Annotated in this window: 220 protein-coding genes, 12 tRNA genes, 1 other RNA gene and 11 pseudogenes (1 of these 244 running past the window's edge); 97 read left to right on the top strand and 147 right to left on the bottom strand. The window is 71.6% G+C overall.

The window, feature by feature from the left end:
• Positions 1-789 carry the 3' portion of a replicative DNA helicase gene (gene dnaB / locus ABTZ54_RS07455; protein WP_351658583.1) on the top strand. The gene continues 675 nt to the left of window position 1, outside the view, so the window shows 789 of its 1464 coding nt (coding positions 676-1464); the start codon falls outside the window, past its left edge; the stop codon is at positions 787-789.
• Between the two features lie 35 nt (positions 790-824).
• Positions 825-2207, top strand: coding sequence for a serine hydrolase domain-containing protein (locus ABTZ54_RS07450; RefSeq protein WP_351658232.1), 1383 nt, complete (start codon positions 825-827; stop codon positions 2205-2207).
• A 42-nt stretch (positions 2208-2249) separates the two neighbouring features.
• Here ABTZ54_RS07450 and ABTZ54_RS07445 read toward each other — a convergent pair whose 3' ends face one another.
• The 4 genes from ABTZ54_RS07445 to ABTZ54_RS07430 all read right to left on the bottom strand — a co-directional run bounded on the left by ABTZ54_RS07445 (position 2250) and on the right by ABTZ54_RS07430 (position 4699).
• A complete protein-coding gene (locus ABTZ54_RS07445; RefSeq protein WP_351658230.1) occupies positions 2250-2702 on the bottom strand; it encodes a GNAT family N-acetyltransferase in 453 nt (150 codons plus the stop codon).
• Between the two features lie 29 nt (positions 2703-2731).
• Positions 2732-3190 (bottom strand): MarR family winged helix-turn-helix transcriptional regulator, encoded by a 459-nt coding sequence (locus ABTZ54_RS07440; protein WP_351658228.1) that lies wholly within the window; start codon positions 3188-3190, stop codon positions 2732-2734.
• Positions 3191-3302: 112 nt separating this feature from the next.
• Entirely contained in the window at positions 3303-4166 is an 864-nt protein-coding gene (locus ABTZ54_RS07435; RefSeq protein ID WP_351658227.1) for a GNAT family N-acetyltransferase, read from the bottom strand.
• 5 nt (positions 4167-4171) lie between these two features.
• On the bottom strand, positions 4172-4699 hold the full coding sequence (locus tag ABTZ54_RS07430; protein WP_351658225.1) for a DUF2269 domain-containing protein: 528 nt from the start codon (positions 4697-4699) through the stop codon (positions 4172-4174).
• Positions 4700-4776: 77 nt separating this feature from the next.
• Here ABTZ54_RS07430 and ABTZ54_RS07425 point away from each other — a divergent pair, with 77 nt between their 5' ends.
• Both ABTZ54_RS07425 and ABTZ54_RS07420 read left to right on the top strand, forming a co-directional pair.
• Positions 4777-5430, top strand: coding sequence for an HAD family hydrolase (locus tag ABTZ54_RS07425; protein WP_351658223.1), 654 nt, complete (start codon positions 4777-4779; stop codon positions 5428-5430).
• 116 nt (positions 5431-5546) lie between these two features.
• Positions 5547-6719 (top strand): globin domain-containing protein, encoded by a 1173-nt coding sequence (locus tag ABTZ54_RS07420; RefSeq protein WP_351658221.1) that lies wholly within the window; start codon positions 5547-5549, stop codon positions 6717-6719.
• A gap of 14 nt (positions 6720-6733) precedes the next feature.
• Here the strand turns inward: ABTZ54_RS07420 and ABTZ54_RS07415 are convergent, their stop codons facing one another.
• From ABTZ54_RS07415 to ABTZ54_RS07400, 4 genes are read right to left on the bottom strand one after another with little or no spacing between them, the layout of a single operon-like run.
• Positions 6734-7213, bottom strand: coding sequence for an NUDIX domain-containing protein (locus ABTZ54_RS07415; protein WP_351658219.1), 480 nt, complete (start codon positions 7211-7213; stop codon positions 6734-6736).
• Positions 7214-7248: 35 nt separating this feature from the next.
• Positions 7249-8460: a cystathionine gamma-lyase gene (locus ABTZ54_RS07410; RefSeq protein WP_351658581.1), complete on the bottom strand. Its 1212-nt coding sequence runs from the start codon at positions 8458-8460 to the stop codon at positions 7249-7251.
• Positions 8461-8474: 14 nt separating this feature from the next.
• Positions 8475-8966: a low molecular weight protein-tyrosine-phosphatase gene (locus ABTZ54_RS07405; protein WP_351658217.1), complete on the bottom strand. Its 492-nt coding sequence runs from the start codon at positions 8964-8966 to the stop codon at positions 8475-8477.
• Positions 8967-8975: 9 nt separating this feature from the next.
• On the bottom strand, positions 8976-9353 hold the full coding sequence (locus ABTZ54_RS07400) for a phage holin family protein (RefSeq protein ID WP_351658215.1): 378 nt from the start codon (positions 9351-9353) through the stop codon (positions 8976-8978).
• 50 nt (positions 9354-9403) lie between these two features.
• On the opposite strand from ABTZ54_RS07400, the gene ABTZ54_RS07395 reads away from it, so the two are divergent.
• From ABTZ54_RS07395 to ABTZ54_RS07380, 4 genes are all read left to right on the top strand, one after another.
• Entirely contained in the window at positions 9404-9721 is a 318-nt protein-coding gene (locus ABTZ54_RS07395; RefSeq protein WP_351658213.1) for a cupin domain-containing protein, read from the top strand.
• 219 nt (positions 9722-9940) lie between these two features.
• Positions 9941-10153 carry a DUF5326 family protein gene (locus ABTZ54_RS07390; RefSeq protein ID WP_351658580.1) on the top strand — a complete coding sequence of 71 codons (213 nt, stop codon included), beginning with the start codon at positions 9941-9943 and terminating at the stop codon, positions 10151-10153.
• Positions 10154-10428: 275 nt separating this feature from the next.
• Positions 10429-11199, top strand: a complete 771-nt coding sequence (locus ABTZ54_RS07385; protein ID WP_351658212.1) for an IclR family transcriptional regulator — start codon at positions 10429-10431, stop codon at positions 11197-11199.
• A gap of 137 nt (positions 11200-11336) precedes the next feature.
• Entirely contained in the window at positions 11337-11771 is a 435-nt protein-coding gene (locus ABTZ54_RS07380) for an SsgA family sporulation/cell division regulator (RefSeq protein WP_351658578.1), read from the top strand.
• A gap of 46 nt (positions 11772-11817) precedes the next feature.
• Here the strand turns inward: ABTZ54_RS07380 and ABTZ54_RS07375 are convergent, their stop codons facing one another.
• Positions 11818-13236 (bottom strand): YibE/F family protein, encoded by a 1419-nt coding sequence (locus ABTZ54_RS07375; protein ID WP_351658210.1) that lies wholly within the window; start codon positions 13234-13236, stop codon positions 11818-11820.
• A 214-nt stretch (positions 13237-13450) separates the two neighbouring features.
• On the opposite strand from ABTZ54_RS07375, the gene thiC reads away from it, so the two are divergent.
• Positions 13451-15241: a phosphomethylpyrimidine synthase ThiC gene (thiC, locus tag ABTZ54_RS07370; RefSeq protein WP_351658209.1), complete on the top strand. Its 1791-nt coding sequence runs from the start codon at positions 13451-13453 to the stop codon at positions 15239-15241.
• A gap of 111 nt (positions 15242-15352) precedes the next feature.
• Here thiC and ABTZ54_RS07365 read toward each other — a convergent pair.
• Together ABTZ54_RS07365 and ABTZ54_RS07360 are read right to left on the bottom strand one after the other, a co-directional pair.
• A pseudogene (locus ABTZ54_RS07365) lies at positions 15353-15619 on the bottom strand (NUDIX hydrolase); the annotation flags it as partial.
• A gap of 3 nt (positions 15620-15622) precedes the next feature.
• A pseudogene (locus tag ABTZ54_RS07360) lies at positions 15623-16114 on the bottom strand (XRE family transcriptional regulator); the annotation flags it as partial.
• A gap of 52 nt (positions 16115-16166) precedes the next feature.
• Here ABTZ54_RS07360 and ABTZ54_RS07355 point away from each other — a divergent pair.
• Together ABTZ54_RS07355 and ABTZ54_RS07350 are read left to right on the top strand one after the other, a co-directional pair.
• Positions 16167-16445, top strand: a pseudogene (locus ABTZ54_RS07355) (replication initiator); the annotation flags it as partial.
• 391 nt (positions 16446-16836) lie between these two features.
• Positions 16837-17394: a hypothetical protein gene (locus tag ABTZ54_RS07350; RefSeq protein WP_351658207.1), complete on the top strand. Its 558-nt coding sequence runs from the start codon at positions 16837-16839 to the stop codon at positions 17392-17394.
• Between the two features lie 331 nt (positions 17395-17725).
• Here the strand turns inward: ABTZ54_RS07350 and ABTZ54_RS07345 are convergent, their stop codons facing one another.
• The 7 genes from ABTZ54_RS07345 to ABTZ54_RS07315 form a co-directional block, all read right to left on the bottom strand.
• The gene (locus ABTZ54_RS07345; RefSeq protein ID WP_351658205.1) at positions 17726-18694 is read right to left on the bottom strand and encodes a hypothetical protein; all 969 of its coding nucleotides are present in this window, start codon (positions 18692-18694) and stop codon (positions 17726-17728) included.
• A 311-nt stretch (positions 18695-19005) separates the two neighbouring features.
• Entirely contained in the window at positions 19006-19188 is a 183-nt protein-coding gene (locus ABTZ54_RS07340) for a hypothetical protein (protein ID WP_351658203.1), read from the bottom strand.
• Positions 19189-19320: 132 nt separating this feature from the next.
• Entirely contained in the window at positions 19321-20049 is a 729-nt protein-coding gene (locus ABTZ54_RS07335; protein WP_351658201.1) for a hypothetical protein, read from the bottom strand.
• A gap of 158 nt (positions 20050-20207) precedes the next feature.
• Positions 20208-21149 (bottom strand): hypothetical protein, encoded by a 942-nt coding sequence (locus ABTZ54_RS07330; RefSeq protein WP_351658199.1) that lies wholly within the window; start codon positions 21147-21149, stop codon positions 20208-20210.
• A 351-nt stretch (positions 21150-21500) separates the two neighbouring features.
• On the bottom strand, positions 21501-22295 hold the full coding sequence (locus tag ABTZ54_RS07325) for a hypothetical protein (protein WP_351658197.1): 795 nt from the start codon (positions 22293-22295) through the stop codon (positions 21501-21503).
• 160 nt (positions 22296-22455) lie between these two features.
• Entirely contained in the window at positions 22456-23730 is a 1275-nt protein-coding gene (locus ABTZ54_RS07320; protein WP_502997197.1) for a metallophosphoesterase, read from the bottom strand.
• Between the two features lie 279 nt (positions 23731-24009).
• The gene (locus ABTZ54_RS07315; protein WP_351658196.1) at positions 24010-25116 is read right to left on the bottom strand and encodes a LacI family DNA-binding transcriptional regulator; all 1107 of its coding nucleotides are present in this window, start codon (positions 25114-25116) and stop codon (positions 24010-24012) included.
• Positions 25117-25474: 358 nt separating this feature from the next.
• On the opposite strand from ABTZ54_RS07315, the gene hisC reads away from it, so the two are divergent.
• The 5 genes from hisC to ABTZ54_RS07290 all read left to right on the top strand — a co-directional run bounded on the left by hisC (position 25475) and on the right by ABTZ54_RS07290 (position 34734).
• Positions 25475-26572: a histidinol-phosphate transaminase gene (gene hisC / locus ABTZ54_RS07310; protein ID WP_351658194.1), complete on the top strand. Its 1098-nt coding sequence runs from the start codon at positions 25475-25477 to the stop codon at positions 26570-26572.
• 246 nt (positions 26573-26818) lie between these two features.
• Complete coding sequence (locus ABTZ54_RS07305) at positions 26819-28324, top strand: cytochrome ubiquinol oxidase subunit I (RefSeq protein WP_351658192.1); 1506 nt, start codon at positions 26819-26821, stop codon at positions 28322-28324.
• An 18-nt stretch (positions 28325-28342) separates the two neighbouring features.
• On the top strand, positions 28343-29344 hold the full coding sequence (gene cydB / locus ABTZ54_RS07300; RefSeq protein WP_351658190.1) for a cytochrome d ubiquinol oxidase subunit II: 1002 nt from the start codon (positions 28343-28345) through the stop codon (positions 29342-29344).
• A 75-nt stretch (positions 29345-29419) separates the two neighbouring features.
• Complete coding sequence (gene cydD, locus ABTZ54_RS07295) at positions 29420-33001, top strand: thiol reductant ABC exporter subunit CydD (RefSeq protein WP_351658188.1); 3582 nt, start codon at positions 29420-29422, stop codon at positions 32999-33001.
• 20 nt (positions 33002-33021) lie between these two features.
• Entirely contained in the window at positions 33022-34734 is a 1713-nt protein-coding gene (locus tag ABTZ54_RS07290) for a GAF domain-containing sensor histidine kinase (protein ID WP_351658186.1), read from the top strand.
• 16 nt (positions 34735-34750) lie between these two features.
• Here the strand turns inward: ABTZ54_RS07290 and ABTZ54_RS07285 are convergent, their stop codons facing one another.
• The 4 genes from ABTZ54_RS07285 to ABTZ54_RS07270 all read right to left on the bottom strand — a co-directional run bounded on the left by ABTZ54_RS07285 (position 34751) and on the right by ABTZ54_RS07270 (position 37993).
• A complete protein-coding gene (locus tag ABTZ54_RS07285; RefSeq protein WP_351658184.1) occupies positions 34751-35611 on the bottom strand; it encodes a Cof-type HAD-IIB family hydrolase in 861 nt (286 codons plus the stop codon).
• Positions 35612-35850: 239 nt separating this feature from the next.
• The gene (locus ABTZ54_RS07280; RefSeq protein ID WP_351658183.1) at positions 35851-36564 is read right to left on the bottom strand and encodes a hypothetical protein; all 714 of its coding nucleotides are present in this window, start codon (positions 36562-36564) and stop codon (positions 35851-35853) included.
• A gap of 95 nt (positions 36565-36659) precedes the next feature.
• On the bottom strand, positions 36660-37451 hold the full coding sequence (locus ABTZ54_RS07275; RefSeq protein WP_351658181.1) for a hypothetical protein: 792 nt from the start codon (positions 37449-37451) through the stop codon (positions 36660-36662).
• Positions 37448-37993 carry an RNA polymerase sigma factor gene (locus ABTZ54_RS07270; RefSeq protein WP_351658180.1) on the bottom strand — a complete coding sequence of 182 codons (546 nt, stop codon included), beginning with the start codon at positions 37991-37993 and terminating at the stop codon, positions 37448-37450. The genes ABTZ54_RS07275 and ABTZ54_RS07270 overlap by 4 nt, the downstream gene beginning before the upstream one ends.
• Positions 37994-38079: 86 nt before the next feature.
• On the opposite strand from ABTZ54_RS07270, the gene ABTZ54_RS07265 reads away from it, so the two are divergent.
• Together ABTZ54_RS07265 and ABTZ54_RS07260 are read left to right on the top strand one after the other, a co-directional pair.
• Positions 38080-38988 (top strand): serine/threonine-protein kinase, encoded by a 909-nt coding sequence (locus ABTZ54_RS07265; protein WP_351658178.1) that lies wholly within the window; start codon positions 38080-38082, stop codon positions 38986-38988.
• 74 nt (positions 38989-39062) lie between these two features.
• On the top strand, positions 39063-39953 hold the full coding sequence (locus ABTZ54_RS07260) for an LLM class flavin-dependent oxidoreductase (protein WP_351658176.1): 891 nt from the start codon (positions 39063-39065) through the stop codon (positions 39951-39953).
• A gap of 16 nt (positions 39954-39969) precedes the next feature.
• Here ABTZ54_RS07260 and ABTZ54_RS07255 read toward each other — a convergent pair whose 3' ends face one another.
• The 5 genes from ABTZ54_RS07255 to ABTZ54_RS07235 form a co-directional block, all read right to left on the bottom strand.
• Positions 39970-40422, bottom strand: a complete 453-nt coding sequence (locus tag ABTZ54_RS07255; RefSeq protein WP_351658174.1) for a hypothetical protein — start codon at positions 40420-40422, stop codon at positions 39970-39972.
• 59 nt (positions 40423-40481) lie between these two features.
• Entirely contained in the window at positions 40482-41063 is a 582-nt protein-coding gene (locus ABTZ54_RS07250) for an RNA 2'-phosphotransferase (protein ID WP_351658172.1), read from the bottom strand.
• 89 nt (positions 41064-41152) lie between these two features.
• Entirely contained in the window at positions 41153-42106 is a 954-nt protein-coding gene (locus ABTZ54_RS07245; RefSeq protein ID WP_351658574.1) for a MerR family transcriptional regulator, read from the bottom strand.
• Between the two features lie 60 nt (positions 42107-42166).
• Positions 42167-43945, bottom strand: a complete 1779-nt coding sequence (locus ABTZ54_RS07240; RefSeq protein WP_351658170.1) for an SDR family oxidoreductase — start codon at positions 43943-43945, stop codon at positions 42167-42169.
• On the bottom strand, positions 43942-44802 hold the full coding sequence (locus tag ABTZ54_RS07235; RefSeq protein WP_351658168.1) for a M24 family metallopeptidase: 861 nt from the start codon (positions 44800-44802) through the stop codon (positions 43942-43944). The genes ABTZ54_RS07240 and ABTZ54_RS07235 overlap by 4 nt, the downstream gene beginning before the upstream one ends.
• Positions 44803-45042: 240 nt before the next feature.
• Here ABTZ54_RS07235 and ABTZ54_RS07230 point away from each other — a divergent pair, with 240 nt between their 5' ends.
• The 4 genes from ABTZ54_RS07230 to ABTZ54_RS07215 are packed head-to-tail and all read left to right on the top strand — an operon-like array spanning position 45043 to position 48537.
• The gene (locus tag ABTZ54_RS07230) at positions 45043-45999 is read left to right on the top strand and encodes an ABC transporter ATP-binding protein (protein ID WP_351658573.1); all 957 of its coding nucleotides are present in this window, start codon (positions 45043-45045) and stop codon (positions 45997-45999) included.
• Positions 45996-46892, top strand: a complete 897-nt coding sequence (locus ABTZ54_RS07225; RefSeq protein ID WP_351658166.1) for an ABC transporter permease — start codon at positions 45996-45998, stop codon at positions 46890-46892. Before ABTZ54_RS07230 ends, ABTZ54_RS07225 begins: the two co-directional genes overlap by 4 nt.
• Positions 46889-47803, top strand: coding sequence for an ABC transporter ATP-binding protein (locus ABTZ54_RS07220; protein ID WP_351658164.1), 915 nt, complete (start codon positions 46889-46891; stop codon positions 47801-47803). Before ABTZ54_RS07225 ends, ABTZ54_RS07220 begins: the two co-directional genes overlap by 4 nt.
• A gap of 14 nt (positions 47804-47817) precedes the next feature.
• A complete protein-coding gene (locus tag ABTZ54_RS07215) occupies positions 47818-48537 on the top strand; it encodes an ABC transporter permease (protein ID WP_351658162.1) in 720 nt (239 codons plus the stop codon).
• A gap of 52 nt (positions 48538-48589) precedes the next feature.
• Here the strand turns inward: ABTZ54_RS07215 and ABTZ54_RS07210 are convergent, their stop codons facing one another.
• Together ABTZ54_RS07210 and ABTZ54_RS07205 are read right to left on the bottom strand one after the other, a co-directional pair.
• A complete protein-coding gene (locus ABTZ54_RS07210) occupies positions 48590-49849 on the bottom strand; it encodes a CynX/NimT family MFS transporter (RefSeq protein ID WP_502997202.1) in 1260 nt (419 codons plus the stop codon).
• Positions 49850-49920: 71 nt separating this feature from the next.
• Positions 49921-50601: a FadR/GntR family transcriptional regulator gene (locus tag ABTZ54_RS07205; RefSeq protein ID WP_351658161.1), complete on the bottom strand. Its 681-nt coding sequence runs from the start codon at positions 50599-50601 to the stop codon at positions 49921-49923.
• Positions 50602-50745: 144 nt separating this feature from the next.
• Here ABTZ54_RS07205 and lpdA point away from each other — a divergent pair, with 144 nt between their 5' ends.
• Entirely contained in the window at positions 50746-52149 is a 1404-nt protein-coding gene (gene lpdA / locus ABTZ54_RS07200; RefSeq protein WP_351658152.1) for a dihydrolipoyl dehydrogenase, read from the top strand.
• Between the two features lie 109 nt (positions 52150-52258).
• Positions 52259-52873, top strand: a complete 615-nt coding sequence (locus tag ABTZ54_RS07195) for a rhomboid-like protein (protein ID WP_502997196.1) — start codon at positions 52259-52261, stop codon at positions 52871-52873.
• 86 nt (positions 52874-52959) lie between these two features.
• On the opposite strand, the gene ABTZ54_RS07190 is transcribed toward ABTZ54_RS07195, so the two are convergent.
• From ABTZ54_RS07190 to ABTZ54_RS07150, 9 genes are all read right to left on the bottom strand, one after another.
• On the bottom strand, positions 52960-53766 hold the full coding sequence (locus tag ABTZ54_RS07190) for an HAD family hydrolase (RefSeq protein WP_351658146.1): 807 nt from the start codon (positions 53764-53766) through the stop codon (positions 52960-52962).
• Positions 53763-55052 (bottom strand): serine--tRNA ligase, encoded by a 1290-nt coding sequence (gene serS / locus ABTZ54_RS07185; protein WP_351658143.1) that lies wholly within the window; start codon positions 55050-55052, stop codon positions 53763-53765. Before serS ends, ABTZ54_RS07190 begins: the two co-directional genes overlap by 4 nt.
• 351 nt (positions 55053-55403) lie before the next feature.
• Positions 55404-56339 carry a prephenate dehydratase gene (gene pheA, locus ABTZ54_RS07180; protein WP_351658139.1) on the bottom strand — a complete coding sequence of 312 codons (936 nt, stop codon included), beginning with the start codon at positions 56337-56339 and terminating at the stop codon, positions 55404-55406.
• A 50-nt stretch (positions 56340-56389) separates the two neighbouring features.
• The gene (gene efeB / locus ABTZ54_RS07175) at positions 56390-57661 is read right to left on the bottom strand and encodes an iron uptake transporter deferrochelatase/peroxidase subunit (protein WP_502997195.1); all 1272 of its coding nucleotides are present in this window, start codon (positions 57659-57661) and stop codon (positions 56390-56392) included.
• Positions 57662-57666: 5 nt separating this feature from the next.
• Positions 57667-59580 (bottom strand): copper resistance CopC/CopD family protein, encoded by a 1914-nt coding sequence (locus ABTZ54_RS07170; protein ID WP_351658137.1) that lies wholly within the window; start codon positions 59578-59580, stop codon positions 57667-57669.
• A 23-nt stretch (positions 59581-59603) separates the two neighbouring features.
• Positions 59604-60059 carry a copper chaperone PCu(A)C gene (locus ABTZ54_RS07165; RefSeq protein WP_351658134.1) on the bottom strand — a complete coding sequence of 152 codons (456 nt, stop codon included), beginning with the start codon at positions 60057-60059 and terminating at the stop codon, positions 59604-59606.
• Positions 60056-60799 carry an SCO family protein gene (locus ABTZ54_RS07160; RefSeq protein ID WP_351658131.1) on the bottom strand — a complete coding sequence of 248 codons (744 nt, stop codon included), beginning with the start codon at positions 60797-60799 and terminating at the stop codon, positions 60056-60058. Before ABTZ54_RS07160 ends, ABTZ54_RS07165 begins: the two co-directional genes overlap by 4 nt.
• A 30-nt stretch (positions 60800-60829) precedes the next feature.
• Positions 60830-61576: a YcnI family copper-binding membrane protein gene (locus tag ABTZ54_RS07155; protein WP_351658127.1), complete on the bottom strand. Its 747-nt coding sequence runs from the start codon at positions 61574-61576 to the stop codon at positions 60830-60832.
• A gap of 142 nt (positions 61577-61718) precedes the next feature.
• Complete coding sequence (locus tag ABTZ54_RS07150; RefSeq protein WP_351658124.1) at positions 61719-62510, bottom strand: hypothetical protein; 792 nt, start codon at positions 62508-62510, stop codon at positions 61719-61721.
• Between the two features lie 219 nt (positions 62511-62729).
• On the opposite strand from ABTZ54_RS07150, the gene ABTZ54_RS07145 reads away from it, so the two are divergent.
• A complete protein-coding gene (locus tag ABTZ54_RS07145; protein WP_351658120.1) occupies positions 62730-63176 on the top strand; it encodes an ATP-binding protein in 447 nt (148 codons plus the stop codon).
• 79 nt (positions 63177-63255) lie between these two features.
• Here ABTZ54_RS07145 and ABTZ54_RS07140 read toward each other — a convergent pair whose 3' ends face one another.
• Both ABTZ54_RS07140 and ABTZ54_RS07135 read right to left on the bottom strand, forming a co-directional pair.
• Positions 63256-64725, bottom strand: a complete 1470-nt coding sequence (locus tag ABTZ54_RS07140) for an aminopeptidase P family protein (protein WP_351658117.1) — start codon at positions 64723-64725, stop codon at positions 63256-63258.
• A gap of 139 nt (positions 64726-64864) precedes the next feature.
• Positions 64865-66259 (bottom strand): PP2C family protein-serine/threonine phosphatase, encoded by a 1395-nt coding sequence (locus ABTZ54_RS07135; protein WP_351658114.1) that lies wholly within the window; start codon positions 66257-66259, stop codon positions 64865-64867.
• Between the two features lie 575 nt (positions 66260-66834).
• On the opposite strand from ABTZ54_RS07135, the gene ABTZ54_RS07130 reads away from it, so the two are divergent.
• Together ABTZ54_RS07130 and ABTZ54_RS07125 are read left to right on the top strand one after the other, a co-directional pair.
• Positions 66835-67572, top strand: a complete 738-nt coding sequence (locus tag ABTZ54_RS07130; RefSeq protein ID WP_351658111.1) for a bifunctional DNA primase/polymerase — start codon at positions 66835-66837, stop codon at positions 67570-67572.
• A 149-nt stretch (positions 67573-67721) separates the two neighbouring features.
• The gene (locus tag ABTZ54_RS07125) at positions 67722-68375 is read left to right on the top strand and encodes a hypothetical protein (RefSeq protein ID WP_502997194.1); all 654 of its coding nucleotides are present in this window, start codon (positions 67722-67724) and stop codon (positions 68373-68375) included.
• Between the two features lie 200 nt (positions 68376-68575).
• Here ABTZ54_RS07125 and ABTZ54_RS07120 read toward each other — a convergent pair whose 3' ends face one another.
• The 3 genes from ABTZ54_RS07120 to ABTZ54_RS07110 all read right to left on the bottom strand — a co-directional run bounded on the left by ABTZ54_RS07120 (position 68576) and on the right by ABTZ54_RS07110 (position 71333).
• On the bottom strand, positions 68576-69553 hold the full coding sequence (locus ABTZ54_RS07120) for a DUF5926 family protein (RefSeq protein ID WP_351658108.1): 978 nt from the start codon (positions 69551-69553) through the stop codon (positions 68576-68578).
• Between the two features lie 282 nt (positions 69554-69835).
• Positions 69836-70438, bottom strand: a complete 603-nt coding sequence (locus tag ABTZ54_RS07115; RefSeq protein WP_351658106.1) for an ATP-binding protein — start codon at positions 70436-70438, stop codon at positions 69836-69838.
• A 73-nt stretch (positions 70439-70511) separates the two neighbouring features.
• A complete protein-coding gene (locus tag ABTZ54_RS07110) occupies positions 70512-71333 on the bottom strand; it encodes a glycerophosphodiester phosphodiesterase (protein ID WP_351658104.1) in 822 nt (273 codons plus the stop codon).
• Positions 71334-71532: 199 nt separating this feature from the next.
• Between ABTZ54_RS07110 and ABTZ54_RS07105 the strand changes: the two genes are divergently transcribed.
• The 12 genes and pseudogenes from ABTZ54_RS07105 to ABTZ54_RS07050 form a co-directional block, all read left to right on the top strand.
• Positions 71533-73017: a S1C family serine protease gene (locus ABTZ54_RS07105; RefSeq protein ID WP_351658103.1), complete on the top strand. Its 1485-nt coding sequence runs from the start codon at positions 71533-71535 to the stop codon at positions 73015-73017.
• Positions 73018-73072: 55 nt separating this feature from the next.
• Positions 73073-73159 (top strand) — tRNA-Ser (locus ABTZ54_RS07100).
• A 191-nt stretch (positions 73160-73350) separates the two neighbouring features.
• Entirely contained in the window at positions 73351-73527 is a 177-nt protein-coding gene (locus ABTZ54_RS07095; RefSeq protein ID WP_351658101.1) for a hypothetical protein, read from the top strand.
• A 459-nt stretch (positions 73528-73986) separates the two neighbouring features.
• Positions 73987-74298 carry a hypothetical protein gene (locus tag ABTZ54_RS07090; RefSeq protein WP_046911295.1) on the top strand — a complete coding sequence of 104 codons (312 nt, stop codon included), beginning with the start codon at positions 73987-73989 and terminating at the stop codon, positions 74296-74298.
• Positions 74299-74496: 198 nt separating this feature from the next.
• Positions 74497-75669, top strand: coding sequence for an acyl-CoA dehydrogenase family protein (locus ABTZ54_RS07085; protein ID WP_351658099.1), 1173 nt, complete (start codon positions 74497-74499; stop codon positions 75667-75669).
• Positions 75666-76622 (top strand): bifunctional MaoC family dehydratase N-terminal/OB-fold nucleic acid binding domain-containing protein, encoded by a 957-nt coding sequence (locus ABTZ54_RS07080; protein ID WP_351658097.1) that lies wholly within the window; start codon positions 75666-75668, stop codon positions 76620-76622. Before ABTZ54_RS07085 ends, ABTZ54_RS07080 begins: the two co-directional genes overlap by 4 nt.
• Position 76623: 1 nt before the next feature.
• Positions 76624-77715 carry an acyl-CoA dehydrogenase family protein gene (locus tag ABTZ54_RS07075; RefSeq protein WP_351658096.1) on the top strand — a complete coding sequence of 364 codons (1092 nt, stop codon included), beginning with the start codon at positions 76624-76626 and terminating at the stop codon, positions 77713-77715.
• Entirely contained in the window at positions 77712-78116 is a 405-nt protein-coding gene (locus tag ABTZ54_RS07070) for a MaoC family dehydratase (protein WP_351658095.1), read from the top strand. The genes ABTZ54_RS07075 and ABTZ54_RS07070 overlap by 4 nt, the downstream gene beginning before the upstream one ends.
• Positions 78113-79279 (top strand): lipid-transfer protein, encoded by a 1167-nt coding sequence (locus ABTZ54_RS07065; RefSeq protein WP_351658093.1) that lies wholly within the window; start codon positions 78113-78115, stop codon positions 79277-79279. Before ABTZ54_RS07070 ends, ABTZ54_RS07065 begins: the two co-directional genes overlap by 4 nt.
• Positions 79280-79331: 52 nt before the next feature.
• A complete protein-coding gene (locus tag ABTZ54_RS07060; protein WP_351658091.1) occupies positions 79332-80432 on the top strand; it encodes a DUF1906 domain-containing protein in 1101 nt (366 codons plus the stop codon).
• Between the two features lie 218 nt (positions 80433-80650).
• Positions 80651-81232: a SigE family RNA polymerase sigma factor gene (locus tag ABTZ54_RS07055; protein ID WP_351658089.1), complete on the top strand. Its 582-nt coding sequence runs from the start codon at positions 80651-80653 to the stop codon at positions 81230-81232.
• Between the two features lie 130 nt (positions 81233-81362).
• Positions 81363-82061: pseudogene (locus ABTZ54_RS07050) on the top strand (AMP-binding protein); the annotation flags it as partial.
• Between the two features lie 221 nt (positions 82062-82282).
• Here ABTZ54_RS07050 and ABTZ54_RS07045 read toward each other — a convergent pair.
• Both ABTZ54_RS07045 and ABTZ54_RS07040 read right to left on the bottom strand, forming a co-directional pair.
• The gene (locus ABTZ54_RS07045; RefSeq protein ID WP_351658087.1) at positions 82283-82780 is read right to left on the bottom strand and encodes a hypothetical protein; all 498 of its coding nucleotides are present in this window, start codon (positions 82778-82780) and stop codon (positions 82283-82285) included.
• Entirely contained in the window at positions 82777-83211 is a 435-nt protein-coding gene (locus tag ABTZ54_RS07040; protein WP_351658085.1) for an ATP-binding protein, read from the bottom strand. Before ABTZ54_RS07040 ends, ABTZ54_RS07045 begins: the two co-directional genes overlap by 4 nt.
• Before the next feature lie 142 nt (positions 83212-83353).
• On the opposite strand from ABTZ54_RS07040, the gene ABTZ54_RS07035 reads away from it, so the two are divergent.
• Complete coding sequence (locus tag ABTZ54_RS07035) at positions 83354-84703, top strand: NsdA family TPR-like regulatory protein (protein ID WP_351658083.1); 1350 nt, start codon at positions 83354-83356, stop codon at positions 84701-84703.
• A 58-nt stretch (positions 84704-84761) separates the two neighbouring features.
• Here the strand turns inward: ABTZ54_RS07035 and ABTZ54_RS07030 are convergent, their stop codons facing one another.
• The 45 genes from ABTZ54_RS07030 to ABTZ54_RS06810 all read right to left on the bottom strand — a co-directional run bounded on the left by ABTZ54_RS07030 (position 84762) and on the right by ABTZ54_RS06810 (position 118969).
• The gene (locus ABTZ54_RS07030; protein ID WP_351658081.1) at positions 84762-85028 is read right to left on the bottom strand and encodes a hypothetical protein; all 267 of its coding nucleotides are present in this window, start codon (positions 85026-85028) and stop codon (positions 84762-84764) included.
• A complete protein-coding gene (locus tag ABTZ54_RS07025) occupies positions 85025-85282 on the bottom strand; it encodes a hypothetical protein (protein WP_351658079.1) in 258 nt (85 codons plus the stop codon). Before ABTZ54_RS07025 ends, ABTZ54_RS07030 begins: the two co-directional genes overlap by 4 nt.
• Before the next feature lie 62 nt (positions 85283-85344).
• The gene (locus ABTZ54_RS07020; protein ID WP_351658077.1) at positions 85345-86274 is read right to left on the bottom strand and encodes a peptidoglycan-binding protein; all 930 of its coding nucleotides are present in this window, start codon (positions 86272-86274) and stop codon (positions 85345-85347) included.
• Between the two features lie 64 nt (positions 86275-86338).
• On the bottom strand, positions 86339-88027 hold the full coding sequence (locus ABTZ54_RS07015) for a hypothetical protein (protein ID WP_351658076.1): 1689 nt from the start codon (positions 88025-88027) through the stop codon (positions 86339-86341).
• Positions 88024-88854 (bottom strand): hypothetical protein, encoded by an 831-nt coding sequence (locus ABTZ54_RS07010; RefSeq protein WP_351658074.1) that lies wholly within the window; start codon positions 88852-88854, stop codon positions 88024-88026. The genes ABTZ54_RS07015 and ABTZ54_RS07010 overlap by 4 nt, the downstream gene beginning before the upstream one ends.
• Complete coding sequence (locus tag ABTZ54_RS07005; protein ID WP_351658072.1) at positions 88854-89951, bottom strand: hypothetical protein; 1098 nt, start codon at positions 89949-89951, stop codon at positions 88854-88856. Before ABTZ54_RS07005 ends, ABTZ54_RS07010 begins: the two co-directional genes overlap by 1 nt.
• A gap of 20 nt (positions 89952-89971) precedes the next feature.
• Complete coding sequence (locus ABTZ54_RS07000) at positions 89972-90814, bottom strand: hypothetical protein (RefSeq protein ID WP_351658070.1); 843 nt, start codon at positions 90812-90814, stop codon at positions 89972-89974.
• Between the two features lie 169 nt (positions 90815-90983).
• Positions 90984-92315: a phage distal tail protein gene (locus ABTZ54_RS06995; protein WP_351658068.1), complete on the bottom strand. Its 1332-nt coding sequence runs from the start codon at positions 92313-92315 to the stop codon at positions 90984-90986.
• Positions 92316-92317: 2 nt separating this feature from the next.
• Positions 92318-94543 (bottom strand): phage tail protein, encoded by a 2226-nt coding sequence (locus tag ABTZ54_RS06990; protein ID WP_351658066.1) that lies wholly within the window; start codon positions 94541-94543, stop codon positions 92318-92320.
• Between the two features lie 257 nt (positions 94544-94800).
• Complete coding sequence (locus tag ABTZ54_RS06985; RefSeq protein ID WP_351658064.1) at positions 94801-95277, bottom strand: hypothetical protein; 477 nt, start codon at positions 95275-95277, stop codon at positions 94801-94803.
• Positions 95274-95738 (bottom strand): phage tail tube protein, encoded by a 465-nt coding sequence (locus tag ABTZ54_RS06980; RefSeq protein ID WP_351658062.1) that lies wholly within the window; start codon positions 95736-95738, stop codon positions 95274-95276. The genes ABTZ54_RS06985 and ABTZ54_RS06980 overlap by 4 nt, the downstream gene beginning before the upstream one ends.
• Positions 95739-95750: 12 nt before the next feature.
• The gene (locus ABTZ54_RS06975) at positions 95751-96179 is read right to left on the bottom strand and encodes a minor capsid protein (protein WP_351658060.1); all 429 of its coding nucleotides are present in this window, start codon (positions 96177-96179) and stop codon (positions 95751-95753) included.
• Positions 96172-96525: a hypothetical protein gene (locus ABTZ54_RS06970; protein WP_351658058.1), complete on the bottom strand. Its 354-nt coding sequence runs from the start codon at positions 96523-96525 to the stop codon at positions 96172-96174. The genes ABTZ54_RS06975 and ABTZ54_RS06970 overlap by 8 nt, the downstream gene beginning before the upstream one ends.
• Entirely contained in the window at positions 96522-96839 is a 318-nt protein-coding gene (locus tag ABTZ54_RS06965) for a head-tail adaptor protein (RefSeq protein WP_351658056.1), read from the bottom strand. Before ABTZ54_RS06965 ends, ABTZ54_RS06970 begins: the two co-directional genes overlap by 4 nt.
• Entirely contained in the window at positions 96836-97225 is a 390-nt protein-coding gene (locus ABTZ54_RS06960) for a hypothetical protein (RefSeq protein WP_351658054.1), read from the bottom strand. Before ABTZ54_RS06960 ends, ABTZ54_RS06965 begins: the two co-directional genes overlap by 4 nt.
• A 4-nt stretch (positions 97226-97229) precedes the next feature.
• Positions 97230-97415, bottom strand: a complete 186-nt coding sequence (locus ABTZ54_RS06955; RefSeq protein ID WP_351658052.1) for a hypothetical protein — start codon at positions 97413-97415, stop codon at positions 97230-97232.
• Positions 97415-98422: a major capsid protein gene (locus tag ABTZ54_RS06950; RefSeq protein WP_351658050.1), complete on the bottom strand. Its 1008-nt coding sequence runs from the start codon at positions 98420-98422 to the stop codon at positions 97415-97417. The genes ABTZ54_RS06955 and ABTZ54_RS06950 overlap by 1 nt, the downstream gene beginning before the upstream one ends.
• Before the next feature lie 14 nt (positions 98423-98436).
• Positions 98437-99033, bottom strand: coding sequence for a hypothetical protein (locus ABTZ54_RS06945; protein WP_351658048.1), 597 nt, complete (start codon positions 99031-99033; stop codon positions 98437-98439).
• Positions 99034-99110: 77 nt separating this feature from the next.
• Positions 99111-99278, bottom strand: coding sequence for an Rmf/CrpP fold protein (locus ABTZ54_RS06940; RefSeq protein WP_351658046.1), 168 nt, complete (start codon positions 99276-99278; stop codon positions 99111-99113).
• A gap of 22 nt (positions 99279-99300) precedes the next feature.
• Positions 99301-101643: a phage minor capsid protein gene (locus ABTZ54_RS06935; RefSeq protein ID WP_351658044.1), complete on the bottom strand. Its 2343-nt coding sequence runs from the start codon at positions 101641-101643 to the stop codon at positions 99301-99303.
• Positions 101644-101664: 21 nt separating this feature from the next.
• Positions 101665-103143: a phage portal protein gene (locus ABTZ54_RS06930; protein WP_351658041.1), complete on the bottom strand. Its 1479-nt coding sequence runs from the start codon at positions 103141-103143 to the stop codon at positions 101665-101667.
• A gap of 6 nt (positions 103144-103149) precedes the next feature.
• Positions 103150-104403: a PBSX family phage terminase large subunit gene (locus tag ABTZ54_RS06925; protein ID WP_351658038.1), complete on the bottom strand. Its 1254-nt coding sequence runs from the start codon at positions 104401-104403 to the stop codon at positions 103150-103152.
• 3 nt (positions 104404-104406) lie between these two features.
• Positions 104407-104940 (bottom strand): helix-turn-helix domain-containing protein, encoded by a 534-nt coding sequence (locus tag ABTZ54_RS06920; protein WP_351658035.1) that lies wholly within the window; start codon positions 104938-104940, stop codon positions 104407-104409.
• 241 nt (positions 104941-105181) lie between these two features.
• Positions 105182-105616 (bottom strand): hypothetical protein, encoded by a 435-nt coding sequence (locus ABTZ54_RS06915; RefSeq protein WP_351658033.1) that lies wholly within the window; start codon positions 105614-105616, stop codon positions 105182-105184.
• A 117-nt stretch (positions 105617-105733) separates the two neighbouring features.
• Complete coding sequence (locus ABTZ54_RS06910; RefSeq protein WP_351658030.1) at positions 105734-106876, bottom strand: hypothetical protein; 1143 nt, start codon at positions 106874-106876, stop codon at positions 105734-105736.
• A 62-nt stretch (positions 106877-106938) separates the two neighbouring features.
• Positions 106939-108789 (bottom strand): hypothetical protein, encoded by a 1851-nt coding sequence (locus tag ABTZ54_RS06905; RefSeq protein ID WP_351658026.1) that lies wholly within the window; start codon positions 108787-108789, stop codon positions 106939-106941.
• A gap of 216 nt (positions 108790-109005) precedes the next feature.
• The gene (locus ABTZ54_RS06900) at positions 109006-109830 is read right to left on the bottom strand and encodes a hypothetical protein (protein ID WP_351658023.1); all 825 of its coding nucleotides are present in this window, start codon (positions 109828-109830) and stop codon (positions 109006-109008) included.
• A complete protein-coding gene (locus tag ABTZ54_RS06895) occupies positions 109827-110606 on the bottom strand; it encodes a hypothetical protein (RefSeq protein WP_351658021.1) in 780 nt (259 codons plus the stop codon). Before ABTZ54_RS06895 ends, ABTZ54_RS06900 begins: the two co-directional genes overlap by 4 nt.
• A complete protein-coding gene (locus tag ABTZ54_RS06890) occupies positions 110603-111022 on the bottom strand; it encodes a hypothetical protein (RefSeq protein ID WP_351658019.1) in 420 nt (139 codons plus the stop codon). Before ABTZ54_RS06890 ends, ABTZ54_RS06895 begins: the two co-directional genes overlap by 4 nt.
• On the bottom strand, positions 111019-111159 hold the full coding sequence (locus tag ABTZ54_RS06885) for a hypothetical protein (RefSeq protein WP_351658017.1): 141 nt from the start codon (positions 111157-111159) through the stop codon (positions 111019-111021). Before ABTZ54_RS06885 ends, ABTZ54_RS06890 begins: the two co-directional genes overlap by 4 nt.
• Positions 111156-111815, bottom strand: coding sequence for a hypothetical protein (locus ABTZ54_RS06880; RefSeq protein ID WP_351658015.1), 660 nt, complete (start codon positions 111813-111815; stop codon positions 111156-111158). Before ABTZ54_RS06880 ends, ABTZ54_RS06885 begins: the two co-directional genes overlap by 4 nt.
• An 83-nt stretch (positions 111816-111898) precedes the next feature.
• A complete protein-coding gene (locus tag ABTZ54_RS06875; RefSeq protein ID WP_351658013.1) occupies positions 111899-112372 on the bottom strand; it encodes a single-stranded DNA-binding protein in 474 nt (157 codons plus the stop codon).
• Positions 112372-112884 (bottom strand): HNH endonuclease signature motif containing protein, encoded by a 513-nt coding sequence (locus tag ABTZ54_RS06870; RefSeq protein WP_351658011.1) that lies wholly within the window; start codon positions 112882-112884, stop codon positions 112372-112374. The genes ABTZ54_RS06875 and ABTZ54_RS06870 overlap by 1 nt, the downstream gene beginning before the upstream one ends.
• A 131-nt stretch (positions 112885-113015) precedes the next feature.
• Positions 113016-113186 (bottom strand): hypothetical protein, encoded by a 171-nt coding sequence (locus ABTZ54_RS06865; RefSeq protein ID WP_351658009.1) that lies wholly within the window; start codon positions 113184-113186, stop codon positions 113016-113018.
• Positions 113183-113620 carry a hypothetical protein gene (locus ABTZ54_RS06860; RefSeq protein WP_351658007.1) on the bottom strand — a complete coding sequence of 146 codons (438 nt, stop codon included), beginning with the start codon at positions 113618-113620 and terminating at the stop codon, positions 113183-113185. The genes ABTZ54_RS06865 and ABTZ54_RS06860 overlap by 4 nt, the downstream gene beginning before the upstream one ends.
• Positions 113617-114336 carry a zinc finger domain-containing protein gene (locus tag ABTZ54_RS06855; protein WP_351658005.1) on the bottom strand — a complete coding sequence of 240 codons (720 nt, stop codon included), beginning with the start codon at positions 114334-114336 and terminating at the stop codon, positions 113617-113619. The genes ABTZ54_RS06860 and ABTZ54_RS06855 overlap by 4 nt, the downstream gene beginning before the upstream one ends.
• Positions 114333-115229, bottom strand: a complete 897-nt coding sequence (locus tag ABTZ54_RS06850; RefSeq protein ID WP_351658003.1) for a hypothetical protein — start codon at positions 115227-115229, stop codon at positions 114333-114335. The genes ABTZ54_RS06855 and ABTZ54_RS06850 overlap by 4 nt, the downstream gene beginning before the upstream one ends.
• Complete coding sequence (locus ABTZ54_RS06845; RefSeq protein ID WP_351658001.1) at positions 115226-115510, bottom strand: hypothetical protein; 285 nt, start codon at positions 115508-115510, stop codon at positions 115226-115228. Before ABTZ54_RS06845 ends, ABTZ54_RS06850 begins: the two co-directional genes overlap by 4 nt.
• Positions 115511-115574: 64 nt before the next feature.
• Entirely contained in the window at positions 115575-115814 is a 240-nt protein-coding gene (locus tag ABTZ54_RS06840; protein WP_351657999.1) for an aromatic ring-opening dioxygenase LigA, read from the bottom strand.
• Positions 115811-116440, bottom strand: a complete 630-nt coding sequence (locus tag ABTZ54_RS06835; protein WP_351657997.1) for a hypothetical protein — start codon at positions 116438-116440, stop codon at positions 115811-115813. Before ABTZ54_RS06835 ends, ABTZ54_RS06840 begins: the two co-directional genes overlap by 4 nt.
• Entirely contained in the window at positions 116437-117591 is a 1155-nt protein-coding gene (locus ABTZ54_RS06830) for a Rad52/Rad22 family DNA repair protein (protein WP_351657995.1), read from the bottom strand. Before ABTZ54_RS06830 ends, ABTZ54_RS06835 begins: the two co-directional genes overlap by 4 nt.
• Entirely contained in the window at positions 117588-118121 is a 534-nt protein-coding gene (locus ABTZ54_RS06825) for a phiSA1p31-related protein (protein ID WP_351657993.1), read from the bottom strand. Before ABTZ54_RS06825 ends, ABTZ54_RS06830 begins: the two co-directional genes overlap by 4 nt.
• Positions 118118-118501 (bottom strand): hypothetical protein, encoded by a 384-nt coding sequence (locus ABTZ54_RS06820; protein WP_351657991.1) that lies wholly within the window; start codon positions 118499-118501, stop codon positions 118118-118120. The genes ABTZ54_RS06825 and ABTZ54_RS06820 overlap by 4 nt, the downstream gene beginning before the upstream one ends.
• Positions 118502-118565: 64 nt before the next feature.
• Entirely contained in the window at positions 118566-118754 is a 189-nt protein-coding gene (locus ABTZ54_RS06815) for a hypothetical protein (protein WP_351657989.1), read from the bottom strand.
• The gene (locus ABTZ54_RS06810; protein WP_351657987.1) at positions 118751-118969 is read right to left on the bottom strand and encodes an XRE family transcriptional regulator; all 219 of its coding nucleotides are present in this window, start codon (positions 118967-118969) and stop codon (positions 118751-118753) included. Before ABTZ54_RS06810 ends, ABTZ54_RS06815 begins: the two co-directional genes overlap by 4 nt.
• A 225-nt stretch (positions 118970-119194) precedes the next feature.
• Here ABTZ54_RS06810 and ABTZ54_RS06805 point away from each other — a divergent pair, with 225 nt between their 5' ends.
• The 4 genes and pseudogenes from ABTZ54_RS06805 to ABTZ54_RS06790 form a co-directional block, all read left to right on the top strand.
• Positions 119195-119695: an XRE family transcriptional regulator gene (locus tag ABTZ54_RS06805; protein ID WP_351657986.1), complete on the top strand. Its 501-nt coding sequence runs from the start codon at positions 119195-119197 to the stop codon at positions 119693-119695.
• A 25-nt stretch (positions 119696-119720) separates the two neighbouring features.
• Complete coding sequence (locus ABTZ54_RS06800; protein WP_351657984.1) at positions 119721-120116, top strand: hypothetical protein; 396 nt, start codon at positions 119721-119723, stop codon at positions 120114-120116.
• Positions 120113-121912 (top strand): recombinase family protein, encoded by a 1800-nt coding sequence (locus ABTZ54_RS06795; protein WP_351657982.1) that lies wholly within the window; start codon positions 120113-120115, stop codon positions 121910-121912. The genes ABTZ54_RS06800 and ABTZ54_RS06795 overlap by 4 nt, the downstream gene beginning before the upstream one ends.
• Positions 121913-121934: 22 nt before the next feature.
• A pseudogene (locus ABTZ54_RS06790) lies at positions 121935-122900 on the top strand (AMP-binding protein); the annotation flags it as partial.
• A gap of 61 nt (positions 122901-122961) precedes the next feature.
• Here ABTZ54_RS06790 and ABTZ54_RS06785 read toward each other — a convergent pair.
• Positions 122962-126834, bottom strand: a complete 3873-nt coding sequence (locus ABTZ54_RS06785) for a PAS domain-containing protein (protein WP_351657980.1) — start codon at positions 126832-126834, stop codon at positions 122962-122964.
• Between the two features lie 138 nt (positions 126835-126972).
• The gene (locus tag ABTZ54_RS06780) at positions 126973-127410 is read right to left on the bottom strand and encodes an SSI family serine proteinase inhibitor (protein WP_351657978.1); all 438 of its coding nucleotides are present in this window, start codon (positions 127408-127410) and stop codon (positions 126973-126975) included.
• 248 nt (positions 127411-127658) lie between these two features.
• Here ABTZ54_RS06780 and ABTZ54_RS06775 point away from each other — a divergent pair.
• Together ABTZ54_RS06775 and ABTZ54_RS06770 are read left to right on the top strand one after the other, a co-directional pair.
• Positions 127659-127752, top strand: a tRNA-Ser gene (locus ABTZ54_RS06775).
• Between the two features lie 288 nt (positions 127753-128040).
• Positions 128041-128113 (top strand) — tRNA-Arg (locus ABTZ54_RS06770).
• Positions 128114-128202: 89 nt separating this feature from the next.
• On the opposite strand, the pseudogene ABTZ54_RS06765 reads toward ABTZ54_RS06770, so the two are convergent.
• Positions 128203-128458 (bottom strand): annotated as a pseudogene (locus ABTZ54_RS06765) (site-specific integrase); the annotation flags it as partial.
• Here ABTZ54_RS06765 and ABTZ54_RS06760 point away from each other — a divergent pair.
• Positions 128430-128788, top strand: a pseudogene (locus ABTZ54_RS06760) (NUDIX hydrolase). The pseudogenes ABTZ54_RS06765 and ABTZ54_RS06760 sit on opposite strands and share 29 nt — an antisense overlap.
• 59 nt (positions 128789-128847) lie before the next feature.
• A complete protein-coding gene (locus tag ABTZ54_RS06755; protein WP_351657976.1) occupies positions 128848-129015 on the top strand; it encodes an e9imm peptide in 168 nt (55 codons plus the stop codon).
• Positions 129016-129473: 458 nt separating this feature from the next.
• On the opposite strand, the gene ABTZ54_RS06750 is transcribed toward ABTZ54_RS06755, so the two are convergent.
• The gene (locus ABTZ54_RS06750) at positions 129474-132281 is read right to left on the bottom strand and encodes an NACHT domain-containing protein (protein ID WP_351657974.1); all 2808 of its coding nucleotides are present in this window, start codon (positions 132279-132281) and stop codon (positions 129474-129476) included.
• Positions 132282-132549: 268 nt separating this feature from the next.
• Here ABTZ54_RS06750 and ABTZ54_RS06745 point away from each other — a divergent pair.
• A pseudogene (locus ABTZ54_RS06745) lies at positions 132550-133304 on the top strand (GntR family transcriptional regulator).
• Here the strand turns inward: ABTZ54_RS06745 and ABTZ54_RS06740 are convergent.
• Both ABTZ54_RS06740 and ABTZ54_RS06735 read right to left on the bottom strand, forming a co-directional pair.
• Positions 133301-134080, bottom strand: a complete 780-nt coding sequence (locus tag ABTZ54_RS06740) for a hypothetical protein (RefSeq protein ID WP_351657972.1) — start codon at positions 134078-134080, stop codon at positions 133301-133303. The pseudogene ABTZ54_RS06745 and the gene ABTZ54_RS06740 overlap by 4 nt on opposite strands.
• Positions 134081-134336: 256 nt before the next feature.
• Positions 134337-135545: a cytochrome P450 family protein gene (locus tag ABTZ54_RS06735; RefSeq protein ID WP_351657970.1), complete on the bottom strand. Its 1209-nt coding sequence runs from the start codon at positions 135543-135545 to the stop codon at positions 134337-134339.
• Between the two features lie 244 nt (positions 135546-135789).
• Between ABTZ54_RS06735 and ABTZ54_RS06730 the strand changes: the two genes are divergently transcribed.
• From ABTZ54_RS06730 to ABTZ54_RS06685, 10 genes are all read left to right on the top strand, one after another.
• Positions 135790-136557: a BRO family protein gene (locus tag ABTZ54_RS06730; protein WP_351657968.1), complete on the top strand. Its 768-nt coding sequence runs from the start codon at positions 135790-135792 to the stop codon at positions 136555-136557.
• A 51-nt stretch (positions 136558-136608) separates the two neighbouring features.
• Entirely contained in the window at positions 136609-137481 is an 873-nt protein-coding gene (locus ABTZ54_RS06725; protein ID WP_351657966.1) for a DUF2797 domain-containing protein, read from the top strand.
• A gap of 81 nt (positions 137482-137562) precedes the next feature.
• Positions 137563-137898, top strand: coding sequence for an antibiotic biosynthesis monooxygenase family protein (locus ABTZ54_RS06720; RefSeq protein WP_351657964.1), 336 nt, complete (start codon positions 137563-137565; stop codon positions 137896-137898).
• Positions 137885-138838 (top strand): amidohydrolase family protein, encoded by a 954-nt coding sequence (locus ABTZ54_RS06715; protein WP_351657962.1) that lies wholly within the window; start codon positions 137885-137887, stop codon positions 138836-138838. Before ABTZ54_RS06720 ends, ABTZ54_RS06715 begins: the two co-directional genes overlap by 14 nt.
• A 19-nt stretch (positions 138839-138857) precedes the next feature.
• A complete protein-coding gene (locus ABTZ54_RS06710) occupies positions 138858-139595 on the top strand; it encodes a response regulator transcription factor (protein WP_351657960.1) in 738 nt (245 codons plus the stop codon).
• A 72-nt stretch (positions 139596-139667) separates the two neighbouring features.
• Entirely contained in the window at positions 139668-141197 is a 1530-nt protein-coding gene (locus tag ABTZ54_RS06705; RefSeq protein ID WP_351658565.1) for a sensor histidine kinase, read from the top strand.
• Between the two features lie 73 nt (positions 141198-141270).
• A complete protein-coding gene (locus tag ABTZ54_RS06700) occupies positions 141271-142581 on the top strand; it encodes a bifunctional glycosyltransferase family 2/GtrA family protein (protein WP_351657958.1) in 1311 nt (436 codons plus the stop codon).
• Positions 142557-144791: an ArnT family glycosyltransferase gene (locus tag ABTZ54_RS06695; RefSeq protein WP_351657956.1), complete on the top strand. Its 2235-nt coding sequence runs from the start codon at positions 142557-142559 to the stop codon at positions 144789-144791. Before ABTZ54_RS06700 ends, ABTZ54_RS06695 begins: the two co-directional genes overlap by 25 nt.
• 82 nt (positions 144792-144873) lie before the next feature.
• On the top strand, positions 144874-146400 hold the full coding sequence (locus ABTZ54_RS06690; protein ID WP_351657954.1) for an MFS transporter: 1527 nt from the start codon (positions 144874-144876) through the stop codon (positions 146398-146400).
• Between the two features lie 36 nt (positions 146401-146436).
• Entirely contained in the window at positions 146437-147201 is a 765-nt protein-coding gene (locus ABTZ54_RS06685; RefSeq protein ID WP_351657952.1) for a TetR/AcrR family transcriptional regulator, read from the top strand.
• 101 nt (positions 147202-147302) lie between these two features.
• Here ABTZ54_RS06685 and ABTZ54_RS06680 read toward each other — a convergent pair whose 3' ends face one another.
• Both ABTZ54_RS06680 and ABTZ54_RS06675 read right to left on the bottom strand, forming a co-directional pair.
• A complete protein-coding gene (locus ABTZ54_RS06680) occupies positions 147303-148874 on the bottom strand; it encodes an MDR family MFS transporter (RefSeq protein WP_502997201.1) in 1572 nt (523 codons plus the stop codon).
• 157 nt (positions 148875-149031) lie between these two features.
• Entirely contained in the window at positions 149032-149475 is a 444-nt protein-coding gene (locus ABTZ54_RS06675) for a MarR family winged helix-turn-helix transcriptional regulator (RefSeq protein ID WP_351657948.1), read from the bottom strand.
• 167 nt (positions 149476-149642) lie between these two features.
• Here ABTZ54_RS06675 and ABTZ54_RS06670 point away from each other — a divergent pair, with 167 nt between their 5' ends.
• The 5 genes from ABTZ54_RS06670 (at position 149643) to ABTZ54_RS06650 (ending at position 153288) form a co-directional block, all read left to right on the top strand.
• Entirely contained in the window at positions 149643-149891 is a 249-nt protein-coding gene (locus ABTZ54_RS06670; RefSeq protein ID WP_351657946.1) for a hypothetical protein, read from the top strand.
• A 493-nt stretch (positions 149892-150384) separates the two neighbouring features.
• Positions 150385-150687 (top strand): hypothetical protein, encoded by a 303-nt coding sequence (locus tag ABTZ54_RS06665; protein ID WP_351657944.1) that lies wholly within the window; start codon positions 150385-150387, stop codon positions 150685-150687.
• Positions 150688-150715: 28 nt separating this feature from the next.
• Complete coding sequence (locus ABTZ54_RS06660) at positions 150716-151120, top strand: hypothetical protein (protein ID WP_351657943.1); 405 nt, start codon at positions 150716-150718, stop codon at positions 151118-151120.
• A gap of 717 nt (positions 151121-151837) precedes the next feature.
• Positions 151838-152845, top strand: a complete 1008-nt coding sequence (locus tag ABTZ54_RS06655) for a pyridoxal-phosphate dependent enzyme (RefSeq protein WP_351657941.1) — start codon at positions 151838-151840, stop codon at positions 152843-152845.
• A 101-nt stretch (positions 152846-152946) separates the two neighbouring features.
• Entirely contained in the window at positions 152947-153288 is a 342-nt protein-coding gene (locus ABTZ54_RS06650; RefSeq protein WP_351657939.1) for a DoxX family protein, read from the top strand.
• A 4-nt stretch (positions 153289-153292) separates the two neighbouring features.
• Here ABTZ54_RS06650 and ABTZ54_RS06645 read toward each other — a convergent pair whose 3' ends face one another.
• The 5 genes and pseudogenes from ABTZ54_RS06645 to ABTZ54_RS06625 all read right to left on the bottom strand — a co-directional run bounded on the left by ABTZ54_RS06645 (position 153293) and on the right by ABTZ54_RS06625 (position 154931).
• Positions 153293-153481, bottom strand: a complete 189-nt coding sequence (locus ABTZ54_RS06645) for a DUF397 domain-containing protein (protein WP_351657937.1) — start codon at positions 153479-153481, stop codon at positions 153293-153295.
• An 11-nt stretch (positions 153482-153492) separates the two neighbouring features.
• Positions 153493-153687: a DUF397 domain-containing protein gene (locus tag ABTZ54_RS06640; protein ID WP_351657935.1), complete on the bottom strand. Its 195-nt coding sequence runs from the start codon at positions 153685-153687 to the stop codon at positions 153493-153495.
• A gap of 11 nt (positions 153688-153698) precedes the next feature.
• Positions 153699-153893, bottom strand: a complete 195-nt coding sequence (locus ABTZ54_RS06635; RefSeq protein ID WP_351657934.1) for a DUF397 domain-containing protein — start codon at positions 153891-153893, stop codon at positions 153699-153701.
• 11 nt (positions 153894-153904) lie between these two features.
• Positions 153905-154012 (bottom strand): annotated as a pseudogene (locus ABTZ54_RS06630) (DUF397 domain-containing protein); the annotation flags it as partial.
• Positions 153984-154931, bottom strand: a complete 948-nt coding sequence (locus tag ABTZ54_RS06625) for a helix-turn-helix domain-containing protein (protein ID WP_351657932.1) — start codon at positions 154929-154931, stop codon at positions 153984-153986. The pseudogene ABTZ54_RS06630 and the gene ABTZ54_RS06625, both read right to left, overlap by 29 nt.
• A 124-nt stretch (positions 154932-155055) precedes the next feature.
• Here ABTZ54_RS06625 and ABTZ54_RS06620 point away from each other — a divergent pair, with 124 nt between their 5' ends.
• The 4 genes from ABTZ54_RS06620 (at position 155056) to ABTZ54_RS06605 (ending at position 157169) form a co-directional block, all read left to right on the top strand.
• Positions 155056-155427, top strand: coding sequence for a hypothetical protein (locus tag ABTZ54_RS06620; protein WP_351657930.1), 372 nt, complete (start codon positions 155056-155058; stop codon positions 155425-155427).
• A gap of 29 nt (positions 155428-155456) precedes the next feature.
• Entirely contained in the window at positions 155457-155672 is a 216-nt protein-coding gene (locus ABTZ54_RS06615; protein WP_351657929.1) for a hypothetical protein, read from the top strand.
• A gap of 79 nt (positions 155673-155751) precedes the next feature.
• Complete coding sequence (locus ABTZ54_RS06610) at positions 155752-156315, top strand: TetR/AcrR family transcriptional regulator (protein ID WP_351657928.1); 564 nt, start codon at positions 155752-155754, stop codon at positions 156313-156315.
• Positions 156312-157169 (top strand): alpha/beta fold hydrolase, encoded by an 858-nt coding sequence (locus ABTZ54_RS06605; protein WP_351657926.1) that lies wholly within the window; start codon positions 156312-156314, stop codon positions 157167-157169. The genes ABTZ54_RS06610 and ABTZ54_RS06605 overlap by 4 nt, the downstream gene beginning before the upstream one ends.
• Here the strand turns inward: ABTZ54_RS06605 and ABTZ54_RS06600 are convergent.
• The 9 genes from ABTZ54_RS06600 to ABTZ54_RS06560 form a co-directional block, all read right to left on the bottom strand.
• Positions 157150-157869 (bottom strand): hypothetical protein, encoded by a 720-nt coding sequence (locus ABTZ54_RS06600; protein ID WP_351657924.1) that lies wholly within the window; start codon positions 157867-157869, stop codon positions 157150-157152. The two genes, ABTZ54_RS06605 and ABTZ54_RS06600, sit on opposite strands and share 20 nt — an antisense overlap.
• 51 nt (positions 157870-157920) lie before the next feature.
• Entirely contained in the window at positions 157921-158931 is a 1011-nt protein-coding gene (locus ABTZ54_RS06595; protein ID WP_351657922.1) for an RNA polymerase sigma factor SigF, read from the bottom strand.
• 235 nt (positions 158932-159166) lie between these two features.
• Positions 159167-160012 carry an RNA polymerase sigma factor SigF gene (locus ABTZ54_RS06590; protein ID WP_329422433.1) on the bottom strand — a complete coding sequence of 282 codons (846 nt, stop codon included), beginning with the start codon at positions 160010-160012 and terminating at the stop codon, positions 159167-159169.
• A 189-nt stretch (positions 160013-160201) separates the two neighbouring features.
• A complete protein-coding gene (locus tag ABTZ54_RS06585) occupies positions 160202-160501 on the bottom strand; it encodes a Dabb family protein (protein ID WP_351657920.1) in 300 nt (99 codons plus the stop codon).
• Positions 160502-160517: 16 nt separating this feature from the next.
• Positions 160518-160682 (bottom strand): hypothetical protein, encoded by a 165-nt coding sequence (locus tag ABTZ54_RS06580; protein WP_351657918.1) that lies wholly within the window; start codon positions 160680-160682, stop codon positions 160518-160520.
• A 419-nt stretch (positions 160683-161101) separates the two neighbouring features.
• Positions 161102-161189, bottom strand: a tRNA-Ser gene (locus tag ABTZ54_RS06575).
• Between the two features lie 55 nt (positions 161190-161244).
• Positions 161245-161673 carry a tRNA adenosine(34) deaminase TadA gene (gene tadA / locus ABTZ54_RS06570; RefSeq protein WP_351658563.1) on the bottom strand — a complete coding sequence of 143 codons (429 nt, stop codon included), beginning with the start codon at positions 161671-161673 and terminating at the stop codon, positions 161245-161247.
• 68 nt (positions 161674-161741) lie between these two features.
• A complete protein-coding gene (locus ABTZ54_RS06565) occupies positions 161742-162278 on the bottom strand; it encodes a tRNA adenosine deaminase-associated protein (protein ID WP_351657916.1) in 537 nt (178 codons plus the stop codon).
• Positions 162279-162585: 307 nt separating this feature from the next.
• Positions 162586-162786, bottom strand: coding sequence for a hypothetical protein (locus tag ABTZ54_RS06560; protein WP_351657914.1), 201 nt, complete (start codon positions 162784-162786; stop codon positions 162586-162588).
• 125 nt (positions 162787-162911) lie between these two features.
• On the opposite strand from ABTZ54_RS06560, the gene upp reads away from it, so the two are divergent.
• The gene (gene upp / locus ABTZ54_RS06555) at positions 162912-163547 is read left to right on the top strand and encodes a uracil phosphoribosyltransferase (protein WP_351657912.1); all 636 of its coding nucleotides are present in this window, start codon (positions 162912-162914) and stop codon (positions 163545-163547) included.
• Here the strand turns inward: upp and ABTZ54_RS06550 are convergent.
• Together ABTZ54_RS06550 and ABTZ54_RS06545 are read right to left on the bottom strand one after the other, a co-directional pair.
• Positions 163544-164176, bottom strand: coding sequence for a LytR C-terminal domain-containing protein (locus tag ABTZ54_RS06550; RefSeq protein WP_351657910.1), 633 nt, complete (start codon positions 164174-164176; stop codon positions 163544-163546). The genes upp and ABTZ54_RS06550 overlap by 4 nt on opposite strands.
• 155 nt (positions 164177-164331) lie before the next feature.
• On the bottom strand, positions 164332-164628 hold the full coding sequence (locus ABTZ54_RS06545) for a type II toxin-antitoxin system VapB family antitoxin (RefSeq protein ID WP_017240525.1): 297 nt from the start codon (positions 164626-164628) through the stop codon (positions 164332-164334).
• 106 nt (positions 164629-164734) lie between these two features.
• Between ABTZ54_RS06545 and ABTZ54_RS06540 the strand changes: the two genes are divergently transcribed.
• Positions 164735-166342, top strand: coding sequence for a helicase HerA-like domain-containing protein (locus tag ABTZ54_RS06540; RefSeq protein ID WP_351657907.1), 1608 nt, complete (start codon positions 164735-164737; stop codon positions 166340-166342).
• Between the two features lie 9 nt (positions 166343-166351).
• Here ABTZ54_RS06540 and ABTZ54_RS06535 read toward each other — a convergent pair whose 3' ends face one another.
• The 5 genes and pseudogenes from ABTZ54_RS06535 to ABTZ54_RS06515 form a co-directional block, all read right to left on the bottom strand.
• Complete coding sequence (locus ABTZ54_RS06535) at positions 166352-167905, bottom strand: M28 family metallopeptidase (protein ID WP_351657905.1); 1554 nt, start codon at positions 167903-167905, stop codon at positions 166352-166354.
• Positions 167906-168020: 115 nt separating this feature from the next.
• Positions 168021-168671, bottom strand: a pseudogene (locus tag ABTZ54_RS06530) (HhH-GPD-type base excision DNA repair protein); the annotation flags it as partial.
• A gap of 41 nt (positions 168672-168712) precedes the next feature.
• Positions 168713-169697, bottom strand: a pseudogene (gene pip / locus ABTZ54_RS06525) (prolyl aminopeptidase).
• A 10-nt stretch (positions 169698-169707) separates the two neighbouring features.
• Positions 169708-170283 carry an RBBP9/YdeN family alpha/beta hydrolase gene (locus ABTZ54_RS06520; RefSeq protein WP_351657901.1) on the bottom strand — a complete coding sequence of 192 codons (576 nt, stop codon included), beginning with the start codon at positions 170281-170283 and terminating at the stop codon, positions 169708-169710.
• A 66-nt stretch (positions 170284-170349) separates the two neighbouring features.
• A complete protein-coding gene (locus ABTZ54_RS06515; RefSeq protein WP_351657899.1) occupies positions 170350-170997 on the bottom strand; it encodes a TetR/AcrR family transcriptional regulator in 648 nt (215 codons plus the stop codon).
• A gap of 149 nt (positions 170998-171146) precedes the next feature.
• Between ABTZ54_RS06515 and wrbA the strand changes: the two genes are divergently transcribed.
• Positions 171147-171755 (top strand): NAD(P)H:quinone oxidoreductase, encoded by a 609-nt coding sequence (gene wrbA / locus ABTZ54_RS06510; protein ID WP_046911679.1) that lies wholly within the window; start codon positions 171147-171149, stop codon positions 171753-171755.
• A gap of 89 nt (positions 171756-171844) precedes the next feature.
• Here the strand turns inward: wrbA and ABTZ54_RS06505 are convergent, their stop codons facing one another.
• Both ABTZ54_RS06505 and ABTZ54_RS06500 read right to left on the bottom strand, forming a co-directional pair.
• Positions 171845-172132 carry a metal-sensitive transcriptional regulator gene (locus ABTZ54_RS06505; RefSeq protein WP_351657898.1) on the bottom strand — a complete coding sequence of 96 codons (288 nt, stop codon included), beginning with the start codon at positions 172130-172132 and terminating at the stop codon, positions 171845-171847.
• An 84-nt stretch (positions 172133-172216) separates the two neighbouring features.
• A complete protein-coding gene (locus ABTZ54_RS06500; RefSeq protein WP_351657896.1) occupies positions 172217-172858 on the bottom strand; it encodes a TetR/AcrR family transcriptional regulator in 642 nt (213 codons plus the stop codon).
• Positions 172859-172932: 74 nt separating this feature from the next.
• Between ABTZ54_RS06500 and ABTZ54_RS06495 the strand changes: the two genes are divergently transcribed.
• Positions 172933-174474: an MFS transporter gene (locus ABTZ54_RS06495; RefSeq protein WP_351657895.1), complete on the top strand. Its 1542-nt coding sequence runs from the start codon at positions 172933-172935 to the stop codon at positions 174472-174474.
• An 18-nt stretch (positions 174475-174492) separates the two neighbouring features.
• On the opposite strand, the gene ABTZ54_RS06490 is transcribed toward ABTZ54_RS06495, so the two are convergent.
• From ABTZ54_RS06490 to ABTZ54_RS06450, 9 genes are all read right to left on the bottom strand, one after another.
• A complete protein-coding gene (locus ABTZ54_RS06490; RefSeq protein ID WP_351657893.1) occupies positions 174493-175746 on the bottom strand; it encodes an RNA polymerase sigma factor in 1254 nt (417 codons plus the stop codon).
• The gene (locus tag ABTZ54_RS06485; RefSeq protein WP_351657891.1) at positions 175743-176177 is read right to left on the bottom strand and encodes a YciI family protein; all 435 of its coding nucleotides are present in this window, start codon (positions 176175-176177) and stop codon (positions 175743-175745) included. The genes ABTZ54_RS06490 and ABTZ54_RS06485 overlap by 4 nt, the downstream gene beginning before the upstream one ends.
• 132 nt (positions 176178-176309) lie before the next feature.
• The gene (locus ABTZ54_RS06480) at positions 176310-177527 is read right to left on the bottom strand and encodes a winged helix DNA-binding domain-containing protein (RefSeq protein ID WP_351657889.1); all 1218 of its coding nucleotides are present in this window, start codon (positions 177525-177527) and stop codon (positions 176310-176312) included.
• A gap of 42 nt (positions 177528-177569) precedes the next feature.
• Positions 177570-178430, bottom strand: coding sequence for an alpha/beta fold hydrolase (locus ABTZ54_RS06475; RefSeq protein ID WP_351657887.1), 861 nt, complete (start codon positions 178428-178430; stop codon positions 177570-177572).
• A 94-nt stretch (positions 178431-178524) separates the two neighbouring features.
• Complete coding sequence (locus ABTZ54_RS06470) at positions 178525-178737, bottom strand: DUF4287 domain-containing protein (protein WP_351657885.1); 213 nt, start codon at positions 178735-178737, stop codon at positions 178525-178527.
• Positions 178738-178844: 107 nt separating this feature from the next.
• Positions 178845-181124: an FtsX-like permease family protein gene (locus ABTZ54_RS06465; RefSeq protein ID WP_351657883.1), complete on the bottom strand. Its 2280-nt coding sequence runs from the start codon at positions 181122-181124 to the stop codon at positions 178845-178847.
• Complete coding sequence (locus tag ABTZ54_RS06460; RefSeq protein ID WP_351657881.1) at positions 181121-181780, bottom strand: ABC transporter ATP-binding protein; 660 nt, start codon at positions 181778-181780, stop codon at positions 181121-181123. The genes ABTZ54_RS06465 and ABTZ54_RS06460 overlap by 4 nt, the downstream gene beginning before the upstream one ends.
• A 21-nt stretch (positions 181781-181801) precedes the next feature.
• Complete coding sequence (locus ABTZ54_RS06455; RefSeq protein WP_351657879.1) at positions 181802-182218, bottom strand: hypothetical protein; 417 nt, start codon at positions 182216-182218, stop codon at positions 181802-181804.
• 160 nt (positions 182219-182378) lie between these two features.
• Positions 182379-182966, bottom strand: coding sequence for a dienelactone hydrolase family protein (locus tag ABTZ54_RS06450; protein WP_351657877.1), 588 nt, complete (start codon positions 182964-182966; stop codon positions 182379-182381).
• Between the two features lie 170 nt (positions 182967-183136).
• On the opposite strand from ABTZ54_RS06450, the gene ABTZ54_RS06445 reads away from it, so the two are divergent.
• The 4 genes from ABTZ54_RS06445 to ABTZ54_RS06430 all read left to right on the top strand — a co-directional run bounded on the left by ABTZ54_RS06445 (position 183137) and on the right by ABTZ54_RS06430 (position 187036).
• A complete protein-coding gene (locus ABTZ54_RS06445; protein WP_351657875.1) occupies positions 183137-183457 on the top strand; it encodes a hypothetical protein in 321 nt (106 codons plus the stop codon).
• A gap of 87 nt (positions 183458-183544) precedes the next feature.
• Complete coding sequence (locus tag ABTZ54_RS06440) at positions 183545-184432, top strand: GNAT family N-acetyltransferase (protein WP_351657873.1); 888 nt, start codon at positions 183545-183547, stop codon at positions 184430-184432.
• A gap of 169 nt (positions 184433-184601) precedes the next feature.
• A complete protein-coding gene (locus tag ABTZ54_RS06435; RefSeq protein WP_351657871.1) occupies positions 184602-186383 on the top strand; it encodes an RCC1 domain-containing protein in 1782 nt (593 codons plus the stop codon).
• 92 nt (positions 186384-186475) lie between these two features.
• Positions 186476-187036 carry a hypothetical protein gene (locus ABTZ54_RS06430; protein ID WP_351657869.1) on the top strand — a complete coding sequence of 187 codons (561 nt, stop codon included), beginning with the start codon at positions 186476-186478 and terminating at the stop codon, positions 187034-187036.
• Between the two features lie 89 nt (positions 187037-187125).
• Here ABTZ54_RS06430 and ABTZ54_RS06425 read toward each other — a convergent pair whose 3' ends face one another.
• From ABTZ54_RS06425 to ABTZ54_RS06415, 3 genes are all read right to left on the bottom strand, one after another.
• Positions 187126-188226, bottom strand: coding sequence for a hypothetical protein (locus ABTZ54_RS06425; protein WP_351657868.1), 1101 nt, complete (start codon positions 188224-188226; stop codon positions 187126-187128).
• A 128-nt stretch (positions 188227-188354) separates the two neighbouring features.
• Complete coding sequence (locus ABTZ54_RS06420) at positions 188355-189446, bottom strand: DUF4365 domain-containing protein (protein ID WP_351657866.1); 1092 nt, start codon at positions 189444-189446, stop codon at positions 188355-188357.
• A gap of 309 nt (positions 189447-189755) precedes the next feature.
• Positions 189756-189843: transfer RNA gene (locus ABTZ54_RS06415), tRNA-Ser, on the bottom strand.
• Between the two features lie 118 nt (positions 189844-189961).
• On the opposite strand from ABTZ54_RS06415, the gene ffs reads away from it, so the two are divergent.
• The 6 genes from ffs to ABTZ54_RS06385 all read left to right on the top strand — a co-directional run bounded on the left by ffs (position 189962) and on the right by ABTZ54_RS06385 (position 198557).
• An RNA gene (ffs, locus tag ABTZ54_RS06410) (signal recognition particle sRNA small type) lies at positions 189962-190060 on the top strand.
• A gap of 56 nt (positions 190061-190116) precedes the next feature.
• Positions 190117-192261: a DNA polymerase III subunit gamma and tau gene (locus ABTZ54_RS06405; RefSeq protein WP_351657864.1), complete on the top strand. Its 2145-nt coding sequence runs from the start codon at positions 190117-190119 to the stop codon at positions 192259-192261.
• A gap of 61 nt (positions 192262-192322) precedes the next feature.
• On the top strand, positions 192323-193573 hold the full coding sequence (purD, locus tag ABTZ54_RS06400) for a phosphoribosylamine--glycine ligase (RefSeq protein ID WP_351657862.1): 1251 nt from the start codon (positions 192323-192325) through the stop codon (positions 193571-193573).
• 300 nt (positions 193574-193873) lie between these two features.
• Entirely contained in the window at positions 193874-195871 is a 1998-nt protein-coding gene (locus ABTZ54_RS06395; RefSeq protein ID WP_351657860.1) for a M48 family metalloprotease, read from the top strand.
• Positions 195872-196096: 225 nt separating this feature from the next.
• Positions 196097-197557, top strand: a complete 1461-nt coding sequence (locus tag ABTZ54_RS06390) for a N,N-dimethylformamidase beta subunit family domain-containing protein (RefSeq protein ID WP_351657858.1) — start codon at positions 196097-196099, stop codon at positions 197555-197557.
• 88 nt (positions 197558-197645) lie between these two features.
• Complete coding sequence (locus tag ABTZ54_RS06385; protein WP_351657856.1) at positions 197646-198557, top strand: phosphoribosylaminoimidazolesuccinocarboxamide synthase; 912 nt, start codon at positions 197646-197648, stop codon at positions 198555-198557.
• Positions 198558-198600: 43 nt separating this feature from the next.
• Here ABTZ54_RS06385 and ABTZ54_RS06380 read toward each other — a convergent pair.
• The 4 genes from ABTZ54_RS06380 to ABTZ54_RS06365 form a co-directional block, all read right to left on the bottom strand.
• Positions 198601-198676, bottom strand: a tRNA-Gly gene (locus ABTZ54_RS06380).
• Between the two features lie 146 nt (positions 198677-198822).
• A tRNA-Gly gene (locus tag ABTZ54_RS06375) sits at positions 198823-198895 on the bottom strand.
• Positions 198896-198975: 80 nt separating this feature from the next.
• A tRNA-Gly gene (locus ABTZ54_RS06370) sits at positions 198976-199047 on the bottom strand.
• Positions 199048-199160: 113 nt separating this feature from the next.
• The gene (locus tag ABTZ54_RS06365; protein WP_351657854.1) at positions 199161-199505 is read right to left on the bottom strand and encodes a histone-like nucleoid-structuring protein Lsr2; all 345 of its coding nucleotides are present in this window, start codon (positions 199503-199505) and stop codon (positions 199161-199163) included.
• A 330-nt stretch (positions 199506-199835) separates the two neighbouring features.
• Between ABTZ54_RS06365 and purS the strand changes: the two genes are divergently transcribed.
• Genes purS through purL form a run of 3 tightly spaced genes read left to right on the top strand, consistent with a single transcriptional unit; the run spans position 199836 to position 203007 of the window.
• The gene (gene purS, locus ABTZ54_RS06360) at positions 199836-200081 is read left to right on the top strand and encodes a phosphoribosylformylglycinamidine synthase subunit PurS (protein ID WP_046909015.1); all 246 of its coding nucleotides are present in this window, start codon (positions 199836-199838) and stop codon (positions 200079-200081) included.
• On the top strand, positions 200078-200758 hold the full coding sequence (gene purQ, locus ABTZ54_RS06355) for a phosphoribosylformylglycinamidine synthase subunit PurQ (RefSeq protein WP_116159822.1): 681 nt from the start codon (positions 200078-200080) through the stop codon (positions 200756-200758). Before purS ends, purQ begins: the two co-directional genes overlap by 4 nt.
• Positions 200758-203007, top strand: a complete 2250-nt coding sequence (gene purL / locus ABTZ54_RS06350; RefSeq protein ID WP_351657851.1) for a phosphoribosylformylglycinamidine synthase subunit PurL — start codon at positions 200758-200760, stop codon at positions 203005-203007. The genes purQ and purL overlap by 1 nt, the downstream gene beginning before the upstream one ends.
• Before the next feature lie 61 nt (positions 203008-203068).
• Here the strand turns inward: purL and ABTZ54_RS06345 are convergent, their stop codons facing one another.
• Positions 203069-203479: a nuclear transport factor 2 family protein gene (locus tag ABTZ54_RS06345; protein ID WP_351657850.1), complete on the bottom strand. Its 411-nt coding sequence runs from the start codon at positions 203477-203479 to the stop codon at positions 203069-203071.
• Positions 203480-203544: 65 nt separating this feature from the next.
• Between ABTZ54_RS06345 and ABTZ54_RS06340 the strand changes: the two genes are divergently transcribed.
• The gene (locus tag ABTZ54_RS06340) at positions 203545-204333 is read left to right on the top strand and encodes a maleylpyruvate isomerase family mycothiol-dependent enzyme (protein ID WP_351657848.1); all 789 of its coding nucleotides are present in this window, start codon (positions 203545-203547) and stop codon (positions 204331-204333) included.
• Positions 204334-204382: 49 nt separating this feature from the next.
• The gene (locus ABTZ54_RS06335) at positions 204383-205177 is read left to right on the top strand and encodes an META domain-containing protein (RefSeq protein ID WP_351657846.1); all 795 of its coding nucleotides are present in this window, start codon (positions 204383-204385) and stop codon (positions 205175-205177) included.
• A 28-nt stretch (positions 205178-205205) separates the two neighbouring features.
• Here the strand turns inward: ABTZ54_RS06335 and ABTZ54_RS06330 are convergent, their stop codons facing one another.
• Entirely contained in the window at positions 205206-206621 is a 1416-nt protein-coding gene (locus ABTZ54_RS06330; RefSeq protein WP_351657844.1) for a sulfatase family protein, read from the bottom strand.
• Positions 206622-206750: 129 nt separating this feature from the next.
• Positions 206751-206849 (bottom strand): putative leader peptide, encoded by a 99-nt coding sequence (locus tag ABTZ54_RS06325; RefSeq protein ID WP_351657842.1) that lies wholly within the window; start codon positions 206847-206849, stop codon positions 206751-206753.
• Between the two features lie 276 nt (positions 206850-207125).
• Here ABTZ54_RS06325 and purF point away from each other — a divergent pair, with 276 nt between their 5' ends.
• Together purF and purM are read left to right on the top strand one after the other, a co-directional pair.
• Complete coding sequence (purF, locus tag ABTZ54_RS06320) at positions 207126-208652, top strand: amidophosphoribosyltransferase (protein ID WP_329422499.1); 1527 nt, start codon at positions 207126-207128, stop codon at positions 208650-208652.
• Between the two features lie 41 nt (positions 208653-208693).
• Entirely contained in the window at positions 208694-209761 is a 1068-nt protein-coding gene (gene purM, locus ABTZ54_RS06315; protein WP_351657840.1) for a phosphoribosylformylglycinamidine cyclo-ligase, read from the top strand.
• Between the two features lie 155 nt (positions 209762-209916).
• Here the strand turns inward: purM and ABTZ54_RS06310 are convergent, their stop codons facing one another.
• The gene (locus ABTZ54_RS06310; protein WP_351657838.1) at positions 209917-210174 is read right to left on the bottom strand and encodes a DUF3073 domain-containing protein; all 258 of its coding nucleotides are present in this window, start codon (positions 210172-210174) and stop codon (positions 209917-209919) included.
• 301 nt (positions 210175-210475) lie between these two features.
• Entirely contained in the window at positions 210476-211564 is a 1089-nt protein-coding gene (locus ABTZ54_RS06305; RefSeq protein ID WP_351657836.1) for a Leu/Phe/Val dehydrogenase, read from the bottom strand.
• A 153-nt stretch (positions 211565-211717) separates the two neighbouring features.
• Here ABTZ54_RS06305 and ABTZ54_RS06300 point away from each other — a divergent pair, with 153 nt between their 5' ends.
• Both ABTZ54_RS06300 and bldC read left to right on the top strand, forming a co-directional pair.
• Entirely contained in the window at positions 211718-212599 is an 882-nt protein-coding gene (locus ABTZ54_RS06300; RefSeq protein ID WP_351657834.1) for a DUF8083 family protein, read from the top strand.
• 589 nt (positions 212600-213188) lie between these two features.
• Positions 213189-213395 carry a developmental transcriptional regulator BldC gene (gene bldC, locus ABTZ54_RS06295; protein WP_003949541.1) on the top strand — a complete coding sequence of 69 codons (207 nt, stop codon included), beginning with the start codon at positions 213189-213191 and terminating at the stop codon, positions 213393-213395.
• A 423-nt stretch (positions 213396-213818) separates the two neighbouring features.
• On the opposite strand, the gene ABTZ54_RS06290 is transcribed toward bldC, so the two are convergent.
• Together ABTZ54_RS06290 and hrpA are read right to left on the bottom strand one after the other, a co-directional pair.
• Positions 213819-213892, bottom strand: a tRNA-Asp gene (locus ABTZ54_RS06290).
• An 88-nt stretch (positions 213893-213980) separates the two neighbouring features.
• Complete coding sequence (gene hrpA, locus ABTZ54_RS06285) at positions 213981-217964, bottom strand: ATP-dependent RNA helicase HrpA (RefSeq protein ID WP_351657833.1); 3984 nt, start codon at positions 217962-217964, stop codon at positions 213981-213983.
• 130 nt (positions 217965-218094) lie between these two features.
• Here hrpA and ABTZ54_RS06280 point away from each other — a divergent pair, with 130 nt between their 5' ends.
• The 3 genes from ABTZ54_RS06280 to ABTZ54_RS06270 all read left to right on the top strand — a co-directional run bounded on the left by ABTZ54_RS06280 (position 218095) and on the right by ABTZ54_RS06270 (position 220098).
• Positions 218095-218442: a hypothetical protein gene (locus tag ABTZ54_RS06280; protein ID WP_351657832.1), complete on the top strand. Its 348-nt coding sequence runs from the start codon at positions 218095-218097 to the stop codon at positions 218440-218442.
• 61 nt (positions 218443-218503) lie between these two features.
• On the top strand, positions 218504-219268 hold the full coding sequence (locus ABTZ54_RS06275; RefSeq protein ID WP_351657831.1) for a DsbA family protein: 765 nt from the start codon (positions 218504-218506) through the stop codon (positions 219266-219268).
• Positions 219265-220098, top strand: coding sequence for a cytochrome c biogenesis CcdA family protein (locus tag ABTZ54_RS06270; RefSeq protein ID WP_351657829.1), 834 nt, complete (start codon positions 219265-219267; stop codon positions 220096-220098). Before ABTZ54_RS06275 ends, ABTZ54_RS06270 begins: the two co-directional genes overlap by 4 nt.
• A gap of 115 nt (positions 220099-220213) precedes the next feature.
• On the opposite strand, the gene ABTZ54_RS06265 is transcribed toward ABTZ54_RS06270, so the two are convergent.
• The 3 genes from ABTZ54_RS06265 to ABTZ54_RS06255 all read right to left on the bottom strand — a co-directional run bounded on the left by ABTZ54_RS06265 (position 220214) and on the right by ABTZ54_RS06255 (position 220496).
• Positions 220214-220287, bottom strand: a tRNA-Phe gene (locus ABTZ54_RS06265).
• A 22-nt stretch (positions 220288-220309) separates the two neighbouring features.
• Positions 220310-220383 (bottom strand) — tRNA-Asp (locus ABTZ54_RS06260).
• A gap of 40 nt (positions 220384-220423) precedes the next feature.
• A tRNA-Glu gene (locus ABTZ54_RS06255) sits at positions 220424-220496 on the bottom strand.
• A 104-nt stretch (positions 220497-220600) separates the two neighbouring features.
• Here ABTZ54_RS06255 and ABTZ54_RS06250 point away from each other — a divergent pair.
• The 3 genes from ABTZ54_RS06250 to ABTZ54_RS06240 form a co-directional block, all read left to right on the top strand.
• Positions 220601-220951, top strand: coding sequence for a metallopeptidase family protein (locus ABTZ54_RS06250; RefSeq protein ID WP_351657827.1), 351 nt, complete (start codon positions 220601-220603; stop codon positions 220949-220951).
• Positions 220952-221125: 174 nt separating this feature from the next.
• Entirely contained in the window at positions 221126-221734 is a 609-nt protein-coding gene (locus ABTZ54_RS06245; RefSeq protein ID WP_351657825.1) for a hypothetical protein, read from the top strand.
• Between the two features lie 201 nt (positions 221735-221935).
• Positions 221936-223820 (top strand): DEAD/DEAH box helicase (locus tag ABTZ54_RS06240; protein ID WP_351657823.1); only part of this gene is annotated, 1885 nt, incomplete at its 3' end.

Here is a 223820-nt window from a genome sequence, read left to right as displayed (position 1 = left end):
ACCGGTGTGCCCACCGGCTTCACCGACCTGGACGCGCTCACCAACGGTCTGCACCCCGGCCAGATGATCATCATCGCGGCCCGTCCCGCCATGGGTAAGTCGACGCTCGCGCTGGACTTCGCCCGCGCGGCCTCCATCAAGCACAACCTGCCCAGCGTCATCTTCTCCCTCGAAATGGGGCGCAACGAGATCGCGATGCGTCTGCTCTCGGCGGAGGCCCGGGTCGCGCTGCACCACATGCGCTCGGGCACGATGACCGACGAGGACTGGACCCGGCTGGCCCGCCGGATGCCGGACGTCTCGCAGGCCCCGCTCTTCATCGACGACTCCCCGAACCTGTCGATGATGGAGATCCGTGCCAAGTGCCGCCGCCTCAAGCAGCGCAGCGGCATCAAGCTGGTCATCATCGACTACCTCCAGCTGATGCAGGCCGGTGGCTCCAAGCGGTCCGAGAGCCGCCAGCAGGAGGTCTCCGACATGTCGCGAAACCTGAAGCTGCTCGCCAAGGAGCTGGAGCTCCCGGTGATCGCGCTCTCCCAGCTGAACCGTGGCCCCGAACAGCGCACGGACAAGAAGCCGATGGTCTCCGACCTGCGTGAGTCCGGCTCCATCGAGCAGGACGCGGACATGGTCATCCTGCTCCACCGCGAGGACGCCTACGAGAAGGAGTCCCCCCGCGCGGGCGAGGCCGACATCATCGTCGGCAAGCACCGTAACGGTCCGACCGCGACGATCACGGTGGCCTTCCAGGGCCACTACTCGCGCTTCGTGGACATGGCACAAACCTGATCGAGTTCGTCGGGGTCTCGCGGCATGATCACCGTATGACCTCCACCTTCGAAGCCCTGCTTCCCAGCACCGAACGCGCCCTGCTGCACCGTGTCGCCGTCGCTCAGACCGAGGGGCGCTCGCCCTCCTTCGCCGCCGGAGTGGTGCGGGAGGGCGAGACCGTCTGGTTCGGGTCGCGCAGTTGTGTCGACGGGCATGCCCCGGAGGCCGACACGCAGTTCCGGATCGGCTCGATCACCAAGGTGTTCACCGCGGTGCTGGTGATGCGGCTGAGGGACGAGGGGCTGCTCAGCCTTGAGGACCCGCTGGAGAAGCACCTGAAGGACACCGGCGTCGGTGAGGCGACGATTGCTCAACTGCTCGGCCACAGCGCCGGTCTCGCCGCCGAGACCCCGGCGCCGTGGTGGGAGCGGACGCCCGGCACCGTGCGGCCGCAGCTCGCCGACGTCCTGGGGGAGCAGCCGCGCCTGCACCCCGCCGGGCGGCTCTTCCACTACTCCAACCCGGGCTACACCCTGCTCGGTTCGCTCGTGGAGGCCCTGCGCGGGGTGTCCTGGGAGGAGGCGCTGCGCGCCGAGATCCTGGAGCCGCTGGGGCTGCGCCGCACGACGGCCCGGCCGGTCGCCCCGCACGCCGGCGGCTTCGCCGTGCACCCGTGGGCCGATGTGATGCTGCCCGAGCCCGCGCAGGACCTCGGGATCATGGCGCCGGCCGGTCAGCTCTGGTCGTCCGTCGGCGATCTCTGCCGGTTCGCCGCGTTCCTCGCCGAGGGCGACGACCGGGTGCTCGCCAGGTCCTCCGTCGAGGAGATGAGGGTGCCCGCCGTGCCCCCGGCGGCCGGTGACGGGGAGTCGGGTTACGGCCTCGGGCTCCAGCTGCTGCGCAAGGAGGGCCGGACGCTCATCGGCCACACGGGTTCGCTGCCGGGCTTCGTGGCCTGCCTCTGGGTGAGCGTCGAGGACGGGCTCGCGTCGGTGGCGCTCGCGAACGCCACCTCGGGGCCCCTGACGGCCCTTGTGGCCGCCGATCTCGTACGGATCGTGGCCGAGGCCGAGCCGCGGCTGCCGGAGCCGTGGCGCCCCCTTCCCGAGGCGGAGGTCGACCAGGAGCTCCTGGCGCTCACCGGCCCCTGGTACTGGGGGACGTACGCGTACGGGCTGCGGGTCGGCTCCGGGCGCGCGGTGACGCTGGAGCCGCTGCGCGGGGTCGGGCGCCGGGCCACCTTCCGGGCGCTTCCGGAGGGCGGCTGGATCGGCCTGGACGGCTACTACGCGGGGGAGACGCTCCGGGTGGTGCGGCGCCCCGACGGCTCGGTGAGCCATCTCGACCTCGGGTCCTTCGTCTTCACCCGTGAGCCGTACGAGGCGGGGGACGCCGTTCCGGGCGGGGTGGACGAGGCCGGCTGGCGCGGCCTGTGACCGGAAGCGCGCTGTTTCACGTGAAACAGCGCGCCTTCGCGTTCACAGGCTCAGCTTGAACCCGACGTGCGAGGCCTCGAAGCCGAGCCGCTCGTAGAAGCGGTGGGCGTCGGTGCGGGTGACGTCGGAGGTCAGCTGCACCAGTCGGCACTCCTGGGCGCGGGACTCCTCGACGGCCCACTCGATGAGCCGGGTGCCGAGCCCGCTGCCGCGCTCGTCGGCGTGGATGCGGACGCCCTCGATGAGGGAGCGGGTCGTGCCCTTGCGGGAGAGCCCGGGGATGACGGTGAGCTGTAGCGTGCCGACGACCCTGCCCTCGCGCACGGCCACGACCAGGTGCTGGTTCGGATCCTCGGCGAGCCGGGTGAACGCGGTCGTGTACGGGGAGAGGTCGTCGGGCGACTCGCGCTGGGCGCCCAGGGGGTCGTCGGCGAGCATCGCCACGATCGCGGGGAGGTCGTCCTGTCGCGCGGGCCGTATCTCAAGATCGCTCATGGAGGGCAGGCTACGTCCCGCCCGGCGGGTCAGGCGGGAACGCCGAGGCTCTCGACGACCCGGACCAGCGGGGCCAGCTCCGGGTTCTCGGCCGCCGCGTCCAGGGCCTCGCGCAGGGCGCCGTCGTTGGTGGGCCGGGCCTCGTCGAGGAGCGTGCGGCCGGCCTCGGTGACATCGGTGTAGATGCCGCGCCGGTCGGTGGCGCACAGATAGCGGGTGAGCAGCCCGCGGTCCTCCAGCCGGGTGACGAGCCGGGTGGTGGCGCTCTGGCTGAGCACGACGGCGTCGGCGACCTGCTTCATCTGGAGGTGTCCGCCCGGGCCGTCGTGCTGGCGGCTGAGAACGTCGAGGAGCGAGTACTCGCGCACGCTGAGACCGTGCCCGGACTCCAGGGCCCGCTCGATGTGCGACTCGATCCTGCCGTGCAGCAGCGAGAGGGCGCACCAGCCCTGGGACAGGGCCGTCAGCGCGGGGTCCGTCGCGGTCATGGTCTCTCCTCGCTTCCTCGGTCTGCTCGGCCGGAGCGGCTGCGTACCAGGGTAGTGGAGGGAGCGAAAAGATCCGCGTGTGCAAGTAATGGCCCGTGGGGGCTCGGCGGGGCTACCCCGCCGCGACGGTGAGCGGCGCGAAGCGGCGGCGCCAGTCGCCCGGGAGGTCGGGGAGCGAGCGGATCATGACGGTCGTCTCGGCGATCTGCTCCAGGCCGTTCGCCTTCAGCCAGGTCGTCAGCGCGGTGTGCCGGGTGTCGACGTCCGTGCGCAGCCGGCGGTCCGAGGAAGCTGCCAGCGAGGCGACCAGGGCCTGTGCGGTGGCGGCGTCGCGGGCGATCAGCGGGCCGATGACATGGGTGTCCATGTTGGGCCAGAGCGCGGCGAAGCCGGTGATCTCGCCGTCCTGTTCCGCGACCCGCAGCTGGTCGGCGAAGGCCGGCAGGCGGGTGATCATCGCGGTGCGGTCGACGCCGAAGATCTCGTTGTCGAGCCGCAGGACCGCTGGGAGGTCCTCCGCGGTCGCGGGGCGGACCGGCAGGGCGGGGGCCGGTTCGGTGAGGGTGAAGTGCCCGTTCAGCATCTCCGCGCGGCCGACGTCGGCGAAACCCAGCTCCTCGTAGAGCGGCTGCCCGAAAGCGGTGGCGTAGAGGGTCAGCGGGGTGTCCCCCGCCTCGGCGATCACATGGCGCATCAGCCGGCGTCCGACGCCCTGGCGGGCGTAGCGCGAGGAGACCAGGACCATGCCGATGGCGGCGAGACCCGGTCCGTACGAGGTGACCACGCAGACGGTCACCAGCCCCTTCCCGGACGGGTCGTCGATGCCGTACCCGGTGCCCGCGGTGAGCAGCAGACCCCACTTGTGCTCCTCGCGCTGCCATCCCCGGTCTTCGCAGAGGTCGGCACAGGCGAGGACGTCCTCCGGGGTGAGACGCCGGATGGGGAGCTGATCGAGCGCGGGGTGTGAGGAAGACATGGGGTTCAGGCTCTCCGAAGCGGCGCGGGCGCGTCCACCGCTTTACCCGAACGGGCCGCCACCCGCAGGCGGCGCCCGCGTCGGGTCGGACCCCAGGGCTTGAGCACCGAGATCGCGGTCATGAAGAGATAGGCGGCGGTGGAAACCGTGGGCGCCGCGACGAGGCTGAGGTCCGGCACACCGGCCGCCGCCGCGTGGGCGATCTCCGGGCGGAGCGCGAAGATCGTGGCGGTGGCCGTGGCCAGGGTGATCCAGAACTTGATCCAGACCCATCGATGCCGGGCCAGCCCCCAGGGCGTGCCCAGCGAGAGCACCAGGCCGCTGCCCAGCGTCAGCAGCGCGACCGGGGCCAGGAGCCAGTCCGCGAACACCTTCATGGCACGGTAGGCCGCTTCCGTGAGGGACGGGTCCTGGGTCGTGTACGCGGTGATGCCGAGGACCAGCAGGCCCAGGCTGAGGCCGAGCCAGGCCACGGAGACGGAGACATGGACGACGAGGAGCGCCCGCCGTGCGGGCCGACGGAGATGTTTCACGTGAAACACGGTGCCGTCCGGGCGAGGTCTCCCGCGTCTGACCGGGGGAGTAACCGGCCGTACTAGCCTCGGCGTACATGACGACCCTCAGCGGCAGCCGCAGGCTCCATCTCTTCGACCTCGACGGCACGCTCATCCGTGGATCGGCGGCCGCGGTGGAGATCTCGCGCCAGCTCGGGCTGAGCAAGGAGATCGCGGAGCTGGAACAGGGCTTCCTGCTGCACGGCCTCACCCCCGACGAGTTCGCGGTGCGGGCGCGGGCGCTCTGGTCGGAGCTCACTCCGGAGCAGGTGACGGCGGCCTTCGAGGAGGCGCCCTGGCTGGCGGGCATCCAGGAGGTCTGGGCGCGGATCCGTGCCGAGGGCGGCCACTGCGCGGTCATCTCGCTGTCGCCGGACTTCTTCGTCGAGCGGCTGCTGGCCTGGGGAGCGGACGCGGCCCATGGTTCGCGCTGGCCGTCCGTGCCGTTCACGGAGCCGATCCACCGGCCCGGGATCCTCGACGCGTCGGCGAAGGTGCGGATCGCCAAGGAGCTCTGCGCGCGCTTCGGGGTCCCGCTGGACGCGTGCGTGGCGTACGGGGACTCGATGTCCGACGCGGAGCTCTTCGCGGTCGTGCCCGAGACGGTGGCCGTGAACGCGGACCACCATCTCGCGGGTCTCGCCCGGCACAGCTACACGGGAGCGGACCTGCGCGAGGCGTACGCACTGGTGCGAAAGAGCGCAGCCTAGTCGCCGAAGGGGGGTGATCGGCCAGGAATTCCGCTTTCTGCCCGAGCTCTGCGCCGGAGTGTCATCCTGCGACCACGGAAGGCGACCAAGGAGGTCGGCTGCGGGGAGGCGAGGACATGACGGATGCTCTGGCTACGGCCACGGACGCGTCACCGCCCCGAATACCCCCGGACGAGAGCGACGCGCCCTCGCCGGACGCGGTGCTGGTGCGCCGCACCATGGCCGAGATCGCCCCGGTCGCCGACCGGGTGACCTCGTACTTCTACGCGCTGCTCTTCACCCACCAGCCCGACCTGCGGGCGCTGTTCCCGGCCGCCATGGACACCCAGCGCGACCGGCTGCTCAAGGCGCTGCTCACCGCGGCCGAGCACATGGACGACGTGCCCGTCCTCACGGAGTACCTCCGCAACCTCGGCCGGGGGCACCGCAAGTACGGCACCCAGCCCGCCCACTACCCGGCGGTCGGCGAGGCCCTGATCGGCGCCCTGACGCGGTACGCGGACGTCTGGGACGAGGAGACCGAGGCGGCCTGGGTCCGCACGTACACGACGATCTCGCAGATCATGATCGACGCGGCGGCGGAGGACGAGCAGCACGCGCCGGCCTGGTGGCAGGCCGAGGTGGTCTCGCACGACCTGCGGACCCCGGACATCGCCGTGCTCACCCTGCGGCCCGACCAGCCGTACCCGTTCCTCGCCGGGCAGTACACGAGCCTGGAGACGCCCTGGTGGCCGCGGATCTGGCGGCACTACTCCTTCGCCTCGGCGCCCCGCCCGGACGGGCTGCTCACCCTGCACGTCAAGGCGGTGCCGGCCGGCTGGGTGTCCAACGCCCTGGTCCACCGCGCCCGCCCCGGGGACGTCCTGCGCCTCGGACCGCCCGCCGGGTCGATGACCGTCGACCACTCCAGCGACAGCGGGCTGCTCTGTCTGGGCGGGGGCACCGGGATCGCCCCGATCAAGGCCCTGGTCGAGGACGTGGCGGAGCACGGGGACCGGCGGCGTGTGGAGGTCTTCTACGGCGCTCGCAGCGGCCATGACCTCTACGACATCGACACGATGCTGCGGCTCCAGAAGACCTTCCCCTGGCTGGCCGTCCGGCCCGTCACCGAGGACCAGGGAAGGCTCCCGGACGCCGTGCGCCAGTACGGGCCGTGGGCCGAGTACGACGCCTATCTGTCGGGGCCGCTCGGCATGATCCGGAGCGGGGTGGACGCCCTGCGGGGCGTCGGCATCCCCACCGACCGGATCCGCCACGACTTCCTGACGGAGCTGGTCCCGCAGGGCTAGCGGCCTGACGGGCCCTAGCCCAGGTCGGGCGCGTGCATCGCGCGGACGCCCTCGATGTTGCCGTCCAGATAGTGGCGCAGGGAGAGCGGCACCAGGTGCACGGCGGCGATGCCGACCCGGCTGAAGGGCACACGGACGATCTCGTACTCGCCCAACGGCTCCTCGATCTCGGGGCCGTGCCGCAGCGAGGTGTCCATGGACTCCAGCCGGCAGACGAAGAAGTGCTGCACCTTCACGCCGGAGACCCCGCCGTCGACGATGTGCTCGACGGTGTCGACGAAACAGGGCACCACGTCGGTGATCTTCGCGCCGAGCTCCTCGTACACCTCGCGGTGCAGGGCCTGGACGACGGTCGGGTCCGAGGACTCGACCCCGCCGCCGGGCGTCACCCAGTACGGATCCACTCCGGGCTTCGTGCGCTTGATGAGGATCAGGTCGTCCCCGTCGAGCAGGATGGCGCGTGCGGTGCGCTTGACCACGGGTCGTTCGGTCATGGGAAGAAAATGGCCCGTCCCAGGTGTCCTGAAACTCACCAGCCCCCCGCCCCTTCCTCTTGTCCGGCTCCCTTGGCAGCGGTCTCGAGGGCCTGGAGGACGTCGGCGATCAGGTCCTCCGGGTCCTCCGCGCCCACGGAGAAGCGGACGAAGCCCTCGGGCACGGCGTCCCCGCCCCACCGGCCGCGCCGCTCGGCGGTCGACCGGATCCCGCCGAAGCTGGTGGCGTCGTCCACGAGCCGCAGCGCGTCCAGGAAGCGGTCCGCCCACGCGCGGTCCGGCAGGACGAAGGAGACGACGGAGCCGAAGCGCCGCATCTGCCGGGCGGCCACCTCGTGCGAAGGGTCGCCGGGCAGCCCCGGATGACGCAGTCCGGTCACGTCCCGGTGGGCGAGGAGGGCCTCGGCGAGGGTCAGCGCGGTGGCGCACTGCCGGTCGAGGCGCAACTGGAGGGTGGCCAGCGAGCGGTGGGCGAGCCAGGCCTCCATGGGGCCCGGGATGGCTCCCACGATCTTCCGCCAGCGCCGTACCTCGGCGGCCCGGAGCGGATCGCGGCAGCTGACGTGGCCGAGCAGGATGTCGCCGTGCCCGGTCATGCCCTTGGTGTCGCTGGCGACGGAGAAGTCGGCGCCCAGCTCCAGGGGCCGCTGGCCGAGCGGGGTGGCCAGGGTGTTGTCGACCGCGACCAGGGCTCCGGCCTCGTGGGCGGCGCGCACCATGCGGCGCACGTCGCAGACGTCGAGCCCGGGGTTGGACGGCGTTTCGAGCCACAGCAGCTTCGCCCCGTCCAGGACGGTGAGCTGGGCGTCGCCGCGGGTCGGCGCGGTGCGGATCTCGATGCCGTACGCCCGCAGTTGCTCGTGCAGCAGCGGCAGCGCCTGGTAGGCGTCGTCGGGGAAGACCACGGCGTCACCGGCGCGCAGTTGGGAGAGCGCGACGGCGGAGACGGCGGCCATCCCCGAGGCGAAGACCAGGGTCTCGATCCCGGTCTCCCCCGGGGCCTCCAGTTCGCCGATGGCGCGTTCCAGGAGGGTCCAGGTGGGGTTCTCGTCACGGCCGTAGGTGTAGGGGCCGGTGGGGTCGCCGGGCAGGTGGAAGTGGGCGGCGAAGACGGGCCCGGGCAGGGTGGGTTCGTACTTCACCGGCTCCGGCAGCCCGGCCCGCACCACCCGCGTCCCGTCGCCGATCCGGCCGGGCTCCCCGGACTCCCCGGCCCAGGTCCCTGCGCCGTCGCTCGTCCCGCTCATGCCGCTCGTCCCGCTCATCGGGTCCGTTCCTCCACCTCGTCGCGCACCGCGGCGAGCAGTCCCTCGCTCGCGGTCTCCACCATGTCCAGGCACTCCTCGAACCCCTCCCGGCCGCCGTAATAGGGGTCGGGTACGTCGAGCTCGGCGCCCGCGCCGGGGTCGTAGGAGCGCAGCAGCCGTATCTTCGCGGCGTCCTCCGGGGTCGGGGCCAGCCGGCGCAGCTCGCGCAGATGCCCCTCGTCGAGGGCGATCACCAGGTCGAGTGCCGGGAACCAGGAGGCGCGGAACTGGCGGGCGGAGTGCGCGGAACCGTATCCGTGCTCTTCCAGTACAGCGACGGTGCGCGGGTCGGCGCCGTCGCCCTCGTGCCAGCCGCCGGTGCCGGCGCTGTCCACGACGACCGTGTCGGCCAGACCGGCCTCGGCCACCCGGGCGCGGAAGACGTGCTCGGCCATCGGCGAACGGCAGATGTTGCCCGTGCAGACGAAGCAGACGCGGTACGTCATGGCGGGCGCTCAGTCGCCGTCGGGGAGGACGACGTTCAGCGCCCAGGAGACGACGGAGATGATCAGGCCGCCCAGGACGGCGGTCCAGAAGCCCTCCACGTGGAACTCCAGGCCGAACTGGTCGGCCAGCCAGGACGTCAGCAGCAGCATCAGCGCGTTGACGACCAGGGTGATCAGTCCGAGCGTCAGGATGAACAGCGGCAGCGTGAACAGCTTCACGATCGGCTTCACCAGGAAGTTGACCAGGCCGAAGACGAGGGCGACCAGGATCAGGGTCCAGGCCTTCTTCGCGGTGCTGGTGCCGGTCAGGGTGATGTCCTGGAGCAGCCAGATGGCCACGGCCAGGGCCCCCGCGTTCGCGAGCGTCTTGACTACGAAATTCTTCATGTGTCAGATCGTGGCAGACATGATCGAGCCAAGGCAGGGGCGAACGAACCATGAAGGCATTCCGACTGGACGAGCTGGAGGCGGAGCGCGCCGCCAACGACGGCGCGTACCTCCAGTTCCTGCGGGAGCGGAACATGTCCGTCGGGCTGTACGCGCTCGACGCGGGGCAGCTCGACCCGCAGCAGCCGCACGGCCAGGACGAGGTCTACTTCGTGGTGAGCGGGCGGGCCGCGATCACGGTCGGGGAGGAGACGACCCCGGTGGCGCGGGGCAGCGTCGTCTATGTGCCGGCCGGGGTGCCGCACAAGTTCCACCACATCACCGAGGACCTGCGGGTCATGGTGGTCTTCTCGCCGCCGGAGTCCTGACCCGCACCCCCTAGGGGTCGGATCAGGGAAGAGCGGGGGCCACGGGGCCCCCGCTCGCTTGGGTCGCGCGCCTAGCATCGAGAGTGTCGGCGGCGGAGAACGCAGAGCACGCGGAGAACGCGGCTAACGCGGAGGACGCGAGGAACGCCGACAGCCCCCGGGGTCCGGACGGATCCCGCGGGACCGGACTCTTCGGGAGATGAGGTAAGCGCAATGGCGGTGAAGGAGATTCTCGCGGGGATGCCGTGGTGGGTGAAGTGGGTCGCCATACCCGTCCTCGCCCTCGTCGTCTTCGGCGGACTGATCACCAGCGTCCTGACCTTCGTGGTCGGACTGCTCTTCAAGCTGCTCGTGTTCGTGGCGCTCGTCGGTGGCCTGATCTACGTCGTACGGAAGTTCACCTCGTCCTCCGGCTCCCGCGAGGACTGGTAACACGAGTTACTCACGAGTTCAGGCCAACGGTCGGGATTAGCCCGGCCGAGGGAACGCACAGGTGGAAACCAGCCGCGGCCGACGGGCCTGCCATTAGAGTGGAAACCTCTGCCGCCCCAGGAGCAACAGGCGTAGACCTGCGCATCGACCGGCGTGGTCGACCCTGTGTCCGGAGGGTCCGATTTCGGACCCGATGGTCCCAGGTCGCGGTGGGCGCGCGGGGGCGGCCCCCGCGGGCGGATGCGACCCATCCGTCACTCGCCTGGGGGTGACCTTTGGCCACGGCTTCGCAGACCGCTGCTCCTACCCTGATCGGATCGGTACAGCGGGCGCTGAGACTACTGGAGGCCGTGGGCTCCCATGAGGACGGAGCGCCCGCCAAACAGCTCGCCCGCGAAGCGGGGCTCCCGCTTCCCACCGCGTACCACCTGCTCCGCACCCTGACGCATGAGGGCTATCTGCGTCGTGAGAAGGGTGTGTTCGTCTTCGGCGACGCCGCCGGCCGTCTGGTCGGCGGCGGAGTTCTGCAGAATCGTCGCACCAAGATCGAAGACTCTCTCGCGCACTGGCGGGACGCCATCGGCGTGCCCGTCTACTTCGCTATCTACCGCGAAGGCGAGATCGAGCTCGTCGCCGTCGCCGACACCCCCTCGGCCCCCGCGGTCGAGGAGTGGGCCGACTTCCGGGAGACCGGCCACGCGCACGCCATCGGGCAGTGCCTGCTGAGTCAACTCGATCTGAAGAGCCGTCAAGACCACCTGGACCGCCACCCGGTGGATGCCATCACGCCGTATACGGTGCGTAATCGCCATGCCCTTTTGGACCGTTTGGGTGGAATAGGGCGAATGGAACCCCTGGTGGAGCGTCAGGAATATGCGCTCGGCACGGTCTGTGCCGCCATCCCGATCACCGCGGGGTCCACGGCGGCCACGATGGCCATTTCCGTACCCCTTCACCAGGAAGAACGGTTGCTACCTGCGATCGCTCAGCTACAGAATGAGATCGGAGGGCTCTTCAGCTCGCTCGCGTTCTCTATCAGTATCTGAAAAATCACTCCTTGTGATCTGCTAGCGCTTACAGCACGATTGCGTCAAGAGGGCCATGGGGGATCATTCCTGGCCGTTTCGACCACAGCTTTCAGCAGCGTGTTTACACAACTGCTTCGTCTACTGCGGGGTACATGATGCGAGAGACGGTTCAGGCCGAAGTCCTGATGAGCTTCCTCGTCTCCGAGGAGCTGTCCTTCAGGATCCCGGTGGAACTGCGATACGAGGCCCGTGACCCCTATGCGGTGCGGATGACCTTCCACCTTCCCGGAGACGCGCCGGTGACCTGGGCGTTCGGCCGGGAACTGCTGCTCGACGGGATCAACAGGCCCAGCGGGGACGGCGATGTGCACATCGCGCCGACCGACCCGGACGGGCTCTCCGACGTGATCATCCGGCTCCAGGTCGGCGCCGACCGGGCCCTGTTCCGGGCGAGCGCGCCGCCGCTCGTCGCCTTCCTCGACCGTACGGACAAGCTGGTCCCGCTCGGTCAGGAACGGACCCTCGGTGATTTCGAGGTCCACCTGGAAGCGGAACTCGGCCGGATCCTGGCGGAGGAGAACGCCGGCTGAGGGGTACGGAGGCCGGCTCGGGCCCCGTACTCCCCGGGACCGTCGGTCACTTGGCGCGACGGCGGCGTCCGCCCCTGGCCGGACGCCGCGCCGCGGCCCCCGGCCGGTCGGCGGAGACCACGAGCGCCGCGAGGACGGTGGTGACCGGCACCGAGGCCACCAGGCCGATCGAGCCGATCAGCGTGCGGACGATCTCCTCCGCGACCAGCTCGCTGTTGGCCACCGTCCCCACGCTGCTCTGGGCGATCGAGAAGAGCAGCAGCAGCGGCAGGGCGGCGCCGGCGTACGCGAGGACCAGGGTGTTCACGACCGACGCGATGTGGTCGCGGCCGATCCGGATGCCGGCCCGGTAGAGGGCCCGCGGCCCCATCCGCGGATCGGCCTGGTGCAGCTCCCAGACCGCCGAGGTCTGGGTGACCGTCACGTCGTCGAGCACGCCGAGCGAGCCGATGATGACGCTCGCGAGCAGCAGACCGGACATGTCGATGTTCGGGTACAGGCCATGGATGAGGCCCGTGTTGTCGTCGGTGTTGCCGGTGAGCGAGGCCCAGCCGATGAAGAGCGAGCCGAACAGCCCGATCAGCAGCAGCGAGACCAGCGTGCCGAGCACCGCCACCGAGGTCCGGGCGGAAAGACCGTGGCACATGTAGAGCGCGATGAGCATGATCGCGCTCGCTCCGACGATGGCGACCACCAGGGGATTGGAGCCCTGGAGGATCGCCGGGAGGATGAAGAAGGTCAGCACCAGGAAGCTCACGGCGAGCGCGATCAGCGCCATCACGCCGCGCATCCTGCCCACGGCGACCACCACCAGCGCGAAGATGCCGGCCAGCACGGCCAGCGGCAGCTTCCGGTTCACGTCCGTGACCGAGTACTGGAGGTCGTGCGGTGCGTCGGGCGCGTACGAGACGACCACGCCCTGGCCCTCGTGGAGCTGCCGCGGGGCGTCCGGCTGCACGATCTCGGTGAAGGTCCGGCCCTTGTTCGGACCGGAGGTGACCTCGATCGTCGCCTTCTCGCACTGCCCGCGCTGCCCGTTGACCGCCTCGCGCCCCTCGGGGGTGGAGGTGTCGCCGGTCGGCGGGACCTGGGCGGCGTTCACGTCTTTGCAGTCGACGTGGTCGACGGCGACGACCCTGCCCTGCTCGGTCTGCCGGTCGAAGCCGACCCCGGTGCGCTCGTGCGCCGGGGCGCCGCCCGGCCACAGCACCGCGAGACCGATCAGGACGGCGGCGCCGAAGGGGATCAGGACCGCGGCGATGACCTTGCGCAGATGACGCGAGACGGGTGCGGCCGGCCCGTGGCTGTGCGTGTGGCCGTGGCCTCCGCCGTGGTTTCCGCCGTGGCCTCCGCCCCCTCCGTTCCCTCCGTCGTCGTGGCCGTGACCGTCGTGACCGTCGTGGCCGTCGTGTCCTTCATGGCCGCCGGGACCGTGCGGATCGGGGGTCTGTTGCGTGGAAGTCACCGACCGATCATCGCAAGAACGCGAGGGGACCCACTGTTCAGCACGCCAGGGAGGGCGCTAGCGTGGTGACACCTTTGCACACGCGGGAGCTCGGAGCACCGGGCTGAGAGGGCGCTGATCACCGTACGCGCGTACTGGACGTACGTACGGGAGGAGGCTGCGCCGACCGCCGAACCTGTTACCGGGTAATGCCGGCGTAGGGAGATTCGGTCTCATGACCATTCAGGATGCACGCACGCCTGCCTCCGACCAGAACGGCCCGCAGGAGCGCACGCCGGGCTGGCACAAGGGATACGTCGAGGGCTCCCGCCCCGACCTCCGGGTGCCCGTCCGTCAGGTGCACCTCACCAACGGCAAGGACGTGACGCTGTACGACACGTCCGGCCCGTACACCGACCCCACCGTCGAGACCGACGTCCGGCGCGGGCTCGCGCCGCTGCGCGAGAACTGGATCATCGCGCGCGGGGACACAGAGGAGTACGCGGGCCGCCCGGTCCGCCCCGAGGACGACGGCATCAAGCACACCTCGCCGCGCGGCGGCGGCCTCAAGAACCTCGACGCCGTCTTCCCCGGCCGGCCGCGGCTGCCCCGCAGGGGCCGCGAGGGCCAGGCGGTGACGCAGCTCGCGTACGCCCGCCGGGGCGAGATCACCCCGGAGATGGAGTACGTCGCGATCCGCGAGAACGTCTCCCCCGAGGTCGTACGGGAGGAGATCGCGGCGGGCCGCGCGGTGCTGCCGGCGAACGTCAACCACCCGGAGATCGAGCCGATGATCATCGGCAAGCGGTTCCTGGTGAAGGTCAACGCGAACATCGGCAACTCCGCGGTCACCTCCTCCATCGAGGAGGAGGTGGAGAAGATGACGTGGGCGACCAAGTGGGGCGCCGACACGGTCATGGACCTGTCCACCGGCCGCAACATCCACACCACCCGCGAGTGGGTGCTGCGCAACTCCCCCGTGCCGATCGGCACCGTGCCGCTCTACCAGGCCCTGGAGAAGGTCGACGGCCGGGCCGAGGAGCTGACCTGGGAGATCTACAAGGACACGGTCGTCGAGCAGGCCGAGCAGGGCGTCGACTACATGACGGTGCACGCCGGCGTGCTGCTGCCGTACGTGCCGCTGACCGCCCGCCGCAAGACCGGCATCGTCTCGCGCGGCGGCTCGATCATGGCCGCCTGGTGCCTCGCGCACCACAAGGAGAACTTCCTCTACACGAACTTCGAGGAGCTCTGCGAGATCCTCGCGACGTACGACGTCACGTACTCGCTCGGCGACGGGCTGCGGCCCGGCTCGATCGCGGACGCCAACGACGCGGCACAGTTCGCCGAGCTGAAGACGCTCGGCGAGCTCAACACCATCGCCAAGCGGCACAACGTGCAGACCATGATCGAGGGCCCGGGTCATGTCCCGATGCACAAGATCAAGGAGAACATCGACCTCCAGCAGGAGATCTGCGAGGAGGCGCCGTTCTACACGCTCGGCCCGCTCACCACCGATGTGGCGCCCGCCTACGACCACATCACCTCGGGCATCGGCGCGGCGATGATCGCCTGGTGGGGCACGGCGATGCTCTGCTACGTGACGCCCAAGGAGCACCTGGGCCTGCCGAACAAGGACGACGTGAAGACCGGCGTCATCACGTACAAGATCGCCGCCCACGCGGCGGACCTGGCCAAGGGCCACCCGGGCGCGCAGGAGTGGGACGACGCCCTGTCGGACGCGCGCTTCGAGTTCCGCTGGGAGGACCAGTTCAACCTGGCCCTCGACCCGGACACCGCCCGCGAGTTCCACGACGAGACGCTGCCGGCGGAGCCCGCGAAGACGGCCCACTTCTGCTCGATGTGCGGGCCGAAGTTCTGCTCGATGAAGATCAGTAGAAGCATCACAGAGCGGTTCGGCGGCGACGCGGACGCCACCCCGGAGGAGATCGAGGCCGGGATGCTGGAGAAGTCGAAGGAGTTTGCGGCTTCCGGAAACCGCGTCTACCTCCCACTGACTGACTGACTTGGGCAGATGAGGCTGACCGACGGCATTCCGGGGGGCGTCGGTCAGCCTTCGTCGTTCTGCGAACTGATCTTTTGGCATTGGAGCGTCCACCAGCACATGCAGATGGGGTCAGCCGAGATAGGGCTGCTCGCGGTGCTCCATGAAGTGGCGGAGCCTGACTCGCTGCGTGTGGTGCATCGGTAGTTCGTCCAGCTCGTCTGGCCGGACGAGCCGCAGCTCCTCGACTCGGCGGAGATCGCCAGTTCTCCGCCGATGATCCGCGCGCTGAAGCAGACGTTGAACTGCCGGCGTACCTCGCCATCCTTTAGCGATGGTGTGCTTCGGGTCGGTGTACGTCCCGAGAAGTCCCGTGACCTCCACATCGAGGCCGGTCTCGTGCACGCCGATCAGGGGCCAGTAGTGCATGAGTGCTAGTTGACAGAGCGACTCGATGCCGTGGCCGAACTTCTCCTCCTGGCCGCGAGCCCGAACGTTCTCACTCGCGGCGTCGCCCACCGCGATCCGGACCGAATAGCCGTCTGCGGCTCGCTCCCGCGAGAGCTCGTTGAGGCGGGATACGCCTCATGCAAGAAGACGGCGGCGTACACCACACGTCGATGTGCTCGCGGGCCTGCGTCAGCATGTCCACGAAGGCGGACACGGGGATGTCCGCCCGCTGGTCGTAGAGCGCCACGAGCTCCGGGCTCGCGCCGTGCGCGCCTGCCGGAGGGCTGGCCAGAGTGCGTGCACGTCTTCTCCTAGGGTCTCTGCCGCCCGCATGGCTGTGACGCGGCGTGGCGTACGGCCGAGGTTGATCCATCGCTCAACGGACTTGGGGTCCACGTCGACCCTTTCCGCGAGGGTGGCGCACGTCCAGCCTCCGTCCGTCATGACGGCACGAAGCCTCTCGTTCGGCACGAGTCTCCCCCTGATCCTTGGGACGGCCCACATGCTCGGCTTCCGTGGCTACTTCTCCACCAAGTCCCGCGCCTACTCGACCACCCTCGGCGCGCTCCGTGACGTCGCCGTGCCTGGCGCACCGCCCAGGCCGAGGCAGCCCGCGTCCGTGCCGGCCACCCGGCCCCTGACGAGAACACGACCCTCGTCACCGAATCCTCCTGGGCCTACGTCGCCTCCGGCTACCGCCCCGGTGAGGAACTCCTCGCCAAACAGGTCCGCCCATGCCGAACGCCTCAAGACAGAAGGGAAGCCCTGGCAGTGATCACGGTCGCGGAGAAGCTGGTGCGTTCCCTGGCGGGTGAGGTCAGGGAACGTTGGATCCGGAAGTGCGTGGACGAGGCCCCGCCGCTGAGTGACGCCCAGCTCAAGAGTATCGGCACGGTACTGGGCATCCGCCTCACTTGGAAGCCCGCTACGCGGGCGTGAGCATCGTCAGCGTGACAGGCGGCCTTTTTCGGATACCTGGAAAGGATTCGTACACCGCCTGAACCCTGTATGACCCGCACTGCCTGGGCATTTCTTGGCCGCTGACTACCAGCGTCACACCTAGCTGTCGCTGCAGGGATGGAGGCGGGATGGCCTGAACCTCCTGGACGTGCGGATCCCACCACTTAGGATGCTGCCAACAGCAGCCCTGATCGGGGAGGTAGTAGGTGGATCTTTCGACACGCCTGTTCGGCAGTGCAGTCGTATCAGTGGCTCTATCTACATCTGCTCATTTTCTCGCGAGCATTCCATCGGTAGCCTTAATTCTCGCGAATCAAAACTCGCGGGTAGCGAATGCTTTCGCCTATGGAATTTTTGGGGATGTGATTATTCCGTCAGGGATTATTGGTTTGACGTTGGGGGGCATTGCATTTCTGCTCGTCCTGCTTTTTCGCAGACTGTTTCTCTGGCGCCCGAGACCTCTACTCATCCTCCTCTTTGGTCTATTTCTCTGTGGGGCTACCATAGCGACCCTTCGGATGCTATATGCGGTCGCCGGGGGAGGCGGTTTCCCGCCCGCTTCTACACTCGTTGCCGTTCTGGCCTTTTTGACCTGGGTCGCGATACCCGCGCTTGGGGCGGGGGTTGCGATGACCGTACTTCCACTACTTTCCGAGGGTTGGGGGGTGAAAACTGAGAGCGTCTCTGGAGGTAAAGGTGCGGCAGGTGAAATATCCCCGATGGAATCATCGTTCGATCGCGATCGATTTCATGATGGGTGGTGAGAGTGATGAAAGGCGTTGCTTATACTGCTTCGCCGACCTAAGGGAGGCTGCTTTATGTCTGGTAAGAGCGTCAGTTCCCTCGCGATGATCGTAATCGGGCTTGGGTGGCTCGCTATCGCTGGTGTAACGTTGGTGATCTCAATTGCAGTTTCTGATTTTATTTATAATCCCGGTCAAGAGACATGGCTTGCTCCCGCGGGGGCTGGGCTGGGATTCCTGATTGGATTTGAATGGTCAAGGCGGCAGATGCGGAAGGCGCGGAATCGGCAGAGAGAATGATGCGCCGATTCCGTGCCGTCCACGATGTGCTCTAGGGGTGGGCTAGTTCCTGTTAGCCACAGGTAAGGCGCGCTTGCGGCCCCATGATGCCGTGGGTCTCATACCAGACCCCGTTGCTGTTTCTCAGGGATCGCTGAACGATGCGAGTGCGGTAGAGCTGGTTGCCTGTCCCTGCAGCGCATTTCCAGGATGCGGTGACCCAGATGTAGGAGATGTTTTCCTTCTGGTCCGCATTCTTCGCTTTGCTGACCCAGATTCCAAGGCCCCGATACTGCTCAATTGAGCTGTCCAGCTTGATGCGCCCGTTTTGGTTGCAGAGTAGACGGTTACTGACTTCTACGCGTCCGGATTGCGTATACGGTCTGTTGATTGTGAGATAGCACGAGGGGGCGGCTGCAGCCGCCTGAGTCCCGACGAGTGCAGACTGTGCGGCAGCTGGTACGGTTTGCACCTCGACTGCTTCCGGCTGCCTTGAATCTACCTCTTTCGCCCACTGAATGATCCTAGGCAGATCATCTCCAGTCGTCGCATTCAGGGCGTTCCAGACCGTGAGCTGTCCTTTTCGAGACAGCGTGGAGACCATTGCTCCAGTCTCAGGATGAAGTGACGTCATCAGTTGCGATCCGTTTGGCAGCACGGAAAGCGACCTCTGCGCCCCATCGTCCGAGAGAGTGCTTTGCGGGATATCCGTCTTTGCTGTGGTCCGGGTTACCGAAACCTGGTCGCCGAGCTCGGAAACCAGATCAACCACGAGGGTCTGGCCAAGCTCCCCGTAATTTTCTGCAACTGGGATGCTTTCTGCCGACATCCCTGAGACCTCGCTCAGCAGCGAAGTGAACGTGTCAACTCCAGATCCAGCCGCCGGGGAAGCCTCAGTGATTGGATCAATTGTCTTCGGATCCACGTTTCCGTCAGCGAGGTACTGTTCGTCGGATACGATCTCCGGAATTACTTCTGCCCCAGACTCTCCGGCGAATGCATTGGACGCCGGGAGTAGTGCCAGGCAGGTGGCTGCAACCACTATCGGAGTCCTGATTCCTCTTAGCAACTTCCCCCCATGTTTCGTGAGTTGATTTTCGGGGTGATAGTTGCACACGAGACAAGTTCGTGGGGTGTTGGTGCGGCAAGATGGCTGAAAATTTTCTCTATGCAAAGGCGAACCGGAGCGACTTTCGGTGAACGGGTAGTGAGGTACCTCTGCAGGTAGCGAGCGGGTTGCAGGTAGGGGTAGCTGATTTGCGGAACTACTGCAACGATGAATACCGGTCACGGCGTTCGGGGCTGTCGTGAGGTCATGGCCGGCGGCATCCCGCCCTCTTATGGATAGCGTCTTCACTCGGAAGTGCGCCACACAGGCTTGAGTAGCTGGTAGTCGAACACCTTGGTCCCCTTGCCGCCGGGGACGGCCACAACGGCCACGAGCGCATCAATTATGGCCTTGCGCTTCTGCGTCAGAGTCTTGTTCTGGAACGATGCGGCGATGTCGGCCTCGGCGGACTCGACTTCCGCCTTCAACGCCTTGTTCTTCGCCTGGGGCGCGCGTCGCGGCGGCCGGCAACCGGGTGTACCTGCCGCTGGCGGACTGACTCGGCGGATGCGGTCGGCCGACGACCACCGGGGGGCGTCGGTCGGCCGTTGAGCCTGTCATTAGGAGCGCTGAGCGTTCTGTAGCCGTTCCACCTGCCGGCTGATCAGCTCGCTGGGGAACGACAGGCCCTTGCCTACGCTGAGCTCGGAGAACGTGGCGATGGCGTTCCCCGTGCGGACCACGATGAACTGCTCGTTGCGATCTCCCGGCTGTTCCGGCCCCATGGGGATGATCTCCCTGAAGGCCACCGCCTCATCGCCGACCCGTGGGGGTGTCTCCGTCGTCACCGTCGCCTTGAACGGTCCGACGTAGCCCTCGCCCTCGTAGGAACGGCAGGTGGAGAGGGCCTGTTTGAGTTCCGCGAAGCGCTGTTGAGCCTGGTCACTCTCGTAGGAGGCGAGTGTCGAGCCGCCGCCCATGAGGTTCTCCTTCCAGTTGAAGATCTGGAAGACGTGAGCAGATGAACCCTTGCCGGTGCGGACATCGACGAGTGGCTGGCAGGCAGGTACGGATACAGGAGGGAAGGAACGCCCGCTTCCCTCCGGCTGGGGTTCCTGCACCTCGATGGGCTCGTACGCTTGCGGGACCTCTCCGTCCTTGAACGCGAGGCCCTTGAGACTGGCCGTCGTCAGCGGCCTTGCCGGGGCCTTGGCCGAAGGGGTGGCCGACGCTGTTCCTGCGGCGGCCTTCGGATCCTGCGGCGGGGCGCACGCCGAAGCGAGGAACAGCAGTCCGATGACTGCTGCTGATGAGGCCGGTGCCGTCAGCCGTGTCGTGCGCGGTTGCATGAGCCCCCCAGGGACAGATGTGGCTGAGGAGACGAAGCTAGTCGCGTGAGCAGACTGAGACCAAGGGGTATCCGATCACGGATCGGCGCTCCTTGGCGGGTACTGCTGCACACCATGGGGGGAGCTGCTGGCGGATTCCGCCGGCTGACCCTGCCGTTTCAGCGGAGGGGAGCTCGCCAGGTCGCCAGTCCCGACCGGCCCGCCTCCGCGAAACCCACCGCGAACGGCTTGTCACTTTCGTCCGTCACCAGGTGGATGCTGCACTCCGTCACGCTGTCGCCCGGCGGGATCATCCGGGCGACCCAGTCGGACGGACAGCCGGGGATCCCCGTGTCGGGGACGAAGGGGGTCTTCCCCGGTATCTGCCGACCGCCCTCGGTGAGCAGCCGGACGCGGTCGGCCTGATTGGTGTAGAGGTCCTTCGGCCCGGTGTTGGTGTAGGTGACCGACACGTAGTACGGGACGCCGCGCCGCTCGTTCTCGTTGAGGTCGAGGTCCAGGTTCGCGAGGTCGGCAGCCTTGCCTCGGCGTACGGATGTCAGCGTGGCGGGCAGTTCGAGGACGCCGTCCTCGCCGCCGTCCCACCGGACGCGGACGATGTCCCCCGGCTCTGTCAGCCCGGCGGACGCTGCCTTGACGCCGCCCTCGACGGGCCAGGTGGCGACCGCGCCGCCCTCGTCGAGGAAGCCGTCTGCGTTGTGCGTCAGTGACAGGACGCCGACGCCCTTGGGCAGCGCGTAGGTCACGCAGGTTGTGTACGAGTCGCCGGGCGCCAGCGTCTTCGGCGCGGTGTCCGCGCAGGGAAGGTCGCCCCCGCCCGGTTTGCCGCCGCTGACGTAGACCTCCTCCCCGCGCGCCCAGTCGGTGCGGTTCAGGGCGAAGTCGCTGTCCACCATGTAGGCGGCCGGCATCTCTTTCCGGGCGGTGTTGGTGACCTCGAAGGTGAGGTAGTGGGGGACCATGCCCTTCAGCTCCTCGTCCACGCGCGCCCCACGCATGTCCTCCTCCGACCCTCTGACCAGGCTCTTGACCGTGATCCTGGCGTTGTACGACCGGTCGTCGGTGTCCGTGTGGACGATGTCCTGTGCGCCGGTCCGCACTGGCAGGTCCGTCCAGGAAGCGGGTCTCTTCGCGGCTGTTTCCGAGGCAGGCTTCTCCGCGGCGGCTCCGCCCCCGCTCTGTTCCCCCGTGCACCCGGCGAGGAGGGAGATCGATGCCGCGCCCATGGCGGCCTTCCTGACATGGCTGGACAGGCCCATGGAATTCCCTTACCGCACGATGATCCGGATTTGCCGGAGGACTGAGGCATCGTAGGACGTGACGGTGGAGACGGAGTCGGTGGGTGGACCCGGGTGTACCTGCCGCTGGCGGAGTAGCCCGTACGGCGTAGGGGGCCGGCCCGTGACCCATGGGGGGAGTCGCGAGCCGGCTCCTTCGCGTGGGGCCCGTCGCTACTCCGTGCGGTGTTCCGGGGGGCCGAAGTCCGGGCTCGTGAAGTCCGGGCTCGTGAAGGTGGGGCGGGCGGGCGGGGGGCCGTCGGCGGGGCTGGTGAAGTCCGGGCCGCTGTAGCCGACCTTGGGGATACGGCCGGACGGCGGCGTCTGCTTCGGGAGGGGCGCGGGAGCCGGGGCGGCGAGGGCGTCGCGGAGGAAGGGCAGGATGCCGCGGTCCGTGAGGGCGCGGCCCCAGGCCCGTCTCGCCCGGGACAGCTCGTCGTCCGGTGTCCCGGCCGGTACCTGGGTGGCGCTGTTGCGCAGGGCCGTCACGAGCAGGCCGACGGCCGCGCAGAGCAGCCCCGCGGCGGCGACGGCGCCGAACATCAGGCCCGCGGTCAGCAGGGTGTCGGCGAAGGCGGGCGGCGGATCGAGCATCTTCAGGACCGCGCCGACCAGGAGCAGCAGCACGGCGGCGGTGCCCGCGAGGATCGGGGCGAGGACGGTGACGATCGCGACGACACCCGCGCCGCCCGCCTCGCCCAGCGCCTCGCCCGTACCGCCGCCGCCGGTGACGCTCGCCGAGCGGAGCTGTTCGCGGACCTTGACGTAGTGGTCGTACTCGACCGCGGCGGCCGTCGTGATCAGCGCTGTCGCGTTCAGCGCCATCTCGCGCAGCTGTACGGTCGTGAACCGGTCGCCGAGCTCGGCGAGTTCCGGCCGGTCGTGCGCGGTGCGCAGTGCCTCGTCGAGGACGCGCTCGAACTCGGCGCGGTCCTCGGTCAGCAGGTGCGGAGCCACGTTCATGTGCATCCCCCGATGCTCCGTAGGGCCGTAACGGCCCTGGTGGAGCGGCCGGTCGGGCGGAAACGGAGGAGAGCCTGCTACGGATGAGCCGATGGTATTGCGGTTACGGCACGCGGTGACAGGGTGTTTCGGGAAATCGACTTCCCCGGATGCGTACGGTCATGCGTCAGGCGGGCAGCGGGAGTTGCACGACCAGCAGCTTTCCGGCCATGGTCACTCCGCCGTCCATCGCGATGGCCAGACCGTCCGCGTAGACGTGCGGACCCTCGACGGGCGTGCGCTCGCCCTCCTCGCCGTCCTCCGTGCCGACCTGGCCCAGGAGGTACGGGATGGGGCTGTGACCGTGCACGATCCGGCGGCCGCCGTAGGTGCCGAGCAGCTCCTGGACGGCCAGGGGCCCCGCGGCTTCGTCGCGGAAGGCGAAGCGCTTGGTGAACTTCCGGAAGAGGTCCCAGACCTCGTCCGCGTCGCCCCGGTTGAGGATCTCGTGGACGGTGTCGTTGACGTCCTCGATGGTCCCGCCGTACTCCAGATACGCGGTGGTGTCCGAGTGCAGCAGGAGGTGGTCGTCCTCCTCCACCACGGCGTCGAGCCGGGACATCCACTGGAGGTGGACGTCCTGGAGGCGGTCCATGTCGTGTTTCTGCCCGCCGTTGAGCAGCCAGGCGGCCTGGAAGGTGGCGGTGCCGGCGCCCGAGCTGACGGGTGTGTCGCCGAACCGCTTGGCGCCGATGAGCAGCAGCTCGTGGTTGCCCATGAGGGCCTTGCAGTAGCCGCCGGCGGCGGCGGCCTCGGCGGAGAGGCGCATCACGAGGTCGATGACGCCGATGCCGTCGGGGCCCCGGTCGGTGAAGTCGCCGAGGAACCACAGGCGGGCGTTGCCCGCGGCCCAGCCGCCGTTCTCGTCGATGAGGCCCTGGGCGCGCAGGGCTTCGAGGAGCTCGTCCAGATAGCCGTGGACGTCGCCGACGACGAAGAGCGGGCCGGGGCCGTCGCCGGTGGCCGCGAGGGGCTGCGGGACGGGGGCGACATGGACCTGGACGGTGTCGCCGCGGTTGATGACCGGGAGGTCGCGCTCGGTGGGGGTGTAGCCCTCGGGCGGCTCGCCCTCGGGATACGCGTTGCCGGGGTGGCCGGTGGCGACGGCGACGATGGACGAGGCCGACATGTCGCCGTAGGGCTCGCCCTGGTCGGCCACGGGGGCCGGAGGGGCCACCGGGGCCGGAGGCGCGGCGGGCACCGGGGGAGCCGCGAAGGCTCCGCCGACCAGGTGGAGGGTGGCGTCGGCGGGTGCCGGGGGCGCCGCGGGGGCGGCCGGCGCGTCGGCGGGGAACGCCTCGGGCGAGGTGCCCTGGACGGGCACCTGGGCGTACGGAGGTACACGGAAGTCACGCAACGTCGCCGTGCGCACCACGGGTTCCTGCCCGGCCCCCTGTGTCATCGACCCCTCCACCACCGTCGCGATGCTCTGCACATCGCGGACCGGTCTGGTCGGGGTGGTCCGCGGTGTCGTCCGCCCATCATAGGAATGAGGGTCCTCCTGTGTGACGCACCAGGGGTGGTGAATCCGGGTCCACTCCGGGTTCACCGGTTGTTTCGCCCGAATTGGGAAGGTCCAGGCCAGGGATGAGGCCGGGCCGCCCCGAGGTTTTGCCTCGACGCGGCCCTGAAGACACGTGCGGCCCGCTCCACGGGGTGCCGGTCGGCGGGCTTCCCCGGATCAGTCCTTCGAGGGAGACCTCGGGGGGCTGACCGTCGTCCGCGGCGAGCGTCGCTGCGAGGAGGTGCGGACGATGAGTTCGGTCGGTATCACCTGCTCGACCGGTCCGTCGGTGTCGATCCCCTCGATGGCGTCGATGAGGAGCTGGACGACGGCGGTGCCGATCCGGCGGGGTTTGAGCGAGAGCGTCGTGATGGGCGGTTCGGTGTTGGCGTAGACGGTCGACTCGCTGCAGCAGACCAGCAGCAGGTCGTCGGGGACCCGCAGCCCGTAGCGGCGGGCGGCCGCCAGCAGGTCGGTGCCGTTGGGGTCGAAGAGGCCGTACACGGCGTCGGGCCGGTCCGGGCGGGCGAGCAGCCGGTCGGCCGCGACGGCGCCCGCGCACGGGTCGTGCGCCGGATAGGCCTCGTAGACGGGGTCCTGGCCGACCCGCTCGCACCAGTTCAGGTACGCGGTGGTGGACAGGCGGGTGTACGTGTCGGTGGTGGTGCCGGTGAGCAGGCCGATCCTGCGGGCGCCGGCGGCGGCGAGATGGTCGAGCAGATCGAGGACGGCCGCCTCGTGGTCGTTGTCGACCCAGGCGGTGACCGGCAGGGTGCCGGCCGGGCGCCCGTCGGAGACGACGGGCAGTCCTTGGCGGACGAGTTCGGTGACGACGGGGTCGTGGTCGGAGGGGTCGATGACGACGGTTCCGTCGAGGGCGACGTTCGACCAGACGTCGTGACGGGAGGTGGCGGGGAGGATGACCAGGGCATAGCCGCGGGCGAGCGCGGCCGAGGTCGCGGCTCTGGCCATCTCCGCGAAGTACGCGAATTCGGTGAAGGTGAAAGGTTCATCCCCGTATGTGGTCACGGTCAGGCCGATGAGGCCCGACTTGCCGGTACGGAGCGTGCGGGCCGCTGCGGACGGGCGATAGCCCAGCCGGTCTGCGACCTCGCGGACGTGGCGGCGGGTGGCGTCCGGGAGCCGGCCCTTGCCGTTGAGCGCGTCGGAGACAGTCGTGATGGAGACCCCGGCGGCGGCGGCCACGTCCCGGATGCCCGCTCGGCCCTGCCGGCTTCCCCGGGTCTGTGCCCGGCTCACCTGGTGCTTCCCTGCTGCTGTCATGGCGAGCCGATAGTAGGGCGAGGCGGGTGGGTTGGGCCGGTCGCATATTCACGCATTGACAGGCACGTTTCTGCATGATCAAAAATGCCTAACACCCTGGGAAACAGAGGGTGTTCGGGGATTCGTCATGGGACCTTTCGGGCTCGGCGCCCATGCGCCTGGCGAGAGGTCGAGGTCTCGAAGAGGTCTCAACTCACCTCTACGGGGGACGCGCGCCACGGCGCCCGCCACCGGCGCGCGCCACCCCTTGGCGCGCTCCCCCCGTTGCCGCTCCGTTGTCCACAGGCCATTCGCAGGGGAGCCGAATCCTCATAAGGTGAGGAGCATTGGCGGTACGGACGGTCGAGGAGGCCACACTGTGAGCGAGACCAGCGGGACGAGCACCGGCAGCCCCAAGCTGCGCGCCGAGCTGGACGGCATCCCCACCTACAAGCCGGGCAAGCCGGCCGCCGCGGGCGGACCGGTCGCCTTCAAGCTCTCCTCCAACGAGAACCCCTATCCGCCGCTGCCGGGGGTCATGGAGAGCACGCTGGCCGCGGCCGCGAACTTCAACCGCTACCCGGACATGGCGTGCACGGAGCTGATGACCGAGCTCGCCGACCGCTTCGGCGTCCCGGTCTCGCACATCGCCACCGGCACCGGCTCGGTGGGCGTCGCGCAGTCGCTGATCCAGTCGACCGCGGGCCCGGGCGACGAGGTCATGTACGCCTGGCGGTCCTTCGAGGCGTACCCGATCATCACGCAGATCAGCGGGGCGACCTCGGTGCGGGTGCCGCTGACCGAGGGCGATGTGCACGACCTCGACGCGATGGCCGAGGCGATCACCGAGCGGACCCGGCTGATCTTCGTCTGCAACCCCAACAACCCCACGGGCACCGCGGTGCGCCGGGCCGAGCTGGAGCGCTTCCTGGACCGGGTGCCCTCCGACATCCTCGTGGTGCTCGACGAGGCGTACCGCGAGTTCGTCCGCGACACCGAGGTCCCGGACGGCGTGGAGCTCTACCGCGACCGGCCGAACGTGGCGGTGCTGCGGACCTTCTCGAAGGCGTACGGCCTGGCCGGACTGCGGGTCGGTTTCGCCATCGCCCACGAGCCGGTGGCCGCGGCGCTGCGCAAGACGGCGGTGCCGTTCGGCGTCAGCCAGCTCGCGCAGGACGCGGCGGTGGCCTCGCTGCGGGCGGAGGACGAGCTGCTCGGGCGGGTCGGCTCGCTGGTGGCCGAGCGCGAGCGGGTCCGCGCGGGGCTCGTGGCCCAGGGCTGGACGGTGCCGGAGACCCAGGCGAACTTCGTCTGGCTGCGGCTCGGCGAGCGGACCATGGACTTCGCGGCGGAGTGCGAGCGGCACGGTGTGGTGGTGCGCCCGTTCGCGGGCGAGGGCGTCCGCGTCACGATCGGTGAGAACGAGGCGAACGACCTCTTCCTGAAGACGGCCGAGGGCTTCCGCGCCGGCCTCTAGCCGAGGAGTCCGCCCCCCCGGAGAGCCCCCGCGAGCGCCTTGCTCGCGGGGGTTTTTCGATCCGTCCGAGCCCCCGGGGAGGGTGACCGCGGGTAGGGGACCCCGATCGAAGGTACGGATTTCGTATGGTCCATAATGCTTGTGAATGTGAACGCGTTCACAAGCGTGTCCCTGTTCCTCCCGGAATTGGTGGGATTAAAGGGGCAAACTGCCGTTATGACCACGGCGATGTAAGGAGACGACGACGTGGACCTAGCTTTGGCGCCGGAGACGCTGGCGCGCTGGCAGTTCGGCATCACCACCGTCTATCACTTTCTCTTCGTCCCGCTGACGATCTCCCTCGCCGCCCTCACCGCCGGTCTCCAGACGGCCTGGGTGCGCACCGAGAAGGAGAAGTACCTCAAGGCGACGAAGTTCTGGGGCAAGCTCTTCCTGATCAACATCGCGATGGGTGTCGTCACCGGCATCGTGCAGGAGTTCCAGTTCGGCATGAACTGGTCCGACTACTCCCGCTTCGTCGGTGACATCTTCGGCGCGCCCCTCGCCTTCGAAGCGCTGATCGCGTTCTTCTTCGAATCCACCTTCATCGGCCTGTGGATCTTCGGCTGGGACAAGCTGCCGAAGAAGATCCACCTCGCCTGCATCTGGATGGTGTCGATCGGCACGATCCTGTCCGCGTACTTCATCCTCGCGGCCAACTCCTGGATGCAGCACCCGGTCGGGTACCGCATCAACGAGGAGCGCGGGCGGGCGGAGCTCACCGACTTCTGGCGTGTACTCACCCAGGACACGGCCCTCACCCAGTTCTTCCACACCATGACGGCCGCCTTCCTGGTCGGCGGCGCGTTCATGGTCGGCATCTCCGCGTACCACCTGGCGCTCAAGAAGCACATCCCGGTGATGCGGGCCTCGCTGCGGGTCGGCCTGATCACGCTGATCATCGCCGGCCTCGGCACCGCGATCAGTGGTGACGTGCTCGGCAAGGTCATGTTCAAGCAGCAGCCGATGAAGATGGCCGCCGCCGAGGCGCTCTGGGACGGCGAGGCGCCCGCTCCCTTCTCGATCTTCGCCTACGGCGATGTCGAGAAGGGTCACAACACCGTCGCCATAGAGATTCCCGGGCTCCTGTCCTTCCTCGCGAACGGCGACTTCACCTCGTACGTCCCCGGCATCAACGACGTGAACAAGGCCGAGCAGGAGAAGTTCGGGCCCGGCGACTACCGGCCCAACATCCCCGTCGCGTACTGGGGCTTCCGCTGGATGATCGGCTTCGGCATGGCCTCCCTGGCCGTCGGGATGCTCGGTCTCTGGCTGACCCGCAAGAAGTTCATGCTGGCACCGGGGATGCGGACCGGTGAGGACGAAGTGCCGAATCTGGTCCTGTTCAAGCGGAAGGCGCTCAGCCCCCGCTTCACCCAGGTGTACTGGGTCGTCGCCCTCTGGACCATGCTCTTCCCGCTCATCGCCAACTCCTGGGGCTGGATCTTCACCGAGATGGGCCGTCAGCCCTGGGTCGTCTACGGCGTGCTGCGGACCAAGGACGCGGTCTCCCCCGGTGTCTCCCAGGGCGAGGTGCTCACCTCGATGATCATCTTCACCACCCTCTACGCCGTCCTCGCCGTGATCGAGGTCAAGCTCATGGTCAAGTACGTCAAGGCCGGCCCGCCCGAGCTCACCGAGAACGACCTCAACCCGCCCACCAAGATCGGCGGGGACCGCGACCCCGACCGGCCCATGGCCTTCTCGTACTGAGGCTCAGGAGATCGAGGCATGGAACTCCACGACGTCTGGTTCGTACTCATCGCCGTCCTCTGGATCGGCTACTTCTTCCTCGAAGGCTTCGACTTCGGGATCGGAGTCCTGACCAAGCTGCTCGCCCGTGACCGGACCGAGAAGCGGGTCCTCATCAACACCATCGGACCCGTCTGGGACGGCAACGAGGTGTGGCTGCTCACGGCGGGCGGCGCGACCTTCGCCGCCTTCCCCGAGTGGTACGCGACGCTCTTCTCCGGCTTCTACCTGCCGCTGCTGATCATCCTGGTCTGTCTGATCGTCCGGGGTGTCGCCTTCGAGTACCGGGCGAAGCGGCCCGAGGAGAACTGGCAGCGCAACTGGGAGCAGGCCATCTTCTGGACCTCCCTCATCCCCGCGTTCCTGTGGGGCGTGGCCTTCGGCAACATCGTGCGCGGTGTGAAGATCGACGCCCAGATGGAGTACGTCGGCAACTTCTGGGACCTGCTCAACCCGTACGCCCTGCTCGGCGGACTGGTCACGCTCACCCTCTTCACCTTCCACGGGGCCGTCTTCGCCGCGCTCAAGACGCTCGGGGACATCCGCACCCGGGCGCGGGCACTCGCGCTCAAGCTGGGTCTGGTCACGGCGGTGCTCGCGCTCGTCTTCCTGATCTGGACCCAGGTGGACAACGGCGACGGCTGGAGCCTGCTCGCCATGGTGATCGCGGCGGTCTCGCTGGTCGCGGCGATCGGGGCGATCAAGATCGGGCGCGAGGGCTGGTCGTTCGCGTTCTCCGGCATCGCCATCGCCGCCGCCGTGGCGATGCTGTTCCTGACGCTCTTCCCGAACGTCATGCCGTCCTCGCTCGACCCCGCCTGGAGCCTCACGGTGACCAACGCGTCGTCGAGCCCGTACACGCTCAAGATCATGACGTGGTGTGCGGGCATCGCGACCCCGCTGGTGCTGCTCTACCAGAGCTGGACCTACTGGGTGTTCCGGAAGCGGATCGGCACGCAGAACATCGCCCAGGCCCACTAGGGCCGTCCGCCCCAGGCCCGTCCGACACGCCCTAAGCCGGACCCGCACCGGCCTTCTCAGGGGAGCATGTTTCACGTGAAACCGATCGATCCACGGCTGCTGCACCACGCCCGCGCCACCCGCGTCTTCCTCGCGGCGGTGGTCGTGCTCGGCCTCGCCGGGGCGGCGCTGGTCATCGCGCAGGCGATGCTCATCGCCGAGGTCGTGGTGGGGGCCTTCCAGAAGGGCCTGTCGGTTTCCGAGCTCACCACGCCCCTGCTGCTGCTCGCCGGAGTGGCGGCGGGGCGCGGTCTCGTCGCCTGGCTGACCGAGCTCGCCGCCCACCGGGCGAGCGCGGCGGTCAAGTCCGAGCTGCGGGGCCGGCTGCTCCAGCAGGCGGCCCGGCTCGGACCGGGGTGGCTGACCGGGCAGAAGGCCGGTTCGCTGGCCGCGCTCGCGACGCGGGGCGTGGACGCGCTCGACGACTACTTCGCCCGCTATCTGCCCCAGCTGGGGCTCGCGGTCGTGGTGCCGGTGGCGGTCCTCGCCCGGATCGTCACCGAGGACTGGGTCTCGGCCGCGATCATCGTGGTGACCCTGCCGCTCATCCCGATCTTCATGATCCTGATCGGCTGGTACACCCAGGCCCGGATGGACCGTCAGTGGAAGCTGCTCTCCCGGCTCTCGGGACACTTCCTCGACGTGGTGGCCGGGCTCCCCACCCTCAAGGTCTTCGGCCGGGCCAAGGCCCAGGCCGAGAACATCCGGTCGATCACCGCCGACTACCGGCGGGCGACCATGCGGACGCTGCGGATCGCGTTCCTCTCCTCCTTCGCCCTCGAACTGCTCGCGACCCTCTCGGTCGCCCTGGTCGCGGTCACCATCGGCATGCGGCTGGTGCACGGCGACTTCGACCTGTACACCGGCCTGGTCATCCTGGTCCTGGCGCCGGAGGCCTATCTGCCGCTGCGGCAGGTGGGGACGCAGTACCACGCGGCCGCCGAGGGGCTCGCCGCCGCCGAGGAGATCTTCGAGGTCCTGGAGAGCCCGGTGCCGCAGGGCGGTACGGGGCCGGTGCCCGCTTCCGTACGGCTTGAGCTCGACCGGGTGACGGTACGTCACGCGGGACGCGCGGAGCCCTCGCTGGACGCGGCCTCGCTGACCGTGGAGCCCGGCGAGACGGTCGCCCTGGTGGGGCCGAGCGGGGCCGGGAAGTCGACCCTGCTCGATGTGGTCCTCGGCTTCGTGGCGCCCGAGGAGGGCGGCTCGGTCCGGGTCGGCGGGACCGACCTGGCCTCGCTGGACCTGGAGGAGTGGCGGTCGAGGATCGCCTGGGTGCCGCAGCGGCCGTACCTGTTCGCCGGGACGATCGCCGAGAACGTGCGGCTCGCCCGGCCGGACGCCTCCGACGAGGCGGTGCGCCGGGCCCTGCGGGACGCGGGCGCCGAGGAGTTCGTCGCGGAGCTGCCCGAGGGCACCGGCACCGTCCTGGGCGAGGACGGCGCCGGTCTGTCGGCCGGACAGCGCCAGCGCCTCGCCCTCGCCCGGGCCTTCCTGGCCGACCGGCCGCTGCTGCTCCTGGACGAGCCGACGGCCGCGCTGGACGGCGAGACCGAGGCGGCCGTGGTGGACGCCGTCCGCCGCCTCGCCGCCGGCCGGACCGTCCTGCTCGTCGTACACCGCCCGGCGCTGCTCGCGGTCGCGGACCGGGTGGTGCGGATCGAGGGCGCCCCGGCCGCCGACGAGGCCCCCGCCCCGGACGCCCCCGTCGTGGCGGGCCGCCTCACGGACGATCTGGGCGAGCCGCTCCCGTCGAGCGGGAACGACGCCGACGAGCCCGTCCCGAGCGGCGAACCCGCGCGGGCCGGAGCCGGCTCCCCCGCGCGCTCGGTCCTCGGGCGGGTGCGGGCGATGGCCGGGAAGCTGCGGGGCCGGATGGCGCTCGCCCTGCTGCTCGGCAGTCTGGCGCTCGGCTCCGCCGTCGGGCTCATGGGCGTCTCCGGCTGGCTCATCTCCCGGGCCTCCGAACAGCCGCCCGTGCTCTATCTGATGGTCGCCGTCACCGCGACCCGCGCCTTCGGCATCGGGCGGGCCGTCTTCCGCTACGCCGAGCGGATCGTCTCGCACGACGCCGTGCTGCGGATGCTCGCCGACCTGCGGGTGGCCGTCTACCGGCGCCTGGAGCGGATCGCCCCGGCCGGACTGCGCCGCACCCGGCGCGGCGACCTGCTCGCCCGGCTCGTCCACGACGTCGACGCGCTCCAGGACTACTGGCTGCGCTGGCTGCTGCCCGCGGGCGCCGCCGTGGTCGTCGGCGCGGGCTCGGTCGGCTTCACCGCCTGGCTGCTGCCCGAGGGCGGCGCCGTGCTCGCCGGGGGCCTGCTGCTCGCCGGAGTGGGCGTGCCGCTGGTCGGCGGAGCCCTCGCCCGGCGGGCCGAACGACAGCTCGCGCCCGCCCGGGGCACGCTCACCACCGCCGTGGTCGACCTGCTGCGGGGCTGCGCCGAGCTCACCGTCGCCGGAGCGATCGAGGACCGTGTGGAGCGGGCCGGGGCGGCCGACCGCACGCTCACCGGCATCGCGTCCCGCCAGTCCGCCGCCACCGCGCTCAGCGCCGGGCTCTCCGCCCTGGTCTGCGGCCTCACCGTCGCCGGGGCCGCGCTCGTCGGCGTCCAGGCCGTGGGGGACGGGCGCCTGGACGGGGTCGCGCTCGCCGTGCTCGTGCTCATCCCGCTCGCCGCCTTCGAGGCCGTCAACGGGCTGCCGCTGGCCGTCCAGTACCGCCAGCGGGTGCGGCGCAGTGCCGAGCGGGTCTTCGACGTGCTCGACGCGCCCGTGCCCGTACACGAGCCGGAGACGCCCGCGACGCCGCCGGCCGGTCCCTTCCCGCTGGAGCTGGCCGGGCTGACCGCCCGGCACGCCGGGCAGGGCCGGCCCGCGCTCGACGCCTTCGCCCTCACCCTGGAGGCCGGGCGGCGGGTCGCCGTGGTCGGCACGTCCGGCTCCGGCAAGACCACGCTCGCGCAGGTCCTGCTGCGCTTCCTGGACGCGGAGGCCGGTACGTACCGGCTCGGCGGCACCGAGGCGGCGGCCCTGGACGGGGACGAGGTGCGGCGGTTCGTCGGGCTGTGCGCCCAGGACGCCCACATCTTCGACAGCACCATCCGGGAGAACCTGCGGCTCGCCAGGAACGGGGCGTCCGACGACGAGCTGCGCGGCGCGCTGGGCCGGGCCCGGCTCCTGGAGTGGGTGGACGGGCTGCCGGACGGGCTCGACACCCTCGTGGGCGAGCACGGCTCGCGGCTCTCCGGCGGCCAGCGCCAGCGCCTCGCGCTCGCCCGGGCGCTCCTGGCCGACTTCCCGGTCCTCGTCCTCGACGAGCCGGCCGAGCACCTGGACCTGGCCACCGCCGACGCGCTCACCGACGACCTGCTCAGGGAGACCGAGGGCCGTACGACCGTCCTGATCACCCACCGGCTGCACGGCCTCGACGCGGTCGACGAGATCCTCGTCCTGGACCGCGGCCGGACCGTGCAGCGCGGGGCGTACGCGGAGCTGGCGGCGGCCGAGGGGCCGCTGCGGCGGATGCTGGAGCAGGAGCGGGAGAGCGATCTGCTGCTGACTCCCGACCACCTTCCGATGGCTTCCGACCACACCCCGACTTTTCTTGGCAAATAGGACTAACTAGGCTCAAGCCCATGACCGCCGCCGTGCCCGACGCCCCGGACCCGCTCGACGCCGCGACCCAGGCCACGCGCAGCCTGCACGGCCTCTCCACGGAGCTCACCGCCCGCGTGCCCCAGCTCCTGGAGGCCATGCGCTCGGTGGGCACCGGCCTCGAACTGCACACCACGCTCGACCGGATCTGCGAGACCGCCGCCGAGCTGGCCGACGCCCGCTACGCCGCGATCGGCGTGGTCGACGAGGAGGGCGACGGGCTCTCCGACTTCGTCACCTTCGGCGTCGGGGACGACGTGGCCCGCCGGATCGGGCGGCGCCCCGACGGGCACGCCGGGCTGCTCGGCGCGCTCATCCAGGACCCGCAGACGATCCGGCTCGCCGACCTGTCGGCCGACCCGCGCGCGGCCGGATTCCCGCCGGGGCACCCCCCGATGCGCTCCTTCCTCGGCGTCCCGATCCGGGTGCAGGGCGAGATCTTCGGCAATCTCTACCTCGCCGAGAAGAACGGCGGCGGCGAGTTCAACGACTACGACGTCCACATGGTCCGGGTGCTCGCCACCGAGGCCGGGATCGCGATCGGCAACGCGCGCCTGTACGAGGCGGCCCGGCAGCGCGAGCGCTGGATCGACGGCTCGGTCGCCGTCACCACCGCGCTGCTCTCCGGTGGCGACGCGGACGACGCCCTCACCGTCGTCGCCGAGCAGGCCCGCCGGCTCGCCGACGCGGCCGCCGGCATCGTGCTGCTGCCCGCCGAGGAGGGCGGTCTGGAGATCGTCGCCGCCTCCTCGACGCACCCCACCAAGTCGCTCGGGGTGGTGATCCCGCCCGAGAGCCCCGTGGTGGAGCGGCTGATGGAGGGCGAGGCGGTCTTCGTCGCCGACGCCTCCACGGACGTACGGATGGTCCACCGGCTCTCCGACCAGTACGGGCCCGCGATGCTGCTGCCGTTGCAGAGCGGCGGCCGGGTCCTGGGCGCGCTCGCCACCCCGCGGGGGCGCGGTGCCCGGCAGTTCACGGAGGCCGAGCGGACCCTGGCCACCCAGTTCGCCTCGCAGGCGGCGCTCGCCCTGATGATGGCCGAGGCGCAGCGGGACCGGGAGCGGCTCGCGGTCTACGAGGACCGCGACCGGATCGCCCGTGACCTGCACGACCTGGTCATCCAGCGGCTCTTCGCCACCGGGATGATGCTGGAGAGCGCGCAGCGGAAGTCGGTCGTGCCGGCCGTGCAGGAGGGCGTCGGCAAGGCGGTGGACGAGCTGGACGTGACCATCCAGGAGATCCGTACCGCCATCTTCGCGCTCCAGCAGGGGCCCGCCGAGGCTCCCTCGGGGCTGCGCACCCGGGTGCTGCGGGAGATCAACATGGCGGCCGTGCCGCTGGGCTTCAAGCCGTCCCACCGTTTCCTCGGCGCGATCGACGCGACGGTCGGCGAGCTCACCGGCAAGAACCTCATCGCCGCTCTGCGCGAGGCCCTGTCGAACGCCTTCCGGCACTCGGGGGCGAGCCGGATCGAGGTGGTCCTGGACGCCGGCGTCACCCTCCCGGACGGCACCCCCGGGGTCCGGCTCACGGTCGCGGACGACGGGGTCGGCATCCCCGAGGGCGGCCGGCGCAGCGGGCTGCGCAATCTGGCCCGCCGGGCCGAGTCGCTGGGCGGAGCGAGCTGGTGCGGCCCGGGCATCGGGGAGGACGACGGCGGTACGACGGTGGTGTGGGAGGCCCCGCTGTAGGGGCCGGGGGCTGCGTTTAGTGGTTCCGTACGGCCTCGGCGACGAGCTGTTCGATGATCACGGCCACGCCGTCCTCGTTGTTGCCGGTGGTGCGTCCGGAGGCGGCGGTGATCACGTCCGCGTGGGCGTTGCCCATCGCGTAGGAGCGGCCCGCCCAGCTGAGCATCTCGATGTCGTTCGGCATGTCGCCGAAGGCCACGACCTCCTGCGGGGTGATGCCCCGCTCGGCGCAGCACTGCGCGAGGGTGGAGGCCTTGGAGACGCCGAGGCCGCTGATCTCGATGAGCGCGGTGGGGCTGGAGCGGGTGAACGAGGCCAGCTCCCCGCCGGCCTCGCGGGCGAGGGCGAGGAAGACGTCGGGGTCGAGCTCGGGGTGCTGGGCGAGCAGCTTGAGCACGGGCGCGGCGGCCCCGGGGGCCTCCTCGAACAGCAGCTTCTCGGCGGTGGCCACGGTGGCGCCGGGGTCGAGGAAGAACGGCGGGTACGCGGGCTCGTAGTGGATGCCGGTGGTGAGCTCGACCGCGAAGGTGGTGCCGGGCGCGGCGGCGCGCAGCGCCGTGACGACGTCCAGGGCGGCGGGCCGCTCCAGCGGCCTGACCTCCAGGAACGTGCCGCCCGCGTGGAGGTCCACCACGGCGGCGCCGTTGGCGCAGATCGCGAGGCCGTGGCCGTGGACGTGGTCGCTGACGACGTCCATCCAGCGGGCCGGCCGTCCGGTGACGAAGAAGACCTCGATGCCCGCGCGCTCGGCGGCGGCGAGGGCCGCGACGGTGCGCTCGGAGACGGACTTGTCGTCCCGCAGCAGGGTGCCGTCGAGGTCGGTGGCGATCAGCCGGGGGGCCGGGGCTTCGGGGCGCGCGAGATGGGGTGAGGTCACCGGTCCATTGTTCCGCAGAACGTGCACGGGCGTGCGGGGGGTCGCACATCTGAGTGTGTACGGGGTGGTGGCCGATTCCGGCGGAGGGCGGCGCGGGGGCCGGCTCCGCCCGACGGTGCGGGCGGAGCCGGGGCCGCCGTTTCAGGAGGCGGGGCCGCCGCTCAGGAGCCGGGGCCGTCGTTCAGGAGCCGGGGCCCCGCTCGGGAGCCGGGGCCGCTGCTCAGGAGCCGGGGCCCCGTTCAGGAGGCGAGGCGGTTCAGTGCCGCGGTGGTGATGCCCTTGAAGGCGGCCGGGGCGTAGGCGGGCCGGCCGCTGAGCTCGACGACGGCGACCCTGGTGCCGCTGCGCAGGACCGCGACCCCGCCGCTGACGGTGCCGTCGCCGTTGTAGGCCGCGTACCAGCGGGCGGTGCCGCCGGTGGTGTTCAGGGTGTGGGCCGCGCCGTAGCGCCAGTGGCCGGCGGGCTCGTCCTGGCAGTCCTGGACGAGCGCGACGAGCTGCTTCTCCCAGCCGGCGGCCGCGGTCGTGGTGGGGGCGCTCGCGGCCGACTCGGTCAGCAGGCCGTCGGTGGCGAAGGTCCAGGTCACGGACGCGTACGCGGTGGCCTTGCCCTTGGTCAGGCCGCGCATCGTCTCCTCGCCGGAGCACGCGGACAGCGCCTGGCGGCCGGTCAGCGCGACGGTCGCGCCGACCGGGTTCAGGCCCCGCCGGGCGTAGTCCTCGCTCTGGACGAGGTCGGCCGAGCCGACTCCGGGCGCGCCGACCGCGACCGCGACCGCGGCCGGGCGGGCGGCGGAAACCGGGGTGCGGTGCGCGGCGTCGCGCGCGGCCTCGGCGGTGGCCGCCTGGGCGCCGACGGCGCTGACGGTGATCAGCGCGGCGGCGAAGCAGGCCGCGGCGGCGAAGCGGTTGCGGCGAACGGACTTCTGCTGGACGGTCCGGTTCTCGGTCATCTGGTCCCCCTGCTGGTCGGGACGCCTGCTGCGTCCTCGTACAACCGGGGGAGATGCCGCGGGTGAGGGGAAAGTTGGAGCCCCGACCCGCTGTTTCACAGCTGTGACAGAGCGGTCCTGACGACACGGTCCATCGCGGCCGTCCCCAGGCAGGCGGTGACCTCCAGCACCCCGTAGTGGGTGCCGTTGCGCAGCACGGCGATGCCGCCGCAGGGCTCCTCGCCCTCGGGCGCCGTGCCGGTGGTGTTGAGGGATCCCGGGTAGACGCCCATCCAGCTCGCGGTGACGTCCGGGGCGAGCCGTATCGTCGTGGTCTTCCCGTAGACCCAGTGCCCTGGCGTCTCCTCCTGGCAGGGCACCTGCTCCAGCAGCAGGCGCTGGGAGAAGTTCTGCGCCAGGGAAGCGCTCCGGGCCTCGGCGGCGACCTCGCGGGCGACCTGCTCGGCGCCGTCCAGGGCCAGCGTGCGGTCGCTCGGGTCGGTGCGGGTACCGGTCATCAGTCCGCGGAAGTGGGCACCGGGCCCGCCCAGGGTCTCCGTGAGGGTCTTCTCCCCGGTGCAGGCGGCGTTGGCGTAATGCCCGTCGCCGAACCGGTCGGTGACGTGGATCTGCCCGATGCCGGAGTCCGGGCCGAACGCCTCGGGTCCCAGGAGGTCCGCGGGCGTCACCGGCCCGGTCGACCCGGTCGGCGAGGCGGAGCCGGAGGCCGAGGACCCGGGCTTCGGGACGGACTCGCCGGGCGTCGCGCGCGCGGACGCGCCGGGGGGCGCGGGCAGGACGAACCGGCCGGTCGCCAGCCCGAGCGCGGCGGCCGCCACCAGGGCGGCGACGGCGGACCGGAGCCGGACGACGGCGTGGCCGCCGCCCCTCGCGGTACCGCCGTTCACGGACCGGTGACCAGGCGCTCGCGCATGAAGCGGCGGGCCTGGTGGATCCGGTCCTTGACCGTGCCCAGCGGGGCGTCCACCTGCTCGGCCACCTGGACGTAGGTCAGGTCGCCCAGGTCGCGCAGCACGAAGGACTCCACCAGGGCGGGGTGCTGCCGCTCCAGCGCGCCCAACGCCTCCATCAGGTCGAGCCTGCTCCCGGCGATGACGCTGGTGGTGCGCGGGTCGACGGACTCGGGGAGCTCGGCGTGGCTGTCCTCGGCGCGGCGGCGCATCGAGCGGTAGGTGGACCGGGCGGCGTTCGAGGCGATCACCGTCACCCAGCCCAGGAAGGAGCCGTGGCCGCCGTACTCGCCCAGGTGCGTGCTGATGGACAGCAGCGCGTCCTGCGCGGCCTCCTCCGCGTCGGCGTGGTGGGGCAGGAAGCGCGAGCAGCGGCGCAGTACCACCGGCCGCAGCTTGGCCAGCAGGTACTCCAGCGCCCCCGGGTCGCCTGCCTGAGCGGCTGCTACGAGCCGTTCCAGCTCGCCTTCCTCGAACACCCGGATCCCCCGTTTCGTCCCGCCTGCATCCCGCCCGCCGAACGGGAGTTCCCCGCCCCCGCCCGACTCCGGCAGAATGCTGCCACATGCGCAAGCTCGGCCGTTACCTCCTCCTGGAGCGGCTCGGAGCCGGCTCCTTCGCGACGGTCTGGAAGGCCTACGATCCGGAGCTCGACACCGAGGTCGCGGTGAAGGTGCTGGCCGACAACTGGGCCGCCAACGCCGATGTGCGCGAGCGGTTCCTGGCGGAGGCGAGGCTGCTGCGCCGGATCGCCAGCCCGCGGGTGGTCCGCGTGCACGACGTCGGGGTGCAGGACGAGCGGCCCTACTTCGTCATGGACTACGTACGCGGCGGCACCCTGGAGGACCGGGTCGGGCAGTGCGACCCGCAGGAGGCACTGCGGCTGGCCGCGGAGGCGGGCCACGCGGTCCAGGTCCTGCACGAGGCGGGTGTGGTGCACCGCGACGTCAAGCCGTCCAACCTGCTGCTCGCCGCCGGCCCCGCGCCCGCCGCGGTGCTGGTGGCGGATCTGGGCAGCGCGAAGCAACTGGCCGACGCGTCCGGTCTTACGGTGACCACGGGCACGCCCGCGTACATGGCACCGGAACAGGTCTTCCAGACCGGCGGGTTCGACGGGAGGGCCGACGTGTACGCGTTGGCCGTCGTGGCCTACGAGCTGCTGACCGGGAAGAAGCCGTTCGGTCCGGGCGGGCGAGCCACGGCCCTGATGACCGACCAGCCGGCCGCCTCGACGCTGCCGGCGCTCCCGGCCGAGGCGGAGCTCCCTCCGCACGTCGCCCTGCTGCTGCGGGCCGCGATGTCCGTCGAGCCGGCGGACCGGCCGCCGACCGCCCAGGCCTTCGCGGACGCGCTGCTGGCTCCGGTGCCGCTGTCCCCGCCCCCGGCGGGCCCCGGGCTGAGACCGCGCACGGTCTGTCTGGCGTCGGCCGCGGTGTTCACGGCGACGACCCTGCTGAGCTGGCTGCCGCGCTGAATCCGGCCAGGGCCCGGACCCAGGCCGGTCGGCGCCCTGACCGTCGCGCCGACGCTTACCGTAGGGTCGGTGGTATGCGTCTGAGTACCGTGATCCTTCCCTCCCGTCGTTGGCACGAGGGAGGCCGTGACCAGTGGCTGCGCGCTGAGCAGCTCGGCTTCCACACCGCGTACACCTATGACCACCTGTCCTGGCGGACCTTCCGCGACGGTCCCTGGTTCGGGGCGATCCCGACGCTGACGGCGGCCGCCGGGGTCACCGAGCGGATGCGCCTCGGCACGCTCGTCACCTCGCCGAACTTCCGGCACCCGGTCACGCTCGCCAAGGAGCTGATCTCGCTCGACGACATCTCGGGCGGGCGGATCACCCTCGGCATCGGCGCCGGGGGCAACGGCTTCGACGCGACCGCGCTGGGCCAGGAGGCGTGGACGCCCAGGGAGCGGGCGGACCGGTTCGCCGAGTTCGTGCCGCTGCTCGACCGGCTGCTCACCGAGGACGCGGTCTCCGCCTCCGGCACGTTCTACTCGGCGGAGGAGGCCCGGAACATCCCCGGCTGCGTGCAGCGTCCCCGGCTGCCGTTCGCGGTGGCGGCGACCGGCCCGCGCGGGCTGAAGCTGGCCGCGCGGCACGGGCAGGCGTGGGTGACGACGGGCGACCCGAAGCTGTTCGAGGCGGGCACCCCCGAGCAGTCGGTGGAGGCGCTGCGCGGGCAGCTGGCCAAACTGGGCAAGGCCTGCGAGGAGATCGGCCGGGACGCCGCGCCGATGGAGAAGGTGCTGCTCACGGGCTTCACCCCGGACCGCCCGCTGGACTCCTTCGACGCCTTCGTGGACTTCGCGGGCACGCACTTCGCGCTGGGCTTCACCGAGCTGGTCGTCCATATGCCGATCGCGGACTCGATCTTCGCGGCCGACGAGTCGGTCTTCGAGAAGATCGCCACGGAGGCGCTCGACCAGCTGCGCTGAGGCGGGGTGGGCCGGGTCAGCGGATCCGGCCCGCGAGCCACGGCGAGAGCGTGACCCCGGTGACGAGCTCCTTGTAGGTCTCGTCGCCGGGGAGCGGGACGATCAGCCACCAGCCGGGCGGGAAGAAGCGGCCCTTCACATGGGCCAGGCCGCCGTGGGCGGAGCGGAGGAACGCGGGGACCGAGTCCCGGGGCACGTCGGCGAAGTCGATGCCCTCGACCGTGACTTTGGCGTCGTCCTCGGAGTACAGCTGGACGGTGATCGAGGGGGAGCCGCCGAGCTCGACGAAGGCCTCGTGGGGGAGCGAGCCGTCCGGGTCGAGGACGGTGAAGGCACCCGCGGAGGTGCGCCGGGAGGTCTGGTCGGCGCCGATGTCGTCGGTGACGGTCATCTCCAGGCCGAACTCCCGGGCTATCTCGCGGATCGCGGTGACGGCCGACTCGGTGGTGGGCAGGTGCGGGTGTGCCATGGGGACGATCATGCCGCAGGCGTCTTTCGGCCGTGTCCGGGCCGTCTTTCGGCCGTGCCTCAGCCCGGGAAGCGGATGAAGTGCGGTGGGACGGCGTCGGTGAGCCAGACGCCGTTGGCGCTGACGTGGAAGACGTGCCCGGCCCGGTGCATCGCCCCGGCGTCGACGCTCAGTACGACCGGCCGGCCGCGGCGGGCGCCGACCCGGGTGGCGGTCTCGCGGTCCGGCGAGAGGTGCACATGGTGGCGGGCCATGGGGCGCAGGCCCTCCGCCCGGATGGCGGGCAGCACGGCGGCGACCGTACCGTGGTAGAGGTACGCGGGCGGTTCGGCGGCCGGCAGGTCCAGGTCCACCCGCACGGTGTGGCCCTGGCTGGCCCGGATGCGCGTCCCCTCGATCGCGAAGCGTTTCTTGTCGTTGACGGCGACGACGTGGTCGAGCTCGGCGCGGGTGATCGGGAAGCCGTGCGCGGCGGCGGCCCGCAGCAGCGCGTCGATCTCGGTCCAGCCGTGCGGGTCGAGGATCAGCCCGATGCGTCCGGGCTGGTGGCGGAGGTGTTTCGACAGATACTTCGACACCTTCACGGTGCGTTTCTCGTCGTTCATGGAGTCGTTCATGGAGTCGTTCATGGATCGGTCCATGAATTCATTGAAGCCGCAGGTTTGATCCACAGCCAAGTGGGTTTATCCACAGGCTACTTGGCGATTCTGTGGACAACGCATCTTTATCCTCAGGTGGATTGATCGATTTGCCTGATATGTGCGGTATTTGAGGTAAGAGTGTCCAATGTCCTCTTCTGTACCTCTCGTTCGGTCGCCGCCGCGATGAAAGCGGACACGTTCTGCGGGCCAACCAGCCGCTGAACGGCCCGGATCGTCTCCGGCGGGAGCGCCACCGCGCGCGGCTCCTCGCCCCTCGGCAGCGGGGTGTCCGCCGCCAGGTGCTGCTGGAGGTGCCGGGTTGCGAACAGGCGCATCGCCCGCGCGAGTTCGGCGTCGACCGTCTGCTGGGCCAGCGGGCGCAGCCGCCGCACCATGGTCGCCGCCTCCGCCGCGTCGGCGTCCGTCGGCGGGCGGTGCTCCAGATAGCGGGCGAAGACGTGCTCGGTCGTGAACTCCAGGAAACGGGAGGCTATGTGCTCGACCTGGCCGCGAAGTTCCCTCAGATGGCCGGTGATCGCGGCCAGTGGGACGCCCGCCGCGTACAACTCGGCGGCCACCGCCAGCTCTTGCGGGCTGGGGACCAGGTACTCCTCGTCCTCCCGGTCCGGGATGCGCTCCAGGACGCCGAGCTCGATCGCCTCCCGGACCGCCGCCTCGTCCGGCCGGCCGCCGAAGCGCGCGTCGAGCTCGGCCCGCGAGATCCGGTCGGCCTCCTCGTCCGTCCACGGGCCGTCCACCTCGGCGACCAGACCGAGCACCCCGCCGAGACCTCGGCCCGCGTCCCAGGCCTCCAGGAGCTCCTTGATGGAGGCCAGGGTGTAGCCGCGGTCCAGCAGGTCCGCGATCTGCCGCAGCCTGGCCAGATGCGTGTCCCCGTACACGTTCGACCGGCCGCGCCGCTCGGGGCGGGGCAGCAGACCGCGGTCCTGGTAGGCACGGATCGTCCGGACCGTGGCCCCGCTGTGATGGGCCAGATCCTCGATCCGGTACTCCGGATGTGCTGCCCGCTCCGACGAATGCACCGACAAACCCACTCCCACCGACCGCTCCCTACTGCCTGCGAGGGATGGTACGACCCGCCCCTACGCCGGCGGCTGCCAGCGGGCCAGCGCCCGCAGCAGGCCCGGGGAGAACCGGGAGGCCAGATGCGCGCCCCGGGCCTCCGGGGTCACCGGGACCACGGCCTGGTCGCGCAGCACCGCGCGCAGGATCGCGTCCGCGACCTTCTCCGGCGGGTAGTTGCGCAGCCCGTACAGCCGGGAGGCCTTCTTCTGGCGCCGCTTCTCCTCGGCCTCGTCCGTGACGCCGGCGAACCGGGCGGTGGAGGTGATGTTGGTGTTGACGATGCCGGGGCAGATCGCCGAGACCCCGATGCCCTGGTCCGCGAGCTCGGCCCGCAGGCACTCGCTGAGCATCAGCACCGCCGCCTTCGACGTGCTGTACGCGGGCAGGGCGCGGGAGGGCTGGAAGGCCGCCGCGGAGGCCGTGTTGACGATGTGGCCGCCCTGGCCCCGCTCGGCCATCTGCGCGCCGAACACCCGGCAGCCGTGGATGACGCCCCACAGATTGACGTCGAGGACCCGCTTCCACTCCTCGCTCGTCGTCTCGAAGAAGGAGCCCGTCAGGCCGATGCCCGCGTTGTTGACCAGCACGTCGACCACGCCGTACTCGCTCGCCACCTTCGCGGCCAGCTTCTCCATCGCCGCCTCGTCGGCGACGTCGGCGGTCTCGCCCCAGGCCTCGGGCGCGCCGATCAGCCGGGCCATCTCCGCCGTACGGGCGGCCCCGTCGGCGTCCCGGTCCACCGCCACCACCCGGGCGCCGGCCTCCGCGAAGGCGAAGGCGGTGGCCCGGCCGATGCCGCTGGCCGCGCCGGTCACCAGGACCAGCTGGCCGCCGAAGCGCTCCGCGTACTCCGGCCGCACCCCGCTCCTGGCCGCCGTCTTCGGCGCCCTGGTGGCCGGGTCCTCGTTGGCCTCGACGAACTCGGTGATCCAGGCGGCCAGTTGGTCCGGCCGGGTGCGCGGCACCCAGTGCTTGGCGGGCAGGGTGCGCCGGGTCAGGTCCGGCACCCAGTCGGCCAGGTCGTCGTAGAGCCGCTCGGAGAGGAAGGCGTCCCCGGTCGGGGTGATCAGCTGCACCGGCGTGTGCGCGTAGGCGTCGGCGCGCGGCCGGGAGAGCCTGGCCCGCACGTTGTCCCGGTAGAGCCAGGCGCCGTGCGCCGCGTCGCTCGTCAGCGACGGCGTCGGGTAGTCGCCCGCCGGGATGCGTTCGAGCCGCTCCAGGAGGCGCGGCCAGCGCTTGCCGAGCGGCCCGCGCCAGGCGAGCTCCGGCAGCACGGGGGTGTGCAGCATGTACACGTACCAGGACTTGGCGCCCTGGCCGAGGAGCTGGCCGACCCGGCGGGGGGTGGGCCGGGTCATCCGGCTCTTGATCCAGTGCCCGAAGTGGTCGAGGGACGGGCCGGACATCGAGGTGAAGGAGGCGATCCGGCCCTCGGTGCGCGGGACCGTCGCGAACTCCCAGGACTGCACCGAGCCCCAGTCGTGGCCCACCAGATGGACCGGGCGGTCCGGGCTGACGGCGTCGGCGACGGCCAGGAAGTCGTCCGTCAGCTTCTCCAGCGTGAAGCCGCCGCGCAGCGGTGCCGGCGCCGTCGACCTGCCGTGGCCCCGGACGTCGTACAGGACCACGTGGAAGCGCTCGGCGAGCCGGCCGGCCACCTCCGACCAGACCTCCTTGGAGTCCGGATAGCCGTGCACCAGCAGCACGGTCGGCCGGGACGCGTCCCCCAGCTCGGCCACACACAGCTCGATCCCGCCCGTGCGGACCCAGCGCTCCCGCGCTCCGTCGGTCGTCACGCCGCCACCCCCTCCTCGTTCCAGCGCCGCACGTGCGGCAGGTCGTCGTCCAGCCAGAACGCGCTCTGCTCGGGGTCCCGGGAGTCGGTGACGACCAGGATCTCCTCGAACTTCGCGCCCGTACCCCGGAATCCGAGGTGCGGCTCGACCGCCCACAGGCCCGGCGTGGGCGGGTGGTCGGAGAACCGGTACGGCGACCACAGCGGCGACCAGCCGTCCCGGTGGCCGCGCAGGGCGTCGCTCGCCAGGCCCTTGAGGGACTGGGCGCCGAAGCCGAACAGCGTCGGCGACCAGCGGCGCTCCCTCACCCGGTCGATCTTGTGGGCGATCACGCCGAAGGGATAGGCCCGGTGCCTGTTCGCGTACCCCTGGCGGACCATCAGGCGGTCCACGTCCTCGTAGATCTCCCGCAGCGTGCGGCGCTCGCGCACCTCGCGCAGGATCAGCTCGCGGTGCTCCCTGAGGTCCGAGAGCAGCTTGTCCTGGACGGGGTTGAGCCCCATGGAGCCCGAGTAGCCGATGTCCGCCGTGTAGCCCTTGTAGACCGGGGCCATGTCCAGGATGAACGGCATCCCGGCCTCAAGCCGCCGGTCGGTGGGGAAGAACTGCAGCGGGATCCTGAAGTCGACGAAGGCCGTCCGGTCCCCGAACCAGGCGAAGGGCCGGTGGAACCAGTCCCTCACCCCGCGCTCGTACAGCCACTCCCGCTGCATCCGCGCCGCGTCGCGCTCGGTCACGCCCGGCTTGAGCTGCGCCGCGACGGCCTCCGCGCACTCGTACGAGAGGCGCTGCACCTCTCTGAACCCCCGGAGCTCCGCGGTGAGCTCGCGTGTCCCTGCCGTGCCTGCTGAGGCCATGCCACCCGCCCGTCCCGTGTGAGCGCCCGGCGACGCTACGCGTACGTAACTTGACATCGATGAATGTGACAATGCTCGGCGGCTGCGTCAAGAGGTCCGACGCGGCCTGTGGAAAACCCATGGCCAAAACGACTTTCGTCGCGGCTCCCCTACGGGCTTGTACATCTGGAGTCGGAGAGGGATCGAGCCGTTGGGCTGACGACCGGTGTGGCGCAGACCACTACCGTCGAAGGCGTGACTGTGATCGCGACCGAAAGCCTCAGCAAGCGGTTCCCCCGGGTGACCGCTCTCGACCGGCTCTCCCTGGACATCGGGCCCGGTGTGACCGGACTTGTGGGTGCCAACGGAGCCGGCAAGTCGACGATGATCAAGATCCTTCTTGGTCTGTCCCCGGCCACGGAGGGCCGCGCCGAAGTCCTCGGACTCGACGTCGCGACCTCAGGCGCCCAGATCCGTGAGCGCGTTGGCTACATGCCGGAGCACGACTGCCTGCCGCCGGACGTCTCGGCGACCGAGTTCGTCGTCCACATGGCGCGTATGTCCGGCCTGCCCGCGACCGCCGCCCGTGAGCGGACCGCGGACACCCTGCGCCACGTCGGTCTCTACGAGGAGCGCTACCGCCCGATGGGCGGCTACTCGACCGGCATGAAGCAGCGGGTGAAGCTGGCCCAGGCCCTCGTCCACGACCCGAAGCTGGTCCTCCTCGACGAGCCGACCAACGGCCTCGACCCGGTCGGCCGCGACGACATGCTCGGCCTGATCCGGCGGGTGTGGACCGACTTCGGCATCTCGGTGCTGGTCACCTCGCACCTCCTCGGCGAGCTGGAGCGCACCTGCGACCACGTCGTCGTCATCGACGGCGGCAAGCTGCTCCGCTCCAGCTCCACCAGCGACTTCACCCGCACCACCACGACCCTGGCGGTCGAGGTCACCGACTCCGACGCCCACCCCGACGGCACGGAGGCGCTCCGCGCCGCCCTGACCGCCGCCGGAGTGACCCTGCACGGCGGGACGGAGGAGGGCCTGCCCGGCGCCGGGCACATCCTGCTCCTGGAGGCCCCGGGCGAGGAGACCTACGACCTGGTCCGCGACACCGTCGCCGACCTCGGCCTCGGCCTGGTGCGCATGGAGCAGCGCCGGCACCACATCGCCGAGGTCTTCAAGCCGCAGCAGCAGGAGGAGGTGGAGACGCGATGAGCTCCCAGGCCCCCGAGAACACCCGGATCCACAACATCGGCTACCGCGGCTACGACGGCGCGCGGCTCGGCCGCCCGGCCGCGCGCAGAGCGCTGTTCTCCCAGTCGCTGCGCGGCGCGTACGGACTGGGCCGCAGCGCCAAGTCCAAGGTGCTGCCGATGCTGCTCTTCGCCGTGATGTGCGTGCCCGCGCTGATCATCGTCGCGGTCGCGGTCTTCACCAAGTCGTCGAAGCTGGCGATCGAGTACACCCAGTACGCGATCTTCCTCCAGATGGTGATCGCCATCTTCGTGGCCTCCCAGGCCCCGCAGTCGGTCTCCCGCGACCTCAGGTTCCGCACCGTCCCCCTCTACTTCGCCCGCCCGATCGAGCGCGTGGACTACGTGCTCGCCAAGTACGGGGCGATGGCCTCCGCGATGTTCATCCTCACCGCCTCCCCGCTGCTGATCCTCTGGATCGGCTCGCTGCTCGCCAAGATGGACTTCGCCGAGCAGACGAAGATGCTCGGCGAGGGGCTCGTCTCCGTGGCGCTGCTCTCGCTGCTCTTCGGCGGCATCGGTCTCGTCATGGCCGCCCTGACCCCGCGCCGCGGCTTCGGCGTCGCGGCCGTCATCGCCACCCTGGTGATCTCGTACGGGGCGGTCTCCACCCTCCAGGGCATCGCCTACGGCACCGACAACATCGGCGCCGTGAAGTGGATCGGCCTGTTCTCGCCGATCACCCTCATCGGCGGCGTGCAGGACGCCTTCCTCGGCGCCCCCACCGCCGCCCCCGGCGGAGAGGCCGCGGCACCCGGCACCGCGGTCGGCCTGATCTACCTGCTGGTCGTCCTCGCGCTGATCGCCGGTTCGTACGGCGTGCTGATGCGCCGCTACCGAAAGGTCGGGCTGTGACCACGCTCAACATCGACCACGCCTCGCGCTGGTTCGGCAACGTCGTGGCCGTCAACGACGTCACCATGACCGTGGGACCCGGTGTCACCGGCCTGCTCGGTCCCAATGGCGCCGGGAAGTCGACGCTGATCAACATGATGGGCGGCTTCCTGCCCCCCTCCACCGGCACCGTCACCCTCGACGGCGAGCCGATCTGGCGCAACGAGTCGGTCTACCGGAAGGTCGGCGTCGTCCCCGAGCGGGAGGCGATGTACGACTTCCTCACCGGCCGGGAGTTCGTCGTCGCCAACGCGGAGCTCCAGGGCCTCGGCGACGAGGAGGCCCGGCGGGCCCTCGCCACGGTCGAGATGGAGTACGCCCAGGACCGCAAGATCTCCACGTACAGCAAGGGCATGCGGCAGCGCGTGAAGATGGCCTCGGCCCTCGTCCACGAGCCGTCCGTGCTGCTGCTCGACGAGCCCTTCAACGGCATGGACCCGCGCCAGCGCATGCAGTTGATGGACCTGCTGCGCCGGATGGGCGCCGAGGGCCGCACGGTCCTGTTCTCCTCGCACATCCTGGAGGAGGTCGAGCAGCTCGCCTCGCACATCGAGGTGATCGTGGCCGGACGGCACGCCGCCTCCGGCGACTTCCGCCGCATCCGCCGCCTCATGACGGACCGGCCGCACCGCTATCTGGTCCGCTCCAGCGACGACCGGGCCCTGGCGGCGGCGCTGATCGCCGACCCGTCCACGGCCGGCATCGAGGTCGACCACTCGGCCGAGGGCGGACTGCGCGTCCAGGCCGTCGACTTCGGGCGCTTCACCGAACTGCTGCCGAGGGTGGCCAAGGAGCGGGGCATCCGGCTGCTCACGGTCTCGCCCTCGGACGAGTCCCTCGAATCCGTCTTCTCGTATCTCGTAGCGGCCTGAAAGGAGCCCGACCGATGTACAACCCCACAGTCGCCCGGCTCACCTACCGGGCCCTGCTCGGCCGCCGACGGGCGCTGATCCTCTTCCTGCTGCCCGCCATGCTCATCCTGATCGCCGCGGCGGTCCGCCTGTTCAACGGGGCCGACGACCAGGTCGCGGCCGACGTCCTCGGCGGTTTCGCGCTGGCCACGATGGTGCCGCTGATCGGCGTCATCGCGGGCACCGGCGCCATCGGCCCGGAGATCGACGACGGCTCGATCGTCTATCTGCTGGCCAAGCCGGTGAAGCGGCCGACGATCGTCTTCACCAAGCTGATCGTCGCCATCGCCGTGACGATGGTCTTCTCGGCCGTGCCGACGCTGATCGCCGGCTTCATCCTCAACGGCAACGGGCAGCAGGTGGCGGTCGCCTACACGGTGGCGGCCCTGGTGGCCTCCATCGCGTACAGCGCGCTGTTCCTCCTGCTCGGCACGGTCAGCCGCCACGCGGTCGTCATCGGCCTGGTCTACGCCCTGGTCTGGGAGGCCCTGTTCGGCTCCCTCATCGCGGGCGCCAAGACCCTCAGCGTGCAGCAGTGGTCGCTTGCCCTCGCGGAGAAGGTCACCGGCGACGGCCTGATCAGCTCCGAGGTGGCCCTGCCGACCGCGGTGACGCTCCTGGTCGCCGTCACGGTCGCGGCGACCTGGTTCGCGGGCCGCAAGCTGCGGACGATGACCCTGGCGGGCGAGGAGTAGCCGGCCCCCGGGGGCTCCGCGGCCCCAGTCCGTCCCCGGAGCCGTACGCGTCTCAGACCGTACGGTTCCGGGCGGCGAGCAGGCCGACCGCGAGGGCCGCCGCGCAGATGCCGAGCACCGCCACGATCGGCGGGGTCCAGGAGCCGGTCGCCTGGTGCAGGGCGCCGGCGGCCAGCGGGCCCGCCGCGGCCATGAGGTAGCCGACGGTCTGGGCCATCCCGGACAGCCGGGCGGCCGTCACCGCGTCGCCCGAGCGCAGCACGATCAGGGTGAGCGCGAGGCCCACCGCACCGCCCTGGCCCACGCCGAGCAGCGCCGCCCAGAGCCAGGCGCCCTCCACCGGGGCCACCATCAGCCCGGCGTAACCGGCCCCGACCAGCGTCGTCACCAGCACGATCAGCGGGCGCTGGCCGCGCATCCGGCCGGCGAGCAGCGGCACGGCGAAGGCGCCCGCCACCTGGATCAGGTTGTTGAAGGCGAAGACCACACCGGCCGTCGAGCGGCTCATCCCGTGGTCCGTGAGGATCGTCGGCATCCAGGCGATCAGGACGTACGACCACAGCGACTGAAGCCCCATGAACAGCGTCACCTGCCAGGCCAGCGGCGAGCGCCACACGGACCGCGCGGGCAGGGCGGCGGGGCTTCCGGCCCGCACCTCGTGCCCGGTGCGGCCCCGGGCGATCAGCACCTGCGGCAGCCAGGCGAACGCCGCCACCACCGCGAGCAGCGACCAGAAGCCGAGCGAGGCCCGCCAGCCGCCGAGCGCCCGCTCCAGCGGCACCGAGGAGGCCGCCACGAGGGTCGCGCCCGCGATCATCGCGCCCGTGTAGACGGAGGTCATCGAGGCGGCCCGGTCCGGGAAGTCGCGCTTGATGAGGCCGGGCATCAGGACGTTCAGCAGGGCGATCGCGGTGCCGGCCAGGACGCCGCCGGCGTACAGCGCGGCCGACGACGGCAGGACCCGCACCAGGATGCCGCCGCCGAGCAGCAGCAGCGCCGCGAACAGCACCCGCTCCGCGCCGAAGCGCCGCCCGAGCCAGGGCGCGACCAGCGCGCCGACGCCCAGGAAGAGCACCGGGACCGAGGTCACCAGGGAGGTCGCCGCCGCCGACAGGCCGTACGCCGTGGATATCTCGCCCACCAGCGGCGACACGCTCGCCAGCGCGGCCCGCATGTTGAGCGAGGCGAGCACGATCCCGACCAGGAGCAGCGCCGGATGCGCGAGCAGCGCCCGCCGGGCCGCCGTGCCCGCGGCGGAGGGCCGGACATCGGCCTCGGCATCGACGAGCAGAGGCGCCAGCACCTCGGGCACCTGGGGCGCCACCGACACCCCGGCCGCCACGGGCACCCCGGCCGCCACCGGCACCTCGGACGTCCCCCGGCTCACCGCGACCCCTCCGTCAGCGCCGCGACCGTCTCCATCGGGACCCGCAGCAGCTCGCGCGCCTGTGCCTCCGCCGCCTCCGGGTCCGCCGCCTCGATCGCCGCGACCAGCGCCTCGTGCGCGTCGATGTCGACCGGCGGCATGGCGTGGTCGCCGAGCGCCTCCGTCAGGGACTCGTGCACCTGGGTGGAGAAGAAGCGGTAGACCTCGCGGAAGGCCGCGTTGTGGGTGGCCTCGACGACCGCCAGGTGGAAGGCGACGTCGGCGGAGGCCGCCCGGTCGCCCTGCTCGCGCAGGGTGGTCAGGGCCGCCCGCAGCCGCAGCAGGTCGTGGGTGTCCCGGCGGACCGCCGCCAGGCGCGCCGCCTCCGCCTCCAGGGCGACCCGGAGCTCCAGCACGTCCAGGGCGCCCGCGTGCCGCACCCCGCGCAGGACGGCGGCGGGATCGGCCGTGGACCTGACGAAGGTGCCGTTGCCCTGCCGGGACTCCAGGAGCCCGGCGTGGACCAGGACGCGGACGGCCTCGCGCACGGTGTTGCGGCCGACGCCGAGGAGCTCGGCGAGCTCGTGCTCGGTCGGGATGCGGTCGCCGACGGCCCACTCGCCCTCGGCGAGCTGCGTGCGCAACTGCTCCACCACGGAGTCCACCAGCGAGACCCGTCCCGCCGCCTTCAGCGCCATCACCGCTTCACCACCCCATCATTCGCCCGGTTGCCCAGTCATCCTACAACTGCGCTTTCCGCTGGCCCCCGCCCCTCCGCAGCGGCGGGACTACTGTGGGCTCGTACGCGGACCGAACACCCTCACCACCCTCGGGAGTCAGTCATGTCAGACCGCTTCGACGTCGTCGTACTCGGAGCTGGCCCCGGCGGCTACGTCGCCGCCATCCGCGCCGCCCAGCTGGGCAAGCGGGTCGCGGTCGTCGAGGAGAAGTACTGGGGCGGTGTCTGCCTGAACGTCGGCTGCATCCCCACCAAGGCGCTGCTGCGCAACGCCGAGCTCGCCCACATCTTCAACCACGAGGCCAAGACCTTCGGCATCAAGGTCGACGGCACGGTCTCCTTCGACTACCGCGAGGCGTTCAACCGCAGCCGCACGGTCGCGGACGGCCGCGTCAAGGGCGTCCACTTCCTGATGAAGAAGAACGGCATCACGGAGTTCGACGGCCGGGGCACCTTCCTCGACGCGCACACGCTCCAGGTGAACAAGGCCGACGGCACCGCGCAGACGATCACCTTCGACCACTGCATCATCGCGACCGGCGCCACCCCGCGCCTGCTGCCCGGCACCGCGCTGAGCGACCGCGTCGTCTCCTACGAGCAGCAGATCCTCGCCGAGGACGCCCCGAAGTCGATCGTCATCGCCGGCGCCGGCGCGATCGGCATCGAGTTCGCGTACGTGCTGAACAACTACGGCACCAAGGTCACCATCGTCGAGTTCCTCGACCGGATGGCCCCGCTGGAGGACGAGGAGGTGTCCAAGGAGCTCGCCAAGCAGTACCGCAAGCTGGGCATCGACGTCCTGACCTCCACCCGCGTCGAGGCCATCGACGAGTCCGGCCCGCAGGTCCGCGTCACCGTCACCGGCAAGGACGGCGCGCAGAAGGTCCTGGAGGCCGACAAGGTCCTCCAGGCCATCGGCTTCGCCCCGAACGTCTCCGGCTACGGCCTGGAGAACACCGGTGTCGCCCTGACCGAGCGCGGCGCCATCGAGGTCGACGGCCGCTGCCGCACCTCCGCGCCGCACATCTACGCCATCGGCGACGTCACCGCGAAGCTGATGCTCGCGCACACCGCCGAGGCCATGGGTGTCATCGCCGCCGAGACCATCGCGGACGCCGAGACGATGGAGCTCGACTACGTGATGATCCCGCGCGCGACGTACTGCCAGCCGCAGATCGCCAGCTTCGGCTACACCGAGGCGCAGGCCCGCGAGAAGGGCTACGACGTCAAGGTCTCCAAGTTCCCCTTCATGGCGAACGGCAAGGCGCACGGCCTCGGCGACGCGACCGGCTTCGTCAAGATCGTCGCCGACGGTAAGTACGGCGAGATCATCGGCGCCCACCTGATCGGCCCCGACGTCACCGAGCTGCTGCCCGAGCTGACCCTGGCACAGCAGTGGGACCTCACCGTCCACGAGGTCGCCCGCAACGTGCACGCCCACCCGACGCTGGGCGAGGCCGTCAAGGAAGCGATCCACGGCATCGCCGGACACATGATCAATTTCTGAGGTTTCTCACGCATATCCCCCAGCTCGGGGTGATAGGCACACTTATGTGCCACGCGAAACCTCTCCCCATGCCCCGGGTGGCGAGCCGTCCCGACCGATCAGGTCGTGGGTGCGCTCGTCACCCGGTACGCATGTCTGGCTGGCCGTCATCGCGCTCACCAGCCTGTTCATCGCGCTGTCTCCGGACGGCCTGGAGCACTATCTGCTGCACCGCAACAGCAGCAACCTCTACGAGCTCTCCCGCCACCCGATGCGGGCGCTGCTCTCCAGCGCGTTCTGGATCGAGAACCCGCAGAGCCTGCTGCTCTACGCGGTGCTCTTCGAGATCTTCCACGCGCCCGTCGAGCGCTGGCTCGGCACGGCGAAGTGGCTGGTCGTCGTCGCGACGGCGCACATCGCCGCCACCCTGATCAGCCAGAAGGTCGTCCTGGAGGCGATCAAGAACCACGACGTGCCGCGCAGCATGGCGCATGTGGTCGACATCGGGGTGAGCTACGGCCTGGCCGCGTCGGTCGGCATCCTGACCTATCGGCTGCCCAGGCCCTGGCGCTGGTTCTACCTGGCGGGGGCGGTGGCCTTCTTCGCCGTGCCGCTGGTCTCCAACCACACGTACACCGACCTGGGGCACGCGATCTCCCTGGTCATCGGGCTCGCCTTCTGGCCGCTGACCCGGCACGCCCGGGATAAACCGGTGGTCGACACGGACACGTCGCACCGACACTAGGGGTACGGAAACGGGGCGGCCGCTTCGAGCGCGCGGGGGCGAACCGCGCGGGCCGCCCCGCTTCTCCGTACCGTGCTGTGCGCGCCCTAGGCGTCCAGCAGGCGCTCCAGGACGAGCGCGATGCCGTCCTCCTCGTTGGACGAGGTGACCTCGTCGGCCACCGCCCGCAGCTCCTCGTGGGCGTTGCCCATCGCGACGCCGCGCGAGGCCCAGCCGAACATCGGGATGTCGTTGGGCATGTCGCCGAAGGCGATCGTCTCGGCGGCCTTCACGCCCAGCCGGCGCGCGGCCAGGGAGAGCCCGGTCGCCTTGCTCAGACCGAGCGGGAGGACCTCGACGATCCCGGGACCGGCCATGACGACGTCGACGAGCCCGCCGACCGTCTCGCGCGCGATCCGGGTCAGCTCGTCGTCGCCGAGCGTCGGGTGCTGGAGGTACAGCTTGGTCAGCGGGGCCGACCACACCTCCGCCGGGTCCTCGAACGGGACGTACGGCAGGGGGCCCTCCTGGACCCGGTAGCCGGGCCCGATCAGGACCTCGCCCTCCAGGCCGTCGCGGCTGGCGGCGAGGGCCAGCGGGCCCACCTCGGCCTCGATCTTCGACAGGGCGAGTCCGGCGAGCTGCCGGTCCAGGGTGAGCGAGGTCAGCAGCCGGTGCTCACCGGCGTGGTAGACCTGCGCGCCCTGCCCGCACACCGCGATCCCCTCGTAGCCGAGGTCGTCGAGGATGTGCCGGGTCCAGGGCACCGCCCGGCCCGTGACGACGATGTGCGCGGCGCCCGCCTCCGTGGCGGCGACGAGCGCGGCGCGCGTACGGTCCGAGACGGACTCGTCGGCCCGCAGCAGCGTGCCGTCGAGGTCCGTCGCCACCAGGCGGTAGGGGAAGGTGCTCACTTGGAGATCGGCTCCAGGACCTCACGGCCGCCGAGGTAGGGGCGCAGCACCTCGGGCACGCGCACCGAGCCGTCCGGCAGCTGGTGGTTCTCCAGGATCGCCACGATCGTGCGCGGTACGGCGCACAGCGTGCCGTTCAGGGTGGCCAGCGGCTGCACGGTCTTCTTGCCGCCCTGCTCGTCGCGCATGCGGACGGACAGGCGGCGGGCCTGGAAGCCGTCGCAGTTGGAGGCGGAGGTCAGCTCGCGGTACTTGCCCTGGGTCGGGATCCAGGCCTCGCAGTCGAACTTGCGCGAGGCGGAGGAGCCCAGGTCGCCGGTGGCGACGTCGATCACCTGGAAGGGCAGCTCCAGGGAGGTCAGCCACTGCTTCTCCCAGTCCAGGAGCCGCTTGTGCTCGGCCTCGGCGTCCTCCGGAGCGACGTACGAGAACATCTCGACCTTGTCGAACTGGTGGACGCGGAAGATGCCGCGGGTGTCCTTGCCGTACGTGCCGGCCTCGCGGCGGAAGCACGGCGAGAAGCCGGCGTACCGCAGCGGCAGCTTGTCGGCGTCGATGATCTCGTCCATGTGGTACGCGGCGAGCGGGACCTCGGAGGTGCCGACCAGGTAGTAGTCGTCCTTCTCCAGGTGGTACACGTTCTCCGCGGCCTGGCCGAGGAAGCCGGTGCCCTCCATGGCGCGCGGGCGGACCAGCGCGGGGGTGAGCATCGGGATGAAGCCGGCCTCGGTGGCCTGGGCGATGGCCGCGTTGACCAGGGCGAGCTCCAGGAGCGCGCCGACACCGGTCAGGTAGTAGAAGCGGGAGCCGGAGACCTTGGCGCCGCGCTCGACGTCGATGGCACCGAGCGCCTCGCCGAGCTCCAGGTGGTCCTTGGGCTCGAAGCCCTCGGCGGCGAAGTCGCGGATGGTGCCGTGCGTCTCCAGGACGACGAAGTCCTCCTCGCCGCCCACGGGCACGTCCGGGTGGACGATGTTGCCCAGCTTGAGCAGGAGCGCGCGGGCCGTCTCGTCGGCCTCGTTCTGCTCGGCCTCGGCGGCCTTGACGTCGGTCTTGAGCTGCTCGGCCTTCTGGAGCAGCGCGGCGCGCTCCTCGGGGGAGGCCTTGGGGATCAGCTTTCCGAGCGACTTCTGCTCGGAACGGAGCTCGTCGAAGCGGACGCCGGACGACCTGCGCCGCTCATCGGCGGAGAGCAGGGCGTCGACGAGCTCGACGTCCTCTCCACGGGCGCGCTGGGAGGCGCGAACACGGTCGGGGTCCTCACGGAGCAGGCGAAGGTCAATCACCCCACCAGGCTACCGGTGCGCGATCGTGCGGCCCCACTCGATAAGGACGCGCGTGTCACTTTGCCCGAATTGCTTTGTTTTTCCGTGCTTTTCCCTTTCAGGGTTCTCCACAGGAATGCGGAGCTCCGAAGGGTTATCCACAGGCTGTGTGGAAGATCTGTGGACCGCGAGGGCCGCCGGCATTTTCCCACTCCTTCGAGTGGGAATACCTCGCCCCGAAGAGTGGACCTCCGGAGCAGGGGTGACGACGATTTGTCGACGATGCCGGATGTGCGGCCGACCGCGACGGACGCGCTTGTCGACTTGTCCCCAGGTCGAGAAGCGAGCCTGTGGATAACTTTGTGGAAAGGGCTATGCCCGGCCGTCCTGGGCCCGCGCCAGCCAGTCCGAGGCGTCCGTGAACTCCGCGTCCGTGGTCCCGCGCCGCAGCGGCGGCACGTCCTCGACGGCCACGCCCGCCCGCGGATACGAGCCGAGGAAGCGCACCTTCGGACAGATCCGCTTCAGCCCCATCAGCGCCTCACCGACCCGCCGGTCCGAGATATGTCCTTCGGCGTCCACCGCGAAGCAGTAGTTGCCGATGCCCGCGCCCGTGGGACGGGACTGGATCAGCATCAGATTGACCCCGCGTACGGCGAATTCCTGGAGGAGTTCGAGAAGCGCGCCCGGGTGGTCCTCACCCAGCCACAGCACGACCGAGGTCTTGTCGGCACCCGTCGGCGCGGCGGGCCGGGCCGGCCGGCCCACCAGCACGAAGCGCGTCTCCGCGTTCTCCGCGTCGTGGATCTCGGTGACCAGGGCCTCCAGGCCGTACGTCGCCGCCGCGAACTCGCCCGCGAAGGCCGCGTCGAAACGCCCCTCCTGGACCAGCCGGGCCCCGTCCGCGTTGGACGCGGCCGACTCCCACACCGCCTCCGGCAGATGCGCCCGCAGCCAGTTCCGCACCTGCGGCTGGGCCACCGGGTGCCCCGTGACGGTCTTGATCTCCGACAGCTTCGTCCCGGGCCGTACGAGCAGCGCGAAGGCGATCGGCAGCAGCACCTCGCGGTAGATCATCAGCGGCTCGCCCGAGGCCAGCTCGTCCAGGGTCGCGGTCACCCCGCCCTCGACCGAGTTCTCGATCGGCACCAGCGCCGCCGCGGCCTCGCCGTTGCGCACGGCGTCCAGCGCCGCCGGGACCGAGACCATCGGGACGAGCTCCCGCGTCGCGGCCTCGGGCAGCGTACGCAGCGCGGCCTCCGTGAAGGTGCCTTCGGGACCGAGATACGTATACCGGGTGGCTGACATACGGGTCACCCTAATGGCAGCGGATCGCCCGCGAGGCGCCCACGGAAGGCCTAGGCCTCCAGCAGACGCTGGCCCACGTACTCGCCCTCCGCCGCCCCGCCCGGCACCGCGAACAGGCCGCTCGCCTCGTGCCGTACGAACGGGGACAGGGCGTCGCCCCGGTCCAGCTTGCGCTGCACCGGCACGAAGCCCCGCAGCGGATCGGCCTGCCAGCAGACGAAGAGCAGACCGGCGTCCGGGGTGCCGTCCGCGCCGATCCCGTCGTGGAAGGAGAACGGCCGCCGCAGCATCGCCGCGCCGCCGTTCTGTTCGGGGGCGGAGATCCGGGCGTGGGCGTTGTCCGGGATGACGGTCTTGCCGTCCGGGCCGAACTTGTTCAGGTCCAGCGGGGTGGTCTCGCTCCCGCCGGTCAGCGGCGCCCCGTCCGACTTCCGCCGGCCGATCACCTTCTCCTGCCGGTCCAGGGGCAGCTTCTCCCAGTCGTCAAGCAGCATCCGGATCCGCCGGACCACCGCGTACGAACCGCCGGCCATCCACTCCTGGCCGCCGGACGCGCCCTGGCCGCCGCCCGGGACGAAGATCCGCCGGTCGAAGTCGGCGTCCGCCGGCTTCGGGTTGTTGGTGCCGTCGACCTGGCCCATCAGATTGCGGGCGGTCATCGGCCGGGCCGTGGCACCGGCCGAGCGGTTGAAGCCGTTCATCTGCCAGCGCACCCGCGCCGCGCCGTCGGCGTCCTTCTGGAGCGCGCGCAGCGCGTGGAAGGCGACCAGCGCGTCGTCGGCGCCGATCTGCACCCACAGGTCGCCCTCGGAGCGCTTCGGGTCCAGCGCGTCGGAGGAGAACGCGGGCAGCGGATCCAGCTGCTCCGGGCGGCGCGCGGCGAGCCCGGTGCGGTCGAAGAAGGTACGGCCGAAGCCGAAGGTCACGGTCAGCGAGGAGGGCCCGGCGTCGAGCGCGACCCCCGTGTCACCGGTCGCGGGCTTGCCCGCCATCAGCGCCTTCGCCGTGGCCGACCAGCGGCGCAGCAGCGCGGCGGCCTCCTTGCGGCCCGCGCCCGGGACGAGGTCGAAGGCGACCAGATGCCCGCGGGACTGAAGCGGAGTGGTGATCCCCGCTTGATGTTTCCCGTGAAACATCGCCTCGGTCGCGCCGACCGAGGCCAGCGCCTGGGAGCCGCCCACGCCCGCGCCGGAACCGCCCCCGTCCTCCGAGGAGGCGAAGCCGACCCCGCCGGCCGCGCCGATGAGGAGACCGGTGGCGCCCGCGGCGCCGACGGTGCCGAGCAGCTTCCGCCGGGAGATATCAAGCGTGTCGTCGTTCACGGGGTTCAGCCGATCTTCACGTTCTTGTCGATGGTGGTCTGGTCGATGTCGGACGTCCGCACGGTGACCTGCATCTGCCACTCGCCCGCCATCGGGAGCTGGACGCTCGCGGCCGTCCAGTGCCCGGTCTGGATCCGGTCCGGCAGCACGGGAAGCGGGCCGATCTGCTTCTCCTTGAGGGTGAAGGCGACCTTCACCTCGGGCACGTCCAGGGGCCGCCCGTTGGGCCGCAGCACGAAGATGTGCAGCGCGTTGGCGCCGGTGCGCCCGGGGGACAGGGTCAGCTGCACGGTGCCCTTGCCGTCCACGCCGCCGGTGTCGAAGGGCAGCCGGACGTCGATCGGCCGGTTGGGCACGGCCGAGGAACCGGCCGCCGCCTTGAGACGGCCCGCCTCCTCCTCCGTACGGCCCGGCTCGGTCGAGGTCAGCACGGTCGTCACGGCGAGCAGCACGACCGCGACGGCGGCCTCGGTCAGCACCGAACGGCGCAGCCCGGCCCGCTCGGGGTCGGCGTCCCGCTCCCGCTTGCGCCGCGCGGTGGCGACGGCGGCCCGCTGCCGAGCGAGCTGCTCGGAGCGGGCGGTGTCGGGGTCGGTGTCGGTGTCGCTTTCGGTGTCGTCGGCCTCGTCGGGAGCGGCGGTCGCTTCCTCACCCTCCGGAGCGGAGGCGGCCTCGGTCGCCTCCCCCAGCCGCCGTACCCACCGGCGCGACACCCAGGCGATGCCCACGAGGACGGCGACCAGGCCGATCTTCACCAGGAGCAGTTGCCCGTACCGCGTGTCCGTCAGCGCCGACCAGGTGCCGACCTGTCGCCAGGACTGGTAGATCCCGGTCGCGGCGAGGACGACGACCGAGCCGAACGCCAGCTTCGAGAAGCGCTCGACCGCCGCCCGTTCGACGGACGGCTCCCGGTACAGCGCGACCAGCAGGGTGGTCAGGCCGCCGAGCCAGACGGCCACCGCGAGCAGGTGCAGGATGTCGACCGGCATGGCGATGCCCGGCTGGAGCCCGGTCGAGGCGTGCTCGGCGAGCGCCCAGGTGCCCGCGATGCCGGCCGCGACGACGGAGCCGCCGAGCGCGAGGCCGAAGGTGAGGTCCTTGTGCTCCTTCTCGTCGGTGCGCCGGGCGTACGCGCCGAAGAGCACGGCCACGAACAGCGCCGCCGCGCCGAGCAGCAGCAGCCGCGAGGAGAGCGCCGCCCCGGTCTTCGTCGCCAGGACGGACTGGAGCCCGGCCAGGTCGAAGACGCCGGAGAGCTTGCCCGAGCCGGTGTACGGGGAGCGCAGCAGCAGCATCGCGAGGGTGGCGCCGGTCAGCGTGAGCCAGCCGCGGACCACGAGCCGCTGCACCGGCCGCACGCCCGCCCCGCGCGGCCAGCAGGCCAGGACGAAGGCCCCGCCGCCGACGAGGACGACGAAACCGGCGTACGAGAGGTAGCGCGCGATCCCGTACAGCGCGCCGACGATCCCGCCGCCCGCGCTCTGTTCGGGCAGGGCGACGGAGGTCGTGGAGGGGGCGCCGACGGAGAAGGTGAAGGCTCCGGAGACCGGGTGGCTGTCGGCGGAGACGGTCTGCCAGGCCACCGTGTAGGTGCCGTCGGGCAGTCCGGGCATGAGCTCGACGCCGTAGCGGACGATCGAGCCGCTGCACATGTCGCGGATCTCGCCGGTGTCGACCCGCTTCCCCGAGGGGTCGAGGACCCGGATCGAGTCGGCGCCCATGGCGACCTGCTCGGAGAAGGTGAGGTCGACGTCCTTGGGAGCGGTGGCGACCACCGCCCCGTCCTGCGGGTCGCTGCCGGTCAGGGCCGCGTGCGCGGACGCGGGGCCCGCGGTGGCGAGCAGCGTGCCCAGGAGCGCGGCCACGACGAGCAGCAGCCGGGTGACGGCTTGCCCGAGGCGCGGGGCGGTGGTGGTCATCGTCCGGTTCTCCCTCGACTGGCTCAGTGCTGCTTCGGGTCGTGGTTCGGCGCCTCGACGGGAAGGTCGACCTTGAGCGGGCCGGACTTCTCGAAGTGGAGCTCGATGCTCACCTTCTCGCCCTGCTTGGGCTGCTTCTTCAACTCCATGAACATGAGGTGATTGCCCCCGCGTTCCAGCTTGAGCTCGCCGTTGGCCGGGATGTCGAAGGCCTTCACCTGCGTCATCTTCTGGTTCTTCGTCTCGTGCATCGTGACGTCGTCCGAGAGACCGCTGGTGACGGAGGTGAGCTTGTCGGCGACGTCGCCGCCGTTGCTGATGGTGAGGAAGCCGCCGGCCATGTCCATCACCGGCTGCGGCATGAAGGCGCCGCTCACCTTGAGTTCGGGCGCGTCCGACGACCCGCCGGAACAGCCCGTCAGCGCGAGCGCGGCGGCGAGCGCGACGGAGGCGGACAGGGCGGTGGTGCGGCGGTTCACGGGTTCTCCCCCTTGATGAGCTTCGGCAGGTCCTTGGCGTAGTCGTCGGCGCTGGTGCTCTCGCCGTACAGGACGTACCCCTGGTCGGTGGTCGGCGAGAAGGCGATCACCTGGGCGCCGTGCATGGAGACGACGGTGTTGCCCTCCTTCTTCGCCGGGTCGATGCCGATGCCGATGGAGCGGGCGCCCGCCTGGATCTTCTTGAAGTCGCCGGTGAGGCCGACGAAGGACGGGTCGCCGGCGGCCGGCAGCCACTTGCCCAGCTCGGCCGCGGTGTCCCGCTCGGGGTCGGTGGTGACGAAGACGACCTGGAGCTTGTCCTGGTCCGCCTTGGGGAGCTGCTTGCGGGCGATGGCGATGTTGCTCATCGTCAGCGGGCAGACGTCGGGGCAGTGGGTGTAGCCGAAGTAGACGAGCGTCGGCTTGCCCTTGGTCGCCGCGCGCAGGTCGTACGGCTTGCCCTCGGTGTCGGTGAGGACGAGGTCGGGCTTGGTGAACGGCCGGTCCAGGACGGTGGCGGCCTTGTCGTTGTCGCTGCCGCCGGAGACCTCGGCGACCGGCCCGCTGGTGGTGCCGGGCTTCTTGTCGTCGCCGCCGCCGAGACCGACGGCGGCCGTGATCCCGAGCGCCGCGACGATCGCCACGGCGGCGGCGATCAGCGGGGCCCGGCGGCCGGGGCGGCCGCCGTCCTTCGCGTCGTCGGTGCCGGGCTTCTGGGCAGCTGTCTTGCTGTCGGACATGGTGTTTCTTCCGGGTTGAGGGATCGGCCGTCAGGCCGAGCGGCGACGTCCGGCCAGGACGCCGAAGGCGATGCCGGCGAGACCGACGAGGATGCCGACCACGCCGAGCACACGGGCCGCGCTGTCGGTGGACCCGGCGGCTTCCTTCTTCTCGTGCTCGCCGGCCTTCTCGTCGTGGCCGGCCTTGTCGTCGGCGGCCTGCGCGGCGCCACCGTGGTGGTCGCCGGTCGCCGCGGACAGCTTGAGGACCGGGGCCGGGTTCTCGGGCTCCGGCGCGCCGTCCTTGGGCTCCTCGATCCAGCGCACGACCTCGTTGTTGTCGTAGGTCTGGATGGCCTTGAGGACGAGCCGGTCGGTGTCCTCGGGCAGCTGGCCGAGGGAGAGCGGGAACTGCTGGAACTGGCCGGGGCCGATCTTCGAACCGTCCGCGGTCCAGGTGACCTTGGCGACCGCCTCGTTGATCTTCTTGCCGTGCAGCTCCAGCGGCTTGGCCAGCTTGGCCTTGGTGACCTCGACCTTCCAGCCCGGGATGGGCTGCGGCATCACGGAGGCCAGCGGGTGGTCGGTCGGGAAGTTGACCTCGACCTTGACGGTGGAGGCGTTGTCGCGCTCGTTCGGCACCTTCACGTTCACGGTCGCGTAGCCGCCCTTGGCGGCCTCGCCCTGCGGCTGGACGCCGACGTGCGCGGACGCGGTGCCGGCGAGCAGCAGGACGGAGGCGACGGCGGCGCCGCCGGTGAGGACGGCGCGGGAGAGGTGGGTACGGGAAACGCTCATGGCAGAAGACACTCCAGCTCGAAGGAGAGGTCGGAAGCGGACGAGCCGGCCCGTCGTCGCGACTCGGCGCGGCACGGGGGCATCGTCCGGGGGCCGTCCGCGCGCGGACGACCGCGGATCCGCTCCCTGCGAGCGGTCCGCGTCAGGCTGCGAGGACGCAGGAGGCGGCCGGGGGGCCGCGCCTGATCACGGTGTGCTGGAGCGCCTCGGCCACCGGCGGCGGCGAGGAGTCGAAGGCGGTACGGGCGGGGCCGCGCGGACCGGTGGCCGGAGCCCCCGGCAGCCCGGCGAGCAGGGCCCGTACGAGGAAGAGCGCGGCGCGCAGGGAGCGTACGAGCGCTCCGGCGGCGAGCTCGGCGGCGCCCTGCGCGGAGAGCCGGAGCAGCCGGCTCAGCGCGAGGTCGCCGCGGCGCAGCAGCCAGCCGGTGGCCAGTGCGGCGAGCAGGTGGCCGAGCAGCATGGGCAGGCTCGGCACCAGTTCGGCGGCGCGGGCGGCGGTGGTCGCGCCGCCGGTCATGCCGGCCATGTGGCCGTGCCCGGCGGCGACCGGGGCGAGCCCGGCGTCGCTGACGATCCGGGCCGCGTCGGCGGGGCTCAGGGACGCGCCGCCCTGGCCGCAGACCAGCTTGGCGGCCATCCGGATGAGGGCCTGGTCGGCCTCGGCGCCCATGGTGAGCCGGCGCTGGCCGAGCCCGAACAGGGCGTGCAGGCCGAGCTGTCCGACCGTCAGCGCGCCGACGATGGCGGGCAGCGAGCGCTCGCGTCCGGTGAAGAGCACGGTGATGCCGAAGACGCCGAGGAATCCGGCGGCCATCGACCACAGCGCGATCCCCGCGCACGCGGCCAGCGCGTGCCCGAGCGCGGACAGCACGACACAGACCGCGGTGAACACCGCGGCCCTCAGCATGCGTGGAGCAAGCGCGGGGGCAGACATGGCGGGCCCATCATCGCACCAGCCCCACCCCCGCCATACGGCAGGTCCGGAAGGTCACTCTTGGGCGCGTTCGGGGTGACATACACCGGCGCACGGGACGAGTGAATCCGCCGAACGGGCGCTCTTGACGCGGCCCGGGGCTTATGGACCACGTCGTACGGCAATACGTATCGGTATGTCGTGCCGCAGCATGTCGAGCCGCAGCCAGGAGGCTGAAGCATGAGCATCTGGTGGTCCCTGCACCTGCGGCGCGAGGCTGCGAGCGTGCCGCTCGCCCGGCGGCTGCTGCTCGGCACGATGGAGACCGCGGGCGTCGATCCGGACGTGTCGTACGACCTGTCGGTGGCCCTGACCGAGGCGTGCGCCAACGCGGTCGAGCACGGCGGCACCGTGGACCGGGGCGAGGGCTCGCAGGCGTACCGGGTCACCGCCTACCTCGACGGCGAGACCTGCCGCATCGAGGTAGCCGACTCGGGCCCCGGCTTCGCCCCGTCCCCCGGCCGCCGCCCGACGGCGGCACCCGACGCCGAGAACGGCCGCGGGCTACGCCTGATCGAGGAGCTCGCCGACCACGTCCACATCGGCCGGACGGGCCGGGGCGGGGCACTCGTCAGCTTCGACAAGATCATCAAATGGCGCCCGGACGCGCCGCTGGCGCTGACCTAGACCGGCTGGACCGGCGGATACGCGAGGGCCCCGCCGACGTCCGGTCGGCGGGGCCCTCGGCGTACGGGCGTGGTGCGGGTCAGCCCTTCAGGCCGGCCATCCATGCCTCGACCTCGTCGGAGCGGCGCGGCAGCGTGTCCGAGAGGTTTCGGTTGCCGTCCTCGGTGACGAGGATGTCGTCCTCGATCCGGACGCCGATGCCCCGGTACTCCTCCGGCACGGTCAGGTCGTCGGCCTGGAAGTAGAGACCCGGCTCGACGGTCAGGCACATGCCCGGCTCCAGCGTGCAGTCGACGTACGCCTCGGTGCGCGCGGCGGCGCAGTCGTGGACGTCCATGCCGAGCATGTGGCCGGTGCCGTGCAGGGTCCAGCGGCGCTGGAGGCCCAGCTCCAGGACGCGCTCGGCCGGGCCCTCGACGAGGCCCCACTCGACCAGCTTCTCGGCCAGTACGCGCTGGGCGGCGTCGTGGAAGTCGCGGTAGGCGGCGCCCGGCTTCACCGCGGCGATGCCGGCCTCCTGCGCCTCGTACACGGCGTCGTAGATCTTGCGCTGGATCTCCGTGTACCGGCCGTTGACCGGCAGGGTGCGGGTGACGTCGGCGGTGTAGAGCTCGGTGGTCTCCACGCCGGCGTCGAGCAGCAGCAGGTCGCCGGAGCGGACCGGGCCGTCGTTGCGGACCCAGTGCAGGGTGCAGGCGTGCGGGCCGGAGGCGCAGATGGAGCCGTAGCCGACGTCGTTGCCCTCGACCCGGGCGCGCAGGAAGAAGGTGCCCTCGATGTAGCGCTCGCTGGTCGCCTCGGCCTTGTCGAGGACCTTGACGACGTCCTCGAAGCCGCGGGCGGTGGAGTCGCAGGCCTTCTGGAGCTCGGCGACCTCGAACGCGTCCTTCACGAGGCGGGCCTCGGAGAGGAAGACGCGCAGCTCCTCGTCGCGCTCGGCGGTGACCTTGTCGGTCAGGGCGGCCTCGATGCCGGCGTCGTGGCCGCGCACGTTGCGGACCGGGCCGGTGGCCTCCTTGAGCGCGGCGGCCAGCTCGCGCACGTCCTTCGCCGGGATCCCGAGCAGCTGCTCGGCCTCGGTGAGGGAGTGGCGGCGGCCGACCCACAGCTCGCCCATGCCGTCCAGCCAGAACTCGCCGTTCTCGCGGTCGGAGCGGGGCAGCAGGTAGATCGTGGCCTCGTGGGCGTCGCCGGCCGGCTCCAGGACGAGCACGCCGTCGTGGGTCTGGTCGCCGGTGAGGTACGCGTACTCGGTGGAGGCGCGGAAGGAGTACTCGGTGTCGTTGGACCGGGTCTTCAGGTTGCCGGCCGGGATCACCAGGCGCTCGCCCGGGAAGCGGGCGGACAGCGCGGCGCGGCGGTCGGCGGTGTGCGCGGCCTGGGCGATCGGCGCCAGGTCGTGCAGCTCGGTGTCGGCCCAGCCGGACCGCATGTTCTCGGCGAGCTCGTCGGAAACGCCCGGGTACAGGCCGTTCTTGCGCTGCTTGATCGCCTGCTCTTCGGACTCTTCCGGGGTCTCCGGGTTGCCCGGCGTGAGCTCATCGGCCACGGGTCTGCCTCCTCTGGTACGACACTGAACCCTCCCCATCGTACGGTCGTGCGGAAGGGGGCCCAGAGGCGGAAGACCCATTACCGACCGGTCATAACGGTGTCTGTTCTCACTCCGGTCGCACGCCGTTCCCGTGCCGTCACTCGAAGCGCGCGGCCAGCAGGACGACGTCCTCGCCGTCCGTGTCCGCACCGTCGAGACCCTCGGGCAGCACGGTCCGCAGTACGTGGTCGGCGACGGCGCCCGGATCGGCCCGGTCCGCCTTCGGTACGCCCGCGGCGGCGGCGTGCAGCCGCGCGAAGGCCCGGTCCATCGGGTCGCCGGTCCGCCGCAGCAGGCCGTCCGTATAGAGCAGCACCGTTTCTCCGGGCTGCGGGGAGAGCTCGACGCTCGGCGCCTCCCAACAGGACAGCATGCCCAGCGGGGCGGAGAGCGAGGTTTCGACGTACTCGGTGCGCTGCTCGCCGATGATCAGCGGCGGGGTGTGGCCGGCCCCGGCGAGCACGATCCTGCGGGCCTGCGGCTCGCAGAAGGCGAAGAGCGCGGTGGCCGAGCGCGCGGGCTCGGTCAGCCGGAGCAGCAGCTCCAGGTCGGAGAGGACGGCGACCGGGTCCTCGCCCTCCATCACGGCGTACGCGCGCAGCGAGGCACGCAGCCGTCCCATGGCGGCCAGGGCGCTCGGCCCGGTGCCCGTGACGGAGCCGACAGCCAGGCCGAGGGCGCCCTCGGGCAGCGGCAGCGCGTCGTACCAGTCGCCGCCGCCCTGGGGGCCGGTGCGGTGGCGGGCGGCGAGCTGGACGCCGGGGATCCGGGGGAGGCGGCTGGGCAGCAGCTCCTCGGCGATCGTGGCGACCCGGGTGCGGGCGCGCTCGACCTCCAGGAGGCGGGCGAGGTGCTCGGTGGCGAACCTGCCGTAGAGCTGCACCAGGTGCCGCTGGCGCTCGACGGGCTCCGCGGGCTCGTCGTACAGCCAGACGACCGCGCCGAGCCGGCCGGCCTGCTCGGTGGCGAGCGGCAGCGCGTAGCTGGCGGCGTAGCCGAGGCGGGCGGCGACCTCGCGGTGGCGCGGGTCGAGGTCCTCCGCGCCGCGCAGGTCGGGGATGGCGATCGGCCGGGGCAGCGAGCCCTCCGGCAGCGGGTCGAGCCCGTCGAGGATGCGTCCGTACGAGGTGACGCTGCGCGGCACGGTCTCGATGGTGCCGAGGTCGGCGTGGGCGAGACCGAGGCCGACGGTGGCGGTCGGGCCGAGGCCGTCGGCGGGTTCGAGCACGGCCATGCCGCGTCGGGCGCCGACCAGGGCGGCTCCGGCGCGCAACAGCTCGCGCAGGGCGTCGTCGAGGGAGCCGGTCCTGATCAGGGACTCGGTGAGTTCATGGAGCAGCGTGAGGTCGGAGACCCAGCCGGCGAGGCGGTCCTGGAGCGGGCCGTCGGCCGGGGGCGGCGGGACCGCGGTGTGCGGGGGGTCCGCAGTGTGCGTGGGAGGGGGAACAGCAGAATCGATTCCGGCCACTTTCGGCGCACGGGGCGTACTCATGGCACGCGGCTTTCAGACCTGCGCGTTTCATGCAATAGCATCGCAAACCCCCAAGTCATTCTGCGCCACTACCCATCGATCCACATCTACACGCACATGTAGATCGATGTCCAGCATTGCCACCATGGGACTTGTGGTGTCCGTGAGATGTGGCGAGGGGGTTGAAGACTAGGGGAAGTTGGCTGAAAATTGCCCCCAGTGTGCACCTTTTGCGGTCGACTGGCGTCGTTTCAAAGCGCGTCATTCTGAGCGTGACGGGTACGTAATCGGTGACGGGCAGGGGCAGTTGGACACGCCCCTGAACACGGACGCGGAACCCGGGCGTCCTCATCACCGCAGGCCGCACCCTCCAACCCGAGTGGCGGGGAACCTCTACCGCCAGGACCGGCCGGCAGCGACTGCCGAGCCTGGATGCAGCTCGTACGCGCTGAGATGCATGCTGACACGCACGCTGAGACGCACAGTGATACGCACGGCGATACACGCGGTGATACACGCGGTGAAGAGATCCGCACGTGGAGTGACGCACGTGGTGTGATGTGGATTCGGCGTTCAACGGAAAGGAACGAGCGCACATGCGCGAGATCCTCGGAAGGCGACGCAGGCTCCGGTTCCGGCGCAAGAGGCGCGAGGAGCGCGCGGGGCGCGAGACGGTCGTCGCACAGCTCGACTCGGCGCTCCGGTGCGCCACCGAATGGGACTGGCCGGTCCTGCCCGGCGTGGGACTGCGGACCTCGGGGTCGCGGGTCACGGGAGCGCGCGCCCTGCTCGGCGCGCCCACCACGGTGACCTGCGCCTGTCCCGACCCCCAGTGCGTCGTGCCCGGCGCCCACCCCTTCGATCCCGGACTGCTCGCGGCCACCACCGACGCCCGCATGATCCGCTGGTGGTGGAGCGACCGCCCGGACGCGCCGGTCCTGCTCGCCACCGGCGGCCGGGCTCCCTGCGCGGTGAGCCTGCCGGCCGTCGCGGGCGCCCGCGCGCTCGTCGCGCTGGACGCGCTGGGGATGCGGCTCGGCCCGGTCGTGGCCTCGCCCACGCGCTGGGCGATCCTCGTCGCCCCGTACAGCCTCGAACGGCTCGGGGAACTGCTCTACACCAAGGACAGCGTGCCCAGTTCGCTGCGCTTCCATGGAGAGGGCGGCTATCTACCGCTGCCGCCCTCCACCACCGGGACCGGCCGGGTCCGCTGGGAGCGGGCGCCGCTGGAGGGCTCGGCGCGGCCGTGGCTGCCGGACGTGGAGGCGGTCGTCGACGCCCTCGTCGAGGCGAGCACGAGCATGCCGGGCGGCGGCAGCAGACTCGCGTACTGAGGCCGACTCCCGTTCACCCGAACGGGTGTGGAGCACCCCGACATCCAGGGGAAACGGGCGCGCGGCCCACCGCCCGCCCGCCGGCCGCCGCTATCTTCAGCCCCTGAGGGGTCGTTCCCAAGGAATCCGGTGGAACAGGTGGCTGCGGCATGGGGCAGATGAGTCCGGCGAAGCTCCGCGCGATCGGGCTCGGGACCGCGGTGGTGATCGCCGTCCTGGTGCCGATCGCGGCGACGGCGGGACCTTCGTGGAACCCGTCGGATCCGTCGGATCGGTCGAGCCGGGCGGATCGGTCGGATCGGTCGGGCCGAGCGGACTCGTCGGACCGGGCGGGGTCCGGTGCCGCCGCGGGGGACGGCGACGCGAAGCCGAGGGGGCTCCTCGGGGAGTTGGGCCTGGGCGCCGAACGTCCCGCCGCTGCCGACCCCTCCGCGCTCCCTTCCGCGCTCCCGTCCGCCACCCGGTGCGGGCCCGAACTCGCCTCCCCCGACGGGGTCGAGGCGCAGACCTGCGTGGTGACCGAGGGCGCGGACATCCGGGCCCGTACGTACTACCGCAACGCCACCGGGCAGGAACTCGACGCCGTACTCACCCTGATGGCCCCCGGAGGCCGCACCGTTCAGGTGCGCTGCGCGGTCGCGGCGCAGGACGAACCGGGTACGTGCGAGACGCCGAGGGAGCCGGTCAGGGGTGGCCCCGAGGGCTATTCGGCGGTGTCGGAATTCGCCGGCGCGGGGGAGGGTGACAGCACTCCGCTGCTGCTGCGCTCGGGGAGCAACGCGTCCGGACCGGACGGTAGTTGAACCGTACGCGGACATGAGAAGGCCCGATCGCTGGCGACGGGGGATGCACCAGCGACCGGGCTTCTAGAACGGTAACAAGAGATCTGCCGTTCGCAAATTCGATCTCGGTTATTCGGACAGGGATTTAGGCCCCTGAACGAGGTGTTGTGGCGGAAGTCACCGACTGGTCGGTCTGTCCGTCACGGATACCACCTGGGGTATCAGCTGAGCGTGACCTGACGGTTGATGAGACCGCCGCGCGCACGCCGCTCGTCGCCGCTGAGCGGGGTGTCGGAGGCGAGCGCCTCGGCCAGCCGCTCGGCGAACTCGGCGGCCGGCTTCTCGCAGTCCTCCGCCGTCATGCCGGTCGGCAGGTCCCACACCGGGACCATCAGGCCGTGCGCGCGGAAGGAGCCGACGAGGCGGGTGTCCGGGCCGAGCGAGGACGTGCCGGCGGCCTGGAGCCGGGCCAGCGCGTCGAGCAGCTTCTCCTCGGGGTGCGGCATGACCCAGCGCAGGTGGTTCTTGTCCGGGACCTCGCACCAGTAGGCGGCGTCCACGCTGGTCAGCTTGACCGTGGGGATCGCGGCGGCGTTGGCGCGCTCCAGGGAGGCGGCGACCTCCGGGCTGGAATTGTCCGAGGACTCGGGAATCCAGAATTCGAAACCGGTGTGCACGTCCGGCGCGAAATCGCTGTTCGGGTCGAGCAGATCCTGGAGGCGCGGACCCTCCGGCGTCACGCGGCGGGGCTCGACCGGCGTGCCGGGCTCGGCCTCCAGCGCGCGCTGGAGGGTGTCGGCGAGGTCGCGGGCGAGGTCGCCGGAGGACGAGTCGTTCTGCAGCGCGAGCAGCACGGAGCCGTCGTCGCGGCGCAGCGCGGGCCAGGCCATCGGCAGGACGGTCGCCAGGGTCACCGACGGCACGCCCTCCGGGAGTCCGTCCTTCAGGGTGAGCGGCACGGTGGCGGCGGGCACCAGCTCGCGCAGCGCGACCCAGTCGCACTCGCCGGGCAGCCCCTCGAAGGGACGCTGGACGAGCTCGGTCACGGCATGCGCGGCGGCCCGCCCGTGACAGGCCTTGTAGCGGCGGCCCGAGCCACAGGGGCACGGCTCGCGCGCACCGACGACCGGGATCTCCCCGCTCGTGACCTGTGCCTGGCCGGCCTTGCCGGGCTTCGTCTGGGGGCGCTTCTTCGCCATGGTGTGGCTTTCTCCCGATCGCGGCGGTGCTGTCTAGGGCGCGAGCCTAGCCGCAGACGATCCCGCATGCCGGGAAGCCGGTGTCGTCGGGGCCCGCACCGGCCCTGGGCGGGGCGCGGCGACGGGACGGCGGCCGGGCGCCACCGGGACGGCATCCGGACGGTCGCGCCGACCCGGACCAGGGGGTCCGGGACGTCGTCCGGATGACGGCTCCCGAAGGGGCGCGGGCCCTGCGTGGGCCCGGCTCCCGAAGGGTCGAGGGTCCCGCCGGCGGACCGGCCCTCACTCCAACTCGTCGTACGCGTCCAGGAAGTCGAGGCCGGAGCCGCCGCCGACCCGCGCCGCGAAGTCCTCGCGGCGATGGCCCTCGGTGACGACCACCCAGACCGTGACCTCGCCGGTCGCGCTGTCCCGTACGCCCCAGTCCTGTGCCAGCGCGCTGATGATGTTCAGCCCGCGGCCGCCGCGCGCGGTGACCGAGGGCGTGGCGGGAACGGGGCGGGTCGGACCACCGCCGTCCGTCACCTCGACCGTCAGTCCGCCGGACCTGTCGATGCTCCAGGCCGCCCGTACGTCGCCGTCGCCCACGTCCGCGTGACCGAGCGGTCTGCCGTGCCGACACGCGTTGCTCAGCAGTTCGGAAAGGATCAGCACCGCGTCGTCGACGACCGTTTCGGACATCCCGTTGCGGTGCAGCTGCTCCCGCATCCTGTGTCGCGCCTTGCCCACGCCCGCAGGGCCATGGGGAACGGCCATGCTCGACGACGTGGGCACCTCCTGTGCCACCACCAACGCCACCCCCGAGACCTCCTTTGCCCCACGCCACGGTGTGAATGCCCCAATGGCCTGGACCGGAAACCGGCCAGTACGGGTCTGGTGACGCACTCGTGACGATCGCGTACGTCCCGAACGCGCCGGGGCACACCCCGTACCCCTGTGACAGGGGGGACGCAGGAGGCTAAAGGCGCCCCAACTGGGACAGCACGCGCTTCGGCCGGTTGGTGATGATCGCGTCCACGCCGAGCCGCCGGCAGAGCTCCACGTCCTCGGGCTCGTCGACGGTCCAGACGTGCACCTGGTGGCCGGCCTTCTGGAGCCGCAGGATCACGGCGGGGTGGTGCCGGACGATCCGGATCGAGGGCCCGGCGATCCGCGCGCCCGCGGGCAGCCGCCCGTCGCGCAGGCGCGGGGTGACGAACTGGGCGAGGGAGACGGTGGGCAGGGTCGGCGCGGCGGCCGCGATGCGGTGCAGGGAGCGGGCCGAGAAGCTCATCACGCGCACCGGGGACTCCTCGGGCGCGGCGGGCGCGGCGAGGCCGAAGCGGTCGAGGAGCTGGAGCAGCTTGTCCTCGACCTGCCCGGCCCAGCGGGTGGGGTGCTTGGTCTCGACGGCGAGCTCGATCCGCCGCCCGGCGTCGGAGACCAGCTCCAGGAGGCGCTCCAGGGTGAGGACGGAGGTGGCACCCGGATCGGCCCGGTCGGGGCTCTCGCCGGCCTCCTCGCGCCCCTTCCAGGTGCCGAAGTCGAGGGCGGCGAGATCGGCGAGCTCCAGGGCGGAGACGGCGCCGCGGCCGTTGGAGGTGCGGTTGACGCGCCGGTCGTGGACACAGACGAGATGCCCGTCGGCGGTCAGCCGTACGTCGCACTCCAGGGCGTCGGCGCCGTCCTCGATGGCCTTCACATAGGCGGCCAGAGTGTGTTCCGGGGCGTCCTCGGAGGCCCCGCGGTGGGCGACCACCTGGACGGGGAGGCGGTTCGGTTGCTGCGCTGCGTGGGTCACCGCGACATGGTAAGGCTGTGTCTTATATGCCCCGATATAAAGAATGGGGTGCGGACACACAGCTCCGGCTTACAGTGGCCTGACGTCCGGTGGGAAAAGCTGAACGCAGCACATGGACCAGGATCAGGCACCCATCCATCCGTCCATCCATCCACCCACCCACCCACCCCATACCCGTGCAGTCGACGAGGAGAGAGCTGTGAGCACCGAGAACGAGGGCACGGCGGTTCCGGCGGACCGGAGTGCCCCGTCCGTCCCTCCCACGCCTCCCACCCCGCCGGCGGCCCCTCCGGCGCCTGCCGCCCCCGCGGAGACGCCCGAGCCGGTACGAGCGGAGGCCGAGCCGGAGCCGCAGCCCGAGGCGGCGCCCGAGCCGGTACGGGCCGAGCCCGCGCCGCAGCCCCCGGCCCCTGAGCCCACCCCGGCGTACACCACGGCTCACCCCACTCCTCCCGTCCCCCCGGCTCCGGCCCCGGCTCCGGCGGCCGGCGGCTGGCCCCCCGCCCCGCCGGTGACCCCGGCCTGGGGTGCCCCGGCGCAGCCGGCCCCGGAGGCCCCGCGCAAGCGGGCCGGCGGCCTGGTGGCGGCCGTGCTGGTCGCGGCGCTGGTCGCGGGCGGCGTCGGCGGCGGCATCGGCTACTGGGCGGCGTCGCAGCGCGACGACGACCCGACCGCGTCGACCACGGTCTCCTCGGGCGACTCCCCCGCCTCCTTCAAGCGCGACCCGGGCACGGTCGCCGCGGTGGCGGCGAAGGCGCTGCCGAGCGTGGTGACGATCCAGGCGAAGTCGGGCGGCACGGAGGGCGAGGGCGGCACGGGCACCGGCTTCGTCTACGACCGGGAAGGCCACATCGTCACGAACAACCACGTGGTGGCCTCGGCGGCGGACGGCGGCACGCTGTCGGTCACGTTCTCCAACGGCAAGACGTACGACGCGGAGGTCGTCGGCCGCGCCGAGGGCTACGACGTGGCCGTGATCAAGCTGAAGAACGCGCCGTCCAACCTGGCGCCGCTGGCCCTGGGCGACTCGGACCGGGTGGCGGTCGGCGACTCGACCATCGCGATCGGCGCGCCGTTCGGCCTGTCGAACACGGTGACCACGGGCATCATCAGCGCCAAGAACCGCCCGGTGGCCTCGGGCGACGGCTCCAGCGGCAAGAACTCGTACATGAGCGCCCTGCAGACCGACGCGTCGATCAACCCGGGCAACTCGGGCGGCCCGCTGCTCGACGCGAGCGGCGCGGTGATCGGCATCAACTCGGCGATCCAGTCGGCCGGCAGCGGTTACGGCCAGTCGCAGGCGGGCTCGATCGGCCTGGGCTTCGCGATCCCGGTGAACCAGGCGAAGAACGTCGCCGAGCAGCTGATCAAGACGGGCAAGCCGGTCTACCCGGTGATCGGCGCGACGGTGAACATGCAGGACAAGGGCGAGGGCGCCACGATCGCGCAGCAGGGCTCCGGCGGCACCCCGTCGGTCACCCCGAACGGCCCGGCGGCCAAGGCGGGCCTGAAGGCCGGCGACGTGATCACCGCCTTCGGCGACCACGCGATCGACAGCGGCCCGACCCTCATCAGCGAGATCTGGACCCACAAGCCCGGCGACTCGGTCAAGATCACCTACGAACGCGCCGGCAAGACCGCCACAGCCACCGTCACCCTCGGCGAACGCACGGGCGACAGCTGATCCTTCACGGCCCCGGTAGGCTGTAGCTCGCTTCGCCCCCGCCGGGCGGGGCACGGGTGGGTTGCCCGAGCGGCCTAAGGGAACGGTCTTGAAAACCGTCGTGGCAGCGATGTCACCGTGGGTTCAAATCCCACACCCACCGCAGCAGGTCAGAGATTCAGCAGGTCAGAGGGCGGGCCCCCGGAGTTCGGGGCCCGCCCTCTGACGTCCCCGGGCCCGGAGCGACAAGACAGTTCGCGGCAGCTATCCGCGGGGACCGGAGGGGCCGGGCTGGCTTCCGGGGGCTTCCGCGATCCATGTTCGCCAGACGCGGCGTGTGTTCGGTACGTCGGGGTGATCGAGAAGCCGGAGGACGTAGCCGGCGTGAAGGCGTGCCCAGGGGTTGTCCGAGGCGGCGGCGGTGCCGAGCCTGTGGCGCAGGTCCTCGCCGTCGACCGCTCGTGCGACGCGAACGTACTCGCGGTCCTTGCAGCGGTAGGCCCGCTGGACGACGATCTCGACATCGGGTGATGCCACAACTGGTTGCACCGGTCGCGAGCCGCCCAGCCCAATCGTGCGCGCCAGGCGGCGGCCTCGTCGCTGCCCGGCCCTTCCCCGGCCATCCCGTTCGTCATGCCGGAGATCCTCTCTCAGGGGGGCTTTCTCGGGTCTCGGGTGGGGTTTTTCGGGCAGATGGGGGGATTGGCTGAAAAGGTGCTGAAACGCTTCGTCCCTTGGGAGGGGCGGGGTTCTGTGGGGTGGTGCGGGGGGCGGGGGTGTGGGCTGGGGCTTTGGGTTGGGTGAGGGGGTTTATCGGCTTGTCCTCACGCTTGAGGGGGAATCAGGCGCTAGGGGGTGGTTCGACGGGGATTCGGTGGGCAACTCTGATCTCGCGACGTCGAGCAGGAAACGACCGAGGCGGTCGGCCAACCGCCTTGGGATCAGCAGCAGTTCACGGAATTCATAGCTTCAGTTCCCGGAGGAACAGACATGGCAAGCATCCGTACCGCCCGCGTCATCGCCGCTGTCGCCGCCCTGCCCCTCGCCGCCGCCCTCTTCACCGGGGTGGCCCAGGCCGACAACGGAGGATTCGCGGACAACGGATCGAACACCAGCGTCGCCACGATCATCGGCAGTGGCGTGGGTGGCAACAACCACGGCAACTCGACCACGACGCAGCAGGTGGCGACCGGTTCCGGTGCCTCCAACCAGAACAACACCGCGAGCGTGAACGGCTCCGCCTTCACCCACATCGACCAGTCCAACGTCAACACGGTCGTCAACTTCTATCCGTGGTGGTAACCGGCCCGACGGGGGGAAGGTTCGCGGGGTGAACGGCGGCCCGTGCGGCGGCGCTTCGGCGCCGGTGCGCGGGCCGCCTTCCTTTGTTGCGGCGCGCGGGGCTTCCGTGGCCGCCGTGACCTTGACAGCCGGGACGTATCTGACGGACAGTCAGAAACCTTGGTAGGTGGAAGTCCTGTCCCGACGAGAGGCGTCGCCGTGCACCTCGCCCCGACCGAACGGCAACTCCGGCTGCGCGCCGAACTCCGCGCGTACTTCCGCGACGTGATGCCCGACGGGCCCCCGCCCCCCGCCGACTCCGCCGCACAGCGCCGGCTGCTGCGCCGTATCGGCTCCGACGGCATGCTGGGGCTCGGCTGGCCCGAGGAGTACGGCGGCCAGGGCCGGGGTCCCGACGAGCAGTTCGTCTTCTTCGACGAGGCCTACCGGGCCGGCGCCCCCGTCTCCATGGTCACCCTCAACACCGTCGGCCCGACCCTCATGAAGTACGGCACCGACGAACAGAAGGCGTACTTCCTCCCCCGCATCCTGAGCGGCGACACCGTCTTCGCCATCGGCTACAGCGAGCCCGAGGCCGGCACCGACCTGGCCTCCCTGCGTACCAGAGCCGTACGGGACGGCGACTCCTGGCTGATCGACGGGCAGAAGGTCTTCACCTCGAACGCCCAGAACGCCGACTGGATCTGGCTCGCCTGCCGCACCGACGCCGACCCCGGCACTCCCCGCCACAAGGGCATCTCGATCGTCCTCGTCCCCACCGACGCGCCCGGGTTCTCCTGGACCCCGATCGAGACCGTCGGCGGGCTCACCACCACCGCCACCTACTACGACTCCATCCGCGTCCCGGCCGGCAACCTCGTCGGGCCCGAGAACGGCGGCTGGGGCCTCCTCACCAACCAGCTCAACCACGAACGCGTCGCCCTCGCCGCGATCGGCATGCAGGCCGAGGACTTCTTCGACGCCGCCCTCCGGCACGCCCGTACGCCCGATCCGGTCACCGGCGCGCGCCGCATCGACGAGCCGTGGGTCCGCATCCGCGCCGCCGAGGCCCACGCCCGGCTCGCGGCGACCCGGCTGCTCAACTGGCGGCTCGTCGGCGAGGTCGGAGCGGGCCGGCTGGCCCCCGGCGACGCGAGCGGTGTGAAGTTCGCGGGCACCGAGTCGGCGGTCGAGGTCTACCGGATGTGCCAGGAGATCGCCGGCGGCGCCGCACTGGTCCGCGCGGGATCGCCGGGCGCGTTCGACGACGGCGAGCTGGAGCGGATGAACCGGGCCGCCCAGATCAACACCTTCGGCGGAGGCGTCAGCGAGGTGCAGCGCGAGATCGTCGCGACCATGCGGCTCGGGATGAAGGGGAGGGGGCGGCGATGAGCCGGAGCCAGAGCCAGAAATCGCACGATGCCCCCCACGACGTCCCCCACGACCCCTTCCACGAGCGCCTGAAAGCGTACGAAGGGCGGCCCGCCGCCGTCGGCGGTACCGGCAAGGACGTCGTCAACCTGCCCATGATCCGGCACTGGTGCGAGGCCATGGGCGACACCGACCCCGCCTACCGGGGCCCCGACGCCGTCGCCCCGCCCACCATGCTCCAGGCGTGGACCATGGGCGGGCTCTCCGGCCACACCGACCGCTCCGGGGCGTACGACGAGCTGTCGGAGCTCCTCGACGGCGCCGGGTACACCTCGGTCGTCGCCACCGACTGCGAGCAGGAGTACCTGCGGCCGCTGCGCCCGGGCGACGCGATCACCTTCGACGCCGTCATCGAGTCCGTCTCGCCGCGCAAGACCACCAAGCTGGGCACCGGCCACTTCGTCACGACCCGGATGGACATCCGGGCGGACGGCGAGCTCGCGGGGACCCACCGGTTCCGCATCCTCAAGTACACCCCGGCCGGGCGGCCCAAGGCAGCGCCGGCGCCTCGGCCCCGCCGCCCCCGCCCCGTCGTCAACCGCGACAACGCCGGATTCTGGGAGGGCGTGGCCGAGCACCGGCTGCTCGTCCAGCGCTGCGGCGACTGCGCGACCCTCCGCTTCCCCTGGCTGCCCGGCTGCAACGCCTGCGGCTCCCGCCGGTGGGACACCGTCGAGGCGAGCGGCGAGGGCACCGTCTACTCGTACGTCGTCATGCACCACCCGCCCTTCCCCGCCTTCGACCCCCCGTACGCGGTCGGGCTGATCGAACTGGCCGAGGGCGTACGGATGATCAGCAACGTCGTGGGGGTGCCCTACGACAAGGTGCGGATCGGGATGCCGGTCCGGCTGGAGTTCCTGAAGGTGGACGAGGAGCTCGAACTCCCCGTCTTCCGCGCGGGAGGCGAGGACTGACATGGACTTCACGCCCACGGAGGAGCAGCTGGCCGCGCGGGATCTCGCCGCGCGGATCTTCGGCGACCTCGCCACCCACGAACGGCTCACGGCCGCCGGCACCGGCGTCGACGCCGAGCTGTGGAAGGCGCTGTGCGCCGCCGGACTGCCCGAAGCCGTCGAGGAGACCGGACTCCTCGGTCTCGTCCTGCTCGCCGAGGAGCAGGGCCGCACCACCGCGCAGGTGCCCTTCACCACGACCTGCGTGTACGGGCTGCTCGCCGTCTCCCGGCACGGTACGGAGGACCAGCGCGCCCGGCTGCTGCCCGGGCTCCGGGCCGGTACGACGGTGGTGACCGGCGCGTTCCCGGCGCTCGCGGGAGCGGGAGCGGTACGGGCGGACGCCGAGGGCCGGCTCACCGGCACCCTGGACCGGGTGCCCTGGCTGCGGGACGCCACCCACGTCCTCGTCCCGGACGAGGACCGGACGCTGTGGCTGGTGCGCACGGCGGACGCCGCGCGGCCGGTCGAGCCCGTCGAGCTCACGGCGCCCTGGTCCGCCGGGCGGCTCGTCCTGGAGGGGGCGCGGGCCGAGCGGCTGGGGGAGGTGGGTGCCTTCGACGGGTTGGACGCCCCCGCCCCCGACGTCCTCCACCGCCGCCCCTACGACGACCTCCTCGCCGCCGCCCGGATCGCCTTCGCCGGGCTCCAGGCCGGGGTCTGTGCCGGGTCGCTGGCCCGGGCGGTCGCGTACACCTCGCAGCGCGAGCAGTTCGGGCGGCCGCTCTCCTCCCACCAGGCCGTGCAGCTGCGGGCCGCCGACGCGCACATGGACACCGAGTCCATCCGGGTCACCGCCTACGAGGCCGCCTGGCGCCACGACCAGGCCCTGCCCGTCGGCGAGCACGCCCTGACGGCGGCCTGGTGGGCCTCCGAGGCGGGCAAGCGGGTCGTGCACGCGGGCCAGCACCTGCACGGCGGGCTCGGCGCCGACCTCGACCACCCCGTGCACCGGCACTTCCTCTGGGGCCGGCAGCTCGACGCGTACCTCGGCTGCGGCACCGAACTCCTCGCCGAACTGGGCGACCTCCTCGCGAAGGGAGCGGCCGCGTGACCGCCGTACGGGCCGGGGACGAGCTCGCCCCGCTCGTCGTCCCGATCACCCGCACCCTGATCGTCGCCGGGGCTGTGGCCTCCCGCGACTACCAGGACGTGCACCACGACGCCGAACTCGCCCGCGCCAAGGGCTCCCCGGACATCTTCATGAACATCCTCACCACCAACGGCCTCGTCGGCCGCTACATCACCGACCGCCTCGGCCCCGGGGCCGAGCTCCGCAAGGTCGCCATCCGGCTCGGGGCGCCCAACTACCCGGGGGACACCATGACGTTGACCGGCACGGTCACGGAGGTCGACGGCACCACGGCCCTGGTACGGGTCGTGGGCGCCAACGGCCTCGGGCACCACGTCACCGGGACGGTCACCGTGGCACTGCCGGCGGAGGGCGAGCGATGAGCGTCCGCGCCCGGGACTCCCTCGGCGGCCGGGCCGCCATCGCCGGGATCGGGGCCACCGAGTTCTCCAAGGACTCCGGCCGCAGCGAGCTCACCCTCGCCGTCGAGGCCGTGCACGCGGCGCTCGACGACGCCGGGCTCACCCCCGCCGACGTCGACGGCCTGGTCACCTTCACCATGGACACCAGCCCCGAGATCACCGTCGCCCAGGCGGCCGGCATCGGCGAGCTGTCCTTCTTCTCCCGCGTGCACTACGGCGGCGGCGCCGCCTGCGCCACCGTCCAGCAGGCCGCCCTCGCCGTCGCCACCGGCGTCGCCGAAGTCGTCGTCTGCTACCGGGCGTTCAACGAACGCTCCGGGCGCCGCTTCGGCTCCGGGGTGCAGCAGCGCGAGCCGTCCGCGGAGGGCGCGGCGCTCGGCTGGCAGCTCCCCTTCGGGCTGCTCACCCCCGCCTCCTGGGTGGCCATGATCGCCCAGCGCTACCTCCACACGTACGGGCTCACGCCGGAGGCCTTCGGCCACGTCGCCGTCACCGACCGCCGCCACGCCGCGCGCAACCCCGCCGCGTACTTCCACGGCAAGCCGATCACCCTCGAAGAGCACGCGGCCTCCCGCTGGATCGCCGAGCCGCTGCGGCTGCTCGACTGCTGCCAGGAGACCGACGGCGGCCAGGCCCTGGTCGTCACCTCCGTCGAGCGCGCCCGCGACCTGCGCCGCCCGCCCGCCGTGATCGTGGCCGCCGCGCAGGGCGCCGGGCGCAACCAGGAGGCCATGACCAGCTTCTACCGGGACGATCTGACCGGGCTCGCGGAGATGGGCGTGGTGGCCCGTCAGCTGTGGCGAAGCTCGGGGCTCGCGCCCGAGGACATCGACGTGGGCATCCTCTACGACCACTTCACGCCGTTCGTGCTGATGCAGCTGGAGGAGTTCGGCTTCTGCGGGCCCGGGGAGGCGGCCGGTTTCGTGGCGGCGGACGCGCTGCCGCTGAACACGCACGGGGGTCAGCTCGGGGAGGCGTACCTGCACGGGATGAACGGGATCGCGGAGGCGGTACGGCAGATGCGCGGCACGTCCGTGAACCAGGTGCCCGGGGCGGCCAGGACGCTGGTCACGGCGGGCACCGGGGTTCCCACGTCCGGGTTGATCCTGGGCACGGACGGCTGAGAGCGGGGCCCCAGCGGTGGCCGCGCGGGGCGCGGCGCCTTTCACTCGCGCCATGAACGCCGAGCCCGCCCCGCCCGCCCCGGATGCTCCGTACGCCGTCCCGGACGCCCCGCCCGATCCGGACGCCGCGCGGACCCGCCGCCGGACCCGCCGCCGTACCCGCCGCCGGGTCCGCGCGGCGCCGGCGGCGGTCGCGGTGCTGGCGGCCACGGCGCTGCTCGCGGGCGCGGGGGCGGGTACGGGCGCGGGCACGGGCGCGGGCACGGGTACGCGGACAGAGCCCGGCCGGGGAGCCGTCCCGTACGGGACCCCGTCGGTACGGCCCCCAGCGGACCGAGCACCGACCGCCCCGGCCCCCGCCACCAGGGCCCTCACCGCCCCCGCCCCCGGCCCCCCGGCCGACGCCCCCACGGACCGCGCGGCCCCCACCACCCCCCACTACTTCACCGGCCGCGCCTTCGACACCTGCGACGCCCCGCCCCTCTCGGTGATGCGGGCCTGGCGGGCCTCGCCCTACGGGGCGGTCGGGGTGTACTTCGGGGGCCGGGGGCGGGGCTGCCGGGCGCAGCCGCACCTGACGCCCGGGTGGGTCGCGTCCGTGCACGCCCTCGGCTGGCGGCTGCTGCCGCTCTTCGTCGGTTCGCAGGCCCCGTGCGTGTTCTCCGAGGCCAAGCGGCGGTACGCGATCGGCCGCGCCCCCTGGTCCCAGGGCACCCGCGAGGCCGGGGAGGCGGTGCGGGCGGCCCGCGCCCTCGGGTTCGACGCGGCCAGCCCGCTGTACCTCGACGTCGAGGCGTACCGGATCGGCGACACCGGCTGTGCCGCCACCACCCTCAGCTTCGTACGGGCGTGGAGCCGGGAGGTCCGGCGGCTCGGCTATCTGCCGGGCTTCTACAGCAGCGCAGAGACGGGCATCCGGCACATGGAGCGGGAGCGGCGCGCGGGGACGGGCGACCTGCCGTCGGTGGTGTGGTTCGCGCGCTGGCGGGGCGTTCCGGCGCTGAACACGGAGACCGTGCTGGCCGCGTCGGCCTGGCGCCCGCGCGCCCGGATCCACCAGTACGCGGGGAACGTCTCGGAGTCGTACGGCGGCAGGCGCATGCTGATCGACCGCAGTCAGGTCGACGCCCCGGTAGCCCGGGTCGGGCCGTGAGCGGGCCACCTTCGTGATCCGGCCCGACTCCGACCGCGACTCCGACCCTGACCCTGACCCTGACTCCGCCCCCGACTCCGCCCCGACCCTGACTCCGCCACCCCCCCGGCTCCACCTGAAGGAGGTCCGGCAGGCCCCACCCCTACAACCTGAGGCGGAGTGCGGTTCGGGACCTGGGGCCGATACCCCGGGTGGTCGGGCGCTCATAGCGTGGAGCCATGACCCCGCCACCTTCTGGCCCTGTCTGTGCCGGTGCCTCGCAGTTCGCGACGCGCCCGTCGTTCACGGCGCACGCATCACACGCGTCGTACCCGTCGTTCACCTCCTACGTACGGGCCCGCGGCCCCGTCCTGCTGCGCACGGCGCGCTCGCTGACCGCGAACCCGTCGGACGCCGAGGACCTGCTCCAGACGGCGCTGGCGAAGACCTACGTCGCCTGGGAGCGCATCGAGGACCACCGCGCCCTGGACGGCTACGTACGCCGCGCGCTCCTGAACACCCGTACGTCCCAGTGGCGCAAGCGCAAGGTCGACGAGTTCGCCTGCGACGAGCTGCCGGAGCCGGCCGGGCTGCCGGAGCCGGACCCGGCCGAGCGCCAGGTGCTGCACGACTCCATGTGGCGTGCGGTGATGAAGCTCCCGGAGCGCCAGCGCGCGATGGTCGTCCTCAGGTATTACGAGGACCTGAGCGAGGCGCAGACCGCCGAGGTGCTCGGCGTCTCCGTCGGCACGGTCAAGAGCGCCGTCTCACGCGCGCTCGGCAAGCTGCGCGAGGACCCGGAGCTGTCGCCCGCCCGCTGAAGCCCGCGTTACCCTCGGTTATGCCAGTGATCGCTGGCAAAATCGTACTCCCGGGTAGTGACATACCGCCTGGTACGCGCGCAGAATCGGCACATCCTTACTGCCGCGTAGCGCCCTCGGGAGGACGCCCGTGCTCAGCACCATGCAGGACGTACCGCTGACCGTGACCCGCATCCTGAACCACGGGATGACCATCCACGGGAAGTCCACCATCACCACGTGGACGGGGGAGGGCGAGCCGCAGCGCCGCACCTTCGCCGAGACCGGTGCCCGGGCCGCCCAGCTGGCCGACGCCCTGCGCGACGAGCTCGGCGTCACCGGCGACGAACGCGTCGCGACCCTCATGTGGAACAACGCCGAGCACGTCGAGGCGTACTTCGCGATCCCCGCAATGGGCGCGATCGTCCACACCCTCAACCTGCGCCTCCCGGCCGAGCAGCTCGCCTGGATCGTCAACCACGCCGCCGACCGCGTGGTCATCGTCAACGGCTCGCTCCTCCCGCTCCTCGCCCCGCTCCTCCCGCACCTGCCGACCGTCGAGCACGTCGTCGTGTCCGGCCCCGGCGACCGCACGCTCCTCGACGGCACGGCCCCGCGCGTGCACGAGTACGAGGAGCTGATCGCCGGCCGCCCCACCACGTACCCCTGGCCCGAGCTGGACGAGCGCGCGGCGGCCGCCATGTGCTACACCTCCGGCACCACCGGCGACCCCAAGGGCGTCGTCTACTCCCACCGCTCGATCTACCTGCACTCCATGCAGGTGAACATGGCCGAGTCGATGGGCCTGACCGACCAGGACACCACCCTCGTCGTGGTGCCGCAGTTCCACGACAGTGGATCTAAAGGGGGACGACCACCGTCGGTGGTAGTACAGAGAACGGCCCCGGTACCTCCCAGTCCCGGGGCCGTTCCCTTTGACCCGCCTCGCCTTGGGGGACGATGCGGCGGGCCCTTCCCACCCCAACCGGTTCGCGAGCAGAAGGGGCGGGGCGCAGAGGACGCGCGCGGCGGCGCGGGCGCGTCCGGTGGTCTACAGCGGGGCCGCGGCCGTCACCGCGCCCGGACGGTCGTCGCGCCCAAGTACAAGCGGTCGGCGGCGGAGACCCGGGCAAGGTAGTCCCCGACGGTGTCCTGAGAGGCCCCGGGCGGAATGGGGTCGAGGCCGACCGCAATGCACACAGGCGAGCCCCGAAGGGCATGGGCCCGCCACGCCTCCTCCGTGCGCGGAAGCCGTATCGTGCCGCCGGGGTTCCCGTAGTCGAGGGCTACGAACGGCCCGCGAATGCCCAGACGCGCGCCAGTGATCGGCACCCGCTCGGAGGCCGGCCGCAGTTTCATCCCGTCGACCATGCCCATTAGTCCCTCCTCGATGGACTCGGTGGTTTCGCCCGGACGACGTGGCGGCACGTGGGCAATCAGGATGTAGGCGACCGGGGTCCGAGTCGCGAGGGTCGCCGCGTCGATCCATGTCGAGATCACGCACCCGGCGACGAACCCCAGGCCGGGCACGGCCCGGATGGGCGGCGAAGACTTGGGCGCGGAAGTCACCGCGTCACCTCCGCCCACACGGCCTTACCCAACGGACGGTCATACGAGCCCCAGTCACGCGCGAGGGAGTTCACGATGTGCAGGCCGCGACCGCGGCCTCGCTCCGCCGATGTGGGAAGGAGCTGAGGGCGGGTGCGGCAGGGGTCGTGTACCTCGACGCGCACGACCGTGGAGGTCGTCAGCACGGAGACGAGGATGGCGTCGCCGGGTTCGGTCCCGTACCGATAGGCGTTGGTCACCAGCTCCGAGGCGATCAGCACGACCTCGTCGAAGCGGTCGGGGTCGAGGGGGTCGTCGTCTCGCGATAAGACCTCGCGCACGTACTTACGGGCGTCGCGGGCCGTGTCCACGCTCTTAGGGAAGATGCCCTGTGCGGGAGGGCCGCCGTACGGCGCGCAGCAGTGCGCCATGTCCTTCGGTAGATCGTTCATGCCGACCTCGTTTAGGGAGCTGCGTCACGAGCGGAGGGAGAGTTTCCCGTTACAGGCAACACGCGACAGATACCGACGGGTACCGTCGAGGGGGGTGTCGAAGGGTGTCGCTTCGACACCGGGTGCGCGAAAGGGTGCGGGCATGAACTCACCGAACGAGCGGCTGGGTTACTGGTTGGGGCGGTCTGGACTCAGCCGGAAGGAGTTGGCGCGGCGCGTGATTGCGAAGGCGATCGAGTGGGGGCAACCGCACATCACGCCGAACGCGACGCGCATCCGCCGTTGGCTCGAAGGTGAATCGCCCCGTCAGCCTGTCCCCGACATTCTGGCCGGGGTGTTCTCGGACCACTTCGGGTGGCGCGTCACTACGTACGACCTTGGGCTCGGTGACGGGGCGTCGACCGATGCCGCACTCACCTACGACCCCAGTTTCACGGCTACCGTGGAGGTAGTCGCCGACCTGGGGAGAGCTGACGTGGATCGTAGGACGTTCCTTGCAGCCGCGCCGTTCGCGGCAGTGGCCGGTGTCGGTCCCTCGCGGGACTGGCTTCTCAACGTGCTTGACCAGGAACCAGATCCGGGCCCGCGTGTCCGTCTGGAAGACGTCGGCATGGTCAAGAACATGTTCGCCACGTTCCAACGCATGGACGTGTTGCAGGGTGGCGGGTCCGGGCGCCTGGTCCTCGCCGAGTATATGAACTGGCATGTCTACCCGCTGCTGCGCCGGTCGCACGACGAAGGGGTGCGACGGGCGCTGTGCGAGGCCGCGGCCGAACAGACGTATCTCTTGGGGTGGATGGCCTACGACAACGGCGAGCACTCCGTCGCACAGCGGTACCTCATCCAGTCTCTACGCCTCGCCGAGGAGTCGCAGAACGCGCCGCTGGGCGCGCATGTCCTCGCGGGCATGGCTGACCAGGCGACGCTACTCGGCAACCCCACCGAGGGTCGGCGCCTTGCGCAGGCGGGCCGACACGGGTTGGCGAGGTCGGAGTCGGCGGCGTGCCTGGCCGACCTGTGGTGCCTGGAGGCGCGGGCGCTCGCCCTGCTCGGCGACAAGGTCGCCGCGGCTAAGGCCGTTGTCCAGTCGGAGCGGGCGTACGAGCGGGTCAACCTCGCGGAAGAACCGGACTGGGCCGCGTTCATCGACCCGGCGTATCTGCACGGGGAGCACGCGAACACGATGCGGGATCTGGAGAATCCCGCGGCGGCCGAGGAACACGCGTGCCGGTCCATCGAGCACGCGGAGACGCAGAACCGGGCCAGGCGGGGCGCGATGTCGCAAGCGGCGCTTGCCGTGTCCCACTTGCAGCGGAAGGAACTCGACAAGGCGCACGCGGCCGGCCTGCGGACGCTGCGGCTGACGGGAAAGGTGAAGTCGTCGCGGGCGGTCGAGGCGGTACAGGACTTGCAGCGGCGTATGCGGCCGTTCGGGAACGACCCCCTGGTCGCCGACTTCAACGAGCGTGTGCGCGAGGCGGCCGTCGCGTAGGCCGCAACGCAGAGAACGCCCCCCGCAACGGCCACACGGCCGTTGCGGGGGGCGTTGCTCATGGGCGGGCAGCGAACTGCCACAGGCTGAGTGCGAGGCCGACCAGGGCGACCAGGGCGGCGAGCGAGGGAAGCGGCCAGCGTCCGCGTTCGAGGGCGTCGAGGCGGGTCTCGTGGTCGTCGAGCTTGCGGTCGTTCTGGTCGCCGCGCTGTACGAGCAGGGCGAGCGATCCGTCGGTGCGGGCGAATCCCGCCGTCAGCTCGCCGCGGATCTTCTCCAGCTCGACGGCGACGGACGTCGCCGGGTCGTGCGGGGGTGGGGTCACGGGCGGGCCTCGCCGTCGTCGACCAGGCCGAGGCCGACGCGGTCGAGCAGGGCCTCGACGGCGGGGTGCGCCATGATGCGGGCGGCGACGCCGGCCGCGGCGGCGGCCGTGGCCGCGGCGCCGACGGCCCACGGGGCGGCGGCGGCGAGGGCGGCCGAGTCGGCGACGACGGCGGCGAGGGCGGGCACGACGGCGACGACGGCGGCGAACGTCTGGAGCGCGGTACGGACGGCGCGCTTGGTGGCGGGGGTCATGGTGGGGAGTCCTCTCGGGGGTGCGGGGGCCCGCCCGGCGCGGTGCCGGGCGGGCGAGGGGGTCACGCGAACAGGCGGCGCCACGTCTCCGGACCGGGCAGGCCGTCGGCGTCGCTGCCGGTCCAGCCCTGGGCACGCTGGAACGCGCGGACGGCGTCGCGGTCGGCGTCCGACCAGGCCGGGCCGGGGCCGACCTTGTAGAACTGGCCGTGCCCGCGGGCGACCAGCCGCTCGCCGAGCTGCGTCACGTACGCGTTGCGCCTGCCGGGGCCGAACTTGTCGCGGCCGGGGAAGGCCGGCGGCTTGGGCTTGGGCTTCGGCGCGGGCGCGGCCTTGATCGTGAGTACCTGGCCGGGCCGGATGGTGTACGGGCTCTTGATCTTGTTCAGGGTGGCGAGGGTCTGCCACGGGACGTCGAGGCGGGTGCCGATGCCGGACAGGGTGTCCCCGGACCGGACGGTGTAGGTGGTGGGGTCGACGGCCTGGTCGTCGCCGTCGACGATCGCCTGCGCGCGGCGCACGATGTCGGCGAGCTGGGCAACGATCCGCGGGCCCGGACACGAGGGGTGGTTGCCCCACGCGGCGCCGCCCATGGCGTGGTAGCCGAGACCTCGACCACTCGGGGAGTGCGTCACCTGGAGCGGCACGCCGTACTTCTCGTGGGCCCACGCGAGGACGCGCGCGTTCGCGTCGAGCTGGTCGTCGGTGAGCTTGTCGCCGCCGCGGCCTTCGTTCTCGACGCTGATCCACGCGGGGTTGCCGTCAGCCTGCGCCCACGCGCGGTCGGCGGTGTTGACCCACTGGCGGAGTCGGCCGGTCTTGCTGGTGCCGAAGTGGGACGACGCGCGCGCCTTGGGGTTCCTGAACCAACTGTCGGTGCCCTCGTAGGTTCCGGCCATGATGTGGACGGTGACGCCCCGTACGGATTTCTGCCCCTTCGCGGTGTAGTTGACGGGGATGGGGCGCCACTCGGCGCCGGGCATACGTGCCATGGGGTACTCCAGACATGAGAAACGCCCCGGCGCGGTGCGCGGGGGCGTGCGGGTCGAGCAGGGGTCAGACGTTGGCGAGGGCCATGATCGGGATGTCGTGGTCGGCGAGGGCGCCGGCGGCGGTCGGGCTCACGGTGGCCGGTAGAGCCGCGTTGGTCTGCCCTTCCGTGTACCAGGCACGCGCGAAAGCGTTCCCGGGCATCCAGAAGTTCGCCGTGGCGACCGGGGCCTCGTTCTGCACGTGGAAGAACGCGAAGTCAGTAGCGGCGCCGGTCACGAGGGACCAGGCCGCCCAGTAGCGGCCGGGGGCGAGCGAGGTCGACGTGATCGTCAGCGGGACGCCTCCGATGTGATTGCTGACCATGGCGGGCAGGCTTCCGGCCTCCTGTCCGGCCGGGGTGAGGGCGACGGCGGCCGACTCGACGACCTTCGCGCCCGTGTCCCGATAGATCGCTGCGCGGTAGCGGTTCGTGGTCACTCCGCCGTATCCCCGGGCGAACATCACGATCCGGTTGACCGTGGTGGTCTCCGTGATGTTGAAGCCGACGAAGAACAGGCGCCCCGGCTTCAAGTACTTGGCGACGGGGTTCGCGACGGTGTACGGGTCGCACGACCAGGCGGCGAACCCCAGCGCTTGCGGGGTCCACGTGTTCCGCCCGGCGGCGGCCGGCATCTGTGCGATGGGTATGCGCGTCGTCGCGTCGAGGCTGGCGACGCCGTTCGCGGCGGCCCGCGCGGTGGTGGCGAGGGCGCCCACCTGGGCGGCGGTGTACGCCGGGCGCTGCGCGGCCGTCAGGATGCCGTCGGCGCCGAGACTGGCGACGCCGTTCGCGGCGGCCTTCTCCGTGGTGTCGAGGGCGCCGACGTCGGCGGCGGCCAGGGCGACGTTCCCGCCCGTGTCCGGGGCCTTGCCCGCGACGGTCTGCACGGTGCCTCCGCCGCTGAGCGCGGGGAGCTGGGCGGCGGGGACCTTGCCGGTTGCGTCGAGCTGGGCGACGCCTCCGGGGATGCCGGGCGCGGTGGCGGGGACGGCCCCGACGGCGGCGGCGTCGAGGACGATGTCGGCGGCGTACTGGCCGTTGACGGACTGCACGACTCCCGGGGCCCCGGGGGCGCCCGGCGCGCCGTCGGTGCCGTTGGTACCGGCGAGGCCGGTGTCGCCGCGGTCGCCCTTGTCGCCCTTGTCGCCCTTCGGGCCGACCAGGGACGCGAGCCACTGGGCGCGGGTGCCTGCGTAGCCGCTGGCGACGGCGACCTCGTACGCGTCGTCGCCGTCCGGGCCGGTCGCTCCGGTGATGCCCCGGGGGCCGACCAGGGACGCGAGCCACTGCTCGATGGTGCCGACGAAACCGGCCTCGACGGCGACCTCGTACGCGGAGTCGCCGCGGACGGCGACGTACGTCGGGGTCGTGGGGTCGGTGGGCGCGAGGTCGGCGAGGTCGACGGCGGGGTGCTCGGCGGGCAACAGGATCTGGTAGGTCCGGGGCATGGTGATGCCCGCGAGCTGTTCGGCGACCGCGTACGACCAGCCGCTCGGGTTCATGCCAGGGGCGTCGGTGGCCGGTAGCACGATCTCGAACGCTCCGGTTGCGTCAAGGGGTGTGGTGACGGGTCCGCCGAGGATCACGTCGAACTCGCCGAAGGTGACCATGCCGGGGGCGCGGAACACGACCTGCCCGGCAAGGGGCCGGCCGTCTGGGGTGAGGAACCGTCCGGTGACACGGACGGTGGGAATGCCTTCGGGCAGCATCATGCCTTCTCGTTGGGTGCGGTGGTGGCCTGGACCGGGGCCGGGTCGACGGTCGTTGCTGAGCTGGTCGCCGCTGCGCGGGGCGGGTCGGGGACTTCGTTGGCGTCGAAGGTGTTGCGGGTGTAGGCGCCGAACATGCGCGTCTCGACGGCCCCCGTACTGGCGGCGTTCCGGTGCTCGATCTGGAACAGGACTTGATCGCCCCAGTCCGCTGTATCGAGGGGGACCGTGATCGCCTTGTTCACCCACGTGTTGGTGGGGAGGGTGAACGTTTCGATCACGTTCTCGACGCTGCCGGGGGCTACGTAGGTGACGCGGGCCTGTCCGCCTGCGCTGGCGATGCAGGAGAAGTTCAGGACGGCGACGGCGTTCTGCGCGGGCATCCGGCCGACCCATGCGTACTGCCATGACGTCGTGCCGACCATGGCCGAGTTGGCGGTCGGGTACATGGGGAACGGCATCCACGGGCGGCCGAGGAACCGGTCGGCCCACGCGTCATCCATCATGATCACTTCACCGGCGCGGTTCCATGTGCGGATCATCTGGCCGGCGCCCGACCCGTTGTACTCGTCGCCGACGGTGAGTGCGGCGGTGCCGGTCGTGGAACGGCCGATGCCGACGGCCCAGTCGCCGTCGGTGGTCTGGCCGGTGACGAAGATGCGCCGTCCGTTGGGGTCCTCGCAGATCAGGCGACCGCCCTCGCCGATCCGGACGTTGCCGTTCAGGATCTCGTTCAAGGCGGGGCGCATCTGCGCCCGGCCGCGCAGCGTCCGCACCTCGCGTTCGAGGGCGGCGACGCGGTCGAGTAGGTCTTGCGGGACGTACGCCATCAGGTGGCTACCTCCAGATACAGCCGAGCCGTCTCGGGGCGGCCTCGCTCGGGCGGGGATATGGACATGCCGACGACGCGGTACCGCGAGTCGAGGACGGTGGGGTGCCACAGGTCGCGGACGCGCAGACGGATGGTTGAGCCGAGCAGGGCCGGGGTGATGTTGTCGCCGAGCAACACCTCGACCTCGGGGATCTGCACGGGCCGTCGGGCCGCGGCGGCGTCCGCGCGGGCGTGGGCGTCGAGGGTGCCCTGTAGCTCAACGGTGGTGTGGTCGGACGACCCGTCGAGCCGGGGCCATCCGGCGGTGATGTCGTCGTCGGCGACCAGGACGGGCGACATGATGGGGAAGGAGTCGACGGCCTGGTTCTTGTTGATGCTGGCGCCGCGGGACTGCCACCCGTTGGCGAGGGCTGAGGCGTCGTGCGGCCATGTGTAGCTGAGTACGGGGCCGGGGTGGTCGAGGACGATTTCGGTCGGCCCGCCGCGGATGATCGGGTGCCCCAGCATCAGGCGTTTGACGCGGCGCCCGCTGGTGTCCCGGTAGGAAGCGACGCGCCACTCGAACCCCCGCTCTACGGCGGCGAGTTGGTCGATCAGGTCGCCGATGGTGGGGAGGTCGTAGCGCGAGAAGGTGCGGTCACGGGTGACGCCGGATACGTCCGGGTCGTAGGTCAGTCCGATGTTCCCGCCCCGGGTCGACTGGGCGTAGTCGACCAGGCCGCGCACGATGTCGAACTGGTCGACCTGTTGGGCGACTTGGGTGTCGAGCAGCAGGCGCCGGTAAAGGTAGGACTCCCAGCCTCCGCACTGGATCTGAGCGGAGAGGAACCCCCGGGCGTCGGATGCGAGGCGCAGCGTCCACAGGATGCCGCCCCACCAGATGTCGCGTCCGCGCTCGACCCATACGCCCGTGCGGCCGGGGACCAGGGCCCGCCGTGCCCGCTCGGCGATCTCGCGGTTCGGTACCGGCACGGTGCCGGTGAGCCTGCCGACCTTGCCGATGTAGTCGTCGAGGGTGACGCCCTGCACGGGCAGGACGTCGATGGGCTGGTCGGACCGTAGGTCGGTGAACAGGAACCGGTACGGGCTCTGCATGGGGGCCTGCACGGTCCCCCCTACTGCACGAACGTCGCGCCTATGCGCACGTTCGTGTCCTTCTCGATGCCGGAGACCTTCCCGCCCCCGGCCCACGACCGGAGCGTTATCCGGCCGTCGCTGCCGATGGCGGCGGCGCCCAGGCCGTACCCGTTCGAGGCGAGGGCTTCCAGCAGGACGATGGGGCGCCACCCGGTGGGGAGGGTGGCGACGAGGGTGTCGTCGAGGTTGGGGTTCGCCAAGAGGGTGGCGCCGCTGCGGACGAAGTTGCCGAGGAACTGCACGACTCCGCCGCGGCGGCGGGCGCTAAAGCTGCTCAGGGTCCACCCGGCGGACGTGGAGACGCCCCCGCTGATGGTCTCGACGGGCTGTTCGGGGGCCCGGTAGGTCTCCCAACGGGTCGTTGTGGCGTTCCAGCGTTCGAGGACGCCGTTAGCGTCCCGGTACTGGCCGTCGTACGCCCCGGCGTAGCTGAGTCCCCACCCGGTGGGGATGATCCCTCCGACGCCGGTCGTGTACCGGCGTCGGTCGGCGAGGGCGGACGACCAGTTGATCCCGCCGACGCCTGCGGACGCGCCCGCGGGCACGGCGACGTCCCACAGGCGCAGCGAGCAGGGGGGAAGGTTCGGCGCGGACGGGGTGGCGATCGGGGGGCCTTCGACGACCTCGATGCGGGCGAGGGGGGCCTCGCTTTCGTCGAACAGGCCGTCGTAGACCCGCAGAATCACGCTGTCGATGCGGTCGAACTGGGCGTCGCCGTCGGTGAACGTGACGGTCTCGGGGGCGTCGACGGCAATCGGGTAGGCGCCTTGCGCGGTCGTGCCCTGGACGACGGCCCGGCCGACGCCTACCTGTAGCTGCATGGCGGCGGCGCTGGTCGCGGCGAACGGCCGGCCTCCGGGGATCACGCCGTCACGGGTGCGTATCTCCCCCTCGGGTGCCCACGTCCCCACGGGGGCAAGCCGGGTGTCCTCTCGCGTCTGCCCAAGGGGCAGCAGCCATGCGGGGCGCACGGTCACGTCGGGGGTCTCCTTACCAGTAGGCGGCGCGGTAGCGCACGACGGCGGACGCGCCCGGGTCGTTGCTGCCGGGCGCGGCGCGGAACATCAAGGGGGTGGTGCCGGGGGCGAGGGTGAACGTCTGCTCGGGGACCGACCTCGCCGACGCGGCGTAGAGCCGCGAGGCGGTGTTGTTGAGCGTCACGGTTCCGGCGAGGGTGTCGACGACCAGGCGGTCGCCGTCCGTGAGGGGCAAGTCGTATTCGAGGACGTCGCCGGTCGCGGTGTTCGTCAGGCTCGGCATGGTGACCGGGCCCCGGAACTCGATCACGGGGTGCGTGTCCGCGCTGCCGGTGTTGACGACGGATATGCGGCCGGTGCTGCCCGGGGCTCCGAAGTCGAGCGGCCACGCGAGGACGCCCGCGGTCGTGCTGATCCGCAGGGACGACGCGCCTACGGGCACGGCGGCCGGGAGCGCGGCGCCGAACAGTACGACGGGCTGGACCCATGCGGCGCCCGCGGGCGCGGTCGCGGTGAGCGAGGCGGCGGCCGGGGTGGACGTGTCGTCGGCGACGTGCTGGCCGGCCGCGTCCCGCCACCGGAGCAGGATCACGGCGGCTTGTCCGACGGCGAGGTCGGCCGCGAACGTCACAGCCTGCCCCGGGCCGACGGCCCATCCGTAGTTGCTTCCGGGCGCGGCCCAGAGCAGTTCTGCGGACTCGGCGAGCGGCTGCACGGACACGGGGCCGGTGCCGTCCCCGGTGATGACCGGGTCGCCGTTGCTCCACCAACGCCACAGTTCGCCGACTCCGGCGGCCTGCCTGGTGTGCAGCACCTCGACGTCGGCGGACTCCCACGCGAGGCCGGACTCGGACAAGGGGAGCGCGGCCGTGGCGACCTGCTCGGCGAGGGCGTAGCGGCGCGGGTCGCTCGCGACGAACTCGATTGCGCCGCCGATGATCGTGCCCACCCGGTAGCCGGGCGTCGTCGGGACGGCCCGGCGGGTGGCGCGGGCGAAGGTGAGCAGGGGCCCGCGCTCGTCGAGCCACGCCACGAGGGGGATCTCATCGAGGCGCGGCGCGGTCGCGGCCTCCAACCGGCCGACGACTTCGCCGATCTGCGCGCGCGGGGCGCGCACGACCAGGCCCTCGACGCCGATCGTGCGGGACTGGGCGAGCAGCAGGCCCGGGAACGCCCCGTGGGCGTCGGACCGCTGCACGGTTCCGGAGTCGAGCGGGGGGAGGTCCCCCCACCCGGTGAGCGCGCGCCACCCGTACGGGGTGCCGGAGCCGAGCAGCAGGTCGCCGTACTGGACGTGTCCGGGGAGGGTGACCAGGGCCCCGACGGCGCTCATGGGGACGGGCATGGTCACCCCCTCGCCTTGGCCAGCCAGGCGAGGGCCTGGGCGTTGTCGTCGGGGGTGCCTTGTTCGGCCGCGTGCCAGTGCTCAATCTGGACGGTCGCCCCGCCCCCGGCGGGGGCGGCGAACGGCGAGCCGTAGGCGCCGACGGGGGCGCCCGCGGCGGCGAACTGCGGGGCGGCGGGCGGGGTGACCAGCGACCGCATGGCACGGTCGACGGCGCCCTGTCCGCCCTCGATGCCTTTGACGACGCCGGCGGGAATCCACCGGCCGACGTCCCGCGCCATGACGCGGCTGGGCGACGCGATCCCGAGTGCCTTCGCGATCGGCCCCGGAATGAGGTCCTTCGCCCACCCGATCAGGGTCGATTTCAACCAGGAACCCATGGACTTGATGCCGTTCCACAGGCCGCGGACAACGTCCTTGCCCTTGTCGACCAGGAGCGACCCCAAGTTGCCGATGGCAGAACCGATTCTGCCGGGCAGGCCGCGCAGCCACGTGATGGCCTCTCCGGCCTTGGACACGACGGAGTCCTTGAAGGAACGCAGCGCGGACACCGCGCGGTCGCGGAGCTGCCCGGCCAGCGGGGCAAGCGCGTCATAGGCGCGGCCGGGCAGTCCCTTGATCCAGTCGACGGCGGTCGAGATGCCCTTGCCGATCCACTCGCCGATCTTGGTCGCGGCCTCGCCGATCAGCTTGCCCGCGGCCTGGACGGCGCCCTTGGCCAGGTCCCACGCCTTGCCGAAGTCGCCGTTCAGCAGCGCCACGATGGCGCTGATGATCGGGACGACGACTTCCTCGATCACGGCGGCGAGGCCACCCGCGAGGATGCCCGCGAGATCGCCGATCAGGCCGATCAACGGCTCGATGATCGGCATGAGGGCCGTAAGCGCGCCGATCAGCAGCTCGCCGACGGCGGGCAGCAGCGGCGCGAGGGCTACAAGGATCTGCCCGAACGCGTCGCCGATCGTCGCGAGTGCCGGGGAAAGGGCGACCAGCAGATCGGCGAAGATCGGCAGAATCGTTTCTGCGAGATCCCCGAGAACTGCGGCGAACGGGGTTACCAGGCCCGGGAGTTGGGCCAGGATCGGCGAAAGCGTCCGGCCCAGGATCTCCGCGAGCAGCGCGACGATGGGCGCGGCCTGGGCGAAGATGTCGCCGACCGCCGTCAGCAGCGGCGCCAGCGGCGGCAGCAGCGAGGCGATCAGCTGACCGACGACCGGCAGCAGCGGGGCGACCGCGTCGATCAGGACGCCGAACGCGTCCGCCGCGGCGGCCAGTACCGGGCCGAGCGCGTCGACGATGGGCTCTAGGCCCTTGCCGAGTGCGCCGATCAGCCGCGACAAGGGCGGGCCGAGCGAGGCGAGCGCGGGGGCGAGGGCGTCGAGCAGACCCGCGATCAGCGGGCCGAGCGCATCGGCGAGGGCCGCGAGAACGGGCCCGCCGGTCTGGGCGACGGTGCCGAGGAATCCGCCCAGCGCGGGCAGGACGATCGACAGGGCCGTGCCGATGCCGTCGAACGCAGCAGCGGCGCCGGCGGCGCCGGTCGATACGCCGTCGAAGAACCCGCCGAGACCGTCGCCGATGCTGCCGAGCAGGCCGCCCAGCGACTCGACGACCGGTAGACCGGCCTCAACCGCGTTGACCAGGCCGGGCAACGCGTTCTTGGCGAGGTCGCCGATGCCGCCGACCAGCGGCTCGACCATCGGGGCGACGCCCGCGAACAACTGGCCGAGCCGCGGCGCGATGTCGTCGAAGATGCCGCCGAGCTGGTCGGCCGCTGCGACGAACGGCTCGACCAGCGGAGCGGCAAGCTCCTGCATCTGGCCTGAGACGTTCTCGGCGAGGTCCGAGAACGCGCTCTTGACCTGCTCGTTCTCGGCGAGAACCTTCGCGCCGAGACCGACGACGGCCAGGGGGACGGCGGCGAGCGCGCCGGCCGCGACGACCGACGCCCCGGACAGGGCGAGGGTCGACACCTTCGCCGCGCCGAGCAGGCCGCCGACTCCGGCGAGGCTGCGGCCCGCCTCTTCGGCGCCTCCGCCGATGCCCTCGCCGAGGGCGCCGCCCATCTCCTCGCCAGCGACCGCGAACCGGCCGCGCAAGTCGCGCAACCGGCCGTCGGCGTCACGCTGGAGACCTTGAAGGGCGGCTTCCGCGCGGTCGACCCCGCGTTCGGCCCCGGACGCGTCGAGGTCGATATACCCGACCAGCTCGCCAATGGTGAGGGCCAACGTGCACCCCCCACCACACCCGTCCCGGGTGTCGCTCTATTCAGTTATGTGTATGCCTCACCTACCGGTGAGCCGTGCAATCTCGTCGGGGTCCGATACGACGCGCGGCGTTGCCTGCCACGCGCGGGCGAACCTCGACTCGGAGGGCAGACCGCCGATCAGCACCACGAACTCACGGACCGTGAGCCGGGCGACGTCGGCGGCGGTGATCTTGTACTCGCGGCGTAGGTCAGCCTCGACCGCGTTCCAGTGGCGGACTACCGCCGACCAGAGCCCTGCCTCTTCTTCGGGCGGTTCTTCGGCTTCGGCCGGGGCGTTGCCGCCCTCGCTTTTCCCTTCGCGGCCTCGCGCCGGTCGTACTCGGCGGCGGCCTGCGCCATGCTGAGGCTGCCCGGCTCGGCAACGTTCGACGTCGCCCACATCAGGACGACGCCAAGCTGCCTGTCGTCCATGCCGTTATCCGCCCAGTGCGCGACCGCGTCCGGGCCGAACAGGGGGGCGAGCAGGCGGTGTATGTCCTCCGGGTTGGTGGAGTTCTTGAGCCGGTGGAGCTGGAGCATGTACAGCGCGGGCAGGGTCGGCGGCAGGGTGTAGGTGCGCCCGAACAGGCGCAGCGGCACCCCCCGGCGGCGCGGCTTCGCCTGCTCGGCGAAGAACGCATCGAAGTCGGCGACGTCCTCGACGTCCTGGTCGACGTCGAGGTCGAGGGCCTGGTCGTCGTCGTACGCGATCACGGGGTGCCTCCGGTAACGGCCTCGGTGGTCGGGGCGCCGCAACGGGTGAACGACGCGCCCCATGTGGTCTTGGCGTTGTGCTCGCCGCCCTGCTCGCCGGGCGTGACGGTGCACTCCCACACGGCCCATTCGGTCTGGGACTTGTGCCGGTAGCGCATCCGGCCGCGCGACTCGCTGCCGAACCGGTAGGTCCACACGGAGTCGACGTACTCCTGCCCGGCGTCGCGCACGTTGTTGGTCACGGCGTACAGGCCGGTCACCTCCAGCGAGGCGCCTCGCTGCATCACGTCCTGTTCGTGGTACCCCTCCGAGTCGTTGGTCGTGGTGTCGGCCGTCTCCTCACCCTCCGACGGGTTGTACGACCACGAGTTGATGTTGTTCAGGCGGAGCCACAGGGGGGTTGCGGGGGTCGTGTCCTCGACCTCGAAGATCCACCCTCTGGCGTCGATGGGGCGTCCCATGTACGGGGCCTCCTATTCGGTGCGGTGGTTGCTGGGGGACGACACGTCAAGATCAAAGTTCACGACGTGCTCGTGACGGCCCTGGGCGTCTGCGCCCATCGGGCCGGGGGTGGCGCGGGCCGCGGCGAGGATGAGCCACGTCCCGTCGGGGAGTTCGCCCCCCGCGAGGCCGTGCAGCGCCCGGTAGATCGCCCACGCGCGGGCGCGCGAGACGCGCGGGTCCGGGCCCCCGCGTACGCGCACCTGGAGCCGGACCGTGTCGTACGCGTTGCGGGCGTCGGGGGCCCCGGCGTCGTACAGGGACAGGCACACGGCGGCGTCCGGCGTCGAGGGCATCCGCTCGATGAAGGTGTTCCCGCTCTTGCCCGTGGGGTCGTAGGCGAGCAGGGCGAGGCCGTCGAGGTGCCGGGCTATGCCGTCGGTCGGGTCGAGGTCAGCCACGGAGCGACCGCCTCACCTGCGCGGCGATGATCTCGCCGACGGTGTCGGCCTCCTCCGCCATGGGCTTTTCGAGGTACTTCGCCGAACGGCCGGCGTCGTGCCGGTATGTCAGCTCCTCGTGTTGCCTCACCGCGTACGGGGTGTCGAACGACACGGCGGCCTTCATGCTGCGCTCGTCGACCGTGGCGGCGCCGCTGCGTTCTAGGGTCGCCTCCTCGATGGGGACGATCCGGCGGGCCTCGGTGAGCACGTGCTCGGAAGCGAGGCGCAGGCCGCGCACGGCCCCGGCCCGGGTGCCGCGGAGCGCGGCGCCCCCGTTCCACCGGAGTCGGGTTCGCTGGGTCACTCGCAGATCACCTCCGTGGACTGCGGCGCGGGCAGGCCCGGCGCGGTGTGACGGTTGACGCGGGCGGCGACCGCGATCCGGCCGTCGGGCAAGGTGATGCGCGACTCGGGCGGACAGTCGAGGTCCGGGCCCGCGATGATCTGCGCGTTCGCGACGACCTCGACGCCGTCGGACTGCTTGCGGACGGTTCCGCCGACGGCGGCGACCAGGGCCCGCACCTCGACGGGCGGGCGGTAGGTCGGGCCGTACGCACTGTCGCCGTCGTACGCCTCGACCGTGATGCGGTGGCGTAGAAGCCACTCGGGCACCCTCACCAGATCACCCCCGGAAACAGGCCAGCCAGCATCAAGGCGCGGTGCGCACGGGGGGCGAGGTCAAGGCCGCCGGGCGCCTGCGGGGCGTCGCGGCGGTCGCCGAGAGACACGGGCCCGATAGAGACGCTGCCCCATCGGCCGGCCGCTCCGGTGCCGTCGTCGCCGCTGGCGAGCTGGTACTCAACCTGTGCGCACACGGCGTCGGTGAGGGCCTGCACGACGGCCGGGTCGGTCGGCATCCCTGCGTCGTTCGTCGCGTAGACGGCGCACAACAGGGCGGCCTCGACGTCGCTCGACGCGCGGGCGAGTAGCCGCTCGGAGTCGGCCGGGGCCGGTGTCCCGGTCCACGCGGCCAACTGCTCGGGGGTCGCGTAGACACGGGGCACCGGCCTACTCCTTCGGCGTCTCGGGCTTCGCCGACGGCTTGCGCCGCGCGTTCTCCTCGACGTCGTAGCCGCGTCGCCGGGCGTAGGCGATCACGGCCTCGTCGTGCGTCTCGGCGGCTCCGTCCCGGAAGATCAGACCGGCGACGCCCTGGCCGTTGAACCCCTCGACGGGGGTGCGAATGGTGGCCATCAGTTCGTCACCTTGATGTTCCGGAACACCGTGGCGGACTTGGTCGCCTTCAGCGCGACGGCGACCGGACCCATTTCGACCTCGCCCATCTTGACGGCGCCCGGCACGTTGAAGTTGGGGAGGTAGCTGTTCACGATCTGACCCCCGGCCGTGGCCACGCCGTGGAAGCCGTCGAGGCCGGCGCGGTAGGCGTAGAGGTCGGTGAGGCCGGTCTCGGCCGTGCCGCCGACCGTACGGTTCTCCACGGGGATGATCGGGTCGTTCGTCCCGGCCTTCGTGCCGGGGTCGGCGAACCAGACACCCCCGTACGCCTCGCGCTCGATGGGCCTGCCGTTGGTGCCGATCAGTCCCTCGATCGGGCTCTTGGTGTACATCCCGGCCCGGCGGGCGGCGGCGCGCACGCGCGCGAGGGCCTTCGCGTTGCCGAGGATGACGGTCGGGGTGCCGTCGAGCAGGGAAAGCCACTCGTCGATGGCGTCGAGGGCCTTGTGAACGGCGGCCGGGTCGGTGTCGAAGTCGGCCCAGTTGTGCGAGGTGAGGGCGCCGAACTCCGTCGACGATCCGGCGAGGGCCTTGTCGAGGCCGTCGAAAGAGTTCGTGTCGACGGCGGTGTCGCCGTTGATCACCGTGTCCTGGAACTTGGTCGCCGTCGCCTTGATCTTCTGCGACATGTTCAGGGCGACGCTGCCGGACGCGGCCGGGCCGATGTTCGCGATCACGCGGTCGACCTCGAACGAGCCACCGAGCACCGCGAGGTCGACGGTGTACCGCTCGGTCGTGACGTTGCTCGGCGCGTACTCGGTGTTCAGCGCGCGGAATGCCGCGGTCGGCTGGGTGACCAGGCGCCGGTATCCGTACGTGAGGGTCGCCCCGCCCCCGGCCGGGTTCACGGCCTGGTCGAAGGTGAGCGAGTCGAGGATCACGGACGACTTGCGGAACTCGTCGATGACCTGGACGTCGAGGTCATCCTGTGCGTTGTTCTTCGCCTCAGCGAGAGTGACGGGCATGGGTTACTCCTGGTTCAGGCGCCCAGACGGGCGGCGATGGCGTCGTGCAGCGATCCGGGGCGGCGCTCGGGCGGGGTGGCGGTGCCGAAGTCGGCGCCCCCGCGGGCGGGCCCGACGGCGACGGCGAGGTGCGGCTGTGCCTGGACGGCGGCCTTGATCGCCTCGGTCACGGCGGCCGGGTCGTTGGGGTCGACCGCGGCAAGCGCGGTCATGGCGGCGCGGGAGTCGAGCAGGGCGGAAACGTTTCCTCCGGCCGTCGGCGCGACGCGCAGTACGGCGGCCTGGATGGCGGCGGTCTTGGCCTGCTCCTGCGCGGCGGCGAGCTGCTGCTGTGCCCACTTCGGCAGGCGGGAGGTGTCGCCCTCGGCGCCGGGCTCGGGCGCGGGCGGGGCGGGCGGGGCCTGCTCCTTCGCGGCCTCCGCGGCGCGGATGCGTTCCTGTGCCCACTCGGGGAGCGCGGACAGGTCACCCTCGGTGGGTGCCGTCGGCGCGGGCGCCGGGGCCGGGGCGGGCGGGGACGGGGGCGCGGCCGGGGGGCCGGTCGGGGCCGGGTTCGGGGGCGTCGACGGGTCGGTCGACGGGGCCGGGGTCGGGGCGGGCTCGGGCGGCACGGGGGGCTCTCCTCGGGGGTGTGCGGGCATACGAAAAGGGCCCGCGCGGTGGCGGGCCCTTCGGGTGCTGCGGGGGGTCAGGTGGCGTCGACGTCCTGGTCGTCGTCGACGGGCGGGGGACGGCGGGTCTCGGCGTGGCCCCTGATCCACGCCGTCCGCAAGAGCGACGTCGGCGGATACGGGCAGGCGCCCACCGGGGCGTCCTGGCGGCCGGCCTGTCGTCCGGCAACGATGGCTCGGATCACGTCACCTCGCGCGCCCACGGGTTCACCTCCGCTGTTCGTGGTCCGTCCGATTCTCGCTCGCGCGGTTCGCCCAGCGCTGCGTCTTGCCGGTCACTTGCGTGATGAACTCGGCCTGCGTCAAACGGGGGTTGGACTCCCACCACTCTTTCAGCTCCTCGGACGCGCGGGCGTAGCCGATCCGGTGGGGGCCGGTGAACAACGACTCGTAGCTGAGGTTCTGGGCGGCGTACTTCTTGGCGAACATGTACCCGTTGGTCGCGGCCTCGGCGGCGGCGATCTGGCGCTGTACCCATTCCCAGTACAGCTCCCGGGCTTCGGCGCGGGTGATCCGGCGCTCGGGCTGCGCCTCCTCGCCTGCCTCCTCGGCGGCCTTCGCCTCGCGGTCGGCGACCCGCTGCCAGTAGGCGGCGGCGGCCTCGGAGTCGCGGAACTGGGCGAACTCCTCGTCGGGCAGTGCCTCGATCTCCTCGTCGGTGAGCGCTGCCCAGTCCCGCGGCGCGGTGGTCTCGCCGTCCCCGGCGAGGACGCCCCACACCAGGGGGTCGGGCAAGGTGCTGATCACCTCGGCGACGGCGTCGCGGTCGGCGAGCATGTCGGCGACGGGGTCGCCCGTGTCGGCCGGGGCGGGAAGCGGGTCCGCGTCGGGTCCGTCGCGGCGGTCGAACTCGTCGGCTATCCGCAGTAGTTCGGCCTCGGTGGCGTACGGCATCGCCCACGCGAGCTGATCCTCGGACAGGCCGGACAGGTCGTCGAGCAGGTACCCGCCGGGGAACACCTGGGCGAGCTGGTCGCGGCGGTGCGCCTCGGCGGCGAGCTGGTCGACGTCGTCCGTGCCGTGTTCGATGGCGTGCCGGACGCGGGCGGCGAGGTCGTCGTCGGACAGACCGACTAGGTCCGGGCGGACGCCCGGGAGCCGTGCGGCAACGTCGCGGCGGTCCAGCTCGGCGGCGATCCGCAGCGCGTCGGCGTCGTCGACGTGGCCGATCACGCGGCCAAGCTCGGCGTCGCTGAACTCGGCGAGGTCGGCCGCGAGGGTGCCGCCGGGGGCGGCGCGGTCGAGCAGGCGGTCGAGGTCGCGGCGGTCGGCCTCGGCCTCGACCCTGCGGCGGGCGCGGTCGTCGAGCAGGTTCGAGCGCATGGCGGCGGCGAGGTCGTCGTCGCTCATGGCGCGCACGCTGGCGTCGTCGCCGGACCACACGCGGGCGGCCTCGACTTGCTCGGGCGTCGCCTCCGTGCGCTTCTCGGGAAGGTTCCCGGCCCCGACCTTCTCGCGCTCACGGTTGCGGCGCAGGTCAGGGTGTGCGGCGAGGTGGTCGCGCATGTGGCCCTGCCACTGGCGGACCTTTCGGCCGGCGGCGCGCTTGGCCTCCGGGGTGACGGCGGCGGCCTCGCGCCGTTTCCACTTCCGTATGCCGCGTTCGATCTCCCGCTGACGCTGCCCGGCGGCGTACCCGGCGGGGTCGCTGCTGGCCTGCTCAATGCGGGTGAGGCCGGGCGAGTAGAGGCTGACGGAGTGGCGGCAGTTGGGGTGTTGAAGTCCGGTGGCGCGGGCCTCGTCGAGGCTTCCGGCGACGCGGACGGGGACCATGCGGCCGTCCTCGACGGCGTGCTCGACCTCGACCGTGCGCGGTCCGCCGGGCCCGCTGATCGTCAATACGCGGCCTTCCCACGGGGCGCACAGGGGGCACTCACGGGGGGCGTTGCTGACGACGACCAGTTCGACCCCCGCGTCGGCGAGGGTGCGCATGTGGGCTTCGGTCGCGGCCCGCGCGGTCGCGGTCCGCACGGCCATTTCGGCGTAAGAGGTGAGCTGCCAGCGGCGGCCGGCCTTGTCGACGAACGCCCGGATACCGGCGTCTGCGAACCGTCGCATGGCGTCCTGTGTGGCCTGTCGGCGGGTGCCGATGCCGAGAAGGGGCGTAGCGGCGACGGACGCGACGACGGCCCGGAAGGTGTCGACGACGGCCCGCAGGATCGACCGGTGCGTCGCGGTGACGACGTCGACGGCCTCGGCGGCGAGGCGGTCGACGGCCTGGGCGTTCGGCACGCGGTCGTCGACCAGGCGCACGGCCTCGTCGGACAGGGCGCCCAGCTCCGAGACCGCGGCCCGGTGCCCGACGTTGTACGCCTCGGCGACCGCGTCGAACACGTCCAGCTCGACGGCGCGCCCCAGCTCGTCGACGACGGCCTGCGAGGCGCGCCTGACCTGCTGCACGGCGGCGAGCTTGGCCTCGACCCACCCGGGGGCGTCGAGGCCGGCCGCGAGCTGCCGGGCGATGATGCCGAGCAACCGTTCTTCGGCGCCCGCGTACAGGTCGCGGGTCGTCGCGGCCAGATCCTCGACCATGCCCGGGTGAATCGGCACGCGCTCACCCCCTGGTCGTCGTCAGATCAGGGGGTAGGTGTCGCCCGGGTCGGGCGCTGCGGTGCCGGTCTCCCGGAGGATCGCGGCGGCTTCGGCGGCGACTTCGGCGTCGTTCCACTCGGGGTGCAGGATCTTGACCCGCGTCGCCGTGCTCACGGCCTGGGCCCGGGTGAGGAGTTCGAGAGTGGCCGCGGTGTCCATCGGCGATTCGGCGACGCCGTCGGAGAACTCCACCCGCGGGCGCTCCGGGAGTACCCGGGTGCCGAACTGGGCGGCGTCGAGGGCGAGCGTTGCGGACAGGACGTCGGCAAGGCCCTGTTTCCAGTGCCCGGCCTTCTTCCCGCGCGTGATCATGGACTTGTCGTCCTCGCTGTCGACCTCGGTCGCTGTGCGGGCCGACCCCCCGTTCTGGTCGAGGCCGAACGCCCGTGCCGCGTACCCGGCGGACTGGGCGGCCTGCCTCATCAGGGCTTCGGCGGTGCGCTGGTGTTCCTCGACCCTGATCTCGAACTGAGACAGGGTGATGCCGCCGTTCTCCGTGGGCGGCATGTTGAGCTGTGCGTATACCTCGGCGTCCTCGTCGAACGTGGCGCCGCGGCCGGGGCCGTTGCTGCGCAGGTACCCGTCGGGGACGATCAGGCGCGCGCGGGCGAGGCGGATGTCGCGCATCCACGACGTCCACACTTCGTCGAGGCTGTCGAGCTGGTCATAGATCGGCGCGGCGTAGTCCGACCGGCCCATCGGGGAACCCCGGTGCAGCCGGTTCGGGGTCATGTTCGGGATGTAGGCCGCGGTCAACTGGCGTATGCCGGTGAGCGTGGACTCGCCGTCCCGTTCGATACTGCCGACCAGGCCGGCCGTGTCGGGGTGCTCGGGGAGCGGGACGCGGCGGCCGATGCTGCTCGGGCTGCCCTGGTAGAGGGCGTGGACGATCCGGCCGGGCTCGTGCCGCTCGACGTGCCGCCACACCTGCTGTGTGGTGCTGCCCGGGAGGTCCCGCCAGAAGTTGACGGCGGCGAGCATCCCGAACCGGTGCTCGGGGATCGCCTGGTCGGGCTGCACGGCGGTGATCAGGGGCCGGTCGACAAGCTCGCGGTCCCACGCCGTCCGGAGGAACACGCCGGACAAGGCGGCGCACTGCTCGGCGGCCGACAGGAGCATCTGTTGCGCGTGCCCGTCGTCGAGTAGCTGGTCGAGGCGGGTCTGTGTCGCGGTGTCCTCGACGACGATGCGCGGCATGTCCGCGAACAGCATGTCGGCGCTGGTCTGTGCGATGTCCCCGGCGAACGGGACGTGCAGGCGGGTGTCGGCGGCGGGGCGGTGCGCGGTGCTGCGGCGGGACCACAGGCGGCGGCGCGGTGCCTTCGCCTGGTCGCGGCCGTAGATCCGGGCGAGCCTGCCCCGGTCCCCGGAGTACCACGCGTCGTCAACGGCTATCCGGTCGAAGTACGGGGCCCACTCGGGGGGCGGCCACGCTGCGTTGTTCTCGGGCAGGGCCATGCGGGCTCACCTCCTGGCGGTGCTGGTGGGGGCGGTGAGCAGGTGGCGCCACTCGTGCGACGTCGAGTGGACGGCGTAGCGGATCGCGTCGACGCTGTGGTCGTCCACCTTCAACGGGGCGTCCTCGCCGCGTTCAGTGGCCTTGGTGTCCCAGGAGTAGCCGGGGAACTCGCCGAGCAGGCCCTCGCAGGAACGGTGTATGAGCAGGCGGTCGGCGGCGAGCAGGTTCGCCACGCTGCGGATGCCGTCGGCGACGGTGTTGTCGGCGCGGGCGATGCCGGGGTGTCCGTCCTGCCAAAGCTGGGTACTGAACGACTTCGCCGACGGGTCGACGAACGTCCACTCGGGGACGACGTCGAGGTCGGCGAGCCATGCCCGGACGGCGTCGCTGTACTGCGCGTCGGTCATGGCCCGGTGCGCCTGGCGGCCGTCGTACCGCCACTCTGCGCACGCGTACAGGCGGCCGTCGACGCCCAGTCCGAGCAGGACCGCGGAGAACGGGTTGGTCGTGCCGTAGTCGATGCCCAACCAGTGCCGATGCATCTCGGGCAGGGTGTCGACGACGTGCCGGGCCTCGTCCCAGTCGGCGTAAATGGCGCCTTCGGCGACGACCCACAGGCCGTCGATCATGCGCTTGCGCCACAGGCCGGTGTACTCCGCGGCGAGGTTGGCGATGTACTCGGCCGACAAGCTGGGGTTGTCGGCAAGGCGGAAGTGCCACGCCCTCATGTCCAGCTCGCCGACGCGGTCGAGGTACTGGGCTTTGAGCCAGTGCCTCGGGCTGTCCGGATTGGTTGTGGCGTAGAGCCTCGCCCCGGGGACAGACAGGCGGGCGAGCGTCTGTGTCCACATCGCCTCGGGCATCAGCGTTGCCTCGTCGACGTACGCGAGCTGCGCCGTAAGGCCACGTAGGCGGCCCTCGGCGCGGGCGTCGGCGGCGCCGATCAGGTGCACCGTGCGCCCCAGGATGACGGCCGTGGTCGCCCCGCGGGTGTGCACGACGTGCCGGGCCATCGGACCGAACAAGCTGCGGTCCTGGAGGGGTTCCAGCACGTTGCGTTCGATCGTCTGGAGGCTGCGCCCGATGATGATGATGAGTCCGGAGGGGCCCGCCGTGGCAACGGCGATCATGAAGGCGAGCAGGCTCGCGATCGTCTTTCCGCTGCGGACCGACCCGTGCCACAGGTTGATACGGGCGGTCGCCTGCCCGATCGACAGGAGTTGCTTCCGGGACAGGGGCAGACGGTCGAGGTCGAGCACCGGTCACCCCCCGGCGTCGCTCCCTTCGTCGTCGAGGGGCTGGTCGTCGTGGGCGGCTTGTGTCAGTGCCTCGCCGAGTGCGCCGAGCATCGAACGCACCTGGGCGGCGTCCTCTCCGCCTTCGGCGGGCGTGAGGCGTAGCGAGGTGCCGACGGCGGTCTGCACGGCGGCGACGATGGCGCGCTGATCGGGGAAGCGGGGGCGGTCGAGGTAGGTCTCGTGCCACTCGCCGTCGCGGCCGGCGAACTCGCCGTGCGTCGTTCCCTCCCAGAGCTGCGCCCGCAGCTTCTCGGCGTCGTCCTGGAGGGCGAGGGCGAGGGCGGCGCGGCGGGCGGCGAGGTCGGCGGTACGGACGCGGGTCGCGGCCTCGACCTGCTCGGCGCGGTCGAACGAGAGGGGCGGCTCGAATGCGGCGGCGATCTTGGACACGGTCGAGGGGGAGCGGTCGAGGGCGCGGGCGATCTCGTTGCGGGACTTCCCCGCGGCGTGCAGCTCGCGCACCTGTCGGCGGTCGGCGTCCGTGATGGGGCGTGCCATCGGCGGTCACCTCCTCGCCGGGGACATGCGAACGCCCCGCCGGGGGTGACCGGCGGGGCGTCAAGGGGGGCGTCCTCGCGGCGGTGTCGGCTCGCGGGGCGCGGTCTGGGTTTCTCCGGGCACGCCGGAGACGCCCCCAACATTAGGTCACAGATCGATAACGGCGCAAGTGGTGATCGGTCCCCGCGCGTGAGGGGGCCCGCGTCCGGTCGTCCGTGTCCGACGGCGGGGGCGCTCCGTACTACGGGCGTCGGACGGGTACGCCGGGGAACGGCCCGGAGCGACGCGGCGAGGGCCCGCGGCCGGGGAGCGGTGCCGACGGCGGTCCGACGGGGGCGGCCGGGTGTCCGACGGCCGGGGCCGGGGGCGTCCGACGGGCGTCATACCCGCTGGTCGCGGGCGGGGCGGGCGTCGGACGGGGCGGCACCACGTTGGGGGCCTGCTGGAGCTGGTAGGCGAGCAGGACCGGCGCGGTGCCGACGGGGGTCACATCTTCCGCCCACGCGAGGCGGTACATGTCAGCAACCTGTCGGACGCACTGTCGGACGGCGTCGGTGAAGTTGGCGCCCGTGCGCATGACGACGGCGAGGTCGGCGGCGAGCTGGTCGTCGACGCGGACCGACGGACGGGTGCCGGATGCCGGCGGGGTGGGCTGGGTACGCTTGGCGGTAGCCATCTGGGGTCGCTCCTTGGTGGTCAGGCCCGCCCCGGTTGTGAGGACTGGGGGCCGGGCTGGTCTAGGGCCCGCTCCGGTTGTGAGGACTGGGGGCGGGCCCGCTCTTGTGCTGCGGGTCTACTCGGTGTCGGGAACGGTGACGCCCGGCGGGACGGCGACGGCCTGCGCGAGGTGCGGCCCGTCACTCTCGCCGAAGTGCCACACGCGCACGCGCACGGCGGCGAGGGGCAGACGCTCGCGGGCCACGCCGAGAATCCGGCTCGCGAGGGCTTCCGGCTCCTCGACGGTCTTGGGCACGCTCTCGTCGGACAGGCCGCGCCAGTCCGCCCCGTCCCACTGCTCAACGGTCACGAACGCGTCCCACTCGGCGGGGCGCTCGACGGCGTACGCGACGTCGTCCTCGGTACCGGCCTCCTCGCCTTCCCAGATGAAGACCCGGGCGCGCTTGTCGCGGGCGCCGGTCTCGGCGAGCACGCGCTCGGCGAGCTGGGCGAGGCCGGACGGCGTCGCCTCGTCGTCGCCGTGCTCGCGGTCCGTCCAGCCGTCGGCGTCGAGCGTGTCGACACGCCACGTGTACTGGGTGAGCGGGACGGCGGCGGCGCGCTGCTTCTCCTGCCGGATGAGCTGGGCAATTCGGCTCACCGTGTACCCGGTCGCCTTGGCGATCTCGTCGGGGCTCCGGCCTTCGTCCTGGCGGGCGACGTACGCAATCCGCGGCATGGCTTCGGTGATCGCCGCCCACGCGCCCCGGATCACCCGGACGTCGGCCAGGGTGTACGTGTCGGCAATTTCCTCGATCAGGTCGTCGTACTGCTGCGCGTCGGCCGCGGGGCGCATGGCGCTGCGGTGGTCGCGGGTGAGGTTGACCAGGGCTTCGCGGCTGAGCGGGTCAAGCTCGGCGTCCTCGTCCGGGTCGCCGCCGGCGGCGATGATCTCGGCGCGGCGCTCCTCCTCGAACTGGTGGTACAGCTCGTACATCTGCGCAGCGAACCGGCCGGTGGCAGTCTCGGGCACCGGTACGCCCCGGCGGTTCAGGTCGTCGGCGACGCGTTCGGCGGCGGTCTTCCTGCGGCGGTAGCCGTAGGGGGCGCGCTGGTAGACGGCGGTGGTCGGGGCCTTCGCCGCGTGCTCCTTGGTGTAGTCGTCGAGCATGTCGACGAACGACTGCACGATGTCGGTCTGCAACCCGTTGCCGGGCTCGGCGATCCGCTGGGCGAGGTACGCCCGGAGTTCGGCGACGGTGGGCTCGTTGGGTTCCACGGTGCTGCTCCTGTCTGGTGGGTACGGGGCCCGCCCCCGGCCGGGGGCGGGCGGTCAGGTGGTCACTCGGGGCGCCACGCCATGGCGCATCGGCGGGTGTTCGGCTCGATCGTCCACCCCGCCTTGCGCAGCTTGTCGGCGCCGATCTCCAGCTCGACGGCGAACGGCTTTCCGTCGGAGCGGACGTAACGGCCGGCCTCGATCCAGTAGACGGCGACGCGCCCGTGCCCGCGGGGCTCGACCAGGAAACCCCACGCGGCCGGGGCGTGGTCGGGGGCGCCGGGCTGGGCGGCAATGTCGGTGTGGTCGGTGACCTCGGCGAGGCGGAAGGACGCGAGGACGTCGAGGGCGGCGCGGGCGTCCGAGTCGGTCGAGTGCCTGGGGGCGGTCCCGCGCGTGGTGCCGCTGTGCTCGACGACGACGCCCTCGATCACGCGGCGGGCGGGCGCCTGCTCGGCGGCGCGGGCGGCGATCCGGTCCTGTACGCCCTGCGACGGGGCCACGCCGTGGGCGGCGCACTCCGCGGCGATCCGGTCGTCGGTCTCGGCGCGGTACGCCTCACGGTCGGCGGCGGCCTGGGCGCGGGCGCGGTCGAGGACGGCGGGGGTGAAGGCCACGCGGACGACGACCGGCTCAGGTGCGGAAGTGGTGGCGTGAGCGTGGAAAAGGGTTCCCTGTTCGACCGTACCGGCGGGGGTGAACAGGGGGGCGACGGCCGGGTCGTCGCCGATCCACTGCCCGCGCCACGTCCCCTCGGTGGCCTCGGCCTCCGTGACCAGGGCGGCGGCGTGCCGCAGCTCGTCGTCGACCAGGCCGTCGGCGGCGAGGCTGGCGTCGTACAAGGTGACGGCCTCGGCGACGGTGGCGACGGCGGCCTCGGTCTGCTCGGCGTGTTCGACGGCGTCGACGGCGTGCGCGGCCTGGGCGAAGTCGGCGGCGACGCGCTGCTCGGCGAGCTGCGCGGGCGTCAGCTCGGAAAGGAGCAGGCGGCGGCGGGAAAAGCCCCGGTGACGCCGGAGAAGGGCGCGGACCTCGGGCAGGGCCTCGGCGCGCGGGGTCATCTCCTGGTAGGTCTCGCCGTAGACACGGGCGACCTCGGCGCCGCTGGCCGGGTCCATGATGGTCCACCAGTCGGACGGCTCGTCGCGGACGGCGGCGGCCTGTACCGGTGCCGTCTTCTCGGCCTGCTCGACGGTCTCGGCGAAGTCGACGGCGGCGGCGGCGAGGGGCGAGGCGGCGGCGAGGGCGCGGGTGTACGCGCGCTGCTCGGCGGCGGCAATGCAGCGGGAGCAGAGTTCCGGGTGCCGCGCGTCGGTGCCGTCGGTGTACCGGCTGACCTCGCGCCCGCACAGGGTGTCGTCGTTGTTCGAGTAGTGGACGCGGCGGCCGGTGCCGACCAGGGCGTACCGGACGTCGGCGCGCTCGGCGAGGGTGGGGCCGTCGATGCTGCGGTCGGCGGCGACCTGCTCGGCGGCGACGCGGTCGCGCTGCTCGGCCTTTGCGCACTGCTGGCATATGCCGGTCACGGACTGGGTACCGACGGGGGCGGCCTCGACGGTGCGCCCGCAGTAGCTCGACGCCGTTCCGGGGCGGCGGTAGTGACCGGCGCCGCGGCGGGAGCGGACGGGGCGGTACAGGGCGGGCGCGGCCGGAGTCTCGACGGCGGTCTCGACCGGCTGCTCGACGACGGGCTCGACGGCGGCGGGCTGCTCGCCGCGGGCCTCGGCCATCAGGGCGTGGTGTGCGCGGGCGTCGGCGCAGCGGCGGCACTCGGTGTGCCGGACGGTGGCGGCGAGGGGGTTCATGCCGTCGGCGTTCCGGCCGCAGAGTGCGACCAGCATTCCGCCGGCGACTTCGCGCACGTAGTGGAAGGCGCCGCGGGTGGCGTTGATGGAGTAGCGGTACAGGTCCATGGGGTCGCTCCCTGGTTGCTGTGTGGGCGCCGGGTGAGGACCGGCGTTCCGTCCGGGGTGAGGGCCCGTCCGGAGTCCTGATGTAACCATTGCAGCAACCGTTACGGCAATGATTACAGCAATGGTTGCGATGACTGTTACCGAACCGTGATGCTGCGCCCCGGACGCGACGGCACCCCCCGGGCCCGCGCTCCCCGGGGGGTGTCCCGCCGTGCCCTACGCGGCCGGGGTGCTGCGCCCCAGCTCCAGCGCGGAGACCAGTTCGACCAGGGCGGGCCCCCGCCACGCCCGGCGCCCCCGCTCGGTGTCGGCGGGGGCCGGGCACGACGGCCCGGTCGAGCAGGTCGCGACGGCGGCCCGGGGGTCGCCCCCGCCGTTGTGCACGGTGATCCGGCCGGTCGTGCAGAACGGGCACGACTCGTCGAGCGTGATCGTCCTGGTCTGGCGTCCGAGTGCGGCCTCGACGCGGCGGCGCGCGGTACGGGCGACGTCGGCGATCTGGTCGACCAGGGTCGCCGGGGTGGGGACGAACAGGGCGCGGTCGTCCTCGTCGAGGGCCCGGCCCTCCAGCCACACGCACGCCCAGTGCAGGCCGAACACGCGCGACCCCGTCGAGGTGATCGCCCCGGGGCCCGCGTCGCGGTGCGTGGGCAGGCGCCACAGGCGGGCGTCGTCCGGGGCGCCGAGCGTCCACCGGCCGTGGCGGTCGCGCGCGGGGAGCTGCACGCGCTCGGCGACCGCGTCGCACATGTCGAACAAGGCGTTCTCGGCGTCGAGGGCGGCGTCGAGGGCCCGCAAATCGGCGGGCGCGGGGTGCTCCCGGAGGATGAGCGGGAGCCGACCGACGGTGGCCTCGACGTCCTGGTCGTCCTCGCGGTCGGCGGCGGCGAGCTGGTCAAGGAACCCCCTGCGCTCGTACGGCATCCAGTCCGTGCGGCGCGGGGGTTCACCGATGGCGGCGAGCAGGTCGCCCCACATCTCGCGGACGGCGGCGAGGTCGGCGGCGGCCTGGGCGCGGGCGCCGGATATGGGGCTGGTCATCGGTTCTCGCACGGGTCGGGGTGGGTGAGGGCGTCGCGGACGGCGTCGGCGAGGTCGTGCCGGCCGGTGGCGTACGCGAGGTCGTTCGGGAGGCCAAGCCGCGGCCGGGGCTCGTCGGGAAGCGCGGCCCGGACGGCTCGGCGGGCGCGGCGGGCGGCGAGCCATGCGGCGCGGTACCGGCGGGCGCGGTGCCGCTCCGTCCGAAGTTCCCGAGTCGCCTCGACGACGTTCCGCCGCTCGGTGGCGAGGGCGATCTCGTGGTCGCGCTGCTGCTCGGCGAGGCGGGCCTCGGTCGAGTTGGCGGCGGCGAGGAACGGGGCGCGGGCGCAGCGGTCGGCCCGCCAACGGTCGGCGAGGGCGTCGGCCTTGCGGTGCTCGGCGGGGTCGGCGTCGACGGCGGCCCACACGGCGGCGGCCGGGACGGCGTCGCGGCGGCCGACCAGGGCGAGGACGCGGTCGACGGCGGCGCGCTGCCCGGTGGCGGTCCGCTCCTGGCGGGCGGCGTACTCCTTCGCTTCGGCGAGCTGCTGCTCGGCGGTCCGGGCGCGTTCCTCGGCGGCCTCGACGGCGGCCTCGGCGGTGCGCTGCGCCCGGTCGCAGGTGTGCTCCGTGGTGGTGAGGGTGGCGCGGGTCTCGTCGGCGAGGCGCTGCTCGGTGAGCACGTGCTCGCGCAACAGGGCGGCCTCGGCGTTGGACAGGCGGTCGAGGCGGGCGAGCAGGACGTCGACGACCTTCCGGCGGTCGGCGCGGTCGCGGTTGCGGCGCTTGGTGGTCATGCCTGCTGGTCCTCCGCTTCGGCGCGGGCAACGTCGGCGATCGTGTGCAGGCGCGCGATGAACTGGTCGAGGTGGTCGAGGGGGATCGACGCGCCGGCGGGCGAGGTGCGGAAGTAGATCCCGGGGCCGGTCCCGGGGCCTTCGCCGGGGATGAGCGAGGCGGCGGCGAGGAACTGGTCGCCGTCGGGGTCGGTGTGCCGGTAGCACGGGGTGCCGTAGGCGTCGGTGCGGTACTGCTCCGGTTCGGTCGCGGTGCTCAACTTGCGGTGCTCCTGGGCGACTTGCTTGCGGGCGAGGATGCGGCGGCGGTGCCATCGGTTCGAGAACGGCACGCCGTAGAACAGGAGGGACGGGGAGAGGACCAGGCCGGTGCGGTGGGCGAGGTACCGCCACAAGGGCCGGGGGCGCCTGCTCACTGCTGCTCGGGCTCCGGGGCGGGGGCCCGGTGGTGGACGCGGCCGGGCTCGCCGGACAGGACCCACGCGATCAGGTGGACCCCGGCGGCGAGCAGGGCGGCGGCGACGGCGAGGTTCACCGCGACGGCGAGGTTCACGTCGTGGCCTGCTCGGCGAGGGCCTGCTCGTCGGCGAGGCGGACGGCGTACGCGGTGACCAGCTTGCGGGCGCCCTCGTAGCCGGTGAGCAGGCCGCGCGACGAACGGGTGAGTCCCGATCGGGTCCGGGTGGCGCGGTAGTGCGCATCGATCAGGGCGGCGAGCTGCTGGGCGTGGGCCGTCAGAAGGATGCGGGCGGCGGCGAGGGCCTGGTCGGGGGTGCGGGACAGGGACGTGTCGAGCAGGACGTCGCGGAGGGTGGCGAGGGCCGGGTCGTCCTCGCCGTCGTTGAAGTCGAGGGCGTCGCGCACGGTGGCGGGGTCGAGGTCGCCGTCGGGCACGGGGGCCGGGGTGGGCTCGGGGGCGATGGCCTCGGCGACAAGCTGGTCGGCGAGCTGGTCGAGCTGGTCGAGCAGGTCGCCGATGGTGGCGGGGGCGGGGGCGTCGTGCACGGGGCACGGGCGGCCGGTGACCCGGGCGGTCTCGCATCGGCCGGCCGGGCTGGCGAGCTGGTCGGCGAGCTGGCGCAGCATGTCGGCGGCGGCCTCGCGGGGGAGGTTGCTCGCGACCTCGGCGGGGCCGTGCTTGGGGACGGCGACGATCAGGCGGTGCGTGTCGAGCGAGGCGAAGGTGATGGCGTCGGGTATGCGGGTCATGGTGGGGTCGCTCCTGTCAGTGGTGGGTGATATTCGCGTGCGCGCCTGCCCGTGAGGGGGCGCGCGACCGGACGCGCGGGGGTCTAGAAGGGGGGTTCGTCGCTGGGCTGCTGCTGGGCCCACGGGTCGCCCTGCGGGGCTCCGTACGGCCGTTGCGGGGCCTGCTGGCCGTATCCCTGGGGGGCGTTGCTGCTGGCGCCGGTCTTGGTGACGGTGGCGGTCGCGTTTTTGAGCGCGGCGCCGACGTCCTCGGCCTTGACCTCGTAGGACGCCCGGCGTTCGCCGTCCTTGTCGTACGTGCGCTGCGCGAGGGTGCCGACGACGATCACGCGGTCGCCGCGGCTGAGAGATGCGGCGACGTTCTCGGCCTGCTGGCGCCACACGGACACGGACAAGAACAGGGTCTCGCCGTCTTTCCACTCGTTCGCGGTGCGGTCGAAGGTGCGGGGCGTCGAGGCCATCCGGAAGTTCGCGACGGCGGCGCCGGAGGGGGTAAAGCGCAACTCGGGGTCGGCAACGACGTTGCCAACGACGGTGATTGGGGTTTCTCCGGCCATTAGGCGGCGGTCCTCTCGGGGGCGGTGCGGGTGGGAAGGGTGACGACGGGGGCGAGCTGGGACTCGCGGGCGCGGCGGGCGCGGGTGCGGGCGCACAACCGGCACTTGCGCATCCCGTTCGGGTGCGACGGCGGGTAGGCCACGTGGACGACGGCCGGGTCGGTGAGGTCGTGGCCGTTGACGCACTCGGTGCGGCGGGCGTTGACGGCCGACGGGCCGGTCGACCGCAGAACGTTGGTGCGGTGGTCGACGGCGTCGAGGTGGTCGTCGGCGACGCAGCGGCGGACGCTGCACGTGTGGTCGAGTTCGAGGCCGGCCGGTATGGGTCCGCGGTGCCGCTCGTACGACCAGCGGTGCGCGGGGACGACGCGGCCGTCAACCCAGAAACGGCCGTACCCGTCGCGGTCGAGGGATTCCTCGGGCCAGAGCAGGCACGGGGTGGTGAGACCGGCCGGAACGGGGCCGGGGGACGTCTTGGCCGCGAACCGCTCGGCCGGGGTGCTGCGGGCCAATGTGACATACCTCCGGGGGGATGTGCGGCGGGTTTCCGGGACGTGTGCGGCAGCAACTAACTACCGAGACAGAAAGTTAGCAGGCGGGGGGGTGCGTTGTCTCCAGGGATGCACCCCCCTTGCGCTGCTGGTCAGGGCCGGGGGCCCGGGGGTATCGAGCCGTACGCGGGCTGCACGTCCCACCCGGAGCGTTCCAACTCGGCAGCAACTCGCCGGGCGGCGTCGTCCGGGCCGTCGACCAGCTCGCGCGCGGCTTCCTCCAGCGCGGCCCGGATTACGGCGAGGGCGGCGGGGGCGGTCATCGCTGCGCCCCCGTGATGTGCCGGGCGCGCTGCCGGTGCTCGGGCCGGACGGTCGCGGGCGGCATCATCAGCCTGCGGGCGTACTCGGTGGCCTCGGCGTCGAGGCGGGCGCGGCGACGGGCGTGCGCGGCGGCCTCGACGGCGTGCTGCTCGGCGGCGGCCTCGGCGAGCAGGGCGGGCCCGTCGATCTCCTCGACGGTGGTCCACCGGTCCCAACCGGCGTGTTCCTGGACGATCACGTACGCCCCTTTGGCGACCAGCTCGCGCACGACGCGGCGGGCGTGCTTGCTGTCGGACGTGCGGACGACGACCGGCACGTCGGGCCGGTGGTTCCAACTAGCCTCGATCCGGAGCGACTTGGTGTTGCGGGTGCGGTCTCCGGTGGATGCCTTGCGGCGGTGGGCCGGGCGGGCGCGCTTCGGGGTGGGGCTCATGCGGCGGTCTCCTGCTCCTGGGCGGCGGTGTGGTAGGCCGCGGCGTCGTCGACGCGGGTCGGGTGCGGGGCCTTCATCGGGCGGAAGCCGATGGCGTCGCTGCCCGGGGCCATGCGCGGGGCGCGGCACGGCCGGCCGACGGGCGCCTTGCACCACGTGCACGGGACGTCGAGCGGGTCGGGCAGGTTCGCGGCGGCGAGGCGTTCGCGGGCGGCGCGCTGCGGCCGGAACTCGGCGAGGGCCTGGCGGACGGTGGGCGGCATGTACGAACCGAGTGCGGCGAGGCGGCGCTCGACCTGCTGGGCGGGCGGGCCCGACGTGATGGCCCGGTGCGTGACGGGCGGCTGTTGCCCGGCGGCGACGGCCTGGCGCTCGGCGCGCAGCGCGGCCACGAACGCGTTGCCGGTCTCGTCGTCCGGGTTGATTTCCGGGTGCGCGGTCGGCTCGAACGTGCCGACGTGACGGCCCATGACGTCGGCCTTGTGGGTGTGCCACGGGCGGGACACGTCCGACGGCTGGATGCGGTACGGGTTGCGGGCGATGTAGTCGCGGGCGACGCGGGCGGCGTCCCACCCGGACGCCTGGGCGGGCACGTCGCTGAGCAGGTCGCACCACTGGGCGAGGCGTTCGGCGGCGGCGGCCTGGTCGTCGAGGGCGAGGCGGGGGTCGAGCTTGACGACGTAGGCGATCAGGGCGGCGACTTCGCGGGGGTTCACTGCTGGGCCTCCATGGCGGCGAGGGCTTCGGCGAGGTAGTCGGCGGACTGGGCGACGCGTCCGCGGGGCTGCTGGGCGCGGTCCAGGGGGATGACGTTCGAACGGGCGGGCGCGGCCGGGGTGGCGGCGGGGACCGTGCCGGGCTCCGGGGCGGGCGGTAGGCCCTGCCACGTCCGCAGGAAGTAGCGGGCGTGGGACACGCCCCGGCGGTTACGGGCGGCGGCCTGCACGGCGGCCGTGGCGAGCATGTCGACGCCGGAACGTTTCATCAGGGCCTCGACGACGATCCACTCGCCGGGGGCGAGGGTCCACGCGACCAGGACGCCGGCGGCGGTGATCTGGTCGACCAGGGGGCGCACCTTCGCCGGGATCACGGCGACGTCGGCGCGGTACTCCCTCCCTCCTTCACTCAGTCCCTCTATGGGTGAGTGATGGGGGCCGGATTCCGGCCCCATAGGGGGCCGGATCTCGGCCCCAAAGAGGGTGTCCGGGACCTCTACGGGGGGACCGGACTCCGGCCCGGTAAAGGGGCCGGATTCCGGCCCGGTAGCCGTTAGGGGACCGGATTCCGGCCCCTGGGCTGCGGGGGCTATGGGGCCGGATTCCGGCCCGGTACCGCGTCGGTAGCCGACGGCCCCGGGGACGCGGTAGAGCGTGGCGCGGCTGCCCTTGGCGGGCTCGACCTCGACCAGCTCGCCGGACGCGAGGGCGGCGTCGACGGCGGCCCGCGCGGTCGAGCGGCCGACGCTGAGCCGCTGCATGATCTCGGCCGTGCCCATGCGCACCTCGGCGTCGAGGCCGGTCACGGCGTCCGTGATGGCGAGCATCACGACGCGTGCGTTCCCGCGGGTCCGGGAGTGGCGCCACACCCACGCCTGCGCGTCGAGCGTCATCGGGCGACCTCGGCGGCGAGCTGGGCGGCCCACTGGTCGAGCAGGCCGGTACGGGCGGCGGCCAGACCGACGCAGCGCGGGCACCACGAGAGACCGGCGGGCGGGGACGGGGACGCGGGGTCGAGGATCACGGCCGGGGACTGCGTCACGTCCCATCCGGCGGTGCCGCACTCGCCCTGACGGCCGGGCATGGGCCCGTCCTCGCGCATGATGTGCAGGCGGCGCACCTGGGCGGCACGGCGGCCCGTACGGGCGCTGTAGCCGCGGTAGAAAGCCCTCATCGGGGGGTTGCTCCTTGCTGGGGGCGCCCGGGGCGAGGGCGGGATCACCTCGCCCCGGGGCCGGTCACGGGTTCGTGCGGCGGCGGTGGGTGCGGGCGGGCTGGTGCTCGTCGCACTTCCACCCGCACGGGTAGAAGCGGGCGGGCACGGCCTCGCATCGGGGGTTGCCGTAGCCGCACGACTCCGGCGGCGGGGACACAACGGCCGGGACGTCGACGGCGAGCTGCCCGGCGACGTTCTCGGGCGGCGGCTCGTCGAGGCGGCGGCGCATGGCGGCGAGGCGCTGCTCGGCGGCCCGGGTCACTTCTCGGCCCCGGTGGTGAGTGCGGCGAACTGCTGCGCGCGCCCGCCGGTCCGCCACGCCTCCGCGGTCGCGGCCTTGCCATCCTTGCGCCACGTGAGGGAGTGCGTACGGGCGCTAGTCGGCTTGATCAGGACGCCGGGGACCTCGACCAGTTCGCCCGTGTCGGGGTCGGCCCACATCGCCGGGCGCGTGCTCTTGCCCTGCTCGATGGACAGGTCGAGCGCGGCCATTTCGCCGACCAGCTCGGCGGCGCGCCACGCCTTGACCGTGCGCACGACGCGGGTCTCGGTGAACTCCGCGCGCTGCTCGGGCCACCGTGCGGCGACCCACCGGGCGAACACGTCCTCGTCGACGACGACGGGGCCGACGCTGCCCCGGCGGAGCGAAACCGTGGCGACGGGCCGTCCGCCGGGAAGCTCGGCGACGACGCGGTCGACGCCGTCGCGCTGGGCGGCTTCGTCGAGGGCGGTCTGTAGGCGGGCCCGGACGTCCTTCTTGGCGGCGGCGACGCGGGCCGCGAGGACGTCGAGGGCGGCGGCCTCGATGGCGAGGTCGCGGAGCGACGCGGCGGGCTGCTCGACGTCCTGGTCGACGTCCTGCTCGGGGGCGGTGGTCGCGGTGCTCATGCGGCGGTCTCCTCGGCGGCGTCGATCAGGTCGTCGCGCATCTCGCGCAACTGGTTGAGGGCGGCCTCGGTGAGGGCGCACCCGAACCGCGAGGCGAACAGGGCGTCGACCTCGGCGCGGTCGGTGATCCCGGCGCCCCGGGCGGCGTCGATGACTTCGGCGGCGGCCATCACGTGCTCGTCGTCCTGCTGCGGGGGCGAGCTGGTCGTCGAGGTTGTCGGCGAGGGCCTGGTCGAGGGCCGGGCCGCGGCCGGGGCGGCGGTGTCCTTCTTCCGCCGGGCGCCCGGCTTGGTGCCGCCGATCTCGGCAAGCTCGGCGAGGACGGCCGGCGCGACTCCTTCGGCCTTCGCCGCGTCGTACAGCACGCGGACGTCGGCGGCCGTCTTCGCGGCGTTGGCCTTGGTCACGTAGCCGTTCGGCGCGGCCTGCTCCTGCTGCGGTGCGGCGGGGCGCTGCTCGGTGCGGGCCCGGGGGGCGGCGCGGCGCGGCTGCTGCGCGGCGGCCGGGGCCTGGGCGGGCGCGGGGGCCTGCTCGACGACGGGCTGCTCGGGCGTCGGCTCCGGCTTCACCGGCTCGTCCTCGGCGGCGGCCTGGTCGGGGTCCTTCGGCGCGGTGTGCACGGCGGACCACTGAACGACCGACCGGCGCGACCCGTCGTTGTAGAGGGACAGGCCGAACCCGTCGCCCAGGTTGACGGCGCACCGCTTAAGGGCCTGGGAAAGGGCGGTCTTCATCGCCATGTCGTGCGCGTCCCCGATGGCCTTCTGATTCGGGGCGTCGCCGGACGCTCCGTCCTCCCACGACGACAGGGTGCGGCCGTCCGGGGTACGCACGGTGAGGCGCACCTGTGCGCGGTAGACGACGGTCCAGCGGCCGGGGCTCGGTTCGATCTGCGCGACGCACGCGAGTTCCAGCGTCTCGACGCTCCATCCGCCGAACCCGAACACGCGGGTCAGCCACCGGCGGACGTCCCACGCCTCGACGTGCGACTGCCGGTTGAGCGTCTGCACGCGGCTCGGGTTGATCGGCGCCAACAGGGTTTTGACCTGCTCGGGCGTGAGGTCGCGCGGTCCGGCGGTCTGCTCGGCGGCCGGGGGGACGGCGACCGCGACGGGGCCGGTAAGGGGGGTGGGCAGGGTGGTGACGGTCATGCCGCGGTGTTCTCCTCGGTGAGCGGGCCGAACTGGGCGCGGACGGCGGGCAGCGTCCACGGGTGCGACGGGCCGGTTCCGGCGTCGTCGGCGGTGCGGGGGGCGGGGCACGCGATGACCGGCTCGCCCCGCGGGGTGGTCTGGCCGGTGGCGACCCACCGGTCGCCGTCGCGGTCGACGTACGCCGTGCCGGTGGCGCGGAGCGCGAGGGCGGCCAGGCGCCCGGCGAGCTGGTGCGCGGCGCGCGCGGTGAGGCGCACGGGGCGGGTCACCGCGTCGTCGAGGTGTTCCTCGACGGCCTCGCGGGCGGCGTCGGCCCACGCGGCGGCGGCCTCGCGCTGCTGCGGGGCCCGGTCGCGGTCGAGGTGGTCGCGGTGCCCGACGGCGTCGGCGAGGTCGGCGAGCAGGCCGCCGATCGTGCCGGGGTCGTCCGCGTACGCGAGGGCGAGGGCGTCGAGCAGGGGCGCGGTGATCCGGTCGAGGGGGACCTCGATGGCGCGGTTGTCCCGGGTGGGCTGCGGGAGGATCACGCGGTCACCTCCGGGGCCGTGTCGATGCCCAGCTCGGCCGGGACGCGCGGCGTGTCGTCGACCAGCTCGCCCGTGGGGGCGAGGTACAGGCGGGGACGCGTCCAGTCGGCCGCGGGGAAGCCCCGGCGCAGGAGTCCGTACGCCTGGCGGCACTGGTCGGCGCTGGTGCTGACGACTCCGCCGGTCGCGTCGATCAGCTCGACCCACATCCGGCGCCGGTCCTCGACCAGGACGGGCACGGTGCGGACGCGGACCGTGCCGGGCGCGATCTGGTGAAGCTGCCTTGCGACGACGTCGACGAACTCGGCGCGGCGGCGGGCCGCGCGGGCGCCGGGGATGGCGGCGGCGGCGCGGGGAGCAGGGGTACCCTGGTTCTGCATTTTCCGGTCTCCTTCGGGGGACTTGGGGCCGTCCGGGTCGCTTCCGGGCGGCCCTTTTGCGTGGTCAGGCGGCGAGGCGGCCGGGGGCCCGCTGCGCCTGGCGGGCCTCGCGTTCGAGGCGGCGGCAGATCAGTTCGTGCTCGGGGGAGAGGCGTCCGGCGGCGCGGTCGCGGGCGATGCGGAGCCGGGCGCGGTCGAGGACGGCCCGCGCGTTCGCGATGGCCTGCTCGTACGGGATGACCTCGCCGTTCACGCGGCGGCCTCGACGGCGGTGCGGGTGTAGAGGCTGGCCGCGGAGATACCGACGGCCTCGGCGACGCGGGCGGCGTGGTCTCCGCGGGGGGCGCCGACACCGGTCCAGATCCGCCACGCGGTGGCCGTGGTCAGACCGGCCTCGCGGGCGAGCTGGGCGGGGGTCTTGATGCCGCGCATCTGGGCGGCGGCGTGCAGCAAGGCACGGTCGTACATGGGGGCGGTTCCTTCCGACCTCGAACTAACTACCGAGGTTGAAAGTTAGCAGCTAATTTTCAAGGTTGGTAGTTCCTTCTTAAACACTTCGTGGAAAGGTCCATTGACGTCCGACTATCGGCCATATGAGAATCGGTCACACGTACGAACAAGCAAGATCACTCGGCGTGAGCAGTGGGTCAAGGGGGATGATTGTGGGGCAAATAGGGCTGTCTGGAACTTGGCATGTCCAAGAAGCGACCGGCGCGCTATCTTTCAACCATGAAAAACAGCAAGCGCCCTACAACCCCTGCGCCCGCTCATGCGTCTACGGAGTCCCCCGACTTCGGCAGTTGGCTTACGGTCAAGCTCGAAGCCCTTGGGTACGACCTGTCGGGCCCCCGCAGCGGGGGCCGCAGCGCGTTCGCTGAACAGGCCGGAATCAGCCTCACGACGGTCATGCGACTGCTCAAAAGCGAGATCCCGACGGACATCCGCCTACTGCGCACCCTGGCCGAAGCCATCCACGAGCCCTACGCCGACGTTCTCGTGCGCGCCGGCGTCCTCACCCCCGACGAACTGGCGGCCGTCCAGCGACCCACCGCCCCACCGGGCCGACGCATCACGCCCGACCAGGCCGCCGACGAACTGGGGATCACCGACCCCACCGAGCGCCGACTGTTTCTGAACATGACCGACAACATGCGGCGCCAACCACCACCCGGCGAGCAGCAGCTCGCCGACTGAACCACCAGACGGAGGACTCCACCCCATGAACCGACGCCTCTACGCCACGTCGGCCGCCCTGATCACGCTGGGCGTCCTTGTCGCCCTGGTCGGAGTCCTCACCCACAGCTTTCACACATGGCGCCTTGGGGTGCTCCTCGCCGTTGCGGCCATGCCCGCACTCGGCTACGCCCTGATACACCGCGCCGCGCAAGCGACCGAGGAACAGCTCGCCCATTCGCACCGCGCCGGGTACAACCTCGCGCTTGACCACGTTTCTCAAGGACTTCTCGACGCCCCGGCCCCGCCGGGTGGCGGCGAGGGAGCCGGGCAGTACGACCCGCACGGGACCAACGCCCTGTGCGACGACGACCTGCTCGGCAACGTGCGGCCGATCCGACCGCACGACGGAAAGGACACCAACAACAGGAAAGCGGTATGAACGTAGACATACCCGCAACGTTCCGCGGCCCGCTCGAACTGGGCGAGGCGTGGATCGCATACATCAGAGTCTCCACGTGGAAGGAGGAGAAGATATCGCCGGAACTCCAGCGCGCCGCCATCGAGGCGTGGGCCGCGAGCGTCGGCGTACGGATCATCGATTGGGTTATCGACCTCGACGAGTCGGGCCGTCACTTCAAGCGGAAGATCACGACGTGCGTCGAGCGCGTCGAGGCCGGAGAGGCGAGGGGCGTCGTCGTCTGGCGTTACAGCCGGTTCGGACGCAACCGAACGGGCAACGTGATGTGGCTCGCCCGGTTGGAAGCCGCCGGCGGACGACTGGAGTCGGCAACCGAACGCATCGACGCCACGACCGCGATCGGCAAGTTCCAGCGCGACATGGTGTTCGCCTTCGGCAACTACGAGTCGGACCGCGCGTCCGAACAGTGGAAGGAAACTCACCTCTACCGGGTGCAGGAACTCAAACTGCCCGCGACGGGCCGCAACCGGTTCGGCTACATCTGGCACCCCCGCAAGGTCATGGACCCGACGCAACCCACCGGGTGGCGTCTCCAGCAGGAGCACTACACCTTTCACCCCGAGTTGGCATCGGTCGTGGAGGAGCTGTACGAGCGCAAGACCGAGGACCACGACGGTTTCAACAGTCTTACGCACTGGCTGAACGAAGACCTGGGCATCCTGACCTTGCAAGGGAAAGCGTGGGGTAGAACGAGCGTGGCCCGGTACCTCGACTCCGGGTTCGCGGCTGGCCTGCTCCGCGTTCATGACACGGAATGCCCCTGCCCGTACAGCTCCGGCACGATCAGCAAGTGCAAGTTCGACCGGATGCTCTACGTTCCCGGGGCTCAGCCCGCGATCATCCTTCCCGACCAGTGGCGGGCCTACCGCGCGCACCGCGCCCAAACGAAGAAGACCCCTCCGCGAGCACGGAAAGCGACCTACCCGCTTACCGCCCTGATGTCCCACGCCCGGTGCCGCTTCGCCGCGAGCCACGGATCGGGCACGGACCCCGTCACCAAGGAACAGGTCCGCGGTCGGTGGGTGGTCTGTTCCCGGAACAAGCACGCGAACCGGATCGACTGCCCGAAAGGGCTCAACGTGGAGCGCGCGCAGGTCGAGGCCGACGTGAAAGCGTGGCTGACGCGCAACGTCGTCGACGCCCTCGACGCCCTGCCGACGGTCCCCGAGCAACAAGGAAGGGAGACGAAGGCCGAGGACCCGCGCGAGCGGGCGCAGCGCGAGCGGGCAAGCCTCCAACGCGAGTTGGTCAGGATCGATGCCGCCCTCGACCGGCTGATCGAAGAGAACGCCCTCGAACCCGACAAGTACCCGGGCGACTCGTTCGCGCGCGTACGCGACAAGCTGCTCGCCCGTAAGGGCGCGCTTACCATCGACCTGAACAAGACGAAGGGGACGGAGGAACAAGAGGCCATGCCGACCAAGAAGGACGTCCGCCCGATCGTGGTCGGACTCCTCGCCGAGTGGGACCTCTTGACCGCCGTGGAAGTCAACGCCCTTCTCCAACAGGTGATCCGGCGCGTCACCCTGCTCGACCACCGCAGCCCCGAGGGGTACCTGAGAGGGGTCGCCGTCGACGTGCACCCCCTGTGGGAACCGGACCCGTGGGCCCCCGTGAAGGTCTGCAAGGGGCCGTTCGGGACTCAGCCCGGATGGGCGCCCGACTTCCTGTGGGAGCGGCCGGCCGAGCCCGCCGCCGAGAACGACGTCGCCCAGGCCCTCGCCGCCGGGCCGTCTGTCCTGGCTCTGACCAGGTAAAACGCGTCATCCCCCTTTAGAGCCACAGTCTCACGTCCTGGCCTGGGGCCTGCCGCACGCCACCTTCATGACCGGCATCAACATGCTGATGCCGGATCGTTTCCTCCAGCCGGCCCCGCTCGCCGACATGATCGAGGCCGAGAAGCCGACCCACGCCGCCGCCGTCCCCACCATCTGGCAGGGCCTGCTCGCCGAGGTCACCGCCCGCCCCCGCGACCTCACCTCGATGGCCCAGGTCACCATCGGCGGCGCCGCCTGTCCGCCCTCCCTCATGGAGGCGTACGACAAGCTGGGCGTCCGCCTCTGCCACGCCTGGGGCATGACGGAGACCTCCCCGCTCGGCACCATGGCGCACCCGCCGGCCGGTCTGACGCCCGAGGAGGAGTGGCCGTACCGCGTCACGCAGGGACGTTTCCCCGCCGGCGTCGAGGCCCGGCTGGTCGGCCCCGGCGGCGAGATCCTGCCCTGGGACGGCGAGTCGGCCGGCGAGCTGGAGGTCCGCGGCAACTGGATCGCCGGCGCCTACTACGGCGGCGCCGAGGGCGGTGAGCTGCGCCCCGAGGACAAGTTCAGCGAGGACGGCTGGCTCAAGACCGGCGACGTCGGCGTCATCAGCGCGGACGGCTTCCTCACCCTCACCGACCGCGCCAAGGACGTCATCAAGTCCGGCGGCGAGTGGATCTCCTCCGTCGAGCTGGAGAACGCCCTCATGGCCCACCCGGCCGTCGCCGAGGCCGCCGTCGTCGCCGTACCGGACGAGAAGTGGGGCGAGCGGCCGCTCGCGACCGTCGTGCTCAAGGAGGGCGCGAGCGCGGACTACGAGGAGCTGCGGGCCTTCCTCGCCGCCGAGGGCGGCATCGCCAAGTGGCAGCTCCCGGAGCGCTGGGCGATCGTGCGGGCCGTCCCGAAGACGAGCGTCGGCAAGTTCGACAAGAAGGTGATCCGCAAGCAGTACGCGGAAGGCGGACTGGACGTCACCCAGCTCTGACCGTACGCCGTACGCCGTATGTCGTACGCCGAGACCGGCACCGACTGGCCCTTCCTCGGGGCTAGTTGGTGCCGATCTTCGCGAGCAGGTCGACGATCCGGGCCTGCACCTCGTCGCTGGTCGAGCGCTCGGCGAGGAACAGCACCGTCTCCCCCGAGGAGAGCGTGGGCAGTTCGGCCTCGTCGAGGCCGGCGGAGGTGTAGACGACGAGCGGGGTGCGGTTCAACTGCCCGTTCGCGCGCAGCCAGTCGATGATCCCGGCCCGGCGGCGGCGCACCTGCATCAGGTCCATCACCACCAGGTTCGGCCGCGTCTGCGTGGCCAGCGTGACCGCCTCGGTGTCGGTCGCCGCCCGCGCCACCTGCATCCCGCGCCGCTCCAGCGTCGCCGCGAGCGCCCGCGCGATGTCCTCGTGCTCCTCGATGAGCAGGACGCGGGACGGGTGCTGCTCGCTGTCCCGGGGGGCCAGCGCCTTGAGCAGGACGGCGGGATCGGCGCCGTACGCCGCCTCCCGGGTGGCCTGCCCGAGCCCGGCCGCCAGCAGGACGGGCACCTCGGCGGCGACGGCCGCCTGGCGCAGCGACTGCAGTGCGGTACGGGTGATGGGCCCGGTCAGCGGGTCGACGAAGAGCGCGGCGGGGAAGGCGGCGATCTGCGCGTCGACCTCCTCGCGGGAGTGCACGATCACCGGCCGGTAGCCGCGGTCGCTCAGCGCCTGCTGCGTGGAGACGTCCGGCGCGGGCCAGACGAGCAGCCGACGGGGGTTGTCCAGCGGCTCCGGCGGCAGCTCGTCGTCGAGCGGCCGAGGCGCGGGCTGATTCGACACCTCAACCGCCCCACCCGGCCCATCCAACGGCTCCGGCCCCTCCGCCGACCCCTCGGCGGGCGCCCCTATGGCGTACGCACGCCCTTCGGGGGCGGCGGCGGGGGCGGGGATGGGCACGGGGACGGGGGCGGGGGGCTGGATGGGGCTCGGCTTCGGGATGGCCGGCACGGGCTGAGCGCCCGGCAGCGGGTGCGGCCTGGCGGCCCCGTCCGGCGCCGAGGCGGGAGCTTCGGCGGGGTTGCCCAGCTTGCGGCGACGGCCGGAGGGGCTGGGGTGGGCGGTGGGGTGGCCGACGGGCTGGCCGGGGGCGGGCTGGCCGACCGGCTGAGCGATCGGCTGGCCGGGGCCGGGCTGGCCGACCGGCTGAGCGATCGGCTGGCCGGGGCCGGGCTGACCGACCGGCTGGCCGACCTCAGGCCGCGCCGGGGCGGGGACCGAGACGTGAGCCGAGGCCTGCCCCGCACCCTGCGCCGCCCCAAGGCCGCCGCTCTGAGCCGCGCCCTCCGCCACCGCATGGCCCAGCCCGGCCACATCGCCCTGCGCCTGCCCCGGGCCCTGATGGGCGAAGGGCACGCCCTGCCCGAGGGTGCGGACACTGAAGGCCCGCCCCTGCGTCGAGTCCTTGCCGGGCGCGGGGGTCGCGGAGCCCGTCGCCGGAACCTCCGGCGGCAGCGGCACGGACCCCGTGCCCGTCCCGCTGGTGGTCTCCTGCGGGCCACGCCGGCGCCCGGGCAGCGGGTGCGGCTGCGGCGGGGTGTGGTCGTCCTCGGGCAGCGCGCGCGCGGCCTCGTGCTCCGGCGCCCGCACCTGTTCGAGCGCGGGGACGGACGCGGGCTCCAGGAGGTCGTCCGAGGGACGGTCGGCCTCGGCCGGCGGCAGCGCGAACGGCGTACGCGGCCCCGCCTCCGCGGCGGCGGCCCGCTCCTGCGCGGCCGCGAGCGCCCGCCGCCTGCGCCCGGTGGGCCGCCCGTCGGTCTCCTCGGACGCGACGGCGGGCAGGGCCAGGGCGGGGGCGAGCGCGTTGTTCTGGGCGCCCTGCGGCGCCTGGGCGTCGACCGGCACGCCCTGCGGCGGCACGGCGGCGCCGAGCGCGGGCCGGGCCTGCGCACCCTCGGCGGCGGTCACGACGGCACCCTCGGCGGGCCGCCCACGGCGCCGCCCGGTGCCGGTCGGCTCGCCGGCTCCGACGTTCTGAGCCGGGATCAGCTCGCCCGCCGGGACACCGGCGGGAGGCGTGTCGTCCGTACGCCCACGGCGGCGGCCGGTCGGCTCGGGCGCGGCGCCGTCCTCGGGAGCGAGCGGGCTCTGCAGGAAGGCGTCCGTGGAGGCCCGCCGGGCCCGCCGCCGCCCACTGCCGTTGGCGCCGTCCTGGGCGCCGAGGGCCCCCGCGACGGCGGACGGACCGCCCTCCGTCGCACCGGCACCCTCGCCCTCGCCCTCGCCGGACGCCTGCGCGGGAAGCGAGGGAGTCGAGGGAATCGAGGGAAGCGCGGGCAACGCGGGCAGCTCACGATCGGCGTCCACGGCGGCGTCCACGGCGGGCGGTGCGGCGATGGTGCCGCGCCCGGCGCCGAGGGGGACCTCGACGACGTACGCGCTGCCGGTCGTCCCCGGCACCTCGTGCGTCTGGACGACACCGCCGTGCGCGTCGACGATCCCGCGCACGATGGGCTGGTGGACCGGGTCGCCGCCCGCGTACGGCCCGCGGACCTCGATGCGGACGACGTCGCCGCGCTGTGCGGCCGCGACGACGATCGTGGAGTCGGCGTAGCCGCTCGGCTGGGCGGCCTTGTTCTTGCCGGTGGCGTCGACCCCGGCCACGTCGGCGACGAGGTGGGCGAGGGCGGTGACGAGCCGTCCGGCGTCGACCTCGGCCTCGATCGGCGGCGCGTGGACGGCGAACTGGGCCCGGCCGGGCCCGATCAGCTCGACCGCGTGGTCGATGCCGGCGGTGACGACCCCGTCGAGCAGGACGAGGTCCTTGTCGAGCGCCTCGGCACCGGCGTCGAGGCGCTGGTAGCCGAGGACGTTGTCGACGAGGGTGGTCATCCGGGTGTAGCCGGCGGCCAGATGGTGCAGCACCTGGTTGGCCTCGGGCCAGAGCTGTCCGGCGTCGTCGGCGGCGAGGGTGCCGAGCTGGGTGCGCAGCTCCTCCAGGGGCCCGCGCAGCGACTCGGCGAGCACGGCGGTGAGCTGCTCGTGCCGGGCGGTGAGCGCGGTGTACCGCTCGCGCTGCTGCTCCAGCTCGGCGAGGTGCCGCTCGGCGCGGTCGGCGGCCTCGCCCGCGTGCTGCTCGACGAGCTGCTCGTACGGCCTGCGGTCGGTGAAGGTCATGACGGCGCCGACGAGCTGGTCCCCGTCGCGTACCGGCGCGGTGGTCAGGTCGACCGGCACGCGGTCGCCGTTCTTGGCCCAGAGCACCTGGCCGCGGACGCGGTGCTTGCGGCCGGACTTGAGGGTGTCGGCGAGGGGAGACTCGGCGTACGGGAAGGGTTCGCCGTCCGGGCGGGAGTGCAGCACGAGGGTGTGCAGCTCCTTGCCGCCGAGGTCGGTGGCGCGGAAGCCGAGGATCTGGGCGGCGGCGGGGTTGACGAGGACGACCCGCCCGTCGGTGTCGGTGCCGACGACACCTTCGGCGGCGGCGCGCAGGATCATCTCGGTCTGCCGCTGCGAACGGGCGAGTTCGGCTTCGGTGTCGAGGGTCCCGGTGAGATCCCGTACGACGAGCATGAGGAGCTCGTCGCCGGTGTAGCCGCTGTACGAGTCGTAGGCCTCGCGGCCGTCCTCCAGGCTGGCGCTGGTCACCTCGACGGGGAACTCGCTGCCGTCGGTGCGGCGGGCGATCATCCGGGTCGGCTTGGTGCGGCCGCGATCGTCGGTGCCCTCGGGCCGGCGCATGGAGCCGGGGATGAGCCGCGAGTCGAACTCGGGGAGGAGATCCAGCAGCCCGCGCCCGACGAGCGCGGTGCCGGGCGTCTCGAACATGCCGAGGGCGATCGTGTTCGCGTTGACGACCGTGCCGTTGCAGTTGACGAGCACGAGGCCGTCCGGGAGGGCGTCGAGTATGGCTGCGAGGCGAGCAGCGCCTCGGGATGGCCTGCTGCTCACGACGACGGTTCCTCCCTGACCCACTGCACTTGCCTATCGCCTGTGCCTATCGCCTGTCGGCCGGGCCCATCTTGCCCCGCGGGTCGCGGCCTGTCACGGAGGGAGTCTAAGGGAGGCGCTTCCTCCGCTCCCCCGGGCTCACCCCTGGACGCGGGGAAGGACGGGCCGCAGGGTGTCCCAGCGCCCGATCTCGCACCCGTTCGCGCGGGAGAAGCGGGCGTCGATCGTGCGCCCCTGCCAGTCGCCGGTGACGCGCGCGGTGGCGGGCCCGCCGTACTGCTGGGTGCAGATCTGGTCCTTGGGCACGGGGGCGAAGGGGTTGGTGCCGGCGACGGCGAACTCCTCCAGCCGCTTGCAGGCGTTCTCGGCGGCGGGGTGGGTCCCGCCGGGCGTGCCGCCGCACTCCAGCCGGAAGGTCCCGTCGGCCTCCGCGCTCCCGGCGTCCGCGACGACGATCGTGAGGGAGTCGGGCGCGGAGAGCAGCGGCAGCGGGGGCACCGGCAGAAGCCCGGTGGAGGAGGAGGCGGCGGTGAGGGCGAGCGGGGCGAGGGTCGCGAAGGCGAGGCGGCGCAGCATACGAACTCCAGGTCGGGGCGAGTGTGCGAGCGGTGGACGGAAGGACCGGGGCGTCCCCCCTCCCTCCCTCCTCTAACGCTCACCGCGCCGCTCCGTTGCGCAACCGGGATGCGCCGGGCGGGGCACACGGATGCTGCGAGCGCTTTGCCCTGGGCCCCCGGCGCCTAGTACGGTGATAAGCGATTGGTGGCACGGTGCTCGTCTGTGTCATCATCTGCACGCACCGTTCGCGTACGCGCGGGGTGCGAGGAGGCGTCGCCTAGTCCGGTCTATGGCGCCGCACTGCTAATGCGGTTTGGGTCTTAAAGCCCATCGAGGGTTCAAATCCCTCCGCCTCCGCCACCGAAGCCCCGGCCCCCAAGGCCGGGGCTTCACACATTCCGGGCCCCAGCCAGAAGCCCCCACCCCGAAGACCGCGCCCCATGTGACCCCGGTCTCTTTCGGCCCCATTCCACCCCCACCCCACCCCACGGGCGGCCGGGCCCCACCCTCCCCCCGCGCGACGTTTTCGCAGGTCACAAGGGGTGTGGTCAATGGATTTCACATGACGGCGGCAGTCATGTAATGTTCTTCCTGTCGCCGCGAGCGGGTCGAAAGACCGGGGAGCGAAGACGGAAAACAAAAAAACAAGCACTCGTAGCTTAACGGATAGAGCATCTGACTACGGATCAGAAGGTTGCAGGTTCGAATCCTGCCGAGTGCACACAGGTAAGAGGCCCGGACGAGAGTCCGGGCCTCTTGCGTTTTCGGGTCGTACAGCAGCGAAGTACAGCAACCGCATCGCCCGAGTGGTCAGACGGTTCCACCGATGACGCCGGTCAGCTTGCCGATGGCAGCCCTCACGTCATCGTCATGGCGATCTTCGAGTGGCGCAGGATCCGCTGTGCCACCTTCGGGTGCACTCCGAGGAGCACGGGGAGCGCGCGGCGACTGTGTGTCGGGTGTTCCGGATCGGGATGACCCGGAGACCGGCGCGACGGGTCCTCAGCGCGAACATACGGGTCAGGTTCCCCGGCTCGATGGGGGTGCCGTACTTCGTGGTGGAAATCCCGGCTGGAGTTCTCGGACTCACCGAGGCCCCGGAGGCGGGCGTCTTCCGTGAGGTCCTGGAGGGGACGGGCATCGCCGTGGACGTGAATGAGCGCACCGGCGTCTAGGAGAACACCACCCGCGGCATCATCGCCGTGGTCTTCCGCTGCAAGCCTGTCGGCGGCGCCGGGTGAACCTCGGACGGGTTCACCGCGTCGACTGGCTGATGCCGGCGGAGGTCGAGGAGCGGACGGCAGAGTTCTACGCAATCCGTCTTCTGGACGCGCTGGATGGGAGCGGCCCCCACGTCCGAAGCTGCGACGGCCGCCAGCTGATTATGGAGCGGTGACCTCGATGCCGGTAGCCCGGATGCCCCGAGACGAAGCGATCCTCCTTGTGGAGAGCCTGATGAACGTGGGGGCATCCGAGGAGGAGTCGGACGAGATCCAGACCACCCTTCAACGGGGCTTGGCCTGCCCGCACATCAGCGACTACATCTTCTGGGACTCCGATCCGGAGCTGACACCGGAGGAGGCCGTAGACAGGGCCCTGGCCTACGAGCCGATCGCCCTCTGAGAGCAGCGCGGTAGGACTTTCTCTACTTCATCAAGCACCCGGCTGCGCTCCGCTCCGCCAGGCGGGCTTCCCGGCTCCGCTCGGGGCGCCGCTCCTGCCCTTGGCCCGCTCCGTCGACGCCTGCCCCTGCGAAACGGGATAGGCCCAAGGTATGAGTCGAGCCTCCGGCGGGGGCCTCAGGCTCGGGCATGGCGGGGGCACCGTACGCAGGTGCCGGCAGACGGGATGGGAGTTCTTGGTGAACGGTGGGCAAGGCCAGTAGACCGGTGAACCATGACATCTCCACCCCAAAGCCACTCCACCTACGTCCGCTGCACGGGCACGTCCCACGGACAAGCGGCGAAGCTGGTAGGCGATTTCACCGGCCGACGACTCACCAAAGTGCTGTCCAGCAGGTGCAGTTATGGGGCAACCCGTAGCCTGGGCACAGCAGGCACCCGGCCAAACTCGCCTCGCCGTTACTCGTCAGGTGCCGTTAGGAAGTCAACGTTGCTTAGGGCCCAGCGCTCCATCGTGCCTTGCAGCCCCTCAGGGATGGGCAAAGGCGGAAGTGTGATCCGAGATTCTGGGTAAATGCGCTTCAGGAGATACGGGTGGAGGGCTGAAAGGTAGCCTAGATCTTCTGGAGATCTGTCCCTGAATCCAACATCTCCTGACAGCTCGACCACGATCATCATTAGCACTGATGAGCCCAGAAAAGCGTCGGGTTCCAGCGGACCCAAGGTCGGATGGTGGTCCTTGGGCTGCACGAAGGGTGCCCATTGGCAGTTATCCTTCGGCAACCAAGGCGGAGAGGGGTGATCGCAGATGTACTTCCCGACCACCGTCATATCGTGAAGTGTATCCTCAGTCACGTCCTCCGGTTTTGAGACTAGCTTTAGGGCTTGGGTCGGCAGGTACGGTGCCCAGGAAGTTCCGAAGATTCCGATCGGATGTCCCTCGATGGTCAGCTGCCTGAAAGCATTCTGATCCGAGAGGACCTGCTCCAGGCGAACAAATCGCCGATCGAGAGCAAGCCGCAAGAAGCCCGGGTCGGAACCCGAGGCGGCGACAATCTCGGACCGGAATCGAACGCAGTTGGCGTCAGTGAAATCACTCCAGTGTTGTTTGATTTCCGACCTGATGACACCTGGTGACCTGTGGCCACGGCTGGCGTTCTCTGGGTTGCACCAAGCCGCAATTCTGAGGCCAGCCAGTTGCATGGATTCGTCGCCGGAACCCATGAGTTCTTCGATCTTTTCTACTATTTCGCTGGCGACAAGCTCGCGGTATGCGCCGCTGCACCTGATCAGCGCCAATAGTGGGTCGTAGAACTGGTTCTCATTCATGCTCCCACGGAACAGGTGCGCCAGGCAGTTGCGGCTGAGTTCGCGGACCACGGCCGGAGGGGGATCGACGGACTCCAGGCACGCAGCGAGGAAGCATAGAAGGTTCTTACGGCTGTCGATGGCTGTATAGCGTCGATCGCCGAGCATGCTTCGATAAATCCTGGCTGCACCTTGGTCGACTGAGCGATCCTTCATCTGCACAGCCAGTTCAGCGACCACCTCCCATTCTTCCTTAGCGACATGGGGGGCTAGTAGTTTGGCCAACTTTTCGGGCGTGTCGCTGACGGACGAGAGATAGGCGGCTGTGAAATACTCCAAGAAGGTTCGGTGAGTAAAGGTGTACAGAGCTTCGCCTCGGGCAGTTGTTCCAGCGTCACTGAAAACCCAGGCTCGCCCCTTACAGAACCCTACGAACTCTTCCGCCGCCTCTCGTGCTTCGTCAATTGATTCAAAGCCTCGCTCATGCAAAAAGTTGGCGGTTTCTCGGATCAAGCTGCCATGGGTTACAGCGGACTCGGTTTCATGGCGACTGAATAGCCAATGCGCCAAATGGCGCAGAGCGGGCTCAACGTGTGGGCGAGCGCGAAGTTCCATGTGGATACGACGCCGTGCATCCCATTTCTTGAATAGTAGGCCGGCGCATTGCTCGTATACCTCCGGCCTATTCTGGGGAATGGAACCCTCTCCCCGGTAAAGAATGCACATCAATGCGAGCATGAGTGGATTCGCCCTCAGGTCTGAGACGCTGTCACTTTCACTCATGAAGGTCGCTGAAAGATGCTCAGCTTCTTGGTGTGAAATCCCTTCCTCCTGGGCAAACCACTTTCGTACGTACTCGCCTACTCTGTCTGCGTCGAATCCTCCCACGCGGTATCGAACGAAGTGTTGATCATCGAGGCGCGCCTGGTCGTATCCGACAAGTCGCGAAGTTACGAGCACCTTCACCATGGGGTACTCGGTGCAAAATCTCTCAACGATCGCAGTCACCTCTGCGCGGCGCGCAGTGTCAATCAATTCGTCGAGGCCATCAAAAATCACCAGAGCCGAACCCGAAAGAAGTAGTCGGGAAATCAGCCCTTCAGGAGGAGGGCACTGATAGAAGATGTCGAGCGTGTGCTCGATATGGCGTAGTACTGACCGCTCTGGAGGTTCTTGCGAGGCGAAGTCCCTCAGTGTAACCAAGAAGGGGATCAGTCTGCCATCCGGGCTGGCATGCCAATGCATGAGGACATTCGACGCTGTGGTCTTGCCCCCTCCGGGGTCGCCGAGCAGTACAGTCCGATCGATTCTATTCCCGAACTCCCAGACGTCCACCTCACGCCCAGCTGCCGTATCAATCTCTGTGATCCTTGGAGTCACATAGAGATCGGCGATGGGAACCCGGCGGCGCCGCTCAAAGTCTGGTGGTTCAATCTTCCCGAACTCCTCCCGTACGTGGTTTCGGTAGCTTCGTAGGAACTCTCGATCCTTCTGTGGGTCGGCCGACTCAAACGAGTGCAGCCTTCGCTCAAGCGCTTTAATGGAGGAGACCATCCGCGCAGCGAAGGCGTCACTCCTGATTCTGGGCAGGAACTCCGGGGAGGCTCCTTGGATTCTCCCCACAATTGCGCAAATCTCGGTGTCGTAATAGGTGAACAGGGCCTCGGCTAGTTCGGACGCGTCGGCGATCGGCTTAGTGTAATTCAGAGTGCACTCGAGTACCCTCTGAATATCCTGGACGGCTTCATCCGGTGCATCCGTGAGCCGCGCCGCCAATAGTTCATGGATGATGGAGTGGAATTCTGAACTCTCCAGAATTTTGCGAAGTTCGGCCAGGTCGATTCCTGTCGGCAGCTCAGCGGATTGAGGCGGCGACTCTGCAATCCTGTACGTGTTGAACCATTTGACGATTTCTTCATCGTCTTTGAGCGCGCGACTTCCCAGGGATTTCAGAGCCACGCCAAGTCGAGTTGCTGTGGCCCCGATGACACTTGCAATTACGCCACCAGCAGCTTGCTGCAACACTGGATCTGCGAACACTCGCCACCCCGTCTCGTCAGGAGATAAAGACTCTACTGACCTACAGGCGGCTCCGAGGGTGAGTTGGGAGTGTTCGTCGTGGTGAGCTTCTGGATGCTGCCCGACTGGCGGCCAACGGCGGTGGAGCCCCGGTGGGCAAGTCCAGGGGTCCAGCGATGTGTGGTGGCGGTTAGCCGAAGGCCCGCCGCTGACGGCCACGCGCGCGTCGCTTGGACTAAATTTTCTCCGCAGGCGGATCGCGGAGCGCGAGTGGACGCCCGGAGGCCGGCTCCCTTCCCGTGCTCAGATCGGCCAGGAGTGCGGCGTCGGTGAGAACGTCGTCCGTCGCGCGCAGGAGCTCTTGATCTCCCAAGGTGTGCTGGAGGGGCGGGCCGGTTCGGGGACGTATGTCGTCGAGCCCCGGTAGCGGGTGCGGGGATGGTTCGTTCCGCGGCTCGCGAGCAGCCCGACGGTTCGCCGTTCGGGGCGGACATGAAGGCCCTGGGCAAGCGGAGCGGCTTGGAGAGCCGGACCGACGCCAAGGTGCCGGCCATGGCTGAGATCGCCGCGAGGCTCGGGATTGGCGAGGGTGACTTGTGCGTCCGGACCGCTTACGAGTTCCTCGCCGATGGCAGGCCTGTGCAGCTCTCGACGAGCTGGGAGCCGTACGACCTCACCGCCGGCACCCTCATCGTTCTTCCCGAGGGTGTGCCACATGCCGGGGCCGGCGTCGTGAACAGGATGGCCGCGATCGGCGTCACGATCAGCCACGCCGTCGAGCAGCCCGAGCCCCGGCAGGCGACCGCCGAGGAGGCATCGCTGCTCGGGATCCAGAAGGCCGCTCTCGTCACGCACATCCGGCGGGCGTACTACAGCGACGAAGGGCGTCCCGTGGAGACGGCGGACATCATCGTGCCCGCAGCTCTATGCAAGATCGTCTACGAGGTTCCCGTCAGTCGCTAGCCGACGCCATCGCCCTGGGGCGGCTCATCGGGAGAAGAGCTCGGCAACGGGGTTCCTGGGGAAACCGCTCGGAGCAAGGAAAGGCAATCTCTTCCGAAGGTCGTTAGGATCCACATCTCGCGTGGATCGCCGCCTTTCGTAGGCAATCTGCCGATGCCGTCGTCCGTGATGATGCCTTCTGCGGCAAGACGAGCGATCGAAGCGTCCAGCACGTTGGTAAACCCAGGCAGTTCGTCGAGGATCTCTGGACGCCTCCACCCCGGAAAGCGCTCTTGGTACCAGCCTTCCGGCGTCGGATGGGTCTCCTTTGCGAGGACTTCAAGGAGCTTGACCTCTGGAGACTCGATGCCTGCGAGGCCACGCACACGGAGGCGCTCCGCATCAACTGAAGCCTCGTCGCGCACGCCGCGCCCCAGGCATCTGCCGAGTGCAACGATCTTCTCTGTGAGGGGTGTTTCCATAGCGGCCTGAACGGTTTCCGACATCAAGGCCAGCAGATCTGGGCTGGTCTCGATCGTTTGGGCGAGGCGATCTAGAGATCGCTGGGACTCCTCTGAGCTGGCTTGAAGTGCTCGTGCCGCTCGTTCCTCGCGGCGCGCACGCTCTCGCTCAATGAGTCGCACGATCGGAGTATCCGCGAACTCCTTCAAGGCCCCAAGGCCCATGCCGACCACGGGATTGAACGCACCAACTGCCGCGACAATCACGCCGGTTATGGCTTTGACGCCAGCCTCAGCTGATGATCCTGCCTTCATCTCTTGCGCTTCGTGGCCCATGCGTGGCCATCCTAGTGAGGATCGGCTTCCAGGTCGGCGGTTCGGGAGCTTCGGCTGCGGTACAGCAGCGCAGTACCGCAACCTCACCACCCACCCCCGTCCGGTACCGTCCCTCCCGGGCCCCGTAGCGGCCGATATGACCCCCGCTGACCGATCCCGCTAGAGCTACGGATCAGAAGGTTGCAGGTTCGAATCTTGCCGAGTGCACACAGGCAAGAGGCCCGGACGAGAGTCCGGGCCTCTTGCGTTTTTGGGGTTACGGGGCGGGGCTCAGGGTGATGGGCAGTTGCTTGAGTGCGTGGGAGCGGAAGGTTCGGCGCCAGGGGAGGGCTTTCGCGGGGGTGGCGAGGGTGAGTCGGGGGAAGGTCCTCGTGATGACGTCCAGGGCGGTGCGGATCTGGAGGCGGGCCAGTGGGGCTCCGAGGCAGTAGTGCAGGCCGACGCCGAGGGTGAGATGGGTTTTGTCCGGGCGTTCGATGTCGAAGCGGTCGGGGTCCGGGTAGCGGGTCGGGTCCCGGTGGGCGGAGGCCAGGCAGAGCAGGACAGTGTCGCCCGCCGGGACCACGGTGTCGCCGATCTTCACGTCCGTGGTCGGGAAGCGGCGGATCGCGGTGTGGTTGGGGGTCGTGTGGCGGAGGAGTTCTTCGACGGTCTCGGGGAGCAGGTCCGGGTCGGCGCGTAAGGCTTCGAGTTGGTCCGGATGGCGGAGGAGGGTCAGGACTCCGCTGCTGATCACGTGCTGGGTGTTGTCGATGCCGGCCATGAGGATGAGGAAGGCGAGGGACAGCAGTTCGTTCTCGTCGAGTCGGTCCTGTTCGTCCCGGACCGTGATCAGGCCGGAGATCAGGTTGCCGTCGGGCTCGCGCCGGCGCAGTGCGATGAGGGCGAGCAGGTACGCGTGGATGTGTGCGATGGCCGCTGCCACGTCCTGGGGGCTCTTCGGCTCCAGCATGGCGCCGACCCAGGAGGCGAAGGGGTCGCGGTCCTTCTCGGGGACGCCGAGCAGGTCCCCGACGACGGTGAGCGGAAGGGGCGCCGCCAGATCCGCGACCAGGTCTGCCTCGCCGGTCGACACGACACGGTCGTGGACCCGCCGGGCCAGCAGCTCGCAGGCCTCTCGCACCCGCCCGCCGAGCTGCTCCACCCGGCGTGGGGTGAACTCCTTCGACACCAGCCTGCGCAGCCGCATGTGGTCCGACGCGTCGATGTTGAGAAGGTTCGCGTCCAGTGCGGGAGGCAGGGAGAAGCCCTTGAATCCGGGGCCCGCGTGTTTCTTGTTCACCGACAGCAAGGGGTTCGTCAGGCCCGCGCGTACCTCGGCCTCCGTGGTCACGAGCCACACCGGCGAGCCGTCGGGGAGCGCCACCGGATGGACGCCTCCCTCGGCCCGCAGGCGGGCGTAGGTGGCGTACGGATCGAGGTGGTACGCCTCGTCGAAGATCTGCTGAAGGGCCGGCGGCGTCATGTCAGGGGTGACTCCTCGCTGGACAGGGTCCGATCCGAACACCGTAGCCGGGTGGGCGAATTGGACTTCGCTCGTGCGCTTCCCCTGCGCCTGCCCCGGGGCCGCCGGGCGGTGGAGTGTGGCGGATGTGGTTGCCCTCATGGGGGAGGAACCTTCCGGTTCCCACACGTTTGGGTGAACCGGGCTGATTTGCATGTCAGTTGAATATGCCCTCGGCCTAGCTTGCAGGTGGAGGTGAGGTCCGATGAACGCCAACGTCAACTCCGACGCCATTGACATCGACGACTTCGTGTTTGCCGCCACCGGGGCCCGGCTGCGCAGGCTCACCCTCGCGGACGGGACGCACTGGTTCCCCGCCGCGGACGTGGCCGGAGCGCTCGGGCACGCCGACGCGCGCAAGGCCCTGCGGGTCCATGTCGGCAAGGCCATGCAGGCGACGCTCGGCGAGCGGATGGTCAGCCTCGAAGGGCTCGTCCAGCTCGTCGCCGCCTCCACCGGGGCCGGGGGCGCCCCCTTCCGGGCCTGGATCGCCGAGCTCGTCGCCGGCGTGCAGCGGCAGGGCGGGTACGGGATCGAGCCCGCGGCGCTGGGCGGCGGGTTCGTCGCCCCGGCGGCCGTGCTCGACGAGGTCGTCCGGCTGGAGGCCCGTGAGCTCGACGACCTGACCCTCACCCGGCTCGCCGAGGCCGGCGAACTGCTCGCCGTGCCCGTCCAGCGGTCTGGCCCCGCGCTCACCCCGCAGGACCTCCTCGCCTCCTGGCGCGAGCGGAACGTCGAGCTCAGCGGCGACCTCCACGCCGTCGCCGTCTGCCTCGCCCCCGAGCTCGTCCGCGGCGGTGTCCGCTACCGCCTGGAGGAGGTCGCCCGCCGCACCGGGCTCCCCTCCGACCGGGTCCGCGACTGCGTCCGCACGCTCGTCGAGCGCGGGTGCATGCGGCACATGGGCGGGAACGGGAGCGGGAGCGGGCCCGGTGCCGATGGCGATGAGGGGCTGCTCTATCTGTTGCCCTGAGCGGGGCCGTATCGCGCTCGGGCTGTCAGTGGGCTGCGTCAGACTTGGTCCATGGTGTGGCGGAGTGCCGGAGTGACCTGGCGCGGGGGTGTGCCCGGGCTGCGGTGGGACGGGGGGCGGGTCAGCGCGCTTGCGTACGGGCGGGTGATCGGGTTCCGCGCGGTCGGGGAGCGGCGGTGTCCGGGCGCGCGGGGCAATCCGTGCCCGCTGAAGGCCGTCGTGGGCGGGCGGAGTACGGGTGGGCGGTGTCCCGAGTGCGCGCGGCTCGACCGGGCGCACTCCGTGGCCGCCGACACCCTCCTCGACGACCCCCGGACGTACCGCGTCTACCTCGCCTGGTTCGGTCCCGGCATGGTCAAGGTCGGCATCACCGCCGAGGAGCGCGGCGACGCCCGGCTCCTGGAGCAGGGCGCGGTCGCGTTCGGCTGGCTCGGGCGGGGGCCGCTGATGGCCGCGCGCCGCACCGAGGAGGTGCTGCGGCACGCCCTCGCCGTGCCCGACCGCATCCCGTACGCGCGCAAGCGGGCCGTACGGACCGCCCTCCCGCCCCCCGCCGACCGGGCCCGTGAGGTCGAGGAGCTGTACGCGCGCGCCGTCGGCGTCGGTGCCTGGACCGAGACCCTGGAGCGGATCGAGCTCGACGTCCATGACCATGTGGAGGCCTTCCGGCTGGCCGGGCTGCCCCCGCTCGACGCCGGTGTCGTCGAGCTCGTGCCCGGCGGGGTCGTCGCCGGGCGGCTGCTCGCCGCCGCCGGGCCCGATCTGCATCTCCTCGACCGCGACGGACGGCACCTCGCCCTCGACACCCGGCTGCTGACCGGGTGGGGGATCGAGGCCGCCCCGCCCGGTCAGCAGTCCGTCAGTGTGCCGCTCGCCTTCCTGGCCCCCGAGGGCTTCCCCGATCAGCAGGAGCAGCTGTTCTGAACAGCGTCCCCGCGTAAAGTCTTGGATCCCTTCCGCCGGCGGCCATGGACAGCCCGACCCGCCCCGCCGCAGGGTGATCACATGACTCCGAGCCTCGTCGGCGGCTTCGAACCGCCGTACTACACCGCTGTCTTCACCGCCGTCCGGCCCGACGACCCCGAGGGGTACGCCGAGACCGCCGCCGCCCTGCACGCGCTGGTCCAGGACATCCCCGGCTTCCTCGGCTACGAGGCCGCCCGCACCCCCGGCGGCATCGGCATCACCGTCGCCTACTTCCGCGACCTGGAGGGACTGACCGCCTGGCAGCACCACCCGGAGCACCTGGCGGCCAAGCGGCGCGGGCGTGCGGAGTGGTACGACAGCTACCGCGTCCACATCGGCAAGGTGGAGAGGACGTACGGCTTTGACCGCGACTGACCTCCCGTACGCCACCGAGGGCCAGGAGGTGCGGGCGTGGGCGGCGCGGCTCGGGCTGCCGGGGCTCGTCGACATCCACACGCACTTCATGCCGCGCAACGTCCTCGACAAGGTGTGGGCCTACTTCGACTCCGCCGGGCCCCTCACCGGCGTGGAGTGGCCCATCACCTACCGCGAGGAGGAGGACCGCCGGGTCGCGCTGCTGCGCGAGTTCGGGGTGCTCGCCTTCACCTCGATGCTCTACCCGCACAAGCCCGGCATGGCCGCCTGGCTCAACGACTGGGCCGAGGCCTTCGCCCGCCGCACCCCCGAGTGCCTGCACACCGCCACCCTCTTCCCCGAGCCCGGCGCCCCCGGCTACGTCCGCACCGCCCTTGAGCGCGGGGCCCGGGTGTTCAAGGTGCACGTCCAGGTCGGCGGCTTCGATCCGAACGACGCCCTGCTCGACGAGGTGTGGGGGACGATCGAGGACGCCGGCGCGCCCGTCGTCATCCACTGCGGCTCCGGGCCCGCGCCCGGCGCCTTCACCGGGCCCGGACCGGTCGCCGCGCTGCTCGCCCGCCACCCCCGGCTGCGGCTGATCGTCGCCCACATGGGCATGCCCGAGTACACGGACTTCCTCGGCCTCGCCGAGCGCTACGAGGGCGTCCACCTCGACACCACCATGGCCTTCACCGACTTCAGCGAACGCCTCGCGCCCTTCCCCCAGGGCGAGCTCAAGCGGCTCCGCGACCTCGGCGACCGGATCCTGCTCGGCACCGACTTCCCCAACATCCCCTACCCGTACGTCCACCAGCTCCACGCCCTCGAAGCGCTCGGGCTCGGCGACGACTGGCTGCGCGCGGTCTGCCACGACAACGCCGTACGCCTCTTCCCGCTCCCCCCGGAGGTCCCGGATTCTCAGGAGATTCACAGGGAAGGGAAAGAACGGTCTCAGTAGCGGCGGACACCGTGGTGCCATGACTGCGACCACTCCCCGTTCGCGTACCGATCTGCTCCGGCCCGACGGCACCGCCGTCCGCGTCCTCGTCGTCGACGACGAGGCCTCGCTCGCCGAGCTGCTCTCGATGGCCCTGCGCTACGAGGGCTGGCAGGTGCACAGCGCGGGCGACGGGGCCGGGGCGCTGCGCACCGCGCGCGAGTTCCGGCCCGATGTCGTCGTGCTCGACATGATGCTGCCCGACATGGACGGGCTCGCCGTCCTCGGGCGGCTGCGGCGTGAACTGCCCGAGGTGCCGGTGCTGTTCCTCACCGCGAAGGACGCCGTCGAGGACCGGATCGCCGGGCTCACCGCGGGCGGCGACGACTACGTCACCAAGCCCTTCAGCCTGGAGGAGGTCGTCGCCCGGCTGCGCGGGCTCATCCGCCGCTCCGGGGCCGCGCAGGCGCGCAGCGAGTCGCTGCTCACCGTCGGCGACCTCACCCTGGACGAGGACAGCCACGAGGTCACCCGGGGCGGCGACTCCGTCCACCTCACCGCGACCGAGTTCGAGCTGCTGCGCTACCTCATGCGCAACCCGCGCCGGGTGCTCAGCAAGGCGCAGATCCTGGACCGCGTGTGGTCGTACGACTTCGGCGGCCAGGCCAACGTCGTCGAGCTCTACATCTCCTACCTGCGGCGCAAGCTGGACGCGGGCCGCAGCCCGATGATCCACACCCGGCGGGGGGCCGGCTATCTCATCAAGCCGGCGGAGTAGCCGGCCGTGCGCCTTCCGCTGCGCGGTCCGGGCCGTCCGGGCCGTCCGGGACGTCCAGGCCGTCCGGGCCGTCTGAGCCGCCCGGGCCGTCCGGGCCGTCCGGGCCGTCCGAGCGGTCCGAGCCGCCCCTGGTCCCTGCGGACCCGGCTCGTCGTCTCCGCCGTCGCGCTGATCGCCGTCGTGTGCGCGGTCATCGGCACGGTGACCACGATCGCGTTCCGGTCCTACCTCTTCGACCAGGCGGACGACCGCCTCCAGGAGGTCGCCAGCCGGGCGGCCGGACCGCCGCACGCCCTCCCCGGACCCGGGCCCGTGCCGGGCACCGGCTTCGAGACGCCCCTGCCCTTCGTCATCGGGCCCGGCGCGCCGCTCGGGACGGTCGGCGCCCGGGTGGTGGACGGCGAACTGACCGCGGCGACCATCTCCGTACCGTCGCCGGACGGGGTGTACGGGAAGCAGTACGACCGGGCGACGCCGAGCACCGCCCAGTCCGCCGCCCTCGCCGCCGTCCCCCGCGACGGCGCCCCGCACACCGTGGAGCTGCCCGGCGGCCTCGGCGACTACCGGGTGCGGTACGCCACCGGCAAGAACGGCGACTACCTCGTGGGCATCCCGCTGACCGAGGTCCAGGACGCCCTCTCGACCCTCATCGTCGTCGAGCTCAGCGTCACCGGCGCCGGGCTCCTCGCCGCCTCGCTCGCCGGGACCGTGCTCGTACGGATCGCCTTGCGGCCGCTGCGGCGGGTCGCCACGACGGCCGCGCAGGTCTCCCGGCTGCCGCTGCACAGCGGCGAGGTGGCGCTCGACCACCGGGTGCCGGAGGCGCAGGCCGATCCGCGGACCGAGGTCGGGCAGGTCGGCGCGGCCATCAACCGGATGCTCGACCATGTCCACTCGGCCCTCGACGCGCGCCAGCGGAGCGAGACGCGGGTACGCCAGTTCGTCGCCGACGCCAGCCATGAGCTGCGTACCCCGCTGGCCTCGATCCGGGGGTACGCCGAGCTGACCCGGCGCGGGCGCGAGGAGTGCGGCCCCGACACCCGGCACGCGCTCGGCCGCATCGAGTCCGAGGCGACCCGGATGACGGGCCTGGTCGAGGACCTGCTGCTGCTCGCCCGGCTCGACACCGGACGCCCGCTCTCGTACGAGAGCACCGATCTCGCCCTGCTCGTCGTGGACGCCGTCTCCGACGCCCGCGCCGCCGGGCCCGCCCACCACTGGCGCCTCGAACTCCCCGACGGGGGCGCGCCGGTGAAGATCCCCGCCGACGGCGCCCGGCTCCACCAGGTGCTCGTCAACCTCCTCGCCAACGCCCGTACGCACACCCCGCCCGGCACCACCGTCACCGCGCGGCTCCGGGTCGGCCCGACCCACGTCGAGGCCGAGGTCGAGGACGACGGGCCGGGCATCGCACCGGAGTTGGTGCCGTCCGTCTTCGAGCGCTTCGCCCGCGGCGACGCCTCCCGCTCCCGGCACGCCGGCAGCACCGGCCTCGGCCTCGCCATCGTCCGGGCGGTCACCCTCGCCCACGGCGGCGAGGTCCGCCTCGACAGCGCACCGGGCCGGACCCTCTTCGCGATCAGGCTGCCGAAGCAGCTCTGATCCGGGAGCCCCTCCCCGTACGCCCCCCGGCTGCACTGCACTCACAGCCCCGCCACAGCCTCACCACACCACCATGACAGCGGCCCTGGCGAGGGTCGACGGCATGCAGATGTCACCGACCGCCGAAACCCTCCCCGCCCGGGAGCACCTCCCCGTCGGCGTGGCCGGCCGGCCCGTCCTCGACGTGGTGATCCCCGTGTTCAACGAGGAGAAGGACCTGGAGCCGTGCGTGCTGCGGCTCCACGAGCACCTCTCCCGCACCTTCCCGTACGCCTTCCGCATCACCGTCGCCGATAACGCCTCCACCGACTCCACCCCGGACGTGGCCCGTTCGCTGGCCGCCCGGCTGCCCGCCGTACGCTCCGTACGGCTGGAGCAGAAGGGGCGCGGGCGGGCGCTGCGGGCCGTCTGGTCGGCGTCCGACGCGCCGGTCCTCGCGTACATGGACGTGGACCTGTCCACCGACCTCAACGCGCTGCTCCCGCTCGTCGCGCCGCTCATCTCCGGCCACTCCGACCTGGCGATCGGCTCGCGGCTCGCCCGCTCCTCGCGGGTGGTGCGCGGGCCGAAGCGGGAGTTCATCTCCCGCGCCTACAACCTGATCCTGCGCGGCTCGCTCGCCGCCCGCTTCTCCGACGCGCAGTGCGGCTTCAAGGCGATCCGGCGGGAGGTCGCCGAGCGGCTGCTGCCGATGGTCGAGGACACCGGCTGGTTCTTCGACACGGAGATGCTGGTGCTCGCCGAACGGGCCGGGCTGCGGATCCACGAGGTGCCGGTCGACTGGGTCGACGACCCCGACTCGACCGTCCACCTCGTGCGGACCGCCACGGACGACCTGCGGGGCGTGTGGCGGGTGGGGCGGGCGCTCGCGACCGGTTCGCTGCCGCTGGACCGGCTGGCCCGGCCCTTCGGCGACGACCCGCGCGACCGCGAACTGTCCGGCGTGCCGGGCGGACTCGCCCGCCAACTGGTCGGCTTCTGCGTGGTCGGGGCCCTGTCCACCCTCTTCTACCTGGCCCTCTACTCCCTCTTCCGGCTCGGCGTCGGCCCCCAGCTCGCCAACGCGGGCGCCCTCCTCGTCTCCGCCGTCGCCAACACGGCCGCCAACCGCCGGCTCACCTTCGGCGTACGGGGCCGGGACCGGGCCGCCCGCCATCAGGCGCAGGGGCTCGTCGTCTTCGGCATCGGCCTCGCCCTGACCAGCGGCTCCCTCGCCGCGCTCGGCGCCGCGACGGGCGATCCGGCGCACTCGGCCGAACTCGCCGTACTGATCGTCGCCAACCTCGCCGCGACCGTCGTGCGCTTCCTCCTCTTCCGTCTCTGGGTCTTCCCGGAGCGCGCCACCGCCACCAAGACCTCATGGACCTCAAGGACCTCCCGATGAACTCCCTGACCCGAGCCCGGCGCCTGTGGCGCGGGCGACCCGAGGACGCGCCCTGGGTGCGGCCGGCCTTCCTCGGCCTGCTGCTCGTCACCGCGGCCCTCTACCTCTGGAACCTGAGCTCCAGCGGCTACGCCAACTCCTTCTACTCCGCCGCCGTGCAGGCGGGCAGCGAGAGCTGGAAGGCCTTCTTCTTCGGCTCGCTCGACGCGGCCAACGCCATCACCGTCGACAAGCCGCCGGCCGCGCTGTGGCCGATGGCCCTGTCGGTCCGCCTCTTCGGTCTCGGCTCCTGGCAGATCCTGCTCCCCGAAGTGCTGATGGGGGTGGCGACGGTCGGCGTCCTGTACGCGTCCGTCCGGCGCCGCTTCGGCGCGGGCGCGGGCCTGATCGCGGGCGTGGTCCTCGCGCTCACCCCGGTCGCCGCCCTGATGTTCCGCTTCAACAACCCGGACGCGCTCCTCGCGCTGCTGATGACCGTCGCCGTGTACTGCGTGCTGCGCGCCCTGGAGCTCGACGGGGGCGCGGCGCGGTGGCTGGTGTGGGCGGGCGTGGCGCTCGGCTTCGCGTTCCTCGCCAAGACCCTCCAGGCCTTCCTGATCCTGCCGGTCCTCGCGCTCGTGTACGTGGTGTGCGCGCCGGGCGGGATCGGGCGCCGCCTCGGGCGGCTCGGCCTCGGCGGGCTCGCGATGCTGGTGTCGGCGGGCTGGTGGGTGGCCCTGGTCGAGCTGTGGCCCGCGTCCTCCCGCCCGTACGTCGGCGGCTCGCAGAACAACAGCTTCCTGGAGCTGACCTTCGGCTACAACGGCCTCGGCCGGCTCAACGGCAATGAGGTCGGCAGCGTGGGTGGCGGTGCGCGCGGCGGCGGCATGGGCCTGGAGCTGCCCGGCGGTACGGAGCTGCCCGCCGGTCTCGAACTGCCGGGGCTCGGTGGGCGCGGCGGTGGCGGCTGGGGCGAGACGGGCCTCGGGCGCATGTTCAACGACCAGGTCGGCGGCCAGATCTCCTGGCTGCTGCCGGCCGCGCTGCTGCTGCTCGTCGCCGGTCTCGTGGTGACCTGGCGGACCCCGCGCACGGACACGGCACGCTCGGCGTTCCTGGTGTGGGGCGGCTCGCTGCTGATGACGACGGGCGTCTTCAGCTTCATGGCCGGCATCTTCCACGAGTACTACACGGTGGCCGTCGCCCCGTATCTCGCCGCCCTGGTCGGCATGGGCGTCGCCGTGCTGTGGGAGGAGCGGACCCGGTTCCTCGCCGCGGCGACCCTCGCGGCCTCGGTCGCGGGGACGGCGGTGTGGGCGTGGGCGCTGCTCGGCCGCACACCGGACTGGCTGCCGTGGCTGCGCTGGGCGGTGCTGGCCGCGGGCTGCGTGGCGGCGCTCGGGCTGCTGCTGCCGGCGGTCCGGCCCACGGGCGTGGACCGGCGGATCGGCCTGGCGGCGGCGGGGCTCGGCCTCGCGGCCGGTCTCGCGGGCCCCTTCGCGTACACCTTGGCGACGCTGGCCGAGGGGCACCAGGGCTCGATCGTGACGGCCGGTCCGGCGGGGATGGCCGGGCCTGGCGGGATGGGTGGGATGGGCAGGATGGGGAGGCTGGGCAGGGCCCCGATGCTGTTCGGGGAGGGGCCGGGCGGGCAGCTCCCCGGGGGAGGGCAGTTCCCGGGAGGCGGGCAGGTGCCTGGTGGCGGGCAGATGCCCGGCGGTCAGATGCCCGGTGGCCAGGGCGGCATGGGCCAGATCCCCGGCGGTGGCGGTCAGGCCCCGGGCCAAGGCGCAGGCCAAGCCCCCGGTGGCATCCAAGCGCCCGCCACCCCCACCGAGAACACCCGCCCCGGCACCGTCGGCGGTCTCCTCAACGGTGCGGACGTCCGTTCCGCCGCCAAGGCCAAGCTGCTCGCCGACGCCGACGCGTACACCTGGGTCGCCGCCGCCGTCGGCGCCCAGAACGCGGCCAGCTACCAGCTCGCCACGGAGAAGCCGGTGATGGCGATCGGCGGCTTCAACGGCAGCGACCCGTCGCCGACGCTCGCGCAGTTCAAGCAGTACGTGGCCGAGGGCAGGATCCACTACTTCATCGGGTCCGGCGGCGTCGGCATGGGCGGCGGCCCCGGCGGTGGCGGCAGCAGCGCGATCACCTCGTGGGTGGAGTCCACCTTCGAGAAGACGACCGTGGACGGCGCCACCTTCTACGACCTGACGAGCAAGAAGCAGTGAGCGTTAATCGCTATACAGCGTAAGAGAGCTCCTATACGGTGTACGAGAACTCGCCTCGTACACCGTATAAGGAGTTGCTGCCATGACGGCGCCGCACGCCAACGCCACCACCGGGGGCGGCCACCCACAGCGCTGGCTGATCCTCGGCGTCATCTGCCTCGCCCAGCTCACCGTCCTCCTCGACAACACCGTGCTCAGCGTCGCCATCCCCTCGCTGACCTCCGAGCTGCACGCCACCACCAGCGACATCCAGTGGATGATCAACGCCTACTCGCTGGTCCAGTCCGGCCTGCTGCTCACCGCGGGCAACGCCGCCGACCGCTACGGCCGCAAGAAGCTGCTCGCGGCCGGACTCGCGCTCTTCGGCCTCGGCTCGCTCGCCGCCGGCCTCGCCGACTCCACCGGGCAGCTGATCGCCGCCCGCGCGGGCATGGGCGTCGGCGGCGCGCTCCTGATGACCACGACCCTCGCCGTCGTGATGCAGATCTTCGAGGACTCGGAGCGGGTCAAGGCCATCGCGCTCTGGTCCACCGTCGCCTCGCTCGGCTTCGCCGGCGGCCCGCTGATCGGCGGCGTGATCCTGAACCACTTCTGGTGGGGAATGATCTTCCTGATCAACATCCCGGTCGCCGTCCTCGCCCTGGTCGCCGTCCTCAAGCTGGTCCCCGAGTCCAAGAACCCGCAGGGCGACCGCCCCGACCTGCTCGGCGCGCTGCTCTCCACCATCGGTATGACCGCCGTCGTGTACGCGATCATCAGCGGCCCCGAGCACGGCTGGATCTCCGGCGAGGTGCTGATCCCGGCGGCCGTCGGCCTGCTCGGCCTGGGCGCCTTCGCGCTGTGGGAGCTGCACACCCCGTACCCGATGCTCGACATGCACTTCTTCCGCAACCAGACCTTCGTCGGCGCCGTCGGCGGCTCGATCCTGGTCGTCTTCGGCATGGGCGGCTCGCTCTTCCTGCTCACCCAGCACCTGCAGTTCGTCCTCGGTTACGAACCCCTGGAGGCGGGCCTGCGGATGGCGCCGCTCGCCCTGACGATCGTCGGCCTCAACCTGACCGGCATCGGCCCGAAGATCGTCATGAAGCTGGGCACCCCGCCCACCGTCGCCGTCGGCATGACCCTGGTCGCCGCCGGCCTCACCTCGATCTCGCTGCTCGGCGGCGGCACGGACGGCAGCTACTGGGGCATGCTGCTCGGCCTGGTCCTGATGGGCTCCGGCATCGCGGTCTCCTCCCCGGCCATGGCCAACGCGCTCATGAGCGCGATCCCGCCGGAGAAGGCGGGCGTGGGCGCCGGGATCAACGGCACCCTCGCCGAGTTCGGCAACGGCCTCGGCGTCGCCGTCCTGGGCGCCGTCCTCAACGCCCGCTTCGCCGCCCTCGTCGCCGTCACCGCCACCTCCCTCCCGGCCGCCCTGGCCGCGGCGGGCGGCGACGCCGAACGGCGGCAGATCTCCGACGCCTTCGCCTCCGGCCTCCAGACCAGCCAGCTGGTCGGCGCGGTCGCGGTCTTCGCCGGCGGACTGGTCGCCACGGCCCTCCTCAAGCGGGCCGAACGGTCGCAGCGGCGTGAGCAGAGTGCCGACGAGCTGGAGGTAGCTGCTTAGCATGGTCGGAGAAAGCTGATCGGACGGAGGAACGCAATGGTCAAGGCGGCGGACAGGGCCAAGAACCCGGCGCGTTCCAGCGTCTGGCTGGAGCACCGGGCCGCCCGCAGCGGCGGCGGCCCGGCCGGGCTCGACCGGGAGCGGATCGTCACGACCGCGATCCGGATGCTCGACGAGGACGGCCTCGCCAAGCTGTCGATGCGCAGGCTGGCGACCGAGCTCAACGTCACCGCGATGTCCCTGTACTGGTACGTGGACACCAAGGACGACATCATCGAGTTCGCGCTGGACGCCGTCCACGGGGAGATCGACCTGGCCGCCGTCGAAGCGGCCGGGAGCTGGCAGGAGCGGCTCCGGATCCTGTCGAACGGCTACCGCCGGATGCTGGTCCGCCACCCGTGGGTCTCGCCGATCTCGGGGACGTACCTCAACATCGGTCCGTGCGCGGTCGCCGTATCGAGGGCCATCTACTGCCTGATCGAGTCGACCGGGCTGCCGCTGGACAGCCAGCCCGGTGCCACCTCGGCCGTCTTCCAGTTCGTGTACGGATTCGGCACGGTCGAGGGCCACTTCGAGCGGCGGGCCGCCGACACGGGCATGACGCAGGACGAGTACTACCGGGAGGCGGTCGACGCCTTCGCGGACGAGCCGAGGTTCGCCGACGACCTGAAGATCATGCGGCCGGTCATCGAGCAGCGGGCCGCCCGCTCCATGCAGTCGCTGTGGGACCGCGACTTCGACTACGCGCTGGACGTGCTCATCGCGGGCATCGAGGTGATGGTCGCCCGCGAGAAGCCGTGACAGACGGAGACGACAGAAATGACGGAGCGGCGGGCCGTCCCCTGCCCGCCGCTCCGTACCGAACCCGCCCGTGCCTCCGCTCGAAGCACGGGCGGGGGCTTTTACTTGGCGTCCGCGGCGACCTTGTCGGCCGCGTCCGTCGTGATGCTGTCCGCCGTCACGTCCTCCGACCTGACCGTGCTGCTCTTCAGCGCGACCTCCTTGATGAACAGGGTCACGATGAAGGCCAGCAGCGCGAAGGGCGCCGAGTAGAGGAAGACGTCGCCGACGCCGTGCCCGTACGCGCTCTCCATGACCGTACGGATCGGGGCGGGCAGCTTGTCCATGTCGGGGATGCCGCCACCGCCGCCCTGGCCCATGGCCGCCGCGGCCTTCGGGCCGAGCTCGGCCAGACCGTCCTTGACGTAGTCGGTGACCCGGTGGGCCATGACCGCGCCGAGCGCCGAGACACCGATCGCACCGCCCAGGGAGCGGAAGAAGGTGACGACGGAGGAGGCGGCGCCGAGGTCGGAGGGGGCGACCTGGTTCTGGGTGCAGAGGACCAGGTTCTGCATCATCATGCCGAGGCCGAGGCCGAGGACCGCCATGAAGATCGCGATGTGCCAGTACTCCGTGTCGTACCGGATCGTGCCGAGCAGCCCGAGGCCGCCGGCGGCGAGGGCGCCACCGCTGACCAGCCAGGCCTTCCAGCGGCCGGTCTTGGTGATGATCATGCCGGAGACGGTCGACGAGACGAACAGACCGCTGATCATCGGGATGGTGAGGACGCCGGACATCGTCGGCGACTCGTTGCGGGCCAGCTGGAAGTACTGGCTGAAGAAGACCGTGCCGGCGAACATCGCTACACCCACGAAGAGCGAGGCCAGCGAGGCCAGCGTGATCGTGCGGTTGCGGAAGAGGCGCAGCGGGATGATCGGCTCGGAGGCGCGGGACTCCACGAAGACGAACACGACGCCGAGGAGAACCGATCCGCCGACCATCGCGGCGCTCTGCCACGACACCCAGTCGTACTTGTCGCCCGCGAAGGTGACCCAGATCAGGAGCAGGGAGACGGCGGCGCTGATGAAGAAGGCACCCGCCCAGTCGACCTTGACCTCGCGCTTCACGACCGGCAGCTTCAGGGTCTTCTGGAGGACGAGGAGCGCGATCAGCGCGAAGGGCACGCCGACGTAGAAGCACCAGCGCCAGCCGAGCCAGTCGGTGTCGGTGATGACGCCGCCGAGCAGCGGACCGCCGACGGTGGCGACGGCGAAGGTCGCGCCGAGGTAGCCGCTGTACCGGCCGCGCTCACGCGGGGCGATCATGGCGGCCAGGATGATCTGGGAGAGGGCGGTCAGACCGCCGACGCCGATGCCCTGGACCACACGGCAGGCGATGAGCATGCCGGTGTTCTGGGACAGTCCGGCGACGACCGAGCCCGTGACGTAGATGATCAGGGCTATCTGGACCAGCAGCTTCTTGGAGAAGAGGTCCGACAGCTTGCCCCAGAGCGGGGTGGTCGCCGTCATCGACAGGAGGGCGGCGGTGACGACCCAGGTGTAGGCGGACTGGCCGCCGCCGAGGTCGGTGATGATCTGGGGGAGGGCGTTCGAGACGATCGTCGAGGACAGGATGGCGACGAACATGCCGAGCAGAAGCCCGGAGAGCGCCTCCATGATCTGCCGGTGCGTCATCGGGGCACCGGAGGTGTCGGTCCGGCCTTCCCGTACACCCGTGGCAGGTGCGGTGGTAGCCATGAGGTTCCTTTACGTGTACGTGGGTGTACGAGGTGTACGTGCGCGCCGGCGGCTGCGGTGGCCGGCCCGCGCCCGTACGTGAAGTCCGCTGCGTTCAGACCTGGTTGGCCCGGCAGTCCCCGAAGGAATCGCGGAGCCGGGCGAGCATGGTGGTGAGCAGTACGACGTCGTCGTCGGACCACTCCGCGAGGTGGCGGGCGAAGGCGTCGGCGACCCGGCGGTCGAGCTCGCCGAGCATCGCGTGGCCCTCGGGGGTGAGCCGCAGGATCCGGGAGCGCTTGTCGTCCGGGTCGGGCAGCCGCTCGATCCAGCCGTGCTCCACGGTGTGCGCCACATGGCGACTGCACACGGACATGTCGACGGCCATGACTTCGGCCAGCCGGCTCATCCGGATGTCGCCGTGGTGCTTGACGAGGGCGAGCACGGCCGCCGCGCCGCCCTGGCAGTGGGCGGGCAGAACCCGGGCTACACCACGCTTGACCGCCCCGATGGCGCTCACCGCCCTGGCGAGCTCCTCGTACCGGTTCAGCGTCTCCATCGAGCTCCCCCAACATCTTGTTGCTTAGGGCAACCATAGAGATCGATGGTTGCTCCAGGCAAACTAAATCGGTCAAAGCGCGCTAAAGAATCGGCAAAGGGGGGTGGAGGGGGAGGGAGGAGGGTGGGGCTTGGGCCCGGAACCTCTCCTTCGCTAGTGTCCGGGCCATGGCACACAACCCCCAAGCACCGTACGGCCAGGGCGGCCAGGGCCCCGAGGGCTCCTACGACCCCGCCGGCAGCACCCAGATGTTCCGCGCCTTCGTCGACGAGGGCGCCGCCCCTCAGCAGGGCCAGCAGCGGCAGCAGTACCAGGCCGCGACCACCCACTCCTCCGGCCCGCGCGTCGGCGTGATCGTCGGCGTCATCGTGGCGATCGTCGTCCTGGCGGGCGTGGCGTGGCTGGCGCTGGGCTGACGCGTTAGGCACTAAGGAGGGCGGTCGTGCTGGGGGTCCTGGTGGGCTTCTGGTGCGGCCGCCCTCTTTCCGAGTGTGGCCGCCGGAGCCGGGCCGTCAAGGGCGCTCCCTCCGGTCGCGTCGCTCCGCGATTCCGCTGCGCTCCACCCTTGACGGGCCGGGCCCGGGGGCCTTTTCACACTCGGAGGGCGGCCGGGGGCGGGGCCACGCGGACGGGGAGGGGAGTGGCCGGGCTCGGCTGGCGGGGAGCGGGCCGGTGGGTGGGGGGGCCGGGTATGGGCCGTTCTCCGATCGCGGGGCGCGGGCCGGTGGGTGGGGGCTGGGTTTGTGGCCGGGGAGGGTGGGAGTGGTTCCCGTCTGCTCGGGGTGCGCGGCAGTGGAATGGGGCGGCCCGGCACGGCTCAGCGGCGAACGGCCGGTGGGTGGCCTGGCCTCATGCCCCGCTGGTCACTGCCGGGGGGGAGGGGAGGAGAGGGGAGCTACGCTCGCCGGTATGCCGAAGATTCCCCCTGCCCTGGTGAAGGGCTTCTGGGCGGTTGATCGCTTCCTGGGGGGCGATGAGCCGCCGACGCGCGTGCAGCGTTTCGTCGGGCGGCATCCTTTGGTACCGGGGGTGTCGATCGGTCTGCTCGTCTTCGCCGTGATCGTGGTGCCGCCGGGGACGCAGGCGGTGGACGTCGTGGCCGGCATCGTCTTCGGCGCCGCGCTGGGTCTGACGTACTACGGGACGGCGATCGGCGAACGGGCCCGGCAGCGACGCCTCATCCGCCAGGGCATCTGGAAGCCCGGCCCCTAACCACCCCCTGACCTGCTTGAATGCAGGAGTGATCGAGCTGGTTGTCCTTGTAGCTGTCGTAGTCCTCGTCGGATGGCTGGTCGTCCGGAAGCAGAAGCAGAGGTCGGCGGCAATTGCCAGCGGCGAGGAGGCGGGCGTGCCCTGCATGCTCAAATGGCCCGCGCAGGGAGCCCGCTGGAAGGCCGGACGTCTGCTGATCGGCGGCGGTTCGGGGGGTTCCCTGGTGTGGCAGCCCTCCTCGGGCAAGCAGGAAGTACCTCTGCCGACCGACCTACGCCGGACCGGTCTTCGCCCGCCCACCATGCGCGAGGGCATGACGATCAACCCGAGCTCCCGAATCGTGGAATGCCAGTCGTCGTCCGACGGAGACATCCTGATCGCGGTCATGCCCCTGGACCTCCCCCACCTGACCAACGCCCTGGAGAGCGCCTAACCGCCCGAGCGCGGTGCTAACTCCGTGCCCGCCGATCATCTGGACCCGTTCGCCACCTCTCCCGTCACACAAGACCTCATCCATCCCATCGAGGCCCGGGAGATGGGACTTTGCACGGCGGGACAGAGTGGGACCGGCCGGTGCGCGGTGCTAAGTCCGTGCCCGGCGATCGTCTGGACCCGTTCGCCACCTCTCCCGTCACACGAGTCCCTGTCCGTCCCATCCCGGCGCGCGAGACCGGACTTTGCACCCAGGGCAACCGATCACAGTGACCAGCGGGGCATGAGGCCCGGTCACCCACCGGCCGTCCGCCGCTGAGCCGTGCCGGGCCGCCCCATTTCACTGCCGCGCACCCCGAGCCGACGGAAGCCCGCCCGCCGGGCCCGGCCACAAACCCAGCCCCCACCCACTCACCCGACGGACATAGCAACAAGCCCGGCCGATACCCGGCCTCCCCACCCACCGGCCCGCGCGCCGCCCCGCCTGCCCGGCCACTCCCCTCCCGTCCGCGCGGCCCCGCCCCCGGCCGCCCTCCGAGAGGTCTTTCGCGCCTGGAGCCGCCGGGTCAAGGGTGGCCGTAGGCCATCGCGCAGCGACGCGACCGTAGGGAGCGCCCTTGACGCGGTGGTGGAAGGTGCGACTCTCGGAAAGAGGGCGGCCGCACCAGAAGCCCGCCAGGGCTCCCGCCACGAGCGCCCTCCCCCTACGGTGTCCCGCATGACCAGCCGCCCGCGTCCGCTGATCCACCAGCACTGGCCCGCGCTCGCCGCCACCCTCCCGTACCTCCCGCTCGGCTCCGGCCCCACCCCCGTACGCCCGCTCGCCGGGCTCGGCCTGCGCGCCCCGGTCTGGGTGAAGGACGAGAGCGGTTACGGCGACGGTGGCTGGGGCGGCAACAAGGTCCGCAAACTGGAGTGGCTCCTCCCCGACGCCCGCCGCCGAGGCGCCCGCACGCTCCTCAGCGTCGGCGGACTCGGTACGAACTGGGGCCTCGCCGCCGCCCTCTACGCCCGCGACCAGGGCCTCGACGTCGCCCTCGCGCTCATCGACCACCCGGTCGACGATCACGTCCGCGCCCAGCTCGCCCGGCTCCGGGCCTCCGGCGCCGCCCTGCACTTCCCGCACACCAGGACCCGGCTCGTCCTCTCGCTGCCCTGGCTCCTCGCCCGCCACACCCACGGCCTCCGCCTCCCCTACCTCCTCCCGGCCGGCGGCTCCTCCCCGCTCGGCACGCTCGGGTACGTCGAGTGCGCCCTGGAGCTCGCCGAGCAGGTGCGGGCGGGCGAGCTGCCCGAGCCCTGCTGGCTCGTGACGGCGGTCGGCTCCGGCGGCACCACCGCCGGGCTCGCCCTCGGCCTCCGCCTGGCCGGTCTCCGCACCCGGGTCCTCGGGATCGTCGTCAACGACACCCTGCCCCTGGACGCTCCCCGCCTCGCGCGCCTCGCGGGCAAAGCGCACGCTCTCCTGCGGGCGCGCGGGGCCGATCTGCCACCCGTACGGCTCGGGCGCGGGGACATCGTCAGCGAGTACGGCTGGCTGGGCGCGGGGTACGCCCACCCCTCGGAGCCCGGTACCCGCGCGGCCCGTCGAGCCGAGGCGGAAGCCGCCCTGCGTCTGGAGCCGGTCTATACGGGCAAGGCCCTCGCCGCGCTCCTCGCCCTTGACGCGGAGGGTCGTTTCGGCGGCGAGCCGGTGCTGTTCCTGAACACCTTCGGGCCACGGTAAAAAAACTTCGGCCGCCCGGTCACACGTCCGTCGGGCGCGGTGTCAGAGGGACAGAGCGAGCGACAAGCGCCCGCCGTCGCAGCCCCTCCGAGGAGCCCCCGATGTCCACCACCGCCACCGTCGTCACCGCCGTCGCCGCCTTCATGGCCGGGTTCTCCGGTGCCTCGATCTTCCTCAAGGCGAAGTTCACCGTGGAGCCCCTCGCCGAGTACGGCGTCCCGCGCGCCTGGTGGAACTGGCTCGGCGCCGCCAAGCTGGCCGGCGCGGTCGGCCTCCTCGTCGGCTACGCGATCCCCGCGATCGGGATCGCCGCCGCGATCGGCCTGGTCCTGTACTTCCTCGGCGCCGTGATCACGGTCCTCCGCGCCAAGGCGTACGCCCACGCGGTCTTCCCGCTGATCTACATGGCCCCGGCGGTCGCCGTCCTGGCCCTGGCGGCGTGAACCCTCAGACCCCGCGAACGAACAAGTCCCACGCGGAACGCCCGAAGACGACAGCAGGCACCTCAGGGGCCTTGCTGTCACGGACGGGGACCCAGCCCACGAACCCGGGGGCGACCTCGATGCAGTTGCCGCCGTTGTCGCCGCTGTAGCTGCTCTTGATCCAGGTCGCCTTGCTCAGATCCTGCTGGGCCATGGCCGCGCTCCTCAGTCTCGGATGGACTCGACGAACGTCGCCCAGGCGGAAGTGGACAGGGCGAGCACCGGCCCGGCGGGGGCTTTGCTGTCACGTACGGGGACGAGGGCGGGGAATCCGGGGGCGACTTCGAGACAGTTGCCGCCGTCGCTGTCGCTGTAGCTGCTCTTGATCCACGCTGCCTTGCTCAGATCCTGCTGGGCCATGACCGGGCTCCTCAGTCTCGGATGGACTCGACGAACGTCGCCCAGGCGGAAGTGGACAGGGCGAGCACCGGACCGGTCGGGGCCTTGCTGTCACGTACGGGGACGAGGCCGGGGAATCCGGGGGCGACTTCGAGGCAGTCTCCGCCGTCGTTGCCGCTGTAGCTGCTCTTGATCCACGCTGCCTTGCTCAGATCGTGCTGATCCATGACCGGGCTCCTCAGTCTCGGATGGACTCGACGAACGTCGCCCAGGCGGAAGTGGACAGGGCGAGCACCGGACCGGTCGGGGCCTTGCTGTCACGTACGGGGACGAGGCCGGGGAATCCGGGGGCGACTTCGAGGCAGTTGCCGCCGTCGTCCCCGCTGTAGCTGCTCTTGATCCAGGTCGAAGGGTTGAGTTCGTGCCTCTGCATGGTGCTCGTAACCCTTCATCGACTCGCTGATCAACGCGGCGGATTCGGCGACTGACAGAGTGTCCGCCCGTAGCACATCATAGGTGCGGATGTGCCGCGCGAAGACGGCTGGATCATCGACGAAATGGCCCTGCCCCAGCGATTCCGAGTAGACCCACTCGTGCCCGTCGGGCAGCCTGATGAACGACACCGAGGTGTTGGGACGGCGGAGTTCCGCATCGTCGGCGGGGGCGACCTGCACAACGATGTTGGGATGCTCTCCCACCCGTAGAAGATGCGCGCACTGGTCACGCATGACCGCCGAGTCACCCACTACGTTCCGCAGACAGCTTTCGTCCAGTACTGCCACGTACAGCGGGCCGTCCTCCATCAGGAAGCGCTGTTGGCGGCTCAATCGGGCCCGAACCCGGTCTTCGACGGTTTCGCCGTTCGACACTCGCGAGAACAGCGCATGCGCGTACCCGGGCGTCTGCAACAACCCCGGCATCACCTGCGTCTGGTACTCCCGCAGCGCCACCGCCTTCGCGTCCATCTCCGCCCGGCGCTCGAACCAGTCCGGGTGCTGCACCTCCGGGTACCAGTCGATCCGGCTCCACAGCCGCAGCAACACCCCGCCCGTCCCCAGGATCTCGTCGCAGGCCCTCGCGAACGTGTCCGTCGGCACCCGTTTCGCCGCCTCGATCCGGGCGATCTGTGAGCGGTCGCAGTGGATCAGGCGGGCCAGGGCCTCCTGGGTCAGGCCCGCTGACTCGCGGTAGTGGCGGAGCAGTTCGCCGAACACCTCCGCCGTCGTGGCGGCGGGCCAGCTCGCCGCCGTAACCTTCCTGGTCACTCGAACCCCCCTCGTGACAGCAGCCCTTGGCACGCGATCAGCGTTGTGGCCGCACCTCCTATTGAGCAACGCTTGAGGCACAGAGAGTAATCGCCCGATCGGGTGACCATGGAAGGAACAAGCGATGGCAGGGCACGAGGAGTGCGGCGCATACCTGTACGACCCGGCGGCGCGGAAGGTCGGCGAGTACCGGGGGCAGGCCGGGCCGTACGCCATGCTGCGGCCCCTCGGGGGCGGGCGGGAGTGGCAGGCGGACCCCGAGCGGGTGCGCCCGGCGACGCCCGAGGAGCGGCTGAGCGCCGGCGTGCGCGCCGCGAACGCGCGGGCGACCGCCTCGTACGAGCTGAGCCGCCCGCCCGTCCCCGTGCCGCACTGCGTCGTCTGCGGCGCCCTCGACCGGTCCCGTACGGCCGCCCGTGCCGAGTTCGACTGGAGCGCCGAGACCGACGCGAACGTCCTGCTGCGGCGGCACCTCCGGACGGACCATCCCGAGTGACCCGGCCGTGGCGTCGTCGTTGGCTCGCCGTGAACATCAAGAAGCCGGCCGTCGCGGCCGCCCTCGCCCTCGCCGCCCTCTCCTTCGCGGCGCCCGCCCACGCCGATGACGACGCCGCCGACAACTGGAGCTTCTCGGCGACCGACACCTGTTTCCAGGTGCTCGCGACCGCCCTCGCCGGCGGGCCGGGCAACCACCAGAGCGACTGCTCCAGTGGAAACGTCGTCGCCCGCTCGGGCAGTTAAGTCCTCTAAGTCCTCACTCAGCACTTCCTAGGGGTGCTAGGTTTTGACCTAGAGTCCCTAGGAAGGAGCCTCGCCCCCCATGGTCCGCGCCGGCATCACCCCCGACCTCCTCGTCCAGGCCGCCGCCGAGCTCGCCGACGCGGACGGCCTCGACAAGGTCACCGTCTCCGCCCTCGCCCGCCGCTTCGGCGTCAAGGACGCGAGCCTCTACTCGCACATCAAGAACCTCCGCGACCTGCGCGTCCGGCTCGCCCTCCTCGCCTCCGCCGAGATGAACGACGCCATCGGCGCCGCCGTCGCCGGGCGTTCCGGCAAGGACGCGCTCGTCGCCTTCGCCGACGCCTACCGCGGCTACGCCCTCGCCCACCCCGGCCGCTACGCCGCCACCCAGCAGCGCATCGAGCCGGAGGAGATCACCGATCCCTCCGTCGTCCTCCGCAGCGTCGAGCTCACCCAGGGCATGCTGCGCGGCTACGGCCTCGCCGAGCCCGACCTCACCGACGCCGGGCGCCTCCTCCGCGCCACCTTCCACGGCTACATCCATCTGGAGCTGAGCGGCGGATTCCACGCCTCCCGGCCCGTCGCCGACTCCTGGGCGCGCTCGCTCGACGCCCTGCACACCACCCTGGAGAGCTGGTCATGAACTCGGCCGCGCACCCCGTCACCGTCACCGCCACCGTCCCCGTCCCGGGCGCCACCCTCCGCTACGAGACGCGCGGCACCGGTCCCGTCCTCCTCCTCATACCGGGCGGGGCGGGTGACGCCGGGCTCTACGAGGGGATGGCGGACCTGCTCGCCGCCGCCGGGTACACGGTCGTCTCCTACGACCAGCGCGGCCTCTCCCGCAGCCCGCTCCACGGGCCCCTCACCGACCAGCGGGTCGAGGAGTGGGCCGAGGACGCCCGCGCCGTCCTCGACGCCGTCGCGCCGGACGCCGCCGAACCCGCGTACGTCTACGGCGGCAGCTCCGGCGCCATCGTCGCCCTCGCCCTGCTCGCCGCCCACCCCGGCCGGATCCGCCGCCTCGTCGCCCACGAGCCGCCCCTGGTGGAGCTGCTCGCCGACCCCGGCCCGTACCGCGCCCACTTCGCCGAGGTGCGCGAGCTCCACCGGACGCGCGGGCTCGGGCCTGCCATGGCCCGGTTCGCCGAGACTCCCGACGGGCGGAGGCCGGAATCAGCATCCAGGGGCGAACTGCCGCCTGCCATCCGCCCCATGGCCTCCCGCATGGGCGCCAACATGCCCGTCTTCCTGGAGCACGTCCTGTGCCCCTTCTCCTCCTCCGCCCCGGATCTCGACGGGCTGCGCGCCGCCGCCGGGAAGCTGGTCCTCGGTGTCGGCCGGGAGTCGGACGGTCAGGAGGCGTTGGTCGGGCCCGCCCGGCGGCTCGCCGAGCTGACCGGGGCCGTCACGGTCGTGTTCCCGGGCGGGCACCTGGGGTGCGTCGAGCGGCCGGAGGAGTTCGCCGAGGTGCTGCTCACTGCCATGAGGCCGTGACGGCCCGGGTGTCCACGCGCATGCCGAGCGGCACCCGCCAGGACTCCACGCACACCGTGTAGGTCTTCGTACGGGTCTCCCCGGCGGCGATCGGGGCCGGCAGGGGCTGGCTGGAGCCGATGGTCGCCCAGTCGACGCCCAGCGCGCCGATGATGTGCGTCGCGAACGTCACCGTGCCCGAACGGGCCGCCGTCCCACCGGTGTTGCGGAAGCCGACCGTCACGTTCTCGCACCAGCGCTTGTCCGTGTCGGCGAGCGCGGGCGCGGAGAGGGTGAGTGCGGCGGGGGTGGGCGGGGCCGGCGGGGACGACGAGGGCGGGGGAGTCGTGCTCCCCGTGGCCGGTGTCGTCGGTGTCGTCGGTGTCGTCGGTGTCGTTCCGCCGGTACGGGTCGGGGGAGGCGCCGTGGTCGTACGCGGGGTGCCCGGTGTCGTCGTCGGTGCCGGCGGAGGCGTACCCGTATCCCTCGGTGGCCGTGGCGACGGGGACGACGTACTGGAGGTGTCTCCCGTGCGTCCCGGGTCCAGCGGCACCAGCGTCACGGCGCCGCTCGGCCGGACCGCGCCCTCGGGTGAGGAGCCGGCGCCGACCGCCGCGTACCCCTTACCGTCCTCGCCCGATCCGCAGGCGGTGAGCGCCCCGCCGAGGCAGAGCGCGACCACCACGAGTCCCGGACGCTTCCTTCGCCACGAGCTCACCATGGAGCGAAGTGTGACTGACGATCCGTCAGTAAGGAAGCGGGGAGGGGGAGTTCAGTCCGCGATCAGGCCCTCGCGGAGCTGGGCGAGGGTGCGGGTGAGGAGGCGGGAGACGTGCATCTGGGAGATGCCGACCTCCTCGCCGATCTGCGACTGGGTCATGTTCGCGAAGAAGCGGAGCATGATGATCTGCCGCTCGCGGGGCGGGAGTTTGGCGAGCAGCGGCTTCAGCGACTCGCGGTACTCGACGCCCTCCAGGGCCGTGTCCTCGTAGCCGAGGCGGTCCGCGAGGGAGCCCTCGCCGCCGTCGTCCTCGGGGGACGGGGAGTCGAGCGAGGAGGCCGTGTACGCGTTGCCGACCGCGAGGCCGTCGACGACGTCCTCCTCCGACACCCCGAGCACCGCGGCGAGTTCGGGCACGGTGGGGGAGCGGTCCAGCTTCTGCGCGAGCTCGTCGCTGGCCTTGGTGAGGGCGAGGCGGAGCTCCTGGAGGCGGCGCGGGACGCGGACGGACCAGGAGGTGTCGCGGAAGAAGCGCTTGATCTCGCCGACGACCGTCGGCATCGCGAAGGTCGGGAACTCCACGCCCCGTTCGCAGTCGAAGCGGTCGATTGCCTTGATCAGGCCGATGGTGCCGACCTGGACGATGTCCTCCATCGGCTCGTTGCGGGAGCGGAAGCGGGCCGCCGCGTACCGCACGAGGGGGAGGTTGAGCTCGATGAGGGTGTCGCGGACGTAGGTCCGCTCCGGGCTGTCCGCGGCGACGCCCTTGTCGTCCAGGGCGCGCAGGCGCAGGAAGAGGGAGCGCGAGAGGGTGCGGGTGTCGAGGGCCTCCGGCGTGACGGCCGGCGGGGCGACGAGGGGCTCGTCGGTCCCGGTCGCCGTGTCCGCCGTGTCCGCGGCGGCCGGCGCGGTCGTCTGGGCGGGCACGCCCGCCGACGGGGCCGTCCGCGACGGGACGGCCGTCTGCGCCGGTACGGCCGTCGGCACGGAGACGGGCGTCTGCACGGACGCGGGCATGGGCGTGAGCGTGAGCACCTTCGAGCTGCCCTGTTCTGCGGACATGCCACCCCCTTGAGGTCGCGGACGGTCGTGGTGGCCACGACCATCTGAGGAACGCAGCCTCCACCTGAATACCGGAGGCGGGGCCGCGGCAAACTCGGTTTCTGCAGAATGTCACATGTCGGCAACACGCTGTAGTGACTTGTCGACAAGTACAGGGCGAATATCCGCAGGAAACAAGGGGTGTGCGGCATTTGAGGTGCCGAAAAACTGCTCTGAAAGGGTCTACCCGTTCCAGCTACGCTTCGATCCGATTTGCGGATCTCAATCGGGCGAAGCTGCGGGCGAGGAGCCTTGACACGTGCATCTGTGAGACCCCGAGCTCCTGGCTGATCTGAGACTGGGTCAGATTGCTGTAGTAGCGCAGCATCAGGATCCGCTGCTCGCGCTCGGGCAGCTGGACGAGCAGGTGCCGTACGAGGTCGCGGTGTTCGACCCCGGCGAGCGCCGGGTCCTCGTAGCCGAGCCGGTCGAGCAGACCGGGCAGGCCGTCGCCCTCCTGGGCCGCCTCCAGGGAGGTGGCGTGGTACGAGCGGCCGGCCTCGATGCAGGCCAGCACCTCGTCCTCGCCGATCTTGAGGCGCTCGGCGATCTCGGCGGTGGTGGGGGAGCGCCCATGGGCCGTCGTCAGGTCCTCGGTGGCGCCGTTGACCTGGACCCACAGCTCGTGGAGCCGGCGGGGCACGTGGACCGTGCGGACGTTGTCGCGGAAGTAGCGCTTGATCTCGCCGACGACGGTCGGCATGGCGAAGGTCGGGAACTGCACGCCCCGGTCGGGGTCGAAGCGGTCGATGGCGTTGATCAGGCCGATCGTGCCGACCTGGACCACGTCCTCCATCGGCTCGTTGCGGCTGCGGAAGCGGGCGGCGGCGTACCGCACGAGGGGCAGGTTGGCCTCGATCAGGGCCCCCCGCACGCGGTGGTGCTCCGGGGTGCCCGGCTCCAGGTTCTTGAGCTGCCCGAAGAGCACCTGGGTCAGGGCGCGGGTGTCGGCGCCTCGGGTGCTCTGGGGGCGGGGGCGCGGGGTCTCGGGCGCCCCGGCCTCGTTCTGGGGCGGGACTTGAGGCGCTGCACTGGCCGGCACGTTCACGCCACCCCTTCATGTCAACATCGTCGACTCATCCGTCAAAAGCGGTCATAGCATCACAAGACATGTCCACTGTGTGCAAGCACCGTATAACCACGTGTTGAGGGCAAGTTGGGCGGGTAAACCTTCGGGCCCCCCGCCGATGGACGGCGAGGGGCCCGAAGAGGGAAGTGAAGAGGGTGAGGCTCAGGCCTCGAAGGGGTAGTCGGCGATCACCCAGGTCGCGAACTCGCGCCACTGGCCCACGCCCGCCTGGTGCGCCGGGTGCTCCAGGTAGCGCTTGAGGGCGTCCGCGTCCTCGACGGCCGAGTTGATGGCGAAGTCGTAGGCGATCGGGCGGTCCGAGATGTTCCAGTCGCACTCCCAGAAGCGCAGCTCCGGGATCTGCGAGCCGAGGGCACGGAAGGCCTCGACGCCCGCCACCACACGGGGCTCGTCGCGCTGCACGCCGTCGTTGAGCTTGAAGAGGACCAGATGGCGGATCACGACGGCACTCCCGGTGCTAGTTGACGAGCTCGGTCATGAACTGGCCGATGCCCTGGGCTGCGCTCGATATGCCCTCGAACCCTACCTGGACGAGATCGGCCGCCCGGGCCGGGGACGTGATGATCGTGTACAGCACAAAGGCCATCACCACATACAGTGCGATCTTCTTCGCCTGCGCCATCCGCTCCGCCCTCCCCTGGCCGCCTCCGCCGCGCGGTCGCCGAGTCTAGCCCAGGCCCCCCTCACGGGGCCTTTATGGACCAAGGGCCCTGCGATCGGGGCCTTTTGCCGCCTCCCGGGAGCCCGGCGGGCGAGCAGTATTGATGTCGAGCCCGGCGGATCTGGCAGGAATCCGCAGGGCCCTTGGAACCGGCCCTCACTGCGGGGTCCGCGCCGCGAGCTTCCCCCCTGACTGCGGCGCAGGACTTGCAGGACCGGTTCTCATCGGGGGGAGCGGCTTGTCCCCCCGATGCCGCTCCCCCCGTCCTAAGTCTTCAGCGGTGTGCGTAATCTTGTCATGCGCATGACATTCGACCGGGGGTGGCAGGGCCACGGGGGCATGAAAAAACCTCCCCGAGCCGAAGCTCAGGGAGGTTTCTCTGGCGGTAGCGGAGGGATTTGAACCCTCGGTGAGTTTCCCCACACTCGCTTTCGAGGCGAGCTCCTTCGGCCGCTCGGACACGCTACCGAGAGAGAGCTTAGCCCAAAGGAGCCCTGGACTGAAATCCATAAGTCCGCGCAGGTCAGCGGTCGCGGAAGAACGCGGTCAGCTGGCGGGAGCACTCCTCCTCCAGGACCCCGTGGACGACCTCGGGACGGTGGTTGAGCCGCCGGTCGCGTACGAGGTCCCAGAGGGAGCCGGTCGCGCCCGCCTTCTCGTCGAAGGCGCCGAAGACCACCCGTTCGACCCGCGACTGGACGAGTGCGCCCGCGCACATCACACAGGGCTCCAGGGTCACCACGAGCGTGCAGCCGGTCAGCCGCCACTCGCCGGTCGCCGCGGCCGCCCGCCGCAGGGCCAGGACCTCCGCGTGGGCCGTGGGGTCGCCGGTCGCCTCGCGCTCGTTGTGGCCGAGGGCGAGGACCGCGCCGGCCGGGGAGAGCACGACCGCGCCGACCGGTACGTCACCGGCCAGCGCGGCCTTGTCCGCCTCGGCGAGGGCCAGCCGCATCGGGTCCCGCCAGGGGTCCCGTACGGGATCGGCGCCCGCGCCGGGGCCTTGAACCGCTGCCAGGGGCACTAGCGCACTGCCTCCAGGACTTCCCCGGCACCGAGGAGGTCCGCGATCGTCGACAGGGCGTCGCCGTCGAGCGCCAGCAGCTCGCGCTCGGAGAGGCCCAGGTCGGCCAGGATGTGCCGGTCGCCGACGGGGGCGGCGGGCACGCCGGTCTCCTCGTCGTCCTCGCCGTCCTCCGCGGCCGAGGAGTCGAGGGGTTCGCCGTCCTCCGTGCCGTCCAGGTCCAGCGCGTCCACGTCGGTGTCAGCGTCGCGCGGGTCGTCGCCGAGGATCTCCGAGGTGAGGATCTCCCCGTACGAGGAGCGGGCCGCCGCGGCCGCGTTCGAGACGAAGACCCGGGGGTCGTCCTCGCCGTCGACGCGGACGACGCCGAACCACGCGTCCTCCTGCTCGATGAACACGATCACGGTCTCGCTGTCGTCCGCCGCGGCCTCCCGGGCCAGATCGGCGATGTCCGACAGGGTCTCCACACTGTCGAGCTCTGTATCGCTCGCTTCCCACCCGTCTTCGGTGCGCGCGAGCAGTGCGGCGAAGTACACCTGACTCTCCCACTGATCAGAGGTGTGACGATCCGGCGGTGCGCTCCTGAAGCCCCGCCCAATCGGCATCGTGGCAGAAACGGAGGCCTCAGGAGAGGTCTTCGGCTCTTGCGTCGTGCATCAGTCTGAACGACACCGCGATCGGGCGGGCGTGCGACCCCGGCGCACACGGGGGGCGCACGGCAGGCGGCTCAACGGCCTTCACCCGTACGTCACCGGGGGAGCCGTCGCGGGTCACCGGCGGGCCACCGAAGGACCACCGGCGTGTCGGGGCGTCGGGCCGTCGGGGCGTCGAGGCGTCGGCGCGTCACCAGCGGAAGGTCCGCATGCGCATCGCCTGCCGCATCCGGGCCGCCCGGGCGCGCCGGGGCTGGACGCGGTCGCGCAGTGCCTTGGCCTCGTTCAGTTCGCGCAGGAACTGGGCGCGGCGTCTGCGGCGCTCCGCGTCGGTCTCCGGGCGGGGCTCCTCGTCGGGAGCTCCGCCGGGCTTTCCTTCCAGGTCGGGCATGGGCCACCACCCCAGGACTTAGGTCCGGTACCTGTGTCACCACCTTCCCTCGGAGGCGTGGTCCGATGCCAGTCCCGCGTCCCTCGACGGCATGGTTCGACGCCAGTCCCGGCTACTGTGGAGGCATGCGTCTCCACGTCGTCGATCACCCGCTGGTCGCCCACAAGCTCACCACGCTGCGCGACAAGCGCACGGACTCCCCGACCTTCCGCCGGCTCGCCGACGAGCTGGTCACCCTGCTCGCCTACGAGGCGACCAGGGACGTGCGCACGGAGCAGGTCGACATCGAGACCCCGGTCACGCCGACGACCGGCGTGAAGCTGTCGTACCCGCGGCCGCTGGTGGTCCCGATCCTGCGGGCCGGCCTCGGCATGCTCGACGGCATGGTGCGGCTGCTGCCGACGGCCGAGGTGGGCTTCCTCGGCATGATCCGGAACGAGGAGACGCTGGAGGCGTCCACGTACGCCTCGCGGATGCCGGAGGACCTGTCCGGCCGCCAGGTGTACGTCCTGGACCCGATGCTGGCGACCGGCGGCACGCTGGTGGCGGCGATCCAGGAGCTCATCAAGCGCGGCGCCGACGACGTGACCGCGGTCGTGCTGCTCGCCGCCCCGGAGGGCGTCGAGGTCATGGAGCGCGAGCTGGCGGGCACGCCGGTGACCGTCGTGACGGCCTCGGTCGACGAGCGTCTCAACGAGAACGGCTACATCGTCCCGGGCCTGGGCGACGCGGGCGACCGCATGTACGGCTCCGCCGACTAGCAGCGTCCGGGCAGCGGCTGCTTGGGCTTGTTCAGGGCCACCAGCGCCGCGTCCGCCGCGGCCTTCGGGTCGAGCGTCTTGAAGGCCGTACCGATGATCAGGTCGACGTCCGCCGTGGTGCGGGCGTCGACCTTTGTCGTGGCGCCCTTGAGCTGGGTGCCGAGCACGGAGAAGCTGCCCTTGGTGGCGGCGGGGGCGCCGAGGAGCATTCCGGCGCCGGGGACCTTCTTGTCGTACGCGGCGGGGGCGTTGCCCACCTTGCCGATGGCGAAGCCGCGCTTCTTCAGCTCGTCCGCGGTCGTCTTGGCGAGCCCGGCGCGCGGGGTCGCGTTGTAGACGTTGACCGTGATCTGGGCGGGCTTGGGCAGGGCGGCGGCGGGCTGCGCGCTCGCCTTGGCGACGGGCTTGCAGTCGGCCTGCTTCCCGGCGGCCGTGGTGGTCTTCCCGTCGCCGCCGGTGAAGACCTCGACCAGCTGGAGCGTCCCCCAGCCCGCCGCGCCGAGCACGAGCGCCCCGGCCGCGGCTCCGAGGACGATCCTGCGGCGGCGGTGGGGGCGCCGCATGCGCGGGTAGACCTCGCCCGTGATGCGGTACTTTCCACCCATTCCGGGGGGAGTGAGCATGCTCATGAGCGCAGCGTAATGCCGCCGGTGGGCGATGCCTACTGGATGATCATGTGATCGCGTCCGGATGGGGGCGAAGAGGCCCCGAAAGGATCAGCCGGGGCGCTGAGGCCCCGGGGCGCCGGGGCGGCCGACGGGCCTGGCCCGGGACGGCCGACGGGTCAGTCCATCTCCAGGACGCGGGCGTGCAGCACCTGGCGCTGCTGGAGCGCGGCGCGGACCGCGCGGTGCAGTCCGTCCTCCAGGTAGAGGTCGCCCCGCCACTTCACGACGTGCGCGAAGAGGTCGCCGTAGAAGGTCGAGTCCTCGGCGAGGAGGGTCTCCAGGTCCAGCTGGCCCTTGGTCGTCACCAGCTGATCGAGGCGGACCGGGCGCGGGGCGACGTCCGCCCACTGCCGGGTGCTTTCCCGGCCGTGGTCGGGATACGGCTTTCCGTTACCGATGCGCTTGAAGATCACACGGAAAGCCTACCGGGCGACCGGCTCCCGGCGCAGCCACGCGGGCCCGGTGCGATGCTGGGACAAACCGGGATCAAGTCGTACGCATTCGGGACAGGGGTCCGTCATGAGCGTGAGCGAGCAGCCGTCGTCCACCCCCGCGGCGGAGCCCGAAGCCACGCCTTGGGCGCCGATCGCCGCCGGGTACGCCTTCGGCGGAGCGGCACTCGAACTAGGGGCCCTGCTCTGGGACGGGGAATGTCACCCGGACGCGCGGATCCGCATCCCGCTGCCCATGCTCAACCGGCACGGCCTGGTGGCCGGCGCGACCGGCACCGGCAAGACCAAGACGCTCCAGCTGATCGCCGAGCAGCTGTCCGCGAACGGCGTGCCGGTCTTCCTCGCCGACATCAAGGGCGACGTGTCCGGCATCGCCGCGCCCGGCGCGGACGGCGAGAAGGTCCGGGAACGGGCCGCGCAGGTCGGCCAGGAGTGGACGGCGGCCGGCTTCCCCTGCGAGTTCTACGGGCTCGGCGGCACCGGCCCCGGCATCCCGCTCCGCGCCACCGTGACCAGCTTCGGCCCGGTGCTGCTCTCCAAGGTGCTCCAGCTCAACCAGACGCAGGAGCAGTCGCTCGGCCTGATCTTCCACTACGCCGACGCCAAGGGCCTGGAGCTGGTGGACCTGAAGGACCTGCGGGCGGTGGTCGCCTTCCTGGTCTCGGACCTCGGGAAGGCCGAGCTGAAGGGGATCGGAGGGCTCTCGACGGTGACGGCGGGGGTGATCCTGCGCTCGATCACCGCGTTCGAGCAGCAGGGCGCGGGCGGTTTCTTCGGGGAGCCGGAGTTCGACACGGCCGAGTTCCTGCGCACGGCGGCGGACGGCCGCGGCATCGTCTCCGTACTGGAGCTGCCGGCGGTGCAGGACAAGCCGCAGTTGTTCTCGACGTTCCTGATGTGGCTGCTGGCGGACCTGTACGGGGATCTGCCGGAGGTCGGCGACGTCGACAAGCCGAAGCTGGTGTTCTTCTTCGACGAGGCGCATCTGCTGTTCAACGGGGCGTCGAAGGCCTTCCTGGAGTCGATCACGCAGACGGTGCGGCTGATCCGCTCCAAGGGCGTCGGGGTGTTCTTCGTGACGCAGACCCCCAAGGACGTGCCCGCGGACGTGCTCGCCCAGCTGGGCAACCGGGTGCAGCACGCGCTGCGCGCCTTCACTCCGGACGACGCCAAGGCGCTCAAGGCGACGGTGCGGACCTTCCCCAACTCGGCGTACGACCTGGAGGAGGTGCTGACCGGGCTCGGCACGGGCGAGGCCGTGATCACCGTACTCAGCGAGAAGGGCGCCCCGACCCCGGTGGCGGCGACCCGGCTGCGGGCGCCGCAGTCGCTGATGGGCCCGGTCCCGGCGGCCGACCTGGAGGCGGCGGTGAAGGCTTCGCCGCTGTACGGGCGGTACGCGGAGGCGGTGGACCGCGAGTCGGCGTACGAGCGGCTGACGGCCGAGCAGCGGGAGGCGGAGGAGACGGCGCTGCGGGCGGCCGAGGATGCCGCGGCGGCGAAGGCGGCGGAGAAGGAAGCCGCGAGGGCCCCTCGCCAGAAGAAGGAGGAGCCCTCGCTCACCGAACAGGTCGTCGGCAGTGGGATGTTCAAGTCCCTCGCGCGGTCGATCGGGACCCAGCTGGGCCGGGAGATCTCCCGTTCGCTCTTCGGGACGGCCCGCCGCCGACGCTAGGACGGGCGCTTACGAGGTGACCTCGTCGTGGTCGCCGTGCAGGCCGCCGCCGCTGCCCGCGTCGCCGTTGGTCGGGACGGAGACGACCGGGCGCTTCAGGGAGCTGATGTCGTGGGCGTAGGTGCCCACGGCGTTGGCGATGACGTCGATGTTGACGTCGAAGGCCGTCATGTTGATGTTGGAGAGGTCGTCGCCCTTGGCGTGGTAGTTCACGTCGTAGGCGACGCCCGCCTGGCCGCCGAACTTCGCGGCCTGACCGGCGGTCTTGATGCCCTCGGCGCCGGTGAACGTGCCACCGGAGGCGATGCCGGCGTCGACGAACGGGCCGTAGTCGGAGCGGCCGGTGAAGTCGGTGCCCTCGTGCTGGATACCGCGGCTATCCATGAAGTCGGTGATGTCCCGCTCCAGCTGGGCGGAGCCTTCGGGGCCCGCGCCCGCGCCGACGCCGTCGGAGTTGTCGCCGTCGTAGACGAAGAGCCCGTAGTTCGGCGAGGCGATCATGTCGAAGTTCAGGTAGAGCTTGATCTCCTTCCGGCCGAGCTCGCTGAGGTTGGCGACGTAGTGCTCGGAGCCGAGCAGGCCGTTCTCCTCGGCGGACCACCAGGCGAAGCGGACCTTGTTGCGGACCTTGTCCTTCGACTTGGCGAGCTCCAGGGCGGTCTGGAGGAGGCCGGCGGAGCCGGAGCCGTTGTCGTTGATGCCGGGGCCCGCGGTGACGGAGTCGAGGTGGGAGCCGAGCATCACGGTGTTGGCGGCGTTGCCGCCGACGGTCTCCGCGATCACGTTGTTGGTGGAACGCTTCTCCTGGAGCTGGCGGATCTCGAAGGAGAGGTTGACCGGGCCCTTGGCGAGGTCGGCGACGAGCGCCTCGCCCTCGGCCTTGGAGATGCCGCCGACCGGGACGCCGGTGGCGGAGGGGGCGCCGAGGGTGCCGGAGAGCACGCCGTCCGCGTTGTTGTAGATGATCGCGCCGACGGCGCCGGCCGCGCCCGCGTTCTGCTGCTTGACGGAGAAGTTGCAGCCGCCGCGCTTGATCAGCGCGACCTTGCCGGTGAAGGTGCCGGAGGCGAAGTCGCCCGGCTCGCAGCCGGTGGTGCCGTCCGCGTCGACCGGGACGGCGGCGAGCTCGGCCTTCACGCCGCCGACCGGGGTCGACTTGGTGTAGGTCATCGCGTGGATCACGAGATCGCGGGCGGCGGGGGAGAGGACGGAGACCTTCTCGGCGAGCGTCTGGGTGTAGATGAAGTCGAACTTCTGGTACGTGACGGCGTAGCCGGCCTTCTTCAGCTGCGTGTACACGTACGCGGCCGAGGCGTCGTGGCCGAGGGTGCCGGCCGCGCGGTTGCCACCGGCGGAGTCGGCTATCGCCTGGAACTTCTGGAGGTGCTTGTAGGCGTCCTGCGCGGAGGTCTCGCGGACCAGCTTCTTCGCCAGCTTGGCGGCGTCGCGGGCGGCCGCCGCACCGGGGTCGGGGGTGGCGGTGGCGGGCGCGGCGAGCACGAGCGGAGTGGCGAGTGCGGCCGCGGCCAGAACGGCGGCGGCCCTGCGCTGGGTTGCGTTCACAGAAGTCCTTCCGGATGCGTACGAGATGGAAGGGAAGTTAGCGACGACTGGGGGATTCTGTGAACACATCTGGCTCAATTCATGTCAGGTTGAGCAGGATTGACATCTGGATTTATCAATTCCGGGACGATTTACGTGATTTGACCGGTGCTTTACCAGCCGTGGACGCCTTCGTCGTGCCGGCTGTCTTGCTCGCCTTGGCCGCCGCCTTCATCTCCTGCTTGTGGGCGCGCACCTTCGCCAGGGACTCCGGGCCGGTGATGTCGGCGGCCGAGCGGTAGCAGCTCTCCTCGCCGTACGCGCCCGCCGCCTCCCGCCAGCCCTCGGGCCGCACGCCGTACTGCTTGCCGAGCAGCGCCAGGAAGATCCCGGCCTTCTGCGCGCCGAACCCGGGCAGCGCCTCAAGACGGGCGCGCAGCTCCCGCCCGGTCGCCGCGTCCCGCCAGACGGCCTCGGCGTCGCCGCCGTACTCGTCGACGAGGAAGCGGCACAGCTGCTGGATCCGCTTGGCCATGGAGCCCGGGTAGCGGTGCACGGCCGGCTTCTCGGAGAGCAGCGCGGCGAAGGCCTCCGGGTCCTGGGCGGCGATCTCGTGCGCGTCCAGGTCGTCGTGGCCCATCCGGGTGGCGATCGTGTACGGGCCGGAGAACGCCCACTCCATCGGCACCTGCTGGTCGAGCAGCATGCCGACCAGCGCGGCGAGCGGGGAGCGGCCGAGCAACTCGTCGGCCTCGGGCTGCTGGGCGAGATGGATCTCGGGGCTCATGACCGGATCATCGCGCCCACCCGCCCCGCCCGCGCGGTGGTTCACCCCTTTGCGAAGCGTTCGAGGGCGGTGAGCAGATGGGTACGGGTCTCGTCGTCGCCCAGGTGCCCGGCGCTCTCCACCACCCGCAGCTCCGCGTCCGGCCAGCCGCGCGTCAGCTCCCAGGCGGTGGTGAGCGGCCCGCCCATGTCGAGCCGGCCGTGCACCAGGACGCCGGGGATGCCGGCCAGCCGGTGCGCGTCCCTGATCAGGGCGCCCTCCTCCAGGAAGGCGCCGTGCGCGAAGTAGTGGGAGCAGATCCGTACGAAGCCGAGCCGGGCGGCGTCGACGCGGTCGGTGTACGGGGTGCCCTGGCCCTCCATCGACAGGACGGCGTCCTCCCAGGCGCACCAGTCGGCGGCGGCCTTCTCCCGTACGGAGGAGTCCGGATGGTTCATCAGGGCCGCGTAGGCCGCGACGGGGTCCGCCGAGGTCCCCGCTCCCGCGAGGAAGCGTTCGTGCGCCTCCGGGAAGAAGCGGCCGACGCCCTCGTACAGCCAGGCGGTCTCGGAGCGGCGGGTGGTGGTGACGGCGGCGATGACGATCGCGCCGACCCTCCCCCAGACTTCGTCCGGGGGGACCCCCAGGGTGGGCCTGCGCGTAGGCCAGGATCAGGGTGGATCCCCAGGAGCCCCCGTACAGCAGCCAGCGGTCGACCCCGAGGTGGACCCGGAGGCGTTCCATGTCGGCGACCAGGTGGGCGGTGGTGTTGACCGACAGGTCGGTGGCGGGGTCGCTCGCGTGCGGGGTGGAGCGCCCGCAGCCGCGTTGGCCGAACTGGACGATCCGGTAGCGCTCGGGGTCGAAGAGCCGCCGTGCCCCGGGGGAGGAGCCGGAGCCGGGTCCGCCGTGCACGACCAGTGCGGGCTTCCCCTCCGGGTTGCCGGCGACGGACCAGTACGCCTGGTTGCCGTCGCCGACGTCGAGAAGACCTTCGTCGTAGGGGGCGATCTCGGGGAAGCGTCGGGGTGTTCCGTCGGTGGGCATCCGCCCGACGCTAGCGGTTGGCCCCCACCCGCGCCGCCGGGTTTTCGCACCATTCCAGGACCGAGGGCCACTCCCCGTACCCCGAGTCCGGGGTCAGGTGGACCCCGCCGGGCACCTCGTCCATGTCGAGGCCGAGGGGGATGCCGTAGTGGGGGTCGGCGCCCTCGGGGCAGTACGGGTCGGCCGCCGCCCACACGAGCCGGGCGGGCGCCTTCAGGGCGACGGCGCCGAGGTCGAGCCCGTCGGCGAATCCGGCGATCTCCGGGAGGGAGGCGGTGACGCCGGGGGAGGGCGGCGCGACCAGCAGCACCCGGTCCGCGTCCGGCACCCGCCCGGCGGCCGTGGCCCGCAGCCACAGCAGCACGCCGAGGCTGTGCGCGACGACCACGAACTCGCCCTCGGCGGGGCGCCGTCCGTGCTCCTCCAGCGTGTCCAGCCAGTCGGTGAGCACGGGCGCGTCGGGCTCCGGCAGCTGCGGGTAGCGCACCTCGTGCCCACGCTCGCGCAGCGCGCCGGCGAGCCAGTGGTGCCAGTGGCCGGGCGGACGGTGGTTCTGGTAGCCGTGCAGGATCAGATACGTGGTCATGGCGCCGATCGTGCGGCCTGGGCCCGCGATCGGTCCAGCCGCGTCCAGGAGGCGGATCGTGGGGGCTCAGCGCTCGGCGGGGCTCTGGAGCCTGATCAACTGCCGCATGCCCGCCTTGAGTTCCTCGGCGGAGAGCTCCTTGTCCACCGAGAGGTGGTGGATCAGGCTCGGCGAGAACGGTGCGAGCAGCAGGTGGGCGAGGAGCGCGGCGTTGAACTCGGGGCGGGCCTGGCCGATCAGCAGCGTCAGGTGCAGGTGCATCGCGAGGTAGGCGCCGTTGCCGTAGCGGGCCACGGGCCCGGCGGTCTGCGCGGCGAGCAGGATCTCGCGCTGCTCGACGGACCGGTCGACGAGCGCGTCGAGGAAGGCGTCGAGCCGCTCGTCGGCGGGGGCGCCCGGGCCGAGCGGCGGCGGGCCGTTCAGATACGCCTCCTGGAACTGCCGCTCGCGGTCGTCGAGGAGCGCCAGGAGCAGTTGGGCGACGTCGCCGAAGCGGCGATAGACAGTGCCGACACCTATACAGCTGGCGTGGGCGACCTGGTTCATGGTGACGGCCTCGGGGCCCTCCTCGGCGACGATCCGGGCAGCGGCGTCGAGGATCTTGCGCCGGTTCCGGGCGGCGTCGGCGCGCTCGGGCGCGGGGCCGCCCGCGATCGGCAGCAGGGTGAGCATCGGCGCCGACCCGTCTCTGGCCTGCGGATTCTTCGCGCTCATCTGCGGTTGCCTCCCTGGTGGCGCACGTCCCCCTCGGTCTGTTCCTGGCCACGAGCATAACGTTCCCCTTGCGAATCGGATAGCTGTCCGCTTAGCCTCGGAGCGTCGAATCGGAAAGCAATCCGCTTAGCTCGATCGAGGAGCCCGCCATGCCCGTCAAGGTCGCCGTCGTCTACTACTCGTCCACGGGGAACGTGCACCAGCTCGCCCAGGCCGTCGCCGAGGGCGCCGAGAAGGCCGGGGCCGAGGTCCGCCTCCGCCGGGTCCCCGAGCTCGCCCCCGACGCGGCCATCGACGCGAACCCGGCCTGGCGCGCCCACGTCGAGGCGACCGGCGACGTCGAGATCGCCACCCTTGAGGACCTGGAGTGGGCCGACGCGTACGCGCTCGGCTCGCCGACCCGCTTCGGCAACGTCGCGGCCCAGCTCAAGCAGTACATCGACACCGCGGGCGGCCTGTGGCAGCAGGGCGTGCTCGCCGACAAGCCGGCCACCGCCTTCACCAGCGCGTACAACACCCACGGCGGCAACGAGTCGACGCTGCTCGCGCTCTACAACACGTTCCACCACTGGGGCTCGGTCATCGTCTCCCCCGGCTTCACCGACCCGTCGGTGTACGCGGCCGGCGGCAACCCCTACGGGACCTCGCACGCGAGCACCAACGGCGCCCCCGAGGAGAACGTCCTGGCGGCCGCCCGCCACCAGGGCGAGCGCCTGGCGAAGATCGCGAAGCGCCTGAAGGGCCTGGCGGACGCCTGACCCGCGGAGCGCGGAGCGCGGAACGGAAAGTGCCCCCTGGAGGTCCTCCAGGGGGCACTTTCCACTTTCCGTACTGCGTACGGGGGGGCTCAGGCCAGGGAGAGGAACAGCTTCTCCAGGCGGGCGCGCATCTGGTCGCGGTCCTCGCCCGTCTTGCGCCCGTCCTCGATGTCCGTCAGGCACTGCTGAAGGCCGGTCGCGATGATGGCGAACCCGGCCCGGTCGAGCGCCCGGGACGCGGCGGCGAGCTGGGTCACGACCTCCTCGCAGTCCCGGCCCTCCTCGATCATCCGGATCACGCCGGCGATCTGGCCCTGGGCCCGGCGCAGCCGGTTCAGCACGGCCTTGAGCTCGGCGCCCGCGAGATCCAGTTCCACAACCACTCCTCCATGGATACCCCAGGGGGTACTTTTCTCCCCACCTCGGGGCCCTGTCGAATCCCAAGGATGGCACCTGCCGATTTATTGCCGGGGCGCGTACCGCCGCAGGAACATCCCGACCCCGTCGACGAGGAGCCGCTCGGCGAGGTCCTCGGTGAGCTCCGTCCCGTACTGCTCGAAGACCAACTGGGGGAAGACCAGGAGGGAGTAGAGCTGGAGGACGGCGACCTCCAGGTCCGGGATCTCCAGGCGCCCGCGCTCGGCGAGGGTGCGCAGGGCGTCGGCGACGGCGGGGTGGTGCCCGGCCGGGCCGTGCTCGCGCCAGGCGGTGCCGAGCTCGGGGAAGCGGTGCAGCTCGGTGGCGACGAGGGTGCGCAGGGCGCGGCCCTCGTCGTCGCGGCGCACGGCGGCGGTCCAGGCGCGGCCGGCCTCGGTGAGGGTGGCCACCAGGTCGTCGGCCTCGGCCAGCCGCGCGAAGTCGGGCCCGTCCGTCGCGCCTGTGGTGTCGAGGGGGTCGTCGAGGGCGCCCGAGACGACGGCGGTGAAGAGGGCTTCCTTGCTGCCGAAGTGGTTGTAGACGGTCACCTTGGAGACGCCCGCCTCGGCGGCGATGGCGTCCATGCCGACCCCGAAGCCCTCACGGAGGAAGAGGGCGCGGGCGGCCCGGACGATGGCCTCCCGCTTGCGGGCGGCGCGGGGCCCGGTAGGGGGTGTGGTCTTCATGCCCCCACCCTACCCGCCAACTGAACTGCACCGTCGAGTTCACATGAACATGAACTGTGCCGTACAGTTCAGTTATGCCCCCTCACTCGGACGCCCACGTCCACACCCACACTGACGTCCCTTCCCCGCCCCCTGCCCTCGCCGCCCGCCGCTGGACGGCCCTGGCGCTGATCTGTGCGGCCCAGTTCATGCTGATCCTCGACGTCACCGTCGTGAACGTGGCGCTGCCCGCCATCGCCGAGGACCTCGGCCTCGGCCGTACGGAGCTGACCTGGGTCGTCACGGCGTACACCCTCTGCTTCGGCGGCCTGATGCTCCTAGGCGGACGACTGGCCGACGCCCTGGGCGCCCGCCGCACCCTCCTGGCCGGCCTGGCCCTCTTCACCGCCGCCTCCCTCCTCTGCGCCCTGGCCCCCGGCGCGACCCAGCTCCTGGCCGGCCGCATCACCCAGGGCATCGGCGCCGCCCTCCTCTCCCCGGCGGCCCTGGCCCTGGTCACCACCCTCTTCCCCGGCCCCGAACGCACGAAGGCCCTGGGCGTCTGGGCGGCGATCGGCGGCACCGGCTCAGCAATCGGCGTCCTCCTCGGCGGAGCCCTGACGGACGGCCCGGGCTGGCCCTGGATCTTCTACGTGAACGTGCCGGTGGGGGTGGCGCTGCTGGTGGCGCTGCCGAGGGTGGTGCCGGGGGTGGTGCCGGGGGCGGTCCCGGATGGGGTCCCGGGCGAGGTCCCGGGCGCGGTCCCGGATGGGGAGACGGCCGCGTCGAACTCTGGGAGGCCTGGCCCCCGCTCCCTCCCCCGCCCCGACGTCCCCGGCGCACTCCTCGTCACCGCCGCGACCGGCTCCCTCGTCTACGGCCTGGTCAGGGCAGGTGACACCGGCTGGGTCTCGGCAGCGGCCCTGCTGCCCCTACTCGCCTCCCTCGCCCTCTACGGACTCTTCGCCGCCGTGGAGAAGGCGAGCCCCGCACCCCTGATGGACCCGAGGACGCTCACCCGGCGCCCGGTCGTCGCCGGATCGCTGCTGATGCTGGTCGCGACCGCGCTCCTGATCTCGTTCTTCTTCCTGGGCTCGGCGCTGCTCCAGCACGTCCACCACTTCTCCGCCCTGCGCACGGGCCTGCTCTTCCTGCCGGTCGCCCTCACCACGGCCGTCGGCGCCCACCTCGGCTCGCGGCTCGTGGCGACGACGGGCCCGCGCGCCCTGGCCGCGGCGGGCACGGGCCTGGCCGCCCTCGCGCTGCTCCCGCTCACCCTGGTCCCGGCGGACGCGAACCCCTGGGCCACCCTGCTGCCCGCGCTGTCCGTGGCGGCCCTGGGGCTGGGCGCGGTGTTCGTGACGGCGACGACGACGGCGCTGGGCCTGACCGCCCCGCACGAGGCGGGCGTGGCCTCCGGGATCGTCAACACCTTCCACGAGCTGGGCGGCTCGATCGGCGTCGCCGCCGTCTCCAGCCTCGCCGCCCCGGCCCTGACCCCCACCCCCCTCGACCAGCCCTCCTTCACCGCCGCCTTCACCCTCCTCACGGCGACGGCCGCGGCCACCGCCCTCGCCGCCCCCCTCCTCGTACCGAAGGGCACCCCCCGCCTGACGGGCGGCCCGCACGGGCACTGAACCGAACGGCCCCGGGCGTCACGGATCGAGGCGGGCCGCGCGGGTCTGGAGGTAGCGGCGTTCCGGGAGGCTGAGGGTGCGGCGGGCGGCGGTGCGGTAGGCGTCGGCGGCGGCGCGGTGGGCGCCGGTGCGTTCGAGGAGGTGGGCGCGGACGGCGGGCAGGCGGTGCGAGTCGGGCAGGCGGGGTTCCAGGGCGGTCAGGGCCGCGAGGCCCGCCTCCGGGCCCTCGACCATCGCGAGGGCGACCGCGCGGCCGAGCTCCGCCATCGGGTCGGGCGTCTTCGTCACCAGGACGTCGTAGAGGGCCAGGATCTGGGGCCAGTCGGTGGTCGCGGGCCCGGCGGCCTCGTCGTGGAGGGCGGCGATGGCGGCCTGGAGCTGGTACGGCCCCGGCGGGCCCTCGGTCAGGGCCTCCTCCACCAGGGCCGTGCCCTCGGCGACGGCCGCGCGGTCCCAGCGGGCGCGGTCCTGCTCGTCGAGCGGGATCAGCTCGCCGTCCGGCCCCGTGCGCGCCGCGCTGCGAGCCTCGGTGAGCAGCATCAGGGCCAGCAGCCCGGTCACCGCGCCCTCGCGGGGCAGCAGCCGACGGGTCGCCCGGGTCAGCCGGATGGCCTCGCGGGCCAGGTCGGCGCGGTGCAGGGCGGGTCCCGAGGTGGCGGTGTAGCCCTCGTTGAAGATCAGGTAGAGGACCTGGAGGACCGAGGCCAACCGGGCGTCCCGGTCCTGCGGGGCGGGCGGCCGGAAGGGACGGTCGGCGCCGGTCGCGCGCAGTCGCGCCTTCGCCCGGCTGATCCTCTGGGCGATCGTCGCCTCCGGTACGAGGTGGGCGCGGGCGATCTCCGCCGTCGTCAGGCCGCCCACCGCCCGCAGCGTCAGCGCGATGCGGGCGGCGGGCGCGAGTACCGGGTCGCAGCAGAGGAAGAGCAGGGTGAGCGTGTCGTCGTCGGCGGGCGCCGCCCGGGGTTCGCGCGGTTCGAGCCGCAACGCGGTCTCCTCCCGCCGGGCCCGCGCCTCCTCGCCCCGCAGCGCGTCCGCGAGCCGCCGGGCCGCCACCCGGATCAGCCACCCGCGCGGATTGCCCGGCACCCCGTCCCGAGGCCACTGCCGAGCAGCGGCGAGCAGCGCCTCCTGCAAGGCGTCCTCGGCGAGGGCGAAGTGCCCGTAGCGGCGGACGAGCGCGCCGAGGACTTGCGGGGCGTGGAGGCGGAGCAGGGCCTCGACGGGGGGTTGGCCCTCAGGAGCCTCTGGAGCTTCCCGCCTCGGAACGGTCACCCCGTCTCTCCCCCGCCCAGCTCCGCCCCGCCCGCCTCGTCGACGGGCCGTACGACCACCGGGTAGACCGGCGAACCGGCGGGTGCGGGGCACTGTGCCACTCGGGCGGCGATCTCGGTCACTCGCTCCAGGCTCGCGCAGTCGAGGACCCAGTAGCCGGCGAGTACCTCCTTCGTCTCCCCGTAGGGGCCGTCCGTGACGACCGGTCGTCCCTCGGTGTCGGCGGTCACGAAGCGGGTCCTGGCCGGTTCGACCAGGCCCTGGGCGTCGACGAGCTCGCCGGACTCGGCGAGGTCGTCGTTGATCGCGTTCATGAAGGCGAACATCGCCCTGAGCTCCTGCTCGCTCCAGGCCGGGCTGTGGTCGTTCGCCTTGCCGTTCATGGCGTCGTAGTCGGCCTGGGCGCCCTGCACCATCACCAGGTACTTCATGACGTCCTCCTCGAACTCTTGGGGCCTTTCGGGACCCTTCACAGGAGACGTCGGAGCGGGGCCGGGTTTCTCGACACCTCGCCGGAGCTCACCTGTACGGGGTCCCCCGTACGGGCCAGCGGCGTCCGGCGCTCAGCCGCCCGCCGCCAGTTCCCGCTCCAGCGGCGTCCGGAAACGCGGCGTGATCCGGACCTCGCCGACCCAGCCGGCAAGCCGCTCCGCCTCCGCCTCGACCGCGCGGACCGCGTCGGCCCCGACATCGGCCAGGAACCGGTGCGCGATCCCGCCGTCCGGCCGCTGCGCCCAGCCGCCGACGATCCGGCCGTTCCACCAGACGGTCGGCCCGATGTTGCCGCTGCGGTCGAAGAGGGCGGGCCGGTGCGCCGGATCCAGGTACCAGTCACGGGACTGCCAGCCCATCGGCGTCGGGTCGAGGGCGGGAAGCAGCGCCGCCCAGGGGCCGACGGCATCGGCCCGTACGGGATCGAGGTCGTCGGGCAGGACATGGCCGACCGTGCCGGGGCCGGTCCCGTCGGCTTCGAGGGTCACCGGCTCCGCGCCGAGCGCGGCGAGGGCGCGGCGGACGTCGGTCACCTTCCACCCGGTCCACCACTTCAGATCCGCCTCGGTCGCCGGCCCGTACGCCGCGAGCCAGTGCCGTACGAGCTCCGACTGGGCCTCGGCGGTGGGGAGTTCGTCGTGGGGCGGGGTCAGCGCCCAGCGGAAGCGGCTGGACGTCCAGGAGCCCTGCGGCCGCCCCCGGGCGATCCGGCCCTCCATGCCGAGCACCCGCAGGACCCGGGTGGACACCGACTGCGGTCCTTCCTGTGCGGTGCCGACGCCGTACACGTACTGCTCGCGCAAACGCGGTACGGCGGTGCCGAGTTCGGCCCCCGTCGCCTCGCCGCGCTCCGCCAGTACGGCCAGGACCCGGCGCTCCGTCTCGGCGAGCCAGGCCGCGTCGAGGTCGCTGCCGGCGGCCAACTGCTTGAGGAGGGAGGCGCGTTCGCGGACGGCGGCGGCGTGGGCGGTGGAGGAGTGGACGGCGGCGGCGAGCCCGGTGGGGACGACGAAGACGGTGTGCCGCATGCCGTGCATCCGGGTCAGCGTCCGCTCCTCGTACAGCGCCCGCTCCACGGCGGCCACGGGGTCCTGGCCGTCCGCGAGCCGCGCCCCCGCCGCCAGGAACACCGTCGCGGGGTCCGTCGCGTGCAGAGCGACGAGCGCGCCCGCGACCTCCTCGGCGCTCCCCGCCCGCGCCGCCCCGGCCACCCGGTGCCGCAGCGCGAGCCGCGCCCCGCGCTCCTCGGGACCGACGACCCTGCCCCGCTTCATCTCGCCTCTGGTCATGGGCCCAGCATGCCCTCGGACCTTCGGAAGACGGATGAGCCGTTACGGCGCGGTGCCGGGGCGAAGTCCCGCCAGGAAGCGGGCGACGAGGTCGTGCAGCGCCTCCGGCCGCTCCAGGTGCAGGTCATGCCCGGTGCCGGGTACGCAGGCACCCCGGAGGGCGGGCTGGAGCCGGGCCATGCCGTCGTACTCGGCCCGCTCGATGATCCCCTTCTCGCCGACGACGGAGAGGAGCGGAACGCCGATGGCGCCCCATTCCTCCCACCAGTCACGCCCGACGTTCTCGGCGAGCGAGGCGACCATCACGTCGGGGTCGAACCGGGGCCACCACCCCCCGTCCCGCTGCTCAAGACCGCCCGCCCACCCGTCCCCTACGGGCCCGCCGCCGAAGTACGCGGCGGCCGCCTCCCGCGACGGGAAGGGCACGGGCCATGCCCTGAGCCAGCCCCCGATGTCGTCCAGGATCCCCGCCTCGGCCCCGCCGGGCCCGGCTTCGACCAGGACGGCTCCGGCGAGGCGCGGGGAGTGCGCGGCGGCGGCGAGCAAGGCGGCGTGCCCGCCGTACGACTGCCCGACGAGCACGGGGGCGTCCCCCAGTCCGAGTCCGGGGTCGTCGAGTACGGCGATGAGGTCGGCGACGTACGCGGCGCGCGAGGTGTCGGCGGGGCGCCGTTCGCTCGCGCCGTGACCGCGCTGGTCGAGGGCGACGACCCGGTGCCCGTCGGCCCGCAGGAGCCGGGCGAGGGCGTCCCATTCGCCGGACTGCCCGGCGAGCCCGTGGAGCAGGAGAAGGCTCTGCCCGGAGCCGCCCGGCGCGCCCCGGCCGCCGCCCCAGTCACGACAGGAGAGCCGCACCCCGTCCCGTACGAGAACGTGCTCGGTCCACTCGGGGCGGCTGGTCATAGGGTTCCTCCGTAAGGGCAGGGAAGGGCAGGGCAGAGCAGGGCAGGCTGTCGGCGATGAGACGCTGAGGCGCTGCGGACGCTGTCCTTCGCCCCTACTTGCCGCCGGCGAGAGAGTACGCGACGAGGGCGTTGGCGTGGCCGTGGCCGATCCCGTGCTCGGACTTGAGCCAGCCGACGAGCTCCATGTGCTTGGTGAGCGGGGAGCTCTCGATGAGCCCGAGCCATTCGGAGACGGGACGCCCGTACTTCTTCTCGATGGAGGGGAAGTAGCTGGCGGGGCCCTTGACGGGGGGAGTGGCGGACATCGGAGGCCTCTTCTCTGCGGGGTGTGTCGAGAGTAGAGACCGGGGCCCCGCCGAAAACTCATCGGCGGGGCGGATCTTCCTTCGGAGCCCTCCTGCTCGGACCCGGCTCAGTCCCGCCGGATGTGCTCGGGATCCACGTGCCGCCGTACGAGCGGGAGCGAGGCAAGACCGCCGACCACCAGCACACCCAGCGCCGCCACGACCAGCAACGGCAACCCGGCCCAGTCCCAGTGCACGGCCCCGCCCCCGGTGATCAGATAGCTGGACTCGGCCAGCCACCCGGTCACCACGGCCGCCCCGAGCCCCACCCCGAGCGGCAGCACGACCTGCGCACACTGCGCCCACCGCAGGGTCCCGCCCCGCGCCCCCAACAGAGCGAGCGCGGCCACCTGCCCCCGCCGCTCCATCGCCCGATCGGCCACCGACACGACGAACGCGGCGACCCCGACGACGAGCCCGAGCACCATGCCGGCGGCGAGGAGGCTGCGGATCACGGTGAGCTGATGGAGCGAGCTGACGACGATCCCGACGGGCTCGACCTCGGCGGTGGGCGCGATGGCGCCGATGGCGTCGAGGGCGGTGCGAACGGTGGCGGGGTCGGAGGCGGTGACGAGACTGATCGTGCCGTTGGCCGGGACGGTGCCTGGGGGGAGGAGGGATGGGGGGATGAGGACGTCGACGCCGGAGAACGCCGAAGGCTGCCAGGCGAACACTGTCACCTTCTCCCGCGGAACGACGACGGTGATCTTCCGGCCGTTGTCGAGGAGGAACGGAAAGCCGCGGCCGGGCCGCCCGTCCGGATTCTGCAGGGTGTCCGGCTCGTCGACGCGGAGTACCTTGCCGTCGACGCAGCCGCTGGACGACTTTGTGAAAGAGGCCAGTTGCGCGCATGTCGCGATGGCTGCGGTGATCCGAGGGGTGTCCTCGTCGAGCGAACGGATCCACGAGTCGGCGGTGAGTCCTTGCCCCTTGAGCCCTGCCAGCCGGCTGAGGCGCGCTCGCTGGTGGGCGTCGACGGCGTCCACGGACACGGCGTACTCCTGGATGGGCGCGGTGCGGCGGCTGACCTGGTCCAGCTCGACGAGGACGCCCTGCGTCAACGAGGCGGCGTAGACGAGCAGGACGAGCCCGGTCACGACGCGCAGCGCGCTGCCCGGTTCGACCTCGGCCCGGCGCATCGCGAGGGTGAGCGGCAACGACCGCACACGACCGGCCAGCCCACGGGCCAGCCACGCAGTGGCGGGGGCGAGCCCGAACACCAGCCCCGCGCCGGTGAGGAGCACCGCCCCGGGGACGAGCACCGCGCTGGCACTGCCTCCGGACGGATCCCGTCCGAAGACGCTGAGGGCGCAGTACCCCCCGATGACACCGAGTCCCGGCACCAGCAGCAGGGTCCCGTACGTCTTCGGCGGTTTGCGCTGTGCGCTTCGGCGCACGTTCAGCGGCGTGAGCGCCGCCTCGCGGGCGGACCGCCGGCCGACGAACCAGGCGAGCACGGGGCAGAGCACCAGACACACGGCGAGCGTTACCGCATCGGGCCGCCCGTCGGCCGGATACCAATGAAGTCCGGGAAGTCCGATCCGCGCCATGACCTCGTTGAAGCCGAGATATCCGAGCACCCCGGCCACCGCACCGAGGAATGCCGCGGCCACGGTCTCCCCCGCGTTGACCCGCAGTGTGTCCTTCATGCTCAGCCCGACCAGGCGCAGCGCGGCCAGACGGCGGGCCCGCGACGCAGCGGAGAGGCGGGCGCAGACGGAGAGGAATACGGCGAGGGGGAGCAGGACGATGCAGGAGAGCGTGAAGCGGAGGATGTCCAGAGTGGACTCCTCCACCGCGGGTTGCGGATCGAACGATGAACCGAACGAGCGGAGTCCGGACGCATCCGACGGGAGTTGCTGCCTCGTCCGTCCTACATACGCGTAGAGGTCGTCCTGGCCGGCCAAGCCCGCCGGGTCGATGACGCCGATCACCTTTCCCGGCAGAAGTCCGGAGATCCCCGGTTCCTCTGTGAGGATCTCGCGCAGTCGAGGGGAGACGATCACCTCGCCCGCTGCCGGGAGCCGATCCACCCCGGGCGGCAGCGGAGCCGGTCCCGGCCCGGTGCGCGCGACGAACACCCGGTAGAACGGCTCGGATCCGTACGCGTCTTGGCGTGTCGCGTACGTGATGGTCGAGGCGTGCTTCGCGTACGTGTCCTGCGCGACCGGGCGGGGGTTCCGGGCGCTGGACCGAGCTTCATGCGCGCCGATGATCGCCGGGATGGTGAGGACGGCGGCCAGACAGGCCACCCCCAGCGCGCATCCGCCCGTCATCAGCAGGAAGCGGGCCCGCCCCCGCCGCCCGCCGCGCCACAGCAGCCGCAGTCCGAACAGGAAACCGTTCACTTCAGGACTCCGTCGGACATCGTGTACCGGACGTCGGCCCGCGCGGCCACGCTCTCGTCGTGCGTGACGATGACGACCGCCGTGTCCTGATCACGCGCCAGCCGCAGGAACTCGTCCAGTACGGCCGCGGCGTTGGCGCTGTCGAGGGCCCCGGTCGGCTCGTCCGCGAACACGACGGCCGGGCGGTGCACCAGGGCCCGCGCCACGGCGACCCGCTGGCTCTGGCCGCCGGACAGCTGGGAGGTCCTGCGCTGGAGCAGCTCGGTCATGCCGAGCCGTCCCAGCACCTCGCCGGCCGCCGCGTGCGCGGGCGCCTTGCGCTGGCCGGCGAGGCGGAGCGGGAGCGCCGCGTTCTCCTCGACGGTCAGCTCGGGCAACAGCTCGCCGTACTGGAAGACGAACCCGAACCGCTCGCGGCGCAGCGTGCTCAGCTCGTCGTCGTCGAGGGTCGCGAGATCGACGCCGTCGAAGACGACCCGCCCGCCGGTGGGGGCCAGCACCCCGGCGAGGCAGTAGAGCAGGGAGGACTTGCCGGATCCACTGCTTCCCATGACAGCGGCCACTTCTCCGCGCCGCAGCGTGAAATCGGCGCCGCTGACGGCTTGGTGGGCCCCGTAGAAGAGATCCACGCGCTCGGCGCGGAGAACGGCGTTCATGGTGATTCGTGCTCCTCTCCGTCAGCCGTTCCGGTGGTAGGAGAGCTCGGGGGAGCAGTTGTCCGGCCGCAGCGAGCCCCGGTCCCGGCACACCCGGATCGAGGCGTCCGTGGAGTACAGAGCCGCGCCGTCGTAGACCACCTGTTCCAGGTGGACGGTCTGGCGCTGGACTCCGTTGAAGCGGTTCCAGGCGTAGCCCTGGACCTTCGCCTGCAGGTAGACGTTGTGGCCGTCGTTGGGGAAGCTGTCGACCAGATCGCCCTTGAAGTGGAAGCCCCCGTGATTGCTGTCCTTGGGCTCCCAGCGGTACTTCGCGTGCCGGAACGTGGAACCGTCCGTGGTCCTGGTCTTGATCTCCTTCCACGAGTCCGCCACCGCGGCACCGATCCCTCCGGCGAACAACCCGGCGGCCACCGCCACCGACACCCACTTACGCACAACGCCTCCACTCAGAGCACCAAGGGAACCTGTGGCTCTGAGTATTGAGGGTGTTGCTCACCGTAGTGAAATGGCGGATCGTTTCCTTCTCTTCCTTCCCTCCATCTGGTGAATCGCGACCGGAGGACCGTCAACACCCCCACCCCCACCCCCCGTTACCTCAGCCCCCCACCCCGTCCAGGAACCCCCGCACCCGCCCCAGTAGCACGCCCGCCGCCTCCGCGTCGTACCCCGCGAGCCCCGGGTCCGTGAACAGATGCCGGTCCCCCGGGTAGAGGAACAGGTCACCGCTCCCAGGCCCCGCCCCCGCCACCAGCGCCCGTGCCGCGTCCACGTCCCCCTCGCCCGCGAAGAACGGATCGGCGTCCATCCCGTGGACCTGGACCGGCACCCCCTCCGGCCAGCCCCCGCCGAACTCCTCCACCGGCGCGCACGCCTCGAACAGCAGCGCGCCCGCCGCGCCCGGCCGGGTCTGGGCCAGCTTCTGGGCGGGGAGGACGCCGAGGGAGAAGCCCGCGTAGACGAGCCGCGCCGGAAGCGTTTCCGCCGCGCGTACGCCGCGTTCGACGAGCGTGCCGAAGCCCACCTCCTGCGCGTACCCGACCCCGTCCTCCAGGCTCTCGAACGTCCGGCCCTCGTACAGGTCGGGCACATGCACGGTGTGCCCGGAACGCCGCAGCTCCCCGGTGAAGGCGAGGACGCCGGGGGTCAGTCCGTGGGCATGGTGGAAGAGCAGTACCTCGGCCATGAGCAAGTCCCCGTCCCTCGTTCGTACGCCGCGCGTCCCTCGATGTCCGCCCATCATTCCGGGCCGCACTGACAACCGCCCCCCTCCCGGCCCGGCACTCGGGCCACTCCGCGGAGCAGCCGATCTCGTGTCGCGCGATCTCGGCGCGGGCGGGCTCCTAGGCTCGGCACGTGAAGGACAACGAGATCAAGCTCAAGGCCATCGCCGCTCTGACGGCGCTGCGCGGGGGAGTGGACGAGAGCCTCGTCTCGGACCTCCTCGGCGAGGTGATCCCACGGGAGTTCTCCGTGCCGGAGGGCGCGACCGCCGAGGAGGCCGGGCTCGCTGTCCTTGCCCAGCTCTCGGACCCCCTCAGCGCACTCGTCAACGGCTTCATCCTCGCCTTCGACGCCGTCGCCGACGCCCACGACGCGGCGGGCGCGGAGCCCGGCACCGAACCGATCCTCCAGGAACTGGCACTCCGCCTGGCCAGCGACAACTTCGACGACTGAACGAGGGGCGCGCCCCATACCCGTACCACCGTTACCCTCACCACTCTCAACGCCCCCGGCGACCCCACCCGTTGTGACGGAGACACCTTGTCCATACGCATCACCGCCCTGACCGACCCCGACCCCGAGCCCACCGCCATAGGCCGCCGCCTGGCCTGGCTGGCCTCGGGGTCGGACGGCACCCCCCTCGGGTCCGCGTTCCTGCGCCTGTTCGCGAAGGAGGGGCAGCGGCACCTCGCCGAGCTGGACATCCAGGTCCACCCGGCCGAGCGGCGCCACGGGGTGGGCTCGCGGCTGCTGGACGCGGCGGTCGAGGCCGCGCGGCTGGACGGCCGGCGCAGCCTCGTCGCGCAGGCCGAGGCGGGGTCGCCGGGGGAGGCGTTCCTGGGGGCGCGGGAGTTCGGGGTCGCGATGACCCTCACGTACGCCCGGCTCGTGCCCGCCGAGGCGGACCTGCCGGCCCTCACCGCGCTCGTCGGGAAGGCGCCGGACGGCTACCGGCTCGTGGAGTGGCAGGGGATGGTCCCGAAGGAGCTCGCCGAGACCTTCGTGGCCTCGCGGCGGGCGATGGACGACATGCCGATGGGCGCGGTCGACTACGGCACGGTCGTCTGGGACCTCGACCGGGTACGGGCGGCGGCCGGCGCCGTCGCCGGGCGCGGGGACGTCCTGCACACCGTGGCGGCCGTCGACGCCTCGGACGGCTCCATCGCCGGCTTCACCGAGCTCGTGGTCCCCGGCAGCGGTACGGGCGACGCCCAGCACTACGGCACCGGGGTCCTCCCCGAGCACCGCGGTCACGGGCTGGCCCGCTGGATGAAGGCGGCGGCGATCGTCCGGGCCCGCGCGGACTACCCCGACCTGGGCGGCCTCCTGACGGACACGGCCGACAACAACCCGTACATGCGCCGCGTCAACGACGCACTCGGCTACCTGCCGACCCACGCGGCCCACGAGTTCCAGCGGAACTTGTAGCCGTCCCCCCCCGACGACGCGCTCCCCCCTTCCGGCCTCCGCGCTGATCGGGTGAAGGCGAGGTGTCGCTGACGGGTGGGTGCTCGGGGGTGGCCGCATGGTGAGCGCGTCGGCCGGGGACGGCGGCGTTCCTGCCGGCGGTCCGGCCCGCCCCGTGAGAGGAGCGCGTATGACCGCCCTGGACCCCCCGCCCGGCACCCGCCGGCGCCCGACCCCACGAAGACCACACGCCACGGTGACCACCTGGGCCCTCACCCTGATCACCGCCCTGTCGGTCACCGCCCTGTCGGTCATCTCCCCCGCGTACGCCGACACGCACGACACCCGCGACATCCGTCCAGGCCCGCCCGGCACCGCCCTCGCCTGGGGGGCCAACGTCTCCGGCGAGCTCGGCGACGGCACGACGATCGCGAGCAGCACCGTCCCCGGGCGGGTCTGCGAGACGGCCCCGTGCACGGCGCCGCTCGACGACGTCGTGAAGGTCGCGGCCGGCGACGGGCACAGCATCGCCCTGCTGGCGGACGGTTCCGTCGTCGGCTGGGGGGACAACGGCTACGGCGAACTCGGCGACGGTACGACGACGGACCGGGCCACTCCGGTGCGGGTGTGCGCGGTCGGGGAGAGCGCGCCGTGCGGGTCGTTCCTGACGGGCGTGGTGTCCGTGGCGGCGGGCGACGTCCACAGCTCGGCGCTGCTCGCCGACGGCACGGTCGTGACCTGGGGCAGCAACTTCGGGGGCCGGCTCGGGGACGGTACGACGACGGACCGGACCACTCCGGTACGGGTCTGCGACCTGTTCACGACGGCGCCGTGCACGTCCTTCCTCAGCAGGGTCACCAGCATCACGTCCGGCTATCAGCACAGCCTGGCGGTACGCACGGACGGCACCGTCGCGTCCTGGGGCTTCAACGGAGACGGCCGGCTCGGCGACGGCACCACCACGACCCGCACCACGCCGGTGCTGGTGTCCGGCCTGGGCGATGTGGTGTCCGTGGCCGCCGGGCAGCACGTCAGCCTGGCCGCGCACCGTGACGGCACTGTGCACAGCTGGGGGACCGGCGACGCGCTGGGCGACGGCGTCGGCAACCAGACCACCACCCCGGTGAAGGTCTGCGCCGTCGGGCAGACCGCGCCCTGCACCTCGTTCCTGACCGGCGTCGGGTCGGTGGCCGCGGGCGGGTCGCACAGTCTCGCGGCGCGTACGGACGGCTCCGCCGTCGCCTGGGGCGGCAACGGAAATGGCCAGCTGGGCGACGGGACGACCACGCCCAGGAAGGTGCCGGTCCAGGTCTGCGCGCCCGGCGGCTGCACCACGCATCTGAGCGCGGTGACCGCCATCGCGGCGGGCGTCACCGGCAACAACAGCGTGGCGGTCCGCTCCGACGGCACCGTACGCGCCTGGGGCTCCGGCCTCGAAGGACAGCTCGGTGACGGTACGTCGGGCGTCGACGCACTCACGCCCGTCCGGGTCTGCGCCCTCGGCCAGAAGGTGCCCTGCGCCAGGCTCCTCGAAGGCGTGACCTCGATCGCCGCGGGCGGCGCGCACATGGTCGCGGTCTCCCGGCCGAGCGCCGACCTGGCCACGTCGATCTCCGCGAGCCCCGAGCCGGTGGCGAACGGGGCGACCCTCACGTACACCGTCCGCGTCCACAACTACGGCCCGACCGCGGCGGAGGGCGTCGTCCTCACCGACCACCTGCCGGCCAACGGCCGCTTCGTCAGCGCCACCCCGTCCACGGGCACCTGCGACATGCCGCCGCCGGGTGCGACGGACACGGTGACGTGCTCCTTCGGCACGCTCTCCAGGGGCGGCGACGTGACCGTCACCCTCGCGGTGAAGGCCCTGCTGACGAATCAGCCACAGATCACCGACTCGGCCGAGGCCACCAGCACCACACCCGATCCGCGACCGGGCAACAACACGGCGACCATCAGTACACGACTGAGCTGAGCCGCCACCCGACCGACCCGCCCCTCCCCTCCCGGGTGATCACGCGGCGTGCCTGCGTGAACGGAACCGGCGCGGTTGCCGAGGATGCGCCCATGCGCCTTCCCACCTCGCTGCCGCGCCGTGTCCTGCTGCCCCTCGTGGCGACCGTCGCGCTCCTGACCGCCGCCGCCTCCACCACGGCGACCGCCGCGGAGGCCTGCGGCTCGATCATCACCGCCCCGCTCGCCCCGCCGGTCTCGGCCGACGACCCGTGTCCCAGCACCGACCCGGTCGTGTGCCGCATCCGGGTGCTGCCGATGGACGAGAAGGTCGAGGCCCAGCGGACCCGGATCCGCTACCACGAGCTCCTGGAGGACATGCACCGTACGGAGGCCGACATGCGCGCGTCGGGCTCCTCGGAGGAGGAGATCGCCCGCGAGCTGGTCGACATGCGCAACCAGGCGAAGGAGATCACCCGCGCGGGCATGACCCCGGAGGAGGTCCGCATTCTGGAAGAGCGCAACCAGGCCAAGTACGGCAGCCCCCTCGGCCCCACGGCCGACCAGCTCTACGCCAAGTACGGCTCCTGGGAAAAGGTCACCGACGCCTCCATGCGCACCAGCTACGCCGTCGACCGCGAACTCAGCCTCGAATACCGCCCCTGCCCGGTGTAGCCCGCGGGAACCCGCAAATGCTGGGAAGAGTGGGAAGAATCGGCGCCTTCGTGATGTCCGGGCGCCGAGGCCCCCGCGGCCTTGACGGCTCAGCCGGCGGTCTTGAGCAGCTGCTTCCAGTAGGGCAGCTCGCGTACTTCAGCCCGCTTGTACACGCGGTTCGGTCGCAGTTGCTCGTACGCGTGAACAAGACTCTCAGCGCTTTCCCGCGTCAGCGCGGGTACCTCGTCGAGGATCTTCTCCCACTGCGGTGCCGCGGGGTCCCGCTGACTGCAGTGCAGCCAGTCGATCGGCAGTCGGCGGGAGACTGCCCAGACCACCAGGTCAGGAGCGTCCTCCAGTAGGTGCCAGTGGTGGGCCGACCGGGCCCGGAGCATCTCTTCCAGCACGTCGAGGATGGACCGGCGGAACGTGATGGCGATACGGATGCCCGTCGCTTGGGTGCGGTCGTTGAACAGGGTGCGGAATGCCGGGCCGGAAGGATCCCGCCAGATCTCCTGCCGGCCCTTGTCCTCGAGCGTGCGATGGGCAAGATCGGGATGGGCTTCCCGCGAGAAGAGCGCGAGCGCCGTGGTCGCCTCGCCGATGGAGTATCCCGCTCGGTGCGGGCCGCGCCGCTCCCCGCGCCGAAGTTTGAAGTGAAGCTGATCGTTGGCGAACTGCTTGACCAGTTTGATCATGATGGGGTGACGGACGAGCAGGTCCTGCGGTTCGGCGGGGTTGCAGTACAGATGTGCACGGTCGTACTCGCCACGAGCCAGTTCACGGGCCGCTCCGGTAAAGATGCGGACATCCAGTACGGCCTGGTTCAGATGCTCCAGGGTCAACGTGGCGGCGAGACGGGCGATGAGGGCGAGCAGCTGAAACCCATCGATGCACTCCAGCCCGAAGAGATCGAGGGTGCCGCTGCTGCGAGTGCCGTCCGGTACCCAGAAGACGCTGCCGGCGCCCAGGACCACTTGTCCCAAAACGCTGAGGGCCTCTGGCCGCTCGCGCAAGACCCGTTCCCGCTCCCGGTTCTGGGCGGAACCCTCGAGGAATTCGCGCCTGGCTCCGAGTCGCTCCGCGGCGTCGAGTGCCTCGCCGAGTCCGACAAGTTGGCCGGCTGGTACACGAGCGTGCCAGTGGTCGGTGCCCAGCCGGTGGAGGAGCGTCGTCTGGATCCGGTGCCCGGAGTACGGAAGGGGCATGCTGGTCGGCTCCTGATGAGCCGGGAAGGGGCGCGTCGCGGCGGAGGAGTTCACGCCCCTACAACGGGCGCCTTCTCCATCAGGTGACGGGCGTCGCCGCGGAATGCGTGGCCTCCTGAAGCCGGATTTCAGAAGTCCTCGGCGGATGTCTCGTGCCCGGGCTCGGGGATACGCCAGACGATGCGGACCTGCTCGTCCAGGGGCAGCGAGGGGCCGCCGACGTAGATGCGATGGATCAGGTACAGCACGGCCAAGCGGAGCGCTTCCGGCTCAAGGTCGTTCACGGCCGAGCGGCTCAGCCTCGCCACCTGCCGAACGATGCGCGGATCTGCTTCGAGGGGACCGAGTTCTGCCACGATCTCCGGCTCGAGCCGGCCATCCTCACGCATGGCCGAGATCGAGCGGTCGAGTAGGTCGGGTTCGACCTCGATCCGGGTGAGGATGCGGTCGATCACGTAGTGGTGGAGGGTGTCCGCTGGGATGTTGGTGTGCTCCACCGGTTCTTTGCCCGTGCAGCTCGGGCACCCTACGCACGCGTCGGGTCCGAAGAGATCCTCCGATTCCTCGTCCGCCTGCCGAGTGGACAGGAAGCAGGAGGCCACCCACATGATCTCCGGCTTGCTCAGCTCCAGGTCCTCGGCGGATGACAGATCGAGGTCGTTCCAAACCCGAGTCGCGGCTTCATCGTCCGCCCCGAAGCCGGGAGGCGGCATCTCGGAGCGCATCAGGGACGCCAGGCTGACGAGATGAGGCTCCCAGTCGAGTGCGCTGTGCAGCAGGGTGGCGAGATCGTCTCCCGCCCGTTTCCAGAAGATGAGGTCCTCGTCGTAACCGTTGACGAAGTGCAGGACGTGGTCCGTCGGATCGAATTCGACCCCGGACATCTCTCCCAGGTGAGTGAGAACGGCCTGCCTGCCCCGGTAGCGCCCGACATAGCGACGGGCTTGTGCGACGAACGACTCCATGGTCGTGTCGGCCAGCACCGCGTTGGGGCTGACTCCGATCACCTTCGGGCGGCTGAACGCGCCGGCCCGCCGGAGCTGGTGGGTTGCGTTCGCCCAGAAGAGCCGCTTGCTGTCCGGGTCGTACACCACGCAGTAGACGGGGATGTTCCCGTCCGCCCAGGTGCTGCCGTGGTGGCCGACAGGTACCGCGTAGCCGTTGGCGCGGCGCCACTTGGCACCGCCCTTGACCTGAACCCTGATCACGTCGCTCGTCACCTGTTCGTCCTCGACGAACGTGACGTAGAGATCCTCGCCGAAGTCGTTCTGCCGGATATCTCCTGGACGATGTGGTCATGCTCCTCGAGGAGGGTGCGTACCGCGTTCACGGCCGCCTGGCCCACACGCCGGCCTTTCGGGATCTTCGGCATGCTGCCCCTCCGGAGGTTCCTCGCTCGCCCCGCCCGGGTTTCGAGGCGATGTCGTCCGCCGAGATTCTGCCCCGCACCTCTGATACGAGGTCCGACGAACGTCGAAGGGCCCCACCGTGAACGGTGGGGCCCTTCGACATCGTGCCCGGTGAGGCACTGGCGGAGGATACGAGATTCGAACTCGTGAGGGGTTGCCCCCAACACGCTTTCCAAGCGTGCGCCCTAGGCCACTAGGCGAATCCTCCGGGGAGAACATTACATGACCGGAGGGGGTGCTCGCGCACACGATTCCGGGTGGGGGGGCGGTGAAGGGTGCAGGTCGACGGGGGTGGTCGGGGAGGGGTTCGGATCGGGTACTCTGGGCGGAGCCCCTCACGTGGCGCTATCTGACTGAACTCCCCCAGGGCCGGAAGGCAGCAAGGGTAGGTCGGCTCTGGCGGGTGCGTGGGGGGCGCTTGCGTTCCCGGGGCGGGTCGTCGTTTCCCGGGTTGTCGGTGGGCGCCTATAACCTCGTATACGTGTCGTCTCTCGCGCTGTACCGCCGCTACCGCCCCGAGTCCTTCGCCGAGGTCATCGGGCAGGAGCATGTCACCGACCCGCTGCAGCAGGCGCTGCGGAACAACCGGGTCAATCACGCGTACCTGTTCAGCGGTCCCCGTGGATGCGGCAAGACGACCAGCGCCCGGATCCTGGCGCGCTGTCTGAACTGTGAGAAGGGTCCCACCCCCACCCCGTGCGGGGAGTGCCAGTCCTGCCAGGACCTCGCGCGCAACGGGCCGGGCTCCATCGACGTCATCGAGATCGACGCGGCGTCGCACGGTGGTGTGGACGACGCCCGTGACCTGCGGGAGAAGGCCTTTTTCGGGCCCGCCTCCAGCCGGTACAAGATCTACATCATCGACGAGGCGCACATGGTCACCTCGGCGGGCTTCAACGCCCTGCTGAAGGTGGTCGAGGAGCCGCCTGAGCACCTGAAGTTCATCTTCGCCACGACCGAGCCCGAGAAGGTCATCGGGACGATCCGGTCGCGTACGCACCACTACCCCTTCCGGCTCGTCCCGCCCGGCACCCTGCGCGAGTATCTGGGCGAGGTCTGCGGCCGCGAGGGCATCCCCGTCGAGGACGGCGTGCTGCCGCTCGTCGTGCGGGCCGGTGCCGGTTCGGTGCGTGACTCGATGTCCGTGATGGACCAGCTCCTCGCCGGCGCGACCGACGCGGGTGTGACGTACGCCATGGCGACGTCCCTGCTCGGCTACACCGACGGGTCCCTGCTCGACTCGGTGGTGGACGCCTTCGCCGCCGGGGACGGCGCCGCCGCCTTCGAGGTCGTCGACCGTGTCATCGAGGGCGGCAACGACCCCCGGCGCTTCGTCGCCGACCTCCTGGAGCGGCTGCGCGACCTCGTGATCCTCGCGGCCGTCCCCGACGCCGCCGAGAAGGGGCTCGTCGACGCCCCGGTGGACGTCATCGAGCGCATGCAGGCCCAGGCCTCCGTCTTCGGCTCGGCCGAGCTCAGCCGGGCCGCCGACCTCGTCAACGCCGGTCTGACCGAGATGCGCGGCGCGACCTCGCCGCGGCTCCAGCTGGAGCTGATCTGCGCGCGCGTGCTGCTGCCCGCCGCCTTCGACGATGAGCGCTCCCTGCAGGCGCGCCTCGACCGGCTGGAGCGCGGCGCCGCCGCCGCGCCCGTGCCCGCGCCCGTGTTCACGACGAGCTCCCCGGCGCCCCAGATGGGGTACGTGCCGACCGCCGAGGCCCATGTCCCGCCGCCCGCCGCCCCCGTGCCGCAGGCCGCGCCGCCCATGCCGCCCGCCCCCGCTCCCGCGCCCGTCCAGCCCGAGCCCGTCGCGTACCAGCAGCCCCCCGCGCCCCAGCCCGAGGCCGCCGAGGCGCCGCGGCCCGGTGCGTGGCCCGGGGCCGCCAAGCCCGGTGGCGGTGCGCCCGGCGCCTGGCCGGGAGCCGCCGTGCCCGCGGCCGCCCCCGCCCCGCAGGCGCAGGCCCTCGCCCCGCAGGCCGCCGCCCAGCCCGCCGCCCCGGCGGCCGGCGGGAGCATGGCCGCCGGCGCCGCCCAGGTGCGGAACATGTGGCCGCAGATCCTGGAGGCGGTCAAGGGCCGCCGCCGCTTCACCTGGATCCTGCTCTCGCAGAACGCCCAGGTCGCCGGCTTCGACGGCACCACCCTCCAGCTCGGTTTCCTCAACGCGGGCGCCCGCGACAACTTCGCGAGCAGCGGCAGCGAGGACGTCCTGAAGGCCGCTCTCGCCGAGCAGTTCAACGTGAACTGGCGCGTCGAGGCGATCATCGACCCCTCGGGCGGTGCCGCCGCGCCGCCCGCCGCCGGCGGCTTCGGTGGCGGCGGCTTCTCCGGCGGGGGCGCCCCCGCCGGCGGCTTCGGCGGCCGCCCGCCCGCGCCCGCCCCCGCACCGGCCGCGCCGCCCGTGCAGCAGGCCCCGGTCCAGGCCCCCGCGCCCGTACAGGCTCCGCCGCCCGTCCAGCAGGCCCCGGCCCCCGTCCACACGCCGCAGGCCCCGCCGCCCGTCGCGCCCGAGGACGACGTCCCGGAGGAGGACGACCCGGACCTCGTGGACTCCGCGCTCTCCGGCCACGACCTGATCGTGCGCGAGCTCGGCGCGACGGTCCTGGAGGAATACACGAACGAGTAGCGGCGTCTCGCTCGGTGGCCCGCACAAGGGGCATCCCGCCCCGCGGGCTACCCTGGCTGGCGTGAAGGTCCTCGTCATCGGCGGCGGCGCCCGCGAACACGCCCTGTGCCGCTCCCTCTCCCTCGATCCCGACGTCACCGCTCTGTACTGCGCGCCCGGCAACGCCGGAATCGCGGAGGTCGCCGAGCTGCACGCCGTCGACCAGCTCGACGGCGCCGCCGTCGCCCGTCTGGCCACCGAGCTCGGCGCCGAGCTGGTCGTCGTCGGCCCGGAGGCCCCGCTCGTCGCGGGTGTCGCCGACGCCGTCCGCGCCGCCGGCATCCCGGCCTTCGGCCCGTCCCGGGAGGCCGCGGAGCTGGAGGGCTCCAAGGCGTTCGCCAAGGACGTCATGGCCGGTGCCGGTGTCCCGACCGCCCGCAGCTACGTCTGCACCACCCCCGAGGAGATCGACGAGGCGCTGGACGCCTTCGGCGCTCCGTACGTCGTGAAGGACGACGGCCTCGCCGCCGGCAAGGGCGTCGTGGTCACCGAGGACCTGGCGAAGGCCCGGGAGCACGCGCTCGCCTGCGACCGCGTGGTGATCGAGGAGTTCCTGGACGGCCCCGAGGTCTCCCTCTTCGCCATCACCGACGGCACCACCGTCCTCCCGCTCCAGCCCGCGCAGGACTTCAAGCGCGCGCTCGACGGCGACGAGGGCCCGAACACCGGCGGCATGGGCGCCTACTCGCCGCTGCCGTGGGCCGACCCGAAGCTGGTCGACGAGGTCATGGCGACGGTGCTCCAGCCGACCGTCGACGAGCTGCGCCGCCGCGGCACCCCGTTCTCCGGTCTGCTGTACGCGGGTCTGGCGATCACCAGCCGCGGTGTGCGGGTGATCGAGTTCAACGCGCGCTTCGGTGACCCGGAGACCCAGGTCGTGCTGGCCCGCCTCCGCACCCCGCTGGCGGGCGTCCTCCTGAACGCCGCCAACGGCACCCTGGACGACCAGACGCCGCTCACCTGGCGCGACGACGCCGCCGTGACCGTGGTCGTGGCCTCGCACAACTACCCGGACACCCCGCGCACCGGCGACCCGATCGAGGGTCTGGCCGAGGTCGCCGCCACGGACGCCCCCGAGGCGTACGTGCTGCACGCCGGCACCAAGCGGGACGGCGACGCCGTCGTCAGCGCGGGCGGGCGCGTGCTCTCGGTGACCGCCACCGGTACGGACCTGGCGCAGGCCCGCGAGCGCGCCTACGCGGCAGTCGGCCGTATCCGCCTTGACGGTTCCCAGCACCGTACGGACATCGCGCTCAAGGCCGCCGGGGCCTGAGCGAACCCGATCGAACCGTCATAGACCGGAAACGATCCGGATCAAGCGACACAAAAGCGCGGCCGTGCAGTCAACAGCACGGCCGCGCTTTCGTCATCACCTTTAGCCAAAGCCATTCCATCGAGTGACGGATCGCCTGTCTGGATGACGCCCGCCGAAGCCCCAACTAGGGTGCGGCGAAGGCGTTCGGAGAGTGTTCCGGCACTTGGCCCACCGGCATTGCGATGTCGGTGGCGGATGCCACAGTGGGGGAGTGAGCAACACCGCCACGGGTAGTCCCGACAAGGGCAGGAGGGGGTGATGTACGGCGTGTCCGGTACCGGTTCGGTGATCGGCGACGAGCTCGGCGCGCGTGCCGCGCGGGCCCGGGCCCTGGCCGTGCTGCGCGTCCGCGGCAGGGCGCTGGGCGCCGCGGTGCTTCCCGCCGCTGTCGCCGTCGTCCTCTACGCGGGCGGCGTCACCGGCCACTTCACGGGCCCCGCCTGGGACACCGCCCGCTGGGTGGTCACTGTCGTCGCCGTGGGCGTGCTCCTCGCCGCGGCCGCCGTCGCCCTGGTCGTCGCGCGGGCCCGCCCCGCCCTGACGCCCACGGTGGAGCTCGCCGAGACCTCCGCCCCCGACCTCTACCGGATGGTCCGCGACCTCGCCGACCGCCTCGGGGTCCCCGCGCCCTCCGCGATAGCCCTGACCCCGGACTGCGACAGCTGGCTGGAGGACCGCTCGCACCCGGCGCACGGCCGGCACCGCGGCGGGGACGCGCCGGTCCTCGTGATCGGCTCGCCCTTCCTGTGGTGGATGCGCGTCGGTGAGCTCCGCGCGGTCCTCGCCCCCGTCGTCGCCGGTACGGGTCCGGCCGCCCACCCCGACATAGCCGCGGCCCGCCGTTTCGTACGGGGCCTGGACGCGGCGGTGGCCGTGCCCCGGCGCCCCGGCCTCGACCCGGTCCGCAGGCTGGGCGCGCTCGGCGTCGGCCGGCTGGCCCGGATCATGCTCGTGGGCTGCCGGACGCACGCCGCCGAGATGGAGCGGGGCGTGGCCGCGGCCGGCTCCGAGCGGGCGCAGGCCGTGGACTACGGGGTACGGATCGTCGCCCAGGAGCAGGTCGGCCTCGCCTACGCGGGCTGGGACCGGCTGCTGACCCGGGTCGCCCTGCCCGCCTGGCGGATGGGCCGCTGGCCCGCGCGCCTGGACGCGGGCGTGGTCTCCGCGCTCACCGAGCTCTCCCGCCGCGACCGCCTCGCCGAGGGGTTCACCTCCCGGCTCGGCGAGCGCCCCGCCTGCGACCTCCTGGAGGAGCCGGGCACGGTCGACGCGGCCACCTCGCTGCTCGCCGCCCGTCTCTTCCACGGCGGCCCCGCCGAGCCCGGCCCGGACTGGGCGCCGGTCGAGTGGAGCCAGTATCCGGAGGAGGTCGTCGACCGCACCTGGCGCGCCGACGCGGCCCGCCTCCACCAGGTCCTCGACCGCCTGGGCCCGCCCGGCCCGGCCCCCGGCCCCGAGGGCTCCGCGCCCCCCGAGGCCTCCGACGCCCCGACCCTGTCCCGCGTCATGGCCCGCCTCACGACGCCCCGGCCCGACACGGGGACCACCGGGACCACGGCCGCCGAGGCCGCACCGGACCCGGAGGACACGACGGCGCCCACGCCCACGACCACGCCCGACCCGCCGAGGGCCCAGACCTCGGCGCCCGGCCAGGCCCCGGCGCCCGGCCAGACCCCGCCGACGGCCCAGACCCCGGCGCCCGGCCAGACCCCGGCCACCGACCCCGAGCCCGGCTCCGACCTTGACGTCGGCTCCGACCTCGCCCCCAAGCACGACCTCACCCTCGACCCCGAGCACGACCTCGCCCTCGACCCCGACCAGGACCCCGACCAGGACCTCGACCCGGACCTCGACCCGGACCTCGGTCACCCCCCCACCCCCAACCCCGCCGCCGACGCCCTGGCCGCCGCGCTCACCGCGCAGGCGGCGCGGGAGGAGGGGATGCGGCCGGTCGTGCCCGCCGTCGAGGGGCTCGACGGGGAGCTGCCGCTGTTCCCGCTCCAGCCGCCCCGGACCGGGCGGGACCTGCTCGCCGACCACGTGGCGGCCATGGTCTGCTGCGCCGCCGTGGACACGGCCGAGGCGGCCCCGGGGCTCGACTGGCTCGACGGGCCCGCGCTGCTCGTCGCCGGGGAGCGGAGCACCGATCTGAACGGCGTGGTCCTCGCCCTCGTCGAGGACGGCGACCCGGAGCCCCTGCGTGCCTGGCTGGCCAGGACCGGGGTGCGCCCGGAGAAGCCCGTCCGCCTGCTCTGAGCAGCGCGCACCCGCACCGGACCACACCGGACTGGCTGCTTCCACTCTCGTCAATTCACGACGAACGGTGACGGACTGCGTGCGTTATGTGATGTGCTGGAGACCGGCACTGACAGAGGCAGTGTCCGGAAGCCGTCCCCCGTGGCCGTATCCAGGGGCAGTATCCAAAGGCAGTATCCAAAGGCACTGACCAGTCGGCCGGGGGAGTCGAGGGAGGGGCGCAGCATGGGGGCGGAGCAGATCAGGCGGTGGGAATCGGGCGCGCTGGCCCATGCCGTGTCCGATCCGTTCGGCCAGGGCCCGCTGCCCTGGCTGCGCGGTTCGGACAACTACTTCGACGACACCGGTCAGATGGTGCCCTGGTACGCGGACGAGACGCTGGCCCGCGGTGGCGTCGGCGGTCCGCGGATGGCCGACGACGTGCACGGCCAGATCAAGGGCTTCGCCTCCAGCGGGGGCGTCGCTCCCGGCGAGGCGATCGATTTCCACATCACGGTGGACCCGCCGCAGCAGTTCTCGGTCGACATCTACCGGATCGGGCACTACGGCGGCGACGGAGCCGCCAAGATCACCACCAGTCCCCGGCTCTCCGGGATCGTCCAGCCGGCCCCGCTGACCGCCGACCGGACCGTCTCCTGCCACCACTGGTGGCAGTCCTGGCGGCTCCAGATCCCGTCGTACTGGTCGATCGGCGCCTATGTCGCCGTCCTCACCACCGTCGGCGGCTACCGCTCCCACATCCCGTTCACGGTCCGCGACAGCCACCCGGCGGACCTGCTGCTCGTCCTGCCGGACGTGACCTGGCAGGCGTACAACCTCTATCCGGAGGACGGCCGGACCGGCGCCAGCCTCTACCACGCCTGGGACGCGGAGGGCCGGCTGCTCGGCGAGGAGGAGGCGGCGGTCACCGTCTCCTTCGACCGCCCGTACGCGGGCGCGGGCCTGCCGCTGCACGTGGGCCACGCCTACGACTTCATCCGCTGGGCCGAGCGCTACGGCTACGACCTCGCGTACGCCGAGACCCGCGATCTGCACGCGGGCCGGGTGGACCCGAGCCGCTACCGGGGCCTGGTCTTCCCGGGCCACGACGAGTACTGGTCGGCGCCCATGCGCCGGACCGCCGAACTCGCCCGTGAGCAGGGCACCTCGCTCGTCTTCCTCTCCGCCAACACCATGTACTGGCAGGTGGAGCTGGGCCCGTCGCCGTCGGGCGCCCCGGACCGGCTGCTCACCTGCCGCAAGCGCCGTGGCCCCGGCCGCCCGGCGCTGTGGCGCGAGGTGGACCGGCCGGAGCAGCAGCTGCTCGGCATCCAGTACGCGGGCCGGGTGCCCGAACCGCAGCCGCTGGTCGTACGGAACGCGGACCACTGGCTCTGGGAGGCCACCGGCGCGGGCGAGGGCGACGAGCTCCCGGGCCTGGTCGCGGGCGAGGCGGACCGCTACTTCCCGCGCACCGCGCTCCCCGAGCATCAGGGCCGCATCCTGCTCGCCCACTCGCCCTACCGGGACAGCGAGGGGGCGCTGCGGCACCAGGAGACGAGCCTGTACCGGGCCCCGTCGGGCGCCTGGGTCTTCGCCGCCGGCACCTTCGCCTGGTCGCCGGCGCTGGACCGGCCGGGCCATGTGGACACCCGGGTCCAGCGCGCCACGGCGAATCTCCTCGACCGCATCTGCAAGAGGGACTGAGCGGGGGGTCACAGGGCCTGGCGGCGGGATCCGCCCGGATGTGCGAGAGAATCGGACACGCTCCTGGATCAACCTACGCGGAGGAACCGTGTCCGGATTCGTAGAAAAGCCCGAGCCTGTCCAGGTCCCGGGCCTGACCCATCTCCACACGGGCAAGGTCCGCGACCTGTACCGCAACGAGGCGGGCGAGCTCGTGATGGTGGCGAGCGACCGCATGTCGGCGTTCGACTGGGTGCTGCCGACCGAGATCCCCGACAAGGGCCGGGTGCTGACCCAGCTGTCGATCTGGTGGTTCGACCAGCTCGCCGACCTGGTCCCGAACCACATCCTGTCGGACGAGATCCCGGCCGGCGCCCCCGCCGACTGGGCGGGCCGCACCCTGATCTGCAAGTCCCTGGACATGGTCCCGGTCGAGTGCGTGGCCCGCGGCTACCTGACCGGTTCCGGCCTGCTGGAGTACGACGAGTCCCGCACGGTCTGCGGTCTCGCGCTGCCCGAGGGCCTGGTCGACGGCTCGGAGCTGCCCGCCCCGATCTTCACGCCGGCCACGAAGGCCGCCGTCGGCGACCACGACGAGAACGTGTCGTACGAGGAGGTCGCGCGCCAGGTCGGTGCCGAGACCGCCGCGCTGCTGCGCCGTACGACCCTCGACGTCTACTCCCGGGCCCGGGACATCGCGCGCGAGCGCGGGATCATCCTGGCGGACACCAAGTTCGAGTTCGGCTTCGAGAGCACCCCGGAGGGCGAGCGCCTGGTCCTCGCCGACGAGGTGCTCACCCCGGACTCCTCCCGCTTCTGGCCGGCCGCCGAGTGGGAGCCGGGCCGCGCCCAGCCCTCGTACGACAAGCAGATCGTGCGGAACTGGCTGATCTCGCCGGCCTCCGGCTGGGACCGCAAGAGCGAGCAGCCGCCGCCGGCCCTGGCGCCGGAGGTCGTGGAGAAGACCCGCGGCAGGTACATCGAGGCGTTCGAGCTGCTGACCGGGAAGTCCTGGTCCTAGGGAACGAGAAAGCCCCCGGTCGATTCGACCGGGGGCTTCTTCATGGAGCGGACGACGAGATTCGAACTCGCGACCCTCACCTTGGCAAGGTGATGCTCTACCAACTGAGCCACGTCCGCATGCGCCTTGGCGCGCTGCTAACTATACCCAATGTCCCGGGTGCCGATGACCCGCTTTTCGGGGCCCGCTGTTGTGGTGGGCGCCACAGCCGTGCCGGGAGCACGACGAAGGCCCCGGTTCGATGAACCGGGGCCTTCGTTCCCTGAGCGGACGACGAGATTCGAACTCGCGACCCTCACCTTGGCAAGGTGATGCTCTACCAACTGAGCCACGTCCGCATTGCCTCCGCTCGGCTTCCACCGGGCGGCGCGAGCACCACTCTACCTGATGCACCGGAGTGCTCGGTAACGCGATGCAGAGCGGGTGACAGGGATTGCACACTGCGCCTTCCCCCTGGAAGGGGGCTGTTCTGCTACTGAACTACACCCGCACGCTGCTTGAGGTTCGGGGCCTTGCGGCCTCGCCCCTCGGCGTGTTCCAGACTCTAGCGGATCATGGGGGGTGGGATGCAAATCCGGGGTCGGAGCCGGGTCGGACGCGGGGTCAGCTCGCGGCGCGGAAGGCCTCGTAGACCCGCTTCGGGATGCGGCCCCGGGCGGGCACGTCCATCTTGTTGGACTGCGCCCAGGCGCGGACCGCGGCCGGGTCGGGGGCGAGCGCCGTGTGCTTGTAGCCACCCGCGGGCACCGCCTTCGCGGCGCCGCCGGGCCGGCCGCTCAGCTTGCGGCCCGCGGCGAGGTAGGGCGCGAGCGCCTTGCGCAGTTTCTTTGCATTGGCGGGATTCAGGTCGATCTCGTACGTCTTCCCGTCCAGGCCGAACGCGACCGTTTCCGCCGCTTCTCCACCGTCGATGTCGTCGGAGAGGGTGACCACCACTCGCTGCGCCACGGATATCGGTCCTTTCCTGTGGATCGCCCTGTCATCTCGACGTCCACGCCGCTCTGACATGCTGCGACGCCGATCAGACGGCTCCCCGGGGGCAATCGGGGGGCAATAACGCGCTTGTCTCTGCATTCCCTTTGTACAGTGGCAGGTGGCGCATTGTGAAGCCCACTCAATTGTTTCCGCGTGTCCCGGTCGGCGGACGATATTCCACTTGAATTCATCGGGGGGTCGTGCTGGGGCCCTTTGTAGGATCCTTCAGACTTCTACCCGCGTAGAATTTGGAGGCAGGTACGCTGAGGGAACCGCCCACGCAACACACCACCGGGAGTGCCAGTGGCACGCGTCGTAGTCGACGTCATGCTCAAGCCGGAGATCCTCGACCCCCAGGGACAGGCGGTGCAGCGTGCACTGCCCCGCCTTGGATTCGAGGGCATCGCCGACGTCCGCCAGGGAAAGCGCTTCGAGCTGGAGGTGGAGGGACCGGTCGACGAGGCCGCCCTCGCCCGCATCCATGAGATGGCCGAAACGTTCCTTGCCAACACCGTGATCGAGGACTTCACCGTGAAGGTGGAGTCGTGACCGCACGCATCGGCGTCGTCACGTTCCCCGGAACGCTCGACGACCAGGACGCGCTGCGCGCGGCCCGCCTGGCGGGCGCCGAGCCCGTCTCGCTGTGGCACCGCGACAAGGACCTCAAGCAGGTCGACGCCGTGGTCCTGGCCGGCGGCTTCTCCTACGGGGACTACCTGCGGGCCGGCGCCATCTCCCGCTTCTCGCCGGTGATGGAGTCGATCATCGAGCAGGCGAAGGCGGGCATGCCCGTCCTCGGCATCTGCAACGGCTTCCAGATCCTCACCGAGGCCCATCTGCTGCCGGGCGCCATGCTGCGCAACAACCACCTCCACTTCATCTGCCGCGACCAGAAGCTGCGGGTGGAGAACGCGGAGACCGCTTGGACCTCGGACTACACCGAGGGCCAGGAGATCGAGGTCCCGCTCAAGAACATGGACGGCCGGTACGTCGCCGACGAGCGCACGCTCGACGAGCTGGAGGCCGAGGGCCGGGTCGCGTTCCGCTACCTGGACGTGAACCCCAACGGCTCGCTGCGCGACATCGCCGGCATCACCAACGCCGCGGGCAACGTGGTCGGCCTCATGCCGCACCCGGAGCACGCCGTCGAGCCGCTGATCGGTACCGGCAAGACCGACGGTCTCGGTTTCTTCACCTCGATCCTCAAGAAGCTGGTCAACGCCTGATGACTCTGGACACGGTCAAGCACGCGACCGAGACGCCCGACGTCGAGCAGCCCTGGAAGGAACTCGGCCTCAAGGAGGACGAGTACGACCGGATCCGCGAGATCCTCGGCCGCCGTCCCACCGGCGCCGAGCTCGCCATGTACTCCGTCATGTGGTCCGAGCACTGCTCGTACAAGAGCAGCAAGGTCCACCTGAAGCAGTTCGGCGAGAAGGTCCCCGAGAACGACGCCATGCTCGTCGGCATCGGTGAGAACGCGGGCGTCGTCGACGTCGGCCAGGGGTACGCGGTCACCTTCAAGGTCGAGTCGCACAACCACCCCAGCTACATCGAGCCCTACCAGGGCGCGGCCACCGGCGTCGGCGGCATCGTCCGCGACATCCTCGCCATGGGCGCCCGCCCCGTCGCCGTTGTCGACCCGCTGCGCTTCGGCGCCGCGGACCACCCCGACACCCGGCGCGTGCTGCCCGGCGTGGTCGCCGGCATCGGCGGCTACGGCAACTGCCTGGGCCTGCCGAACATCGGCGGCGAGGTCGTCTTCGACGAGTGCTACCAGGGCAACCCGCTGGTCAACGCCGGCTGCATCGGCGTGATGAAGCACGAGGACATCCACCTGGCCAAGGCCTCCGGCCCCGGCAACAAGGTGATCCTCTACGGTGCCCGCACCGGTGGCGACGGCATCGGCGGCGTCTCCGTGCTGGCCTCGGAGACCTTCGACGACAGCAAGCCGACGAAGCGCCCCGCGGTCCAGGTCGGCGACCCGTTCCAGGAGAAGCTGCTCATCGAGTGCACCCTGGAGATCTTCCAGGAGAAGCTGGTCGCGGGCATCCAGGACCTCGGCGGCGCCGGTCTGTCCTGCGCCACCTCCGAGCTGGCCTCCGCCGGTTCCGGCGGCATGCGCGTGGAGCTCGACCGGGTCCACCTGCGCGACGCGACGCTCTCGCCCGAGGAGATCCTCATGAGCGAGTCGCAGGAGCGCATGTGCGCGATCGTCGAGCCCGAGCACGTCGACCGCTTCCTGGAGATCTGCGAGAAGTGGGACGTCATCGCGGTCGTCATCGGTGAGGTGACCGAGGGCGAGCGCCTGGAGATCTTCTGGCACGGCGAGCAGATCGTCGACGTCCCGCCGCGCACCGTCGCGCACGAGGGCCCGGTCTACCACCGGCCGTTCGCGCGCCCGGAGTGGCAGGACGCGCTCCAGGCCGACGACGCCGGCAAGCTGCCCCGGCCGCAGGGCGGCGCCGAGCTGAAGGACCAGGTCCTCAAGCTGGTGTCCTCCCCGAACCAGGCCTCGAAGTCCTGGATCACGGACCAGTACGACCGGTTCGTGCAGGGCAACACGGTCCTGGCGCAGCCCGAGGACGCGGGCATGGTCCGGATCGACGAGGAGACCAACCTCGGCGTGGCCATGGCGACCGACGGCAACGGCCGGTACGCCAAGCTGGACCCGTACACGGGCGCGCAGCTCGCGCTGGCGGAGGCGTACCGCAACGTCGCCGCCTCCGGTGCGAAGCCGCTGGCGATCTCGGACTGCCTGAACTTCGGTTCGCCCGAGGACCCGGCCGTGATGTGGCAGTTCGCCGAGGCCACCCGTGGTCTCGCGGACGGCTGCCTCCAGCTGGGCACCCCGGTCACCGGCGGCAACGTGTCGCTGTACAACCAGACCGGTGAGGTCGCGATCCACCCGACGCCCGTCGTGGCCGTCCTCGGTGTGATCGACGACGTCAACCGCCGCACCCCGATCGCCTTCGCGGAAGAGGGCCAGCTCCTCTACCTGCTGGGCGACACCAAGGAGGAGTTCGGCGGTTCGGCCTGGTCCGAGGTGATCCACCAGCACCTCGGCGGTCTGCCGCCGGCCGTGGACCTCGACCGGGAGAAGCTGCTCGGCGAGATCCTGATCTCGGCCTCCCGCGACGGCATGATCGACGCGGCCCACGACCTGTCCGACGGCGGTCTGGTCCAGTCGGTCGTCGAGTCCTGCCTGCGCGGCGGCAATGGCGCCCGCCTGGTCGTGCCCGAGGGCCTGGACGCGTTCACCTTCCTCTTCAGCGAGTCGGCCGGCCGCGCGGTCGTGTCCGTCCCGCGCAGCGAGGAGCTCCGCTTCACCGACATGTGCGGTGCGCGGGGTCTGCCGGCCGCCCGGATCGGTGTGGTCGACGGCGACGCGGTCGAGGTGCAGGGCGAGTTCAGCCTCTCCCTGGAGGAGCTGCGCGCGGCCCACGAGGCGACGATCCCGGGCCTGCTGGCCTGACCCGCCCCCGTATCCGTACGGAACGGAGCCCCCGCCCCACCCGGGCGGGGGCTCCGTGCTGTCAGCCGGTGCCCCAGAAGGCGTCCGCCTCCACGACGTCGGCGACGCACTCGTCGATGTCGGAGATCTTGTCGCCGACCAGCGTGAAGAACAGGCCGCCGTCCATCTCGATGCCTCGGTCGCCGCGGTCGGCGTGGAAGCGGTGCGCCGAGATGACATGGCCGCGCCCGTCCACGAAGAGGCCCTTCACCTCGACGCGGAAGGTGCCGCCGGTGAGTTCGGCCAGCTTCGCGTAGTAGCCGCCGATGACGTTGTCCCGGCCCTTGTAGTGCCCCGAGATCTGGCTCTCGCCGGGGACGTGGTGGGTGCAGTCGCTGGTCATCATGGTGGCCAGCGTCTCCATGTCACCCGAGCTGAACGCTTCGTAACCCCGGCGGATCAGGGCGGCATCGGGGTGTTCGTGATGGGTCATGGTCCCCTCGCCTGCTTTCGCTGCGGTCGGTCCCTTCCTCCCAGTCTCGCGGCTAGCCTCTGCCCATGCCACCTGCCAAGAAGCGCACCCGCAGCTACGACTCCGCCAAGACCCGCGCCGCCGTCCTCGCCCAGTTCGGGCACGTACGGGACGCGGTGCTCGCGCTGCCGCCGGAGGCGCTCGACGGGCCGACGCGGCTGGGGGCGTGGACGGTACGGGAGCTGGCCGGGCACATCGCGTGGATGGTCGGCTCGGTGCCCGAACTGCTCGCCGCGCCCGAGCCAGCGGAGCGCGAACTCCCGCTCCTGGACTGGCCGTCCGCGACCGCCTCGGCCGCCGGGCGGATCGACGAGCGCACCCGGGGCATCGCCACCGCCGACCTCGCCGGACTGTACGAGCGGACCGGGGAGGCGTACGAGAAGGCGGTGGCGGCGGCCCCGGACACCCGGCTGCTCCCGGTGAGCTTCGGCGCGATGACGCTGGCCGACTTCCTCGTCACCCGGACCGTCGAACTGGTCGTCCACACCGACGACCTGAGCGCCGCGACCGGCGTCGCCGTCCCGTACGACCGGCAGGCGCTCGCCGCCTGCACCCGGCTGCTCGCGGACACCCTCGCGGCGCGGGCCCCGGGCGGGGCGGTGGAGGTGCGCGTCCCGCCGTACGCCGTGGTGCAGTGCGTCGAGGGGCCGCGGCACACCCGGGGCACCCCGCCGAACGTGGTCGAGACGGACCCGCTGACCTGGATCCGGCTCGCGACCGGGCGGGCCGGCTGGGCGGCCGAGCTGGACGCGGCGCGGGTGAGCGCGAGCGGGGAGCGGGCCGATCTGGCGGGGCTGCTGCCGCTGATGGGCTGACCGGGCGCCGCCCCCGGAACCGTACGGGGAGTCGGCCCGTCCCACCGGCATGAAGACGCCGCGCACCCTCGCCGCCCTGGTCCCGCTGCTCTTCCTCGCCGCCTGCGGTACGCAGCAGGGCGCGGGTCCCGGAGCCGGTGCCGTCGGTCCGGGGCTGCCCGTCGAGGGCACCCAGTGGACGATCGGCGCGGTCACGGTGGACGGCGCCCGGTCGGCGGCCCCGCCCGGGGCGCGGGTGGAGATCGCGAAGGACGGGCGCGCCCGGGGGAACACCGGCTGCAACCACTTCGGCGCGGGAGTGGCCGTCCGCGGGGACACCCTCACCGTCTCCCCGGACGAGGTCACCGAGATCGGCTGCCCCGCCGACCTGCGGCGCTTCGAGACCGCCCTGTTCAAGGCGTTCAGCGGCGAGCTCAAGGGCGTACTGAAGGGGAAGGCGCTCACGCTGACCTCGCCCGACGGGCGCCGGGGCGTGGAGCTGACCGCCGAGCCCGACGCCCCGTTCCTCGGCACGACCTGGACGGTGGACGCGCTGCTCTCCGGGACCACCGCGGCCTCGCTGCCGGCCGGCTCCGAGGGCAAGGCGAAGCTGACCTTCGGCAAGGACGGGCGGCTCACCGGCAGCCTCGGCTGCAACCGGGTCACCGCGCCCGCGCGGATCAGCGGCGCCAGGATCACGCTCGGCGCGATCGCGACCACCCGGATGATCTGCACGGGCCCGCAGATGGACCTGGAGACGAAGCTGTACGAGGCCCTCGACGGCCCCCTCTCCTACCGCCTCGACCACCGCACCCTGACCGTCACGGACGCGGACGGCCAGGGCTTCACGGCGACGGCGGGCTGAGCCGGGGATCGGCGGGGATCGGCGGGGATCAGGCCGGGTACGGCAGCAGCCCCGCGTTGGTCCGTTCCCAGGCGGCCTTCAGCTCGGCGAGCCGTTCCCGCTCGTACGGCGCCCGGTCGGCCTGCTCGCGGGCGTCCTCGGTGAGGTGGAAGAGCTGGTCGCGGCCGCTCTTGCCCCGGTAGTACTTCCAGTCGCCCCGGCGCAGCGCCCGCTCGCCGCGCACCCGCCAGAACAGGTCGCGCTCGGCGGGCTCGTGGCCGCGCAGGAGGTGCCCGGCGAGGCTGGTGCCGTCCAGCGGGTACGCGGGGTGGGGGCGGGCGCCGCCGATCTCCAGGAGGGTCGCGGTCCAGTCGGGGGAGTACACGGGCAGGTCGCTGACCTGGCCGCCGTCGATGGCGGCGGGCCAGCGCAGCAGGGACGGGACGCGGATGCCGCCCTCCTGGAGGGAGCCCTTGTTGCCGGCGAGCGGCCAGTTGTACGAGAAGCGCTCGCCGCCGTTGTCGCTGCCGAAGAAGACGAGGGTGTCGCGCTCGCGGCCGGAGCGGCGCAGGGCGGCGAGCACCTGGCCGACGGAGCGGTCGAGGTCCTCGACCATCTCCTTGTACTTCTCGATCGAGCCGCCGTCCTGGTGCCAGAGGGCGGAGCGGTCGCCGGCCTTGATCCGCCGGACGATCTCGGCGCTGGTCTCCTCGTCGCCGTCGGCTATCCAGGGCCAGTGGGGGGTGGTGAAGTTGAGGTTCAGGAGGAAGGGCCGGTCGTGGTCGCGGGAGACGTAGTCGCTCGCCCGCTCGGTCAGGATCCGGGTGTAGTAGCGCAGGTCCTTGTACGCGGCGTCGCCCTCGTAGAGGTCGTACTCGCCGCCGAGGCCCAGCTTGGAGTAGTACTCCAGGGCGCCGCCGAAGTTGCCGAAGAACTCGTCCCAGCCGGAGCGGGTGGGGGAGTAGTCGGGCAGGTAGCCGCAGTGCCACTTGCCGATGAGCGCGGTGGCGTAGCCGGCCTCGCGCAGCAGTGAGGCGAGCGTGGGGTGGGTGGGGTCGAGGCCGACCGACTTGTCGGCGATGGGCTCGGCCAGTCCGCCCTTGGTGCGGCCGGGATAGCGGCCCGTGTAGAGGCTGAAGCGGGTCGGGGAGCAGGTCGCGGAGCCGGAGTACGCGTCGGTGAAGCGGACGCCCTGGCGGGCGAGCCGGTCCAGGTGCGGGGTGCGGATGTGCGGGGAGCCGTACGAGGAGAGGTCGGCCCAGCCGAGGTCGTCGCCGAGGATGAAGAGGATGTTGGGGCGCTCGGGGTGGCGGCCGGGCGCCGCGCGGAACGGGCGCTCCCGCGCGGCGGGGTCCGCCCGCACCGGGTCGGCCTGCGCGGCGGGGGCCTGGGCGCCGAGGGCGACGGCGGCGGCCGAGGCGACGGCCGCCCCGCCGAGGGCGCGGCGGGACAGGGACGAGGACATACGGGTCTCCAAGGGGAAGTGCGCGCGAAGGCGTGGCGAGAGCGCGTGCGGGCGCGCGGGAGCAGGCGCGGAGGCGCGCTGGTCCCGGAGGGGAGGAAAGGGAGAAACGAGAGGGGGAGCCGGTGGGGCTCAGGCGCAGCGACAGATCGCGCTCGCGACACGGACCAGGTCCACGTGTCGGCGCGCCACGAGGGTGACCGAGCGGTCGGGGTGGCTGACGGGCTGCATGATCAGGAAGCCTGGCGGAGGGGCGCCGGAGGTGTCAACGACCGTCCCGCACCGTGGACTCCGTCACATCCCGACCGTTCGCCCCGTACCGTACGAGCGTCCGTTCGGTACGGTCCTGATCTTTGCTACCGACTGGTAACCCTTACGCCCCTTGCTTTGTGGGCTCCGACAAGGATCGAAAGATCAGTTCGTGGGATCCTACGAGTGCCGGGGAGGGCCTATCACGTCCCGTTCGCGCATTCGGACCGATGGTCGATCTCGCCTACACTCGGAGCCGTGCCACGTGGTGACGGTCGACTCAATCACGATCTGCTCCCCGGCGAGAAAGGCCCCCAGGACGCTTGTGGCGTCTTCGGTGTCTGGGCTCCGGGTGAAGAGGTCGCAAAGCTCACGTACTTCGGGCTCTACGCCCTCCAGCATCGGGGTCAGGAATCCGCGGGAATCGCGGTAAGCAACGGCTCCCAGATCCTCGTCTTCAAGGACATGGGCCTCGTGTCCCAGGTCTTCGACGAGACCTCTCTCGGTTCCCTCCAAGGTCATATCGCGGTCGGTCACGCCCGCTACTCGACCACGGGTGCCTCCGTGTGGGAGAACGCGCAGCCGACGTTCCGGGCGACCGCCCACGGCTCGATCGCGCTCGGCCACAACGGCAACCTGGTGAACACGGCGCAGCTGGCCGAGATGGTCGCCGAACTTCCCAAGCGGGAGGGCCGGTCCACTCAGGTCGCCGCGACCAACGACACCGATCTGGTCACCGCGCTGCTCGCGGGCCAGGCGGACGAGGACGGCAAGCCGCTCACCATCGAGCAGGCGGCCGCGAAGGTCCTCCCCGAGGTCCGGGGCGCCTTCTCCCTCGTCTTCATGGACGAGCACACGCTCTACGCGGCCCGTGACCCGCAGGGCATCCGCCCGCTGGTCCTCGGCCGTCTGGAGCGCGGCTGGGTCGTCGCCTCGGAGTCCGCCGCCCTCGACATCTGCGGCGCGACCTTCGTCCGCGAGGTCGAGCCGGGCGAGCTGGTGGCCATCGACGAGAACGGCATCCGCACCTCGCGCTTCGCAGAAGCGAAGCCCAAGGGCTGTGTCTTCGAGTATGTCTACCTGGCCCGTCCCGACACGGACATCGCCGGTCGCAACGTGTACCTCTCCCGCGTGGAGATGGGTCGCAAACTGGCCAAGGAAGCGCCCGTCGAGGCCGACCTGGTGATAGCGACCCCGGAGTCCGGCACCCCGGCCGCCATCGGCTACGCCGAGGCCTCGGGCATCCCGTTCGGCGCCGGCCTGGTCAAGAACGCCTACGTCGGCCGGACCTTCATCCAGCCCTCGCAGACCATTCGCCAGCTGGGCATCCGACTGAAGCTGAACCCCCTGAAGGAAGTCATCAAGGGGAAGAAGCTGGTGGTCGTGGACGACTCGATCGTCCGCGGCAACACCCAGCGCGCCCTGGTCCGGATGCTCCGCGAGGCCGGAGCCGCCGAGGTCCACATCCGGATCTCGTCGCCGCCGGTGAAGTGGCCCTGCTTCTTCGGCATCGACTTCGCCACCCGCGCGGAGCTGATCGCCAACGGCATGACGGTCGACGAGATCGGCAAGTCGCTCGGCGCGGACTCGCTCTCGTACATCTCGCTCGACGGGATGATCGAGGCGACCACCATCCAGAAGCCCAACCTGTGCCGCGCCTGCTTCGACGGCGAGTACCCGATGGAGCTTCCGGACCCCGAGCTGCTCGGTAAGCAGCTCCTGGAGACCGAGCTGGCCGCAGGCCCGGCGGCCACCGCGGCCGCGGACGCCCTGCGCCGCCCGTAAGACCCCGCTGCGCCCCCGCAGTACGACACGAAAGTTCTGACATGTCTCAGGCCACTGGTGCCAGCTACGCGAGCGCGGGCGTCGACATCGAGGCGGGCGACCGCGCCGTCGAGCTCATGAAGGAGTGGGTCAAGAAGACCCAGCGTCCCGAGGTGCTCGGCGGCCTCGGCGGCTTCGCCGGGCTCTTCGACGCGTCCGCCCTCAAGCGGTACGAGCGCCCGCTGCTCGCCTCGGCGACCGACGGCGTCGGCACGAAGGTCGACATCGCCCGCCAGATGGGCGTGTACGACACGATCGGCCACGACCTGGTCGCCATGGTCATGGACGACATCGTCGTCTGCGGCGCCGAGCCGCTCTTCATGACCGACTACATCTGCGTCGGCAAGGTGCACCCCGAGCGGGTCGCCGCCATCGTCAAGGGCATCGCCGAGGGCTGCGTCCTGGCCGGCTGCGCCCTGGTCGGCGGCGAGACGGCGGAGCACCCGGGCCTCCTCGGCCCGGACGACTTCGACGTCGCGGGCGCCGGCACGGGTGTCGTGGAGTACGACCGGCTGCTCGGCGCGGATCGCATCCGTACGGGTGACGCGGTCATCGCCATGGCGTCCTCCGGTCTTCACTCCAACGGGTACTCGCTCGTCCGCCACGTGGTCTTCGACCGCGCCGGGATGACCCTGGACCAGCAGGTCGAGGAGTTCGGCCGGACCCTGGGCGAGGAGCTCCTGGAGCCCACCAAGATCTACTCGCTGGACTGCCTGGCGCTGACCCGGACCACCGACGTCCACGCCTTCAGCCACATCACGGGCGGCGGTCTGGCCGCCAACCTGGCGCGGGTGATCCCGGACGGCCTGCACGCCACCGTGGACCGCTCGACCTGGGCCCCGGGCGCCGTCTTCGACCTGGTCGGCAAGGCCGGACAGGTCGAGCGCCTGGAGCTGGAGAAGACCCTGAACATGGGCGTCGGCATGATGGCCGTGGTCCCCGCCGACTCGGTGGACGCGGCGCTCACCACGCTGGCCGACCGGGGCGTCGAGTCCTGGGTGGCCGGCGAGATCACCGAGCGCGGCTCCAAGGCGAGCGGCGCGGAGCTGGTCGGCGACTACGCGAAGTAGCCGGCCCCGGCACGTACACGGAAGGGCACCCCTCGCAGGCCGAGGGGTGCCCTTCCGTGTCTCCGCGGCCGATCGCCCGCGGGATGCGCCCACTGCCCCCGGGCAGCGCAAAACCCGGTCCGGGTTACCCGGACCGGGCTGCGATGTTCAGAAGGTCAAGCGCGACGCTGAGTGGACGCCGGACCGGACTCGTCGTCCTCGTCCTCGTCGTCCGTGTTGTAGAGATCCGCGTACTGCGCGTACGGGTCGTCTTCCTCGTCGTCGTCGTCCTCGAACGGCTCGCCATTCGGCGGCTGGTTCGAGGTCGATGCGCCCAGCTCATTGGCCAGACGCGACAGGTCAGTCCCGCCGCTGCTGTACTTCAGCTGGCGGGCGACCTTCGTCTGCTTGGCCTTTGCCCGGCCGCGCCCCATGGCTCGACCCCCTCGGTGACGGGGCTCGACGGCCCCAGAGTCTTGACACGCGTTCATGATCCGGAACGGACTCTCGAATGAGAGACCGGTCCGTAGGGCTTCAACGGTACCTGTTTCCGTCGGTCTACGGTACGCCGCGCGCATCACATACCTCGGTACAGAACCTTCGAGGTGCCCCGTCCTCGCTGGTCAATCGCGATTTTAACCCCTTCTTGAGGGGCGACCCGCCGATCGGCGTGAGCGAAGTCTCCCGAATCCCCCCGGGAGCCCTCCGCCGTCGGCGGGTCGCACCTGGCGGGGGTCAGTCGCGGCGGGCCTCGGCCATCCGCTGCTCGGCGATCCGGTCGGCCGCCGCGGCCGGCGGAATTCCATCCGACTTCGCACGTGCGAAGATTTCAAGCGTGGTGTCGAAGATCTTCGTCGCCTTGGTCTTGCAGCGGTCGAAGTCGAAGCCGTGCAGCTCGTCGGCCACCTGGATCACGCCACCGGCGTTGACCACGTAGTCGGGCGCGTAGAGGATGCCGCGCTCCGAGAGGTCCTTCTCGACACCGGGGTGCGCGAGCTGGTTGTTGGCCGCGCCGCAGACGATCCTCGCGGTCAGTACGGGCACGGTGGCGTCGTTCAGCGCCCCGCCGAGCGCGCAGGGGGCGTAGACGTCCAGGCCCTCGGTGCGGATCAGCGCGTCGGTGTCGGCGGCCACGGAGACCTGCGGGAACTTCTCGGTGATCCGGCGCACCGACTCCTCGCGGACATCGGTGATCACGACCTCGGCGCCGTCGGAGATCAGGTGCTCGACCAGGTAGTGGCCGACCTTGCCGACGCCCGCCACGCCGACCTTGCGGCCGCGGAGGGTCGGGTCGCCCCAGAGGAACTGCGCGGAGGCGCGCATGCCCTGGAAGACGCCGTACGCGGTGAGGACGGAGGAGTCGCCGGCGCCGCCGTTCTCGGGGGAGCGGCCGGTGGTCCACCGGTTGGTGCGGGCCACGACGTCCATGTCGGCGACGTAGGTGCCGACGTCGCAGGCCGTCACGTAGCGGCCGCCGAGGGAGGCCACGAAGCGCCCGTAGGCGAGCAGCAGTTCCTCGGTCTTGATCGTCTCGGGGTCGCCGATGATCACGGCCTTGCCGCCGCCGTGGTCGAGCCCGGCCATGGCGTTCTTGTACGACATGCCGCGGGAGAGGTTCAGCGCGTCGGCGACGGCCTCCGCCTCGGTGGCGTACGGGTAGAAGCGGGTGCCGCCGAGGGCGGGGCCCAGGGCGGTGTTGTGGAGGGCGATGACGGCCTTGAGGCCGGTGGCGCGGTCCTGGCACAGCACGACGTGTTCGTGGCCGCCCTGCTCCGAGTGGAACAGGGTGTGCAGTACATCAGGAACGCCGGTCACATCGGTCACGGTGGTGACTCCCAAGTTGATGCGGCGGAAGGTCCCCCCTGCGGGTGGGGGTGGGACCAGGTCGGCACGAGGGTAAGTCCTACCTGGCCGTAGCAGGGACGCAGTGCTGAGGATCACCCCCTCACGGAGTACCCGCGTGGAAGGATTTGCGACATGCCGGACCCCGTAGCCCCCTCGTCGGCGCCCGTCCCGTACGCCTCGTACCTGAGGGTGTACGAGCCGCTGGCCGCGTTCCCGGAGCCGGAGCGGAGCCACTGGGCCCGCTACGCCCGCCGTACGGACCTCCCGGACGCCCAGCAGGAACTGCGGCGCTCGCTGGCGGACTTGGTGCGGGTGCCGCCGGTCCCGGTGCCGGCCCGCGAGAGCGGCGACGCGTTCGTGGCGACGGTGGACGGCGTGGTCCTGGTCTGTCCCTGGCGGACCCGGCTGCGCGGGCGGCTCGCCCTGGAGGAGCTGGTGGGCGGGACACTGCCGGCGCCGGTCCTGGACGCGATGCTGGCGCCGGAGGAGCGGGCGCGGGTGGCGGCGGAGCACGAGCGGTGGCGGGAGCGGAATCCGGACGCGCGGCCGTGGATCCGCGGGGCGGTGTGGCAGGTGCCGCTGCGGTGGTTCGCGCTCTTCTCGGACGAGGAGCGGGAGTACGAGCCGGGGTGCGCCGACGGGAAGGGTGACGGGAAGGGCGGTGCCCGGCCGCCTGTGCTGCGGTACCGGACGCCGATGGTGCAGGCGCGGCGGCGGCTCGCGCGGGCCCTGAAGGCGCTGCGGGAGGCGATCGACGAGGGCCCCATGACGGAGGGTCTGGTCGAGGTGGGGCGCTGGCTGGAGGAGTTCCATCCGCGGGCGCTGGTGGAGCTGGACTACGGCGGTCTGGTGCACGCGCTCGGGGACCGGGCGCTGGCGGACGACCGTTCGGCGGCGGACATGGCGGTGGGGGTCGCGGCGCTGCGGGACGGCGACGAGGAGGCCGCGCAGGCGGCGTACGGGCGGCTGGCGGAGCGGTGGCGGGCGGTCCGCGATCTTCAGTTCGCCAACTGACCGGGACGGGTCTTTCGCCCCGGAACCGACCGCCGTCGCGGTTATCACTCGACAGATCGGGCCCATATGGCTTAAATGATCTTCTCGCTGGACGTCTGTTCGGGTCTTTGGTGTGGACCTGTGGGGACGTTGGGGCGGGGGCGGCAGGACGTAGGTCCCGATCCGGGCCTTTGGCTCAAGCGTGACGGATAGCACTTACCGCACCCTTGCGCCCATCGCCCACCCTCGTGCCAAAATAGGACAAGGAGTCCGGGGAGGGTTCCTTCCGCCCAAGTAAGGGCGGAATGCTCAGCATTGCACTCTATGGGGGGTCTGAGGACTCCTGATCGCTCTGTGACTGATCGTCACAGTGGCGTGACTGTCCGTTATGGCATGGTCCATCGACTTCCGCCGCTGATGAACACCTGCGAGGGCAATTCCATCGGTTTGGCCGACGTGGCTGGACGGATGGTGTAGTTGTAGTGCCGAGGACAAGCCGTTCGTCCTATAACCGACTCGGCCCGCTTCTGCCATTTCGGGCAACGCGGGCCAAGGTGCAGAATTTAGAGGAAAGAACCGAGATGGTTCGGTTCTCCCGAGGAGGCCGCTCATGACCGCTCGCACCCCTGATGCCGAGCCGCTGCTGACCCCTGCCGAGGTTGCCACGATGTTCCGCGTGGACCCGAAGACGGTGACCCGTTGGGCAAAGGCGGGCAAGCTCACGTCCATCCGCACCCTGGGTGGGCACCGCCGGTACCGCGAGGCCGAGGTTCGCGCTCTGCTGGCGGGCATTCCGCAGCAGCGCAGCGAGGCCTGAGGCGCTCGCGACTTACGCAACACCCCGTAATACCTGCACCACCGGGCAGCAGCCGGGTCCCCCAACCCGGTCCGCCCACCCCAAGCTCTGCTGACGAATCACCTGCCCCAACAGGTTCTCCGTCGTCGATCGCGCTGGACTCCGCCGGGTCCAGCGCGATCTTTTTATGTCCGCCGCCGGCCCCGTCCCCGCCGTGCAATTGCACATATTAAATCGCAGCCATGTAGGGGAGGTGTAAGTGAAGCACTTCCGGAAACGGATTGAGTGACACCCGTCACATCGTCAAACTCTTGCCATGAAACAGCCTTCCACCCCCGGGAGGCCGACCAACGCGCCGTTGGTCACCCCTTGCCGGGACCTTGGTCCCTCGGAGGCGGGAACGCAAGAAGGCCCGCACCGATCGGTGCGGGCCTTCTCTGTCTGCGACTCTGACGGGACTTGAACCCGCGACCTCCACCTTGACAGGGTGGCGAGCTAACCAACTGCTCCACAGAGCCTTCGCAGCCGCTGAACTGTGGCTGCGAGGAAGACTGTACAGCAGGTCAGCGGTCTGGTCGAACTCGCTCGGCGGGACCGCCGAACGGGCTACGGAACGGCCGCGTCGATCGCCTTCACGATCCGCTTGTCGGACACCGGATGGGCCGTCCCCAGGGCGTGCGCGAAGTAGCTGACCCGCAGCTCCTCGATCATCCAGCGGATGTCCGTGACCGCCGTCGGCACCGGCCGGCCCTTGGGGAGCTGTTCGAGCAGCCACGCGTACTCGTCCAGCATCTCGTGGACCTTCTCCATGCGGGTGGTGTCCCGCTGGACGCCCGTCGGCATCTGCTGGAGCCGCCGGTCCACCGCCACCAGATAGCGCATCAGGTCCGGCAGCCGCTTCAGGCCCGTACGGGTCACGAAACCGGCCGGCATCAGCCAGGAGAGCTGGTCGCGCACGTCCTTGAGGTTGGGCAGCAGCGCGGGGCTGCCGGTGGCCTTCAGACGCCGCTCACAGGCCTGCCAGGCGGCCAGGACCTGCTGCACCTGGCTCACGGTCCGCACGGTCAGCTCCACGAGGTCCGCGCGGACCTTCTCGTACAGCTTCCGGAAGGACTCCTCGTCCCAGGCGGGGCCGCCGTGGTCCGCGATCAGCTTGTCGGCCGCCGCGGCCGCGCAGTCCTCGAACAGCGCCTGGATCGAGCCGTGCGGATTCGCCGACAGGGCCAGCTTCTGCTGGTTGGTCAGCCGGTCCGAGGCGAACTTCGCCGGGTTCACCGGGATGTTCAGCATGATCAGCTTCCGGGTGCCCCGCCACATCGCGGGGTCCCGCTCGGCCTCCGTGTCGAAGAGGCGTACGGCCACGCTGTCGCCCTCGTCGACGAGCGCCGGGTACGCCTTCACCGGCTGGCCGGCCCTGCGGGTCTCGAAGACCCGGGTGAGGGTGCCGATCGACCACTCCTTGAGCCCTGAGCGCTCCAGGGAGGGCCCGGAACCGTCCGGGCCGCCCGTTGCCGCCGCGGCGGCCTTGGAGAGCGCCTGACGGGCCTTGGGGCGCAGCTTCAGCTTGAGCGCCTCCAGGTCCTTGTCCTCGGCCAGCTTGCGGCGCCGCTCGTCGACGATCCGGAAGGTGATCTTCAGGTGCTCGGGCAGCTTGCCCCAGTCGAAGTCCTCGGCCGTCACCGGGACGCCGACCATCCGCTGGAGCTCGCGGGCCAGCGCGCCCGTCAGCGGCTCCTGGACGGGCACGACCGCGTCCAGGAAGCGGCTCGCGAAGTTCGGCGCCGGGACGTAGTGGCGGCGGATCGGCTTCGGGAGCGAGCGGATCAGCTCCGTCACGACCTCCTCGCGCAGCCCCGGGATCTGCCAGTCGAAGCCCTCGTCGGTCACCTGGTTGAGCACCTGGAGCGGCACGTGCACGGTCACGCCGTCCGCGTCCGCGCCCGGCTCGAACTGGTACGTCACCCGGAACTTCAGCGCGCCCTGCCGCCACGAGTCCGGGTAGTCGTCCTTGGTGACCGCACCCGCCTTCTCGTTGATGAGCATCTCGCGCTCGAAGTCGAGGAACTCCGGCTCCTCGTGGCGCTTGTGCTTCCACCACGAGTCGAAGTGCGCGCCCGAGACGACGTGCTCGGGCACCCGCCGGTCGTAGAAGTCGAAGAGCGTCTCGTCGTCGACGAGGATGTCCCGGCGCCGGGCCCGGTGCTCCAGCTCCTCGACCTCGGTGAGCAGCTTGCGGTTGTCGGCGAAGAACTTGTGGTGGGTGCGCCAGTCGCCCTCGACCAGCGCGTTGCGGATGAACAGCTCGCGGGAGACCTCGGGGTCGATCCGGCCGTAGTTCACCTTGCGGTCGGCGACGATCGGCACGCCGTACAGCGTCACCTTCTCGAAGGCCATGACCGCGGCCTGGTCCTTCTCCCAGTGCGGCTCGCTGTACGTCTTCTTCACCAGGTGCTGGGCCAGCGGCTCGATCCACTCGGGCTCGATCCGCGCGTTGACCCGCGCCCACAGGCGGGAGGTCTCCACCAGCTCGGCGGACATGACGAGGCGCGGCGGCTTCTTGAAGAGCGCGGAGCCCGGGAAGATCGCGAACTTGGCGCTGCGGGCGCCGAGGTACTCGCTCCGGGCGCCCCCCTCGCGCTTGCCGTCCCGGCCGCCGCCACCGCCGTCCTTGGACTCCTTGACGTCCTTGAGGCCGATGTGGCTGAGGAGACCGGAGAGCAGGGAGACATGGACGGACTGCTCGGGCGCGTCCTCCTCGTTGAGGTGTATCCCCATCTGCTTGGCCACCGTGCGCAGCTGGGCGTAGATGTCCTGCCACTCCCGGATCCGCAGGAAGTTCAGGTACTCCTGCTTGCACATCCGGCGGAACGAGCTGGAGCCGCGCTCCTTCTGCTGCTCGCGGACGTAACGCCAGAGGTTGAGGAAGGCGAGGAAGTCGCTGGTCTCGTCCTTGAAGCGGGCGTGCTGCTGGTCGGCCTGCGCCTGCTTCTCGGACGGCCGCTCGCGCGGGTCCTGGATGGAGAGCGCGGCCGCGATCACCATGACCTCGCGGACACAGCCGTTGCGGTCGGCCTCCAGGACCATCCGGGCGAGCCGCGGGTCGACGGGCAGCTGGGCCAGCTTGCGGCCCTGCTCGGTGAGCCGCTTCTTCGGGTCCTTCTCCGCCGGGTTGAGCGCGCCCAGCTCCTGGAGCAGCTGCACGCCGTCCCGGATGTTGCGGTGGTCCGGCGGGTCGATGAAAGGGAACTTCTCGATGTCGCCGAGTCCTGCCGCGGTCATCTGGAGGATGACGGAGGCCAGGTTGGTCCGCAGGATCTCCGCGTCCGTGAACTCCGGCCGGGTGAGGAAGTCGTCCTCGGAGTACAACCGGACGCAGATGCCGTCACTCGTACGGCCGCAGCGGCCCTTGCGCTGGTTGGCGCTGGCCTGGCTGACCGGCTCGATCGGCAGCCGCTGCACCTTGGTGCGGTGCGAGTAGCGGGAGATGCGGGCGGTGCCCGGGTCGATCACGTACTTGATGCCGGGGACCGTCAGGGAGGTCTCGGCCACGTTCGTCGCCAGCACGATCCGGCGGCCGGAGTGCGCCTGGAAGACCCGGTGCTGCTCGGCGTGGCTGAGCCGCGCGTACAGCGGGAGCACCTCGGTGCTCCGGAGGTTCTTCTTGATCAGCGCGTCGGCGGTGTCGCGGATCTCGCGCTCGCCGGAGAGGAAGACCAGGATGTCGCCGGGGCCCTCGGCCTGGAGCTCGTCGACGGCGTCGCAGATCGCGGTGATCTGGTCCCGGTCGGCCTCCTCGCTGTCCTCCTCCAGGAGCGGGCGGTAGCGCACCTCGACCGGGTACGTACGGCCGCTGACCTCGACGATCGGCGCCTCGCCGAAGTGGCGGGAGAAGCGCTCCGGGTCGATGGTCGCGGAGGTGATCACGACCTTCAGGTCGGGGCGCTTCGGCAGCAGCTGGGCCAGATAGCCGAGCAGGAAGTCGATGTTGAGGGACCGCTCGTGGGCCTCGTCGATGATGATCGTGTCGTAGGCGCGCAGCTCGCGGTCGGTCTGGATCTCGGCGAGCAGGATGCCGTCCGTCATCAGCTTCACGAAGGTGGCCTCGGGGTTCACCTGGTCGGTGAAGCGCACCTTCCAGCCGACGGCCTCGCCCAGCGGCGTGCGGAGCTCCTCCGCGACGCGCTCGGCGACCGTGCGGGCGGCGATCCGGCGGGGCTGGGTGTGCCCGATCATGCCCCGGACGCCCCGGCCCAGCTCCATGCAGATCTTGGGGATCTGCGTCGTCTTCCCGGAACCGGTCTCACCGGCGACGATCACGACCTGGTGGTCGCGTATCGCCTCCAGGATCTCGTCCTTCTTCTGGGAGACCGGCAGCTGTTCCGGGTACGTGATCGCGGGCACGCGGGCGGCGCGCGCGTCGACCCGCTCCTTGGCCTTGCCGGCCTCGGCGGCGATCTCGTCCAGGACGGCCCTCTGGGCCTCGGGCTTGCGGATGCGGCGGGCGCCTTCGAGACGGCGGCCGAGCCGGTGGGAGTCCCGCAGCGAGACCTCGGCCAGCAGGGACTGGAGGGCGGCGAAGGAAGTAGACATACGGGATCCAGGATCGCACCTGCGGCCGAGAAGCGGCGAACCGATTTACGAGGGCGGCGCCGGGTCCCTGCGTAATATTTCGGGACACACCCACCGGCACCGCCCAGCACCCGTCGTGAAAGGTTTCCGCATGCCCCGCACCGCCCGCGCGCTCGCGGCCTTCGCCGCGCTGGCGGGCCTTGTGCTGGCGCTCGTGGTCTGCGGGGCGGCCACGCCCGCGCCCGCGCCCGGACCGGTCGTCGCGGGTGCGGCGGGGCCCGGCTGCGGACAGGGCCATCCGGCCGACGATGGGGCCGCGGGCCCCGTCGTACCGCCACGGGCGCACGGCTTCGGGGAGCTGCTGCCCGCGCTCATGGGGGCGCGGGACGGCTGTGCGGACGGGGCCGTGGACGAGGACCCGGCCGAGGCGACCCGGGGCCGGGAGCCGCCCGCGCTGGCGCCGCCCTCGCCGGTGGAGCTGTCGATCCTGAGGGTCTAGACGGCCGGCGCCCCTCCTCGCCGCCCGTCCCTCTCTTCTCCGTCCTCAGGAGCGCTTCCGCATGTCCAAGTCCAAGCCCGTGATGATCGTCAGTGGTGTGGTGCTCGCCGCGACCCTGCTCGGCGTCGCCTCGTACGCCACCACCAAGCCGTCCGGCCCCTCCTCCTCGCCCGGCGCCGCCGCCGAGGTCTCCGCCGACCCGTCCGCCGGCGTCTACCCCGAGCTGGAGGCGTACGCCCGCAGGGACGCCGCCGACAAGCTGGCGCTCGGCCGGGCCGACGCGCCCGTGGTCCTGATCGAGTACGCCGACTTCAAGTGCGGCTACTGCGGCAAGTTCGCCCGGGACACCGAGCCCGAGCTGATCAAGCGGTACGTCGACGCCGGCACCCTGCGCATCGAGTGGCGGAACTTCCCGATCTTCGGCGAGGAGTCGGAGGCGGCGGCTCGGGCCTCCTGGGCGGCCGGGCAGCAGGGCCGGTTCTGGGAGTTCCACAAGGCCGCGTACGCCGAGGGCGCCAAGGAGAAGGGCTTCGGCAAGGAGCGCCTGACCGCCCTCGCGAAGGAGGCAGGAGTCCCGGACCTCGCCCGCTTCACCCGCGACACGGACGGGGCGGCGGCCCGGGCGGCGGTACGCAAGGACCAGGAGCAGGGCTACTCGCTCGGCGCCACCTCCACCCCCTCCTTCCTCGTCAACGGCCGCCCGATCGCGGGCGCCCAGCCGATGGAGGCCTTCACCGAGGCGATCGACGCGGCGGCGAAGGCGGCGGGGGAGAAGGCGGCGGAGAAGAAGCCGGGGGCCGGGGAGAAGTCGGAGTCCGGCCAGTGACCTCCGGGATCGGCTACTTCGCGGCCTTCCTCGGCGGGCTGCTCGCCCTGCTCAGCCCGTGCAGCGCCCTGCTGCTCCCGGCCTTCTTCGCGTACTCCGTCGACGGCCGGGCCCGTCTGGTCGCCCGTACCGGCGTCTTCTACGCGGGCCTGGCCACCACCCTCGTGCCGCTGGGCGCGGCCGGCTCCTTCGCCGGGCGGCTCTTCTACGGCCACCGGGACCTGCTGGTGGCCGTCGGCGGCTGGCTGATCATCACCCTCGGGGTGGTGCAGATCCTCGGCCTGGGCTTCGCGTCCCGCCGGATGAGCGAGGCGAGCGGCCGGATCCGCCCCACGACCGCGTTCTCCGTGTACGCCCTGGGCCTGGTCTACGGCCTCGCCGGTTTCTGCGCGGGCCCCATCCTGGGCAGCGTCCTGACGGTGGCCGCGCTCAGCGGCAGCCCGGTCTACGGCGGTCTGCTCCTCGCGGTGTACGCGCTCGGCATGGCCGTCCCGCTCTTCGTGCTGGCCCTGCTCTGGAACCGCTACGACCTGGGGCGGCGCCGCTGGCTGCGGGGCCGGCCGCTCCGGCTCGGCCGGTTCGAGGTGCACTCGACCTCGCTGCTCTCGGGCCTGTTCTTCATCGCCCTCGGCACGCTCTTCCTGGCCTTCGACGGGACCACCGCGCTGCCGGGGCTGCTGTCCGTGGACGACTCCTTCGCCGTGGAGGAGCGGGTCGGCGCCCTGGGCCGCACGGTCCCGGACTGGGCGCTGCTGCTCGCGGTGCCTGCCGTGGTGGCGGGCGGCTTCGCGGTGCGGGCCCTGCGGGGGCGGCGGCGCGAGGAGGTGTGACGGTACGGGGAGGAGGGCGGCGTCCTCCTCCCCGTACCGCCGTCGCCGTCGTCTTCGCCGTGTGGAGCGCACACGAAGAAGGCCCCGTTCTTTCGAACGGGGCCTTCTCTGATTGTGGCTGGGGCCGGGGTCGAACCGGCGACCTATCGCTTTTCAGGCGATCGCTCGTACCAACTGAGCTACCCAGCCACGAAGCTGTTTCCAGCTTCAGCGACTCTGACGGGACTTGAACCCGCGACCTCCACCTTGACAGGGTGGCGAGCTAACCAACTGCTCCACAGAGCCTTGCGTGGTGCGAGCACTAGTCTCGCACACGTTTACTGCGTACCCCCAACGGGATTCGAACCCGTGCTACCGCCTTGAAAGGGCGGCGTCCTGGGCCACTAGACGATGAGGGCTAAGGGCCCACCTGGGCGCTTTCCAGCGCCTCGGGGACGTCTGAAGCATATGGGATGGCGGGCGGTATCGCCAAAACGGTTTCCCAGGGAGGGAGAATGGGCGGGTGCTGGAGATGACGCGCGAGGAGTTCGAGGAGCTCGTCGCCGAAGCCCTGGACCGGATCCCGCCCGAGCTGACGCGGCTGATGGACAACGTCGCCGTGTTCGTGGAGGACGAGCCGTCGCCCGACGATCCCGAACTGCTCGGGCTCTACGAGGGCACGCCGCTGACGGACCGGGGTGAGTGGTACGCCGGTGTGCTCCCGGACCGGATCACCATCTACCGGGGGCCGACCCTGCGGATGTGCGAGTCCCATGAGGACGTGGTCGCCGAGACCGAGATCACCGTGGTGCACGAGATCGCCCACCACTTCGGCATCGACGACGAGCGGTTGCACGCGCTGGGCTACGGCTGAGCCGGACGGGCCGTCGATGGCCGGACCGGGCAGGGTGTGGCCGGACCGGGCGGGGCGTGGCCGGTTTTCGCTGGGGCGTGTCCCTTGTGGCGCCTGGGGAGTTGGGCAGGGCAGCGCGTTCGATCGGCCCGATCGGCGTCCGATTCCTGCCTGTCATGTCCTGGAGGTGCCTCCGTGCGCCATTTGCCCACCCCTGTGCGCTGGGCCGCGACCGCGCTGGCGGTCGCCGCCTGCGCGGGTCTGAGCGGCTGTATGAGTGTCAGCGACGACGGTGCGAAGCCGGCGCCCAGCAACTCCGCGGGGAAGCGGGGCGCGGCGGCCGGCACCTCGGAGGACGGCGGCCTGTCCGGCGGGCACGGCGGGAGCGGCTTCGACCGTACGGCGCGCGGCGGGCCGGACGCGGACGGCTCGGGCAGGGAGTCGCCGGTGCCGAGCGGCTCCCCGACGGCCTCGGCCAAGCCGGCCGGCGGGGCGGGTCCCGCGGGCCCGGGCGGGGCGCCGAAGCCGCAGCAGACGCCGGGCGGGACGGGCGGCCCCGGCGCGGGCGCGGGGGGCGGCTCGGGGGCGCCGGGTGGCGAGACCACGCCACCGGTCGATCCGCCGACGCCCACGCCGACCCAGGACCCGACCACGGCCCCGCCGGAGCCGACCGCCGAGCCGACCGTCACCGAGACGCCCACGACCACCCCTGGGGCGGACACCCACATGGGTGCCATGAGGGCGGCGGAGGGGCCCGGCGGGCCCGCCGAACCGGATGCATCACCGCAGGCCAGGCCGGTGTGACGGTGATCGGTTTGCCTTGGGTGGGGGGGAGTGCGTATGGTGGTAGATCGTTTGATCCCATTTGCCCGGCGCCACGACCGAAGAGCGCCGTGACTGGCGCGTACTCTCCCTTGCCGTGGCTGACCGCATTGAGGCGGTCCGTAGTGCGAAACACGGAGTTGACGGGCGCGTGCCGAGACTCCGGAAGGTTTCGCATTTCGCATGTCCATTTTCAGTTCTGATCACGCCGTCCTGCCCGAGAACGAGAACGACGAGACCGTCGCCGAGGCCGTAGTGGCCACCGACGCCGTCGAGACCGTCGAGGCCACGGACGCCACCATCGACACCGACGCCGCTGACGACACCGTCGACGCCGTCGAGAACACCGACAACGCCGCCGACGAGGCCCCCGCCGACGAGACCCCCGAGATCACCTTCGGTGACCTGGGTCTCCCCGAGGGCGTCGTGCGCAAGCTGGCGCAGAACGGCGTGACCACCCCCTTCCCGATCCAGGCCGCGACCATCCCGGACGCCCTGGCCGGCAAGGACATCCTCGGCCGTGGCCGCACCGGCTCCGGCAAGACCCTCTCCTTCGGTCTGCCGCTCCTCGCCACCCTGGCGGAGGGCCGCACCGAGAAGAAGAAGCCCCGCGGCGTCATCCTGACCCCGACCCGTGAGCTCGCGATGCAGGTCGCGGACGCCCTCCAGCCGTACGGCGACGTGCTCGGCCTCAAGATGAAGGTCGTCTGCGGCGGTACGTCGATGGGCAACCAGATCTACGCGCTGGAGCGCGGCGTCGACATCCTCGTCGCCACCCCGGGCCGTCTGCGCGACATCATCAACCGCGGCGCCTGCTCCCTGGAGCAGGTCAAGGTCGCCGTCCTCGACGAGGCCGACCAGATGGCCGACCTGGGCTTCCTGCCCGAGGTCACCGAGCTGCTCGACCAGGTCCCGGCCGGCGGCCAGCGCCTGCTCTTCTCGGCGACGCTCGAGAACGAGATCGACACCCTGGTCAAGCGCTACCTGGTGAACCCGATCACGCACGAGGTCGACCCGTCCGCCGGTGCCGTCACGACGATGACCCACCACGTCCTGGTCGTGAAGCCCAAGGACAAGGCCCCGGTCACCGCCGCCATCGCCGCCCGCAAGGGCCGCACGATCATCTTCGTCCGCACCCAGCTGGGCGCCGACCGCATCGCCGAGCAGCTGCGTGACGCCGGTGTGAAGGCCGACGCGCTGCACGGCGGCATGACGCAGGGCGCCCGTACGCGGACCCTGGCGGACTTCAAGGACGGCTACGTCAACGCGCTCGTCGCCACCGACGTCGCCGCCCGAGGCATCCACGTCGACGGCATCGACCTGGTCCTCAACGTGGACCCGGCCGGCGACCACAAGGACTACCTGCACCGCTCGGGCCGTACCGCCCGTGCCGGCCGCTCCGGTGTCGTGGTCTCCCTGGCGCTGCCGCACCAGCGCCGCCAGATCTTCCGCCTCATGGAGGACGCGGGCGTCGACGCCTCGCGCCACATGGTCGGTGGGGCCGGCGCGTTCGACCCGGAGGTCGCCGAGATCACCGGCGCCCGCTCGCTGACCGAGGTCCAGGCCGACTCCGCGAACAACTCGGCCAAGCAGGCCGAGCGCGAGGTCGCCGACCTGACCAAGGAGCTGGCGCGTCTCCAGCGCCGTGCCGTCGAGCTCCGCGAGGAGGCCGACCGCCTGGTGGCCCGCGCCGCCCGTGAGCGTGGCGAGGACCCGGAGGCCGCGGTCGCCGAGGTGACGGAGGCCGCCGAGGCCGAGGTCGCCGAGGCCATCGCCGCCGTGGCCGCCGAGCCGGTCCGCGAGGAGCGCCGCGACTTCGACCGCCGCGACGACCGCGGTGGCTACGAGCGCCGCGACAACGACCGTGGCGGCTTCCGCCGCGACGACCGCGGTGGCGACCGTGGCGGCTTCCGCCGCGACGACCGCGGTGGCGACCGTGGCGGCTTCCGCCGTGACAACGACCGTCCGTCCGGCGGTTTCCGTCGGGACAACGACCGTCCGTCGGGTGGCTTCAACCGCGACCGTGACAACGACCGTGGCGGCTTCCGCCGTGACAACGACCGTCCGT

The sequence above is a fragment of the Streptomyces sp. NPDC094032 genome, assembly GCF_040303965.1.
Classification (GTDB): domain Bacteria; phylum Actinomycetota; class Actinomycetes; order Streptomycetales; family Streptomycetaceae; genus Streptomyces.
The sequence above is the reverse complement of the archived record's forward strand: the minus strand, read 5'-3'. Positions and strand labels throughout refer to the sequence as shown.

Coding starts and splice junctions, on each gene's coding strand:
- ABTZ54_RS07125 (WP_502997194.1), top strand. CDS start 67,722: ATGGGGCAGATGAGTCCGGCGAAGCTCCGCGCGATCGGGCTCGGGACC.
- ABTZ54_RS06655 (WP_351657941.1), top strand. CDS start 151,838: ATGACCAGCCGCCCGCGTCCGCTGATCCACCAGCACTGGCCCGCGCTC.
- tadA (WP_351658563.1), bottom strand. CDS start 161,673: ATGCGGCTGGCCCTCGCCGAGGCGGACAAGGCCGCGCTGGCCGGTGAC.
- ABTZ54_RS07215 (WP_351658162.1), top strand. CDS start 47,818: ATGTACAACCCCACAGTCGCCCGGCTCACCTACCGGGCCCTGCTCGGC.
- ABTZ54_RS06310 (WP_351657838.1), bottom strand. CDS start 210,174: ATGGGGCGCGGCCGGGCAAAGGCCAAGCAGACGAAGGTCGCCCGCCAG.
- ABTZ54_RS06930 (WP_351658041.1), bottom strand. CDS start 103,143: ATGGCCCTGCCCGAGAACAACGCAGCGTGGCCGCCCCCCGAGTGGGCC.
- ABTZ54_RS07265 (WP_351658178.1), top strand. CDS start 38,080: ATGCGCAAGCTCGGCCGTTACCTCCTCCTGGAGCGGCTCGGAGCCGGC.
- ABTZ54_RS06900 (WP_351658023.1), bottom strand. CDS start 109,830: ATGACCAGCCCCATATCCGGCGCCCGCGCCCAGGCCGCCGCCGACCTC.
- ABTZ54_RS06480 (WP_351657889.1), bottom strand. CDS start 177,527: ATGACCAGAGGCGAGATGAAGCGGGGCAGGGTCGTCGGTCCCGAGGAG.
- ABTZ54_RS07120 (WP_351658108.1), bottom strand. CDS start 69,553: ATGGCGAAGAAGCGCCCCCAGACGAAGCCCGGCAAGGCCGGCCAGGCA.
- ABTZ54_RS06450 (WP_351657877.1), bottom strand. CDS start 182,966: ATGGCCGAGGTACTGCTCTTCCACCATGCCCACGGACTGACCCCCGGC.
- ABTZ54_RS07425 (WP_351658223.1), top strand. CDS start 4,777: ATGACGACCCTCAGCGGCAGCCGCAGGCTCCATCTCTTCGACCTCGAC.
- ABTZ54_RS06695 (WP_351657956.1), top strand. CDS start 142,557: ATGGACCTCAAGGACCTCCCGATGAACTCCCTGACCCGAGCCCGGCGC.
- ABTZ54_RS07440 (WP_351658228.1), bottom strand. CDS start 3,190: ATGACCGCGACGGACCCCGCGCTGACGGCCCTGTCCCAGGGCTGGTGC.
- ABTZ54_RS06325 (WP_351657842.1), bottom strand. CDS start 206,849: ATGCAGCCCGTCAGCCACCCCGACCGCTCGGTCACCCTCGTGGCGCGC.
- ABTZ54_RS06610 (WP_351657928.1), top strand. CDS start 155,752: ATGGTCCGCGCCGGCATCACCCCCGACCTCCTCGTCCAGGCCGCCGCC.
- ABTZ54_RS06920 (WP_351658035.1), bottom strand. CDS start 104,940: ATGGCACGCCCCATCACGGACGCCGACCGCCGACAGGTGCGCGAGCTG.
- ABTZ54_RS06995 (WP_351658068.1), bottom strand. CDS start 92,315: ATGCCCGTCCCCATGAGCGCCGTCGGGGCCCTGGTCACCCTCCCCGGA.
- ABTZ54_RS06300 (WP_351657834.1), top strand. CDS start 211,718: ATGCCGGACCCCGTAGCCCCCTCGTCGGCGCCCGTCCCGTACGCCTCG.
- ABTZ54_RS07290 (WP_351658186.1), top strand. CDS start 33,022: ATGACCGCCGCCGTGCCCGACGCCCCGGACCCGCTCGACGCCGCGACC.
- ABTZ54_RS06805 (WP_351657986.1), top strand. CDS start 119,195: ATGTCCAAGAAGCGACCGGCGCGCTATCTTTCAACCATGAAAAACAGC.
- ABTZ54_RS06330 (WP_351657844.1), bottom strand. CDS start 206,621: ATGTCCTCGTCCCTGTCCCGCCGCGCCCTCGGCGGGGCGGCCGTCGCC.
- ABTZ54_RS06810 (WP_351657987.1), bottom strand. CDS start 118,969: ATGTACGACCGTGCCTTGCTGCACGCCGCCGCCCAGATGCGCGGCATC.
- ABTZ54_RS07075 (WP_351658096.1), top strand. CDS start 76,624: ATGGACTTCACGCCCACGGAGGAGCAGCTGGCCGCGCGGGATCTCGCC.
- ABTZ54_RS06685 (WP_351657952.1), top strand. CDS start 146,437: ATGGTCAAGGCGGCGGACAGGGCCAAGAACCCGGCGCGTTCCAGCGTC.
- thiC (WP_351658209.1), top strand. CDS start 13,451: ATGACCATTCAGGATGCACGCACGCCTGCCTCCGACCAGAACGGCCCG.
- ABTZ54_RS06675 (WP_351657948.1), bottom strand. CDS start 149,475: ATGGAGACGCTGAACCGGTACGAGGAGCTCGCCAGGGCGGTGAGCGCC.
- ABTZ54_RS06485 (WP_351657891.1), bottom strand. CDS start 176,177: ATGAAGTACCTGGTGATGGTGCAGGGCGCCCAGGCCGACTACGACGCC.
- ABTZ54_RS06435 (WP_351657871.1), top strand. CDS start 184,602: ATGACCGCCCTGGACCCCCCGCCCGGCACCCGCCGGCGCCCGACCCCA.
- purM (WP_351657840.1), top strand. CDS start 208,694: ATGTCTCAGGCCACTGGTGCCAGCTACGCGAGCGCGGGCGTCGACATC.
- ABTZ54_RS06860 (WP_351658007.1), bottom strand. CDS start 113,620: ATGAGCCCCACCCCGAAGCGCGCCCGCCCGGCCCACCGCCGCAAGGCA.
- ABTZ54_RS06800 (WP_351657984.1), top strand. CDS start 119,721: ATGAACCGACGCCTCTACGCCACGTCGGCCGCCCTGATCACGCTGGGC.
- upp (WP_351657912.1), top strand. CDS start 162,912: ATGCGTCTCCACGTCGTCGATCACCCGCTGGTCGCCCACAAGCTCACC.
- purL (WP_351657851.1), top strand. CDS start 200,758: ATGACTCTGGACACGGTCAAGCACGCGACCGAGACGCCCGACGTCGAG.
- ABTZ54_RS06865 (WP_351658009.1), bottom strand. CDS start 113,186: ATGACCGCCCCCGCCGCCCTCGCCGTAATCCGGGCCGCGCTGGAGGAA.
- ABTZ54_RS06720 (WP_351657964.1), top strand. CDS start 137,563: ATGACTCCGAGCCTCGTCGGCGGCTTCGAACCGCCGTACTACACCGCT.
- ABTZ54_RS07170 (WP_351658137.1), bottom strand. CDS start 59,580: ATGACCACCACCGCCCCGCGCCTCGGGCAAGCCGTCACCCGGCTGCTG.
- ABTZ54_RS07130 (WP_351658111.1), top strand. CDS start 66,835: ATGCGCGAGATCCTCGGAAGGCGACGCAGGCTCCGGTTCCGGCGCAAG.
- ABTZ54_RS06550 (WP_351657910.1), bottom strand. CDS start 164,176: ATGAGCATGCTCACTCCCCCCGGAATGGGTGGAAAGTACCGCATCACG.
- ABTZ54_RS06595 (WP_351657922.1), bottom strand. CDS start 158,931: ATGTCCGCAGAACAGGGCAGCTCGAAGGTGCTCACGCTCACGCCCATG.
- ABTZ54_RS06700 (WP_351657958.1), top strand. CDS start 141,271: ATGACAGCGGCCCTGGCGAGGGTCGACGGCATGCAGATGTCACCGACC.
- ABTZ54_RS06275 (WP_351657831.1), top strand. CDS start 218,504: ATGTCCAAGTCCAAGCCCGTGATGATCGTCAGTGGTGTGGTGCTCGCC.
- ABTZ54_RS06340 (WP_351657848.1), top strand. CDS start 203,545: ATGCCACCTGCCAAGAAGCGCACCCGCAGCTACGACTCCGCCAAGACC.
- ABTZ54_RS06560 (WP_351657914.1), bottom strand. CDS start 162,786: ATGCCCGACCTGGAAGGAAAGCCCGGCGGAGCTCCCGACGAGGAGCCC.
- ABTZ54_RS06460 (WP_351657881.1), bottom strand. CDS start 181,780: ATGAACGCCGTTCTCCGCGCCGAGCGCGTGGATCTCTTCTACGGGGCC.
- ABTZ54_RS06280 (WP_351657832.1), top strand. CDS start 218,095: ATGCCCCGCACCGCCCGCGCGCTCGCGGCCTTCGCCGCGCTGGCGGGC.
- ABTZ54_RS07235 (WP_351658168.1), bottom strand. CDS start 44,802: ATGGCCTCAGCAGGCACGGCAGGGACACGCGAGCTCACCGCGGAGCTC.
- pheA (WP_351658139.1), bottom strand. CDS start 56,339: ATGTCAGCCACCCGGTATACGTATCTCGGTCCCGAAGGCACCTTCACG.
- ABTZ54_RS07380 (WP_351658578.1), top strand. CDS start 11,337: ATGCGAGAGACGGTTCAGGCCGAAGTCCTGATGAGCTTCCTCGTCTCC.
- ABTZ54_RS07065 (WP_351658093.1), top strand. CDS start 78,113: ATGAGCGTCCGCGCCCGGGACTCCCTCGGCGGCCGGGCCGCCATCGCC.
- ABTZ54_RS06475 (WP_351657887.1), bottom strand. CDS start 178,430: ATGACCAGCCGCCCCGAGTGGACCGAGCACGTTCTCGTACGGGACGGG.
- ABTZ54_RS06515 (WP_351657899.1), bottom strand. CDS start 170,997: ATGAGCGCGAAGAATCCGCAGGCCAGAGACGGGTCGGCGCCGATGCTC.
- ABTZ54_RS07395 (WP_351658213.1), top strand. CDS start 9,404: ATGAAGGCATTCCGACTGGACGAGCTGGAGGCGGAGCGCGCCGCCAAC.
- ABTZ54_RS06635 (WP_351657934.1), bottom strand. CDS start 153,893: ATGGATCAGCACGATCTGAGCAAGGCAGCGTGGATCAAGAGCAGCTAC.
- ABTZ54_RS06740 (WP_351657972.1), bottom strand. CDS start 134,080: ATGGGCCACGAAGCGCAAGAGATGAAGGCAGGATCATCAGCTGAGGCT.
- ABTZ54_RS06605 (WP_351657926.1), top strand. CDS start 156,312: ATGAACTCGGCCGCGCACCCCGTCACCGTCACCGCCACCGTCCCCGTC.
- ABTZ54_RS07005 (WP_351658072.1), bottom strand. CDS start 89,951: ATGCAGAGCCCGTACCGGTTCCTGTTCACCGACCTACGGTCCGACCAG.
- ABTZ54_RS06905 (WP_351658026.1), bottom strand. CDS start 108,789: ATGGACCTGTACCGCTACTCCATCAACGCCACCCGCGGCGCCTTCCAC.
- ABTZ54_RS07450 (WP_351658232.1), top strand. CDS start 825: ATGACCTCCACCTTCGAAGCCCTGCTTCCCAGCACCGAACGCGCCCTG.
- ABTZ54_RS06725 (WP_351657966.1), top strand. CDS start 136,609: ATGGTGTGGCGGAGTGCCGGAGTGACCTGGCGCGGGGGTGTGCCCGGG.
- ABTZ54_RS06820 (WP_351657991.1), bottom strand. CDS start 118,501: ATGCAGAACCAGGGTACCCCTGCTCCCCGCGCCGCCGCCGCCATCCCC.
- ABTZ54_RS07040 (WP_351658085.1), bottom strand. CDS start 83,211: ATGAACGATCTACCGAAGGACATGGCGCACTGCTGCGCGCCGTACGGC.
- ABTZ54_RS06650 (WP_351657939.1), top strand. CDS start 152,947: ATGTCCACCACCGCCACCGTCGTCACCGCCGTCGCCGCCTTCATGGCC.
- ABTZ54_RS07205 (WP_351658161.1), bottom strand. CDS start 50,601: ATGGCGCTGAAGGCGGCGGGACGGGTCTCGCTGGTGGACTCCGTGGTG.
- ABTZ54_RS06710 (WP_351657960.1), top strand. CDS start 138,858: ATGACTGCGACCACTCCCCGTTCGCGTACCGATCTGCTCCGGCCCGAC.
- ABTZ54_RS06580 (WP_351657918.1), bottom strand. CDS start 160,682: ATGGCGCAGGCGAAGAAGATCGCACTGTATGTGGTGATGGCCTTTGTG.
- ABTZ54_RS07260 (WP_351658176.1), top strand. CDS start 39,063: ATGCGTCTGAGTACCGTGATCCTTCCCTCCCGTCGTTGGCACGAGGGA.
- wrbA (WP_046911679.1), top strand. CDS start 171,147: ATGCCCGTCAAGGTCGCCGTCGTCTACTACTCGTCCACGGGGAACGTG.
- ABTZ54_RS07010 (WP_351658074.1), bottom strand. CDS start 88,854: ATGGCGTACGTCCCGCAAGACCTACTCGACCGCGTCGCCGCCCTCGAA.
- ABTZ54_RS06665 (WP_351657944.1), top strand. CDS start 150,385: ATGCCGAAGATTCCCCCTGCCCTGGTGAAGGGCTTCTGGGCGGTTGAT.
- ABTZ54_RS06470 (WP_351657885.1), bottom strand. CDS start 178,737: ATGTCCGCCACTCCCCCCGTCAAGGGCCCCGCCAGCTACTTCCCCTCC.
- ABTZ54_RS06835 (WP_351657997.1), bottom strand. CDS start 116,440: ATGAGCACCGCGACCACCGCCCCCGAGCAGGACGTCGACCAGGACGTC.
- ABTZ54_RS07060 (WP_351658091.1), top strand. CDS start 79,332: ATGAACGCCGAGCCCGCCCCGCCCGCCCCGGATGCTCCGTACGCCGTC.
- ABTZ54_RS06540 (WP_351657907.1), top strand. CDS start 164,735: ATGAGCGTGAGCGAGCAGCCGTCGTCCACCCCCGCGGCGGAGCCCGAA.
- ABTZ54_RS07035 (WP_351658083.1), top strand. CDS start 83,354: ATGAACTCACCGAACGAGCGGCTGGGTTACTGGTTGGGGCGGTCTGGA.
- ABTZ54_RS07420 (WP_351658221.1), top strand. CDS start 5,547: ATGACGGATGCTCTGGCTACGGCCACGGACGCGTCACCGCCCCGAATA.
- ABTZ54_RS07280 (WP_351658183.1), bottom strand. CDS start 36,564: ATGACCGAGAACCGGACCGTCCAGCAGAAGTCCGTTCGCCGCAACCGC.
- ABTZ54_RS06845 (WP_351658001.1), bottom strand. CDS start 115,510: ATGAGGGCTTTCTACCGCGGCTACAGCGCCCGTACGGGCCGCCGTGCC.
- ABTZ54_RS06620 (WP_351657930.1), top strand. CDS start 155,056: ATGGCAGGGCACGAGGAGTGCGGCGCATACCTGTACGACCCGGCGGCG.
- ABTZ54_RS06950 (WP_351658050.1), bottom strand. CDS start 98,422: ATGCCCGTCACTCTCGCTGAGGCGAAGAACAACGCACAGGATGACCTC.
- ABTZ54_RS06795 (WP_351657982.1), top strand. CDS start 120,113: ATGAACGTAGACATACCCGCAACGTTCCGCGGCCCGCTCGAACTGGGC.
- ABTZ54_RS07315 (WP_351658196.1), bottom strand. CDS start 25,116: ATGACAGCAGCAGGGAAGCACCAGGTGAGCCGGGCACAGACCCGGGGA.
- ABTZ54_RS07255 (WP_351658174.1), bottom strand. CDS start 40,422: ATGGCACACCCGCACCTGCCCACCACCGAGTCGGCCGTCACCGCGATC.
- ABTZ54_RS06645 (WP_351657937.1), bottom strand. CDS start 153,481: ATGGCCCAGCAGGATCTGAGCAAGGCGACCTGGATCAAGAGCAGCTAC.
- ABTZ54_RS06730 (WP_351657968.1), top strand. CDS start 135,790: ATGAACGCCAACGTCAACTCCGACGCCATTGACATCGACGACTTCGTG.
- lpdA (WP_351658152.1), top strand. CDS start 50,746: ATGTCAGACCGCTTCGACGTCGTCGTACTCGGAGCTGGCCCCGGCGGC.
- ABTZ54_RS06430 (WP_351657869.1), top strand. CDS start 186,476: ATGCGCCTTCCCACCTCGCTGCCGCGCCGTGTCCTGCTGCCCCTCGTG.
- ABTZ54_RS07415 (WP_351658219.1), bottom strand. CDS start 7,213: ATGACCGAACGACCCGTGGTCAAGCGCACCGCACGCGCCATCCTGCTC.
- ABTZ54_RS07320 (WP_502997197.1), bottom strand. CDS start 23,730: ATGACACAGGGGGCCGGGCAGGAACCCGTGGTGCGCACGGCGACGTTG.
- ABTZ54_RS06850 (WP_351658003.1), bottom strand. CDS start 115,229: ATGACGCTCGACGCGCAGGCGTGGGTGTGGCGCCACTCCCGGACCCGC.
- hrpA (WP_351657833.1), bottom strand. CDS start 217,964: ATGTCTACTTCCTTCGCCGCCCTCCAGTCCCTGCTGGCCGAGGTCTCG.
- ABTZ54_RS07025 (WP_351658079.1), bottom strand. CDS start 85,282: ATGACCCCCGCCACCAAGCGCGCCGTCCGTACCGCGCTCCAGACGTTC.
- ABTZ54_RS06980 (WP_351658062.1), bottom strand. CDS start 95,738: ATGGGACGCCCCATCGACGCCAGAGGGTGGATCTTCGAGGTCGAGGAC.
- ABTZ54_RS07000 (WP_351658070.1), bottom strand. CDS start 90,814: ATGCAGCTACAGGTAGGCGTCGGCCGGGCCGTCGTCCAGGGCACGACC.
- ABTZ54_RS07020 (WP_351658077.1), bottom strand. CDS start 86,274: ATGGCACGTATGCCCGGCGCCGAGTGGCGCCCCATCCCCGTCAACTAC.
- ABTZ54_RS06500 (WP_351657896.1), bottom strand. CDS start 172,858: ATGAAGACCACACCCCCTACCGGGCCCCGCGCCGCCCGCAAGCGGGAG.
- ABTZ54_RS07445 (WP_351658230.1), bottom strand. CDS start 2,702: ATGAGCGATCTTGAGATACGGCCCGCGCGACAGGACGACCTCCCCGCG.
- ABTZ54_RS06600 (WP_351657924.1), bottom strand. CDS start 157,869: ATGGTGAGCTCGTGGCGAAGGAAGCGTCCGGGACTCGTGGTGGTCGCG.
- ABTZ54_RS07400 (WP_351658215.1), bottom strand. CDS start 9,353: ATGAAGAATTTCGTAGTCAAGACGCTCGCGAACGCGGGGGCCCTGGCC.
- ABTZ54_RS07405 (WP_351658217.1), bottom strand. CDS start 8,966: ATGACGTACCGCGTCTGCTTCGTCTGCACGGGCAACATCTGCCGTTCG.
- ABTZ54_RS06395 (WP_351657860.1), top strand. CDS start 193,874: ATGTACGGCGTGTCCGGTACCGGTTCGGTGATCGGCGACGAGCTCGGC.
- cydB (WP_351658190.1), top strand. CDS start 28,343: ATGGAACTCCACGACGTCTGGTTCGTACTCATCGCCGTCCTCTGGATC.
- ABTZ54_RS06880 (WP_351658015.1), bottom strand. CDS start 111,815: ATGACCCGCATACCCGACGCCATCACCTTCGCCTCGCTCGACACGCAC.
- ABTZ54_RS06690 (WP_351657954.1), top strand. CDS start 144,874: ATGACGGCGCCGCACGCCAACGCCACCACCGGGGGCGGCCACCCACAG.
- ABTZ54_RS06955 (WP_351658052.1), bottom strand. CDS start 97,415: ATGGCCACCATTCGCACCCCCGTCGAGGGGTTCAACGGCCAGGGCGTC.
- ABTZ54_RS07055 (WP_351658089.1), top strand. CDS start 80,651: ATGACCCCGCCACCTTCTGGCCCTGTCTGTGCCGGTGCCTCGCAGTTC.
- ABTZ54_RS06425 (WP_351657868.1), bottom strand. CDS start 188,226: ATGCCCCTTCCGTACTCCGGGCACCGGATCCAGACGACGCTCCTCCAC.
- ABTZ54_RS07015 (WP_351658076.1), bottom strand. CDS start 88,027: ATGATGCTGCCCGAAGGCATTCCCACCGTCCGTGTCACCGGACGGTTC.
- ABTZ54_RS07135 (WP_351658114.1), bottom strand. CDS start 66,259: ATGAGTACGCCCCGTGCGCCGAAAGTGGCCGGAATCGATTCTGCTGTT.
- ABTZ54_RS07335 (WP_351658201.1), bottom strand. CDS start 20,049: ATGCAACCGCGCACGACACGGCTGACGGCACCGGCCTCATCAGCAGCA.
- ABTZ54_RS06780 (WP_351657978.1), bottom strand. CDS start 127,410: ATGCTGCGCCGCCTCGCCTTCGCGACCCTCGCCCCGCTCGCCCTCACC.
- ABTZ54_RS07410 (WP_351658581.1), bottom strand. CDS start 8,460: ATGAGCGGGACGAGCGACGGCGCAGGGACCTGGGCCGGGGAGTCCGGG.
- ABTZ54_RS06735 (WP_351657970.1), bottom strand. CDS start 135,545: ATGACGCCGCCGGCCCTTCAGCAGATCTTCGACGAGGCGTACCACCTC.
- ABTZ54_RS07145 (WP_351658120.1), top strand. CDS start 62,730: ATGAGCATCTGGTGGTCCCTGCACCTGCGGCGCGAGGCTGCGAGCGTG.
- ABTZ54_RS06875 (WP_351658013.1), bottom strand. CDS start 112,372: ATGGCCGGAGAAACCCCAATCACCGTCGTTGGCAACGTCGTTGCCGAC.
- ABTZ54_RS07150 (WP_351658124.1), bottom strand. CDS start 62,510: ATGTCTGCCCCCGCGCTTGCTCCACGCATGCTGAGGGCCGCGGTGTTC.
- ABTZ54_RS06670 (WP_351657946.1), top strand. CDS start 149,643: ATGGCACACAACCCCCAAGCACCGTACGGCCAGGGCGGCCAGGGCCCC.
- ABTZ54_RS06640 (WP_351657935.1), bottom strand. CDS start 153,687: ATGGCCCAGCAGGATCTGAGCAAGGCAGCGTGGATCAAGAGCAGCTAC.
- ABTZ54_RS06495 (WP_351657895.1), top strand. CDS start 172,933: ATGCCCCCTCACTCGGACGCCCACGTCCACACCCACACTGACGTCCCT.
- ABTZ54_RS07080 (WP_351658097.1), top strand. CDS start 75,666: ATGAGCCGGAGCCAGAGCCAGAAATCGCACGATGCCCCCCACGACGTC.
- ABTZ54_RS07435 (WP_351658227.1), bottom strand. CDS start 4,166: ATGTCTTCCTCACACCCCGCGCTCGATCAGCTCCCCATCCGGCGTCTC.
- ABTZ54_RS07155 (WP_351658127.1), bottom strand. CDS start 61,576: ATGAGCGTTTCCCGTACCCACCTCTCCCGCGCCGTCCTCACCGGCGGC.
- ABTZ54_RS06390 (WP_351657858.1), top strand. CDS start 196,097: ATGGGGGCGGAGCAGATCAGGCGGTGGGAATCGGGCGCGCTGGCCCAT.
- ABTZ54_RS06895 (WP_351658021.1), bottom strand. CDS start 110,606: ATGACCACCAAGCGCCGCAACCGCGACCGCGCCGACCGCCGGAAGGTC.
- ABTZ54_RS06915 (WP_351658033.1), bottom strand. CDS start 105,616: ATGGCTACCGCCAAGCGTACCCAGCCCACCCCGCCGGCATCCGGCACC.
- ABTZ54_RS07090 (WP_046911295.1), top strand. CDS start 73,987: ATGGCAAGCATCCGTACCGCCCGCGTCATCGCCGCTGTCGCCGCCCTG.
- ABTZ54_RS07160 (WP_351658131.1), bottom strand. CDS start 60,799: ATGTCCGACAGCAAGACAGCTGCCCAGAAGCCCGGCACCGACGACGCG.
- ABTZ54_RS07225 (WP_351658166.1), top strand. CDS start 45,996: ATGAGCTCCCAGGCCCCCGAGAACACCCGGATCCACAACATCGGCTAC.
- ABTZ54_RS06520 (WP_351657901.1), bottom strand. CDS start 170,283: ATGACCACGTATCTGATCCTGCACGGCTACCAGAACCACCGTCCGCCC.
- ABTZ54_RS06830 (WP_351657995.1), bottom strand. CDS start 117,591: ATGACCGTCACCACCCTGCCCACCCCCCTTACCGGCCCCGTCGCGGTC.
- ABTZ54_RS06755 (WP_351657976.1), top strand. CDS start 128,848: ATGAACGTGGGGGCATCCGAGGAGGAGTCGGACGAGATCCAGACCACC.
- ABTZ54_RS06345 (WP_351657850.1), bottom strand. CDS start 203,479: ATGACCCATCACGAACACCCCGATGCCGCCCTGATCCGCCGGGGTTAC.
- ABTZ54_RS06335 (WP_351657846.1), top strand. CDS start 204,383: ATGAAGACGCCGCGCACCCTCGCCGCCCTGGTCCCGCTGCTCTTCCTC.
- ABTZ54_RS07250 (WP_351658172.1), bottom strand. CDS start 41,063: ATGGACCGATCCATGAACGACTCCATGAACGACTCCATGAACGACGAG.
- ABTZ54_RS07325 (WP_351658197.1), bottom strand. CDS start 22,295: ATGCACATGAACGTGGCTCCGCACCTGCTGACCGAGGACCGCGCCGAG.
- bldC (WP_003949541.1), top strand. CDS start 213,189: ATGACCGCTCGCACCCCTGATGCCGAGCCGCTGCTGACCCCTGCCGAG.
- ABTZ54_RS06680 (WP_502997201.1), bottom strand. CDS start 148,874: ATGACGCACCGGCAGATCATGGAGGCGCTCTCCGGGCTTCTGCTCGGC.